General features: G+C 59.2%; 223 protein-coding genes, 3 tRNA genes, 2 pseudogenes and 1 riboswitch (1 of these 229 running past the window's edge). Of the genes and pseudogenes, 102 read left to right on the forward strand and 126 right to left on the reverse strand.

Translation table 11 applies throughout. The annotated features are described in order from the left end of the window. Positions 1–2,166: the 5' portion of an ATP-dependent helicase gene (locus ACR0JW_RS07785; RefSeq protein ID WP_480713782.1), read on the reverse strand. 231 nt of this gene lie to the left of the window's left edge; only the first 2,166 of its 2,397 coding nucleotides appear in the window; the start codon lies at positions 2,164–2,166; its stop codon lies beyond the left edge, outside the window. Between the two features lie 177 nt (positions 2,167–2,343). On the opposite strand from ACR0JW_RS07785, the gene ACR0JW_RS07790 reads away from it, so the two are divergent. The 4 genes from ACR0JW_RS07790 (at position 2,344) to ACR0JW_RS07805 (ending at position 8,033) form a co-directional block, all read left to right on the forward strand. Continuing rightward, on the forward strand, positions 2,344–2,673 hold the full coding sequence (locus ACR0JW_RS07790; RefSeq protein ID WP_480713783.1) for a hypothetical protein: 330 nt from the start codon (positions 2,344–2,346) through the stop codon (positions 2,671–2,673). 178 nt (positions 2,674–2,851) lie between these two features. Continuing rightward, a complete protein-coding gene (locus tag ACR0JW_RS07795) occupies positions 2,852–4,009 on the forward strand; it encodes an alpha-hydroxy acid oxidase (RefSeq protein WP_480713784.1) in 1,158 nt (385 codons plus the stop codon). A gap of 124 nt (positions 4,010–4,133) precedes the next feature. Beyond that, a complete protein-coding gene (locus tag ACR0JW_RS07800; RefSeq protein ID WP_480713785.1) occupies positions 4,134–7,571 on the forward strand; it encodes a pyruvate carboxylase in 3,438 nt (1,145 codons plus the stop codon). Positions 7,572–7,649: 78 nt separating this feature from the next. After that, entirely contained in the window at positions 7,650–8,033 is a 384-nt protein-coding gene (locus tag ACR0JW_RS07805; protein ID WP_170677972.1) for an MAPEG family protein, read from the forward strand. A gap of 2 nt (positions 8,034–8,035) precedes the next feature. Here the strand turns inward: ACR0JW_RS07805 and ACR0JW_RS07810 are convergent, their stop codons facing one another. Continuing rightward, positions 8,036–8,188 (reverse strand): hypothetical protein, encoded by a 153-nt coding sequence (locus tag ACR0JW_RS07810; protein WP_170615191.1) that lies wholly within the window; start codon positions 8,186–8,188, stop codon positions 8,036–8,038. Positions 8,189–8,339: 151 nt separating this feature from the next. Here ACR0JW_RS07810 and ACR0JW_RS07815 point away from each other — a divergent pair. The 3 genes from ACR0JW_RS07815 (at position 8,340) to ACR0JW_RS07825 (ending at position 9,473) form a co-directional block, all read left to right on the forward strand. Next, a tRNA-Gly gene (locus tag ACR0JW_RS07815) sits at positions 8,340–8,414 on the forward strand. Positions 8,415–8,447: 33 nt separating this feature from the next. Then, positions 8,448–8,522: transfer RNA gene (locus ACR0JW_RS07820), tRNA-Gly, on the forward strand. Positions 8,523–8,606: 84 nt separating this feature from the next. Further along, a complete protein-coding gene (locus ACR0JW_RS07825) occupies positions 8,607–9,473 on the forward strand; it encodes a GNAT family N-acetyltransferase (protein ID WP_170677974.1) in 867 nt (288 codons plus the stop codon). A 3-nt stretch (positions 9,474–9,476) separates the two neighbouring features. Here the strand turns inward: ACR0JW_RS07825 and ACR0JW_RS07830 are convergent, their stop codons facing one another. Next, on the reverse strand, positions 9,477–9,716 hold the full coding sequence (locus ACR0JW_RS07830) for an Lrp/AsnC ligand binding domain-containing protein (protein WP_170678573.1): 240 nt from the start codon (positions 9,714–9,716) through the stop codon (positions 9,477–9,479). Positions 9,717–9,870: 154 nt separating this feature from the next. On the opposite strand from ACR0JW_RS07830, the gene hisB reads away from it, so the two are divergent. Together hisB and hisH are read left to right on the forward strand one after the other, a co-directional pair. Next, the gene (gene hisB / locus ACR0JW_RS07835) at positions 9,871–10,458 is read left to right on the forward strand and encodes an imidazoleglycerol-phosphate dehydratase HisB (protein ID WP_170619696.1); all 588 of its coding nucleotides are present in this window, start codon (positions 9,871–9,873) and stop codon (positions 10,456–10,458) included. Next, positions 10,459–11,097 (forward strand): imidazole glycerol phosphate synthase subunit HisH, encoded by a 639-nt coding sequence (gene hisH / locus ACR0JW_RS07840; RefSeq protein WP_170677976.1) that lies wholly within the window; start codon positions 10,459–10,461, stop codon positions 11,095–11,097. It abuts the gene before it with no gap. Positions 11,098–11,101: 4 nt separating this feature from the next. Here the strand turns inward: hisH and ACR0JW_RS07845 are convergent, their stop codons facing one another. After that, complete coding sequence (locus ACR0JW_RS07845) at positions 11,102–11,503, reverse strand: DUF2147 domain-containing protein (protein ID WP_170615181.1); 402 nt, start codon at positions 11,501–11,503, stop codon at positions 11,102–11,104. Positions 11,504–11,637: 134 nt separating this feature from the next. Between ACR0JW_RS07845 and hisA the strand changes: the two genes are divergently transcribed. Continuing rightward, a complete protein-coding gene (gene hisA / locus ACR0JW_RS07850) occupies positions 11,638–12,357 on the forward strand; it encodes a 1-(5-phosphoribosyl)-5-[(5-phosphoribosylamino)methylideneamino]imidazole-4-carboxamide isomerase (protein ID WP_170615179.1) in 720 nt (239 codons plus the stop codon). On the opposite strand, the gene ACR0JW_RS07855 is transcribed toward hisA, so the two are convergent. Beyond that, the gene (locus ACR0JW_RS07855; protein ID WP_480713786.1) at positions 12,358–12,804 is read right to left on the reverse strand and encodes a DUF302 domain-containing protein; all 447 of its coding nucleotides are present in this window, start codon (positions 12,802–12,804) and stop codon (positions 12,358–12,360) included. A 117-nt stretch (positions 12,805–12,921) separates the two neighbouring features. Here ACR0JW_RS07855 and hisF point away from each other — a divergent pair, with 117 nt between their 5' ends. The 3 genes from hisF (at position 12,922) to ACR0JW_RS07870 (ending at position 14,637) form a co-directional block, all read left to right on the forward strand. Beyond that, complete coding sequence (hisF, locus tag ACR0JW_RS07860) at positions 12,922–13,683, forward strand: imidazole glycerol phosphate synthase subunit HisF (RefSeq protein ID WP_170677978.1); 762 nt, start codon at positions 12,922–12,924, stop codon at positions 13,681–13,683. Then, on the forward strand, positions 13,680–13,997 hold the full coding sequence (locus ACR0JW_RS07865) for a phosphoribosyl-ATP diphosphatase (protein WP_170677980.1): 318 nt from the start codon (positions 13,680–13,682) through the stop codon (positions 13,995–13,997). Before hisF ends, ACR0JW_RS07865 begins: the two co-directional genes overlap by 4 nt. 73 nt (positions 13,998–14,070) lie before the next feature. After that, positions 14,071–14,637: a hypothetical protein gene (locus ACR0JW_RS07870; RefSeq protein ID WP_170677982.1), complete on the forward strand. Its 567-nt coding sequence runs from the start codon at positions 14,071–14,073 to the stop codon at positions 14,635–14,637. 3 nt (positions 14,638–14,640) lie between these two features. Here the strand turns inward: ACR0JW_RS07870 and ACR0JW_RS07875 are convergent, their stop codons facing one another. The 4 genes from ACR0JW_RS07875 to rlmB all read right to left on the reverse strand — a co-directional run bounded on the left by ACR0JW_RS07875 (position 14,641) and on the right by rlmB (position 16,939). Next, positions 14,641–15,111, reverse strand: coding sequence for a CoA-binding protein (locus ACR0JW_RS07875; RefSeq protein ID WP_170677984.1), 471 nt, complete (start codon positions 15,109–15,111; stop codon positions 14,641–14,643). A 203-nt stretch (positions 15,112–15,314) separates the two neighbouring features. Beyond that, positions 15,315–15,764 (reverse strand): YHS domain-containing (seleno)protein, encoded by a 450-nt coding sequence (locus ACR0JW_RS07880; protein WP_170615169.1) that lies wholly within the window; start codon positions 15,762–15,764, stop codon positions 15,315–15,317. Between the two features lie 107 nt (positions 15,765–15,871). Then, positions 15,872–16,153, reverse strand: a complete 282-nt coding sequence (locus tag ACR0JW_RS07885; RefSeq protein ID WP_170615442.1) for a hypothetical protein — start codon at positions 16,151–16,153, stop codon at positions 15,872–15,874. A 12-nt stretch (positions 16,154–16,165) separates the two neighbouring features. Continuing rightward, positions 16,166–16,939: a 23S rRNA (guanosine(2251)-2'-O)-methyltransferase RlmB gene (gene rlmB, locus ACR0JW_RS07890; RefSeq protein ID WP_170677986.1), complete on the reverse strand. Its 774-nt coding sequence runs from the start codon at positions 16,937–16,939 to the stop codon at positions 16,166–16,168. Between the two features lie 116 nt (positions 16,940–17,055). Between rlmB and ACR0JW_RS07895 the strand changes: the two genes are divergently transcribed. After that, positions 17,056–17,139 (forward strand) — tRNA-Tyr (locus ACR0JW_RS07895). A gap of 85 nt (positions 17,140–17,224) precedes the next feature. On the opposite strand, the gene ACR0JW_RS07900 is transcribed toward ACR0JW_RS07895, so the two are convergent. The 9 genes from ACR0JW_RS07900 to ACR0JW_RS07940 form a co-directional block, all read right to left on the reverse strand. Continuing rightward, positions 17,225–17,656, reverse strand: a complete 432-nt coding sequence (locus ACR0JW_RS07900; protein ID WP_170677988.1) for a cytochrome c — start codon at positions 17,654–17,656, stop codon at positions 17,225–17,227. Continuing rightward, a complete protein-coding gene (locus ACR0JW_RS07905) occupies positions 17,653–18,972 on the reverse strand; it encodes a multicopper oxidase family protein (protein ID WP_170677990.1) in 1,320 nt (439 codons plus the stop codon). Before ACR0JW_RS07905 ends, ACR0JW_RS07900 begins: the two co-directional genes overlap by 4 nt. A gap of 8 nt (positions 18,973–18,980) precedes the next feature. Then, complete coding sequence (locus tag ACR0JW_RS07910; RefSeq protein ID WP_170677992.1) at positions 18,981–19,847, reverse strand: CopD family protein; 867 nt, start codon at positions 19,845–19,847, stop codon at positions 18,981–18,983. A gap of 2 nt (positions 19,848–19,849) precedes the next feature. Further along, positions 19,850–20,191 (reverse strand): copper resistance CopC family protein, encoded by a 342-nt coding sequence (locus ACR0JW_RS07915; RefSeq protein WP_170677994.1) that lies wholly within the window; start codon positions 20,189–20,191, stop codon positions 19,850–19,852. Positions 20,192–20,201: 10 nt separating this feature from the next. Continuing rightward, positions 20,202–20,633 carry a c-type cytochrome gene (locus ACR0JW_RS07920; RefSeq protein ID WP_480713787.1) on the reverse strand — a complete coding sequence of 144 codons (432 nt, stop codon included), beginning with the start codon at positions 20,631–20,633 and terminating at the stop codon, positions 20,202–20,204. A gap of 95 nt (positions 20,634–20,728) precedes the next feature. Continuing rightward, a complete protein-coding gene (locus ACR0JW_RS07925) occupies positions 20,729–21,055 on the reverse strand; it encodes a hypothetical protein (protein ID WP_480713788.1) in 327 nt (108 codons plus the stop codon). A 405-nt stretch (positions 21,056–21,460) separates the two neighbouring features. Beyond that, on the reverse strand, positions 21,461–22,807 hold the full coding sequence (locus tag ACR0JW_RS07930) for a dihydrolipoyl dehydrogenase family protein (RefSeq protein WP_170678000.1): 1,347 nt from the start codon (positions 22,805–22,807) through the stop codon (positions 21,461–21,463). A gap of 53 nt (positions 22,808–22,860) precedes the next feature. After that, complete coding sequence (locus tag ACR0JW_RS07935) at positions 22,861–24,516, reverse strand: FAD-binding oxidoreductase (protein WP_480713789.1); 1,656 nt, start codon at positions 24,514–24,516, stop codon at positions 22,861–22,863. A gap of 80 nt (positions 24,517–24,596) precedes the next feature. Beyond that, on the reverse strand, positions 24,597–25,217 hold the full coding sequence (locus tag ACR0JW_RS07940; RefSeq protein ID WP_480713790.1) for a glutathione S-transferase family protein: 621 nt from the start codon (positions 25,215–25,217) through the stop codon (positions 24,597–24,599). 170 nt (positions 25,218–25,387) lie between these two features. On the opposite strand from ACR0JW_RS07940, the gene ACR0JW_RS07945 reads away from it, so the two are divergent. Together ACR0JW_RS07945 and ACR0JW_RS07950 are read left to right on the forward strand one after the other, a co-directional pair. Next, the gene (locus tag ACR0JW_RS07945) at positions 25,388–26,284 is read left to right on the forward strand and encodes a LysR family transcriptional regulator (RefSeq protein WP_170824669.1); all 897 of its coding nucleotides are present in this window, start codon (positions 25,388–25,390) and stop codon (positions 26,282–26,284) included. Positions 26,285–26,518: 234 nt separating this feature from the next. Continuing rightward, entirely contained in the window at positions 26,519–26,914 is a 396-nt protein-coding gene (locus ACR0JW_RS07950) for a rhodanese-like domain-containing protein (protein WP_170678008.1), read from the forward strand. A gap of 55 nt (positions 26,915–26,969) precedes the next feature. Here the strand turns inward: ACR0JW_RS07950 and ACR0JW_RS07955 are convergent, their stop codons facing one another. After that, complete coding sequence (locus tag ACR0JW_RS07955; RefSeq protein ID WP_170678010.1) at positions 26,970–27,842, reverse strand: LysR family transcriptional regulator; 873 nt, start codon at positions 27,840–27,842, stop codon at positions 26,970–26,972. A gap of 183 nt (positions 27,843–28,025) precedes the next feature. Between ACR0JW_RS07955 and ACR0JW_RS07960 the strand changes: the two genes are divergently transcribed. The 3 genes from ACR0JW_RS07960 (at position 28,026) to ACR0JW_RS07970 (ending at position 29,995) form a co-directional block, all read left to right on the forward strand. Then, on the forward strand, positions 28,026–28,436 hold the full coding sequence (locus ACR0JW_RS07960; protein WP_170678013.1) for a GFA family protein: 411 nt from the start codon (positions 28,026–28,028) through the stop codon (positions 28,434–28,436). 73 nt (positions 28,437–28,509) lie between these two features. Then, positions 28,510–28,662, forward strand: a complete 153-nt coding sequence (locus ACR0JW_RS07965; RefSeq protein WP_480713826.1) for a DUF1059 domain-containing protein — start codon at positions 28,510–28,512, stop codon at positions 28,660–28,662. Positions 28,663–28,819: 157 nt separating this feature from the next. Then, complete coding sequence (locus ACR0JW_RS07970; RefSeq protein WP_480713791.1) at positions 28,820–29,995, forward strand: S41 family peptidase; 1,176 nt, start codon at positions 28,820–28,822, stop codon at positions 29,993–29,995. A 147-nt stretch (positions 29,996–30,142) separates the two neighbouring features. Here ACR0JW_RS07970 and ACR0JW_RS07975 read toward each other — a convergent pair whose 3' ends face one another. Beyond that, positions 30,143–30,589: an Lrp/AsnC family transcriptional regulator gene (locus ACR0JW_RS07975; RefSeq protein ID WP_170678019.1), complete on the reverse strand. Its 447-nt coding sequence runs from the start codon at positions 30,587–30,589 to the stop codon at positions 30,143–30,145. 122 nt (positions 30,590–30,711) lie between these two features. On the opposite strand from ACR0JW_RS07975, the gene ACR0JW_RS07980 reads away from it, so the two are divergent. The 4 genes from ACR0JW_RS07980 to ACR0JW_RS07995 all read left to right on the forward strand — a co-directional run bounded on the left by ACR0JW_RS07980 (position 30,712) and on the right by ACR0JW_RS07995 (position 34,411). Continuing rightward, the gene (locus ACR0JW_RS07980) at positions 30,712–31,551 is read left to right on the forward strand and encodes a PhzF family phenazine biosynthesis protein (RefSeq protein ID WP_170678022.1); all 840 of its coding nucleotides are present in this window, start codon (positions 30,712–30,714) and stop codon (positions 31,549–31,551) included. Continuing rightward, entirely contained in the window at positions 31,548–31,727 is a 180-nt protein-coding gene (locus ACR0JW_RS07985) for a hypothetical protein (RefSeq protein ID WP_170678024.1), read from the forward strand. The genes ACR0JW_RS07980 and ACR0JW_RS07985 overlap by 4 nt, the downstream gene beginning before the upstream one ends. Before the next feature lie 454 nt (positions 31,728–32,181). Then, positions 32,182–33,519 carry a DUF3300 domain-containing protein gene (locus tag ACR0JW_RS07990; RefSeq protein ID WP_170678026.1) on the forward strand — a complete coding sequence of 446 codons (1,338 nt, stop codon included), beginning with the start codon at positions 32,182–32,184 and terminating at the stop codon, positions 33,517–33,519. A 1-nt stretch (position 33,520) separates the two neighbouring features. Further along, positions 33,521–34,411, forward strand: a complete 891-nt coding sequence (locus ACR0JW_RS07995) for a DUF2950 family protein (protein ID WP_170678028.1) — start codon at positions 33,521–33,523, stop codon at positions 34,409–34,411. A 199-nt stretch (positions 34,412–34,610) separates the two neighbouring features. On the opposite strand, the gene ACR0JW_RS08000 is transcribed toward ACR0JW_RS07995, so the two are convergent. The 5 genes from ACR0JW_RS08000 to ACR0JW_RS08020 form a co-directional block, all read right to left on the reverse strand. Then, the gene (locus ACR0JW_RS08000; protein WP_480713792.1) at positions 34,611–35,555 is read right to left on the reverse strand and encodes a hypothetical protein; all 945 of its coding nucleotides are present in this window, start codon (positions 35,553–35,555) and stop codon (positions 34,611–34,613) included. Between the two features lie 416 nt (positions 35,556–35,971). Next, positions 35,972–36,391 carry a hypothetical protein gene (locus ACR0JW_RS08005; protein ID WP_170678032.1) on the reverse strand — a complete coding sequence of 140 codons (420 nt, stop codon included), beginning with the start codon at positions 36,389–36,391 and terminating at the stop codon, positions 35,972–35,974. 923 nt (positions 36,392–37,314) lie between these two features. Then, positions 37,315–39,414, reverse strand: coding sequence for a DUF3604 domain-containing protein (locus ACR0JW_RS08010; RefSeq protein ID WP_480713793.1), 2,100 nt, complete (start codon positions 39,412–39,414; stop codon positions 37,315–37,317). 334 nt (positions 39,415–39,748) lie between these two features. After that, complete coding sequence (locus tag ACR0JW_RS08015) at positions 39,749–40,870, reverse strand: aromatic ring-hydroxylating oxygenase subunit alpha (RefSeq protein ID WP_480713794.1); 1,122 nt, start codon at positions 40,868–40,870, stop codon at positions 39,749–39,751. A gap of 7 nt (positions 40,871–40,877) precedes the next feature. Beyond that, positions 40,878–42,035 (reverse strand): SRPBCC family protein, encoded by a 1,158-nt coding sequence (locus ACR0JW_RS08020; RefSeq protein ID WP_170678036.1) that lies wholly within the window; start codon positions 42,033–42,035, stop codon positions 40,878–40,880. A 132-nt stretch (positions 42,036–42,167) separates the two neighbouring features. Here ACR0JW_RS08020 and ACR0JW_RS08025 point away from each other — a divergent pair, with 132 nt between their 5' ends. Both ACR0JW_RS08025 and ACR0JW_RS08030 read left to right on the forward strand, forming a co-directional pair. Further along, positions 42,168–43,088: a LysR substrate-binding domain-containing protein gene (locus ACR0JW_RS08025; RefSeq protein ID WP_170678038.1), complete on the forward strand. Its 921-nt coding sequence runs from the start codon at positions 42,168–42,170 to the stop codon at positions 43,086–43,088. A gap of 24 nt (positions 43,089–43,112) precedes the next feature. Continuing rightward, a pseudogene (locus ACR0JW_RS08030) lies at positions 43,113–43,528 on the forward strand (transposase family protein); the annotation flags it as partial. 24 nt (positions 43,529–43,552) lie between these two features. Here the strand turns inward: ACR0JW_RS08030 and ACR0JW_RS08035 are convergent. Next, positions 43,553–44,902 (reverse strand): sensor histidine kinase, encoded by a 1,350-nt coding sequence (locus ACR0JW_RS08035; RefSeq protein ID WP_170678040.1) that lies wholly within the window; start codon positions 44,900–44,902, stop codon positions 43,553–43,555. Then, complete coding sequence (locus tag ACR0JW_RS08040) at positions 44,902–45,561, reverse strand: response regulator transcription factor (RefSeq protein WP_170678042.1); 660 nt, start codon at positions 45,559–45,561, stop codon at positions 44,902–44,904. The genes ACR0JW_RS08035 and ACR0JW_RS08040 overlap by 1 nt, the downstream gene beginning before the upstream one ends. A gap of 23 nt (positions 45,562–45,584) precedes the next feature. Here ACR0JW_RS08040 and ACR0JW_RS08045 point away from each other — a divergent pair, with 23 nt between their 5' ends. Both ACR0JW_RS08045 and ACR0JW_RS08050 read left to right on the forward strand, forming a co-directional pair. Then, positions 45,585–46,178: a hypothetical protein gene (locus ACR0JW_RS08045; RefSeq protein ID WP_480713795.1), complete on the forward strand. Its 594-nt coding sequence runs from the start codon at positions 45,585–45,587 to the stop codon at positions 46,176–46,178. A gap of 285 nt (positions 46,179–46,463) precedes the next feature. Next, positions 46,464–47,555 (forward strand): hypothetical protein, encoded by a 1,092-nt coding sequence (locus ACR0JW_RS08050; protein WP_480713796.1) that lies wholly within the window; start codon positions 46,464–46,466, stop codon positions 47,553–47,555. Positions 47,556–47,781: 226 nt separating this feature from the next. Here ACR0JW_RS08050 and ACR0JW_RS08055 read toward each other — a convergent pair whose 3' ends face one another. Beyond that, positions 47,782–47,970: a hypothetical protein gene (locus tag ACR0JW_RS08055; protein ID WP_170617162.1), complete on the reverse strand. Its 189-nt coding sequence runs from the start codon at positions 47,968–47,970 to the stop codon at positions 47,782–47,784. 408 nt (positions 47,971–48,378) lie between these two features. Between ACR0JW_RS08055 and ACR0JW_RS08060 the strand changes: the two are divergent. Continuing rightward, a pseudogene (locus ACR0JW_RS08060) lies at positions 48,379–49,123 on the forward strand (IS5 family transposase). Positions 49,124–49,815: 692 nt separating this feature from the next. Here the strand turns inward: ACR0JW_RS08060 and ACR0JW_RS08065 are convergent. Then, complete coding sequence (locus ACR0JW_RS08065) at positions 49,816–50,562, reverse strand: outer membrane beta-barrel protein (RefSeq protein ID WP_170678050.1); 747 nt, start codon at positions 50,560–50,562, stop codon at positions 49,816–49,818. Positions 50,563–51,125: 563 nt separating this feature from the next. On the opposite strand from ACR0JW_RS08065, the gene ACR0JW_RS08070 reads away from it, so the two are divergent. Together ACR0JW_RS08070 and ACR0JW_RS08075 are read left to right on the forward strand one after the other, a co-directional pair. Beyond that, positions 51,126–51,293, forward strand: a complete 168-nt coding sequence (locus ACR0JW_RS08070) for a hypothetical protein (RefSeq protein WP_170613177.1) — start codon at positions 51,126–51,128, stop codon at positions 51,291–51,293. A gap of 63 nt (positions 51,294–51,356) precedes the next feature. Continuing rightward, positions 51,357–52,037, forward strand: a complete 681-nt coding sequence (locus ACR0JW_RS08075) for a hypothetical protein (RefSeq protein ID WP_170825153.1) — start codon at positions 51,357–51,359, stop codon at positions 52,035–52,037. A 53-nt stretch (positions 52,038–52,090) separates the two neighbouring features. On the opposite strand, the gene ACR0JW_RS08080 is transcribed toward ACR0JW_RS08075, so the two are convergent. Continuing rightward, a complete protein-coding gene (locus ACR0JW_RS08080; RefSeq protein ID WP_170678056.1) occupies positions 52,091–53,167 on the reverse strand; it encodes a T6SS phospholipase effector Tle1-like catalytic domain-containing protein in 1,077 nt (358 codons plus the stop codon). After that, positions 53,145–55,436: a xanthine dehydrogenase family protein molybdopterin-binding subunit gene (locus ACR0JW_RS08085; RefSeq protein ID WP_170678058.1), complete on the reverse strand. Its 2,292-nt coding sequence runs from the start codon at positions 55,434–55,436 to the stop codon at positions 53,145–53,147. Before ACR0JW_RS08085 ends, ACR0JW_RS08080 begins: the two co-directional genes overlap by 23 nt. Positions 55,437–55,551: 115 nt before the next feature. Between ACR0JW_RS08085 and ACR0JW_RS08090 the strand changes: the two genes are divergently transcribed. From ACR0JW_RS08090 to ACR0JW_RS08105, 4 genes are all read left to right on the forward strand, one after another. Then, the gene (locus ACR0JW_RS08090) at positions 55,552–56,283 is read left to right on the forward strand and encodes a dienelactone hydrolase family protein (RefSeq protein WP_480713797.1); all 732 of its coding nucleotides are present in this window, start codon (positions 55,552–55,554) and stop codon (positions 56,281–56,283) included. 78 nt (positions 56,284–56,361) lie between these two features. Beyond that, entirely contained in the window at positions 56,362–59,523 is a 3,162-nt protein-coding gene (locus ACR0JW_RS08095; protein WP_480713798.1) for a valine--tRNA ligase, read from the forward strand. A 137-nt stretch (positions 59,524–59,660) separates the two neighbouring features. Further along, the gene (locus ACR0JW_RS08100) at positions 59,661–60,824 is read left to right on the forward strand and encodes a benzoate/H(+) symporter BenE family transporter (protein WP_480713799.1); all 1,164 of its coding nucleotides are present in this window, start codon (positions 59,661–59,663) and stop codon (positions 60,822–60,824) included. Between the two features lie 39 nt (positions 60,825–60,863). After that, entirely contained in the window at positions 60,864–61,196 is a 333-nt protein-coding gene (locus ACR0JW_RS08105; protein WP_170678066.1) for a DnaJ family domain-containing protein, read from the forward strand. Here the strand turns inward: ACR0JW_RS08105 and ACR0JW_RS08110 are convergent, their stop codons facing one another. Beyond that, positions 61,197–61,979 (reverse strand): crotonase/enoyl-CoA hydratase family protein, encoded by a 783-nt coding sequence (locus ACR0JW_RS08110; protein WP_170678068.1) that lies wholly within the window; start codon positions 61,977–61,979, stop codon positions 61,197–61,199. It lies immediately after the preceding gene. Between the two features lie 127 nt (positions 61,980–62,106). Between ACR0JW_RS08110 and ACR0JW_RS08115 the strand changes: the two genes are divergently transcribed. Further along, positions 62,107–63,222 (forward strand): pyridoxal phosphate-dependent aminotransferase, encoded by a 1,116-nt coding sequence (locus ACR0JW_RS08115; RefSeq protein WP_170678070.1) that lies wholly within the window; start codon positions 62,107–62,109, stop codon positions 63,220–63,222. A 98-nt stretch (positions 63,223–63,320) separates the two neighbouring features. On the opposite strand, the gene ACR0JW_RS08120 is transcribed toward ACR0JW_RS08115, so the two are convergent. The 6 genes from ACR0JW_RS08120 to ACR0JW_RS08145 form a co-directional block, all read right to left on the reverse strand. After that, positions 63,321–64,511, reverse strand: coding sequence for an aminotransferase class V-fold PLP-dependent enzyme (locus ACR0JW_RS08120; RefSeq protein ID WP_170678072.1), 1,191 nt, complete (start codon positions 64,509–64,511; stop codon positions 63,321–63,323). Positions 64,512–64,562: 51 nt separating this feature from the next. Then, on the reverse strand, positions 64,563–65,198 hold the full coding sequence (locus ACR0JW_RS08125; protein WP_170678074.1) for a bifunctional 4-hydroxy-2-oxoglutarate aldolase/2-dehydro-3-deoxy-phosphogluconate aldolase: 636 nt from the start codon (positions 65,196–65,198) through the stop codon (positions 64,563–64,565). A gap of 3 nt (positions 65,199–65,201) precedes the next feature. After that, positions 65,202–67,007 carry a phosphogluconate dehydratase gene (gene edd, locus ACR0JW_RS08130; RefSeq protein WP_170678076.1) on the reverse strand — a complete coding sequence of 602 codons (1,806 nt, stop codon included), beginning with the start codon at positions 67,005–67,007 and terminating at the stop codon, positions 65,202–65,204. 2 nt (positions 67,008–67,009) lie between these two features. Then, positions 67,010–68,455 carry a glucose-6-phosphate dehydrogenase gene (gene zwf / locus ACR0JW_RS08135; protein WP_170678078.1) on the reverse strand — a complete coding sequence of 482 codons (1,446 nt, stop codon included), beginning with the start codon at positions 68,453–68,455 and terminating at the stop codon, positions 67,010–67,012. 119 nt (positions 68,456–68,574) lie between these two features. Then, a complete protein-coding gene (gene ptsP / locus ACR0JW_RS08140; RefSeq protein WP_170613202.1) occupies positions 68,575–70,818 on the reverse strand; it encodes a phosphoenolpyruvate--protein phosphotransferase in 2,244 nt (747 codons plus the stop codon). A gap of 46 nt (positions 70,819–70,864) precedes the next feature. Then, positions 70,865–72,103, reverse strand: coding sequence for an aspartate kinase (locus ACR0JW_RS08145; RefSeq protein ID WP_170678080.1), 1,239 nt, complete (start codon positions 72,101–72,103; stop codon positions 70,865–70,867). Between the two features lie 167 nt (positions 72,104–72,270). Here ACR0JW_RS08145 and ACR0JW_RS08150 point away from each other — a divergent pair, with 167 nt between their 5' ends. Beyond that, entirely contained in the window at positions 72,271–72,627 is a 357-nt protein-coding gene (locus ACR0JW_RS08150) for a hypothetical protein (RefSeq protein ID WP_170613206.1), read from the forward strand. On the opposite strand, the gene ACR0JW_RS08155 is transcribed toward ACR0JW_RS08150, so the two are convergent. From ACR0JW_RS08155 to ACR0JW_RS08175, 5 genes are all read right to left on the reverse strand, one after another. Continuing rightward, positions 72,621–73,259, reverse strand: a complete 639-nt coding sequence (locus tag ACR0JW_RS08155) for an SDR family oxidoreductase (RefSeq protein WP_170678082.1) — start codon at positions 73,257–73,259, stop codon at positions 72,621–72,623. The two genes, ACR0JW_RS08150 and ACR0JW_RS08155, sit on opposite strands and share 7 nt — an antisense overlap. 3 nt (positions 73,260–73,262) lie before the next feature. Continuing rightward, entirely contained in the window at positions 73,263–73,718 is a 456-nt protein-coding gene (locus ACR0JW_RS08160; protein WP_170678084.1) for a DUF1178 family protein, read from the reverse strand. 51 nt (positions 73,719–73,769) lie between these two features. Further along, positions 73,770–74,255 (reverse strand): NUDIX hydrolase, encoded by a 486-nt coding sequence (locus tag ACR0JW_RS08165; protein WP_170678086.1) that lies wholly within the window; start codon positions 74,253–74,255, stop codon positions 73,770–73,772. A gap of 128 nt (positions 74,256–74,383) precedes the next feature. Further along, complete coding sequence (locus ACR0JW_RS08170) at positions 74,384–75,130, reverse strand: EcsC family protein (RefSeq protein WP_480713800.1); 747 nt, start codon at positions 75,128–75,130, stop codon at positions 74,384–74,386. 53 nt (positions 75,131–75,183) lie between these two features. Continuing rightward, on the reverse strand, positions 75,184–75,678 hold the full coding sequence (locus ACR0JW_RS08175; RefSeq protein WP_170678090.1) for a GNAT family N-acetyltransferase: 495 nt from the start codon (positions 75,676–75,678) through the stop codon (positions 75,184–75,186). A 73-nt stretch (positions 75,679–75,751) separates the two neighbouring features. Here ACR0JW_RS08175 and ACR0JW_RS08180 point away from each other — a divergent pair, with 73 nt between their 5' ends. Then, on the forward strand, positions 75,752–76,357 hold the full coding sequence (locus ACR0JW_RS08180) for a flavin reductase family protein (protein WP_170678092.1): 606 nt from the start codon (positions 75,752–75,754) through the stop codon (positions 76,355–76,357). A 140-nt stretch (positions 76,358–76,497) separates the two neighbouring features. Here the strand turns inward: ACR0JW_RS08180 and ACR0JW_RS08185 are convergent, their stop codons facing one another. Further along, a complete protein-coding gene (locus ACR0JW_RS08185; RefSeq protein WP_480713801.1) occupies positions 76,498–78,132 on the reverse strand; it encodes a SulP family inorganic anion transporter in 1,635 nt (544 codons plus the stop codon). A 218-nt stretch (positions 78,133–78,350) separates the two neighbouring features. Here ACR0JW_RS08185 and ACR0JW_RS08190 point away from each other — a divergent pair, with 218 nt between their 5' ends. Then, a complete protein-coding gene (locus tag ACR0JW_RS08190) occupies positions 78,351–79,223 on the forward strand; it encodes an S-methyl-5'-thioadenosine phosphorylase (protein ID WP_170807779.1) in 873 nt (290 codons plus the stop codon). Positions 79,224–79,225: 2 nt separating this feature from the next. Here ACR0JW_RS08190 and ACR0JW_RS08195 read toward each other — a convergent pair whose 3' ends face one another. Further along, positions 79,226–80,086 carry an alpha/beta hydrolase gene (locus ACR0JW_RS08195; protein WP_170678097.1) on the reverse strand — a complete coding sequence of 287 codons (861 nt, stop codon included), beginning with the start codon at positions 80,084–80,086 and terminating at the stop codon, positions 79,226–79,228. A 222-nt stretch (positions 80,087–80,308) separates the two neighbouring features. Between ACR0JW_RS08195 and ACR0JW_RS08200 the strand changes: the two genes are divergently transcribed. Both ACR0JW_RS08200 and ACR0JW_RS08205 read left to right on the forward strand, forming a co-directional pair. Continuing rightward, a complete protein-coding gene (locus ACR0JW_RS08200; RefSeq protein ID WP_170678099.1) occupies positions 80,309–81,325 on the forward strand; it encodes a DUF418 domain-containing protein in 1,017 nt (338 codons plus the stop codon). Positions 81,326–81,375: 50 nt separating this feature from the next. Next, positions 81,376–82,005 (forward strand): LysE family translocator, encoded by a 630-nt coding sequence (locus ACR0JW_RS08205; RefSeq protein WP_170678101.1) that lies wholly within the window; start codon positions 81,376–81,378, stop codon positions 82,003–82,005. Between the two features lie 2 nt (positions 82,006–82,007). Here ACR0JW_RS08205 and ACR0JW_RS08210 read toward each other — a convergent pair whose 3' ends face one another. Next, positions 82,008–82,181 carry a hypothetical protein gene (locus ACR0JW_RS08210; protein ID WP_170678103.1) on the reverse strand — a complete coding sequence of 58 codons (174 nt, stop codon included), beginning with the start codon at positions 82,179–82,181 and terminating at the stop codon, positions 82,008–82,010. Between the two features lie 107 nt (positions 82,182–82,288). Between ACR0JW_RS08210 and ACR0JW_RS08215 the strand changes: the two genes are divergently transcribed. Further along, entirely contained in the window at positions 82,289–82,423 is a 135-nt protein-coding gene (locus ACR0JW_RS08215; RefSeq protein ID WP_480713802.1) for a hypothetical protein, read from the forward strand. A gap of 80 nt (positions 82,424–82,503) precedes the next feature. After that, positions 82,504–83,043, forward strand: coding sequence for an adenine phosphoribosyltransferase (locus ACR0JW_RS08220; RefSeq protein ID WP_170619414.1), 540 nt, complete (start codon positions 82,504–82,506; stop codon positions 83,041–83,043). 153 nt (positions 83,044–83,196) lie between these two features. Here the strand turns inward: ACR0JW_RS08220 and ACR0JW_RS08225 are convergent, their stop codons facing one another. Next, a complete protein-coding gene (locus ACR0JW_RS08225) occupies positions 83,197–83,343 on the reverse strand; it encodes a hypothetical protein (RefSeq protein WP_480713827.1) in 147 nt (48 codons plus the stop codon). Positions 83,344–83,372: 29 nt separating this feature from the next. Here ACR0JW_RS08225 and ACR0JW_RS08230 point away from each other — a divergent pair, with 29 nt between their 5' ends. Then, positions 83,373–83,696, forward strand: a complete 324-nt coding sequence (locus ACR0JW_RS08230) for a fasciclin domain-containing protein (protein ID WP_480713828.1) — start codon at positions 83,373–83,375, stop codon at positions 83,694–83,696. A 33-nt stretch (positions 83,697–83,729) separates the two neighbouring features. Here the strand turns inward: ACR0JW_RS08230 and ACR0JW_RS08235 are convergent, their stop codons facing one another. The 11 genes from ACR0JW_RS08235 to coxB form a co-directional block, all read right to left on the reverse strand. Continuing rightward, positions 83,730–85,145 (reverse strand): FAD-binding oxidoreductase, encoded by a 1,416-nt coding sequence (locus ACR0JW_RS08235; RefSeq protein WP_480713803.1) that lies wholly within the window; start codon positions 85,143–85,145, stop codon positions 83,730–83,732. 38 nt (positions 85,146–85,183) lie between these two features. Further along, positions 85,184–86,002, reverse strand: coding sequence for an MBL fold metallo-hydrolase (locus tag ACR0JW_RS08240; RefSeq protein WP_170678109.1), 819 nt, complete (start codon positions 86,000–86,002; stop codon positions 85,184–85,186). Between the two features lie 125 nt (positions 86,003–86,127). Beyond that, on the reverse strand, positions 86,128–86,712 hold the full coding sequence (locus tag ACR0JW_RS08245) for a GNAT family N-acetyltransferase (RefSeq protein WP_170613774.1): 585 nt from the start codon (positions 86,710–86,712) through the stop codon (positions 86,128–86,130). Continuing rightward, the gene (locus ACR0JW_RS08250) at positions 86,712–87,974 is read right to left on the reverse strand and encodes a M16 family metallopeptidase (RefSeq protein WP_480713804.1); all 1,263 of its coding nucleotides are present in this window, start codon (positions 87,972–87,974) and stop codon (positions 86,712–86,714) included. Before ACR0JW_RS08250 ends, ACR0JW_RS08245 begins: the two co-directional genes overlap by 1 nt. Then, positions 87,971–89,359, reverse strand: a complete 1,389-nt coding sequence (gene thrC / locus ACR0JW_RS08255; RefSeq protein ID WP_480713805.1) for a threonine synthase — start codon at positions 89,357–89,359, stop codon at positions 87,971–87,973. The genes ACR0JW_RS08250 and thrC overlap by 4 nt, the downstream gene beginning before the upstream one ends. Further along, a complete protein-coding gene (locus ACR0JW_RS08260) occupies positions 89,356–90,033 on the reverse strand; it encodes an SURF1 family protein (RefSeq protein WP_170613244.1) in 678 nt (225 codons plus the stop codon). The genes thrC and ACR0JW_RS08260 overlap by 4 nt, the downstream gene beginning before the upstream one ends. A gap of 156 nt (positions 90,034–90,189) precedes the next feature. Beyond that, positions 90,190–91,005 (reverse strand): cytochrome c oxidase subunit 3, encoded by an 816-nt coding sequence (locus ACR0JW_RS08265; RefSeq protein ID WP_170613246.1) that lies wholly within the window; start codon positions 91,003–91,005, stop codon positions 90,190–90,192. 22 nt (positions 91,006–91,027) lie between these two features. Then, positions 91,028–91,603, reverse strand: coding sequence for a cytochrome c oxidase assembly protein (locus ACR0JW_RS08270; protein ID WP_170619417.1), 576 nt, complete (start codon positions 91,601–91,603; stop codon positions 91,028–91,030). Continuing rightward, the gene (locus tag ACR0JW_RS08275; RefSeq protein WP_170613250.1) at positions 91,603–91,764 is read right to left on the reverse strand and encodes a hypothetical protein; all 162 of its coding nucleotides are present in this window, start codon (positions 91,762–91,764) and stop codon (positions 91,603–91,605) included. Before ACR0JW_RS08275 ends, ACR0JW_RS08270 begins: the two co-directional genes overlap by 1 nt. Further along, on the reverse strand, positions 91,761–92,717 hold the full coding sequence (gene cyoE, locus ACR0JW_RS08280) for a heme o synthase (protein WP_170678116.1): 957 nt from the start codon (positions 92,715–92,717) through the stop codon (positions 91,761–91,763). The genes ACR0JW_RS08275 and cyoE overlap by 4 nt, the downstream gene beginning before the upstream one ends. A gap of 84 nt (positions 92,718–92,801) precedes the next feature. After that, positions 92,802–93,713, reverse strand: coding sequence for a cytochrome c oxidase subunit II (gene coxB, locus ACR0JW_RS08285; RefSeq protein ID WP_170678118.1), 912 nt, complete (start codon positions 93,711–93,713; stop codon positions 92,802–92,804). A 176-nt stretch (positions 93,714–93,889) separates the two neighbouring features. Here coxB and tldD point away from each other — a divergent pair, with 176 nt between their 5' ends. From tldD to ACR0JW_RS08310, 5 genes are all read left to right on the forward strand, one after another. Beyond that, positions 93,890–95,311: a metalloprotease TldD gene (tldD, locus tag ACR0JW_RS08290; protein WP_170825136.1), complete on the forward strand. Its 1,422-nt coding sequence runs from the start codon at positions 93,890–93,892 to the stop codon at positions 95,309–95,311. Positions 95,312–95,551: 240 nt separating this feature from the next. Continuing rightward, positions 95,552–96,694 carry a DNA-processing protein DprA gene (dprA, locus tag ACR0JW_RS08295; RefSeq protein ID WP_480713806.1) on the forward strand — a complete coding sequence of 381 codons (1,143 nt, stop codon included), beginning with the start codon at positions 95,552–95,554 and terminating at the stop codon, positions 96,692–96,694. Positions 96,695–96,866: 172 nt separating this feature from the next. After that, on the forward strand, positions 96,867–99,488 hold the full coding sequence (gene topA, locus ACR0JW_RS08300; RefSeq protein WP_170678124.1) for a type I DNA topoisomerase: 2,622 nt from the start codon (positions 96,867–96,869) through the stop codon (positions 99,486–99,488). A 102-nt stretch (positions 99,489–99,590) separates the two neighbouring features. Continuing rightward, entirely contained in the window at positions 99,591–100,295 is a 705-nt protein-coding gene (locus ACR0JW_RS08305) for a CoA transferase subunit A (protein ID WP_170613262.1), read from the forward strand. Next, positions 100,295–100,921: a 3-oxoacid CoA-transferase subunit B gene (locus ACR0JW_RS08310; protein ID WP_170613264.1), complete on the forward strand. Its 627-nt coding sequence runs from the start codon at positions 100,295–100,297 to the stop codon at positions 100,919–100,921. The genes ACR0JW_RS08305 and ACR0JW_RS08310 overlap by 1 nt, the downstream gene beginning before the upstream one ends. A gap of 41 nt (positions 100,922–100,962) precedes the next feature. On the opposite strand, the gene ACR0JW_RS08315 is transcribed toward ACR0JW_RS08310, so the two are convergent. Next, a complete protein-coding gene (locus ACR0JW_RS08315) occupies positions 100,963–101,829 on the reverse strand; it encodes a lytic transglycosylase domain-containing protein (protein ID WP_170678126.1) in 867 nt (288 codons plus the stop codon). A gap of 350 nt (positions 101,830–102,179) precedes the next feature. Here ACR0JW_RS08315 and ACR0JW_RS08320 point away from each other — a divergent pair, with 350 nt between their 5' ends. Further along, complete coding sequence (locus ACR0JW_RS08320; RefSeq protein ID WP_170678128.1) at positions 102,180–102,413, forward strand: hypothetical protein; 234 nt, start codon at positions 102,180–102,182, stop codon at positions 102,411–102,413. Between the two features lie 71 nt (positions 102,414–102,484). Here ACR0JW_RS08320 and ACR0JW_RS08325 read toward each other — a convergent pair whose 3' ends face one another. Continuing rightward, entirely contained in the window at positions 102,485–102,730 is a 246-nt protein-coding gene (locus ACR0JW_RS08325; RefSeq protein ID WP_170678130.1) for a hypothetical protein, read from the reverse strand. Between ACR0JW_RS08325 and ACR0JW_RS08330 the strand changes: the two genes are divergently transcribed. The 14 genes from ACR0JW_RS08330 to pdeM all read left to right on the forward strand — a co-directional run bounded on the left by ACR0JW_RS08330 (position 102,717) and on the right by pdeM (position 117,803). Beyond that, positions 102,717–102,956 (forward strand): hypothetical protein, encoded by a 240-nt coding sequence (locus ACR0JW_RS08330; RefSeq protein ID WP_170678132.1) that lies wholly within the window; start codon positions 102,717–102,719, stop codon positions 102,954–102,956. The genes ACR0JW_RS08325 and ACR0JW_RS08330 overlap by 14 nt on opposite strands. Before the next feature lie 250 nt (positions 102,957–103,206). Further along, positions 103,207–104,088: a Flp pilus assembly protein CpaB gene (cpaB, locus tag ACR0JW_RS08335; RefSeq protein ID WP_170678134.1), complete on the forward strand. Its 882-nt coding sequence runs from the start codon at positions 103,207–103,209 to the stop codon at positions 104,086–104,088. 192 nt (positions 104,089–104,280) lie between these two features. After that, on the forward strand, positions 104,281–105,687 hold the full coding sequence (locus ACR0JW_RS08340; protein WP_170678136.1) for a type II and III secretion system protein family protein: 1,407 nt from the start codon (positions 104,281–104,283) through the stop codon (positions 105,685–105,687). Between the two features lie 17 nt (positions 105,688–105,704). Next, on the forward strand, positions 105,705–106,334 hold the full coding sequence (locus ACR0JW_RS08345; protein WP_170678138.1) for an OmpA family protein: 630 nt from the start codon (positions 105,705–105,707) through the stop codon (positions 106,332–106,334). 197 nt (positions 106,335–106,531) lie between these two features. Next, positions 106,532–107,767: an AAA family ATPase gene (locus ACR0JW_RS08350; RefSeq protein WP_170678140.1), complete on the forward strand. Its 1,236-nt coding sequence runs from the start codon at positions 106,532–106,534 to the stop codon at positions 107,765–107,767. A gap of 24 nt (positions 107,768–107,791) precedes the next feature. After that, positions 107,792–109,237: a TadA family conjugal transfer-associated ATPase gene (locus ACR0JW_RS08355; RefSeq protein WP_170678142.1), complete on the forward strand. Its 1,446-nt coding sequence runs from the start codon at positions 107,792–107,794 to the stop codon at positions 109,235–109,237. 12 nt (positions 109,238–109,249) lie between these two features. After that, the gene (locus ACR0JW_RS08360; RefSeq protein WP_170678144.1) at positions 109,250–110,218 is read left to right on the forward strand and encodes a type II secretion system F family protein; all 969 of its coding nucleotides are present in this window, start codon (positions 109,250–109,252) and stop codon (positions 110,216–110,218) included. 10 nt (positions 110,219–110,228) lie between these two features. Then, positions 110,229–111,203, forward strand: coding sequence for a type II secretion system F family protein (locus ACR0JW_RS08365; protein WP_170678146.1), 975 nt, complete (start codon positions 110,229–110,231; stop codon positions 111,201–111,203). A gap of 7 nt (positions 111,204–111,210) precedes the next feature. Continuing rightward, positions 111,211–111,792 carry a tetratricopeptide repeat protein gene (locus ACR0JW_RS08370; RefSeq protein WP_170678148.1) on the forward strand — a complete coding sequence of 194 codons (582 nt, stop codon included), beginning with the start codon at positions 111,211–111,213 and terminating at the stop codon, positions 111,790–111,792. Positions 111,793–111,822: 30 nt separating this feature from the next. Further along, positions 111,823–112,674 carry a tetratricopeptide repeat protein gene (locus tag ACR0JW_RS08375; protein ID WP_170678150.1) on the forward strand — a complete coding sequence of 284 codons (852 nt, stop codon included), beginning with the start codon at positions 111,823–111,825 and terminating at the stop codon, positions 112,672–112,674. 3 nt (positions 112,675–112,677) lie between these two features. Further along, positions 112,678–113,223, forward strand: a complete 546-nt coding sequence (locus ACR0JW_RS08380) for a prepilin peptidase (protein ID WP_170678579.1) — start codon at positions 112,678–112,680, stop codon at positions 113,221–113,223. Between the two features lie 117 nt (positions 113,224–113,340). Next, entirely contained in the window at positions 113,341–114,648 is a 1,308-nt protein-coding gene (locus tag ACR0JW_RS08385) for an ATPase (RefSeq protein WP_170613292.1), read from the forward strand. 40 nt (positions 114,649–114,688) lie between these two features. Then, positions 114,689–117,100 carry a ligase-associated DNA damage response DEXH box helicase gene (locus ACR0JW_RS08390; protein ID WP_170678152.1) on the forward strand — a complete coding sequence of 804 codons (2,412 nt, stop codon included), beginning with the start codon at positions 114,689–114,691 and terminating at the stop codon, positions 117,098–117,100. A 40-nt stretch (positions 117,101–117,140) separates the two neighbouring features. Then, complete coding sequence (gene pdeM, locus ACR0JW_RS08395; protein ID WP_170678154.1) at positions 117,141–117,803, forward strand: ligase-associated DNA damage response endonuclease PdeM; 663 nt, start codon at positions 117,141–117,143, stop codon at positions 117,801–117,803. Position 117,804: 1 nt separating this feature from the next. On the opposite strand, the gene ACR0JW_RS08400 is transcribed toward pdeM, so the two are convergent. The 18 genes from ACR0JW_RS08400 to ruvC all read right to left on the reverse strand — a co-directional run bounded on the left by ACR0JW_RS08400 (position 117,805) and on the right by ruvC (position 134,226). Further along, a complete protein-coding gene (locus ACR0JW_RS08400; RefSeq protein ID WP_170678156.1) occupies positions 117,805–118,551 on the reverse strand; it encodes a LytTR family DNA-binding domain-containing protein in 747 nt (248 codons plus the stop codon). A gap of 228 nt (positions 118,552–118,779) precedes the next feature. Further along, positions 118,780–119,670, reverse strand: coding sequence for a bifunctional methylenetetrahydrofolate dehydrogenase/methenyltetrahydrofolate cyclohydrolase FolD (gene folD / locus ACR0JW_RS08405; protein WP_170678158.1), 891 nt, complete (start codon positions 119,668–119,670; stop codon positions 118,780–118,782). 52 nt (positions 119,671–119,722) lie between these two features. Beyond that, positions 119,723–120,028: a chorismate mutase gene (locus ACR0JW_RS08410; protein WP_170678160.1), complete on the reverse strand. Its 306-nt coding sequence runs from the start codon at positions 120,026–120,028 to the stop codon at positions 119,723–119,725. Between the two features lie 57 nt (positions 120,029–120,085). Then, entirely contained in the window at positions 120,086–121,762 is a 1,677-nt protein-coding gene (locus tag ACR0JW_RS08415) for a formate--tetrahydrofolate ligase (RefSeq protein ID WP_170678162.1), read from the reverse strand. Positions 121,763–121,906: 144 nt separating this feature from the next. Beyond that, the gene (locus ACR0JW_RS08420; protein WP_480713807.1) at positions 121,907–122,503 is read right to left on the reverse strand and encodes an MOSC domain-containing protein; all 597 of its coding nucleotides are present in this window, start codon (positions 122,501–122,503) and stop codon (positions 121,907–121,909) included. Positions 122,504–122,602: 99 nt separating this feature from the next. Continuing rightward, positions 122,603–124,519 carry an ATP-dependent zinc metalloprotease FtsH gene (gene ftsH, locus ACR0JW_RS08425; RefSeq protein ID WP_170613308.1) on the reverse strand — a complete coding sequence of 639 codons (1,917 nt, stop codon included), beginning with the start codon at positions 124,517–124,519 and terminating at the stop codon, positions 122,603–122,605. A gap of 75 nt (positions 124,520–124,594) precedes the next feature. Further along, entirely contained in the window at positions 124,595–125,848 is a 1,254-nt protein-coding gene (gene tilS / locus ACR0JW_RS08430; RefSeq protein ID WP_170678164.1) for a tRNA lysidine(34) synthetase TilS, read from the reverse strand. After that, complete coding sequence (ybgF, locus tag ACR0JW_RS08435; protein ID WP_170678581.1) at positions 125,845–126,669, reverse strand: tol-pal system protein YbgF; 825 nt, start codon at positions 126,667–126,669, stop codon at positions 125,845–125,847. The genes tilS and ybgF overlap by 4 nt, the downstream gene beginning before the upstream one ends. Before the next feature lie 4 nt (positions 126,670–126,673). Beyond that, positions 126,674–127,177 (reverse strand): peptidoglycan-associated lipoprotein Pal, encoded by a 504-nt coding sequence (gene pal / locus ACR0JW_RS08440; RefSeq protein ID WP_170678166.1) that lies wholly within the window; start codon positions 127,175–127,177, stop codon positions 126,674–126,676. A gap of 87 nt (positions 127,178–127,264) precedes the next feature. Further along, a complete protein-coding gene (gene tolB / locus ACR0JW_RS08445; RefSeq protein WP_480713808.1) occupies positions 127,265–128,584 on the reverse strand; it encodes a Tol-Pal system beta propeller repeat protein TolB in 1,320 nt (439 codons plus the stop codon). Next, on the reverse strand, positions 128,581–129,675 hold the full coding sequence (locus ACR0JW_RS08450) for an energy transducer TonB family protein (protein ID WP_170825126.1): 1,095 nt from the start codon (positions 129,673–129,675) through the stop codon (positions 128,581–128,583). The genes tolB and ACR0JW_RS08450 overlap by 4 nt, the downstream gene beginning before the upstream one ends. A gap of 9 nt (positions 129,676–129,684) precedes the next feature. Further along, complete coding sequence (gene tolR / locus ACR0JW_RS08455) at positions 129,685–130,161, reverse strand: protein TolR (protein WP_170678172.1); 477 nt, start codon at positions 130,159–130,161, stop codon at positions 129,685–129,687. A 1-nt stretch (position 130,162) separates the two neighbouring features. After that, the gene (gene tolQ / locus ACR0JW_RS08460; RefSeq protein WP_170678174.1) at positions 130,163–130,858 is read right to left on the reverse strand and encodes a protein TolQ; all 696 of its coding nucleotides are present in this window, start codon (positions 130,856–130,858) and stop codon (positions 130,163–130,165) included. 105 nt (positions 130,859–130,963) lie between these two features. Further along, positions 130,964–131,347 carry a tol-pal system-associated acyl-CoA thioesterase gene (ybgC, locus tag ACR0JW_RS08465; RefSeq protein ID WP_170678176.1) on the reverse strand — a complete coding sequence of 128 codons (384 nt, stop codon included), beginning with the start codon at positions 131,345–131,347 and terminating at the stop codon, positions 130,964–130,966. Continuing rightward, positions 131,344–131,967, reverse strand: coding sequence for a hypothetical protein (locus ACR0JW_RS08470; RefSeq protein ID WP_170678178.1), 624 nt, complete (start codon positions 131,965–131,967; stop codon positions 131,344–131,346). Before ACR0JW_RS08470 ends, ybgC begins: the two co-directional genes overlap by 4 nt. A 63-nt stretch (positions 131,968–132,030) precedes the next feature. Further along, positions 132,031–133,050, reverse strand: coding sequence for a Holliday junction branch migration DNA helicase RuvB (ruvB, locus tag ACR0JW_RS08475; RefSeq protein ID WP_170678180.1), 1,020 nt, complete (start codon positions 133,048–133,050; stop codon positions 132,031–132,033). Positions 133,051–133,054: 4 nt separating this feature from the next. Next, positions 133,055–133,732, reverse strand: coding sequence for a Holliday junction branch migration protein RuvA (gene ruvA / locus ACR0JW_RS08480; RefSeq protein WP_170678182.1), 678 nt, complete (start codon positions 133,730–133,732; stop codon positions 133,055–133,057). Then, positions 133,729–134,226: a crossover junction endodeoxyribonuclease RuvC gene (gene ruvC, locus ACR0JW_RS08485; protein WP_170613330.1), complete on the reverse strand. Its 498-nt coding sequence runs from the start codon at positions 134,224–134,226 to the stop codon at positions 133,729–133,731. Before ruvC ends, ruvA begins: the two co-directional genes overlap by 4 nt. Positions 134,227–134,559: 333 nt before the next feature. On the opposite strand from ruvC, the gene ACR0JW_RS08490 reads away from it, so the two are divergent. Then, a complete protein-coding gene (locus ACR0JW_RS08490; RefSeq protein WP_170613332.1) occupies positions 134,560–134,772 on the forward strand; it encodes a DUF1127 domain-containing protein in 213 nt (70 codons plus the stop codon). Positions 134,773–134,861: 89 nt separating this feature from the next. On the opposite strand, the gene ACR0JW_RS08495 is transcribed toward ACR0JW_RS08490, so the two are convergent. The 4 genes from ACR0JW_RS08495 to ACR0JW_RS08510 all read right to left on the reverse strand — a co-directional run bounded on the left by ACR0JW_RS08495 (position 134,862) and on the right by ACR0JW_RS08510 (position 139,757). Then, the gene (locus ACR0JW_RS08495; RefSeq protein WP_170678184.1) at positions 134,862–135,206 is read right to left on the reverse strand and encodes a hypothetical protein; all 345 of its coding nucleotides are present in this window, start codon (positions 135,204–135,206) and stop codon (positions 134,862–134,864) included. 103 nt (positions 135,207–135,309) lie between these two features. Beyond that, a complete protein-coding gene (locus ACR0JW_RS08500; RefSeq protein WP_170678186.1) occupies positions 135,310–136,182 on the reverse strand; it encodes a 50S ribosomal protein L11 methyltransferase in 873 nt (290 codons plus the stop codon). A 66-nt stretch (positions 136,183–136,248) separates the two neighbouring features. Beyond that, positions 136,249–137,481, reverse strand: a complete 1,233-nt coding sequence (locus ACR0JW_RS08505) for an MFS transporter (protein WP_170678188.1) — start codon at positions 137,479–137,481, stop codon at positions 136,249–136,251. A gap of 80 nt (positions 137,482–137,561) precedes the next feature. Continuing rightward, positions 137,562–139,757: a primosomal protein N' gene (locus tag ACR0JW_RS08510; protein ID WP_170678190.1), complete on the reverse strand. Its 2,196-nt coding sequence runs from the start codon at positions 139,755–139,757 to the stop codon at positions 137,562–137,564. Between the two features lie 88 nt (positions 139,758–139,845). Between ACR0JW_RS08510 and fsa the strand changes: the two genes are divergently transcribed. The 4 genes from fsa (at position 139,846) to ACR0JW_RS08530 (ending at position 143,101) form a co-directional block, all read left to right on the forward strand. Beyond that, on the forward strand, positions 139,846–140,499 hold the full coding sequence (gene fsa / locus ACR0JW_RS08515) for a fructose-6-phosphate aldolase (RefSeq protein WP_170613342.1): 654 nt from the start codon (positions 139,846–139,848) through the stop codon (positions 140,497–140,499). 194 nt (positions 140,500–140,693) lie between these two features. Then, entirely contained in the window at positions 140,694–141,401 is a 708-nt protein-coding gene (locus tag ACR0JW_RS08520) for a DUF484 family protein (protein ID WP_480713809.1), read from the forward strand. After that, complete coding sequence (locus ACR0JW_RS08525; RefSeq protein ID WP_170678192.1) at positions 141,398–142,318, forward strand: tyrosine recombinase XerC; 921 nt, start codon at positions 141,398–141,400, stop codon at positions 142,316–142,318. The genes ACR0JW_RS08520 and ACR0JW_RS08525 overlap by 4 nt, the downstream gene beginning before the upstream one ends. An 87-nt stretch (positions 142,319–142,405) precedes the next feature. Beyond that, positions 142,406–143,101 carry a CDP-alcohol phosphatidyltransferase family protein gene (locus ACR0JW_RS08530; RefSeq protein ID WP_170678194.1) on the forward strand — a complete coding sequence of 232 codons (696 nt, stop codon included), beginning with the start codon at positions 142,406–142,408 and terminating at the stop codon, positions 143,099–143,101. 2 nt (positions 143,102–143,103) lie between these two features. Here ACR0JW_RS08530 and ACR0JW_RS08535 read toward each other — a convergent pair whose 3' ends face one another. The 7 genes from ACR0JW_RS08535 to ACR0JW_RS08565 form a co-directional block, all read right to left on the reverse strand. Then, positions 143,104–143,571: a hypothetical protein gene (locus ACR0JW_RS08535; RefSeq protein ID WP_170678196.1), complete on the reverse strand. Its 468-nt coding sequence runs from the start codon at positions 143,569–143,571 to the stop codon at positions 143,104–143,106. 76 nt (positions 143,572–143,647) lie between these two features. Beyond that, entirely contained in the window at positions 143,648–144,106 is a 459-nt protein-coding gene (locus ACR0JW_RS08540) for a methylated-DNA--[protein]-cysteine S-methyltransferase (RefSeq protein ID WP_170678198.1), read from the reverse strand. Between the two features lie 134 nt (positions 144,107–144,240). Next, positions 144,241–147,153, reverse strand: coding sequence for an isoleucine--tRNA ligase (gene ileS, locus ACR0JW_RS08545; protein WP_170678200.1), 2,913 nt, complete (start codon positions 147,151–147,153; stop codon positions 144,241–144,243). 248 nt (positions 147,154–147,401) lie between these two features. Then, on the reverse strand, positions 147,402–148,112 hold the full coding sequence (locus ACR0JW_RS08550) for a VIT1/CCC1 transporter family protein (protein WP_170678203.1): 711 nt from the start codon (positions 148,110–148,112) through the stop codon (positions 147,402–147,404). Positions 148,113–148,171: 59 nt separating this feature from the next. Continuing rightward, positions 148,172–149,161, reverse strand: coding sequence for a YcjF family protein (locus ACR0JW_RS08555; RefSeq protein ID WP_170678205.1), 990 nt, complete (start codon positions 149,159–149,161; stop codon positions 148,172–148,174). Beyond that, positions 149,154–149,609, reverse strand: coding sequence for a GNAT family N-acetyltransferase (locus tag ACR0JW_RS08560; protein WP_170678207.1), 456 nt, complete (start codon positions 149,607–149,609; stop codon positions 149,154–149,156). The genes ACR0JW_RS08555 and ACR0JW_RS08560 overlap by 8 nt, the downstream gene beginning before the upstream one ends. Further along, positions 149,606–151,021 carry a YcjX family GTP-binding protein gene (locus ACR0JW_RS08565; protein WP_170678583.1) on the reverse strand — a complete coding sequence of 472 codons (1,416 nt, stop codon included), beginning with the start codon at positions 151,019–151,021 and terminating at the stop codon, positions 149,606–149,608. Before ACR0JW_RS08565 ends, ACR0JW_RS08560 begins: the two co-directional genes overlap by 4 nt. A 113-nt stretch (positions 151,022–151,134) precedes the next feature. On the opposite strand from ACR0JW_RS08565, the gene truA reads away from it, so the two are divergent. Next, entirely contained in the window at positions 151,135–151,902 is a 768-nt protein-coding gene (truA, locus tag ACR0JW_RS08570; RefSeq protein WP_170678209.1) for a tRNA pseudouridine(38-40) synthase TruA, read from the forward strand. 1 nt (position 151,903) lies between these two features. Here truA and ACR0JW_RS08575 read toward each other — a convergent pair whose 3' ends face one another. The 3 genes from ACR0JW_RS08575 to ACR0JW_RS08585 form a co-directional block, all read right to left on the reverse strand. Next, positions 151,904–152,833 (reverse strand): HoxN/HupN/NixA family nickel/cobalt transporter, encoded by a 930-nt coding sequence (locus ACR0JW_RS08575; protein WP_170678212.1) that lies wholly within the window; start codon positions 152,831–152,833, stop codon positions 151,904–151,906. Beyond that, complete coding sequence (locus ACR0JW_RS08580; RefSeq protein WP_170678214.1) at positions 152,818–153,465, reverse strand: DUF1007 family protein; 648 nt, start codon at positions 153,463–153,465, stop codon at positions 152,818–152,820. The genes ACR0JW_RS08575 and ACR0JW_RS08580 overlap by 16 nt, the downstream gene beginning before the upstream one ends. Before the next feature lie 73 nt (positions 153,466–153,538). Beyond that, positions 153,539–154,339, reverse strand: coding sequence for a thioesterase family protein (locus tag ACR0JW_RS08585; RefSeq protein ID WP_170678216.1), 801 nt, complete (start codon positions 154,337–154,339; stop codon positions 153,539–153,541). A 158-nt stretch (positions 154,340–154,497) separates the two neighbouring features. On the opposite strand from ACR0JW_RS08585, the gene ACR0JW_RS08590 reads away from it, so the two are divergent. Further along, positions 154,498–155,433, forward strand: coding sequence for a 2-hydroxyacid dehydrogenase (locus ACR0JW_RS08590; protein WP_170825121.1), 936 nt, complete (start codon positions 154,498–154,500; stop codon positions 155,431–155,433). 15 nt (positions 155,434–155,448) lie between these two features. On the opposite strand, the gene ACR0JW_RS08595 is transcribed toward ACR0JW_RS08590, so the two are convergent. Then, complete coding sequence (locus ACR0JW_RS08595; protein WP_170613371.1) at positions 155,449–155,802, reverse strand: hypothetical protein; 354 nt, start codon at positions 155,800–155,802, stop codon at positions 155,449–155,451. A gap of 178 nt (positions 155,803–155,980) precedes the next feature. Here ACR0JW_RS08595 and ACR0JW_RS08600 point away from each other — a divergent pair, with 178 nt between their 5' ends. From ACR0JW_RS08600 to ACR0JW_RS08610, 3 genes are all read left to right on the forward strand, one after another. Next, positions 155,981–156,814, forward strand: a complete 834-nt coding sequence (locus ACR0JW_RS08600; RefSeq protein WP_170678222.1) for a bifunctional allantoicase/(S)-ureidoglycine aminohydrolase — start codon at positions 155,981–155,983, stop codon at positions 156,812–156,814. 91 nt (positions 156,815–156,905) lie between these two features. After that, positions 156,906–157,229, forward strand: a complete 324-nt coding sequence (locus tag ACR0JW_RS08605; RefSeq protein WP_170613375.1) for a hypothetical protein — start codon at positions 156,906–156,908, stop codon at positions 157,227–157,229. A gap of 54 nt (positions 157,230–157,283) precedes the next feature. Then, entirely contained in the window at positions 157,284–158,270 is a 987-nt protein-coding gene (locus tag ACR0JW_RS08610) for a glyceraldehyde 3-phosphate dehydrogenase NAD-binding domain-containing protein (protein ID WP_170678224.1), read from the forward strand. Positions 158,271–158,311: 41 nt separating this feature from the next. Here the strand turns inward: ACR0JW_RS08610 and ACR0JW_RS08615 are convergent, their stop codons facing one another. The 3 genes from ACR0JW_RS08615 to puuE form a co-directional block, all read right to left on the reverse strand. Continuing rightward, positions 158,312–159,739: a nucleobase:cation symporter-2 family protein gene (locus tag ACR0JW_RS08615; RefSeq protein ID WP_170678226.1), complete on the reverse strand. Its 1,428-nt coding sequence runs from the start codon at positions 159,737–159,739 to the stop codon at positions 158,312–158,314. Positions 159,740–159,802: 63 nt separating this feature from the next. Further along, on the reverse strand, positions 159,803–160,288 hold the full coding sequence (locus tag ACR0JW_RS08620) for an ureidoglycolate lyase (protein ID WP_170678229.1): 486 nt from the start codon (positions 160,286–160,288) through the stop codon (positions 159,803–159,805). Continuing rightward, positions 160,285–161,703, reverse strand: a complete 1,419-nt coding sequence (puuE, locus tag ACR0JW_RS08625) for an allantoinase PuuE (protein WP_170678231.1) — start codon at positions 161,701–161,703, stop codon at positions 160,285–160,287. The genes ACR0JW_RS08620 and puuE overlap by 4 nt, the downstream gene beginning before the upstream one ends. 169 nt (positions 161,704–161,872) lie before the next feature. On the opposite strand from puuE, the gene uraH reads away from it, so the two are divergent. Next, on the forward strand, positions 161,873–162,229 hold the full coding sequence (uraH, locus tag ACR0JW_RS08630; protein ID WP_170678585.1) for a hydroxyisourate hydrolase: 357 nt from the start codon (positions 161,873–161,875) through the stop codon (positions 162,227–162,229). Positions 162,230–162,441: 212 nt separating this feature from the next. On the opposite strand, the gene ACR0JW_RS08635 is transcribed toward uraH, so the two are convergent. Beyond that, positions 162,442–163,362 carry a LysR family transcriptional regulator gene (locus ACR0JW_RS08635; RefSeq protein WP_170678233.1) on the reverse strand — a complete coding sequence of 307 codons (921 nt, stop codon included), beginning with the start codon at positions 163,360–163,362 and terminating at the stop codon, positions 162,442–162,444. A 96-nt stretch (positions 163,363–163,458) separates the two neighbouring features. On the opposite strand from ACR0JW_RS08635, the gene ACR0JW_RS08640 reads away from it, so the two are divergent. The 3 genes from ACR0JW_RS08640 (at position 163,459) to ACR0JW_RS08650 (ending at position 170,717) form a co-directional block, all read left to right on the forward strand. Beyond that, positions 163,459–164,682, forward strand: coding sequence for a urate hydroxylase PuuD (locus tag ACR0JW_RS08640; RefSeq protein ID WP_170678235.1), 1,224 nt, complete (start codon positions 163,459–163,461; stop codon positions 164,680–164,682). A gap of 147 nt (positions 164,683–164,829) precedes the next feature. Further along, complete coding sequence (locus ACR0JW_RS08645) at positions 164,830–166,635, forward strand: BamA/TamA family outer membrane protein (RefSeq protein ID WP_170678237.1); 1,806 nt, start codon at positions 164,830–164,832, stop codon at positions 166,633–166,635. Then, on the forward strand, positions 166,632–170,717 hold the full coding sequence (locus ACR0JW_RS08650) for a translocation/assembly module TamB domain-containing protein (protein ID WP_480713810.1): 4,086 nt from the start codon (positions 166,632–166,634) through the stop codon (positions 170,715–170,717). Before ACR0JW_RS08645 ends, ACR0JW_RS08650 begins: the two co-directional genes overlap by 4 nt. 218 nt (positions 170,718–170,935) lie before the next feature. Here ACR0JW_RS08650 and fdhF read toward each other — a convergent pair whose 3' ends face one another. The 5 genes from fdhF to ychF all read right to left on the reverse strand — a co-directional run bounded on the left by fdhF (position 170,936) and on the right by ychF (position 178,096). Beyond that, positions 170,936–173,719 (reverse strand): formate dehydrogenase subunit alpha, encoded by a 2,784-nt coding sequence (gene fdhF / locus ACR0JW_RS08655; RefSeq protein ID WP_170678239.1) that lies wholly within the window; start codon positions 173,717–173,719, stop codon positions 170,936–170,938. A gap of 13 nt (positions 173,720–173,732) precedes the next feature. After that, positions 173,733–175,436: an NAD(P)H-dependent oxidoreductase subunit E gene (locus tag ACR0JW_RS08660; RefSeq protein ID WP_170825119.1), complete on the reverse strand. Its 1,704-nt coding sequence runs from the start codon at positions 175,434–175,436 to the stop codon at positions 173,733–173,735. A gap of 85 nt (positions 175,437–175,521) precedes the next feature. Continuing rightward, a complete protein-coding gene (locus tag ACR0JW_RS08665; RefSeq protein WP_170678243.1) occupies positions 175,522–176,403 on the reverse strand; it encodes a LysR family transcriptional regulator in 882 nt (293 codons plus the stop codon). 75 nt (positions 176,404–176,478) lie between these two features. Then, on the reverse strand, positions 176,479–176,988 hold the full coding sequence (locus ACR0JW_RS08670; protein ID WP_170678254.1) for a GNAT family N-acetyltransferase: 510 nt from the start codon (positions 176,986–176,988) through the stop codon (positions 176,479–176,481). 10 nt (positions 176,989–176,998) lie between these two features. Beyond that, positions 176,999–178,096: a redox-regulated ATPase YchF gene (ychF, locus tag ACR0JW_RS08675; protein ID WP_480713811.1), complete on the reverse strand. Its 1,098-nt coding sequence runs from the start codon at positions 178,094–178,096 to the stop codon at positions 176,999–177,001. 198 nt (positions 178,097–178,294) lie between these two features. On the opposite strand from ychF, the gene ACR0JW_RS08680 reads away from it, so the two are divergent. From ACR0JW_RS08680 to ACR0JW_RS08710, 7 genes are all read left to right on the forward strand, one after another. Next, the gene (locus ACR0JW_RS08680; protein WP_170825115.1) at positions 178,295–178,780 is read left to right on the forward strand and encodes an acyloxyacyl hydrolase; all 486 of its coding nucleotides are present in this window, start codon (positions 178,295–178,297) and stop codon (positions 178,778–178,780) included. Positions 178,781–178,858: 78 nt separating this feature from the next. Continuing rightward, on the forward strand, positions 178,859–179,650 hold the full coding sequence (gene trpA, locus ACR0JW_RS08685; protein WP_170678260.1) for a tryptophan synthase subunit alpha: 792 nt from the start codon (positions 178,859–178,861) through the stop codon (positions 179,648–179,650). Between the two features lie 138 nt (positions 179,651–179,788). Further along, positions 179,789–180,955, forward strand: coding sequence for an alpha-hydroxy acid oxidase (locus ACR0JW_RS08690; RefSeq protein WP_170678262.1), 1,167 nt, complete (start codon positions 179,789–179,791; stop codon positions 180,953–180,955). Positions 180,956–181,203: 248 nt separating this feature from the next. Beyond that, positions 181,204–181,854: a 50S ribosomal protein L25/general stress protein Ctc gene (locus ACR0JW_RS08695; RefSeq protein ID WP_170678264.1), complete on the forward strand. Its 651-nt coding sequence runs from the start codon at positions 181,204–181,206 to the stop codon at positions 181,852–181,854. Between the two features lie 151 nt (positions 181,855–182,005). After that, positions 182,006–182,689 carry an aminoacyl-tRNA hydrolase gene (pth, locus tag ACR0JW_RS08700; protein WP_480713812.1) on the forward strand — a complete coding sequence of 228 codons (684 nt, stop codon included), beginning with the start codon at positions 182,006–182,008 and terminating at the stop codon, positions 182,687–182,689. A 79-nt stretch (positions 182,690–182,768) separates the two neighbouring features. Beyond that, positions 182,769–183,932, forward strand: coding sequence for a serine hydrolase domain-containing protein (locus ACR0JW_RS08705; RefSeq protein ID WP_170825113.1), 1,164 nt, complete (start codon positions 182,769–182,771; stop codon positions 183,930–183,932). A gap of 9 nt (positions 183,933–183,941) precedes the next feature. Continuing rightward, complete coding sequence (locus tag ACR0JW_RS08710) at positions 183,942–184,316, forward strand: DUF2237 family protein (RefSeq protein ID WP_480713813.1); 375 nt, start codon at positions 183,942–183,944, stop codon at positions 184,314–184,316. A gap of 87 nt (positions 184,317–184,403) precedes the next feature. On the opposite strand, the gene ACR0JW_RS08715 is transcribed toward ACR0JW_RS08710, so the two are convergent. From ACR0JW_RS08715 to ACR0JW_RS08750, 8 genes are all read right to left on the reverse strand, one after another. After that, positions 184,404–186,059, reverse strand: coding sequence for an Ig-like domain-containing protein (locus ACR0JW_RS08715; RefSeq protein WP_170678270.1), 1,656 nt, complete (start codon positions 186,057–186,059; stop codon positions 184,404–184,406). 505 nt (positions 186,060–186,564) lie between these two features. Further along, on the reverse strand, positions 186,565–187,812 hold the full coding sequence (gene trpB / locus ACR0JW_RS08720; protein WP_170613418.1) for a tryptophan synthase subunit beta: 1,248 nt from the start codon (positions 187,810–187,812) through the stop codon (positions 186,565–186,567). 67 nt (positions 187,813–187,879) lie between these two features. After that, entirely contained in the window at positions 187,880–188,215 is a 336-nt protein-coding gene (locus tag ACR0JW_RS08725) for a hypothetical protein (RefSeq protein WP_170678272.1), read from the reverse strand. A 47-nt stretch (positions 188,216–188,262) separates the two neighbouring features. After that, positions 188,263–188,907: a phosphoribosylanthranilate isomerase gene (locus tag ACR0JW_RS08730; protein WP_170613421.1), complete on the reverse strand. Its 645-nt coding sequence runs from the start codon at positions 188,905–188,907 to the stop codon at positions 188,263–188,265. Between the two features lie 5 nt (positions 188,908–188,912). Next, positions 188,913–189,263, reverse strand: a complete 351-nt coding sequence (locus ACR0JW_RS08735) for a LapA family protein (RefSeq protein ID WP_170613423.1) — start codon at positions 189,261–189,263, stop codon at positions 188,913–188,915. A gap of 7 nt (positions 189,264–189,270) precedes the next feature. Further along, complete coding sequence (ihfB, locus tag ACR0JW_RS08740) at positions 189,271–189,555, reverse strand: integration host factor subunit beta (RefSeq protein WP_037310872.1); 285 nt, start codon at positions 189,553–189,555, stop codon at positions 189,271–189,273. Between the two features lie 272 nt (positions 189,556–189,827). Continuing rightward, a complete protein-coding gene (gene rpsA, locus ACR0JW_RS08745; protein WP_170613425.1) occupies positions 189,828–191,504 on the reverse strand; it encodes a 30S ribosomal protein S1 in 1,677 nt (558 codons plus the stop codon). A 244-nt stretch (positions 191,505–191,748) separates the two neighbouring features. Continuing rightward, positions 191,749–192,075, reverse strand: a complete 327-nt coding sequence (locus tag ACR0JW_RS08750) for a DUF6525 family protein (RefSeq protein ID WP_480713814.1) — start codon at positions 192,073–192,075, stop codon at positions 191,749–191,751. A gap of 160 nt (positions 192,076–192,235) precedes the next feature. On the opposite strand from ACR0JW_RS08750, the gene ACR0JW_RS08755 reads away from it, so the two are divergent. Continuing rightward, on the forward strand, positions 192,236–193,714 hold the full coding sequence (locus tag ACR0JW_RS08755; protein ID WP_170825111.1) for a sulfatase family protein: 1,479 nt from the start codon (positions 192,236–192,238) through the stop codon (positions 193,712–193,714). Positions 193,715–193,848: 134 nt separating this feature from the next. Here ACR0JW_RS08755 and ACR0JW_RS08760 read toward each other — a convergent pair whose 3' ends face one another. Continuing rightward, positions 193,849–195,534 (reverse strand): tryptophan halogenase family protein, encoded by a 1,686-nt coding sequence (locus tag ACR0JW_RS08760; RefSeq protein ID WP_170678278.1) that lies wholly within the window; start codon positions 195,532–195,534, stop codon positions 193,849–193,851. 314 nt (positions 195,535–195,848) lie between these two features. Beyond that, positions 195,849–196,373, reverse strand: a complete 525-nt coding sequence (locus tag ACR0JW_RS08765; RefSeq protein WP_170678280.1) for a hypothetical protein — start codon at positions 196,371–196,373, stop codon at positions 195,849–195,851. A gap of 216 nt (positions 196,374–196,589) precedes the next feature. On the opposite strand from ACR0JW_RS08765, the gene ACR0JW_RS08770 reads away from it, so the two are divergent. Continuing rightward, a complete protein-coding gene (locus ACR0JW_RS08770) occupies positions 196,590–197,069 on the forward strand; it encodes a YHS domain-containing (seleno)protein (RefSeq protein ID WP_170678282.1) in 480 nt (159 codons plus the stop codon). A 17-nt stretch (positions 197,070–197,086) separates the two neighbouring features. Here ACR0JW_RS08770 and ACR0JW_RS08775 read toward each other — a convergent pair whose 3' ends face one another. Both ACR0JW_RS08775 and aroA read right to left on the reverse strand, forming a co-directional pair. Beyond that, positions 197,087–197,704: a cytidylate kinase gene (locus ACR0JW_RS08775; RefSeq protein ID WP_170678284.1), complete on the reverse strand. Its 618-nt coding sequence runs from the start codon at positions 197,702–197,704 to the stop codon at positions 197,087–197,089. Then, positions 197,701–199,047: a 3-phosphoshikimate 1-carboxyvinyltransferase gene (gene aroA, locus ACR0JW_RS08780; protein ID WP_170678286.1), complete on the reverse strand. Its 1,347-nt coding sequence runs from the start codon at positions 199,045–199,047 to the stop codon at positions 197,701–197,703. Before aroA ends, ACR0JW_RS08775 begins: the two co-directional genes overlap by 4 nt. Before the next feature lie 178 nt (positions 199,048–199,225). Between aroA and ACR0JW_RS08785 the strand changes: the two genes are divergently transcribed. Beyond that, on the forward strand, positions 199,226–200,035 hold the full coding sequence (locus tag ACR0JW_RS08785) for a hypothetical protein (RefSeq protein WP_170678288.1): 810 nt from the start codon (positions 199,226–199,228) through the stop codon (positions 200,033–200,035). A gap of 3 nt (positions 200,036–200,038) precedes the next feature. Here the strand turns inward: ACR0JW_RS08785 and trmB are convergent, their stop codons facing one another. From trmB to miaB, 8 genes are all read right to left on the reverse strand, one after another. Next, a complete protein-coding gene (gene trmB / locus ACR0JW_RS08790; protein ID WP_170678290.1) occupies positions 200,039–200,746 on the reverse strand; it encodes a tRNA (guanine(46)-N(7))-methyltransferase TrmB in 708 nt (235 codons plus the stop codon). A 130-nt stretch (positions 200,747–200,876) separates the two neighbouring features. Then, positions 200,877–202,058 carry a methionine adenosyltransferase gene (gene metK / locus ACR0JW_RS08795; protein WP_170678292.1) on the reverse strand — a complete coding sequence of 394 codons (1,182 nt, stop codon included), beginning with the start codon at positions 202,056–202,058 and terminating at the stop codon, positions 200,877–200,879. A 5-nt stretch (positions 202,059–202,063) separates the two neighbouring features. Further along, a riboswitch (SAM-SAH riboswitch) is annotated at positions 202,064–202,112 on the reverse strand. A 42-nt stretch (positions 202,113–202,154) separates the two neighbouring features. After that, positions 202,155–203,660, reverse strand: coding sequence for an apolipoprotein N-acyltransferase (gene lnt, locus ACR0JW_RS08800; RefSeq protein WP_170678294.1), 1,506 nt, complete (start codon positions 203,658–203,660; stop codon positions 202,155–202,157). Further along, positions 203,657–204,544, reverse strand: coding sequence for a hemolysin family protein (locus ACR0JW_RS08805; protein WP_170613450.1), 888 nt, complete (start codon positions 204,542–204,544; stop codon positions 203,657–203,659). Before ACR0JW_RS08805 ends, lnt begins: the two co-directional genes overlap by 4 nt. A 35-nt stretch (positions 204,545–204,579) precedes the next feature. Further along, positions 204,580–205,074 carry an rRNA maturation RNase YbeY gene (ybeY, locus tag ACR0JW_RS08810; RefSeq protein WP_170678303.1) on the reverse strand — a complete coding sequence of 165 codons (495 nt, stop codon included), beginning with the start codon at positions 205,072–205,074 and terminating at the stop codon, positions 204,580–204,582. 36 nt (positions 205,075–205,110) lie between these two features. Beyond that, positions 205,111–206,133, reverse strand: coding sequence for a PhoH family protein (locus ACR0JW_RS08815; RefSeq protein ID WP_170678305.1), 1,023 nt, complete (start codon positions 206,131–206,133; stop codon positions 205,111–205,113). A 148-nt stretch (positions 206,134–206,281) separates the two neighbouring features. Next, the gene (locus ACR0JW_RS08820) at positions 206,282–207,046 is read right to left on the reverse strand and encodes an outer membrane protein (RefSeq protein WP_480713815.1); all 765 of its coding nucleotides are present in this window, start codon (positions 207,044–207,046) and stop codon (positions 206,282–206,284) included. Positions 207,047–207,227: 181 nt separating this feature from the next. Further along, positions 207,228–208,547, reverse strand: a complete 1,320-nt coding sequence (gene miaB / locus ACR0JW_RS08825; RefSeq protein ID WP_480713829.1) for a tRNA (N6-isopentenyl adenosine(37)-C2)-methylthiotransferase MiaB — start codon at positions 208,545–208,547, stop codon at positions 207,228–207,230. A 120-nt stretch (positions 208,548–208,667) separates the two neighbouring features. Between miaB and ACR0JW_RS08830 the strand changes: the two genes are divergently transcribed. Then, entirely contained in the window at positions 208,668–209,531 is an 864-nt protein-coding gene (locus tag ACR0JW_RS08830) for a glycosyltransferase family protein (RefSeq protein WP_170678593.1), read from the forward strand. Positions 209,532–209,599: 68 nt separating this feature from the next. On the opposite strand, the gene ACR0JW_RS08835 is transcribed toward ACR0JW_RS08830, so the two are convergent. Further along, positions 209,600–210,397, reverse strand: coding sequence for a phytanoyl-CoA dioxygenase family protein (locus ACR0JW_RS08835; protein ID WP_480713816.1), 798 nt, complete (start codon positions 210,395–210,397; stop codon positions 209,600–209,602). Between the two features lie 85 nt (positions 210,398–210,482). On the opposite strand from ACR0JW_RS08835, the gene ACR0JW_RS08840 reads away from it, so the two are divergent. Beyond that, positions 210,483–211,373: a LysR family transcriptional regulator gene (locus tag ACR0JW_RS08840; protein WP_480713817.1), complete on the forward strand. Its 891-nt coding sequence runs from the start codon at positions 210,483–210,485 to the stop codon at positions 211,371–211,373. 6 nt (positions 211,374–211,379) lie between these two features. Here ACR0JW_RS08840 and irrA read toward each other — a convergent pair whose 3' ends face one another. Then, entirely contained in the window at positions 211,380–211,799 is a 420-nt protein-coding gene (gene irrA, locus ACR0JW_RS08845; RefSeq protein ID WP_170619440.1) for an iron response transcriptional regulator IrrA, read from the reverse strand. Positions 211,800–211,990: 191 nt separating this feature from the next. Between irrA and fabA the strand changes: the two genes are divergently transcribed. Genes fabA through ACR0JW_RS08865 form a run of 4 tightly spaced genes read left to right on the forward strand, consistent with a single transcriptional unit; the run spans position 211,991 to position 214,827 of the window. Further along, complete coding sequence (gene fabA / locus ACR0JW_RS08850; protein WP_170613463.1) at positions 211,991–212,500, forward strand: bifunctional 3-hydroxydecanoyl-ACP dehydratase/trans-2-decenoyl-ACP isomerase; 510 nt, start codon at positions 211,991–211,993, stop codon at positions 212,498–212,500. 49 nt (positions 212,501–212,549) lie between these two features. Beyond that, positions 212,550–213,779 (forward strand): beta-ketoacyl-ACP synthase I, encoded by a 1,230-nt coding sequence (gene fabB, locus ACR0JW_RS08855; protein WP_170678313.1) that lies wholly within the window; start codon positions 212,550–212,552, stop codon positions 213,777–213,779. A 5-nt stretch (positions 213,780–213,784) separates the two neighbouring features. Then, the gene (locus ACR0JW_RS08860) at positions 213,785–214,576 is read left to right on the forward strand and encodes an enoyl-ACP reductase FabI (protein WP_170613467.1); all 792 of its coding nucleotides are present in this window, start codon (positions 213,785–213,787) and stop codon (positions 214,574–214,576) included. A 59-nt stretch (positions 214,577–214,635) separates the two neighbouring features. Beyond that, a complete protein-coding gene (locus ACR0JW_RS08865) occupies positions 214,636–214,827 on the forward strand; it encodes a hypothetical protein (RefSeq protein WP_170678315.1) in 192 nt (63 codons plus the stop codon). Positions 214,828–214,848: 21 nt separating this feature from the next. Here ACR0JW_RS08865 and ACR0JW_RS08870 read toward each other — a convergent pair whose 3' ends face one another. Beyond that, positions 214,849–215,277, reverse strand: a complete 429-nt coding sequence (locus ACR0JW_RS08870; RefSeq protein ID WP_170678317.1) for an FKBP-type peptidyl-prolyl cis-trans isomerase — start codon at positions 215,275–215,277, stop codon at positions 214,849–214,851. 126 nt (positions 215,278–215,403) lie between these two features. On the opposite strand from ACR0JW_RS08870, the gene ACR0JW_RS08875 reads away from it, so the two are divergent. From ACR0JW_RS08875 to ACR0JW_RS08915, 9 genes are all read left to right on the forward strand, one after another. Next, the gene (locus ACR0JW_RS08875) at positions 215,404–216,090 is read left to right on the forward strand and encodes a haloacid dehalogenase type II (protein WP_170678319.1); all 687 of its coding nucleotides are present in this window, start codon (positions 215,404–215,406) and stop codon (positions 216,088–216,090) included. Continuing rightward, positions 216,090–216,917: an alpha/beta fold hydrolase gene (locus ACR0JW_RS08880; protein ID WP_170825108.1), complete on the forward strand. Its 828-nt coding sequence runs from the start codon at positions 216,090–216,092 to the stop codon at positions 216,915–216,917. Before ACR0JW_RS08875 ends, ACR0JW_RS08880 begins: the two co-directional genes overlap by 1 nt. After that, positions 216,914–217,888 carry a threonine/serine dehydratase family protein gene (locus tag ACR0JW_RS08885; protein WP_170678323.1) on the forward strand — a complete coding sequence of 325 codons (975 nt, stop codon included), beginning with the start codon at positions 216,914–216,916 and terminating at the stop codon, positions 217,886–217,888. Before ACR0JW_RS08880 ends, ACR0JW_RS08885 begins: the two co-directional genes overlap by 4 nt. A gap of 59 nt (positions 217,889–217,947) precedes the next feature. Beyond that, positions 217,948–218,736, forward strand: a complete 789-nt coding sequence (pcaD, locus tag ACR0JW_RS08890; RefSeq protein ID WP_170678325.1) for a 3-oxoadipate enol-lactonase — start codon at positions 217,948–217,950, stop codon at positions 218,734–218,736. Positions 218,737–218,749: 13 nt separating this feature from the next. Next, positions 218,750–219,463, forward strand: a complete 714-nt coding sequence (locus ACR0JW_RS08895) for an alpha/beta fold hydrolase (RefSeq protein WP_480713818.1) — start codon at positions 218,750–218,752, stop codon at positions 219,461–219,463. A gap of 96 nt (positions 219,464–219,559) precedes the next feature. Continuing rightward, positions 219,560–220,759 carry a TCR/Tet family MFS transporter gene (locus ACR0JW_RS08900; RefSeq protein WP_170678595.1) on the forward strand — a complete coding sequence of 400 codons (1,200 nt, stop codon included), beginning with the start codon at positions 219,560–219,562 and terminating at the stop codon, positions 220,757–220,759. An 81-nt stretch (positions 220,760–220,840) separates the two neighbouring features. Continuing rightward, complete coding sequence (locus ACR0JW_RS08905) at positions 220,841–221,935, forward strand: Zn-dependent alcohol dehydrogenase (protein ID WP_170678330.1); 1,095 nt, start codon at positions 220,841–220,843, stop codon at positions 221,933–221,935. A 24-nt stretch (positions 221,936–221,959) separates the two neighbouring features. Beyond that, positions 221,960–223,192, forward strand: a complete 1,233-nt coding sequence (locus ACR0JW_RS08910) for a mandelate racemase/muconate lactonizing enzyme family protein (protein ID WP_170678332.1) — start codon at positions 221,960–221,962, stop codon at positions 223,190–223,192. Positions 223,193–223,304: 112 nt separating this feature from the next. Then, entirely contained in the window at positions 223,305–223,598 is a 294-nt protein-coding gene (locus ACR0JW_RS08915) for a metalloregulator ArsR/SmtB family transcription factor (protein ID WP_170613792.1), read from the forward strand. On the opposite strand, the gene ACR0JW_RS08920 is transcribed toward ACR0JW_RS08915, so the two are convergent. Beyond that, positions 223,595–226,591 (reverse strand): cyclic nucleotide-binding domain-containing protein, encoded by a 2,997-nt coding sequence (locus ACR0JW_RS08920; RefSeq protein WP_480713830.1) that lies wholly within the window; start codon positions 226,589–226,591, stop codon positions 223,595–223,597. The genes ACR0JW_RS08915 and ACR0JW_RS08920 overlap by 4 nt on opposite strands. Positions 226,592–226,769: the final 178 nt, after the last annotated feature.

The raw sequence follows: 226,769 nt of genomic DNA on the forward strand, positions 1-226,769 counted from the left end.
CTGCATCCGTTTCCAGCCGGGCGAGTTGTAAACGTTTGCTTCGGCGGCGCGGGTTTCGATCCCGGCCGTGGTCTGACCGCCACCGTAGAGACCCTGAGGCGTCAGAACCTCCACATGATCTTCGGGCAGCTCATCGATAAAGCGGGACGGCATCGAATTCTGCCACTGACCAAAAACGCGCCTGTTGGCGGCAAAGGATATCGTGCAGACCTCCTCCGCGCGGGTGATGCCGACATAGGCCAGCCGCCGTTCCTCCTCGAGACCCTTGAGGCCAGCTTCGTCCATCGACCGCTGCGAGGGGAACAACCCGTCCTCCCACCCCGGCAGGAACACGGCGGGAAATTCCAGACCTTTGGCGGCATGCAGGGTCATGATCGACACTTTCGCGCCATCCGATTCCTGCTCGTTATCCATCACCAGACTGACATGTTCCAGAAAGCCCTGCAGGTTTTCAAAATTGTCCAGCTGGTTGACCAGTTCCTTGAGGTTTTCCAACCGTCCCGGGGAATCTGGATTCTTGTCGTTCTGCCAGTGCGCCGTATAGCCGGATTCGTCGAGGATGATCTGCGCCAGTTCAATATGAGTATGTTCCGGTTCGCCAAAACGAATGGGAGCGGTGCCATCATCAATGACGGAATCGTCGTCAACCTCGATCCTTGGACCCCGGGTCATTGCGTTCCAGCGGGCCAGCCCATCGACAAGCTGGCGCAAGGCCGTGCCGCCCTTGCCCTTGATCAGCCCTTGTTCGACTGCGATCCGCGCGCCTTCGACCAGAGAGACGCCATTCTGTCGGGCGGTCGCCTGAATCGTCTGCTGCGCCTTGTCGCCGAGGCCACGTTTGGGCGTATTCACGATCCGCTCCAACGCCAGATCGTCTTCGGGGCTGATGACCAGCCGGAAATAGGCCATGGCATCGCGGATCTCCATCCGCTCATAGAATCGCGGACCGCCGATGACCTTGTAGGGCAGTCCAATAGTTAGAAAGCGGTCCTCGAAGGCACGCATTTGGTGGCTGGCGCGCACGAGAATGGCGATTTCATCAAGGTTCATCGGCCGCGCGCCACGGGTGCCGCCCTGCATCGCGTCGATTTCCTCGCCAATCCAGCGCGCTTCTTCTTCGCCATCCCAGTGGCCAATCAGCCGGACCTTTTCGCCGTCCTGCGCGTCGGTCCAAAGCTCTTTGCCCAGGCGATTTTCATTGCCGCGAATGACATTCGACGCGGCGGCAAGGATATGCGGGGTCGAGCGGTAGTTCTGTTCCAGCCGGACGACATAGGCACCGGGGAAGTCTTTCTCGAACCGCAGAATGTTGCCAACCTCGGCCCCGCGCCAGCCATAGATCGACTGATCATCATCGCCCACGCAACAGATGTTCTTGTGACCGCCCGCCAGCAACCGCAGCCACAAGTACTGGGCGATGTTGGTGTCCTGATACTCGTCCACCAGAATGTAACGGAACCACCGCTGGTATTGTTCCAGCACATCCGCATGTGCCTGAAAGATCGTGACCATGTGCAAAAGCAGATCACCGAAATCCACCGCGTTCAGCTCGCGCAGACGGGTCTGGTACTGGGCGTAAAGGTCGACGCCCTTGTGATTATAGGCTCCGGCATCAGCAGCAGGTATCTTGTCGGGTGTCAGTGCACGGTTTTTCCAGTCATCGATGATTCCCGCCAGCATCCGCGCAGGCCAGCGTTTGTCGTCGATATTGGCCGCCTGAACCAGTTGCTTGAGCAGGCGCAGCTGGTCGTCGCTGTCCAGAATCGTGAAGTTCGATTTCAGCCCCGCAAGTTCGGCGTGGCGACGCAGCAGCTTGACGCAAATCGAATGGAACGTGCCAAGCCAAGGCATCCCTTCGGCGGGCTGGCCGAGCAGGCGGCCGACACGCTCTTTCATTTCACGCGCAGCCTTGTTGGTGAATGTCACCGACAAGATCTCGTTGGGGCGCGCGCGACCGGTATTCAGCAGGTGCGCGATCCGGGTCGTGAGAGCCTTGGTCTTGCCGGTCCCTGCCCCGGCCAGCATCAGAACCGGACCGTCAAGCCGTTCAACCGCATCGCGCTGCGCCGGGTTGAGATCATCCAGATAAGGCACGGCACGCGCGGCCAATGCCTTTTGGGACAGCGATGCGCCCTCGAAGGCGTCCATTTCGTCAAAACTGCTCATGCCCCCAAACTACGCCGGATGCGGCCCGAGGGAAAGGGTTTGTTCACGGCTTGTTCACAAAGAAATCGCAGAAGATAATATACTGGTTTCCAGACAAAACCTTTGTGTACATCCGGCGTTCTTACCTTTCTGCAAAAGCTTGTTTCTGATGCCCGGTCCATTGCTGTGGGAGAGCATATGACGAAGCAGGCGACATGGGCAGTGCGAAGTTCGCGGCTGAAAATTGTAGGTGTTATGCTGATGCTCAGCGCCCTAACGGCGGCTGCGGGTTGGGGGATTTACGCCGTACCCGCGCGAAGGATGTCCAGCTCACCTTCAATACCACTGTCGAAGATAATTGGCAGGTCCGTCGATGCCTTGACCCGCGCAGAAAAAGTACGGCTGGCGGTTGAATCCGTTGCGGTCAGATATAGTGAAAAATCCCTGCCCCGCATTACGATTTCGGTTGGCGTCGCCTATTGCCCGGCGCACGAAGTCATGCCGCAGGATCTTCCGCGCGGCGGATGAAGCGCTCTATACCGCCAAGGACCGGGGCCGAATTCAGGTGCAGGTCGCCAGTTCCGCGTCCTGCGGCGCAGACATCGGGGACAGCCAGGTTCGGAACAAGGGGGCCAAAATCAAACCGTCGTCCTCGACAGCCGCTTGAAAAACTTGCCGAATCGCGCGGCAAATCGGATCAATCCTCATGGACCTGCACAGTGCATATCCCGGCATTGCCGATTTGAAACGACTTGCGCGGCGTCGGTTACCGCGCTTTGTCTGGGAATTTGTGGAAAGTGGCACCGGCGCTGAAACCCTGATCCAGCGCAACCGCGAAGCGCTGGACCGGGTTACACTGACCCCGTCGATCCTGCATGGCGAACTGGAGTTCGACACAAGCAAGAAGCTGCTGGATCACGACTGCGCCCTGCCGTTCGGTATCGCCCCCATTGGAATGTCGGGGTTGGTCTGGCCGGATGCCGAAGGCATTCTGGCCCGCGCTGCGGCCACGGCCAACATTCCCTACACCTTGTCTACGGTCGCCAGCCAGATGCCCGAAGATCTGGCCGGCCACATCGGCGAAAACGCCTGGTTTCAATTGTATCCGCCACGGGATCCCGACATCCGCACAGATATGCTGGCCCGCGCGCGCGATGCGGGATTCCGGACGCTGGTGCTGACTGCGGATGTACCGGTTGCATCTCGGCGCGAACGGCAGGTGCGGTCCGGGTTGACACATCCGCCAAGGCTGACGCCGCGCCTGCTGGCGCAGATTTCGCGATGCCCGGCCTGGGCCATGGGGATGCTGCGTAAGGGACCACCCAGAATGCGCACGCTCGAGAAGTATTCGGACAGTAGCCTCAACCTCCCTCCTACGGCACATATCGGGTATCTTCTGAGAACGTCGCCGGACATGGAGTACGTATCCTGGCTGCGCGACAACTGGGATGGCGCATTTGTCGTGAAAGGCGTCCTGCGGCCGGAAGATGCCGTGTCGCTGCAAAAGGCCGGCGTTGACGCAATATGGGTGTCGAATCACGGCGGCCGTCAGTTTGACGGCGCGCCCGCCAGTATCGACGCGCTACCGGCCATACGCGCAGCGACGGACCTGCCGATTATCTTTGACAGTGGTATTGAAGGTGGGCTGGACATCCTTCGCGCGCTGGCCCTTGGCGCGGATTTTGTCATGCTGGGGCGCGGGTTTCTCTTTGGTCTGGCGGCGTTAGGCGAACGCGGCCCCGCTCATGTCATCGACATCCTGCGGCAGGATCTGAAGGCCAATATGGGCCAGTTGGGCCTTGCAAGTTTACAAAATGTGACATCTGCAATCACAAATATTGATGCTGCATCGCAGCATGTGTAAGTAGATTGCGCCAACAGGCGGCGTTTGCGAGCGATAACATGCCGGTTCTACCCAGAACGACTGATATACGTGCGCTTATTGTCCGCCTATGAACACGGCCACACCATAAAGACCGGGACCTGACATGACCGACTTCAAAAAGATCCTGATCGCCAATCGCGGCGAGATTGCTATTCGCGTGATGCGCGCGGCCAACGAGATGGACAAACGCACCGTTGCCGTCTTTGCCGAGGAGGACAAGCTTGGCCTGCATCGCTTTAAAGCGGATGAGGCATATCGCATTGGCGAGGGGATGGGGCCGGTTGCCGCCTATCTGAGCATAGACGAGATCATCCGTGTCGCCAAAGAATGCGGAGCGGATGCGATCCATCCGGGCTATGGCCTGCTATCGGAGAACCCGGACTTCGTGGATGCCTGCGTCCAGAACGGCATCACCTTCATCGGCCCCAAGGCCGAGACCATGCGCGCGCTTGGCGACAAGGCCAGTGCCCGTCGTGTCGCCATCGAGGCAGGAGTTCCGGTGATCCCTGCGACAGAGGTTTTGGGCGATGACATGGACGCGATCCGCAAGGAAACCGCCGAGATCGGCTATCCGCTTATGCTCAAGGCGTCCTGGGGCGGCGGCGGGCGCGGTATGCGCCCGATCGAGTCCGAGGACGAACTGGAAGAGAAAGTCCTGGAAGGTCGTCGCGAAGCCGAAGCCGCGTTCGGCAATGGCGAGGGTTATCTGGAAAAGATGATCACCCGCGCCCGGCACGTCGAAGTGCAGATTCTGGGCGACAAGCATGGCGAGATCTACCATCTCTACGAACGCGACTGTTCGGTCCAGCGCCGGAACCAGAAGGTCGTGGAACGCGCGCCCGCTCCTTATCTAAGCGAAGAACAGCGTGCCGAAATCTGTGAACTGGGCCGCAAGATCTGTGCCCATGTGAACTATGAATGCGCTGGCACCGTCGAATTCCTGATGGATATGGAAACCGGCAAGTTCTACTTCATCGAGGTGAACCCGCGCGTGCAGGTGGAACACACCGTCACCGAGGAAGTCACCGGTATCGACATCGTACAAGCCCAGATCCTGATCGCCGAGGGCAAGACGCTGGCCGAAGCGACCGGGGCCGCCAGCCAGTCGGACGTTCAACTAAACGGCCACGCACTGCAGACCCGGATCACCACAGAGGACCCGCAGAACAACTTTATCCCCGATTATGGCCGCATCACCGCATACCGCTCTGCCACCGGCATGGGCATTCGTCTGGATGGCGGCACAGCCTATGCGGGCGGGGTAATCACGCGGTATTACGACTCGCTGCTGACCAAGGTTACAGCCTGGGCTCCGACACCTGAAAAGGCGATCAGCCGGATGGACCGCGCGTTGCGTGAATTCCGCATACGCGGCGTCAGCACCAATATCGACTTTGTCATCAACCTGCTGAAGCACCCGACTTTCCTGTCGAACGAATACACCACCAAGTTCATCGACACGACGCCAGACCTGTTCCAGTTCAAACGCCGTCGGGATCGGGGCACCAAGGTTCTGACCTATATCGCGGACATTACCGTGAACGGGCACCCCGAGACCAAGGATCGTCCCGAACCGCGCGCCGATCTGAAAGAGGCCAGACCCCCTGCCCTGAAGGGTGAGCCCAAAATGGGCACCCGCAACCTGCTGGAGCAGAAGGGCCCGCAGGCCGTGGCCGACTGGATGAAAGCGCAGCGGCAGTTGCTGATCACCGACACCACCATGCGCGACGGTCACCAATCCCTGCTGGCGACCCGGATGCGGTCGATCGACATGATCAAGGTGGCACCGACCTATGCGGCGAACCTGCCGCAACTGTTCAGTGTTGAATGCTGGGGCGGCGCGACCTTTGATGTGGCCTATCGCTTTCTTCAGGAATGCCCGTGGCAGCGTCTGCGTGACCTGCGCGAGGCGATGCCGAACCTGATGACACAGATGCTTCTGCGCGGCGCGAACGGTGTTGGCTATACCAACTACCCCGACAACGTGGTGCAGGAGTTTGTGCGTCAGGCCTCGAAGAATATCGACGTCTTCCGCGTATTCGACTCGCTGAACTGGGTCGAGAACATGCGCGTGGCCATGGATGCGGTGGTTGAAAACGGCAAGATCTGTGAAGGCACAGTCTGCTATACCGGTGACATTCTGGACCCCGATCGCGCCAAGTATGACCTGAAATACTATGTCGGCATGGCGAAAGAGCTGCGCGACGCAGGTGCGCACATTCTGGGTCTGAAGGACATGGCAGGCCTGCTGAAACCGGCCTCGGCCAAAATCCTGATCCGCGCGCTGAAGGAAGAGGTCGGCTTGCCGATCCACTTCCACACCCATGACACCGCCGGCATCGCCAGCGCCACCATTCTGGCCGCGTCCGAGGCCGGCGTGGACGCGGTGGATTGCGCGATGGACAGCTTCAGTGGCAACACCAGCCAGGCGACGCTGGGCACCGTTGTCGAGGCGCTGCGCCATACCGAACGCGACACCGGGCTGGATATCAAGGCGATCCGCGAGATCAGCGATTACTTTGAGGCGGTGCGCGGCCAATATGCGGCCTTTGAATCCAGCCTGCAGGCCCCCGCCTCCGAGGTGTATCTGCACGAGATGCCCGGCGGCCAATTCACCAACCTCAAGGCACAGGCACGCTCTTTGGGGCTGGAAGAGCGCTGGCACGAGGTGGCGCAGATGTATGCCGACGTGAACCAGATGTTCGGGGACATCGTTAAGGTGACGCCGTCCTCCAAGGTGGTCGGTGACATGGCGCTGATGATGGTCAGTCAGGGGTTGACCCGTGCCGACGTGGAAAGCGCCGAAACGGATGTGGCCTTCCCGGATTCTGTCGTCGACATGATGCGCGGCAATCTGGGTCAGCCTCCGGGCGGGTTCCCCGACACGATCATCAAGAAGGTCCTCAAGGACGAAGCGCCCAATACCCAGCGCCCCGGCAAGGACGTTCCCGCCGTGGATCTTGAGGCCACCCGCGCCGAACTGTCCAAGCAACTGGAAGGCAAAGAGGTCGATGACGAGGATCTGAACGGATACCTGATGTATCCCAAGGTCTTCCTGGACTACATGGGCCGCCACCGGGTTTACGGCCCGGTCCGCACCCTGCCCACGCGCACCTTCTTCTACGGCATGGAGCCCGGGGAAGAGATCACGGCGGAAATCGATCCGGGCAAAACGCTGGAAATCCGCTGTCAGGCGATTGGTGAAACCGATGAAAAGGGCGAGGTCAAAGTTTTCTTTGAACTCAATGGTCAGCCCCGTGTCATCCGGGTGCCGAACCGTCTGGTGACCTCGACCACGCAGGCCCGGCCCAAGGCCGAGGCGGGCAACCCCAACCATATCGGCGCACCGATGCCGGGCGTAGTCGCGACCGTTTCAGTCACCGCCGGTCAGGAGGTCAAGGAAGGCGACCTGCTGCTGACCATCGAAGCGATGAAGATGGAAACCGGCATCCATGCCGAACGCGATGCGGTGGTCAAAGCGGTTCACATTCAGCCCGGCGGCCAGATTGACGCAAAGGACCTTTTGGTCGAACTGGAATAAGCCGACAAACAGGTTAATGTCAGCCGGGCCGCGCAGGACACTGCGCGGCCCTTTTTCATGCCCCTGCGGAGCCACGCTATGCTGACCATTACCCCGATCTACGCCGCGCTGATTGCCCTCCTGTTTCTCGCGCTCAGCCTTAACGTCATCCGGCAGCGGTTTATGGGGCAAATCTCGGTCGGCGACGGCGGTAACAAGGCGCTGATCAAGGCCATCCGCACGCATTCCAACTGCGTCGAATACGCGCCGTTCACGTTGTTGCTGATCGCCATGGCCGAAATTCAAGGTGCGGGGGGCGTTCTGGTCAACCTGATGAGTTTGGCGATTCTGTCCGGACGATTGCTGCATGCCTACGGATTCGGGCGTACACCTCAGATCGTGATTCTGCGCCGGACGGGAATGTTGCTGACATTTGCCGCCATTCTGGTCGCTGCGGTCACCAACCTCGTGCTGGCACTTTAGGATCAGCCGGCCAGCACCTTGACTTCAACCGGGCATGCAGGCTGCCATATCTGTTGGGCGGTCTGCCCTTTGTCGCCACCGGCCTGCGCCACGATGCCCGCCATGAACATCGAAACAACCAGCACCGAGAGTTTCAGGGTTTCTTTCGGGTTCATCTGTCACCTCCGCCGTTCTTTCCTGACGTGTTCAGACAGTTGAACGGATGGGGTCCGGATTTCCGTCGCCAGAAAAGAAATTTTGCGGAAGATGCGTTTTTCCTCTTGCAGCTTTGCGCCAGAATTTATACTTCACGCCTCACTCAACGGCGCGGGCGTAGCTCAGGGGTAGAGCATAACCTTGCCAAGGTTAGGGTCGGGCGTTCGAATCGCCTCGCCCGCTCCATTGAGAGGTCTTTGGACCACATATGTATCTGATGCGGGCGTAGCTCAGGGGTAGAGCATAACCTTGCCAAGGTTAGGGTCGGGCGTTCGAATCGCCTCGCCCGCTCCAGATACCAACCTCCCTTAAATTTCTGGTTCTTTGTTATCTGCTGCGGCATTCTCGGGTCGCACGCAATCACGACGGAGATGCGCCATGCCAGAATACGTAATTCGCGCTCTGACAGCGGATGAGGTCCAGACGGCTGTTGATTGGGCCGCCCGCGAAGGTTGGAACCCCGGCCTTCACGACGCGGTGTGTTTCCGCAGCTCCGATCCCGAAGGGTTCAAGGGCGGATTTCTGGATGGCAAGATGATCGCGTCGGCCTCGGCGGTGAATTACGACGACACCTATTCGTTCCTGGGCTTTTACATCGTCCTGCCCGAATATCGCGGATCGGGCTACGGGATGCAGGTTGCCGAGGCCGTCAAGGCGCATTGCGAACATCGGAACATGGGCATGGACGGGGTCGTCGAACAGCAGGACAATTACCGGAAGTTCGGGTTCGAGCTGGCTTATGACAACTACCGCTTTTCGGGCACAGCGGGTGAAATCCTCAACGCCCTGGGCCGTTCCGGCCACGGTCAGGTTTCACTGATCGACACACTTACGGATGAGCTGAAGTCTTATGATCGGGGCCTGTTCCCTGCCCCGCGCGACACGTTCCTGCAGGCCTGGCTGGATGCACCCAACCATACCTCGCGGGTGTTTGAGGCAGGCGGCCGGATCAGAGGCTATGCAACGCTGCGCCGATGTTTGGCCGGGTACAAGGTCGGGCCATTGTTTGCGGACACACCCGAGATCGCGCAGGCGCTTTTGGTGTCGCTGCTGATGACGCTTCCGGCTGACCGGATGAATGCCGAGGTCTTTATCGACATGCCCAACCCCAACACGCAGGCGATGGCGATGGCGCAACAACTGGGATTGACCAAAGTGTTCGAAACCGGCCGCATGTATTCCAGCCACGCGCCGGAAATTGATCTGCACCGTATCTATGGGATCACGACGTTCGAGCTGGGGTAACGTTCAGAACGCCTTGAACGTCATCGTGGTCAGGGATCGTTCGATATTGGGAATCACCAGCAGGTTTTCGTTGATGAAGTGCCCTACATCCTGGGTTTCGGGGATATAGAGTTTCAGCAGCAGGTCGTATTCGCCGCTGGTCGAGTAAAGCTCGGAATGGATTTCGCGCAGGGCGATTTCTTCGGCGACCTTGTACGTGGAACCGGGTTTGCAGCGGATCTGGATGAAAACGCAGGTGGACATGGGGTTGACCCTGTTTGTTGAGTTGCGCGCAGGCTGGCATGGGCCGCGCCCGGGCGCAATCCCCTGCAACAGTTTGGCGCGCATGTGATGCTTGGTCTGGATATGCCCGGCGATCCCCGTCTATAAGCGCGCTTGTATCAAAAGGAATTCGCCCATGCGCAGCGCAAAGATCAGCCGTCAGACCGCCGAGACTGAGATCACGGTCGAGGTCAATCTGGACGGCACCGGCCAGTATGAAAATCAGACCGGCGTTGGCTTCTTCGATCACATGCTGGACCAACTGGCGCGCCATTCGCTTATCGACATGACGATCCGCGCCAAGGGCGATTATCACATCGACGATCACCACACGGTCGAGGACACAGGCATCGCACTGGGTCAGGCGCTGACGCAGGCATTGGACGACAAGAAGGGTATCCGCCGCTATGGCGAGTGCCACCTGCCGATGGATGACGCTCAGGTGCGCTGTGCGCTGGATCTGTCGGGCCGTCCGTTCCTGATCTGGAACGTGGATTTGCCGACACCCAAGATCGGGACCTTCGACACCGAACTGGTGCGCGAGTTCTTTCAGGCGCTCAGCACCCATGGTGGTATCACCCTGCATATCGACCAGTTACACGGTTTCAACAGCCACCATATCGCCGAGGCGGCCTTCAAGGCGGTTGCCCGTGCCCTTCGGCTGGCGGTTGAGACCGACCCGCGCAAGGCCGATGCGATTCCGTCGACCAAAGGCGCATTGTAGATGCTGACTGCCATCATCGACTACGAAAGCGGCAATCTGCATTCCGCTGAAAAGGCGTTTCAGCGCATGGCGCGTGAACTGGATGCGGGTGAGGTCGTCGTGACCTCGGACGCAGATGTTGTCGCGCGGGCCGATCGGCTGGTCCTGCCCGGCGATGGTGCGTTTCCAGCCTGTGCAGCCGAACTGCGCGGCCATAAGGGTATCTATGACGCGATGGTCGAGGCGGTCGAACAAAAGGGTCGCCCGTTTCTGGGTATCTGTGTGGGCATGCAGCTGATGGCCTCGAAAGGCCATGAATACCGTGAAACCGATGGTTTGGATTGGATCGCGGGCGACGTGGTTCGGATCGAGCCGTCAGACCATACGTTGAAAGTACCACATATGGGCTGGAACGATCTGGTTCTGGAAAGCAGACACCCGGTGTTTGAAGGGGTGAAATCAGGCGATCACGCCTATTTCGTGCACTCCTACCATTTCCGCGTGACGGACCCGGCGCAGCGGTTAGCCTATGTGGATTACGGCCAAGAGGTCACGGCCGCGATTGGCCGTGACACGATGGTCGGGATGCAATTCCACCCTGAGAAAAGCCAGGATGTCGGCCAGCGTATGATCGGAAATTTCCTGACCTGGGCTCCGTGACGGCCTATTGCACGCGTGTCCAGGTTTGCCCGCGGCAGATCAGGCCACCGGCAACGCAACCTTTCACGGTCAGCTGGTTCTGGCTGTCCAGCGTCATTTTTGAGTTGTAGGTCTTGTCGCGGTCTGGCGCCCAGATCTTGCCGTTGTCATAGGCCCCGCCACCTTCCGGAACCATGTCCCAGATAATCTGTTTGCCCAAATTCTCGTAGTCCAGCTGCTCATCGCCGTTGGCGTCAAACGCCGTGTCGATGGTGCCGCAGACGGCACTGCCGCACGATCCGATGGAAACATGCAGATACCCGCCGGTGTCACCGGGCTGCGTCTTCCAGATGCCATCAACCGGATCGGCCGCATAAGCGCTGCTTGCCAAGGCGGCAAACCCTGCGGCCAGAACGAATTTCTTCATGATATCCTCCCTGTTTTGCAAGCAATCTGGCGCGCCGGTCGCCGTCGGGCAAGATTGACTTTGCGTCGCGTTGCATCCCCTGCCCTGTGTGTGCGATATCCCGCGCGGATAACATTGATATAGGGCCGCCCGACATGATCCTCTACCCCGCCATCGACCTAAAAGACGGCCAGGCCGTGCGCCTGCTGCGCGGTGAAATGGACAAGGCCACGGTGTTCAACGAAGACCCCGCCGCGCAAGCCCGCGCCTTCGTCGAAGCGGGTTGCGAGTGGCTGCATCTGGTCGATCTGAATGGCGCCTTCGCAGGGGAACCCGTCAATGCCGCTCCGGTCGAGGCGATTTTGAAGGCCTGTGATGTGCCCGCCCAACTGGGTGGCGGCATTCGTGACATGGCAACAATCGAAACATGGCTCGACAAGGGGCTCGCGCGCGTCATTCTGGGCACTGTCGCCGTCGAGAACCCCGATCTGGTGCGTCAAGCGGCACAAGAGTTCCCCGGCCATGTAGCCGTCGGTATTGACGCACGCAATGGCATGGTCGCCACCAAGGGCTGGGCCGAAGAAACCGATGTGCAGGTCACGGATCTTGCCCGAAGCTTCGAGGATGCGGGTGTTGCCGCGATCATCTACACCGACATCAACCGCGACGGAGCGATGCAGGGCCCCAATATCGAGGCCACAGCGGCACTGGCCCGCGCCGTGTCGATCCCGGTCATCGCATCGGGCGGTGTCAGCTCGCTGGACGACCTGATCGCCTTGCGCGATTGCGGGGTCGAACTTAACGGCGCAATCTCCGGCCGGGCGCTCTATGACGGCGCGATCGATCTGAACGAGGCCATTCGCGCCCTGAGCTGACTACTGGGCGGCGACCGATGTCAGCTTGGCCAGCGCCCCGCGCATTTTCTCGATGACCGGGGATTTCTCGACCGCATCAAGTTCGTCCATGGTCTCTTTCGGGTCTTCATAGGCCAGCCAGACCTGCCCGTTTTCGTCCTCGTAGGCCTGCACTTTCAGCGGCAGAAACAGACCTGCGCGCGGGTCGGCCTGCATGGCAGGTGTGCCCAGCGCCGGATTGCCGAAGATCAGCACCTGATTTGCCGGGATGGTCATACCCACCTTCTCGGCGCCCGCTGCGTGATCGACACGCGCGAAAACCGCGGCGCCCGCATTGCCAACTGCGGCCTCGAGCGCGTCCATCGCCTCGGACACGGATTTAGCCGTCTCTACTTTGATGATATCGTCTGCCATCGCGGCGACAGCTCCTGTGAATATGAATGTGGTCGTCAAAAAGAGGTTACGCATCTCATTGATCTCCTGATGAAATAAGGACCAGTTTTCACAGGTTCGAGAGATGTGGCAATCACAAGTCTGGCATCGGCGGGGCTTTGCCGTTAGAGGTGCGCCAACAAAGGACATGCCATGCTGAAAACACGGATCATTCCCTGCCTTGATGTTGCCGATGGCCGCGTGGTTAAGGGCGTCAATTTCGTAGGCTTGCGCGATGCGGGCGACCCGGTGGAATCGGCCAAGGCTTATGATGCCGCCGGCGCGGACGAAATCTGCTTTCTGGATATTCACGCCACCCATGAAAACCGGGGCACCATGTTCGATGTGGTGCAGCGCACGGCGGAACAGTGTTTTGTTCCGCTGACGGTGGGCGGTGGTGTCCGCACCAGGGAAGATGTCCGCGCGCTGCTGCTGGCAGGTGCCGACAAGGTCAGTTTCAACTCGGCCGCCGTGGCGAACCCGGATGTTGTGGCCGAGGCCGCCGATCAGTTTGGCAGCCAGTGCATCGTGGTCGCCATCGATGCCAAAACGGTCAGTCCCGGCAAGTGGGAGATCTTTACCCACGGGGGGCGCAAACCAACCGGCATTGACGCGGTCGAGTTTGCAAGAACCGTGGTCGGCAAGGGCGCAGGGGAAATCCTGCTGACCTCGATGGATCGTGACGGCACCAAATCCGGGTTCAACCTGCCCCTGACCCGCGCGATCTCGGACGCGGTGGATGTACCGGTGATCGCATCGGGCGGGGTCGGCAATCTGGATCATCTGGTCGAAGGCGTGACCGAAGGCGGTGCCAGCGCGGTATTGGCGGCTTCGATCTTCCATTTCGGAGAATACACCATCCGCGAGGCCAAGGAACACATGGCCGCCGCAGGCATCCCGATGAGGCTGACATGAGCATTCTGCACGAACTGGCCGCAACCATCGAAACGCGCAAGGGAACCGACCCCGAGTTGAGCTGGACCGCCAAACTGCTTGCCAAGGGCCCCGAAAAGTGTGCCGAGAAGTTCGGCGAAGAGGCCATCGAGGCCATCATCGAAGCCATCAAGGGCGATCGGGCCAGACTGACGTCCGAGGCGGCGGATGTACTGTATCACCTGCTGGTGATGCTGGCCGCCCGTGATGTGGCGCTGGATGACGTTCTGAACGAGCTTGCCCGGCGTCAGGGCATCAGCGGCATTGCCGAAAAAGCGGCGCGTCCCAAGGGCTAAGCGTGGGTTTCTTGCGCTGCTCCTGCCCGCTATAGTGCTGTGTCAGAGTGCCACGGATCAGGGAACGCGCGCGATGATCAGAGCATTGGTTTTTGTGGCGACGCTTGCCATCCTGGCGGCCTGTTCTGCGCCGCCCCGTTCCACCGGGGACGAGGTTCAACGGCTGGCAGCGAAAATCCAAAGCCTCGGACCCGATATCGACCCCGCAGAAGCGCAGCGCGCGGCGCGGGTCGCCTACAGCTACACCGCGCAGTTGGTCGAGGAATATGAAATCACCGACCCGCCGCTGATCCATAACGCAAAGGTCAATAAGGGCTTGCGTCCGCGCGGATTGTGCTGGCACTGGGCCGAAGACATTGAACGGCGCCTAAAACAGGAAGAGTTCGAAACACTGACCCTGCACCGCGCCATCGCCAATGCCGACAATCCGTTCCGAATCGACCACTCGACCGCCATTATCAGCCGACGCGGAGAAACCATGTACGAAGGGATCGTGCTGGACCCGTGGCGGTATGGTGGAGTGCTGTACTGGGGACCTTTGGTCGAGGACACACGTTACGAGTGGGTCCCGCGCGATCAGGTTCTGGAAAAGCGGCGACTGGGACAGGTTGCCCGGCTGAAAACGGCAGGCGGCGGCTGACGGTCACAGCTTTGAGGATATGATCCCGGTGGCAAACCCGCCCATGCGCAATTCCCCGAAAAGCCGCTGATATTCGATTTTCGGGCATCGGTTCATGACCACATCGACACCTCTGGCCTGCGCGACTGCCGCCGCGCCGTAATGTTCGACACCGATCTGCATCCAGACTGTCCTGAGCTTTGGAAAAGCCTGCAAAGCCTCGTCCACAATCGGTGGCACGGCTTCGGATCTGCGAAATATGTCCACCATGTCGACAGGTTCGGAAATATCCGACAGCGACGCATGAACGGTCTGACCGAACAATTGCTTCCCTGCATGTCCCGGATTGACCGGAATGACCCGGTATCCTTTCAGCGAAAGGTATCGCGCCACGTAATAACTGGGCCGCACCGGGTTCATCGACACCCCGACGACCGCCACAACTTTGGTGCGTTGCAGGATGCCTTTCAGGAACTCATCGGAATAATCTGCCATGAGGGCACCCTAATCGCTGCGTTCAAAATAAAAAAGCGCCCAGGTCGGACCTGAGCGCCAGTTGTTGGAACGAGGGACAGTGAAATGACCCGCGGCAGTTCCGTTCCGCGGTCACTGTGACATTTAGGCATGAGTTCGGCAAAAAAAAGAGGGTGCGCGCATTTTTGTGATGACAGATCAAAAAAAACGCGAAGTTTCGCCTGTCACTTGTACAGAACCGAGGGCCAGTGCTCCTCGGCCATGCGAATGTTCAGCGCCATGTCTTCCTGCCACACTTTCTCGATCGCGAGCGAATGCACCAAATAAAGCCTGCCATCCACGACCCTCCACGCCATTGGGTCGGTGCTGGACAGAAGACCCAGAGCCATAGCATAAGCGCAATATCCGCCGAACTGAGGCGCAAAGGCACGCGGATCACGCTCGAACCGCTCCTGGTTCTCGGCTGATGCGAAATGCCATTCAACGCCTTTCCACATCAACGAATGCTCGGCGTGGCCCAGCACCGGTGCGTCATCCACGAAATAGGACACGGGATCATAGCCCGCCATTGCGGCACCATCTGTGGCAAAATAGACGGGCGCATCCTGCGCCTGGACGGCAGGTGCGAACATGATAGCGGCCATTGCGCCAATGAAGAAACGTCGGGTCAGCATCGTCGGTCTGAGTTCTTAGAATTCGAGACCGTCAAAATGCAACTTTTTCAGCGCCATGAAACCCCCCTTGACGCGGTTGTGAACACCCGTGTCGCCGAAGAAACAAGTCAGTCGAAGATATCTTCGATCACATCCCAGGCTTCATCCAGCACGCGCGAGAATACACCTTTTTTCCGTTTCTTGTATTTGTATTTCGGCGTTCGGGCCTTGGACTTGGCCGGACGCACTTGCCTTTCTTCCGTCAGCTTTCGTTTGGGCAACATCTTGAGGTCGTGCAGGGGGGCGCCACAACTGGAACAGCTGAGCTCGTGACGTTGTTTTCCCTGCAGAACCAGCGCGGCACGCGTGCCGCAGTAACAGCAAGTGGCAATTTTCGACGGGCTGGGAATGACGCTCTCCTGTTATTTGTGCCTCGATGCATATAGGGCAATCGCAGCCGCATTTGAGACGTTGAGCGACCCGAAACCGCCCGCTGCGTCAATTTTCACCAGATGATCGACCGTTTCCTTGGTTTTCTGCCGCAAACCGGGGCCTTCGGCACCCAACACCAGTGCAACCGGCCGGTCCAGCTTGCCGGCCAACGTGGTTTCGATGGTCTGATCCGCCTCGCCGTCCAGCCCCAGCACCAGAAACCCCATATTCTGCAGCTCGACGATTGCGTCCGCCAGATTGCGCACCCGCAGATAGGGCTGGCGTTCGAGCGCGCCGCTGGCGGTTTTCGCCAGCGCTCCGGTTTCCGGCGCCGAATGGTGGCGTGTGCCGACAACAGCGCTTGCACCCAGCACCTCGGCCGAGCGCAGAATCGCCCCGACGTTGTGCGGATCGGTGACCCGGTCCAGCAGAATGACACGCGGGTGTTCACGACCGATGCAGTTTTCGGCCAGCCCACCCCAGTCCAGCGGCTTGACCTCAAGCGCCGCGCCCTGATGCACCGACCCCGGATCGATCGGCGCGGTGAACTTGCGTGGATCAACCAGCTCGGCTTCAATTCCTGCAAATTCAATGGCTTCCGCCAGCTTGGCCTGCGCGTTCAGGGTCACGATCAGACGCAATTTCTGACGCTTCGGGTTCATGAGCGCGTCACGGACGGCGTGCAGTCCGAACAACCAGACAGTCTCGGACGCGGCTGCTTTGCGCGCCTGTTCCTTTTCGACGACCCATTTGGGTTTCTTCATTTTAAGGGCCTCCGGGCCGGGAATTCGGTTTCCTGCGCCAAAGCGGAATTTTCCTGTTGACGCACCTTTAAGGCGCTAGTAATCACGCCTCCACGTCAGGTGCAACGCCTGACAGTGGGCGACAGGCCGCAAGGTGTGGCAGGGGACTGTAACTCCCTCGCGGAGACGCACGCCTGGTTCGATTCCAGGGTCGCCCACCACTTCTTCAAGCAACTGAAATTGAGAACTTTGTGTGTGGCACCCGTCCGGGCGCGGTTTGTCGGCGTTAACCGGCTATTAGCGGTGTCAGTCGTGCGACGGATTTCTGGAGGCCTGAACTTCCTGCGCACGTTCAGACCACGTCGATCGAATGTAGGCTAAAACATCCCAGATCTCATCGTCGGATATTACTTCCTCAAACCCGGGCATTCCACTTGCGAAGTCGCTGATCCCGCGTACCGCCAAAGCTTTTTCTCCACCCAATTGGGTGTATTCAAAAAGCAAAAGGTTGTCGTGATGCCAGGTGTGCCCCGTCTCATCATGGGGAGGCGCGGGCAAGACACCGTTTTCGTCTGGCGTTTGCCAGTTCGGTTGTCCTTCGAGGTTTGCACCGTGACAGGACGCGCAATGTTCGGCGTAAAGGGCCTGACCGACAGCCAAATCGCGGCCATCCAGTTCGTGACCTGCGATCGCCCCGGTTGCAACGCTAAAGGCTGCGATGATCAGAACGCGTTTCATGCGACCTCGACCCAGGTTTTCATGCCCGCCGCCTGATGGCCCAGCATGTGACAGTGCATCAGCCATTTGCCGGGGTTGTCGAACACGCAAACGATGTCTCGCGTTGCACCCGGATCAATCAGCGTTGTATCCCGGAATGCACCTAAATTACCGTCGGCTGCGACCTCGAAAAAGTGATGCCCGTGCAGATGGATACCATGGGGAAAGCGGGTATCGTTCACCAGTTGGATGCGCGCAGTCTGTCCGCGTTGGAAGCTGTGGAAAGGGGTGTCCGCAAGGCCGGACTGTCCGTTGAACGCCCAGATGCCTTCGTCCATCAGCCCCTGCATCATTCTTTGGCTCATGGCCCCGCCCTCCATGGTCAAGGTCAGGGAAACGGCATTGTCCAAGTCGGGCTGCACCGTCGCGTTTGGCGGCAGCGCGGATATCTCTGATAGTTGTCGCGCTGTGTTCTCACCTTCAACCGGGATTTCGCCCAGCAGGTAAGGTTCATCCCGGGTCGGAAATACAAAAGCGATTGCCTTGGCCGAGGTAACATCCGCTATGATATCAACCCGTTGGGCCGGGGCCAAAACCAGGTCAGAAACCTCTTGCGGATCGGAAAGCGGCATACCGTCCAATGCAACAGTCTTGCCGTCAATGCCTTCAAGCTCAATCGGGAAAATCCTGTCAGTCGCGACGTTGATCAACCGCAAGCGCACACGGTCACCAAGACGAACAGACGCGTCCGGTTCGAAAAACACACGGGCATAGTTGCCAAGCCGACCCTGATGCGCCTGATCGTGCATGTTCTCAAAGCCATCGGCGAGTGTGCCGTCTTCGGTCAGGCGCCAGTCATCAATCATGACGATCACGTCATGGTCCACATCAGGCGGGGATTGTTCCTCGACGATCAGGGGGCCGTAAAGCCCCTTTGCAACCTGTTCCCAGGACCGGTTATGCGAGTGATACCAGAAGGTTCCGGCGTCCGGCGCGCGAAAGCGATAGGCGAACTCTGCACCCGTTTCGACAACGTCCTGTGTCAGGCCCGGCACGCCGTCCATCGCATTGTCGGTCCGCAACCCGTGCCAATGGACCGCCGAGCCGTCGCCTATCTGGTTGAGAAAACGGATGTCGAAAACCTCGCCCTGACGGACGCGAAGAACCGGACCGGGCGTGCTGCCGTTGAAGCCAAGCATCGGCGTTGCCGGATCGCCTTCCGGCAGGATTTGCGCAGAGACTGGCTGTGCAATCAGGTTCAATGGAGCCGCCGCGATGACGACGCCGGGAACCAATGCCATTGCACTTGTCGTGATCAGGAATTCTCTTCGGTTCATCTTAAACCTCAATTCGGAAGGGTCAGGACGCTGGTAAGGGTAGCTGTTGCCGCGAACACGACCAGTATGACTGCAGTTTCTATTTCGATGGAGCGTGCCAGATGCCGCGCTGCGTCGTGATCACCTGCCTGCATGGCAGGAACAAACCGAAACTTGTTTGCGGCTGCCATCACAAGCACCAGCGCCACCAGCCCCAGTTTGATGAGAAGTGCCTGCCCGTAGCCCGAAACAAAGAGGCTTCGAAGATCACCCAACAGAAGCCAAGACATCAGCAAGCCCGCCAAAATCAACGCAGGGACAATGACCGAGGCGGCTTGCCCGAAACGATCCCCCAGCGCTGCTGCCTCGTCCAAGCGTTCGGGCTGTAACGACAAGCGCCGTAACGGTCCAAGAATGCCGATCCAGAACGCAAGGCAAAGCAGATGCAAAAGCAGCAGAAGCCTTACGCCGCTTTGTTCCAGGCCGGGCACATGCCCAATCTGCGCGAATGACCACAGCGCCAGCACACCGCCGGCAAGGGATATCCATTGACCGACATACGGCACGAACAACCCGACAAGGATCATGGCCACGCCGACCAGTCGATAGACCAGAACATCACCGACCGGTGTTTGCCACAAAAGCCCCAGCATCTCGGGGTCGCTCATCCCATCAGCGCCGCCGGTCAGGGCAGCCCCGCGCAGCATGAACCCAATGACAGACGCGACTATCGCAAGCCCAGCCAAGAGCGCAGTATGGACGCGCATCCGGCCGCTCAGCGACGACAGGAGATCAGCAAAAGCGGCGCGCATGATCACCAAGCCGGCGGATCCTGCAATGCCAACATACAGCAGGAGTTTTGACAGGATCGCGGCAATGCCCCAGACGTCCGGCATCCTCAGTCAACCGTAAAGGAAAATTCGCCCTGCATCGCATGGCCGTCCACGCCCAGACCGCGCCATTCTATGCGATAGGCGCCTGTCCCCATATCCTGAAGCGGGAGGGTGAAGCGGCGATCAAAACTGGTCTGGCTCCCAATGTCGAGCGGGACCGAATGAAGATCCTGATGGGTCATCTCCACCCGGGTCAGACGGATGTCGTCCGCAAAGTTGAAACTGATTTCAGACGGGACTTCTGCAATCGTCGCGCCGTTTTCTGGCGTCGTCGTGTCCACGCGGGAATGCGCAAGCGCACCCGTGGCAAGTGTGGCAAGCAGAGCAAGGATCGTGAGCGTCTTCATAGAGAGTTCCTCAGTTAATTCCGTTGGCGCGCTGGATTTCGCGGATATAGGCGACAACCATGGCAACGTCGCCACGGGTTAAGCCTTCGACCGGCGGCATATCTCCGAACGACCAATGATGGCTTCTTACACCTGTCGCAACTGCGCGCTGAAAGGATTCGTCGGCGTGATGGCTGGGTTCATAGATAACATGGATCAGTGGCGGTCCGGCACCTTCAATTCCGACAGCATTGGTGCCGTGGCACGCGGTGCAAGCCTCATCGAAGATGCGCCGTCCAATGGCCGCGTTACCCTCGATGGGGGGCATTTGAATGGCCACCATGGCATCCCCTGCGGCAGGGGACGACGGAGTGGCAATTTCAGACGTACCGGGCCGCAGCACAGTGTATGCAGCAGCGACCGCCACGGCACACACTCCGATAACGAGATACTTTCGGTTCATGGTTCTTCCTGACTTTATGAAACAGAATATTGACCGCGCTGAACGGCGGCCAAGCAGAAACACCAGGCGCGTGCACCCGGCGTCGAATTGCCGTTTCAGAAGTTTGGTGGTCTGTCCGGATGTTCCGGCTCACGCAGCGCAGAAAGTTCGCTTACCTGCCAATTCAATACCTGCTCGAACTGGTCGGGCGACGCGTCCGACGTGTCGGAGGCAAGGAGCATCAGGTTGCAGAGGAAAGGATTGCATCCATCATGGTCTGCGCCGTCCGTTTCGTGATGGCCGATCGGCGACAAACGATCCGCGTGCGGAGATCGCTCCAAAGACTGAACCCCGTCACAATGCCCACCGTTGCAATGCAGCGGCATGTTGTGGGCAACACTTGCGGACCCGGTCAATAAGACCAGAATTGCCGCCAGGACCACCGATATCATCCGCTGCAATATCATTTCGGCGGAAATCTATTACGCAAATCGGAACAAAACAACACACGAAAAGACCTTGGCGTCAGCAAACACCGGTGCACCAGTTAGCCTACCCAGTCGACAAAGATTTTGTTGGTCGAGATCAGTTCCGGCGCTTTGGCCCATGCAGACGACGACAAGAGCAGCAGCCGATGTCACCCCTGCACAGTCAGGTTCGAGGCCAATCCAAATTAGCGGTTCGGACCTTGGGACATATGTCTTCGATCGGTTGCTGACGCCAGAAAGCCCGCATTGCGTGTGGAACTGGTCAGCCTGACAGTGTTCGCATGCAGATGAACTGCCATTCCGGGGAAATGCCCTGCAAGCAGACTTTCCACCCGGAAGAAACAGCACGCATTTAACTGCCTAGATCAAGGATTTCATATCGGCAGCAAAGGTCGGAAACGCATAAAGCGAGGACTTGAGATCGGTAGCTGATATGCCATGACGCATGGCCATCGCAAAAAGATGGATCAGTTCGTCACCGTGGTGGCCCAGAATATGTGCACCCACAACCTGGTCGCTATTTTTGTCGACCAAAACCTTGGACCATGCAGCGGTTTCTGCGTAGGTCTTGGTCGAAAACCAGCCGGACATGTCGGAAACCGTAACCGAGACATCCAGGCCCTTTTCCTGCGCCTGAGCTTCAGTAAGCCCAACGGTGCTAAGCGCCGGAACTGTGTAGACGGCACTGGGGATCACGGTGTAGTCCGGCGTTTTGGCCGGGCCATGCACGATGTTGTGGCCGACAATCTGACCTTCGTAAGTTGCTATGGGGGAAAGCTGGGCGGATTGCACCACCGCGTCGCCTGCAACCCAGACCGAAGAGTTGGAGATGGACCGCATCGTGTCGTCGATCAGAATGCGAAGCCCATCATGTTCCACACCCGCCGCATCAAGGTTCAGCCCTTCGATATTGGCGATGCGCCCAGCGCCGTTTACGACGCGTTCAGCAATAACATTTTGAATGCGGCCGTCATGCTCGTATTGAACATTCAACCCGTCGGCCGTCTGCTGGATTGCTGTCACCGATACTCCGGTTTTGACAACAATGCCCAGGCGTTCGGTTTCCGCTTGCAGCGCCGCAACAGCATCACTGTCCAGACGAGGCAGTAGTTGCGGCAAGGCTTCAAGGATCGTCACGTGAACACCAGCGCGCGCATAGACGTGGCCAAATTCCATGGCGATGACACCGCCGCCAACAAAGACAACTTCTTTCGGCAATGTCGCATCGGACAGTACTTCGTCCGAAGTAATCATGAGCTCGGCACCGGGAAATGGCAGCGGCCTTGGCTTTGATCCTGTTGCGACAACAATGTCTTTGCCATGTATGACACGACCGTTGACCTCAATGGTGTTTCGCCCAACAAAGCGTGCTGTGCCACGCAACACCTCGCCACGCTTTTCGGCCAGTTCCTGCATGGCGCCCGGGATAAAACCGATCAGGTCTTTCTCTCGTTCGATCAGTTTCGCCCAATTCAATTTTGGCTTGCCGACCTCAATCCCGTGGATGTGGGCCTGTTCGATCTCGTGCATCGCATGGGCAGCCGCCACAAGAACCTTCTTCGGCGTGCAGCCGCGATTGGGGCAAGTCCCGCCAAAATCGCGCGCCTCGACGAAGGCGATCGATTTTCCGGCTTCATGTACAACCGACGAAACGCCAAACCCCGCGTTGCCCCCGCCGATAATTATCACGTCATATGAATCGCGCATGTCATTGCTCCTCTCGTTCTATTTTTTGGTCACAAAAACGATCTCCGTGCGGATCACCCGACAGGACCAAAGCTTTCGGTATGAATCTGCCCCAGGGGGACGCCCCGGCTTTCCAGCTCGGCCTGAATATCGGCCATAAACCCGACTGGGCCGCACAAGAAGTAATGAGCGTCGGCGTCATCGACCAGCTGTGCCAGCAACGCCCCGTTGACGCGGCCCCGGGAGTTGTAATCGCTACCAAAGTTATCATTTGCCGTCGGTCGGCTATATGCCACATGGACGTTGATGCCTGCCCGCTTTTCGGCCAGTTCGCGAACCTCGTGAGCCAATGGATGATGCTGGCCATCCCGTGCACCGTGCACGAACCAGACCGGGCGATTGCCGCGCTCATTCGCAACCTTACTGAGAATGCTCACCATGGGCGTGACGCCAACACCAGCGCTGACAAGCACCAACAGGCACTTACTGCAGGTCATTGCGAAATCCCCGGAAGGTCGGCGGCCGTTGATGATCGCCCCAGGATCGAGGTGATCGTGCATGTACCGGGAAACCAGGCCCCTTGGTTCTCGCTTTACCGAAATCCGATAGCGGTGCTCATTCGGCCCGTTGGACAATGAATAGGTCCGACGCACTGGTGTATCGTGCCCTGGAATGTCCAGTTCGATCGGCAGGTGCTGGCCGGGTTCAAACTCTGGCAGGGTACCACCGTCGCGCGCTTCAAACAGAAACGAACTTACATCGGTGCTTTCAGATGTCTTCTCGACCAACCTCAGGGATCGGATCGAGTCCGCATCGGAGTTCCATCGAAGGCTGAGAGCCGAGCGCGTTTCGACAACCTCGTGGATGTCCAAGGTCACCAATCGCCGCGCGCCGGGAAATTCTTCTACTTCGGCACTGTCCCAATCTATTGTTGCAGTTCCGGTCACTTGCAACAAACTGCCACTTTCAAAGTCGACAAAAAGGTAGCCGGCTCTGGGGTCGAGCATCAGATTGCCGATCGTGTTGAAATGGTTGTTGCCTGCGAAATCCGGAAACCGCACCCGCGTGTCATCCAGAACCTGTACAAACCCGCGATCACCACCACGGTGGGATGCGTCCATTCCGTAGGTCGGGCTTTCACCTTCACCACGAAAACCACTGGCGATAAAGAAAGTGTCGGCTGTCTTGATCCAATCGGCTTGTTGGGCCGACAACTTGTCGCTTCTTGTTGTGGGTCCAGGTGCCCGGCCGTCCACACGGCGCCAATCACGTTCGCGGATGTATTGCGGGCAGTTGCCAAAGGTCTGGTCGACGTGAAACTCAAAGCCTGAAGATGTGACTTTGCCCGCCCGTCCATTTACGCGGTTGCGTCGCCGGGTCGCCAGTTCGATACCCAGAATGCCGATGTCGCTTTCGTTATGAATGGCATCGTGAAGTGCATCACCTTGCAGGGGCAATGCGGCAACGGATAGCGTTTTGGCGTCCGGAGAGGTAACGAAACCATCGGGTCCTTCCACCAATGTGACCCAGGGCCAACCCGCTTTGTCCCGGGCCGCGACCACCAGGAACGGCAGGGCGGTGTGAAAGTCACGGTGTTGTTCGGGCAAGTGATCACGAACCACCCTGCGCGCCCAGTCTTCGATATCACGGACACCCTGACGCGATTGAGCCATGTGTTCGCCCCGATGAAACGGTGAGAGGTCTTTTTCACTAGGGTCAACGATTAGCATGAAACTTCTCCTGGGACAGCGGTTGCGGTGACACGCCCGAGGGCGGCGCGCCCGGCTTTGCGACCGGGCGCGTCGTTCAATCAGGCGGCAAGACCGACTTTGGTACTTTGCATCGGCACAAAGCCCGGCAGGGCTTCGATACGGGCCAGCAGCGCACGGATGTTGGGGTAGTCAGATAGCGAGACGTTACCTTCGGGGGCATGTGCGGTGTAGCTGTATATCGCGACATCGGCGATTGACGCGGCGTTGCCGATCAGCCATTCACGCCCATTCAGATGTGCCTCGAGACGGTCAAAGGCGGTTTTGGCGACTGCCTTTGCGCGCTCGGCATCCAACTGGGCGCCAAATACGGTGACCAGCCTTGCGGCAGCGGGCCCATTGGCTATTTCACCAGCAGCCAGCGACAGGAATTTCTGCACCTCGGCTTCGCGGACCGGATCGATTGGCAACCAATCAGGCGCATACTTGCGCGCGAGATAGACGAGGATCGCGTTGGAGTCGGCGATCACGGAATCTCCGTCTTCGATGACCGGCACCTGCCCCGCCGAATTCAAAGACAGGAAGGGTTCCTTTTTGTGTTCGCCCGCCAGCAGGTCGACATCAACCAGTTCATGATTGATGCCGCCGAGTTTGGCAAAAAGCTCGACCCGGTGAGAGTGACCCGACAACGGGTGACGATGAATACGAATGGCGTTCGGCATTGCAGTTCCCTTTCCGAGGAAGCTCTGGAGGTTATGTGACGCAGTTCATCAGCGATCACTGAACCAAACATACCAATTGCCTATTTCATTAATAATCCAACGCTTTGTTCAGTTACTATGAACAAAATGGTAATAATAAAAAGAATGCGGGCAGACAGAGGAACTTGGCCATGGATACGATTGATACGATGCGCGCCTTTTTGGCCGTTGCACATGAAGGCTCTTTCACGGCTGCGGGAAAACGCCTTGGTCTTTCGACGCGACTGGTCAGCAAATATGTCGCCCAGTTGGAAAGCAGGCTTTCGACCCAGCTGTTCAACCGAACGACCCGAAGTGTTGCCTTGACGGATGTCGGTGTTGCCTATCTCGAGCGGTGTCGGCCGATCGTGGAACAAATCGACGAACTGGAAGATCTGGTCCAGGAAAGGCAGTCCGCGCTGGCGGGGTTGATCCGGATCACCGCGCCAACCGGGTTCGGCAGCAACAACCTGGCGACGGCGTTGGTTCCTTTCATGCAGGCACATCCAAAGGTGGATTTGGACCTCAAGCTTTCGGACAGCAGAGTCGCGCTTGTGGAAGAAGGAATTGATCTGGCCATCAGAATTGGCGTGCTCCGGGATTCGACTTTGATTGCACGCAAACTGGCCGATATGCCGCTTGTCGTATGTGCCTCACCGGAATACCTGGCGGAACACGGGCGCCCCGGCGATCCAATGGCGCTTGCGACGCACAACTGCCTGATTGATGAAAACCCGACTGACGCCACTTCGTGGAGATTCCGGTCTGGTACCCGGGATTTTGTGGTGAAAGTATCTGGCGCCTTGCACGCCAATGCTCCGGCAGCAATTGCAAACATGGCGATCGCGGGCCTCGGCATTGGCCGCTGTCCTCAGTATGCTGTCGCTCAGGCCCTGAACAACGGCAGCCTTGAGCAGCTTTTTCAAGATTACCATCCTGAAAACTTTGGTCTCTATGCCCTTTACCCCCCAAACAGGCACCTAACCGCCCGAGTCCGTGCGTTGATTGACCACCTGGCCAAGTACTTTTCGACGAAAACAGGTGTCTGAACCCTTTGCCCGAACAAGTTGAGAATACGCGCAGTTCAGGCGGAGTAGTTGCAGACCGTTGAAAACACCGTGACCAGCAAGGTTGCGTAGAAAGCTACCGGGCCGAAAATGCAGGATCAGCGAATTTGGGTACGATGTCTTCTCGCGGCCGAATACGACATTCGGAACGGTCAGTTTTGAAGTGATTTGATTGGGTGCTAGTATCGCGTCAGGGCCATAATAGAGGGGAAAGATATGGCTGTGACGTTCGCACAAATGGAAGACCATGAGATTTCCAGCGCAGTTCCCATTTCTGCAGCCGATGCGCTGGCCGCATTGGACGCAGACCCGGGCATACTTGTTGTGGATGTCAGAGACACCGCCGAAATGGATGCGACCGGGATCAACCCAAGGGCACTTCCTGCGCCAGGGCGCGCTGTTGCCTGGATGGCAGACCTTGAAAGTGAATACAGGTCACCCGAGTTACAGGACCGAAGCAGGAGAATATTCACATCCTGCGGGGGCGCCCCCAGTTACCGTGGCGCGGCAGCAGCTAACGTACTGACTTCGATGGGTTTTCAGAACGTCCAATTCATCGATGGAGGGATGGCAGCTCTGATCGCGGCTGGCTCCTCCACGAAGCAGCCTTAACGTCGGCTAGACCACTTGTCTCTGGGAAACAGAGCAACGTTCCATTTGCATCCTATCAACTTTCGGACCGGTGTTTCGATACGACCTGTGCTTGGGATTTGAGCCACTTGACGAATACCTTGGCCTCGGGGCGCTGAAAGTCTTCTTGGGTCTGGATGTAGTACACCCCAAAAAGCGGTTCAGAGAACAATTCAACCATCCGACCAGCCGACAGGTCATCTTCAAAAAAGGCTCTGGCGGAATACGTGATCCCGTCCCCACGGCGAACCGCGGTCATGATAAGGTTCCCGGGCATATGGTTTATTGTCAGTGGCTGGGGAGGTACGACCCCGTGATAGGTGAACCAGTCGGCCGCTTCGTTGGTCCCTAATTCCTGTAGCCAGGGCAAGTTTGTCAGAGAGATCGGGTCACGCAGATCGAGGCCAGCCACCAATGAAGGCGCCCCGACTACAATCATGTCGGTAACAAGGACAGCGTCTTCCGTGCTTCTTGGCATTCGCCTGTCGTGATACCGAATGGCGACATCGATACCACCCGGGCGTATCTGGACCAGTTCCGAGGTTGGGTTCAGCATCAGTGTGATTTCCGGATGTTCCTGCTGAAACTCTGCCATCCTCGGCAACAACCACTCTACGGCGAAGGCTGGTGACATGGTTACCTGAACAGGACGGTGTGCTGCATGTTCCGTCAACCGTTCAACGCCCCGCTCGATAATCTCAAAGCCGAGGGCCAACTCTCGGGCAAGAATGATGCCGGGCTTGGTCAGCTCAATACTGCGCCCGCGTCTGGACACAAGGGCAACGCCCAAATGCTTTTCCAGTGATTTCACCTGTTGGCTGACAGCTGCCTGGGTCACATTCAAATGATCAGCTGCGGCGGTGTAGCTGCCTGCCTCGGCAACCGCTGAGAAAGCACGCAAAGCATTCATTGGTGGTAGGTGTAACCAATCCATACCGTAGAATTTCTTATGTAATGTCAGACTAATTGAGTCGCACCATACGGGTATTTTTGACAATTTTCACATCAATATTTGTTCTGAAATTCATATATTAGACGGCTAAAGCTACATCAATGATGCGAGCCGACCCACAAGTGAGGAGAGACCGACACGATGGAAAAAATTGAAGGTGGATGTTACTGTGGCGCCGTGCGGTACAAGCTGGCGACCCCTCCCGTCTGGTCGGGTCATTGCCATTGCCGTTCATGCCAAATAGCCCTTGGTGGTGCGTTTGCGACCTGGGCCAAAGTGGCCAGCGAAGACTTCGCAATCGTCAAAGGCAAAATTCAACATATTGAGAAAACGCCGGGAATTCGTCGCGGCTTTTGCCGGGACTGTGGGACGACGCTTACCTACGCAGCCGCAAATGAAGTTGCCGGCCAAAACTGGAGCGCTGACGCATGGTTTGCAGCTGCGACGCTGGACGACCCGTCGCTTGTTCAGCCAAAGGCCCATGTCTTTGTTTCACGCCGGCAGCCATGGGTGAAACTTGACGACGGCCTGCCAACGTTTCCCGAATTCTAATCGTCTCGTCCGCCATAAGAAGGAGAACACGATGGATACCGCATACTCATATTCCTGCAAGGAATGCGACGGCATGGAGAACTGTCCGGGCAAAGTGGTTGCAGCGACCAAAGACGAAGTTTGGAAGCTCATGGAATTGCACGCGGTGGTGGCCCATGGGGAAGACCCCAGCTCTTGGGACGCTGACACTCGGGCATACTTGGGAACATTGATAAAACCAGCTTGATCAGGCCAGTTTTGCCTCCAGCACCGGCGAGGTTTCGTGGGACCGAAATGTGCTCGACGGCCGTTTTGTCCGTAAAGTAGACATTCGATGGAATTCGGCGAACGTCTGCACCGAGCCCAATCTGGACATTGACGAGCGGCTATGCCCACTGTGAACCATGTCGCTGACGGAAGACCTGAAGCAAATTCTAGAAACCGCCCTGCCAACCGATCCCAGCTTTCGGCGGGTCGAGAAGGCCGTCATAGACAACTGCGTTAATGACTGCCGACAATACGCTTTGGAGGACTCCATTGAAGCATTTCTGTTGTCCGCGATGCGTCTATTGGCACTTCCCGACAATGGGCACACACGGCTGATCCCGAATGATGCAATCTCGGTGCTACCGCTGAGGTTCGTGAGCGTGGGGCGTTCGGTGCAAGTCATTGGGGCGGCACCAGGGGTAATTGCACCGCAAGGAGAGTTGATAGCAGTCAACGGTGCGGCTGTGAGCCAAATCGAAGCCACTGCGCAGAAATTTCTGGCGGGAACGTGCCAAAGGAAACGGGTCATCGGACCGATTCTCCTGGCTTGGCCGTACGCTTTGACACGTTTAGGTTTTTCGTCAAACGACGGTTCGGCCGAGTATCGCGTGAAGGACGAAAATGGGCAGATAACCAATCTGAAAGTGGCAAATGGAAATACTGTCCCTGGATCGATGCTCTACCCGAGAAACGAGCATGGCAAGGCTGATCCGGCCTGGGAAACCGAAACCTTTGTGGAGATTAGGGACTGGCAAGATCTGGGGCTATTAATAGCGTTGCCAAGTTTCTTTGATCCGAGCGAAAGTGCGCTGCCCAAAGCTATCTCAGCGGCAGTGGAACGCGTGCGTGCCTGCTCGAACAAAACACTCTTGATTGACGTTCGCGGAAACACCGGCGGCGATTTTCTTCTAACGATGCCCTTAATCGACGCGATCTCGCAAAGCGCAAGTAAGCAGATTGTTGTACTTGTCGATAAATTCACGTTTTCCGCAGCGATAGTGTTCGTAGCCATCCTTAAACATCGGTTGGGAAATAGGCTCAAACTCATTGGGGAGGAAATGGGCGACGGGTTGGTGTTCTTTGCCGAGGGCGGGTTGCTCGATTTGCCGACTAGCGGAGCGGTCGTTCGATACTCATCAGCCTATCACGACTGGAAGAACGGAACGTCTGATGAAACCACACCGCCCGAGATCGCGCGGAATATCGTACCTGTAGGAGCACTGAACTTGGACCGGGAGTGGGTCGTAAGACCTAGTGGTAAGGATACACCAGGCTCGTTCTATCAACGAGTTCTCAAAAGCATGAGCGATTAGACGAACGACCGCTTCTTCCGCATTGCGGCCGCACGGCCGATATGTGTCATTGTCTGGAAAGCCATCGACATTAAAAAGAGGTCAGGGCGTTCAGGAAATGACTGGTCGCCAAGCTTCCGAACCGGCGATTTTGACCTCGATGGCCGACTAATCCAGAGGGGGCAGCCTGGGTTCGAAAACGAAAGACTTCACGATGGAAGTGTTGGTTTCCGCCCTGTCATGGAAGGGCAGAAGAATCTCATCCAACTCGGCCACATCTTTCAACAACAGCCGGGCGACATAACAATCGTCGCCGGTGACCCGGTCGCAGGACATAAAGCGGGGTTGGTCTTCGATCATTCTTTCGACGATATGAAGCTGACCGCTGCGCGGCTTGATCCTCACAAGCGCCTGAATTGCGTAACCAAAGCTGCGAAGATTTATCCGCGCACCAAAGCCGGTAACGAAGCCGTTTTCCAGCAAGCCACGCAACCTTTCACCAACCGCAGGGCCCGAAAGGCCCACTTCCTTGCCAATGTCAGCAAGACTGGTACGGCCACGAGATTCGAGGATCTCAACAATCTGACAGTCTGTCTGATCCAGTTCTTTCGACATGAAGGAACTTTATCGCAACGAGCAATGAAACGAAAGAGTTTAGCCTGAACCGCAATCGACGCTGCGGGGACAACCCCATCGTTGGTCAGCTAGATTCCTGTTCAGAAAAACAGGAGATACAGATGGATATTCAACGAATTGCAGCTTTTAGTCAGGGATCAGAAGGCGGAAACCCCGCAGGAGTGGTCCTGTTGCAGAACACGGTCAGCGAAGACGAGATGGCAAAGGTCGCGGCCGAAGTCGGGTATTCGGAAACCGCATTTGCCACAGCGCAGGACGCAGAAGGCAAAACATGGCGTGTGCGTTATTTCTCGCCGGAATCCGAAGTGCCATTCTGCGGTCACGCCACAATCGCCCTCGGCGCGGCTTTGGGAGAGCGAAACGGGGCTGGCACCTACACGCTCGTTCTGAACGACGCTACGATTTCCGTGGATGCCGAGGCCACTTCCGATGGGATGATGGCAACACTGTCGTCACCGCCCACAAGAAGCCGTGAGATGACCGAACGGGAAGAACAAGACGTAATGGCGCTGTTTGGTTTGACATCGGAAGAGCTCGATCCGCGGCTTCCACCTGCACATATCCACGGCGGTGCCAACCACATCGTGCTGCCGCTCAAGGATCGCGCGCGACTGGCGGCAATGGATTACGATCTGGACATGGGGCGCGCCGTGATGCGAAAGCATGATCTGGTGACGGTGATGTTGGTCCACATCGAGGCAAACCAATCCTTCGTGGTGCGAAACGCTTTCGCTTCGGGGGGCGTCCTGGAAGATCCGGCAACAGGAGCCGCTGCAGCAGCCTTTGCCGGTTACCTGCGCGACCGCCAATGGCGTCACGGCGGCAGGTTCACCATTCGCCAGGGCGAAGACATGGGCAGCCCGTCCCTTATCAAAGTCTCGCTGGATGACACGAAAGGTGCATCGGTGCGGGTTTCTGGCGGCACACGGGACATCACGTGAACGAACTGGTGAGAGAAAACCAAACCCATTTTGGCGTTCATACTCGAATGGTCGTGGTGCCCATGTTGACCGGCTATTCAGAGGCCGTCACCGTTTTCAACATCCCGGACGGAAAGGTCACGACCACGACGTCCGAGCAATCGCGCATTTGCGGAATGGCAACCATATCAGGTTAACCATTTTCATCGTACAGCGTTCCGTACTCCCCTCGGTTCAGGCGCAACAATTGTCTGGACCAGCGGGGGTCTCAGTAGTTTCCACCACAAAAATGATCGATACTTGCGGATGGCTAGTAATTTCTGGTCAAAGGCAGACCTTGAGATCCAACACGCCAGTCAGTCGTGTACTCCAGGTCTGTTCCCACCCAACAGGGCCGTGTTGAACGATGACTTTGAGACGGTGACAAGGGCTAGACAACAAGTCTGGCGGCCAGCCAAAAATCGCCCTCGCCAAAAATCAGTTTCTGGCAGCCAAAAATCCGACCAAGCCCAAGCCAGTCTAGTTGCGCGAAGCAAATGCTTCGGTCCATGCCGCCAAAGACGGTTTTGTCTCAAACAAATGTCTGTAAGACCGCCCGGTTGCCAGAATCGCGGTCTTGGGTGATCCTTCAAGAAATTGAAGGATCGCAATATGTTTAGATATCTAATGTTTGCGCTCGGTATTTGCGCATCTACGACCTTGTTCGCACAAGAGGCATCCGATGACGCTGCTGCGACGGAAAACGCCGCGGCGACTTCGTCCGATCTTCTGACTGATGCTGAGTTGCAGACCTTGGTCGCTCCGGTCGCACTTTACCCTGACACGCTGCTGATACAGGTTCTGGTTGCGGCCACGCAGCCATTGGAGATCGTGAAGGCCGAACGGTATTTGCTGGACAACGCCGACCGAGACGCCTCCGAGCTTGGTCCGGAAATTGAAGCCATGGGCTGGGATCCTTCGGTCAGTGTGTTGGCGACAGCGTTTCCCGAAGTCGTCGGTCAGATGGCCACCCATGTCGATTGGACCGAGACGGTGGGAACAGCCATGCTGGCCCAGTCCGATGATGTGCTGGATGCGGTTCAAGTCATGCGGGACCAGGCGATTGACAGCGGAGCGCTTGTGTCCGGGCCCGCGCAAACTGTCGAGGTGACGGAAGAAGACACGGTTGTCATTACACCGACAGAGCCGGAAACCGTATACGTCCCGCAGTATAACCCTGAGACCGTCTATACGGGACCGTCGGTGGGGGACGTTGCAGGCGCGGCCCTGCTGACATTTGGCACCGTCGCCCTGATCGACGAGATTTTTGACGACGACGACGATTGGTATGGCTATTGGGGGTGCCGGAACTGCGGTGGCTGGGGCGGTGGCCCGATTTACAGAAACCCGAACATCGACATTGACGTCGATGGAAACGTCAACATCGGCAACAACATTGATCTGGGCAACCGCACGGATATCGGATGGAAACCCGATCCTGGCCGTCAGCAGCAAGCCCGAGACAAAATCGCCAATCACAAAAGACCAGAAGGGGGTCGCGGCAATTTGCCGGTCAACCGCCCCGAGGGTCGCACGGATGAATTGCGGTCAAAACTGAGCCGCGAGTCCGGCGCCGCGGACATCAGCCGCGACCGTGCGGCGGCTGCCGTTGCGGCTGGCGCAGGTGCAGGGGCCGTGGCCGGTGGTGCTCTGGCAAATCGGAGCGGTGGGAAAAAACCGTTGCCGCAGATAAACCGGGGCAACGTCGACCGGGACAAGGCCGCTGCAAAACAACAGGCCGTTGATCGGACCAAACGACCCGATGCGGCGAAACGGCCTGTCGCACAAAAACCGCAGACAGCCAGAAAACCGCAGGCGAAGAAGGCCGCAACGGCGCAGCGCAAACCCAGTGCGTCCAGGGGGCAAGCGATGAAGAAAAAGGCGTCCGGAAGCAGAACTCACAGCGCGTCCAAGCGAGGGCACGCCGCCAAAGGCAAGCGGAGACGGTAAGATGCGTATATCGGTATTTTCAGTTGTTTTGCTCGTTGCGACCGCAGGCGTCGCGCTGTCTGACGGCGCCCGGTTTGATACTCCGCAAAGCGCGCTGGACGCGTTCGCAGATGCTCTGAAGGCCAATGATCAGAGTAAGTTGCTTGAAATTTTCGGACCGGAAGCCGAAGATTTGGTCGGATCGGGAGATCCGGCAGAAGACCAGCAAAGAAGGCAGGAAGTTCTTGGCATGTACGCCGAGGGGTACCGCTTTCAGCCAGAAGATGATGGAGTTGTTCTTCTGCTGGGTGAAGACAGTTGGCCCTTCCCTATCCCAATCCTGCGCGGGGAAGACGGCTGGCGTTTTGACCTGGAAGCCGGGATCGAAGAACTCTCGGCCCGGGAAATCGGCTTAAACGAGCTGGAAGTGATTGATTTGCTGGAGGCTTATGTCGACCTACAGGCGGCATTCCGGCTGGTGGATCACAACGGCGATGGCGTCATGGAATTTGCGCAGACGATCATTTCCGACCCGGGCGAGCGAAACGGACTATTCTGGCCCGAAGACGACAGCTTTGTCGGCGCGGCACTTGCCCGAGCCGCCGCCTCGGGGTGGAGCGACGGTGAGACCGACTATGAGGCGGAACCATTCCTCGGCTATTACTTCACCATCCTTCACGAGCAGGGGGCGAACGCGGCTGGTGGAGCCTACTCGTACTTTGTCGGGGATCGCTTCGTGGCCGGACATGCCTTGCTTGCAGTGCCTTCGGATTACGGAGAAACAGGCATCCATTCCTTCATCGTCGGTGAAAACGGTATCGTTTACGAGGCCGATTTCGGCCCCGAGACACTCGATGCCACTGCCGATATCAACATCTACGATCCCGGCCCGGACTGGTCGCCAGTCGAGTAGCCGCCGATCTCCGACGCACTTCCCGCGGCAGCAAAGCGAATGGTAATTGATGGTCGCCCAAAGTGGGCGACCATGCCGACGGGATGGCGTTACACGACGGGCTTGCTCCAACTGGGCCATATCGAAAACACAGGAAAGGATCGCGCACGGCAGCGCTGTCCTGCGAAACCAATGTATCGGTGCCTTCGCCCTGCCCGCCTTACTTGCAGATCGGCAACTCCAATGGAGGTTGCTTGGGCAATGAGTCCCTCCATTGGTTTATGATGGGTTGGAGGCTGCGCTTGGGCCAGAACTTCGGAGCACCAATTGCCTGTAAGCAGGCGGCGTTCCAGTAAACCCCTGCCCCTGATAACGATTTGCCCTTTTTGACCGCCTTTGCGACGGCGTTTATGTCTTTGCCTTCCGGATAGATGTAGAGGGTTGTCGGGTTCCCTTCCACCAGGGCCAGAATCTCTTTCGAGGCGGATTGCGACCATGTCGTGCACCCGTTGCTGCGGCCCCCGGTATAGTTCACGAGCCTTCCGTATGGGACATAGCCATCATCATCTGCATGAGAGCTTTGCGGATTTTTGAACCGGCATTGCCACTTCAGGAAAACGGCAGGATGTCCGCCAATTGCGCGCTCCCGTGCGTTGCTCGTTTCGCCTTCGCCATCAAACAAAAGAAACGTCCGATAGAACGGTTTCGTCTGACCGGAATGACTGTAATAGCCTTTGAAGGATGTTCGTGTCTCGGCGGTCACGTAGGATCCGCCAGCGGTTAGTTTCGACCCTTCAGCGTTGCTGAAATTCTTCGCGCATTGCCGACCGTTCGAGAAATTGGCGCGTTGCAGTTTTCGCCCATTCCCGTAGCCGGACGAGACGGCCTGGAAAGATTTCCGAGACTCGCAGATGACATAAAACCGACGTCCCGGATTGCCGTTTCGCGCGGTACTGGGCCGGGTTGCATCCTTTGCAAGATAGCAAGGGTTTCTGACCACGCCCTGCCGCACTTTTTCCTGATACAAATCCCGCGCCCTTTTCAGGACGATCGGAGCTATTTGGCCACCGCCCGTGCCCACATGCTTTTGCAACCAAGCGGGGATATCCGATGACAACGCCTTAACTTGATCAGGCAGCGAACCTGCCGAGACGGCAATTGTCATGAACGTGACTGCAAGACGGAGCGATATCGGTTTCAACGGAAAACCTCCTGCCAGTATGTCCTCGTGACCAACCTACCACAATTTTAGCGTGCAGGGATGTCTGTCGAAGGAACGACGGAGGGCGCCTGTTGCCGCAAATCCCACTTTTGCAATGAGGGGTCTCTTGGCAGTTCATTATCCAAAACACTGAGGTTCATGCGTTGACGGCTGCTGATCTGGAAGTGCCCGTCTAGAATTTAGGGCAGATCTCGGGGCTATGTCTTCACAGGCTTCCGAAACCACCTTGGCGGCGCGGCTTGGCGAAAAGGGCGACAGAGTGACTTTGAGGCTGATCAAACTGCCTTGCCGCAATTTGAATGACATTCGAACCTGGCAAACGGTTCTCTGATTAACCGTACGTCCTAAAAGCCAGTCGTTTAGTTGAGACGGTTTGCGGTGGCACTTCTTGCCACGTCGACCACACGGTCATCTCCAGACTGAATACAGCTGACCGGAACTTCGCCTCCCAGCTCACTTTTGGGCGAGGTCATCCACAACGCGCATTGCCACGGGGTCATTTCAACGGGCAGCGCCTTCAAAACATCTTCCATCAACGGAAACGGAGTACCATCTTCGGCAAACTGAAAAGATGGATACGCGTCAATACCTTCATATGGAACGGAGAAAACCTTTCCGCTTCGCTTCCAGATGTCGCCAATCCGCGTGATCAGCCGCGAGCCTGTCTTCCACTGCGCGTGTACCGCGCCCATGTCGAGCAAAGGGAACTTGCGGGAAAACTCATCCTTGCGGATGTCGCTGACAATACAGAACTGTTCTTCGAATTTGGCCAAGTACATCTGATTACACACCACACAAAAAAATATACACACGACAACACTGCCAGAACATCGCCCTCGCGAAAGTAAATCAATTCACATTCAAAAGAGGGCAACGGGGTAAAGCTGCTATCAAATTGATAACTTACTGTAATTAATGCAAACATTTGGGGACAGTGTTCCTCCCCCCTAAGGTCGACGAACCAGCTGAGCACTCTGATTTAACCTCATCTGGACAACAATAAACGTGAAGATGGTGTATTGATCACTAATTGCGGTGGAACGGAGTTGATCGGGCGCACTCGTTAACCGCGATGTCTTGATCCGGCGCTGGGTGACACATAGGCTCTCACCTCTCAGGTCGGGGTCAGTGCATCAAACTGTTTTGTCTACCAGTTGCACCAAGCAGGCCCAATCGAGCACTAAAGGTTGGCAAATCCTGCTCTTTCAGATGCACCTTCACTACAAGGCTCAGTTAGCGCTCTGAACCGTATCAAACCCGACCATGAAATTGTCATCAGAGTTTAATTTTGACATTCATTATGACATCTTAGCTCCGACAGGAAGTCGGATCTATGTCGGTAGTGTTGGTGCCAGGTTTCACACGCAGACGTTTTGTGGCGGGATCGCTCGCCTGTTTTGCTCTTGCGAGCAGGCTGTCGGCAACCGGAACGGCCAATCTGAAGACCTTCGCGAGAAAGATTGCGTTGAGCTCAAAGTGCAGATTGCTGCAAATTTTCAACCGGACTTGAAGCGCCAAAAGTGGTCATTGCCCGTGTTTAAGGTGCACCGTCGCGCTTGCCCCAGACCGAACGCGTTTGACCCACTAAACAGGTCAGCAGGTGCAATCGCGAATTTGGGGCGGTTCAGCCATTAGAAAGCCCGCCCCGTCGTGACAATTTGAAAACCATACGGTAGATGATCGGCCTTGCCAAAAAAAATCACTAATCGGCGCTGTACCAAATCGGCGATGTGTAAGCACGGTCCTGAACTTCTGCCGGAACAGCCTCAGGCAGCGGAATATCATAGAAAGCTGCGTCTATAGTCGTCCAACGTGGCTTTGGAATTTCGATTACTCTTACGTAATAAAATGCGTCGTTATTCGGGGCAAAATCTGGATCTTGCCAGTAAGCGGCGAGCTCCACAGAGCCGATGGAGTTGCGGTAGGTTGCGTTTTCAAAGTCTACCGTCGAGCCCACCGGTTCGCGCGCGCGACCATCCTCTCCGATCTCTCGGTCACCCGAGACGGATACGTCAAAAACCCGTTCATGGGTTTCGCCACTCTGGTCGATCCAGCCTTTGATGATTTGGACACGGTCAAGGTTAGCTCCATCCGGGTCGCGCAGTGCTTGGATTAAGAAGCTGGGCGAAACCCCTTCAGGTGCGTTCTTCAGGTCCCCGCCCATTGGCACGCCGTTCTGATACCCGTTGGAAACAAAATCCGAGGCGTACAGATCATCGGCATCGAAACCCCAGCCGCCAAAGACCCGGACTCGCATTCTTGGCCCGGTCGTCGCGTAGGCTTCCTTGCGCTTGATGGCACCGTGGACTTCTTCACGCGTGTTTTCGCGGGCCCAAACAGCGGTAAGGCCGGCAGCCGACTCTTGCGCCGTAATGATACGCAATGCCGGGTCTTCGGCCGGGATTACATCGAAGTTGTGGCGGTTCGCTGAAGGCTCTGTATGTTGGTATTTTCCGAAGTAGTTGTCTTCACGCGTCGTCGGGAGCGCGGTGTGCGTGTCGGTCGTACCGTAGAACCCGAACTTGAACGGGTTTATGCCGGTCTCCCGCTGAACCTCAAGCCCGACCTTCAAGGCGGAGCGTCCATATTCATAGCGCAGCATTTCAGGCGTCTTTGCGACCGTACCCGAGATATTTGCAACGTCCCACGTTTCGAAGTCTGCAAATTCATCATCAGGTGACAGATAGGGGTGCGTTTCCTCATCACCCTTGATCTGGGTTACTTCGTGCATGGGCTCCCAGCGGATACGTTTGGCGGCGTATTCCGCATCCATGGGCGTGCCGTCAAACTTGGTAGGTGCGAACATTATTCCATTGGAGACATTGCCGTTGTGAGGAACGGAAATCACGTTACCACCCGTCGCCTCTTCGTAGGCAGCCAGATAATCCCATAGGGGCTCGGGATCTTCACTTTCAAAGAATGAATATGGTCGAGTTCGACTGGTCTTATCGGCACCGTCGCCGAAAATTACTACGCGGTGAAGATTGTTGCCTCGTGGTGTCGATGTCCACTCGTATCCCGCCAGCGACGTGAACACTCCGGGTTCGTAGTAACCGTCGACTGTTTCCACAATCTGCTGCCAGAGGTCGCCGTCCAAATCCAGGCCAGCTGTCGGATCTCGGCCTTCGATTGATGCGATTTCGATGATGTCGGCAAAAGCCTCCATCCGACCTTCCTGCCCGGAATTGAACCTTTCATAGGTCAGGCGTCCCCACTCGTCAGCCAAGAGCCGAGGGTCTGCTGCGCGAACGGCGGTTGCAAGGCCCAACATTTCTGCGTGTTCGGTGATGGCGAGGAAATCAAGAGGCCTGATGAGTTGCACTGGTTGCCCAGTGTTTGAGGTTATCCTCTCCCCTCTGGCTACACGAAACGCGTCATGAATATTCAATGAGGTCCCAACAAGACCCGCGTCGAAAGAGATTTCTGTGTGGAAATGCAGATCCCCGAAGAGAACCTTATCGGGATAAGAACGGTCAACAAATGGAGAGTAGGTCTGCGTGGGAACTACAGTATCCGGAGGTACTTCGCCTTCGAAGCCTATTGCTTGTGTCCCAAATAACACCGCCAGCGCGGTAGTGGCTTTGAAAGATAACTTGGGTTGAAAATGAGTCCTCATGACTGCCCCCAGACAGAAAACTAAAGCCGGAGTGTAGGAAAAAACATGCAAAAAATCAAATATACGGGTGGGAAGGGTGAACCGCCCGGCAGCCGTACTCGTGGGCTGATTAGGGAAATGCAGAGTGGTTTGTGCTGCTACGCAATGCCAAAACTCGGGTAAGATATCAGGGCCCTGCTTTGCCATCCGGTCAACCTATTAACCAAGCACTTGGCCACATTGACTACTGCGAACTTCAAAAGACACCGACCAAACCCTGCGATGCATTGGAATACTTGACCGGGAACTCGCACTGTCTCGTGGCAGATGGTGCTTAAACTGGTTTTAAGGTACTTGAATGGAGATCGCTTGATCACAAACCGAGGCTGCGAATGTCCCCTGCCCGCCTCAACCCAAGCTCTTCCGGCAAAACCTCTCTCTGATTTTCCTTGGCTTGGCTCCGATTAATAGACAGGGGCTCTGGCCGTAACGGGACCGGTCCAAATTGGTCGATCCCGTTATTTGTTTGCCATCATCCTGTTCATGCAGGGAATTGTCGCGACAGGTAACGATAAAAGTCCCATATCGTTCCTTCATAGTCGCTAGGCGCGAGGTGGCCGGAAGGCGCATGGCGCGAACTGAGCGCCGACTGCATTTTCTCCAGCTTCTCGCGGTCCTCGCGATTTACCTCGTGCCATAGCTTGATGCGTTCTTCCAACTCATCCTGGGTCAGCTCGTCGCCATAGGTCGACATCGTCCATCGCACCCGGATGCAATCCACGGACAAAGGTTTGATGGACAAAGAAACTAGCAATGTCGCGGCCTGGCTGGCCACCTGAGCAGGGAAGACATTGAACAAGGTTGAGCGGCGCCGTTCGTCGTCGCTCAGCCCTGGTGCGCCCATGCCACGGGATTCAGCGCTTGATGGGTAGTTGGCGCAATAAGCCGTGAACGTGTCGTCGGATAAGGCCTTTCGGCTTAAACCGGTCGGAGTGTAGGGATGCAACGTTTCCGGATGCACGACCGACAAGTGGTACGCTTCCATGAAATTCTCGACAAGGCACTTCCAGTTCGTGTGCCAGTCTTCTTCAAACGTTGCGACATGGCGCATCCTGTCTGTCTGATAGTTGCCAAGCAAAACTTCCAGTTGCTCAAGTCGCGGCGCCAGCGGCTCTGCATCATCGTCCAGATTGACATAGATAAAGCCGTTCCACTGCTCACAGCGAAACTCTGGTAAGGCGCAACTGCCCTTTTTGACGCCTTTGTCACGCATGCGCGGCGCGTTCAAAAGCTCACCGTCTCGCGCATAGCTCCAGGCATGGTAGCTGCAGACAAACTTTCGGGTTGAACCAGACCCTTCGGCAATCGGCATGCCCCGATGGCGACACAGGTTCGACAAAACCCTGATTTGCTCGTCATCCCCGCGAACGACCAGCAAGGGTTCGTCGAAAAGCTGCGCTGTAAAATAGTCCCCGGCACTTGGGATTTCGTCGGCACGGCCAAGGCAATGCCACTCCTTGCTCAGGAATGTTTTCACCTCGAAATCAAAGAACTCGGGGTCCGTGTAAAACCATCCGGGCAAGCACTGCGCTTGCGACTCTGGCAGGGCCGCGACCTGATGGAGCATTCCCACCATTTCTGCGACCCGCTGCTTTCGAACCATTTGCATTTTACTGCGCGGCCTCCTGTCCGAAGACGCGGTTGAACCCGGCCGTCTTCTCGGCCAGATACTGCGTGAAGTCGTAAATCGGTCGTTCGAGGTAAGAGAGATGTCCGGCCCGCGCCGCGCCGGAGTTCAGACCTTTGAACACTTTTTCCGTACAGCCGCGGTCTTCGTCATTCACGTCATCCAGCAGCTTCTTCAGTGTCGCGATATATTCATCCGCCCTTGGGTCCGCCATGAATTCGGGAGACAAACCGCCGCCATAGACAATCGATACCTGACCCGTGCCTTTCGGGTGCAGCGAAAGATACCAGAAGTATCCCGGCGTCAGAGTGATCAGGTGACTTGGATAAAGCGTCAGCAGAGCGGTGGTCTTGCGCCAATCGCCCTCAAGGCGCGTGTTGTTCGGATGGGCGTTGCCCATCGGCAGCGACGCCTCTTTGGTGATCCAGTGATAATTGAAGTGCTTCAGCCCCGGCGGACAATCCATCTCCTCCAGTTTTGAATGTCCACCAACCGTCTGGGCGTGACACACAGGCAAGTGGTAGCTCTCCATAAAGTTCTCGGCCAGAACTTTCCAGTTTGTGTCCCAGACATGGGTCTCGCGGAAGCACTCGACATAGTTCTCCATGCCGTACTGGGACACCATCTCTTCCAGTTCGGACAGTTGCTGGGCCACCGGGGCTGAATCCGGGTTCAGGGTCACGTAAATCCAGCCCAGCCATTCCTCGCAGCGGATTTTGGGCAGCTTGTAGCTTTCCTTGCAAAAACCCGTCGTCTCTTTCATGAACGGTGCGCCGCGCAAGTTGCCTTCCAGATCGTAGGTCCAGGCATGATACGGGCAGACCAGAACGCGGGCGTTCCCTTCGCCTTCCACGATCGTCGACATGCGGTGCAGACAGACATTCGAAAACGCTTTCAGCCCTTCGGACTTGTCCCGAAGCACGACGATGGGTTGTTCCGCGACTTCAAGGGCAATGTAGTCACCGGGGTTTGCCAATCGGCTGGAACGTCCAACGCAGACCCAATCCTTGCCAAAAACATTATCCAACTCACTGCGCAGGAAATCCTGACTTGTGTAGACAGACGGAGGCATGGCAACCGCGTCTTCCATCGGCCGATGAGCGGCATTCAACAGTTCAGTAACTGCCTGGTCCAACGACATAGGTGGCTCCTCAATCATGCGGTGACCCCGATTTGCAGGCCAAGACAGCCTGTCATCCTCGGGCGATTTCATGTTGCACTCGAACTGAAAAATATAAAAACTTAAAAAAAATAGCCTTTAAGAAGGTAAAATATGGTTCGCTTTACTTTGCGCCAATGCACCTATTTTCGAACCGTCGCCGAATGCGGCGGCATTGCACAGGCCGCGCGTGTGTTGAACATTTCGCAGCCTTCGGTCGCGCAGGCGATACAAAAGCTTGAGGATGTCACCGGGTTGGTCCTGTTCGATCGCCACCATGCCCGGGGCTTGTCGCTCACGCTTCAGGGGCGCCTGTTTCTGGAACATGTCAAGGAACTTGAAGCGCAGGCTGAACGTGTCGGCACTCAGGCAAAGGCACTGCTTTCGGAAACGGCGGGCGAACTTCGGCTGGGCGCATTTCGAACCCTTTCACCCTTTTTCCTACCGACGCTCATTCGAAAATTTCAACGCACCTATCCGGATGTCCGGGTGTTTCAACAAGAGTATGGTCTGGCTGAACTTGGTGATGCGCTGCGAAACGGAGAGATTGATCTGGCTCTGACATACGACAGGGGCTGGTCACTGGATGGGCTGGAGATCGTCAGACTGGCCGCTTTGCAGCCGAAAGTTATTATTTCTTCAAACCATCCGCTGGCACAAAATGAAGAGGTTCGGTTATCTGACTTGCGCGATATTCCATATGTCATGTTCGACGGGCCAGGCAGCCGGACCTATTTCGAAGATTTGCTGAGAGAGGCGGCTCTTTATCCAGACATAGCCTATGCATCAAATTCGCTTGAAACCGTGCGCAGCGCCGTAGCTGAGGAATTCGGGTTCTCGTTTTTGATAATGCTGCCCGAGTCGACGACGACATATAGCGGAGGCACGATAAAAGCGCTGCAGTTGGTCGAAACCCTGCGTCCCCTAAACGTTGTACTTGCGTATCACAGAGATCTTCAGAGCAAGTTCATCAGGGGTTTTCAGGCACTTGCGAGTGAGCACTTTGGTGGCCGTTCTGAGGACCAAACTTATTGAGCAAAGTGCTGCAATCCGGCGACTGGACGCCTGATTGGCCGAAGCAAAGTCGGCTGAACACCAAGCTACACGCCATCTGCGACAGTCGTGGACGTCCCCTCAACCTGTTCGTTACGGCGGGATAAGTCAGCAACTACATCGGCGCGCGAGCGTTGTTGGCAGCCTGCCGTATGTCGACTGGCTGCCCGGAGATCGAGGATAAGACGCCGATTGGCTCCGGGAAGCATTGAAAAGCAAAGGGATAGGCGCCCGCTTCCTTGGCCACAAACAGCGCAAGAAAGCTTTAAGATACGACAATCGCCGCAAAAACGTCGCGTCAGATCGAGATTTTGATCGGCAGGCTCAAGGGTTGGCGGCGAGTCGCGACCCCATACAATGGATGCCCGAAGGTTTTCCTGTCAGCCATCGCCCTCGCCGCACTCATCATCTACTGGTTATGACTCCTGACCCTTGACCGCCATGCTTCAACTGGCGCTAGCATGAGAACCCAATGGGATCACGATGCTGCACCTCAGACCACCGAGTTCTTCCGACCTGCCCAGATCAAGACTGGCACCATATGCCGTGAGCAGATCCACTGCGATTGCCAGCCCCAAGCCGCTGCCGGTGACGGAGGTGTCGAGCCTCCCCCCGGAACGAAGCGCTTCGCGTCGGTCATTTTCGGGAATGCCCGGTCCGTCGTCTTCGATCCGAATTTCGATAAACTTGTCCTGCCGCGTCGTTGTCACCTGCACAATCTGCCGGCACCATTTCATTGAATTGTCCAGAAGGTTTCCTAGAACCTCTTCGATGTCCTGCTTGTCCATTCGAACCCACAGGCCGGGAATGGTCGCCACCTTTAATGTCTTCTGTTCACGCTCGGCCATCAGGGAAAACAGCTTTGCAAGCCGGTCGATGGAATTTGACAGGTCTGTACGGGAATGGGTCAGTTCGGCAGTGTTCATCGCGCGCATTCGCGCCAGAGAGCGGCCAAGTTGCGCATCGATCCGATCCAGAGATTCCTGTGCGGTTTTGATGTCCACCCCGGCCTCGGACAAACTATCCAGTTCATTCTGCAAAATCGCGGCCGGTGTCTTCAGCGCATGTGCAAGATCAGCCGCCTGCCTGCGGGACCCGGAGACGATGTCGCGGTTGCGTTGCAATAGCTGGTTGAGGTCCTGGACAAGCGGCGACACTTCCTCGGGGTAGTCTTCCGGTCTGAGGTCTTCGTCCACGTCCCAACGCTGGGCCACATCTGACCGCAGTTTGCGAAGCGGCCCAAGAATGGCCGACATCAGCAACAGCGAACCGGCGATGCCTATCAGGCCAACCAGCCCAAAAACCGGGATTAGGCTGCGTTGTGCGGCCCGGCGTTCCGCGATGAGCTTGTCGCGGTTTTCAGCGACGCTGATGCCCCAGATCGTGCCATCTTCATAGGTGATCTTCTGATATATGCCGCGGACCGCTTCATTCTCCGGCCCATCGGTGTTCCACAGCATAACTGTGTCGGGTGCATCTTGCGGCTCGGCGAGGGTTTCATCGAAAAGGGAAGCCGAGGAGTAAACTTCGCCTGCCTCGCTTGTCACCTGCCAGTATCGCCCGGAATATGGCGTACTGTATGCCGGATCGAAAATCAGATCACGCAGTGCTTCGGGATTGTCGGTGGTGACACTCAGTCCAACGATCAGTTGTGTGTGCCGGTCCCGAAGCGTTGTATCGAACTGCTGGGAAACCCGGGAATCGATGTAGGAAAAAACCGCCAGCGTGCCCACACCCACAGACATCGCTCCGGATAATATTCCGCCCAGCAATGCCCGTTGTCGCAGCGAAAGCATCAGGCAGAATCGATCATGTATCCGCGACCCCGAACCGTTGTGATCAGGTCCGGTCCCAGCTTCTTGCGCAGGCGCGTAATAAATACGGCAATTGTGTTGGAATCCCGATCCTTGTCATACTCATAGATATGTTCCGACAATTCAGTGCGCGAGATCAGGCGCCCGGGGTTATGGGCAAGATAGGTGAGGACGGCGATTTCCTGTGCGGTCAGATCAACCGGAATTCCGTCCACGGAGACACGCCCGTTTCTTGTGTCCAAAAGGACGCTTCCCATTTCGATGACCGGGTTCAGCTGTCCGCTCTGTCGCCGTAAAATCGCACGGACGCGGGCCGCCAGTTCGGGCATGTGAAAAGGCTTGGTCATATAGTCATCTGCACCTGCATCCAGACCGTCCACCCGCTCGCTCCAGCCGTCTCGAGCGGTCAGGATCAGAACAGGCGTCTTTATTCCGGCACTGCGCCAATCTCGCAAAACGGAAATCCCGTCACGTTCCGGGAGGCCGATGTCCAAAATGATCATGTCGTAGGGTTCAGTCGACCCCATATGCAGCGCATCAACCCCGCTATGGACTACGTCGACGATCCGACCTTCGGCGCTCAGTAGTTTTTTGATCTGCTCGCCCAGGCGCCGTTCGTCTTCTGCAAGTAGGATTCTCATGATTTGAAACTACAGGCGAATTGATGACGGATCATCAGTTATTTCTTGCCACCGCCATTGCCATTACCGCCACCGTTGCCGCCGCCATTACCGCCACCGTTGCCGCCGCCGTTGCCGCCGCCATTACCGCCACCGTTGCCGCCGCCATTACCGCCACCGTTGCCGCCGCCATTACCGCCGCCGTTGCCACCGCCATTACCGCCGCCGTTGCCGCCGCCATTACCGCCACTGTTGCCACCGCCGTTGCCGCCGGCGTTTCCATTGCCGTTGCCACCAGCGTTTCCATTGCCGCCACGATTGTTGCCGGAATTACCTCTGCTGTTACTGTTGGCGCTTTTACTATTGGCATTCTGCACGCTTCCGCTACCGGAATTGGACGAATTGCCGGGTTTCGCCCGCGCTGCATTTGTAATCTCGCGGCTGACGCGAGACCGGTTGGACACGACGACACCCGTCTGGGCGTCCACGATGACGCTGATGATCTTCCCGTCCGGTTTCTTGACCAGGATACGATAGTAAACCTTATCGGATTCAAAGGCGCGGGCGTCGACGGGGGTTCCGCCGAAAACCTTTTCAACGCCTCTGATAACCCTCTTCAGGCGAATGGCACCACCTGATGTTGTGGCGTGCCGCAATTCGGATTGTTTAAGCTCGCGCACAGCAGCGTTGCCGTCACCTGTCAAAAAACAGGTAATCAATCCCGCAGTTGCAAGCAGGTTCCCCAATCCTGAAAGTCTTAGCCGCACAAACATACTCAAACTCTACCGGCTTCAATGTGAACTGGTGATGAACCAGCAGTTAGGCGTGAGTTCAACCATAATATGGTCAAATGGGGTCAAATACATTTGCGTCCATCATGAAATGTTGACGCCTGAAGCAACACTGAGCCCGTGAGGTCCGTTATGAAAACCAAATTTTCCGGTCTGCTGAAAGCCTCCGCAGTCGCGATCTCCCTGATTGGGTCAACCGCGATCGTCGCGGCGTTCACGTTTCCCGACATTGCTTATGCGAAAGAAGGAAAAGGTGGCGGGAATGGCGGCGGGAATGGCGGCGGCAAAGGAGGAGGTAAAGGCGGCGGAAACGACGGCGGCAAAGGTGGTGGTAAAGGTGGTGGCAAGGGCAGCGATAACGCCGGAAAGGGGAACAAAGGTGCCGGAAAGGGTCAAGACGCCAAAGGCAAAGTGACTTCCAAAGGCGGCAGCAAGAAGTCTGCCGGGAAGACAGGTGGCAGAAAGTCCGCTTCCGGAAGCGGGAAATCGAACACGTCAAAGAGCGGCAATTTCTCTCTGAAAGATTTGTTTACGGGCAAGAAATCCAGCGACCGAACAGAAAAACCCAAGCGGAAATCGCAGCGCGTGACGCGGAGCACCGAGTCTGCCGTGCAGGTTGCAAAATCCGTTCGGCCGCTGTCCCGCAAAAAAGACGAGTCATGGGCTGAAATTCTGGGCGCACACCCCTCTGAACTGGGTGCGTTGAATGCCGCTCACGCCAGTGAGACCGCTCTGAAGAACGCCGCGCCCAACTCGCGTGTCGGTCGTATTGCAACATACCGCGATACGGTTCTGGAAGGAGACGAACTGCGCGACGACCTGCAAGACGCCCAAGATCTTCTGGACGGGCTGGAACCACCTTCACGTCCCATAGGTGAAATCGAAGATGATCTCGAAGCAGCCGAAGCTGATGTGCGCGCGGATGAAGAGCGCGTGGCGGAACTGGAACAGGAACTTGCCGACGCCGGGGGTACAGACCCACATATCGAAGCGCAGTTGGACGAGGCGAATGCCGAACTGCAGGAATCCATGGACACCGCTGCCGGGCTAGCTGCCGAACAGGAAGCTGCAAGCAACTACGACGACGCTGTTTCTGAAGTTGAGGACCTGCAGGACCAACTGGAGGATCAGACGCTTAGGGAACGTGAGGCGTTGGAGAATGCGGCCAACAAGCCGGTCACAGATGAAGTCGAAGCGGCGGTCAAGTCGTTGCTGGGGTTGTAAATCAGGAGTTTCGCACCTTTCCGAATTCGGAGGCGCGAGAGGTCGGGCCAGCCAAATCATTTCCAACCCCTTGGCTGGCCCTTCACCTGCTGAATGCCAAGACATAACTCGGATCACATCTGAATATGCAAAGAAAAAGCCCGCTCTGGCGCAGAGCGGGCTTTAGCTTCGTATTGTTCCTTGGGAAGACGACACCCAAGGGAACCGAGAGATCGTCTGCGGTAACTCAGACGTCCCTCATCGCCTCAATCAGTCGCTTGTTATTCACAATATTGATGAGTGCGTTTTCAATAGGAGGGAAGCGACCGCTGCTCGAATCTTTGTTTTTCGACACGCCGCTGCAGACGACAGCGCTGGATGATTGCTTTGCCGCGGGGGGGGTGTGCATCGCAATCGCTGTGGTAGTTTTTTCCATGCATGTTCCCTTCCATCAAACCGGACGCATTTCGTTCCGCCCGACTTAGTGAACCCAATATGGTCCAAAACGGTTGAACACTTAGAGAATACATTGTTCACTTTCAGTTAATGTTGTTTTCAGGTTGTAAACAAAAAACCCAGGATGAAATTTCACTCACATTTTGGTGGCCGTATTCGGAAACTTAAACCATTATCCTCCCGCATGCCTGTTTGATCTGCCCCACCCAAGTTGCCCAGTTTGGATGTTTGCGCGTGACTGATCTTGAGCCTCCCCAACTGAACTGGTCCGCCGTTATGTTTAGGCTCAGGGCCCATTGATTTCCGTTTGGCTGCGTGATTCATCGCGCTCAAAACGAGCGGTGAACATGTCTGATTTTTCTGGTTAAGCGACGAGCAGACGTCGCGTCTGGAGCCCTTCTTCCCAAAGTCCCACAGCAAACCTCGCGTTGATGACAGATGTGTCTTGAGTGGGATTATCTCTATCAATCGCAACGGGTTACGGTGGCGCGATGCAGCTAGGGAATTTGGGCGACACAAGACGCTCTACAATTGTTGGAAGCGATGGAGTGACAAAGGTATCTTTGCCCAGATGCTGGTCGGCTTGGCCGCCAACCAAGTCGAAGATAAGACGGTCATGATCCCCTCTCGGGATATTGCTCCGCAATGCCCTACCGGGCAGTGGATGCTACGTACGTCAAAGCCCATCGCACAGCGTCCAGTCTTGCGGTGAAAAAGGGGAGCGTGAACGTCTGATCGGGCGCACCAAGGGCGGCATGAACACAAAGTTGCATGCGGTTTGTAACAGTCAGGGACGCCCTTTGAATCTGTTTGTCACTGCCGGTCAGGTCAGCGACTACATTGGTGCGAGGGCATTGATCAGCAGCCTGCCAAATGTCGAATGGTTGCCGGGTGATCGCGGCTATGATGCCGATTGGATCAGAGAAGCGTTGAAAGACAAAGGGATACACGCGTGCATCCCAGGCCGCAAACAGCGCAAGACAACCGTCCGATAAGACAAGCGCCGCAATCGGATTGAGATTATGTTTGGCAGATTGAAGGACTGGCGCCGTGTCGCGACGCGGTACGACAGGTGCCCCAAAGTCTTCCTCTCAGCAATCGCTCTCGCCGCCTTTGCCATCTATTGGCTATGAGGCCTGAGCCTAGTCGCATTTTCATTTATTATTGTCCCGAGTTTGTCTTGCGATTGAAGCAGTTACATCAGTCTTGAAATGACGCTTTGATTCAAGGCTGTACAAGATAGGGAATTGAAATGTCTAGTTGGTGTGCTTCGTATTGCACACTCCGCTTTTAGACTTGCCTCATCCTGATCCGTGCAAACCCAGTCGCGCCACCGTTCAGTTGTTGCGTGCCATTTAGAACGTGAAGATGTGGCAAGCCTTGAGACACTGTCCCCGATCAGATGGCGGCACGGCAGTGAGTCTTCGATCAGTTTCCAGCACCAAACTTGTCTTGCTTGCTGTAAAATCAGAGGTCTCAAAGGGGCTTTTTCTCGGCCGCTCTACTTGCTAGGCCAAACTCTAAAGGGTCACTTTGGTCGAAGTGTCAGCTGGACAGTCATGGCCTGTTTAAACTCTGCAACCGTGCTTTGAGAAAGAATTCCCCGACAGGGCAATGCCTATGGCATCGGACCATGACATGACGTTTGTCCTTCAACGAAATCACATTGCCTTTCTATAGCAATGCACCTGCGTTATTGACGACGTACTTCTTTTTGGTCCCATCGACGGAAATCCCACAAACCTCGAATTCGGTGGCCGAGTTTTGCGTGTCAAAGTATGAAACACTATTGAGAGCGAAATTTATCCGCCCCACACAGGAACGCCTAATTAAAAGCGTATGTCGCGCCGATCAGCAAGCCGGACTGGCTGAAGTCAAAGTCGTTACCATTCACTTTGTGATCAAACGAAATATGGCGGTATCCGCCTCTGATCATCCATCGGTCGTTTATGGCGTAATCCGCCGTCAACAAAATCTGCCAGGTCTCGCTGCCACTTCGGAACCCTCCGTAGTCCAGAAAGGCCGTACCGGACCAGCGATCAGAAATCGCGTAGCGGGCGCGGAGGCCTATGACAGGGTCTGTCCAACTGGCGTCTACGGTACTGGTCGTCCCAGGCAATGCTCCTGGGGACAGGGTGAATTCGGTTTCAGTGTTGAACCACCTGAACCCTCCTGCCAGATCCAGTTTCAAAGTTGGGTCTTCGTAGACGCGGTAACCAACGTAGCCGCTCAGGAACTGCGTCTTGAGGGACGTTTCCACGCCGGAGAACGCAGGCCCGGACAGGTCGTTGTCAATAGAAAGCTTGGTGTAGTTGTAATCAGTCAACAGGCTCCACCGGCCGTTACTGGCCGCGAAGGCACCCATGAAGGCGAGGTCCAGCTTGCTGAGCGCGTCCGAAAAACTCAGCGTTGCGTCGAGGTTGCCGTTCGGCGAATCCAGTGACGTTTTGGTCTCTGGCATGAACAGATAAATCGTGGCTTCGTAATTCCAGTCGCTCGACTGGGCTGCAACAGGCAGCGCTGGAAATGCCAAAGTGGCGAGAGCAGCTGTCCATGTAGGTAATCTTTTCATAATTTCCTCCTATCACATGCCGACCGCATGAACTTTCACAGCGGGGAGGGGCCAAAATCGCATTCTGGTATTCTTATGTGAATGATGGCGATGGCGGTGATCCGAGTCAAAAGGATTATCTGATCGTGCTTCGTTCAATCAGCATTTCAACCAATGGCTTATCTGGCGGGCTACTCTTGAACCTGCCTATCTGAGCGGACCCACGGTTATGCTGAAGAAACGGAGAACCAAGAGGGACGTCTCATGCCCGGTAAAATTCTCTCTGAGCGCTGACGTTGAGGCTTCCAAAGTGTCCGGGATGTTTCGATCGGGCGCAATCTGCAACCGGACGTCCGATGCCTGCCATATACACTTTGGCTTTGGGAAAGGGTTGAGGGGCTGGCATGAGTGAGGGGGTCTATACGGCCAGCCCCCCGTGTAGTGTTGGACGGAGGTGTGTGTGTGGTTGCTCCGTTGTCTGATAACTAACAAATCGAGCGGGGCTGCGGTATTGGGGGTTCCCCGTAGTTGGGCAATTTAATCCTTCCGACATAATTCAGACAGAGCGCGCGGCTAATCGGCAGATGTGGCGCGTTCTGGTGTGTTCTGCGATTGCTGATGGGTACGAGTTTGGCGCGTCACACCACAGCACCCAGGGCGACATGACACTGCGTGGAAAATTCGCGCGGAAGCCGGAACAGGTCAGCTCTTGGGCGGCGTTGGGCGGGTCGATGCAGGTTGTGGTATTCTGAAGGCATCCACCGGCGGCATTGTATTGAGACCGCTTGGGATCCGTTCTTGTTTCGGAGTGTCCTATGAAATTTATCAATTCTTCCACACTCATCCTTTGCGCCGCCCTTCTGCCGACATCTTGCAGCACCATTTTTCACACGGATTTCGAGAGCGGGACGCCCGGACAGTCGCCACTGTCCAACCCGCCAGGGCCACCCGTCGGCGACAGTATCAGTGTCGGATCAGAAGAGTTCTTCTTCGTATCCGCCGAAGACGCCATTGCCGGCGATCTTTCCCTGAGCATCCGTGAGCGGCCACCGGCGACAGAGACGTCCGGCGACCATATCACTTTCCGGACGTCACCGATCAGCGACGAAACCGCGCCGATCTACATCACGTGGCAGGGGCAGATTCTGGATGATGGCGGAATGATCGTAGATAGCGGTGTCGTGGGGCGGTATTTCGGCCGGGTCGTTTTCAACAATGGCCAGATTTTCATGTTTGATACACCGGTGGGCAGCTACAACACTGGCGACAGGCACAGGGTTCTGATCTCGATGTTTCCGGACGACATGGTTTATCGCCTCGCCGTCTTTGGTGATACTTCATTGGAGGCGCCATTTGCCGAGGCGAACCTGCGCGACCTTGACGGCACCCCTGACAACGAAGGGTTCGTCGATGTTTCCGTCAGCGCCTCGGCAGATCAGAACAGGTTCTATGTCATGGATGACGTGACAGTGTCGCTGCGTGATCCAGGCGATTGATTAGGGGCATTCAACATTTTGCAGCGCCGGCGGCGGTGGATGGCCGGTCGCGGTTATTGCGCCGGATGAGAGGGCAAGTTGGGCATGGGCACCCAGCCCGGCAGATCATCCGGTGAAACCGACACGTGCAGATGTTCCGAGCGGTCCCGACCGACCTTGCGATGCTTGCGCAGAAGGAAGATCTTGCCCCAGCCCCTCCATGTCCCGACTGATCTGGCGGACGCATCGACGGGGAAACGCTCGCGCCAACCGTCCGGCAATGGCAGACCATGCAGTTCTGCCTTGTCCAGCATCCAGATCAGGGAGATGTTGCTGAGTGGGCGCGCCTCTTCAAAGCCGTTCAGTTGCCCGCCGACATCGCCATGGGTACCGCGGAACCAGACCTGTTCGACATGGCCGCGGAACTCGGGCGTACATTTCCACAGGACCGGTTCGAACACTTCGCGCGTCTCATCCAGCGCCAGGGCGTGATAGCCGTGGCGGGTCGAGGGACCAAGCTTGTGGTGGTGAAACGCGTGCCGATCCTCGGCCCAGCGCCACAGCATGGGCAGGCGCAGGCCCAGCGCCTTGACCGTATCCCAGACGCCAACCATTTCTATCGCGATTTCGTCATGGCAGAACTTGCGCCTGAAATCACCTGCCGCTGCTCCACCTGGATTGCATTCATAATGGCGATAAGCCTGTTTGATGTTGCGTTCGGTGGCATGCTCGGCCTTGAGCAGGCCAATCATGTCGATGACACCGGCAAGACTGCGCACACCGTACGCGCCACGGGAATATCCGATGAAGTAGATCCGGTCGCCGGGCTTGTACCGCGAGGCAAGATAACCGTAGGCACGCCTGATCTGGCGATTGATGCCGCGCCCCATCATCACATCCAGCGAGGACTTCCAGCTTTCCCATTGCACACCGGATTCGTAAAAGACCGAGACTTGGCTGCCCATTTCCCGACACAGGCGATAGGTCTGACCGGCATGTGTCTCAAGGCCCGGCTCCAGCGTGGACATGGTGCCGTCCAGAATGATGACATGGCTGATTGGCTCGCGGTGCAGCGCCTCGGCCGAGTGCTCGGAGCGAAGCGGCCGTCCGAGCCATCCCAGAACCTTTCTACTCAGCCGCGACAGAACCATGTGTCAGCATCTCCCATACTCTGTGAGGTGTGAAAGGCATGTCCGCCTGCCGTACCCCATGATCCCAGAGCGCATCCTGAACCGCGTTTGCAACAGCGGCCAGCGCGCCCACGGTCCCGGCCTCACCGCATCCTTTCATCCCCATCGGGTTGGAAGTTGACGGAACCGGCGCCGAGGTAAACTTAATCATGGGTATCCCGGCGGCACGGGGCAAGGCGTAATCCATCAACGAAGCCGTGAGCAGTTGCCCCTGCGCATCATGCACCACTCGTTCGTTCAGTGCCTGGCCAATGCCCTGCACCACCCCGCCATGCACCTGCCCCTCGGCCAGCATCGGATTGATAAGGTTGCCGAAATCATCAACCACCGTATAGCGGTCGACCCAGGTTTCCCCGGTGAAAGAATCGATCACGACTTCGGCAACATGTGCGCCGTTGGGATAGCTGCGCGCTTCCAGATCGGCGCGTGCCGTGTGTTGCAACAGGTCGGTACGGCCATCGGCGCGGGCCATCTCGGCGGCCTCGGTCAGGGTGGGTGTCAGGTTGGACCCCGGCGCCCGAAAGGTTTCGTGGTCAAAAATCACTTGGTTTTCCTCGACCCCCATCTTATCGGCCAGATAAGGCGTGAATGCGGCGATCATGACGTCGATTGTGGCCAGCGTTGCCGTGTTTTGCACCGTCACCGAGCGGGATCCGCCCGTCCCGCCGCCATGCGCCAGACGGTCGGTATCGCCCTGGACCACCACGATCCGGTCCATTGGTATCCCGGTCTGATCCGACAGGAAGTGAGTGTAGGCCGTCTCGTGTCCCTGCCCATTCGATTGAGTGCCAACGCACATGTTCACCATTCCATCCTCGCGGAACTCGATCTTCGCGTTTTCGGAAGGGTCGCCCAGAATGCTTTCGATATAGTAACAAAGCCCCTGCCCCCGGATCAGGCCGCGTTCAGCATCGGCGGCCTTTCGGGCGGCAAAACCTCGGGTCTGTTCGTCGGCCCGGCTGAGGACCATGTCGAAATCACCGACGTCATAGGTTTCCCCTGTTGCGGTTTTGTAGGGGAAGTCCGCAGGTTTGATGAAGTTCCTGCGCCGCAGTTCCCACGGATCGACACCCAGTTCGCGCGCGGCGCGGTCCATGACCCGTTCAAGGACATAGATCGCCTCGGGCCGGCCAGCGCCGCGATAGGCGTCGACCTGCGTGGTGTTGGTGTAGAACCCTTCGACCCGCAGATATGTGGTCTGAACATCGTAGACGCCCATCAGCACCTTGCTGAACAGGCTGGTCTGGATGGCCTGCCCGAAATGACTGTTATGGGCGCCAAGGTTGACCTTGCTGTGGACCCGGTAAGCCGAGATCCTGAGATTGTCGTCGAAAGCCAGTTCGGCCAAAGACGTCAGATCGCGGCCATGATGATCGGACAGCATCGCTTCGGACCGGTCGGACATCCAATGCACGGGTTGCCCCAGTTTCATGGCGGCAACGCAGACACAGAAATATTCGGGATAGGGCATCACCTTCATGCCAAACCCGCCACCCACATCCGGCGTGGTGACACGGATCGCCTCGGTTTCAAGCTTCAGTTTCTGCGCCAGTTGCCCCCGCATTGCCCAGACACCCTGACCGCCATAGGCGAAGTGCAGCCGGCCGTCCGACCAGCTGGCCCGACAGCCGCGCGGCTCGATCGAATTGATGATGACCCGGTTGTCGGCCACATTCAGCGCCACGGTATGGGCGGCGGACTGAAAGGCGGCTTCGGTCGCGGCTTCATCGCCCAGCCCCCAGTCAAAGGCGCGGTTATCCGGGGCTTCGGGGTGCAGCGGCTCTCCGCCCGCATCCACATCCAGCTTGGCGGGCAGGTCATCGGTCTCCATCCAGATCAGCTCAACCGCGTCCTGCGCCTGAAGCTGCGTCTCGGCAATCACTGCAGCGACGGGCTCGCCCACAAAGCGCACACGGTCTTTGGCAAGCATGTGCCGCTGTGGCGCCGCGCCTTGCGAGCCATCCCGGTTGGGCATGATCGCCGCGTTCATTACAGTGTCGATCCCGGTTGCGGCCAGATCGTCCAGCGTCATGACCAGGCGAACCCCATCCGCCTGCCGCGCAGCATCCAGATCCAGCGCTATGATCCGCGCATGCGCAACCGGGCTGCGGAAGAAGGCCGCATACAGGGCATTATCCGGCACGGCATCGTCCATGTAGCGCCCCTGCCCGGTCAGAAAGCGGTGATCTTCGGTCCGTTTGACCGGCTGGCTTTTGCCGAACTTTTCCATTGCTGTCCCTTTCAGGCTGCTGTGGCTGCGAGGTTAGCCCCCGCATATGCGATGTCCAGTCGATCGCGAAGAAATTCGATTTCCAGCGGCATCCCAATGTTATAGCGTCGGCGCCATGACCTGGACACATGACGCCGTATTCCCGTTCACCGCCCCTATCAGCACCGGCACAGAAATCACGCACGACGTTTATGTCGGGGGCGAAGGTCCACCGATCATGATCCTGCAGGAACTGCCGGGGATCGGGCCGGAAACGCTGGAACTGGCGCGGCGGCTGAACGACTCGGGGTTCCGGGTGTATATGCCGCACCTGTTCGGTACGTTCGGCAAAACTCAGACGGGTAGGAATTTTGCCCGGCTGTTCTGCGTCCGGCGCGAGATCAACATGTTCATGAAAGGCCGTCAAAGCCCGGTTGCGGGCTGGATGCGGGCGCTGGCGGGTCATATCCGGGATCAGGAAGGCAGCGCGGGCGTTGGTGTCATCGGCATGTGCCTGACCGGCAGCTTTGCCCTGACCATGATGGCCGACGATGCGGTTCTTGGCGGCGTGGCCAGCCAGCCCGCATTGCCGATCTTTGGCGGCGACAAGCTGCATATGAGCGCGCAGGATATCCTAGACGCGCGCGCGGGCATGGCACAAAAAGGCCCCGGTCTGGCCATGCGGTACGCCAAAGACAACCTGTCGCCCCAAAAATTGATGCGGTCGCTGGAAAGCGCCTTTGGCGAGAACCTCGAAACGATTGAGTATGCGGGCAAGGACCATTCGCTGCTGACGCTGGATTTCCACGATCCAGCCTATCAGCGCGTTGATACCTATTTCAAAGACCGATTTGGGATGGCCGGTTAGCACAGACGCCCTTCCCCTTCCTGCGTGCATTCGCTATTGCAAGCGCTGACCCGATTTTGTTGACGCAGGACGCATCCCATGGCGATGGAAAAGACATTCAACGCGGCCGAGGCCGAGGCCCGCATCTACAAGGCCTGGGAACAGGCCGGAGCCTTCAAGGCAGGCGCGAACCGCTCGCGCGACGAAAGCTTTACCATCATGATCCCGCCGCCCAATGTCACCGGCGCGCTGCATGTGGGCCATGCGTTCAACAACACGCTCCAGGATATTCTGACCCGCTGGCACCGGATGCGCGGGTTCGACACGCTTTGGCAGCCCGGTCAGGACCACGCCGGTATCGCCACGCAGATGCAGGTGGAAAAGATGCTGGCCGCCACGCAGCAGCCGGGTCGCCGCGAGCTGGGGCGTGAAGCATTTCTGGACAAGGTCTGGGAATGGAAGGGCGAATATGGGGGCACGATCATCGAGCAGCTAAAGCGCCTGGGATCATCCTGCGACTGGTCGCGCAATGCCTTCACCATGGCAGGCGCGCCGCGCGACCCGCGCACGGGGCACGAAAATTCTCCGAATTTTCACGACGCGGTGATCAAAGTCTTTGTCGACATGTACGAAAAGGGCCTGATCTATCGCGGCAAGCGGCTGGTCAACTGGGACCCGCATTTCGAGACCGCGATCTCGGACCTTGAGGTCGAGAACATCGAGGTTGCGGGTCATATGTGGCACTTCAAATACCCGCTCGCCGGTGGCGAGACATATGAGTATTTGGAAAAAGATGAAGATGGGAATGTGATCCTCCGCGAGGAGCGGGATTACATTTCAATCGCGACGACCCGGCCCGAGACCATGCTGGGCGATGGTGCGGTTGCGGTTCACCCCTCGGACGAGCGGTATGCACCCATCGTTGGCAAGCTATGCGAAATCCCGGTTGGCCCGAAAGAGCACCGCCGCCAGATCCCGATCATCACCGATGACTACCCGGACCCCGATTTCGGCTCGGGCGCGGTGAAGATCACCGGTGCGCATGACTTCAACGACAACATGGTCGCCAAGCGCGGCGGCATTCCGATGTACCGCCTGATGGATACCAAAGGCGCGATGCGGGCCGATGGGGCTCCTTACGCCGAAGAGGCAGACAAGGCGCAGGAATATGCGCGTGGGCGTGAGTTTACCGAGAACGAGATCGACGCGATCAACCTGATCCCCGATCACCTGCGCGGGCTCGACCGGTTCGAGGCGCGCGCAAAAGTGGTGGAAGAGATCACCAACGACGGTCTGGCGGTGATGACCCGCGCAGATGACCCGCGTCTGGGCTCGACGGCTTTGAAACCGGAGCACGAAGGCGCTGACAAGCTGGTGCCGCTGGTCGAGAGCAAGCCAATCATGCAGCCCTTCGGCGACCGCTCGAAAGTGGTCATCGAGCCGATGTTCACCGACCAGTGGTTCGTGGACGCCGAAAAGGTCGTCGGCCCCGCGCTGGATGCGGTCAAGGACGGCACGGTGAAGATCATCCCCGAGTCGGGCGAGAAGACTTATTACCACTGGCTGGAAAACATCGAGCCCTGGTGCATCTCGCGCCAACTGTGGTGGGGGCATCAGATTCCGGTTTGGTATGGTCTCGATCTGTCCGCCGAAGACTTCATTGACGACGAAAACGACGGCAACCTTGATCTGGTCGAGATGGGCCGTTTGCTGAACGAAGGCGGCATGCTGCACCGTGGCAACGTTATGGAATGTGCATCCAGCCTTGAAGCGGTAACCGAGAAATTCCTGGACGACAATGCCAACATCCCCAGCCCGCTAAGCCACGCGACGGTTATCGAAGTCGCCGACAAGCAGGAGGCGATTCATCAATTCGCCGAAAGCCTTGCACAATATGCAATCGAACAGGACCCGACCAAGCTGGTTTACCCGGTCTGGCGCGACCCTGACGTCCTGGACACCTGGTTCTCCTCCGGACTCTGGCCCATCGGCACGCTGGGCTGGCCCGAGCAGACCGAGGAACTGGAACGCTACTTCCCGACGGACGTTCTGATCACCGGCTTCGACATCCTGTTCTTCTGGGTCGCCCGGATGATGATGATGCAACTGGCCGTGGTCGATCAGGTTCCGTTCCACACCGTCTACCTGCACCAGCTCGTCCGCGACGAGAAGGGCAAGAAGATGTCCAAGACCACCGGCAACGTTATCGACCCGCTGGAGATCGTGAACGAATTCGGCGCCGACGCGCTGCGGTTCACCAACGCCTCGATGGCGGCGATTGGCGGCGTGCTGAAACTGTCCCGCGAGCGCATCACCGGCTACCGCAATTTCGGCACCAAACTTTGGAACGCCGTCCGCTTTGCCGAGATGAACGAAGTCTTCACCGACGCCGTGCCGCAACTCGATGTGGCCGACCTGAAGCCCAAAGCAGCTGTAAACCGCTGGATCATCGGCGAAACCGCCCGCGTGCGGGAAGAGGTCGACGCGGCGCTGGAAAGCTACCGCTTCAACGACGCGGCGAACGGGCTTTATGCCTTTATCTGGGGCAAGGTCTGCGACTGGTACGTTGAGCTGTCCAAGCCATTGCTGCAGGGCGACGACGCCGAGGCGCAGGCTGAAACCCGCGCCACCATGCGCTGGGTTCTGGATCAGTGCATGGTCCTTCTGCACCCGATCATGCCCTTCATCACCGAGGAACTCTGGGGCCTGACAGGCAACCGCGCCAAGATGGTGGTCCACGCCGACTGGCCGACCTATTCTGCGGCCGACCTGATCGACGCGGATGCGGATCGTGAGATGAACTGGGTGATCTCGGTGATCGAAAACACCCGCTCAGCCCGTGCTCAGATGCGGGTTCCGGCGGGCCTCTACGTGCCGATGCTGGTGACCGAGATCGACGCCAACGGCCAGGCCGCATGGGACCGCAACGAGGCGCTGATCAAGCGCCTTGCGCGGATCGACAGCCTGACCAACGCAGAAGATCTACCCAAAGGCACCATCTCGATTGCCGCACCCGGCGCGTCCTTCGGCCTGCCGCTGGCGGATATCATAGATATCGGCGCGGAAAAGGAACGACTTGAGAAAGCCAAGGGCAAGCTGGCCAAGGAACTGGGCGGCCTGCGTGGGCGCCTGAACAACCCCAAATTCGTGGCTTCGGCCCCGGAAGAAGTGGTTGAGGAAGCCAAAGCCAACCTCGCCGCCCGCGAAGAAGAAGAAGCAAAGCTGAACGAAGCCCTTGCCCGTTTGGCAGAAATCGCCTGATCTTCATCTTTTCCCAAATACTCAAATCCCGAACCCCGCCACCTGTCGGCGGGGTTTTCTTTTGGTGACACGGCTTTCCCCTTGTTCCCGACTGCTTGCAATTGTTAGCAATTTGCCCAAACAACCCCGAGGCAGAAATGGCGCATTCCCATCCCCCCGTGCAGACGATTTCGACCGGCCTGGTGGTGGCGGTGGTCGGGTTTTTCAGCTCGTTCCCGATTGTGTTACAAGGCCTTGCCGCTATGGGTGCCTCGGCAACTGAGGCTGCCTCCGGCCTGATGATGGCTGCGGTTGCGATGGGGCTGGCAGCCTTAGTCCTCAGCCTCTGGTATCGGCAGCCGATCAGCGTGGCCTGGTCCACGCCGGGCGCTGCGTTGCTGGCGGTTTCTGCCACCCCTGCCGCCGGTTTTTCAGGGGCTGTCGGCGCGTTTCTGTGCGCCGGAGCGCTGACCGTTCTGGCAGGCCTGTGGCGTCCTTTGGGGCGGTTGGCGGCTGCGATCCCGACAACGCTGGCCCAAGCCATGCTGGGTGGGGTTCTGCTGCCGCTGTGTATTGTGCCATTCAAGGCGGCGGTTGAGCTGCCCTGGCAGGCATTGCCGGTCATCGTAACGTGGTTTGTCGCCGGCCGGATCAATCGGTTGATCGCAGTTCCTGCTGCGGTTATCGCGGCGGCGATTGTCGTTTTTCTGAACGCGGGCGACAGCTCGGTCCGGCCCGAGCATCTGGTGGCTGCCCCTGTTTGGACAATGCCGACGTTCTCAGGGGCCTCGGCCATAGGCATAGGCCTTCCGCTGTTCATCGTGACCATGGCCACGCAGAATATCCCCGGCATCGCGGTGATGCGCAGTTTTGGTTATGCACCCGAAGCTGGCAGGCTGTTCTCGGCCGTCGGCGGGGCCAGTATTCTTTCCGCGCCATTCGGAGCCCCTGCCACCTGTCTGGCCGCCATCACCGCCGCCATGTGTTCGAACGAGGACAGCCATCCGGACCGGAATCTGCGCTACTGGTCCGCGGTCATGGCAGGCTTATTCTACTGTCTGTTCGGCGTTTTTGCCGTGGCGATCACCGGGTTTGCCGCCCATGCCGACCCGCTGCTGATGGGAACGCTGACCGGGGTTGCGTTGATCGGTGTCATGGCAAACGCGACCTCTGCGGCGCTGGAAGTTCCTGCCGAACGGGAAGCGGCGATCCTGACATTTGCGATCACTGCTTCCGGTATCACCGTGTTCGGCTTGGGCGCGGCGGTCTGGGGTCTGGCGGCAGGCGGCATTGCGTATCTGGTTACGAAACGGACCCGGTAAATGCTTTCGTCTGCAACAATGGTCGCGTATAGTCCGACCATGCTTGGATCACTTGGAAAACTGGTGGAACGCCAGATCAAAAAGGCGCAGGCGGAAGGTCAGTTAGAGGGGCTGGACGGCGAAGGTCAGCCCTTGCCCGATCGTTCGACCGAGGCCCAGAGCGATCCGGCCATTGCGGCCGGGCACCGGATCATGGCGCAGGCCGGTGTGCTGCCCGAAGAATTCGGCATCAGAAAAGAACTGGACGCGGCCCGACAGGCCTATGCCGGTCTGACCGATGCCGCAGACCGAAAAGCGGCCATGGCGCGCATCGCCGATCTTGAGATGCGTTACAACATGGCCCGTGATGCGCGCCGGGCGTTCATGCGGTGATCACTTGAACTCGGGCTTGCGGCCCTGCATCTGGGCCGAGATGACCTCGATCTGATCCGGTTTGCCGATCAGTTCCACCTGTTCCGCCGATTCCTCTAGCAGCACCTCGGCGCGAGCCTTGCATTCGGCCACTTCGATCAGTCGCTTGGCGGCACGGATGGCCGAGGGGCTTTTGCCCGCGATATTTTCGGCCAGAGCCAGCGCCTCGGTCATTGGATCATCCGACAGTCTGGTAACAAGCCCCCAATCGGCGGCTTGCTGGGCACCGATGGGGCGGGCTGTATAGGTCAGCAGGCGCAACACGTCCGAGCGGACGAGTTGCGGCAACAGGACCATCCCGCCCATGTCGGGGATAATGCCCCATTTCATCTCCATCACGGCCAGCTTGCTTTCGGGATGGGCGATACGGATATCCGCGCCCAGGGCGATTTGCAGACCGCCGCCATAGGCCACGCCCTGAATGGCGCAGATCACCGGCACCGGCACCCGCCGCCAGATTAGCGCAAGCTCCTGCATCTCGTTGGCGTCATGGTGGCTGCGTGTCATCAGCCATTCAGTCGGGTCCATATGGGCCATCTTGGCAAAGCTTGCCATGTCGAGACCTGCGCAGAAGCTTTTGCCTTCGCCCGACAGAACAACGGCCCTTGCGTCAGAGGCCGCGACTTCCTGACCGGCGGCCAGGATCGCCTTGATCATCGCATCATCCAGCGCGTTCATCTTGTCGCCCCGGGTCAGCGTGACGTGGGCAATGTGGTCTTTATATTCGACGGATACGCGCGCCATGCGAGGCCTCCCAGATCCTGTTTCGCCGATCATGCCCTGAAAGGCATGGCCAGTTCCACCACGACGTGAGGGCAGACCATCTGACCTGATGCTTGCCCAACCCGCCGCCCTGCGCTTATCTGCGCATATGACTGATCCGCGCTACACCCCGCTTGCCCGATCCCTGCCTGCCACCGTCCCGTTTGTCGGGCCCGAAACGCAGGAGCGTGATCGCGGTGCGCCGTTCGTGGCCCGACTGGGCGCGAATGAGAGCGTGTTTGGCCCCTCTCCCCGCGCCATTGAGGCGATGCAACGGGCCGCGAGCGAGATCTGGATGTATGGCGATCCCGAAAACCACGATCTGCGCCACGCCCTGGCCTATCATCATGCCGTGTCCGTGAAGAATATCGTGGTGGGTGAAGGGATCGACGGGCTATTGGGCTATCTGGTTCGGCTGCTTGTCGAGCCGGGGGATGCGGTTGTGACCTCGGACGGGGCCTATCCGACCTTCAATTACCATGTCGCAGGCTTTGGCGGCGTGCTTCACAAGGTGCCTTATGCAAAGGATCAAGAAGATCCGGTGGCGCTGTTTGCCAAGGCGGCAGAAGTGGATGCCAAGCTGGTCTACCTGGCCAATCCCGACAATCCGATGGGAAGCTGGCATGCGGGTGACGATATCGTGACCGCGCTGGACGGATTGCCCGATGGCTGCCTGCTGGTGCTGGACGAGGCCTATGTCGAATGTGCGCCGGAAGGAACAGCGGCGGCGGTTGCGGCGGATGATCCGCGCGTGATCCGGATGCGGACTTTTTCCAAGGGGTATGGAATGGCCGGGGCACGGGTCGGGTACGCCATCGCGGCACCGGGGCTGATTGCGGCCTTCAACAAGGTGCGCAATCATTTCGGAATGAACCGGGCGGCGCAGGCCGGGGCACTGGCGGCATTGCAAGATGACACATGGCTGTCCGACGTTCAGGGGCGGATTGCCGAGGCTCGCGACAGGATTAGCGCGATCGCGCGGGATAACGGGTTGGATCCGCTGCCCTCGGCCACCAATTTTGTTGCCATCGATTGCGGGCGGGATGGGGTCTTTGCCAAAGCGGTTCTGAATGCGCTGGTGGCACAGGGTATCTTTGTGCGGATGCCCTTTGCCGCACCACAGAACCGCTGCATTCGGGTTAGTTGCGGCGCGGCGGCCGATCTGGATGCCTTTGCGGCCGCGCTGCCCGGGGCGCTTGCAGCGGCAAGGGCGGAACCGGCCTGAAGCGATGTGCCGGGGGGCTGTCTCCCCCCCATCGCGCCCTAGGCGCGATCCCCCCCCGAGGATATTTTAGGCCACATGAAGGAGCGGATCTTTTCGGACTAGCCCGCCAGCGTTGCTGCCGCAGCTTCGAGCGCCCCTTTGCCGCGCGGGATATTCAGGGCGGCCATGGCGGTTTCCATTCCGCCCAGCATCGCCATAACCATCTGAGCGTTCACATGGCCCATGTGGCCAAGCCGGAAACAGCCGTCCCAGTCCTCCATCCCCAGACCGATTCCCAAGGTCAAACCCAGCTCTCGCTCGGTAAAGCTGCGCAGCGGCGTGCCCTGACCGTCGGTCAGGCGCAGGGCCGTGACGGCATGGCTGCGAAAGGCGCGGTCGGCGACATTGAGCTGCAGCGCACCGCCCTGCGCCCAGATCTCACAAGCGCTCCAGATCGCGTGTGCAAGGCGTTCATGGCGGGCCCACAATTGGTCGAGCCCTTCGGCATGGATCAGGTCCAGCGCGGCGCGCAGACCGTAAAGGTGATGCGTCGGCGCAGTGCCGTTGAAATACTGGTAGAACAGGTCGGGATTGGCCCGCGGCTGCCAGTCCCAGTACTGCGACACGCGAGGCATGGCTGCGCGTTTGGCTTGTGCTTTGTCATTAAAGAAAACAAAGCCCGTACCGGCGGGGGTCATCAGGCCCTTCTGGCAGGCCGTGACCATGACGTCGACACCCCAGATGTCCATCTCGAACCGTTCGCAGCCCAGCGAGGCAATGCAATCGGCCATCAGCAGCGCGGGGTGGTCCAGTTCGTCCAGCAGGGCGCGCAGGGTCGGTATGTCGTTGCGCACCGAACTGGAGGTATCGACATGAACCGCCAGCACCGCCTTGTAGCGGTGTTCGGTATCGGCGCGCAGGGCCTCGGCGATGCGGTCAAAATCCCACGGCGAGGCGGTTCCGAAATCGATCAGGTCGACCTGCGCTCCGATGCCCTCGGCCATTTCGGCCCAGCCATGGGTAAACCGGCCCGACGCAGGGGCCAGAACGGTTTCTCCCGGTGCAATCACATTGGACAGCGCGGCCTCCCACGTGCCGTGGCCGTTGGCAATATAGCTGGCCACGTCATGCTGCGTGCGCGCGACGCGGCGCAGGTCGGCGGTCAGCGCCGGCATCATGTCGATCAGTTCGCCGTCGTAGATATTGGGCGATGGGCGATGCATTGCCTGCAGCACCGCATCGGGCATGACTGAGGGGCCGGGAATGGCCAGATATTCGCGCCCCCGCGCGAGGGAAACTTGCTGTGTCATGAGGTCGCCTTGCCTGAATTGGCGACTAACCTAACGCAGGTTGCGGCCGCGTCAATCCACCAGTTGCGAGGCCTCGCGCGCAAGTGACTCGATACCTGCCCAGTCGCCATTCAGCACCATTTGCTTTGGCGCAACCCAACTGCCGCCGGCGCAGACAACGTTGGACAGCGACAGGTAATCGCGCGCATTTGCGGGCGAGACGCCACCGGTCGGGCAGAAGCTGATCTGCGGCAGAGGCGCACCGATGGCTTTCAGCGCAGGCGCGCCACCCGAGGCCTCGGCCGGGAAGAATTTCAGCATGTCGTAGCCCTGTTCCAGCAGGCGCATCGCTTCGCTGGCGGTGGCGGCGCCGGGCAGCAGGGGCAGGCCCTCGGCCTCGCAGGCGGCGATCAGGGCGTCAGTTGCACCGGGCGAGACGCCGAACTGCGCGCCCGCCTCTTTCGCAGCACGCACGTCATCGGGTGTGACCAGCGTACCCGCGCCAACAACACCGCCGGGCACCTGCGCCATGGCGCGGATGGCGTCCAACGCGGCAGGCGTACGCAAGGTAACCTCGAGCGCGGGCAGACCACCGGCCACGAGCGCTTCGGCTAGCGGGCGGGCCTGTGCCGCATCGTCGATCACAAGTACCGGGACAATGGGTGCCAGGGCGCAGATTTCGCGGGTACGTTGGGTTTTGGGTGTCATGGCTCAGGCTCCGAAAATACTGGCGCCAGCATCGGCTGAGCCGACGTTGCCGCGGAACGCCGTAAACAGGTCCCGCCCGGTGCCATGTTGGTTGGCCGAAAGGTCGGCGGTGACTGGTGTGCGGTCCAGAACGCCGGGCGTCAGAATCTCCAACTCCCCCTTCACTGCGTCGACGCGCAGCAGGTCGCCGTCCTGCAGATACGCGATGGCACCGCCATCCAGCGCCTCGGGGCAGACATGGATCGCAGCGGGGACTTTGCCGGACGCACCGGACATGCGGCCATCGGTGACCAGCGCCACCTTTTGTCCCCTGCCCTGCAGGATCGACAGGATCGGCGTCAGCGAGTGCAGTTCGGGCATGCCGTTGGCCTTTGGACCCTGAAAGCGGACGACGACAATGACGTCACCGGTGAATTCTCCGGCCTTGAAGGCGGCTTTTACCTTGTCCTGATCGTGGAACACGCGGACCGGGGCCTCGACCACCTGGTGTTCAGGGGCGACGGCGGAGACCTTCATGACGGCGGTACCCAGATTGCCGGTCAGGCGGGACAGGCCGCCAGTGGGCTGGAACGGGTCTTTGGCCGGGCGCACGATCTTTTCGTTCAGGCTGCGGCCCGCGCCGTCTTCCCAGATCAGTTCGCCACCGACCAGCTTGGGTTCTTTGGTGTAGTTGTGCAGGCCCTGCCCCGCAACGGTCAGCGTATCGGGATGCAGCAGGCCGTCTTCCAACAGGGTTCCGATGCAATAGCCCAGACCGCCTGCGGCGTGGAAATGGTTTACGTCGGCCAGACCGTTTGGATAGACCCGCGCAACCAGGGGAACGACGGCGGAAATGTCGGAAAAATCCTGCCAATCCAAAACGATACCGCCTGCCCGCGCCATCGCGATCAGATGGATCAGCAGGTTGGTCGAGCCGCCGGTGGCCATCAGCCCGACGATGCCGTTCACAAAGGCGCGCTCGTCCAGGATCTGATAGACCGGCGTGTAGTTGTTTCCCAACGCACTCAGCGACAGGGCGCGACGGGCGCCCTCTTCGGTCAGGGCATCGCGCAGGGGCGTGTTGGGATTGACGAAGCTGGAGCCCGGCAGATGCAGGCCCATGAATTCCATCAGCATCTGGTTGGTGTTGGCGGTGCCATAGAAGGTGCAGGTGCCGGGGCCGTGATAAGCGGCCATCTCAGCGGCCATGAGCGCATCGCGCCCGACCTCGCCGGCGGCGAATTGTTGGCGGACCCTGGCTTTTTCGTCGTTGGGCAACCCGCTGGTCATGGGACCTGCTGGCAGGAAGACAGCCGGCAAATGGCCAAATGATTGCGCACCGATCACCAGACCGGGGACGATCTTGTCACACACCCCCAGAAAGACGGCAGCGTCAAACGTGTTGTGGCTGAGGGCGACCCCTGTGGCCAGCGCGATGACATCGCGGGAAAACAGCGACAGCTCCATTCCGGCCTCGCCCTGCGTGACGCCGTCACACATGGCCGGTACACCGCCCGCGACCTGCGCCGTGCCACCCGCTGCGCGGATCGCGTCGCGGATCAGGGCCGGGTAGCGTTCGAAAGGCTGATGGGCGGAAAGCATGTCGTTATAGGCGGTAACGATCCCCAAATTTCCAGCGGTTCCGGTGACCATGGCCTGTTGATCCGGTCCCGCGCCCGCATAGGCGTGGGCCTGACCGCTGCAGGACAGATGTGCGCGGGCCGGGCCCTTTGATCTTGCCTGCTCCATCCGATCCAGATGAGGACCGCGCATGGGCGCGCTGCGGTCAATGATCCGTTGGGTGACATCGGTGATGACAGAGTGAACCATGTTTAACCTCCGATCTGACGCCAGCGGCGGCCATCGCGATGCATCAGCATCAATGCTTCCTCGGGACCAGAGCTGCCCTGATCGTAACGCGCCGGGCGGTCACCGCGGTTTTCCCAGCCCTGAATGATCGGGTCGACCCAGGCCCAGGCGGCCTCGGCCTCGTCCCCGCGCATGAAGAGGGTCTGATCGCCGCGGATGACGTCCATCACCAGACGCTCGTACGCGTCCGGCGCTTGTGCTTCGGCGCCCAGGGCGTCAGCAAAGCTCATGTCCAGCGCCACATCCGACAGGCGGAAACCGCCCGGGCCGGGATCCTTGATGGTGGTACGCAGGGTGATACCTTCGTCCGGTTGCAGGCGGATCACCAATACGTTGCCGCGCAAGTGACCGACATTGGGGAAAATCGTGTGTGGCGGATCGCGGAAAAACACCGCGATCTCGGATTCACGGGCGCGCAGGCGTTTCCCGGTGCGCAGATAGAACGGCACGCCCGCCCAGCGCCAATTGCCCAGATGGACCTTTAGCGCGATGAAGCTTTCGGTGCGGCTGGCGGGGTTGCCGACATGATCAACATAGCCGCCTTTGCCATGAACCGCCCGGTATTGACCGCGGGCAATGTCAGCCGGTGCGACAGGTTCCAGCGCCTCGATCACCTTTACCTTTTCATCACGTACCGAATTGGGCGAGAATTTCGAAGGCGGCTCCATCGCGGTCAGGCACAGAAGCTGAACCAGGTGGTTCTGGATCATGTCCCGCATGGCGCCGGACTGATCGTAGTACGCACCGCGCCCCTCGACCCCTACCGTTTCGGCCACGGTGATCTGAACGTGATCTATATGGGTAGAGTTCCAAAGCGGCTCGAACAGGGAATTGGCAAAGCGCAGGGCCATCAGGTTCTGCACGGTTTCCTTGCCCAGATAATGGTCGATCCGATAGATCTGATGTTCCTCGAAACAGGCGCGCAGCCCCTCGTTCAGGGCGCGGGCCGAGGCCAGATCGTGGCCAAAAGGTTTTTCCACCACGATACGGCTGTCCGGCGTGGCCAGGCCGTTATCCTGCAGCCGCTGCGCAATCCCGGCAAACAGGCTGGGCCCCACCGACAGATAGAACGCCCGGACAACATCGTCGCGCAGGACCTTGCCCAGCTTGTCCCAGCCCTTTTCGCCCAGCGCATCGACTGGCACGTATTCCACCCGCTCGAGAAAACGATCCAGCGTTTCTACTTTGAATTCGGGCGCGAATTCCTGCATCGATGCGCGCACCTGATCGCGGAATCCGTCGCTGTCCATTTCCGTGCGGGCGGTGCCGATGATCCGCGCCTCGTCCGGCATCTGCCCGACTTCGAAACGGTGATACAGGCCCGGAAGGATCTTGCGCTGCGCCAGATCGCCTGATGCACCAAACAGCACAAGGTCGAACGGGTTGACGGGAATTACGCGTGAAACCATGACCGGGCTCCTTCAGAACACATTCGGATCACCTTAGCACCAGATCGCTGCAATACCGGTATCGTAGGTTATGTTATCGCTAACACTCGTGAGGTGAATAGGCAAAGCAGGCGCAAAGATCAACCCTGATTTCGCAACCACTCCATAACCGAGGGCCGCACCGACTGTTCGCCGCGATGCCGGGCGTCGGCGATGATCTTGCGCACTTCCTGCAGGTTTGCACGTAGCAGAACGCTCTTGACCGGGCCGATCGAGGCCGGACGCATCGACAGCGACCGGATGCCCATGGCCGCAAGGCACAGCGCCTCGACCGGGCGTCCGGCGTCCTCACCGCAGAAACTGAGTGGTGTGTTCGAGATGTTGCAACGCTCGACAATACGTTCGATGAAGCTGAGGAAGCTGACGTTCAGCGTGTCATAACGGCGGCGCACCAGTTCGTTTTCGCGGTCGGCCGCAAAGAAGAACTGTTTCAGGTCGTTGCCGCCGATCGAAATGAAATCGACCTCGTCAAAGAATTTTTGCGGGGCAAAGGCCAGCGACGGCGTTTCAAGCATCGCGCCCACTTCAAGCGTCTCAGGCAGGACATGACCCAGACGTTTCTCCCGCTCGATGGTCTTGTTGACCTCCCAGCGGGCCTCGCGGAATTCGTCGGCCTGCGCCACGAACGGGAACATGATGGTCAGCGGGCGGCCGTTGGCGGCGCGCAGCAGCGCCTGCAGCTGCATGCGCATCACGCCGCGCTTGTCCAGACCCACGCGGATCGCACGCCAACCCAAAGCCGGGTTCGGTTCGGCCACGTGCTTCATGTAAGGCAGAACCTTGTCGGACCCGATATCCAGCGTGCGGAACACAACGCGCTTTTCCCCCGCCGCATCCAGCACACGCTGATATTGCGTCACCAGCTCCGATCGTTTGGGCATCTGGTTGCGGATCAGGAATTGCAGCTCGGTCCGGAAAAGGCCCACGCCTTCGGCCCCGGAATTACCCAGCGACGGCAGGTCGGCCATCAGGCCCGCGTTCATCACCAAGTGTATCCGCTCTCCATCGCGGGTAACGGTCGGGGTATCGCGAATCGAGGCATAGCGTTCCTGCGCCTTGGCCTGCATGGCGATTTTGTCGCGGAAGGCGCTGACTACTGTGTCTTCGGGGCGCAGATGCACGACGCCGTTGTCGCCGTCGACCAGAATGTGGTCCCCATTCAGGGCCTCGGTCGTGATGCGACCGACATGCACCACAAGCGGAATCGCCAGTGCCCGGGCGACGATGGTGGCGTGGCTGCCGACAGAGCCTTCCTCGAGAACGATGCCTTTCAGCGACCGCCCGTATTCCAGAAGATCGCCAGGACCTATATTGCGGGCAATCAGGATCGGATCGGGCGGCAGGTCCGCCCCGTTGGTGTTGCCCTGCCCGGTCAGAATGCGCAGCAGCCGATTGCTGAGATCGTCAAGGTCGGCCAGCCGTTCGCGCAGGTACGGGTCTGTCACCTGCTCCATCCGCGCGCGGGCCTGAGACTGTTCCTTTTCTACCGCAGCTTCGGCGCTGAGACCGCGGGCGATGTCTTCCTCCATCCGGCGCATCCAGCCCTTGGAGTTGGCAAACATGCGATAGGCTTCCAGAACCTGCAGCTGTTCCTTGTCGCCGCCCTGCGAGATTTCGAGCATCTTGTCGACGCCCACCCGCAATTCATCGACCGCTTCGGTCAGGCGCTCGCGTTCGCGGTGGGGATCGTCTGCAATCGGGTTTGTCACGACAACGCGCGGTTCATGCAGCCAGACATGGCCTTCGGCAGATCCTTCCTGCGCCGGACCACCGGTCAGCTGGACCGATTGCTGGTGCAGCGGCGACAGGGCCGCGCCCTCGCCGACAAAGGCGCCAAGCTCGGCCATCTCGGCCAGAACCATTGCGACCACTTCCAGCGCATAAATCTCGTCGGCGGAAAACTCGCGCGCCTCGCGTGATTGCACGACCAGCACGCCCAGTTTTTCGCCAAGCCTTTGCACCGGAACGCCCAGGAAGGACGAAAACCGCTCCTCACCCGTTTCCGGCATGTAGCGGAAGCCCTTGGCCGAAGGAGCGTTTGCAGTGTTGACCACCTTGCCGGATTTCGCCACCCGGCCCACCAGACCTTCGCCCATGCGCATGCGGGTCTTGTGCACCGCTTCGGGCGACAACCCTTCGGTGGCGCACAGCTCCAGCGTTTCCTGATCGCGGAACAGGTAGATCGAGCAGACCTCGGCCCGGATACTGTCGGCGATCAGATGCGTGATCCGGTCAAGACGTTCCTGACCGGCGGCCTCGCTCGCCATTTCTTCGCGCAGCCGCCCCAGCAGCTTGCGGGATTCAGTTTCGGTGCCGTCCGCCATGGCCCAACCAATTTACGGTGTCAGGCAAAACCCTTGGCTGAAATGCTCAGGCTGCCTTGTCCAGTTCAAAGGCATCATGCAGTGCCTGAACAGCAAGTTCCATGTATTTCCGGTCGACCAGAACAGAAATCTTGATCTCGGAGGTTGTAATGACCTTGATGTTGATCCCCTCATCCGAGAGTACCTTGAACATTTTCGCAGCCACACCTGATTGCGAACGCATACCGATGCCGACAACCGACACCTTGCAGACGTCATTGTCAGTGACCAGCTCGGCGTAGTTCAGCTCGCCCTTTTCCTTGATGGCATGCAATGCCTTTTCGGCGCGGGCAACCTGGTCGGTCGGGCAAGAGAACGTCATGTCGGTCCGGCCTTCGTCCGAAATGTTCTGAACGATCATGTCGACATTCACGCCTTCGTCGCTGAGCGCGGTGAAGATGGTCGTGGCGATGCCGGGGCGGTCGGCCACGGACACCACGGTCATTTTGGCTTCGTCGCGGGAATAGGCCACACCGGCCACAACATTGGATTCCATGATATCCTCCTCGTCGCAGACCAGAGTGCCGGCCTCGTCGGATTGTTCTTCGAAACTTGAAAGAACGCGCAGTTTCACCTTGTAACGCATGGCCAGTTCGACCGAACGGGTCTGCAAGACCTTCGCCCCCAGCGAGGCCAGTTCCAGCATCTCTTCGAACGCGATCCGGTCCAGCTTGCGCGCTTTTTCACAGATGCGCGGATCCGTGGTGTAAACCCCGTCCACGTCCGTATATATGTCGCAGCGTTCGGCATCGAAGGCTGCGGCAAAGGCCACTGCCGTGGTGTCCGAACCACCCCGGCCCAGCGTGGTGATCCGATCCTCGGGGCTGATGCCCTGAAAGCCTGCAACCACGGCAACCTTCATGCCTTCGGCGAATTTCTGGTTGATGTTGCCGGTCGGAATGTCTTCGATCCGGGCCTGACTGTGCGCGCTTGTGGTCAGCAGCGGAACCTGCCAGCCCTGCCAGCTGCGCGCGGGCACGTCCATTTCCTGCAGTGTCAGCGCCATCAGGCCAGCAGTAACGTTTTCCCCTGAAGATACGACTGCATCATATTCGCGCGCGTCGTACAACGGCGATGTTTCGTCGACCCAGCCCACCAGTTCGTTGGTCTTGCCCGACATGGCCGAGACAATGACGATCACGTCATAGCCCTTTGCCACTTCAACGCCCACGCGCTTGGCCGCGCGGCGGATGCGGTCGAGATTGGCAACCGAGGTGCCACCGAATTTCATCACGAGTACGGGCATGGGGGCAGGTGTCTCCGCGCCTTATATTTCTGGTCCCGAGCCTCATAAGCGAGGGGGGGCGCAAGGGCAAGGGCGCAAAGATGTCCTGATTGGCGCGCAGGCCGACTTTACAATGGGTTCCTGCAGTGCCAGCCTGCGTCTGACACATCCTTCACGAGGTTTTTTTCATGTACCGTCTTGCTGCTGCCTTTGCCCTTTTGTCCTCGTCTGCTCTTGCACAATCCGCGACACTGGCCGGAACCGATGGCAAGAACGCATTGGGCACCGTTCCCTGCGCCGCCATTGCCGGTGAACCTCTGCGCTCGTGCAACGCCGAGCTGCGTCGCCGAGACGATGGAACGGCGACATTGGCCGTGCAACTGAGCACCGGCGAAGTGCGGCAGATCTATTTCACCAATGGCGAACCGGAATCCAGCAGCTCGACATCGAAAATAACCTCCGAAACGCGTGGCGACATGATGGTGATCTTCATCGATCCCGGCGAGGTTTACGAGATTCCCAAGGCGGCACTGGCCACTCAGTAAGGGTGCGCCTGACCGTCATAGGTTTCAAAACACCCTGAACTGTCCAGGTTCAGCGTGTCGAAACGTTCGATCAGGCCCTCAACGGCGTGATCCACGGTGATGGCGGCCGCCAAGCCCCCCATATCGGTCTGCACCCAGCCGGGGTGATAGATGCCGACGGCAATACCGTCGCCCTGCAGATCTGCCGCCAGATTCCGCCCCAGATTCAGCGCAGCGGCCTTGGATGCACGATAGATATAGCTGCCACCAGGCGCGCGCGTGTGCGAAGCCATTTGCGAAGACAGAATTGCGATCCTGCCTTTGGCCGCACGCAGGTTCGGCAACAGGGACTGGACCGTCAGAAAGACGCCGGTGACATTGGTCGCGAATGTCTGCGCCCACATGTCTGCCGGGTATTCTTCGATGCCATGTCCTTTGTCGAGATAGACGCCTGCATTGCAGATCAGCAGATCAACAGGTTGACCAATCAGCCGTTCAGCCATGGCAGCGTGATGAGCGGGTTCTGCGACGTCCAGCTTGATCTGCGCACTGTCATCGCGCGCGGTTCCGATGACGTTTTCACCCCTGTTCCGGTACCTTTCGGCCAGAGCCTTTCCAATACCGCGATTGGCCCCGGTGATCACAACCCGCACGGGTCAGTTCGTCTTTCGGCTGGGAACAAATGGCAGCGGGGCGACCGGAACACCGTCTTCGATCAGGGCCTTGGCCTCTTCTGCCTTGGCCTCGCCATAGATGGCGCGGTCGGGCGCTTCGCCCAGGTGAATCTTGCGGGCCTCGGATGCAAAATCCTTGCCGACGTAATCCGAATTCTCTTCCACCTGGCGGCGCAGTTGCGTCAGGATCTTTTCGATCTCAAGCGATGGTTTTGCAACATTGATCGGCGCGGGCACGGCCGACGCGGGTTCCGGGCGCGCCACGGCATTGCGGGCGGGCCGGACGCGGGGGGTCATGATCGCCTTTTCCACCTGCACACAGCCGCAGACCGCGCATGTCACCATGCCCGCAGCTGCAAGTTTGTCGTAGGCGGCGGCCGATTGAAACCAACTTTCAAATGTATGGCCGTTGCTGCATTTCAATGCGTACTGAATCATGTTTCGCCCAAAATACGAGTTACAAAATAGATACCGACCAATACCGTAATATCAAGCCCTTCCGGCCAGAAGTTGGCAGGGATATTGCCCAAAATCTCGCAACAATACGGAAAGTTCCGGCGAATTGACCCTTAAAGCAGCCTTTTCCGGAATGCACCATTCCCGCTTTCGCTCGTCGCTTTCCGGGAATTCCGAAGCCAGTGAGCTTACCAGCATCGCGAACACATCAACTTCGCACAGAAGTGTCCGTTTCTTGGAACGGTGCTTGATGTAAGTATACCGCCCCATCGCCTTTCTGTCGCACCGACCGACAGCGCCCGCTTCTTCCCACGCCTCCCGCTCGGCAGTTTCTGACGGGCTGAGCCCCAGGATTGGCCAGCCTCTGGGTATGATCCAGCGCCCGGAGCGGCGGGTAGTGATTAAAAGGATCTCGGGCCGGTTTTGATGGATCCGGTAGCACAGTGCTGCCGCCTGTGTATGGACAGGACAAGCCCCGGCCTTGCGCCGAGAAGTTGGCGAATGCTTCGCGTTGTTCACGCTACCGCCTTTCAAATGATATTAACGCCTGTTTTTCAGACCGAATTTCTGCTCTTATTTTGGGTCTGCTGAGGGTAGACATACCACATGATGCGGTACTTACCAAGCGGGACTGCAAAAGTCGGGCGTTATTTCATTCGCGAAGCCAAGCGGCGCACAAGTTCGTCATGCGGGATGTCAGCATCCACCGCCAGTCGGCGCAATCCGAAATGGACACGGGCAATCTGTTGATAGTAACGGGAATAGACATAGTTCGCGCTGCCTCCGGCCAAAGCACCCAGAACAGGAATGGACTGGGCCGCCAGTTTCTGGCCCAGAACCACCGCCAGGCGCGGTGCAACCGCCGCGATCAGGCGCTGCATGGCCGGTCCGGTCAGCGTCAGGCGCACGGAATAGAACCCCAGATCAGCCCCGTCATCATCTGACAGGGGCCCTGCGGCAGACAGAACCCGGACGCAATCGAATTTCACACCTTCCTCGGACGGATCAAATCCTTCGCGGGCAGCGGCCCCCTGAATGGCACGCAGCAGCATGGCCGTTGTCGCGGGCAGCTCCATCAGGGCCGTCGACAGACCGCCCATACCACCTGCCGCTCCCATGGCCGTGCTGACGACGGTGTTCACCCAAGGTTGCTGGTCGGGTATCGCCCGGCGCGATCCTTCTGCGGCATGCATGGCAATCCAAAGCGCCTGCTCCGTCGCGCCGGTCAGACCCAGACGCACGGGCTCAGGCAACTGATCCAGCAGAGATTCTGCTGATCCGCCAAGCGCATTAAGCAGTTTCACAGCCGCGCCACCGGCGGACCGGTAATGCGCTGCAAGCCGATCCAGTTCAGCGTCGGCATCCAGTTCTTCTACAAGAACCACGTTCTGCATCTGCCTCCTCCTCAGTCAGAAAGATCGGCATTCAGCAGGGCCGTTTCAATAGTTCAGCGGGTCCAGCGTGATACGAGGCCCTGCACCCCGCCCCATTTTCCGGGCACAAGTTCCAGCCCCAAAACACGGTCAGGATTGGTTGGCGGCGGCATTTCCACATGCTTCAGCAGCGAAAAACCAAACCGCGAGTAATAGGGCGCGTCCCCCACCAGCATGACCCGCGCCCAGCCTTTCTCGCGCCCGGCCTGCAACCCCTCGTGGATCAGGAAACCGCCAAGACCTTCGCCCTGATGGGTCGGGTGAACCGCCACTGGACCCAGCAACAATGCATCATGATCGCCGACATGGACCGGCCAGAACCGAATCGCACCGGCCAGAATACCCTGCCCGTCGCGGGCAACAAGCGACAGGCCCGCCACCGGTGGCACGTCATCGCGCAGACGATAGGAAGACAGAGCCTCGCGACCGGGGGCAAAGCACAGGTCATAAAGCGCCTCGACCTCCCACCAGTCATCCGGCTGTTCCGGCCTGATCTTGAATTGCTGCACGCTCGCCCTCTTTTCCTTGCTGGAATTCGCCCTAGCACTTCGATACGCCTTGGGCAAACGCTTGGAGACCTTGATGTTCTATCGCCCCGAAGACGGCCACGGCCTGCCGCACAACCCGTTCAACGCCATCATCACCCCCCGCCCGATCGGCTGGATTTCGACGCGCGATGCGGAAGGGGTCAACAATCTAGCGCCCTATTCCTTCTTCAACGGGGTTGCGTACACGCCGCCTCAGGTAATGTTTGCCACAACCGGCACCAAGCATGACCAGGACGGCGGCAAGGACAGTATTGCCAATATCGAGGCCACCGGCGTTTTCTGCGTGAACGTCGTGGCGCATGCCCATCAGGATGCCATGAATGCCAGTTCGGCAGGTCTGCCGAAGGAAATTGACGAATTCGCCCATGCCGGGCTGACACCGATCAAGTGTGAAACCATCCCCTGCGCCCGGATCAAGGGCGCGCCTGCGGCACTGGAATGCCGGTTAACGCAGATCGTAATCCTGCCCGGAGAGGCCAACCGGGTGGTGTTCGGAGAAGTCATCGGTGTTCATCTCGATGACGCGCATATCCGCGACGGGCGATTTGACGTCACCTCGTTCAAACCGCTGGCCCGTCTTGGTTATCGGGACTACTCGGTTGTTACCGAGCTGTTCGCGCTCGAACGCCCGGACGATTGAGACCGCACACAAAGGGAGGCGCTGCCCCCGCCGCGGCAAGCCACGCCTCCCCCGGGATATTTTCGGCCAGGTGAAGAAACGGATCCTTCATTCATCTGGCCCCAAATATCCCGGAGCGCGAGGCAGAGCCTCGCAAAAAATCAGTGGCTGCCCAATATGCCGGTACGGACCGAATAGTCGACCGCCAGTTCATAATCCGGGTCGTCGTCGCTATCGACCATCAGATGTCCGGCCTTGTTGAGCAGTTTGTGGCAATCCCGGCTCAGATGGCGCAACATGACCCGCTTGTCTGCCGCCTCGTATTTGGCCGCGATATTCTCGATGGCCTGCAAGGCGGACTGATCCACAACGCGGCTTGCGGCGAAATCAATAATCACGGTTTCGGGGTCGTTCGGCACGTCGAAGATTTCAAGGAAGCCTTCCGACGACCCAAAGAAAAGCGGCCCCTGAATTTCATAGACCTTGGCGCCTTTTTCAGTCTCGGAATCGCGGGTGACCGCATGGATGCGTTTGGCGTTGTTCCAGGCATAGGCCAGCGCCGAGACAATCACGCCGACGACAACGGCGACCGCAAGGTCCTCCATCACTGTCACGACGGTGACCAGTACGATCACAAACGCGTCTGTCAGAGGCACTTTGCGCATGATTTTGAACGAGTTCCACGCAAAGGTGCCGATCACGACCATGAACATCACACCCACCAGTGCCGCCAGCGGGATCTGTTCGATCAGGGGGGCGGCAAACAGGATGAACACCAGCAGGAACAGGGCGGCCGCGATCCCCGCGACACGTGTACGCCCTCCGGATTTCACGTTAATCATCGACTGGCCGATCATTGCACAGCCGCCCATGCCGCCGAAGAAACCGGTCACGACGTTGGCTGCGCCCTGCGCGATACATTCCTGCGATGCGCCACCGCGTTTGCCTGTTATCTCGCCCACGAGGTTCAGGGTCAGAAGGGATTCGATCAATCCGATCGCGGCCAGAATGACTGCATAGGGCAGAATGATCTCGAAGGTTTCCCAGCTCAACGGCACCATCGGGATGTGGAAGGCGGGCAAGCCGCCTTCGATCGAGGCCAGATCGCCGACGCGCGGCACGTCCAGCCCAAAGCCGATCACCAGTGCGGCGACAACCACGATGCCAGCCAGCGGGGCCGGCACAATACGCGTGATACGTGGCATCACCCAGATGACCGCCATGGTCAGAGCAACAAGACCCAGCATGGTATAAAGTTGCATGCCCGACAGCCATTCACCGCCGCCCATGCCATGGCCGGTGTTTTCCATGGTTCCCGGCACCTTGAACTGCCCCATCTGGGCCAGAAAAATCACAATCGCCAGTCCGTTCACGAAGCCAAGCATCACCGGATGCGGCACCAGTCGGATAAACCGCCCCCAATGCATCGCCCCCGCAATGACTTGCAGGATACCCATCAGAACAACCGTGGCGAACAGATACTCAACCCCGTGCTCCGCCACCAGCGCGACCATGACCACAGCCAGAGCGCCGGTTGCACCCGAGATCATGCCGGGACGACCGCCGATCAGAGCGGTGATCAGACCGACAAGGAACGCGGCATACAACCCGACCAGGGGGTGTACGCCAGCAACGAAAGCAAAAGCCACGGCCTCGGGCACCAGTGCCAGGGCGACGGTCAGCCCCGAAAGCAGCTCGATCCGGATACGCGACAGGGTGAAGCCTTCGTCCGGCATCCAGCGCAGATCGGGTATGGCAAGGCGATTGGCAAAACTTGCCAGCAAGGCTCGGGGCATTGGACGGTCCTGTCGGTTTTGATGGTTCGCGCGAAGCGCGCCTTGTACCCGCCATTTCCCCCGCGAGGTACAGCATCTGGCGGGAACCTGCCATGCGCTGAGCACATAGCGAGATCACGGTCCACAGGGTCAGGCGCACAATCGGTTGAAACCACTTGTCAAATGGCCGCTGGCGGCTCAGAAATTTCAGGAAAGAAATTTTGGATCGGAGAAGCGACGTGACCCAGACAAAGATTGCCGTCATTGGCGGTTCGGGCATTTATGACATTGACGGGCTGGAAAATGCACAATGGGTCAGTGTCGAAACGCCATGGGGGGCACCGTCGGACCAGATTCTGACCGGATCGCTTGAGGGGATCGAGATGGCGTTCCTGCCCCGGCACGGACGGGGGCATGTGCATTCGCCGACCGAGGTGCCCTATCGCGCCAATATCGACGCGCTCAAGCGGCTGGGCGTGACGGATGTGATCTCGGTGTCGGCCTGCGGTTCGTTTCGCGAACACATGGCGCCGGGGGATTTTGTTATTGTAGATCAGTTCATTGACCGAACTTTTGCGCGCGAGAAGAGCTTTTTCGGAACCGGCTGCGTGGCCCATGTCAGCGTTGCCCATCCCACCTGCCCGCGTCTGGGCGATGCGTGCGAGACCGCAGGCAAATCGGCAGGCATCACCGTGCATCGCGGCGGCACCTATCTGGCGATGGAGGGGCCGCAGTTCTCCTCGCTGGCGGAATCGAAGATGTATCGCGAGCATTGGGGCTGTGATGTCATTGGCATGACCAACATGCCCGAGGCCAAACTGGCCCGCGAGGCCGAGCTTTGTTACGCATCCGTTGCCATGGTCACCGACTATGACAGCTGGCATCCGGATCACGGCGAGGTGGATGTGACCACGATCATTGCCACCCTGACCGGCAATGCGGAAAAGGGCCGCGCGCTGGTCAAAGGGTTGCCGGCCTTGCTGGGGGCCGAGCGTGCGCCCTGCCCGCATGGCTGCGACCGGGCGCTGGAGTTTGCGATTCTGACCGCACCGGAAAAGCGCGACCCGGCCTTGCTGGCCAAACTGGATGCGGTCGCCGGGCGGATCCTCTGACGTCAGTTTTTTGTCAGGCTTTGTTCGACCATGTCCCAAAGGCCGCGCGACCAGAGATCGTTATGCGTACCGTCGGGGATCACATGAAGCTGCGCCGTATCCCCGGCCAGAGCCGCCAATGCCTCGGCGTGATGCAGCGGGATGGTTTCGTCCGTAGTGCCGTGGAAGATCAGTGTCGGCACGGCAACATCGTCGATGATGTCCCGCGTCGCGAACTGATCTTTCATCAGGGTTGAGACCGGCAACCAGGGATACCGCTCTGCCGCGACGTCGACCGTTGCGGTAAACGGCGCCTCAAGCACGAGCAGTCTGGCATCCGGGCGCTGTTCGGCAACCGCGGCCGCGACCCCGGTTCCAAGGCTTTGGCCGTGCAGGACAACGGTCTCGCCAGCGCTGCTCAGCCTGTCGAACAGGTGCACCCCGTCGGAAATCAGCGCCTGTTCGGATGGCTCGCCCCCGCTTCCGGGAAACCCGCGATAGCTGGGCGCAAGCAGCCCGTATCCGCTGTTCAGGATTTCGCGAAACCGTTCGGACCGGTCACCAAGGTTCCCGGACTGGCCATGAAAGAACAGAACGGTCGGCGCGCCGTCGATGGCCGGAGGCGCGCTCCAGGCCGTCAATACCGTGCCATCGGACATCGGCAGCGAGATCACATCGACATCCGCCAGCCCGATGGCAGCAGGTTCGGGCAGTTCGCCCTCGGGCTTGAACAGCAAGGACTTCTGGTTGAGGTACATGTAGCTGACCACGCCGATGTACAGAACGGCCCCGGCCAGAACGAGCCCGGTCAACGCGCGCCGGATCCGGGTGATACCCGGTACAGCAGCTTTTGCATCCGGTTTTGCGTGTTGGGTCTGTACCATTGGTCCCTCCGACACTCAGGCTTGCATTACAGGTCTGACGCTTTGAGCCGTATTTCAAGGCTCGGGTACAGTGCTTTATTGAATCTTAATCTGTTGCCACGAAGCCAGCCAGCGCAGGTTTCGCACTTTACATGGTTGAAACGCGCGGCGACCTCTCCATGTTGACGAAGATTATCGTGTGGCGGCAAATATTTAGCCGGCCACCGCCAAATGTGAGGACCGATGACACGTCTCAAGGCGCTGGATGCCGCCCGCTACTTGGCCTTTTGCGGCATGGTGCTGGTCAATTTCCGAATTGCAGCCGGCGTGGAACCGGGCCGTGACTGGGCCTCGGCTCTGGTCGATGCGCTTGAGGGGCGCGCGGCTGCGCTGTTTGTGGTGCTGGCTGGGGTTGGCATCGGGTTGTCGCAAATTTCTGCCAGTCTGCTGTTGCGCCGCGCCGCATTTCTGTTCGGGCTAGGCCTGATCAACATGACCGTGTTCGACGCGGATATCCTGCATTTCTACGCGCTGTATTTTGTTGTCGGCGTGGCGTTCCTGACCGCCACGACGCGCGGCTTGTGGCTGGGTGCGTTGGGGATTGTCGCACTGTCTGTGCTGGCGATGCTCGGTTTCGACTATGACCGTGGCTGGGACTGGGCCACCCTGACCTACACCGACCTGTGGACCTTGCCCGGGTTCCTGCGCAACGCGCTGTTTAATGGCTGGCATCCGGTCCTGCCGTGGGCCGCGTTTTTGCTGATCGGGATGGCGATCGGGAGGACACAGTTGCAAACCCTGTGCATTCAACATCGCCTGATCATCTGGGGTTTCGCCGCCGCCGTTCTGGCGCTGTTTCCGCAAATGCTGATCCACGAACCCGAACTGATGGCCTGGCTAGGCACCGAATCCATCCCGCCCGGTCCGTTCTATGTCATGGCGGGCGCGGGGACGGCATGTCTGATTATCGGGCTGTCACTCAAACTATGGCCCGTGATCGAGCGGGCAAAACTGGCCCCTGCCCTGGTGGCGCCGGGCAAGCAGAGTCTGACCCTGTACATGGCACATATCCTGATCGGGATGGGCATTCTTGATGAGGTCGGATTGCTGGACGGTTCCCTGACCGCGCCGCAGATCGTCGGATACGCACTGCTGTTCTGCGCCGCATCGTCGCTTTTTGCCCTGATGTGGTTCCGCCGCTTCAAGCGGGGCCCGCTTGAGGCGCTGATGCGATGGGCAACCGAACCACGTAAGGCTTGACGGCAACCGCGCGGCAAGTCTTTCTGTGAGACGAAATTACAGGATGCCTCATGTCGACAGATCTATGGCTGGCCTTTGTCGCCGCTTCCACCGCCCTGCTGCTGATCCCCGGGCCGACGGTTTTGCTGATACTCAGTTACGCCTTGTCGAAAGGGCGCAGTGTCGCCGTCGCCTCGGCCACCGGCGTGGCGCTTGGCGATCTGCTGGCGATGACGGCATCCTTGCTGGGACTTGGGGCGCTGGTTCTTGCCTCGGCCGCCTTGTTTTCCGTTCTGAAATGGGTCGGGGCGGCCTATCTGGTCTGGCTGGGTATCAAACTGCTGCGCAGCGCCCCGTCAGGCGGGCTGAACACCGTCCGCACCGAACGCGAAGTGACGGCGCGCGGCGTTTTTGGCCATGCGGCGGCCGTGACGGCGCTGAACCCCAAGTCCATCGCCTTTTTCATCGCTTTTGTGCCGCAGTTCCTGCGCCCGGATGACCCGCTGGGCCCGCAGTTCACGATCCTGATTGCTACATTTGTCGGGTTGGCCTGGCTGAACGCGCTGGCCTATGCGCTGCTGGCCGACCGACTGCGCCTGATGATCGGACGTGCCAATGTCATCACCGCCATGACCCGGTTCGGCGGATTGGCGTTGATCGGAATGGGATTTGCAACCGCCATTCTGCGCCGCCCTGCCTGACGCTACCCCTCGGCGTGTTCCTTCATGAACCCACGAATGAAGCGTCGGATTTCGCGCGCGGCCGAGGTGTCCAGCTCTTTGCATAACTCAACAAAAGCGTCACGCTCATCCCTGTCCAGCCGCAGGACCAACTGACTGTTTTTCCTGGTAGAACTCTTACCGATTTTCTGTGCCACGCGCCCGGACCTCGTCAAATTCTTGGTTCCCTTAGCTGTGCATTGTATATACATTGCATAGAAAGTGTAGATATCGCATGCATAGCAGTAAAACAGCACGTGTATCAATGAACCTTAAAGTCGCTCAGGCCTCTCTTCTGAAAGATCAGCGCAACTGGCGCAAGCCGCATCTGTCGTGGCTGCCTGTGGGCTTTTACCGCTACTACGGCCTTCCCAAAGCGCTGCCAAAGCGCCGCAGGTGAGCCCGAAAAGCTAAACTTTGCTTGCGTGAAAGGCACGGATAGGCCAAACACCCCGCGTAGCACGAGGCAAGGGGTCGCGCATGCCCAAACACACTACGGTCAAGGATTATATCCGCACCATCGTTGATTTTCCGCATGAAGGGATCATGTTCCGGGACGTCACCACGCTGTTTGCAGACCCGCGCGGGTTTCGCATGGCCATCGACCAGATGCTGCACCCTTATGCGGGCGAGCAGATCGACAAGGTCGTGGGACTTGAGGCGCGCGGATTCATCCTGGGCGGAGCGATAGCACATCAGCTGAGCGTCGGATTTGTCCCGATCCGCAAGAAAGGCAAGCTGCCCGGTACCACGATCAGCCAGGACTACAAACTGGAATACGGCGAAGCGATCGTCGAAATCCATGACGACGCCATTCAGCCCGGTGAAAAAATCCTTGTCGTCGATGACCTGCTGGCCACCGGCGGCACCGCCGCTGCCGGCATCAAGCTGATCGAACGGCTGGGCGGCGAGATCGTGTCATGCTCGTTCATCATCGACCTGCCCGATCTGGGCGGCCGCAAGGTGCTGGAAGGCATGGGCATGGATGTCCATGTCCTGTGCGAATTCGAGGGGCTGTGAGCCTCGCTTCAATCACAAAACCGTGAATGGAAATATGCGACCGCGCCGGCTTAGCGCGGTTCACGTTGTGTTCAACCCAAACTTATCAACATATTCAGTGATCTCTTTTTGAGAGCAGCGCGTAGCCCGGTAGATGCCAACAACGGCATACCATCAAGGGATTACAGAACATGTTTCGCAAACTCGCAATCGCCGGCGCAGCAAGCCTTTTCGTTGGAACAGCTGCTTACGCTGACGGTCATTCCAAGGACATCGTTGACACAGCGGTCGGCGCCGGAAGCTTTGAAACCCTCGTCGCAGCCGTTCAGGCCGCCGAGCTTGTCGACACGTTGAAAGGTGAAGGGCCGTTCACCGTCTTCGCCCCCACAGACGAGGCGTTTGCCGCCCTGCCCGAAGGCACGGTTGAGACTCTGCTAAAGCCCGAGAACAAGGACCAGCTTGTCGCCGTTCTGACCTACCACGTGGTGCCCGGCAAAGTGATGTCCGGTGACCTGTCCGACGACATGAAAGCCGCAACCGTTCAGGGTGGCGAGGTCACGATCGATCTGGACAATGGCGTTATGATCAACGATGCCAACGTAGTTCAGGCCGATATCGAGACGTCCAATGGCGTCATCCACGTTATCGACAAGGTGATCCTGCCTGGCTCATAAGTGCAGTGCGCGGCCCGTACACACGGGCCGCAGCTATGCCTTCAGGACAGCGCCCGGGTTCATGATCCCCCTAGGGTCAAGTGCCGCCTTGATCGCCCGCAATGCTGTCAGCTTGGCGGGATCTCCATAGCGTTCAAGATCACCCGTTTTCAGTCGACCCACCCCGTGTTCAGCGCTGACGGAGCCTTCGAATTCGTGAACTAGCTCATGCACCGCATGCTTGACCTCGGCCCGTTGGGCGTCGAAGTCGGATCTGTCCCGGCCCTTTGGCGGGAACACGTTATAGTGCAGGTTCCCGTCCCCGAGATGTCCAAAACAATTGATCCTGTACGGCCCAAGCCCGGCCACAAGCTCCGCGCCGCGCCGAATGAACTCGGGGATACGCGAAATCGGGATCGAGATATCGTGGCTGGAGACCGAGCCGATCATCCGGTTCGCCTCGGGGATGTCTTCGCGCACTGACCACAACTCGTGACGCTGTGTTTCGTTCTGGGCAATCACACCATCGCTGACCAAGCCGCGCTGACTTGCCTGTTCGAAAAGGTCCGCAAGCGTGTCTTTCGGAGACATCCCGCGTGACAGGCCCAGTTCGATCAGCACACACCATTCCGGCGGCACTGCAAAGGGTTGCCGGATGGTGGGCAGAACATACGACAGAAACTCCAGCCCCTGCCGATGGATCAGTTCGAACGTCGATACCGCTTCGCCGACCTGGTCCCGCGCAAGCGCCAGAAGATCGATGGCGGCCTGCGCAGACGTAACCTGAAACATGGCGGTTCCAATACTGGCCGGGCGCGGAAACAGCTTCAGTGCGGCCGCCGTGATGATCCCCAGTGTCCCTTCCGACCCGATCAACAGGTTTCGCAGATCATAGCCGGTGTTGTCCTTGCGCAACCGGCTCAGCCCGTTCCAGATGTCGCCATTCGGCAGCACCGCCTCAAGACCCAGGCACAGATCACGCGCATTGCCGTAGCGCAGCACGTTCACCCCGCCTGCATTTGTCGCGAGATTCCCGCCGATGCGACAAGACCCCTGCGCGGCAAGGGACAGAGGGAACAGGCGGTCGGCGCTTTCGGCAGCTGCCTGTACATCGGCCAGAATCGCCCCAGCCTCGGCCACCAGCACGTTCTCGGACGGATAGACCGCCCGGATGGCCGTCATCCGCTCAAGCGATACTAGCAGCGGCGGCGGCCCGTCCGGCATCACTTGCCCGCCGACCAGTCCCGTTCCGCCGCCATAAGGGACAACCGACACCCGTGAGTCGGATGCGATGCGGATCAGGCCCGCCACCTCGTGAACCGTGCGCGGCGCGGCCAGCAGGCCGACATGCCCGGCAATCCGGCGGCGCGGTTCTTCCAGATATCGCGCCGCGACAGGGCGCAGGATCGCGTCACCCAGTTCAGCCTCGATCCTTCGGGCAAGGGATTCATCGGCGGGATTAAAAGTCATGCCCTTTCCTTGCCCAACTCACGCGGCTGCAACAAGTCTTATTCCAGATCAATCAGGTATTGCGGCTCCAGCACCACGACAGTTGGCCGGTCGGGGAGCGTCTTGAGCGACACCGTGATCTCGGAGACCCTGTTACGCTCCACCGGGAATGTATCCCGGATGTCGACCAGGAACCGATCCAGCGAAAACCCCGAGAACCAGTGCATCGGTATGATGACCGAGCTTTTGAGGCGCTTGAGGACAGTGATCATCTCGGGCAGGGGCATGGTCGTGCCTCCATCCACGGCCGCCATCACCACATCCAAACGTCCCAACGCGGCAAACTGCTCGTCCGAGGGGACATGGTGCAGATGCCCCAGATGGCCGATGCACAGGCCTTCGACCTCGAATACGAAAATAGAATTGCCCTTGGTCTCGACCCCACCCAGGGTCGAGCGGATATCGGTCGACACGTTGCGCACCACCAATTCACCAAGATCAAGATAGTGTTCGATCCCCTGCCCGAATTCGCCCCAACCCGGCAGGACATGGGGGATGGCAGGATCCGGATGCGCCGTCCAGTGCGTATTGTGGGCGTGGTTCATCGTCACCACGTCGGGGATCAGATCGGCGCTGCCGATGAAACCGGTGAAATCGGTGACCGAATTCAAGCCGCCCCGCGTCTGGATCAGAAAGGATGCGTGGGCAATGTAACTGATGCGCACCGAAAACTCGGGTACCGGGTCGGTCCACGCTGCCTTGTGCAGATACTCAATGCCCGGTGCCGCGTCTGCAATGGCAATACAATGGCTCGGCCGCCGCTCCTGCGCCGACACCGCTCCCGAGATTACCATCAATGCCAGAACCACCCAGCGCATGAGGAGAGTGTAGCGCAGAACGCCACCAAGTCATGCCCCTTGTTCATCTGGCCGAAAATATCCCCGGGGGAGACGCGGCTTGCCGCGGCCGGGGGCAGAGCCCCCGATGGCCCCTTTGGGGCCACCTACCCGGCGTCGGTCTTGCCGCGCCGGTCCGAACGCAGGCTGGCATAAAGAACATGCGTCCGCCAGCGCCCGTTGATCTGTAGATACGACTGCGCCACGCCTTCGTATTTGAACCCCGAGCTTTCCAGCAACCCGCGCGAGGCATTGTTTTCCGGCAGACAGGCAGCCTCGATCCGGCTCAGGTCAAGGCGGGTAAAGGCGTGGTGCACAACCGCGCCGATGGCCTCGCGCATATACCCCTGCCGGGCAAACGCCTGACCCGTCCAATAGCCAAGCGTTCCGGCCTGCGCCGGGCCACGTCGGATGTTATCCAGCGTGATCGCCCCCAGCAGCACGTTGTCGCTGCGGCGAAACAGGAACAACGGGATCGCCGTACTGCTGCCGACCGAGCGCTGCGCCCAGTAGACCCGGTTGGTGAAGGATTTGCGGCTCAGGTGATCCTGGGCCCAGATCGGCTCCCACGGGGTCAGATAATCTCGCGACGCCCGCCGCAACGCGGCCCAGTCATTGAAATCGGAATGCACAGGCGGACGCAGGCTCAGCCGCTCGGTTTCGAGTTTCAGCTTGCGTCTGCCCAACAGCATCACGCCGCACGCCTCTCCTGCAATTGCGCCAGCGTAGACGCGCCCGAGACCGGACCATAGAGCGCCAGCGCTGCCGGGGCCTGTACGGCCATCTGTTCGGCGAAGACGCGGACGTCCTCGGTGCTGACGGCGTCGATCTTGGCGACGGTATCCTTAAGCGAGGGCACCCTGCCCCAGATCTGCACCAACCGCGCCAGACGTTCGGCGCGGTTCGAGGGGCTTTCCAGCCCCATCAGCATCCCCGCCTTCATCTGCGCGCGGGCACGGGCGACCTCTTCAGGGCTCATGTCCTCGGCGGCGCGTTTCATCTCGTCGATGGTGATGCTGGCCAGTTCCGCGACCTGTTCGGCCGAGGTTCCGGCATAGATCGTGGTCGTCCCGGTATCGGCATAGGCCCCGGTCTGCGCAAAGATCGTATAGCAGAGGCCGCGCGTTTCCCGTACTTCCTGAAACAGGCGCGAGGACATACCGCCGCCCAAAGCAGTCGAATATATCTGCGCGGTATAGATCGCATCATCGCGATAGCCGGGGCTTTCCAGTGCCAGAGCGAAATGAGCCTGTTCCAGCGCTTTTTCCTGCCGCGCCTCACCGCCGGTGAACCGCGCAGGCTCGGCGATCAGGCCGGTTCGGGGTGTCAGATGGCCAAACATCTCCTCGGCCAGTTTCATCAGCGCATCGTGATCCACAGCGCCGGTGGCGGACAGGATCATCTGATCCGGGCCGTAATGCTCTGCCACGAAACCCGACAGATCCTCGCGCGAGAAGGCACTGACCCTCTCGGTGGGCCCAAGGATGGTCCGGCCCAGAGGCTGATCGTGATAGCTCTGCTCCTGCAACCAGTCAAAGATCACGTCGTCGGGCGTGTCATAGGCCTGACCGATCTCCTGCAGGATGACGCCGCGCTCGACTTCGATCTCGCGCGGGTCGAAAACCGGATTCAGGACAATGTCGCCGATGACATCCATGGCCAGCGCCACGTCGTCTTTCAGGACACGTGCGTAATAGGCCGTTACTTCGCGCGAGGTGTAGGCATTGATATAGCCGCCCACATCTTCGATCGCCTCGGCGATCTGCAGTGCGGAACGCCGCTTGGTTCCCTTGAACGCCATGTGTTCAAGGAAATGGGCGATGCCGTTCTGCTCGATCCGCTCGTGCCGCCCGCCGGCGGTTACCCAGATACCGATGGCCGCCGATTGCAGCCCCGGCATATGTTCACTGACGATACGAAACCCGTTCTTCAGTTGGTCCTGTCTGACAGTCACTCAGCAATATGCCTTCTGATATGATCCTCGAGGGCACCCAGATCGTTGGCAATGCGGGTCACCCGTTCCGGACGTTCATACAGATCAGACATGCGGGATGGAAGAGGCGGATGCACGCCGCTCGCCTTCTCGACCGCAGCCGGGAATTTCGCCGGGTGCGCGGTGGCCAGTGTGATCATCGGCACGTCCGCCGTGCGGTGCGCTTCGGCGACCCTGACGCCGACGGCTGTATGCGGGCAAACCAGCTCGGCGCTGTGGGCGAGCGTGTTCTTGATCGTCGCAAGCGTTTCGTCTTCGGACACGCGACCGGAGTCGAAGCTTTCACGCAAGGCCTCCATCGCGCCCTGGCTGACGTTGAAGCCGCCCGTCTTTAGTTCGTCCATCAATTGGGCCACTGCGGCGCCGTCTTCGCCATAGGCATAATACAGCGCGCGTTCGAAGTTCGAGCTGACCTGAATATCCATCGACGGGCTGATCGAGGGGATCGTGTCGCCTTTGAAGTATCCCTCACCCGACAGGCAGCGGTGCAGAATGTCGTTCTGGTTCGTGGCCACGACCAGACGGTCGATTGGAAGCCCCATGCGTTTGGCCAGATAGCCCGCGAAGATGTCACCGAAATTGCCGGTGGGGACGGTAAAGCTGACCTTGCGGTGCGGGGCTCCGAGGCTGACAGCCGCCGAAAAGTAATAGACGATCTGCGCCAGAACACGGGCAAAGTTGATCGAGTTCACGCCCGCCAGTTTCACACCATCGCGGAAGTCGAAATCGTTGAACATATCCTTCAGCGCGGCCTGGCAATCGTCGAAATCCCCATCCACGGCAAGCGCATGCACGTTGCCATCGGCGGGTGTGGTCATCTGACGGCGCTGCACCTCGGACACGCGGCCATGCGGATACAAGATGAATACGTCCACGGCATCCAGACCTCGGAACGCCTCGATGGCCGCCGATCCGGTGTCGCCGCTGGTCGCGCCGACGATGGTCACCCGATCGCCCCGCCGTTTCAGAGCGACCTGGAACAGCTGACCGATCAACTGCATCGCGAAATCCTTGAATGCCAGCGTCGGGCCGTGGAACAATTCCAGCAGGAAATGGTTTTCGTTTAGCTGCTTCAATGGTGCCCGGGCATCATGGCCGAAACCTTCGTAAGCACGGGCGATGATTTCCTTGAACTCATCTTCGGCAAACGAGCCGCTGACATAGGGCCACATCACGCGGAACGCGATTTCTTCATAGGACAGACCGGCCAGAGCGGCGATCTCGTCCTGTGACATTACCGGAATTTCGGCAGGCAGGTACAGGCCGCCATCGCGGGCCAGTCCGGTCAGCATCGCCTCTTCAAAGGTCAGTTCGGGCGCCTGCCCACGGGTCGAGATGTATTTCATGTCGCGTCACTCTCAGTATTGGCACGGCTGCGCCACAGGAAGTACCCGGTCATCGCGGCCCAGACCAGAGCCAGACCAAACCAGGTGATTGCATATTGCAAATGATCGTTCGGGATACCCGCCGCATCCACTGGCAAAGGCGTTACATTCGGGTCGGTTTTCGTGCGGGCAATCAACAGCACCGGCTCCGCTCCCAGCGCTGCGGCCAGATTTGGCACATCCCGGGCAAACCAGATGTTGTCATCGATGTCCGGATCGGGCGTATAGCTGTCGATCTCATCGGGCCAGTGCAGATTGCCGGTGATCTCCATAGGCCCGGTCGAACGCTCCGCCTGCTTGGCAGTGGTCCGGACGAAACCCCGGTCCACCAGAATTGTCCGATCCGCGGTACTGAAGGACTGGATGATGCGATACCCGGCCCCAACCTGCTTGACCGAAACCAGAACATGGATTTCGCCCGGTTCCATTTCGCCAGAGACAGTGACCGGCAGGTACTTGTCGGCATCCTCCGAAACCTGCGGAGGCAAAGCAACGGGCTCGGCTGAGATCCGGCTTTCGATCTCGGCCAGGATCCCCTGTTTCCACGCAAGTCTCTGCACCTGCCAGACGCCCAGCGACACCAGCACGCCCAGACCGGCAAGGCCGAAGATCAGCAGAAACAGAAAGCGGCGCATGGCTTGGGCAAACCTCATTGCAGGAACCGGCGTCTTGTTAAGGGCCGTGCGACCCGAATTGCAACCACGCAATTGTATGGGGCGCAATCTTGCGCCCCGGATAGAGAAAAAGCCGCCCCAAAGGGCGGCTTTTGCAATTGGATCACCAAAGCGGAGTTACATCAGCGGGGCCTGACCCCAGATGTAGACGGCAAAGAACAGGAACAGCCAGACAACGTCCACGAAGTGCCAATACCAGGCGGCCGCTTCGAAACCGACGTGTTTCTCGGGCGTGAAATCGCCTTTCAGTGCGCGGATCAGACAGACCGTCAGGAAGATGGTGCCGATGATCACGTGTGCGCCATGGAACCCGGTTGCCATGAAGAAGTTCGAATAGAACTGATCGCCGCCGAATTCCCAACCACCGTGGGCCAGCAGTTCGTAATATTCGAAACCCTGCAGGAAGGTAAACGCAATACCCAGCGCGATACCGATTGCCAGACCCTGCACCAGTGCCTTTCGGTCATTGCCGTGCACAAGCGCGTGGTGCGCCCAGGTGATCGCGCAGCCCGACAACAGCAGAACCAGCGTGTTGATCAGCGGCAGGTGGAACGGGTCAACCGCGTGGATGTCCGGCTGGATGTATTCGGTGCCGGCATAGTCGTACATCGGGTACATCCGATGTTTGAAGAACGACCAGAACCAGGCAAAGAAGAACATCACCTCGGACATCACGAACAGGATGAAGCCATAGCGCAGACCGATACGGACAACTGGCGTGTGGTCGCCCTGACGGCTTTCAACCACCACTTCGGACCACCAGGCGAACATGGTGTAGAGAACGGCCACCAGACCGGCCCAGAATATCCACGGAGTGATTCCGTGCATCCACAGGACGGCTCCAAACAGCATCACAAAACCACCGACGGCGCCAACAAGCGGCCAGATCGAGGGGTTCAGAATGTGGTAGTCATGGTCTTTAGCGTGTGCCATCAGTGTCCCTCACCTTAAGGCGTTAGTTCGTATTTGTGTCTGCCTGCACGTCAAGGGCGGCATAGCCCTCGGGCAGGTCGATTTCGTAGAATGTATACGACAGAGTGATCGTATGAACATACTGTGCTTCGGGGTCTTCGACGATTTCGGGGTCGACAAAGAAGGTTACGGGCATCTCGACCCGCTCACCCGGCTGCAATACCTGCTCGTCAAAGCAGAAGCAGGCGATCTTCTGGAAATACCCGCCTGCCGAATACGGCGTCACGTTATAGGACGCCTGCCCGGCAATGGGTTTGTCGGTCGGATTGTAGGCCTCGTAAAAGGCCAGCCCGGTTTCCCCGATGCGGACCTTCATCTCGCGTTCGACGGGCTTGAACTCCCACGGCATGCCCTTGGCCTTGGAGCCGTCGAAACGGATCGTGACCATGCGGTCGAGAATGTCATCAGGGGCTTGCTGGGCGACGCCGGTGGTGCCGCCAAATCCTGTAACCCTGCAGAACCAGTTGTAAAACGGCACCGCAGCCCAGGCCAAACCGCCCATCAGGACGACCACACCGACCAGTTGCACAACCGTTTTTTGAGGACCCGACATCGCCATCAGTTCTGCACCTCGACAGCGGGACCCGTGAAGGAACTGCTGGAAACCTTGGCGATGGTCAGGCCGAAGATGATCACGATGAATGCGGCGAGGGTCAGCCCCACGCCCAGATTGCGGCTGAAACGGCGGTGGTGCAGTTCGTGGCTCTTGCGCAGGCTCATGACCAGCCTCCCAGCCCATAGGGCTTCAGCAGCGCTTCCACGAGAACGGCGCCGAAATGCAGGAACAGATACAACAGCGACAGTTTGAAAAAGCCACGCTCGACCTTGAAATTGTCCGCCTCGGCATCGTCTTCGGTGCGGCGGGAAATCCGCCATGCGCCGCGCAGGAACAGCGCATTCAGAACAAGGGCGACGGTCAGATAGACCGGGCCGCCAATGCCCGAGAAGGCCGTGCCAACCGCTAGAATGGCCAGCAGCGCAGTATAGATCAGGATATGCACACGGGTCGCGCGTCGCCCATGAGTGACCGTCAGCATCGGAACACCGGCATCGTCGTAATCCGTGCGCATGAACAAGGCCAGCGCCCAGAAATGCGGCGGCGTCCACATGAAGGTCAGAGCGAACATCAGCCACGGCTCAAGCGTCATGGAGCCTGTGGCGGCAACCCAGCCGATCACCGGCGGGAACGCTCCGGCCGCGCCGCCGATCACGATGTTCTGCGGCGTCAGGCGCTTCAGCCACATCGTGTAGATCACGACATAGAAAAAGATGGTAAAGGCCAGAAACGCACCGGCAAAGATGTTCGTAGCCAGCGCCAGCATGATGACCGACATGCCAGACAACGCAAGGCCTAGCGCCATCGCCTCGCCCGGTTCAACCTTGCCGGACGGGATGGGACGACCCTTGGTGCGTTTCATCACCTTGTCGATATCCGCATCCCACCACATGTTCAGCGCGCCGGACGCACCGCCACCGATGGCAATGAACAGAATGGCGCAAAAACCGACCACGGGATTCACGGAAACCGGAGCCGCCAGCAGACCGACCAGCGCGGTGAACACGACCAGAGACATCACACGCGGCTTCAGCAGGGCGAAATAATCGCCAAAGCTGGCCTCGTCCGCGTATCCCTTCGCGGTCACGGTGCTGGCATTGAAGCTTGCGTCGCTCATTTCCGGTCCTTTGTGGGCGAAAGCTGCGCGATTACCGCGCAGCCTGCATGTTGTTTCAGGCGGGGCCAGCCCGCCCTGTCGCGTTTACTTGGCAGCAATCTGATAGGATTGCGGCAGGCCTGCGTATTCGTCGATCGCACTCTGCAGCCATTCATCATAGGCTTCCTGGCTGACGACCTTGACGGTGATCGGCATATAGGCGTGGTCTTTGCCGCACAGTTCCGAACACTGGCCGAAATAGATGCCTTCCTTGTTGGCCTCGAACCACAGCTCGGCCAGACGACCGGGTACACCGTCCTGCTTCACGCCGAAGGACGGGATCGTCCACGAGTGGATCACATCGGATGCGGTCACCTGCATGACGACGACCTTGTTCACCGGAACGACAACCGCAGTGTCGGTGGCCAACAGCCATTCATCGTCGCTGTATCCGGAATCGGCCAGCTTGGCGCGCATCGCGTCGTCCAAAACAAACGGCGTCACGTCAGCGTCAGCTGGGCGGGCACCTTCGTCCAGGGTGGCCGGGTGGCCCAGCAGGTAGCTGTCGAACGCAAAGTCGTGATCGACGTATTCATAGGTCCAGTACCACTGGTTGCCGACAACCTTGATCACCACGTCGCCTTCGGGAATTTCCTGCTGCTTGAACAGAACCGGCAACGAGAAGGCGCCAATGAAGACCAGAATCAGGATCGGGCCAAGCGTCCAGGCGATCTCGACCGGGGTGTAGTGAGAGAAACCGGCTGGCTTCGGGTTAACACGCTGATTGTAGCGCACGATGCAATAAAGCATCAGGCCGCCAACCAGCAAGCAAACGGCGGTGATGATGACCAGAATCATCCCATCCAGATCCCGAATCCCTTCGGCCAAGCTGGTGGCGGGGGGCTGGAAACCCATGCCACCATCGACCGGCTTGCCGATAATCTCAAGCTCCTGAGCCATGGCGGGAAGGCTGGAGAGGGCTGTCATAAACCCCGAAAGCATCAAAGCATTCTTCATTTTCTGTCCTGATCGTTTGATCTTTGCGTCCCTGGCGAAAAGGTGTGAATCGGCCACACCTCTCCCGTTGTCTTTGGCCGCGTTAAAAACCATATTCCTGCGGGTAGATAAAGCAAAATGCTTGCGTCAAACAGACGCTATTTTTGATCTGGATCAAACCGGAAAGGTCCCAAGCCATGTCAAACGACCCGTTTCGCCCCTTTGAAACCGCAATTCCGCATGATGAAGCGCTTGCGGTGCTGCAATCGGCAACGGCGGGCGCCGAGGATGGCGAGCTGTTCGTGGAACGCCGCAAATCCGAATCTCTGGTCTTTGATGACGGCCGACTACGGACAGCGTCCTACGATGCGTCTGAAGGGTTCGGACTGCGGGCCGTGCAGGGTGAAGTTGCCGGATATGCGCATTCAACGGACGTATCGATCCCCGCACTAAAACGAGCAGCCGAGACCGCGCGGCTGGCGGTCGGGGATGGCGGCGGCACGCTGGCCGAGGCACCGCGGGCGACCAACAAGCGGCTTTATACAGATGAGGATCCGATCGAAACCGCCAGCTTTCCGGTCAAAATCGAGACGCTGCGCGAGATTGATGCGTTTTCCCGCGATCTCGATCACCGAGTGGTTCAGGTCAGCGCAACCATCGCAGCCGCAGTGCAGGAGGTTGAGATTCTGCGCCCTGATGGCGTTCTGGTGCGCGACGTGCGCCCGATGACCCGTCTGAACATCTCGGTCATCGTGGAGCAGAACGGACGCCGCGAAAACGGTTCGGCAGGCGGCGGCGGCCGTGTCGGTCTGGATGGGCTTATTGATCCGGCGGACTGGCAGGACAAGGCGCGCGAGGCATTGCGGATCGCTCTGGTCAACCTGGACGCAGTCCCTGCCCCGGCCGGTGTGATGGAAGTGGCCCTTGGCCCCGGCTGGCCCGGTATCCTGCTGCACGAGGCGATTGGGCACGGGCTTGAAGGGGATTTCAATCGCAAGGGCAGTTCGGCCTTTGCCGGGCTGATGGGGCAACAGATCGCGTCCAAGGGTGTAACTGTCGTCGATGACGGCACCATCGCGGACCGGCGTGGCTCGATCACTGTGGACGACGAAGGTACGCCCAGTTCCCGCACGGTTCTGATCGAAGACGGAAAACTGACGGGATATATGCAGGACCGCCAGAACGCACGGCTGATGAATGTCGCGCCCACCGGCAACGGGCGGCGGCAAAGCTATGCGCACAAGCCAATGCCACGCATGACCAACACGATCATGCTGGGAGGCGATGCGGACCCTGCGGCCCTGGTTGCGGACATCAAGGACGGTATCTGGGCCGTGGGCTTCGGCGGTGGCCAGGTGGATATCACCAACGGCAAGTTTGTTTTCTCCTGCACCGAGGCGTATCGGGTCGAGAACGGCAAGATCGGTGCACCGGTCAAGGGCGCGACGCTGATCGGGGATGGTCCTTCGGCCTTGAAGCGCATTCGCGGGCTCGGCAATGACATGGAGCTGGACCCGGGCATGGGAACCTGCGGCAAGGACGGGCAATGGGTTCCTGTGGGGGTCGGCCAACCAACCGTTCTGATGGATGGCCTGACCGTGGGCGGATCGGCCGCCTAAGCGGGAACCAATTGGAGACTCAACGGCGCAGGGTTAACACTGCGCCTTATTTTTTGATTTCTGCATTGGAATGACCGCGAACTGCGCAAGGAAAGCTATCGCGGTTTTTCTTTTTACTTTCCAATGGTTATCCTGCAACCAAAGCACGCCACCTGCGCAAATAGCATCTAATTTTCAACGATTTACAGGCTGTTAACCCCGCATCCCGTAAACCAGTTCTGCAATCAGGCGGAGCAACGGATGACTGAAGAGCAGCTTTCTTCCTATCACCCCCCACTCCCACCAACCACGGAAGAGGACCGGTTTTCCTGGCTCCGTCTGTTGCGCTCACGCAAGGTTGGCCCGGCAACATTCCGGCGACTGTTGCGCGAACATGGCTCGGCGCAGAATGCGCTGGCCGCGTTGCCGGAAATGGCACGCGCCGCCGGGATCGAAGACTATGAAATATGCCCACCCGGCGTGATTGAGGCGGAGCTCAGGGCTGCAAAAGCCGCAAAAGCGCGGCTTCTGTGCCTTGGGGCCGCTGACTTCCCCGCTTCCCTGTCGACCCTGTCTGACGCACCCCCGATGCTGTGGGCCATCGGTGACATCAGCGTACTGGCAAAACCCGCAATTGCTTTGGTCGGCGCGCGCAACTGCTCGTCCCTCGGGGGGCGCATGGCCCGGAACCTGGCGAAAGAGCTTGGGGCGTGCGGTTATTCGGTCGTCTCAGGCATGGCGCGCGGCATCGACACATCCGCGCACATCGCGTCGCTGGACACCGGAACGGTGGCTGTTTTGGCAGGCGGGGTCGACGTTGTTTATCCGGCGGAAAATACCGATCTTGCCAACGATATTGCGCGCAAGGGCCTGCGATTGTCTGAACAACCGATGGGGGTGACGCCGCAGGCACGGCATTTCCCGCGGCGCAACCGCATCATCTCGGGCCTCGCGCAGGCGGTTGTGGTGGTCGAGGCGGCGGCAAAATCCGGCAGTCTGATCACGGCGCGGGACGCGCTGGATCAGGGCCGCGAGGTTCTGGCCGTACCCGGCCACCCGTTCGATGCCCGCGCCGCCGGGTGCAACCTGCTGATCCGCGATGGCGCGACGCTGGTCCGTTCCGCGCAAGACGTGATTGACGCGCTACCGCCGCAACAATCAGTGGCGGAGGCGCCGGAACTTCCGCTAAGCCATCAACCTTCGTCTGACGCCCCTGCAATGCCAGAGGCGTCAGTCTTGCAGGCCGAAATTCTGGCGCGCTTGGGTCCTTCGCCGGTGGCCGAAGACCAGTTGATCCGGGACATTGCCGCCTCGGTCGAGGCCATCGCCCCGGCCTTGCTGGATCTGGAACTGGACGGACGAATCCAGCGGCAGGCGGGCGGCCTGCTTTCGCGAGTAGCCTGATCACCGGCTTTTGCTTGGCCCCGTCTGTTTGAAGAAATTTGGCCCGGCCAGAGTCCTGAAATTGCGGGAAAAACAGGATGCGGCAAGGTACGCATTGACAATTCGATCTTGCCGCACACATTTTGCACCGCCATACAAAGCGCAAAGCCTGTCGAGCAAGGATTCATCTTAAATGCCTGTAGTTGTTGTAGAATCTCCGGCCAAAGCAAAAACGATCAACAAATATCTGGGCCCCGACTACACCGTTCTGGCCTCGTACGGCCATGTACGCGACTTGCCGCCGAAGGACGGATCGGTTGATCCAGAGCATGAATTCTCGATGAAATGGGAAGTCGGCAATGACAGCCGCAAGCACGTCAAGGCCATCGCCGACGCGCTTAAGGACGACAATGCGCTGATCCTGGCCACTGACCCCGATCGCGAGGGCGAAGCAATCAGCTGGCACCTGCAGGAAGCGCTGACCAAGCGGCGCTCGATCAAGAAAGACACACCGGTCAGCCGGGTTACATTCAACGCCATCACCAAAGAGGCTGTGACGCAGGCGATGCAGAACCCGCGTCAGGTGGACATGCCGCTGGTCGAGGCTTATCTGGCCCGCCGTGCGCTGGATTACCTGGTGGGGTTCAACCTGTCACCCGTTCTGTGGCGCAAGCTGCCCGGCGCGCGGTCGGCTGGCCGGGTGCAGTCGGTCTGTCTGCGGTTGATCGTCGAGCGCGAGATGGAGATCGAGGCGTTCAAGCCGGTCGAATACTGGTCGGTGCGGGCCTTGTTCGAAACGCCCCGCGGCCAGACCTACGAGGCCCGGCTGGTCACGCTGGCCGGTAAAAAGCTGGACAAGCACGATCTGACCAATTCGACACAAGCCGAATTGGCAGTTCAGGCCATTACCAGCCGCGCGCTGAGCGTTACATCAGTCGAGGCCAAGCCTGCCGCCCGCAACCCAAGCGCGCCGTTCATGACATCCACGCTGCAGCAGGAAGCCAGCCGCAAGTTCGGCATGGGAGCCCGCCACGCGATGCAGGTGGCGCAGCGGCTGTATGAGGCGGGTTACATTACATATATGCGGACTGACGGCATCGACATGGCGCCCGAAGCTGTGACTGCCACCCGCGACGCCATCGCCGACCGATATGGCGCGGACTACGTGCCAGACAGCCCGCGCATGTATAAGAACAAGGCCAAGAACGCTCAGGAAGCGCATGAATGTATCCGCCCGACGGATATGACCCGCGATGCCAAGGCTCTGAAGGTTACGGATGAGGATCAGCGCAAGCTTTATGATCTGATCTGGAAACGTACAATCGCCTGCCAGATGGCCGCCGCCCGGCTGGAGCGGACCACGGTCGAGATCGGCAGCGCCGACGGTCAGGTCGGTCTGCGCGCCACCGGGCAGGTGGTTTTGTTCGACGGGTTCATGCGCGTCTATGAAGAGGGCCGCGATGACGTCACGGATGACGACGAAAAGCGCCTGCCCCAGATCATGAAGGGGGACCCTGCCCCGTTTGCCAAGACCTCATTGCTGGATCAGCACACCAAGGCCACGAGCGATGACAAGGCCGCCATCCTGTCCGAGAACGAAGCCGTTCTGGCCCTGCAACATCACACCCAACCGCCCCCGCGTTACACCGAGGCCACTTTGGTCAAACGGATGGAGGAATTGGGGATCGGTCGCCCTTCGACCTATGCCTCGATCGTGACGACGATCCAGGACCGGGAATATGTGCGCAAGGACAAAAACCGGCTGATCCCTGAAGAAAAGGGCCGCATCGTCACCATCTTCCTGCTGAATTTCTTCCGTCAGTACGTGGGCTATGAGTTCACCGCCAATCTGGAAGAACAGCTGGACGACGTCAGCGCCGGGGATCGCGACTACAAGGATCTGTTGGGCAAGTTCTGGCGCGAGTTTTCGGCTGCAATCGGCGAGACCTCGGAACTGCGCATTTCGGAAGTGCTGGACAAGCTGGACGAAGCGCTGGCACCGCAGCTTTATCCGCCGCGCGAGGACGGGTCGGATCCGCGGATCTGCCCGAAATGCGGCGTGGGGCAATTGCACCTGAAGACGTCGCGCACCGGCGGGTTCGTCGGGTGCGGCAACTACCCGGAATGCACGTATACCCGCCCGATAGCCGGTGAAGGCGCGGAAGGCGACGAACGTCTTCTGGGCGAGGATGCGGGTGATGAGATCTGGCTGAAATCCGGCCGCTTTGGTCCTTATGTCCAGCGTGGCGAGCCGACGACGGAGAACAAGAAACCCCCCCGTGCGTCGCTGCCGCGTGGCTGGAGCAAGGATGACATGGATCTGGACAAGGCGCTGACCCTTCTCAGCCTGCCCCGCCAGATCGGCGAACACCCCGAAGGTGGAATGATCAGCGCGAATTTCGGTCGCTTCGGGCCTTACCTGATGCATCAACTGGCCGATGAAGCCAAACCGGTTTATGCCAACCTCAAAGACCCTAATGACGTGTTCGAGATCGGGATGAACCGGGCCGTGGAACTGCTGGCCGAAAAACGGGCCAACCCCGGTCGGGGCCGTAGTGCGGCGGCCAAACCGCTGAAGGAACTGGGCGAGCATCCCGATGGCGGCGCGATGCAGGTTCTGGACGGGCGCTACGGGCCGTATGTGAAATGGGAGAAAGTCAACGCGACCATTCCCAAGGACGTAAAACCCGAAGACGTGACGCAGGAAATGGCCGTTGAACTGGTCAACGAGCGTGCGGCCAGGAAGGGCACCAAGAAAAAAGCTGCGCCAAAGAAGAAGGCCACTGCCAAGAAGACAGCCAAGAAGGCGGGCTGAGACGGGGCTAGGTAGAAATACCATTGCCCTCTGGTTTCATTGACTTCCCCGTGACGTGGCGGCACAACCTGCCGCATCACCATGTCATTGGGGGAGTTTTCCATGAAGAAAATCTATGCCAATGCCACTGAAGCGCTCGATGGGGTGCTGTCGGATGGCATGCTGATTGCAGCGGGCGGTTTCGGCCTGTGCGGTATTCCCGAACTGCTGCTTGAGGCGATCCGGGAATCGGGCGCCAAGGATCTGACCTTTGCCAGCAACAACGCCGGGGTCGACGATTTCGGTATCGGCATCCTGCTGCAGACGAAGCAGGTCAAAAAGATGATCAGCTCGTATGTCGGTGAAAACGCCGAATTCATGCGGCAATATCTGAGCGGCGAGTTGGAGCTGGAATTCAACCCGCAAGGCACTCTGGCCGAACGTATGCGCGCAGGCGGCGCGGGCATCCCCGGCTTCTACACCAAGACTGGCGTGGGCACCGTGATTGCCGACGGCAAGGAACACAAGGACTTCAACGGCGAGACCTACATCATGGAGGAAGGCATTTTTGCCGATCTCGCCATCGTCAAGGCCTGGAAGGCCGATGACACCGGCAACCTGATTTTCCGCAAGACTGCACGCAACTTCAATGTACCTGCCGCGACCTGCGGCAAGATCTGCATCGCTGAAGTTGAAGAGATCGTGCCGCGCGGCTCGCTCGACCCGGATGGGATCCATCTGCCCGGCATCTACGTGCACCGCATCATTCAGGGTAGCCACGAAAAGCGCATCGAACAGCGCACCACCCGCAAGAAGGAGGACGCATAATGCCCTGGGACCGCAATCAGATGGCCGCACGCGCGGCGGAAGAGCTGGAAGACGGCATGTATGTGAACCTCGGCATCGGCATTCCGACGCTGGTGGCGAACTACGTGGGTGACAAGGACATCACTCTGCAATCCGAGAACGGCATGCTGGGCATGGGTCCATTCCCGTTCGAGGGTGAAGAAGACCCCGACCTGATCAACGCGGGCAAGCAGACGATCACCGAGCTGTCCCGCACGTCCTACTTCGACAGCGCCACGTCCTTTGCCATGATCCGGGGCGGCAAGATCGCTGCGGCGATACTGGGTGCTATGGAAGTGGACGAAAAGGGCGATCTGGCCAACTGGATGATCCCCGGCAAGCTGGTCAAGGGTATGGGCGGCGCGATGGATCTGGTCGCCGGCGTCGGTCGTGTGATCGTGGTCATGGATCACACCAACAAGCATGGCGATTCAAAAGTGCTGAAGGAATGCACCTTGCCGTTGACAGGTAAGGGCGTCGTTGATCGCATCATCACCAATCTGGGCGTGCTGGATGTGGTTGAAGGCGGCCTGAAGATTGTCGAACTGGCCGACGGTGTCAGTGAAGACGATATGCGGGCCTCGACCCAGGCCACGATCGTCGGCTGATTGACCTGATATTGAATGGCCCGCCAACACGCGGGCCATTTTCAGTTTAGCGTTTGAAAAACGCAGCCATCCGAGATCAGTTCCGGCGGGGTCGAGCACAACGCGCGCGCCACCTGAAACGCTGCAAGCACTTTTGGCACGTAATCGCGGGTTTCCGCATAAGGCGGCACACCACTGTGTTTGCGAACGGCCCCTTCGCCCGCATTATATCCGGCCAGCACCAAAATCGGGTCGTTTTTGAATTCCCCCATCAGCCAGTTCAGGTATTTCACACCGCCCGCGATATTCTGCGAGGGCTGAAAACTGTCCTCGACACCGAACCTTTCGGCCGTAGCGGGCATCAGTTGCATCAGCCCTTGCGCACCGGCTGAACTGACAGCATCCGCCCGGCCGGCCGATTCCACGGAAATCACCGCAAGGACAAGCGCCGGGGAAACCTTGGTTCCCACTGTCGAGCGCAGAATGTCGATCCCCTGCAGCTGTGCGATATTTTGAAGGGTCTGCAAACGTGGTGAAGCAACATTTGTGGATGAAAGCGCATTGATCGCCATATCCAGCCGCCCTGCCCCAGCCTCAGCCAGTTCCGGCGAGATCTTGTCCCAGAAGGCTGTGTAGGAACCGACGGGCTTTTCAGGGCTGTTCGACCCCGGCAGGTTCTCAGGCGGAAGCGCGGTGCGCTTGACCACTTCAGGCGTTTCAAGCTCGGCCCCGGTGCTGGGGGCAAAAGGCTGGGATGCATGTTCTTCAGCCGTGATCTGAACGGTGATGCGCGGACGAGTTCCGGGCTTTGGCGCCTTGATCCTTTTATAGACGCCTCTCGGCTCGATATCGGCGGCGATCACCGGAACCGTGCCCGATATCAGAAATGCCGACACGCCGGCGCATGTGATTGCGTACCGGAGATTCATTTTTTGCCTGCCTCTTGTTTTCTTTTGATGAATTTGAACCTCGAATCCGGCCTCAAGGCCAGAAAAACAAAGCGAATTGGGGCAATTTCGCCTCATTTGGCGCAATTTTGCATCTCTTGCGAAGGTCAGCACCGTCACTTTGAAAATTTTTTTTGTTACTTTTCAATGAGATGTAGAATTCGTCACCAAAAAGTTAAGAGGAGGCGCAAAAAAACTGTGTTTGGCCCAATTCCTGCCACGCGCAACGGTCAAACATATATCCATACCGAGACGGTCATGAGCGGACTGAGAGAGAAAGCTCTGAAAGACGCCTAGGTTAATTGACTTAGATCCTTTAGGAGGGACGTAACATGATCAAGTTCATCAGGAACTTCCGCAAAGACGAAGACGGCGCCGTAACAGTTGACTGGGTCGTTCTGACCGCAGCAGTCATCGGCCTGGGCACCGTGGCCTACCAGCAGATCGCCAACGGCGCACAGGGCATGGCAACCGACGTGAACGCCGCGCTGAGCAGCGCAACCATTAACACCGGCACCAGCGATGGTACCGTTTCAGGTGGTATCACCGGTTCGGGCACCAACTAAGCCAGACAATTCCCAGAACTGGAAACAGGCCGCGCCAACACTGGCGCGGCTTTTCTTTTGGAACCGTGAACTCAAGAACCGGCCAGGCAAGGCATCGGCGATTTGGCAACCGAGCGAAAATCAGGCGCGGTCACGGCCATGCGCACCTCAAAGAAATCGAAATACGTCATATTATTCAATGTTTTGCCCAATTCACGCCATTCCGGCAAAGCAAAACATAATGAGTGCATCAGCAAAGGTTGTACATGAACAGATTCTATTGGTCGGTTCTGCCCCGACCCTGCTTTACTGGAGTGACCCGCAATGATCAGGTTCACGAAAACCTTTATCACCTCTGAAGACGGTGCTGTCACCGTCGACTGGGTCGTTCTGACTGCCATAATCATTGCGCTTGCGACACTGATTTACTTCGGTATCCAGACAGCAACCATCAGCCTGAGCGGGAACACCAGCTCGGCGATGTCCAGCGCGACCATCAGTACCGGATCCAACAACGCGCCTGGCGGGATCGTTGTTTCAGGGACCGCGGGCGGCGGTAGCTGAGCTACTGTCTAAGGTTTCCAAGCATAGTTCAGCCAACTCTGGGCTCTTCAAGCTGGACGTTTGAAACGTAGCCCCCCCGGGCCTGCGCTTGACCTGAGTGTGTTGCCAACTCGCCCTACAATCGTGGAACAGTGATAGAAATGTCTTCTTTGTCCTACATTTCGACACAATTCCTGTTTAGGAAATAAGCTGTTTCAAAGTTTCCCACTGGCCGAAATGACTCTGGCCATCGAAAATATGAGGTGCGCGCATGCGAGCTGTGTTTGGTCTTGTTCTGATCGTCGGGGTGGCTCTGGCCGGCGGCGCGGTTTACATGGCGCGCAACTATATCACCGCCTATCAGGATGCTCTCGCACGCGAGCGTTTGGCGGCCCAGGAAGCTTTGGCAAACGCGAACGTCAATGTAGTTCCGACCGTCAGCGTCATCGTGTCCAACCGTTCACTAAAGTATGGCGAACGCGTGAAGGAAGAAGATGTGCGTATCGTCGATTGGCCGGAAAACGCGATCCCCGAGGGCACATTCACGGAAATGACCGTCCTGTTCCCCGAGACCGGAGACAATGAGCGTTATGTCATGAGGGCCATGGAAAAAGACGAAGCGATCATGGAGGTCAAGATTACCCGGCCGGGCGAAGCCGCGGGTCTGACCTCGCGCCTGGAAAAAGGCAAGCGGGCCTTTGCCATCAGCGTTGATGTTGCGTCCGGCGTATCCGGATTTCTGCGCCCAGGAGACGACGTCGACATTATCTGGACCGGCTCGTTGCGGGGCACGGTCGAGGGTGCCAGCGGTGAACTCACACGTTTGATCCTTCCTAGTATCAGACTGGTTGCTATTGATCAGTCCGCAGGCTCGGACGTCACGGGCACAACGATTGCACGTACGGTCACGGTGGCCGTTACACCGGAACAGGCCATCTCGCTGGCCCAGGCTCAGAGTACCGGTCGCCTGTCCCTTGCCTTGGTTGGGGTCGAGGACGAGGCCATCACCGCGGCAATCGAAGTCGACCAGCGAAAACTGTTGGGTATTAAAGAGGCGGCGCCCGCTCCGAAAAAAGCCCAGGAAAGAGTGTGTACGATCCGGACTCGCCGCGGCGGAGAGATCGTCGAAACCCCAATTCCCTGCACAAACTGACGTTAAATCAGAGCGTTACGGACTTGAGTCGCGCAATCTGCGCGGCTCTTTCTATTTTGATTGTTGCCCATTCCCCACATAAGGAACAATCCAGAAACCATTGATTATTGCAATAAATTCTGAATTCGCGCAGTGTTTCGTATTAGAGGGCGATAGACCCAAAAACGAGGCGTGATCGGAGAGGCAGGTCACATGACAATACGTTCCTGGATCAGCGCAACCCTGCTGGGGTTGGCGCTTGTTGTGAGCCCGGTAGGCGATGCCGCCTGGGCACAAAATATTCGCGTGGTTAAAAAAGGCACAGCGGAAACGCTGGATGTCCCTATGAATCGCGCAATTGTTGTTGAGAGTGAAGAGCCGTTCGCAGAACTGAGCATCGCCAACGCGGGTATCGCCGACATCTCGTCGCTTTCGGACCGCACGATCTATGTTCTTGGTAAGGCTCCTGGCATCACAACGCTGACGTTGTTCGATGGCGTCGGCAATCTGATCACGAACGTTCGCGTTCGTGTGGCACCGGATGTGACCGAATTCAAGGAAAGGCTGCGCCAGATCCTGCCCGATGAGCGGGTCGAGGTGCGTACGGCAAATGACGGCATCGTGCTGTCCGGCACCGTGTCCAGCTCGGCAAAGCTGGCCCGCGCGCTGGAACTGGCGGAGCGTTATGCCCCGGAACGCGTTTCGAACCTTATGAGCGTTGGCGGCGTGCAGCAGGTCATGCTGAAAGTCCGGTTTGCAGAGATGAACCGCTCGGTCGCCAAGAGCCTGTCAGCATCGCTGGGCTTCGGTGGCGGCGATGTGACCGGCGGTATCAACACGCTGAACAACTCGCTGGCATTGCAGAACGCACTGAGCAACAACATTCCCGCCGTGCAGTCCAACACAGGTGCGATCCTGTTTGGATTTGGCGCAGGTTCGACCCAGGTTCGCCTGTTGCTGGAGGCCCTTGAGGCCAAAGGCCTGGCCCGCAGCCTGGCTGAACCCAACCTGTCAGCACTGTCCGGGCAAGAAGCGACATTCCTGGCCGGCGGCGAAGTACCCATCCCGGTTCCGCAGGACGATGGTGTCGTTACCATTGAATACAAGGCCTTCGGTGTCGAAATAGACTTCATCCCACGTGTTGTCGACGGCGAGCTGATCAATCTGGAGATGGCCGCGTCTGTCTCGGCGATCGATAACAGCTCGAACTTCACGATCAATGGCGACAACGTTCCAAGCTTTATCACACGCCAGACCAGCACGACGGTTGAACTGCGCGACGGTGAGAGCTTTGCTATCGCCGGGCTGATCCAGGACAACTTTGCCGACCTGAACAACCAGATCCCGTGGCTTGGCGATGTGCCTGTCCTGGGTGCCCTGTTCCGGAGCGCCGAATACCAGCGCGAGCAAAGCGAACTGGTTATTATCATCACCGCACATCTTGTGTCGCCGACGCGGGGTGAAGCCCTGGCTCTGCCCACCGATCGGGTCAAACCGCCCAGCGAATTCGATCTGTTCGTGAATGGCAAGACCGCCCGGACAACACGTGCCGGTGCAGGCGCCGCAACAGAAGTGGCCAAACAGGGCTATGGCAGCTCTTACGGCTACGTCCTGGATTGATGAGGAGGATAGGACCCATGCAAAAGTGGATGATGACACTATGTCTGTCGGTCGCTGTCGCAGGCTGTACACGGGAAGCGGGCTACGAAATCGATTCGGGCGCTTTCGGCAACGCAACTCTCAACAATATCCAGGTGATGAATGGTGAGTTGTCCTATGCCCAGATCCTGGCTCAGCGGTTTGCGGCCGAGGTTCCAACCCAGATCAATTTTGCCTTCAACAGTTCGCAACTGGATGCTTCGGCACAGCGGATCCTGGCGCAGCAGGCGGATTGGATCAAGCAATTCCCTGAGGCTCGGTTCCGCGTGTACGGCCACACGGATGCTGTCGGCTCAACGGCCTATAACAAGGCTTTGGGTCAACGGCGCGCCAATGCTGCGGTTGCCTTCCTGATTCAGCAGGGCATCTCGCGATCGCGCCTAGAGGCCGTTGTGTCCTTTGGCAAAGCGCGCCCGCTGATCGACACGCCAAACCGGGATCGGCGCAACCGCCGTACCGTGACCGAGGTGTCGGGCTTCTTGGATCGCGATCCGCTGATTCTGGACGGCAAGTACGCCCAGGTCGTCTATCGCGAGTATGTTGCGAGCGCGACTTACGCAACACAACTGAGCAGCGCAACAAACCTTGGCGTTACATCCGAACAATAAACTGGTTTTGGGCGACATCGTCGCCCAATTCCCTACAATTTGTTCTTTTACGCCCAATTCTCGCCCAACTTCCAAGAGACGTTGTCAATAATTGGGTGACCTGCGGCCAGATTTGACCGCATCGGGGCGACAGCCAATCCGACCAGACCGCTTGTGTTTGTAAGATTTGCCAAGCCTTCACTACGAGGATTGTGTTAATGACAAGCGCCACGCCGCAAGACGAAAATAACGCCATTCTGGCCTGCACAATCAGCCGTGATGTCCAGAATTTCGATCTGTTGATCGAAGACATGGAAGTTGCGCTGGGTGAACGCTGGGGCGATCTTGGATTTGCTGAGGCACTGGCTTTTTTCAGCCAACCCGAGGCAGATTCTCTTGAATTTGTGGCACTTGCAATCGACGGGGAAGACGAAGACAACCTGACGCTGATGGGTGAAATCATCACCCGCGCCAAGGACAAGAAAATCAAAGTTGTTCTGATCGCCGAAGATGTCACACCTGCGTCGCTGCATCAGCTGCTGCGCAAAGGTGCCGATGAATTTGTCCCCTACCCGCTGCCCGAAGGCGAGTTGCAGGAAGCCATCGAGCGCATGAAACGGCCCGATCCGGTTGCCGCGCCCCAGGCGGCGGCAGTTCCGCTGACCCAGGGCGAATCAAAAGAAGGCGCGCTGTTTGTGGTGCACGGCCTGGCCGGAGGCGTAGGCTCGACCACTCTGGCGGTCAATCTTGCCTGGGAACTGGCTACGGTTTCGGACAAAGAAGCACCGACCGTCTGCCTGATTGACCTGGATCTGCAATTTGGCACAGTTTCCACCTATCTGGACCTACCGCGTCGCGAGACAGTGTTTGAAATGCTGTCGGACACGGCGTCCATGGACGACGATGTTTTTTCCCAGGCGCTGCAGACATATGAAGAAAAACTGCAGGTTCTGACCTCGCCTTCCGACATTGTGCCGCTGGACCTGATTACGCCGGAGGATATTCAGCGCGTCATCGACACCGCACGCAAGCATTTCGACTATGTGGTCGTGGATATGCCAAAAACACTGGTGCACTGGTCCGAAACAGTGCTGGCGGCGGCGCATGTCTATTTTGCATTGATCGAGCTGGATATGCGGTCCGCCCAGAACGCACTGCGTCTGAAGCGCGCACTGCAGGCCGAGGAACTGCCGTTCAACAAGCTGCGCTTTGCATTGAACCGGGCGCCAAAATTCACGGATCTGAACGGCAAAGGCCGGGTCAAGCGCATGGGTGAAAGCCTGGGAATCTCCATCGATCTGCAACTGCCCGAAGGTGGTAAACCTGTTCTGCAAGCCGGCGATCACGGCCTACCGCTTGCAAAATCTGCAGCCAAGAACCCGCTACGTCGGGAAATCGCCAAACTGGCCAAGTCGCTTCACAGCCTGGGCTCGAGCAACGCGGAAGCCGCGTAACAACTTCTCAAGGGGACAGCCGTCATGTTTTCGAGATACAAGAAGCAGCCTGATGCGCAGCCGGTCAAGACAGCGGCCAAAGCCCCCGAGGCCACCCCGGCCGCGGCAAACGCTCCTGCCTCTGCCACAACGGCGGTTGTCCGCAAACCGGTGCAAAAAAAGGCCGCCGAGGCCTCATCTTCCGACCGTGACCGCAAGCGCAAGGAACGCTTGAGTGAAATCAAGATCGATCTGCATCGCGAATTGCTTGAAAACCTGAACCTCTCGGCGCTGGAATCTGCCGCCGAGGCAGAACTTCGGGCCGAGATCAGCGCCATTGCCAGCGAAGTTCTCGAATCGCGCAACATCGTTCTGAACCGCGAAGACCGTTCGCAGCTCAACAAGGAACTTTATGACGAGGTCACAGGGCTTGGGCCTTTGGAGACCTTGCTGCAGGATGACACGGTCAACGATATTCTGGTGAACGGTCCGCAGCAGATCTTCGTAGAACGCGACGGCAAGCTGCAACTCAGCGACATCACCTTCAAGGACGAAAAGCACCTGATGCGGATCATCGACAAGATCGTGTCCGCCGTGGGTCGCCGGGTCGATGAATCTAACCCTTATGTTGACGCCCGTCTTGCTGACGGATCGCGTTTCAACGCCATGGTGCCGCCGATTGCGGTGGACGGATCTCTGGTATCCATTCGTAAGTTCAAAAAGGACAAGCTGGGCATCGATGATCTGGTCAATTTCGGTGCGTTCAGCGAAGAAATGGCTGCCTATCTTCAAGCTGCGGTGTCTACGCGCCTGAACGTTATCGTCTCGGGCGGTACTGGTTCCGGTAAAACGACCACCCTGAACGCCCTGTCCAGCTTCATTGACGACGCCGAACGCATCCTGACGATCGAAGATACAGCGGAACTTCAGCTGCAGCAGACCCATGTGGGCCGGATGGAAAGTCGTCCGCCCAACGTGGAAGGCAAAGGCGAAGTCAGCCCGCGCGACTGTCTCAAAAACGCCCTGCGGATGCGCCCCGACCGTATCATCGTGGGTGAGACGCGTGGTGCCGAGGTGATCGACATGTTGCAGGCCATGAACACTGGCCACGACGGGTCAATGACTACGATCCACGCCAACTCAGCCCGCGACGGGATCTCGCGTCTGGAAAACATGATCGCGATGGCCGGGATCGAGATGCCGATCAAGGCCGTGCGCAGCCAGATTGCCAGCGCTGTGAACCTGATCGTACAGGCCAGCCGCTTGCAGGACGGTTCGCGCCGCATGACATCGATCACCGAGATCACCGGGATGGAAGGCGATGTGATTTCCATGCAAGAAATCTTTCGTTTTCAACGTGTTGGCCTGACACCTGACAACAAGATTATCGGTCACTTCACCGCAACCGGTGTGCGCAGCCACTACTCCGAGCGCTTCCGCCTGTGGGGCTTTGACCTGCCCGCGTCCATTTACGACCCAACCACAATGTAGGAGATCAAGGATATGCAACTGCCTATGGAGGCATTGATCTATGTCGCGATCTTCGTGGGCGTTCTGGCCCTGGTCGAAGGTATCTACCTGGTCGCGTTCGGCAAATCCATCAGCCTTAACAGCCGGGTAAACCGCCGCCTCGACATGCTCGACAAAGGTGTCGGGCGTGAACAGGTTCTGGAACAGCTGCGCAAGGAAATGCAGCAGCATATGAAATCGCAGAGCATCCCGCTCTATTCCCTTCTGGCCGACAAGGCGCAGAAGGCGGCGATTGCGTTTTCGCCCCGGCAATTGATCATGATCATGTGCCTTGTATCCGGGGTCGCGTTCATGGGGCTGAGCATCGGCACAGCCACCGATACCGCCTTACGGGCGGCCATTTCCGTCGCAATCGGTGTTGGCAGCGTTTATGCGTGGGTGAACCAAAAGGCCAAGAAACGCATGGGCATGATCGAAGAACAATTGCCCGAAGCCGTGGAACTGATGGTTCGCTCGCTGCGTGTCGGCAACCCCTTCGTCTCAACGATTCAGGTTGTTGCCACCGAGGTTCAGGACCCGCTGGGAACCGAGTTTGGCGTCATCGCCGATGAATGCGCCTATGGCCGCGACGTTGGCGAAGCCTTGAAAGACATGGCCGAACGTCTGGACATGCAGGATTTGCGGTTTTTGGCGGTTGCCGTGGGCATCCAGCAGCAATCCGGCGGTAACCTCGCAGAGATTCTGGCCGGTCTTGCACAGGTTATCCGTGCCCGATTCCGCCTGTTTCGCCGCGTCAAGGCGATCACGGCCGAGGCACAGTGGTCCGGTAAATTCCTGTCGGCCTTCCCGCTGGGCTGTCTGGCTTTCATACTGGTCAAGGATCCCGGCTATTATGACGGCGTTCTCGACCATCCCTGGTTCATTCCGATGTGTTTCTTTGTTGGCATCACGCTGACGCTGAACCTGATCGTCATGAAAATCATCACCAACATCAAGGTTTGAGGGCACAGCAATGGAAATCCTGACCCGCATCAATGACTTGCTGACCGAGCATCTGGGCGAGTTTGGACCACTGATCGTGGTCGGTGTTCTGGGGTTGTTCATGATCCTGGTCACTATCCCTCTGATGCTGAACCAGCCCGAGGATCCGCTCAAAAAGCTGCAGCGTTCGAATGCCGCGCCCAAGAAGGGAAAAAAGGCCAAGAAAGACCAGTTGCGGAACGCCGGTCGGAACGAGCAGCTTGAAAAATTCGCGACCTTTCTGGAACCGAAAGATCAGGAAGAGCTGTCGGCAATGCAGCTCAAGCTGCGGCAGGCAGGGTACCAGACCAAGGATGCGGTGCGTTTTTTCCACTTTGCACAGTTCTCCCTTGGGATCATCGGCATCATTGTCGGCGTTCTGCTGGTAACGGTGTTCGCGGGAACGCAGGAATTCACCACCCAGCAAATTCTGGTGCGCGTGCTGGTGCCCGGCGGTGTCGGCTACATGATCCCCAAATACTGGATCACGCGCCGCATCGAAGAGCGGAAAGAGAAGATTACGCAAGCCTTTCCCGACACGCTTGACCTGATGCTGGTTTGTGTGGAGGCCGGTCAGTCCCTCGATCAGGCCATTGTTCGGGTGTCAAACGAAATGAAAGCCTCGTACCCCGACATTGCGCAGGAGTTCGAGATCGTCGCTTACGAGATGAAAGCGGGTAAGGACAAGGATACCGTCCTGCGTGACTTTGGCACCCGTTGTGGCGTGCAGGACGTCAACTCGTTCGTCACGGTGATGATCCAGTCGGCGACCTTTGGTACATCAATTGCAGAAGCCCTGCGGGTGTATGCGGGCGAGATGCGCGACAAGCGCGTCATGCGCGCGGAAGAGGCTGCGAACAAGCTGCCAACCAAAATGACGCTTGTCACAATGGGACTGACAGTTCCGCCTTTGCTGGTTATTCTTGTCGGGCCTTCGGCAAACGTTATTTCGACTTTCGGCCGGTAGTAACCTGATGAACCCATTTCGATGCTGCGCCCGGACCGGGCTCCGCCGCATCTTTCAGGCCACCCTGGTTTTCGCCATGGTGGCCTCTTGCACAGAGACCGATCGTTCCGGCGATCTGGAGGCTCCGGGCATTGACCACGGGGGACAGGCCGAAGACGAAATTGAGGTTGGTAACCGCTTGATGGCCGCTGGCGAGTACGAACTGGCGCTCAAGTCCTTTACCCGCGCCGCTCTGGAACAGGGGATGACGCCGCAAATCCTGACATCGATGGGCACGGCAAATCTGGGCCTGAAGCGTCTTGGCCAGGCTGAAACCCTGCTGAGACGGGCCGTCAAGGATGATACCGATTGGCCGGTGGCCTGGAATAATCTGGGCGTTCTGCTGATGGAAACCGGGCAATATCCCGAAGCGGCCCAGGTGTTTCAGCGCGCTTATGCGCTGGACAATGGCGAAAGTGACGCAATCCGCGACAATCTGCGGTTAGCACTCGCAAAAATGGAAAATCCTGATAATAATACCTCACAAGAACAAGAATATACGCTGGAGCAGCAAGGCGACGGGCAATTTACGCTTCGCAAGCTCCCGTAACCAGAGACAAGAGCAGTAAAGGACGCAAAAATGCGCCAACAATTCTTGATTCCGTCGATCGTCATATGCGGATTGATTGTATCGGCATGCGCCAAAGAGACCGAAGAAGAAAAGGTCGAGCGTACATTTCAGGAAGTAAACGTCATAGATGAAACCAATCTGAATGACGTGTTGCTGAGTGCGGCCGACCCGAACGAGGCGGTCACATATTTCCACAATGCGGCCACCAAGAACCCTGATCGCATCGACCTGCAGCGGGGTCTGGCGATATCTCTGTCACGCGCCAAACGCACAACCGAAGCTTCTGCCGCCTGGAAGAAGGTCACAGGCATGAAAGGCTCGACCAACGCGGACAAGGTCGAGTATGCAGACGCTCTGGTTCGCGGCGGCAACTGGAAAGAGGCCGAGGCTGTGCTGGATTCAGTCCCACCCACATTTGAGACATTCAAGCGCTATCGTCTCGAGGCGTTGGTGGCGGATTCGCAGGAAAGCTGGAAGCGGGCAGATCATTTCTACGAAACCGCCGTGGGCCTGACGACGCGCCCGGGCAGTGTGATGAACAACTGGGGTTATTCAAAGCTGACACGCGGCCAGTATGCCGAGGCCGAACGCCTGTTTACTGAAGCGATCCGGCACGACAAATCCCTGTTCACCGCCAAGAACAACCTTGTCCTGGCCAGATCGGCCCAGAGAAACTACACCATGCCGGTCATTCCAATGACCCAGGTCGAGCGCGCCCAGTTGCTGAATACGATGGGGATCTCGGCGGTCAAGCAAGGGGATGTGAACACGGCCAAGAACCTGTTCCGCGAAGCCATTGCCACCCACCCGCAACATTTCGACGAAGCCGTCCGTTCGCTGCGTGCGCTCGAGGAAGCCTGATTGATGCATATCCCTGCGGTTGCAGCTGCGTGGTTCCTGCCATTTGTGCTGCCAATCTGCTTTTACGTCGCTTTCACTGATATGCGTGAAATGCGGATCAAGAATCACGCGGTTCTGGCGCTGGCGATAGTATATGCCGTCATCGGCCTGTTTGTCCTGCCGCCGTGGTCGCAGGAGTGGTTAAGCGGGCGTATTGGCCCCTTACCCGTCACTTTGCCCCTCTATCTGTGGCAACTGCTGCATATTGTCATTGTTCTGCTTGTTGGCATCGTCCTTAACGCGGCAGGGGTCATGGGCGCGGGAGACGCCAAGTTCCTGGCTGCTGCCTCTCCTTTCGTCTGGTTTGCCGACGCTTTTATCCTGTTGGCCGTTCTGACAGCGACCCTTCTGGCCGCCGTGGCAACCCATCGCCTGGCCAAGAACACCCGTCTGCGCAGTATTGCACCGCATTGGGAAAGCTGGGACCGTGGCCGGCAATTTCCAATGGGTCTGGCCCTGGCAGGCGCTTTGGCCATGTATCTGATATTGGGAACTGTTTACGGTTCGTGAACTATCATCAGCGCGCCTTGCCCCCGCCTTGGTCCTGCCACAAAGGCGGGCCAAATTTTCCGCAAGCGGCCCGTTCAGGGCCGGTTGACGTGAAACCGGGATAGACGAGCCACGCTCATGAATATGCAGACCACTTCCGTTATGGCCCCCCCTGCCCCAAAGGGGCTGGGTGAAATGCAGCTTCCGCTGGTGATGATGCGGGACATTTTGCTCAAGACGATCTTTCGCAAGAACGTCGACACCGTGTCCGAGATCGCCGCAGCCATCTGTCTTCCGGGTTCCGTTACGCAGGAACTGGTCGATATCACCCGCGATCAGAAACTGCTTGAGGCGACCGGCACCCTGAACGCAAACAGCGGCAACGAAATGGGTTACCAACTGACCGATGCGGGAAAGGCACGTGCGTTGGACGCGTTGAGCCAGTCGGAGTATTTCGGCGCCATGCCAGTACCGCTGGACGTGTATCGCGAGCAGGTCAAGCGCCAGTCGATTCGCAACATTCAGGTCACGCGTGAGCAACTGACCGGTGCGATGGGTCATCTGGTTCTGCCCGACAGCCTGCTTGACCATTTGGGCCCGGCGGTCAGCGCCGGCCGGTCGATCCTGATGTATGGCCCGCCGGGCAATGGTAAATCCTCGATCTCGAACGGTATCCGCGACGCGCTGGGGGACAATGTCTATGTGCCCTGGGCCATCGAATATGCCGGGCAGGTGATCACCGTCTATGACCCGATCGTGCACACCGCGATCGAACAGGAACCCGATGACCCCAACAGCCTGCGCCGCCGCAAACGGTTCGACTCGCGCTATGTTCAGTGCGAGCGCCCGACGGTTGTGACCGGGGGCGAACTGTCTCTCAGCATGCTTGATCTGGTCTACAATCCGACCGCGCGCACCTATCAGGCGCCGCTGCAGTTGAAATCGACGGGCGGCATCTTCATTGTCGACGACCTTGGCCGTCAGGCGGAACCGCCTCAGGCGCTGGTCAACCGCTGGATCGTTCCGCTGGAAGAAAACAAGGACATCCTTGGCCTTCAATCGGGTGAAAAGTTTGAAGTTCCCTTTGACACACTGGTCATCTTCTCGACCAACTTCCACCCGAACGAGATCTTTGACCAGGCCGCCCTGCGCCGGATCTTCTTCAAGATCAAGATCGACGGTCCGAACCAGGAAAACTTCCTGAAAATCTTCGCCATGGTTGCCCGCAAACGCGGCATGCCGCTGGACGAGGCCGCGCTGGTGCATCTGTTGAAAGTCAAATACCCGACGATCAATAACATCTATGCGAACTATCAGCCGATCTTCCTGATCGACCAGATGATCGCAATCTGCGAATTTGAAGGCATCCCTTATCAGATGAGCCCCGACCTGATCGACCGGGCCTGGGCAAACATGTTCGTCAAGGACGAGAAAATCGTCAAATAACGCCGTGCCAATCAGGCGCGAGGGCGGTTAATCTGCGCAAATGACGCAGATTCCCGCCCGGATCACCGACTGGTTTTCAGCCAAAGGCTGGTCCATCCATCCGCATCAGCAGGACATGTTCGACCGGGCACAGGACCCGGCGACATTGCTGATCGCACCCACAGGTGGCGGCAAGACCATGGCCGGCTTTCTGCCGACGCTGGCGGAACTGGCCGATGGCACGCATGAGGGCCTGCACACACTCTATGTCTCGCCGCTCAAGGCGCTGGCGGCGGATATCCGGCGCAATCTGCGTGGCCCGGCGGACGAAATCGGCCTGCCGATCCGGATCGAAGACCGGACCGGCGACACCTCGGCCACGCAAAAGAAACGCCAGCGCGTGGATCCGCCGCATATCCTGCTGACGACGCCCGAAAGTTTGGCGCTGCTAACCTCGTACGAGGACGCGCCGCGCATGTTCAAAGGCGTGCAGCGGGTGATCGTGGACGAGATTCACGCCCTTTCCGAAAGCAAACGCGGCGATCAGTTGATGCTGGCACTGGCGCGCCTGCAAAGCCTGTGCCCTGCCCTGCGTCGTGTGGGCCTGTCGGCAACTGTTGAAGACCCCGACGCTATCGCCCGGTTTCTTGCCCGCCACCCTGACACCTGCCGGATCATTCAGGCTGACCCGGGTCCTGACCCGGATATCTCGATGCTGGAAACGACCGAGATGCCACCATGGTCCGGCGGCGGCGCGGCCTATGCCATTCCGGCCGTGCTAGAGCAGGTCCGGCAACACAAGACGACATTGATCTTTCACAACACCCGCGCACAGGCGGAAATCTTCTTTCACAACCTGTGGCTCGCAAATGACGAGGGTCTGCCCATCGGCATTCATCATGGCAGTCTGGACCGGCAGCAACGCGAAAGGGTTGAAGCCGCAATGGTGCGCGGAGAGTTGCGCGCCATTGTCTGTACCGGCAGCCTGGATCTGGGCATCGACTGGGGTGAGGTGGATCTGGTGATCCAGATCGGCGCGCCCAAGAACGTCAAGCGACTGGTGCAACGCATTGGTCGCGCCAATCATCGATACAACGCCCCCTCCAAAGCTTTGCTGGTGCCTGCCAACCGGTTCGAGGTTGTTGAATGCGTTGCAGCGCTTGAAGCCGTCCAGGCGCATGATCTGGATGGCGAACCGCGCGGGCGCGGCCCAAGGGACGTGTTGTGCCAGCACATTCTGATTGCCGCCGCCGCAGGGCCGTTCGATGCGGACGACCTTTATGCGGAAATGACGATGGCAGGGCCTTTTGCCCAACTGTCGCGCCTGGAGTTCGACGCCTGTCTGGAGTTCTGTGCCACTGGGGGATACGCCCTGCGCGCCTATGACCGCTGGCAACGACTGCAGCAGCGCCCCGATGGCCGTTGGCAACTGCGCGACCCGCGCGCTGCGCAGCGTATCCGTATGAATCTGGGCACGATACAGGATACCGACACCCTGAAAGTGCGCCTGAAACGCAACCGGGGCGGCAAACCCCTGGGTGAGGTCGAAGAGGGCTTTGCCGCTTCGCTGACGCAGGGTGATACCTTTCTGATCGGCGGGCAGATCGTCCGCTATGAAGGCCTGCGCGAGATGGTTGTCGAGGTCAGTCGCCGCGCTGATCGCAAACCCAAGATCGCAACGTTTTCCGGCACGAAGTTTGCCACTTCCACGCAGTTAAGCGACCGCATCCTGCGGATGTTCGCGCAGGACGACTGGCCGCAATTGCCGCCGCACACCGCCGAGTGGCTGGCCCTGCAACGCAACATGTCCCGTCTGCCCCAACGCGACCGGCTGCTGATCGAAAGTTTTCCCAATGACGGGCGCGAAAATCTGTGTGTCTACGGATTTGCCGGGCGAAACGCCCAGCAAACGCTGGGCCTGCTGCTGACCAAACGGATGGAGGAAACCGGGCTGGCACCATTGGGCTTTGTCGCCACCGACTATGCCTCGCTGATCTGGGGACTGGATGCGGTGACCGATCCGCGCCCCCTGTTCGAACACAGAGCATTGCGGGCGGGGCTCGAGACATGGCTGGCAGGCAACGCGGTGATGAAGCGTACCTTTCGCGCCTCGGCGACAATCGCGGGGCTGATCGAACGGAACACCGGCGGCCAGCGCAAGAGCGGGCGGCAGGCAACGTTCTCGTCTGACATACTGTATGACACGCTGCTGAAATATGACCCGGACCACCTGCTGATGCAGATCACGCGCGAAGAGGCCATGCGTGGTCTGGTAGATTTCGGACGGATCGAGGAAATGATTGCGCGCATCGGCGACCGCATCGATCTTCTTCGGCTGGACAGAGTTTCCCCCCTGGCCGCGCCGCTGTTTCTTGAGGTCGGCAAAGTGCCCGTCAAAGGGGCCGCCGAAGAACGGCTATTGGCCGAGGAAAGCGCGCGGCTTTTGCAGGCTGCGGGATTAGAGAGCGGCTAATCCGCTTGCCTTGGGTCGGGAAAAAGGCAAAGAACGGATCATGAACAGCCTGTTGTTTACCTTTGCCGGTCTATCCCTGCACGCTTTGGGGTCCGGGGCGTTGTGGTGGCCCGATCGGAAATTGCTGTGCGTGTCCGACCTGCATCTGGGCAAGTCCGAGCGGATGGCCCGGCGCGGCGGGGCCGCGCTGCCGCCCTATGACACACAGGACACGCTGACGCGGCTGGCGGCGGACCTGCACCAGACCCGCGCCGAGACGGTCATTTGCCTGGGTGACAGTTTCGACGATCTGGACGCCGCACAGTCATTGATCCCGGACCATCAATTGCAGATCGTCACCCTGCAGGCCGGCCGGGACTGGATCTGGATCGAAGGCAACCACGATCCGGGACCTGTCGAACTGGGCGGAACGCATCTGTCCGAGTGCTCCTTGGGACCGTTAGTATTCCGCCACATCGCCGAACCCTCTGGCCGGGCCGAGGTTTCGGGCCACTACCACCCTAAGGCGAGCTTACGCGTGCGTGGCCGGTCCATCACCCGGCCGGCGTTCCTGCTGGATCAGGCACGTTTGATAATGCCGGCATACGGTACGTTTACGGGCGGTCTGCGCAGTACCGACGCGGCGTTGGCCGGCTTGATGGACAAACAGGCCAAAGCCATTCTGACCGGGCCACAGCCACAGGTCATTCCCATGCCGCGCTAGTTCAGATCAGCCCGTCCTGTTCCAACATGGGTCTGTATTTTCGGCTGACCGGCACAAGGTCGCCGTTACGCAGCCGGACGAAAGTCTTTCCGTCGGTCCGTTCGGTGCTGACAATTGCATCATCAGTCACCCAATGGGATCGGTGTGTGCAATGACCGGGGATCGGCTCCATCTCGTCGATCGCATCCGTAAAACGCGATCGAATGGTAAACGTACCCTCAGAGGTGACGACATCCACATTGTGATCCCGAACCGTCAGACGATAGATCCGGCCCTGAAAACCCGCCGGAAGACGTCTGACCAGACGCGGCATCTGCTCTGGCAATCCGGTCGGCTTTGGATGTCCGGGTTCGGTCCGGCCGACCAGAATCAGGCCGGTCGAGAACAGCACCCCGTAAGGTAAGACCGCCAGCGCACCTGGGGCTTCCTGTCCGCCAATCGTGAACAGCAGCCAGGCCAAAAGCCACAATGCCGGTGTAAACAGGATCAGGATGACGGCAGAGAAGACAACGTCTCGGGCCGAAAGATAGTCCTGAGACAGATGTTCATAGATGAACTTTCTGGAAAGCCATGTCGCGGCGATTGCCAGTGCCATGACACCGGCCCAGAATGTCAATCGCATGCCGAACGGCAATGCGACGTCCAGAAAAGGTGGAAATGTGTAAGCCAGCAGCGGAACGAAAACCAATCCAGCCACCACGCGTTGAAGGGTGCAAGCGGCTATGATCAGGTTCAGTTTTGACTTCATATTGTTCCGACGGGCAATCCGCTGAGGTCCGTTACAGTCACTTCGAGCGGCATGCATTTCGCATTTAACCAACTGGATTTAATAACTTATCACCGATTTGATCACATTCAAACCCGTTTATTCAAAATTAATGTTGTCTCTCAATGAGGAAACGGCCGGGAAGGTTTCCCCTGCCCGGCCGTTCCAAAGCATCGGTTGCGCGCTGAAATTGCGCGCAATCTTCCGCGATCAAGCGGTCAGGCCCTCGGGTTCAGGTAAACCGTTCGCGCGGCAGCACGCTGTCAGCGTGTTGGCCAGCAAGCAAGCGATGGTCATCGGGCCAACGCCGCCCGGAACCGGCGTGATCGCACCGGCGCGTTCGGCCGCACTGGCATAGTCGACGTCTCCGACCAGCTTGTTCTTGCCGTCGCGCTCGATCCGGTTGATGCCCACATCGATCACGGTCGCCCCTTCCTTGATCCAGTCGCCCGGCACCATCTCGGGGCGGCCTACGGCGGCAACCACGATATCGGCGCGGCGCACGACGTCCGGCAGGTCCTTGGTGCGCGAATGCGCGATGGTCACGGTGCAGCTGTCACCCAGCAACAGTTGCGCCATCGGCTTGCCGACGATGTTCGACCGGCCGATCACAACAGCATCCATACCCGACAGTGACCCATGGTGGTCGCGCAGCATCATCAGGCAACCCAGCGGGGTGCAGGGCACCATCGACTTCTGACCGGTACCCAACAGGCCCACATTCGAGATATGGAACCCATCCACGTCCTTGGCCGGGTCGATCGAGTTGATCACCAGATCCTCGTTCAGATGCTTGGGCAGCGGAAGCTGAACCAGAATCCCGTGCACGGCGGGATCGTTGTTCAGCTTGTCGATCAACGCCAGCAGGTCTGCCTCGGAGGTTTCGACATCCAGCTTGTGCTCGTACGAGTTCATGCCGACCTCGACTGTCATTTTGCCCTTTGAGCGGACATAGACCTGACTGGCCGGATCCTCGCCCACCAGAACCACGGCCAGGCCGGGCGTGATGCCGTTTTCCTCTTTCAGCTTTGCAACCTGATCGGCCACCTGCGCGCGGACTTTGGCCGCAAAGGCCTTGCCGTCGATGACTTGAGCTACCATCCTTTGATCCCTTCTTTCAAAAGCGGATCGGGCGCCAGAAGCGCCCGGTCATTCAGTCAGGGCCGAGCACACTTTCTTCGCGTGCAATCGACCAATCAATCAAGATACGCCACAGATCTTCGGCAAGATCAGGGTCCATGCCCAGTCTGTCCGAGCTCACACGTACCTTTTGCACCACATCTTCAACTCGCTCAGGAATTCGGGCCGGAAGACCCTCGCCCGGTTTCAGCTCAGACGCGCGGTCAATGTAAGTTGCGCGCGTCACCAACATCTCAATCAGTTGGCGGTCCAGCTTGTCGATCTGAACCCGCAATTCCTGCATGGAAAGACAGTCTTGCGGCAGTGTCAGAGTGGGCATCGCAATCTCCTCATGGCCCGGGGATTCCCCGGACCACGAGATGTCTCATTCAGCGGCTTAGAACAAGCCCTCGATCTCACCTGCGTCATTGAGGCAGATGGTTTCCGCGGCGGGTTTGCGCGGCAGACCGGGCATGGTCATGATCTCACCACAGACAACCACGATGAAACCGGCACCAGCGGACAGGCGAACCTCGCGAACCGGAACCGAGTGGCCGGTGGGCGCGCCACGCAGGGACGGATCGGTCGAGAACGAATACTGGGTTTTTGCCATGCAGACCGGCAGGTTGCCGTAACCGGCGGCTTCCCATTCCTTCAGCTGGTTGCGGATCTTGGAATCAGCCAGCACCTCGTCAGCGCGGTAGATGCGCTTGGCGATGGTCTCGACTTTTTCGAACAGCGGCATGTCGTCCGGATAGATCGGCGAGAAGTTCGCAGTACCGGCATCGGCGATTTCCACAACCTTTTTGGCCAGATCCTCGGATCCCTCCGAGCCCAGTTCCCAGTGACGGGACAGAACCGCCTCAACCCCGTGCTCGGCGCAATAGTCCTTGACGGCCTGCACTTCGGCGTCGGTGTCGGTGACGAAGTGGTTGATCGCGACGACGACCGGCACACCGAAGGACTTCACGTTCTCGATATGGCGGCCCAGGTTGGCACAGCCCGACTTCACGGCATCAACATTCTCGGCACCCAGATCGGCCTTGGCAACGCCGCCGTTCATCTTCATCGCGCGCACGGTGGCAACCAGCACGACAGCAGACGGAGCGATGCCCGCCTTGCGGCATTTGATGTTCATGAACTTTTCGGCACCCAGATCGGCACCAAAGCCCGCTTCGGTCACGACATAGTCGGCGACTTTCAGAGCGGTCTTGGTGGCGATGACCGAGTTACAGCCATGCGCGATGTTCGCGAAAGGACCGCCGTGAACGAAGGCCGGGTTGTTTTCCAGCGTCTGCACCAGGTTCGGCTGCATGGCGTCCTTCAGCAGAACGGTCATCGCGCCCTCAGCCTTGATGTCGCGGCAGTAGACCGGCGTCTTGTCGCGACGGTAAGCGACGATGATGTCGCCCAGGCGTTTCTCCAGATCCTTCAGATCGTTTGCCAGGCACAGGATCGCCATGACTTCAGACGCCACTGTGATGTCATAGCCTGCTTCGCGCGGGAAACCGTTCGAGACACCGCCAAGCGAGCAGGTGATCTGACGCAAAGCGCGGTCGTTCATGTCGACCACGCGGCGCCACACGACGCGGCGCATGTCGATGGCCTGCTCATTGCCCCAGTAGATGTGGTTGTCGATCATTGCCGACAGCAGCGAGTGAGCCGAGGTGATGGCGTGGAAGTCACCGGTGAAGTGCAGGTTCATTTCCTCCATCGGAACAACCTGCGCGTAACCGCCACCTGCAGCGCCGCCCTTCATCCCGAAGTTCGGACCCAGCGAGGCTTCGCGGATACAGATCATCGCGTTCTTGCCGATGCGGTTCAGGCCGTCGCCCAGACCAACGGTGGTAGTGGTTTTGCCTTCACCTGCCGGGGTTGGGTTGATCGCGGTCACCAGGATCAGCTTGCCATCTTCACGGTCCTGCACCGAGTTGATGAAGTCCTGGCTGACCTTTGCTTTGTCGTGACCGTATGGCAGCAGGTCTGCGGACTCGATGCCGATTTTAGCGCCGATTTCCTGAATCGGCTTTTTGTTCGCTTCGCGGGCGATTTCGATGTCGGATTTGTAGCTCATTGGGCAGGGTCCCTGGTTGAATGCCGTGCAAAACCGACGCTGAGCGTCGGCGCTGTGCAATCCATACCGTCGTGTACAAAGCGGATGGCTATGGATTCCGACATAATTGTGCCGCGAAACGGCGTCGGGGTGTTTACCGCGTTTCTAATCGGAAACGCCGGCACCGGAAGGTGCCCAGGCCCGCTGATCCGGCACGAACAGTTTCATGCTGTCACCCAGCTTCAATTGACCCGGGCGTTCGACCCAGGCGGTCACGCCCCTGCGCCCCTGTGCCGCCGGTTTGAAGGCAGGGCCATGTCCCGGCAGGTCGGCTTCCACCTCGCGTCCCGGAATGATGCAGGGACGGTTTTCCATATCGATCGTTAGCGTCAGGCCATTTACGGCCTGCAGACGGGAACTTGGCGGCACATGGGTGAAATCGGGAATTCCGCGCAACACAAGGCTGGCGCCCAGATAGGACGGGTCCAGCCGGGTGAGGCTCATCTCGGCGGCAATCTCGTCCAGTTGCTCGGCTGACAATACCGACAACTGCCGGACATTTCGAATTTCTGTTCCCTTCGGATACAGGTTTGTAATGCGAACGCAGGAGGCCCGGTTCACACCTTCGTGCCGCGCGCCGGGATCACCCGCGAAATCCAGATCCAGCGTCTGGACCGACTTGGCCCGAATGCTATTGCCAGCAGGAACGTGCCCCAGCCAGGTCACTTCGGCGGTGTATTCGGTTTGGCGCAATACGGGCATGTCACCCCTTTCAGGCTGTGTGCGGTAACACGGCACAGAAACCCAGTTTTAGGTGATTGGAAAGAAAAAAGACCCGGGACATTGCCCGGGTCCGTGTTCTTAAGCTGAAGGTTCCGGCTCCATCCCACCTTCGGGTGGAGACTTCTTGACCTTGGTCTTCGGGATCGCGGTGACACTGGGGGCGCTACCCTCGTCGGTGTTGTCGCCCTCGTCATCCCCCTCGCCGGGCGATTCGCCGTTCATGACGCGCTTGATCTCGTCACCCGTCAGCGTTTCGTATTCCAGCAAGCCCTGTGCCAGGCGTTCCCAGCTTTCACCGTTCTCGTGCAGGATTTCGAGCGCACGCTCATAACCCTGCTGGATCAGGCGCTTCACCTCTTCCTCGATCAGTTCCTTGGTGTGGGCGGAAACCGAGAATCCGGCCGTGTTGCCTGAATACCCCTCATGCGCCTCGGCATAGTCGATATTGCCGACCTTGTCGGACATGCCCCAGCGCATCACCATGGCGCGCGCCAGCTGGCTGGCCTGCATGATGTCACCGGCCGGACCGTTCGACACATGGTCTTCACCGTATTTGATCACCTCAGCGGCTTTGCCCGCCATGGTCATGGCCAGCTTCTGCTCACACTCATCGCGGTGATAGTTCAGGCGGTCCATTTCCGGCAGCGAAACCACCATACCCAGCGCACCACCGCGCGGGATGATCGTCGCCTTGTAGACCGGATCGCACAGTGGCAGGGTCAGGCCGACCACGGCGTGACCGGCCTCGTGATAAGCGGTCTTTTCCTTCTGGTCCTGTGTCAGAACCATCGAGCGGCGCTCGGCCCCCATCATCACCTTGTCTTTCGCGTTCTCGAAATCTTCCATGGTGACAAAGCGGCGGCCCACACGGGCAGCCATCAGGGCGGCCTCGTTCACGAGGTTCGCCAGATCAGCACCCGAGAATCCCGGCGTACCGCGTGCAATGATACGCAGGTCGACATCGGGGCCCAAAGGCGTCTTGCGGGCGTGGACACCCAGAATTTTCTCGCGGCCCTTGATGTCCGGATTACCCACGGTGACCTGACGGTCGAAACGGCCTGGACGCAGCAGCGCGGGGTCCAGAACGTCTTTACGGTTGGTGGCCGCAAGAATGATCACGCCTTCGTTGGCCTCGAACCCGTCCATCTCGACCAGCAACTGGTTGAGGGTTTGTTCGCGTTCGTCGTTACCACCGCCATAACCGGCGCCACGGTGGCGACCCACGGCGTCGATTTCATCAATGAAGACGATACAGGGCGCGTTTTTCTTGGCCTGCTCGAACATGTCGCGCACACGGGACGCGCCGACACCCACGAACATTTCAACGAAGTCTGAACCCGAAATGGTGAAGAACGGCACGCCAGCCTCACCTGCAATCGCACGGGCCAACAGCGTTTTACCGGTACCCGGAGGGCCAACCAGCAGCGCACCTTTTGGAATCTTGCCGCCCAAGCGGCTGAACTTCTGCGGGTTGCGCAGGAATTCAACGATTTCTTCCAGTTCTTCCTTGGCTTCATCGATGCCCGCCACGTCGTCAAATGTCACGCGGCCATGCTTTTCTGTCAGCATCTTAGCCTTGGACTTGCCAAAGCCCATCGCGCCGCCTTTGCCGCCGCCCTGCATCCGGTTCATGAAATAGACCCAGACACCGATCAGCAGCAGGAAGGGCAGCAGTGTGATCAGGAACGACTGGAAACCCGACTGTTGCTGCTTTTCAGCGCGCACGGGGATGTTCTTGTCGATCAGCAGTTTGGTGACTTCGGCATCGCCGGGCTTGATGGTAACATAGCTGGCACCACTTTGGGTGGTATAGCGAATCTGCTCGCCGTCCAGTGTCACATTCTTGACTTCGCCACCCTCAACAGCGCTGACAAAGTCGGAATAAGTTCTTTCGTTATTCTGAAGCGAACCGCCCGGTCCGCTGAACAGATTAAACAATGCCAGGATCAGCAGAAAAAGAACGACCCAGAAAGCGATATTACGAGCGTTGCCCAAGAAAAATCTCCCAACAGATTTCGGCAGGTGAGGATCCGCCGCTTGCTCCTTAAAATAGAGAGGATTGTGGCAGGTTCAATGCGATAAAATCATAGCATAAAACTCGGGCCAATTTGGCATCATTTCGGCATGCCAGCCATTTGGAGATCCGGAAAGCGGGGCAGACACGACCGTATCGCCTGTCCAGACCGCAGGCGTGGACATCAGTGCGCGCCGGGGCAAGCGTGCTTCACGCCAATCCAGCAGTTGTTTCAGCCCGTCCTCGCCCAGCGCGCGGATTTCGGCATCTGGAATTGTGGGGCCGGACACCACCCAGCGTCGGTCCCAAGGCTGGTTACACGCGGCCGATACACCCTGAAGCGCCTTTAGTTCCCTGCAAATCCACGCATTATCGCGTTCTGTGAAGACCAGACAGCCTCCGATGGTGCTGGTCCGGCGATTCAATAATGCTTCCAGCGCCTGATCCACATTTGACTGGCGCGGCGGATACCCCTCTCCCGCGATCCAGTTGATCGTCGCGACCAGAAGGCGGCGCTGGATCTCGCGCGGCAACGCCGCAAAGCCTGCGGGATCAATGCAGACAGCGCCGTCTTTCACTTCGGTGATCTTGCGGGCGGATTCCTGCGTATACCGCGCCAAAGCATCACGGGCTTGTGCAAGATTTTCTGCCACTCGGGCCAGAGACTGCGCGGTGATGCCAATCGGTTCAAGGCTTGCCAGAGCCTGCCGCACCTTGATCCGGTCAAATCGGGTATCGTGATTCGACGGGTCCTCGATCCAATCAGCGCCGATCTCGCGTAGATAAGTGCGCAGTTCCTGACGCGAGATATCCAGCATCGGTCGAAGCAGCAAAACCCCGTCTCGTGCGCGAACAGACGGCATCGATGACAGGCCGGTGACGCCGGCCGCGCGCGCCAGCCTCATCAGAACGGTTTCGGCCTGATCGTCTGCCGTGTGCCCAAGGGCAATGGCCTCCACCCCATTGCGACCGGCCCATTCCGTCAGCAACGTGTATCGCGCCTGACGGGCCTGATCCTGCAGGTTTCCGCTGCCATCCCACCCTTGCCAGACCAGCGTATCATGCGACAACCCAAGGCTTACTGCCTGCGCGGCCACCTTTTCTGCCTCGGCCGCTGCTTCAGGCCGCAGGCCATGATTCACGGTTGCTGCCAGAACTGTCACCCCTTCAGCCTGTGCCATGCCATGCAGAAGATGCATCAGCGCAACCGAGTCGCCGCCGCCCGAAACCGCCACACCGATACGGCGCGGCAGTGTTTTCGGCAGTCGCTCGCGGATCTGAGCTGTCAGAGAAGCTGCACTTCGGGTCAAGAACAACCCAGAGACGCCATTTCCTGCGTGGCGTCCGAGACCGTGCTGGAGGATGGGAAACGCACCCCAACCTCGCCCAACGTGATACAGGCCTGATCGGTTTGTCCCAATCGCCCCAGCGCGGCGCCCAGTTCAAACAGCGCTTCGGGGGCAAAGGCCCCTTCGGAATCACCGGTAAAGCTCGCCAGGAATGCCCGGGCGGCTTCACGGGTATCGCCCAGACCTTCCAGCGCCTGGCCACGTTTCAGATGCGCCTCGGGTGCAAGCGGACTGCCGGGATACGAGGTGTCGAATTGCGCGAATCCATCTGCGGCAGACTGAAAGTCACCATCAGCCAGCGCCTGCGACGCTGCATCAAAATCAGCGCGTTCACCCACGGCAAGTTCACCCTGACCCGAATTGGTCGGCTCAATTGGCGCAGGAGCGACGGCGACATCGGTCGCGGTTTCCCCGCCTAGGGTCGACGTTTCGCCCAACGTGCTGAGATCGCCCCCTTCCAGTTCGACCAGCCGGAATTCCAGGTCACCAATTCGATTGGTGCCATCGGTCACAACGCTCTGGATACGTTGGTTCAGCTGTTCGGTCTGCCGGGTCAGGCGCTGTAACTCGGCCTCGATGGCGTCAACGCGTTCCAGTACGGAACTGCCGGACAGGTTCGGAGCCGGGGAGCCGGTGGTCGAAAACTCGCGCTTGAGGCGCTGGATTTCCACGTGCAGCACTGTCAGTTCCTGCCGGATATCCGCCAGCGTCTGCTGATCCTGCGCCTTTGCCACGCCGGCGGTCAGCACGACCGCCGCCAGAACCCATCCTGCAATTCGCATCATCTTACCCCAGTGTTGAGCCGGTCAGCACCGTCACCGCGCGGCGGTTCTTGGAATAGCAATCCTCGGTGCTGCAAATCTCGATCGGGCGTTCCTTGCCATAGCTGACCGTGGTCAGACGGCTACCCGCCACCCCCCGCGAGATCAGATATTCACGCGCGGCGTTCGCCCGGCGCGCGCCCAGCGCAAGGTTGTATTCGCGTGTGCCCTGTTCGTCGGCGTGACCTTCGATCATCGCCACAAAATCCGGGTTTGCCATCAGCCAGTCGGCCTGCCCCTGCAGAACGGTCTGCGCCTGCGTGGTCAGGGTGGATTGGTCGACCTCGAACAGCACCCGGTCCCCGACCGTTTGCTGGAAATAGGCAGGCGAGCGTGGGTCGCTTGGCGATCCCGGCAGGATCGAACCGCTGCCGCCTGCGCCGCCGCCCAGTGCCGATGGATCATTGTTGGTACAGGCCGCGATCACGCTCAGCGCGCCCAAGGCCAGGATTTTGCCCAATACGTTCATTTCAGGTGCCTCGTGGATTTGTTTGTTTATTGCCGTCTCTTTAGCACAGCCAGAGTTTCATGTGAACTTTGCCGATTGCTGCCCCGATCAATTCTGCAAAGGCCCCCAGGACGGGTCGCTGCCGCCGTCCGGCGTGCGGACCGGGCGCAGGTTCCGGCCCGAAATATCCACCGAATACAGCGTCGCCCGTCCGCTTGCGCCCTGGGTCTCGCGGGTAAACATGATCACGCGACCATTGGGCGACCACGTGGGGCCTTCGTCCAGGAAGGACGAGGTCAGCAAGCGTTCTTCACTGCCGTCCGTACGCATGACACCGATGTGGAAACGGCCCTTGTTCTGCTTGGTAAAAGCAATCAGATCACCACGCGGCGACCAGACCGGCGTGCCATACCGGCCCTGTCCGAAACTGATGCGCGTCGGCTCACCCCCGCCGGCGGGCATGATGTAGAGTTGCGGCGTGCCCGAGCGGTCGCTTTCGAACACGATCTGCGATCCGTCCGGCGAATAGCTGGGGGCGGTTTCGATTGCGGGCGTGTTCGTCAGGCGGACGCTTTGGCCCGACGCAAGGTCCATCTTCCAAAGGTCGGTATTACCGCCCTGAATCAGCGAATAGACGATCGAGCGCCCATCCGGCGAGAAGCGCGGCGAGAAACTCATCGTGCCGTCCTGCGTCTCGAGTTCACGCCGTTTGACCCGGCCCACGTCCAGAACGTAAATCCGGGGGCTGCCGCTTTCATAACTTGTGTAAAGCAACTGCTCGCCGGTAGGGGAAAAGCGCGGGGCCAGAACGATGGCAGAGCTGTCGGTCAGATACTGAACATTGGCTCCGTCGTAATCCATGATCGCCAGCCGTTTCAGGCGCTGGTCCTTGGGGCCGCTTTCCGACACAAACGCAACCCGGCTGTCGAAATATCCGCCCTCGCCTGTCACCCGGCTATAAACCTGATCGGCCACTTTATGCGCCATGCGCCGCCAGCCATCCGTGGTGCCTGCAAACTGCAACCCGCTGCCCAGTTCCTGACCCGAGAATACATCCCAGACCCGGAAACGGACGGTCAGCTTTTTTCCCGACACGTTGACCGCGCCCGTCACCAGCGCTTCGGCATTGATGGCCTTCCAGTCCGCAAACTGAAGCGGGGCCTCGAAGCTTGTCACCTGACTGATGAACGCATCCGACGAGATTTCGCGAAACAGCCCGGTGCCGGTCAGATCTGCCGCAACTACGCGCGAGATGTCCTGCGCGTATTGTGCCGCGGTAGGACTGTCCGGTACGAAATTTGGAACGGCATAGGGCAAGGGTTCGATAATACCCTGATCCAGTTCCAGCCGCAGCGGCCCGCTTTGTGCAAAAACCGGCGCCGACAGAAGCGTCAGGCCAATAAAGAGGCTGGTCAGAAGTTTCATCATTTGATCCGCATCCTCTCGGGATTGAATGTAATCTCAATATCCTGCCACTGCGCGTATTTGTCAGCAGGCAGGTCGTATCCTTTGGCTCCGCAACGCAAAATAGCGCGCCGAGCGGCCTCGTAGGCCTGTTTTGCAGCCCCTGAAGAGCCGCCTGAGCTGTCGAGCAACTGCAAGCTGCCGCCAACAACCTTACCATCCGGGGTCAGAGAAAAGCCGACCACAACGACGGTCTGCAAGGCGTCCGTCGACAACGATCCGACATTCCAGCATTTCGATACCGCCAGCCGCATCGCGTCCTTTTCACCACTGGTCAGCGGTGGACCCGAAGGCGCGTCATCCTGTCCCAATGCATCGGCCAGCGCATCCTCGATGGCCTGCTGGTCGCTTTGCACCGGTTCTTCGGGGGCTGCCGGTGTTTCGGCCACCACGGGTTCGGCCCGAGGTTGTGGGCGGCTGGGCCGCGTTCGGGGGCGCGGGGAAGTCTGGGGCGACAATTCCTGCGTCTCTTCCGCCTCGGTCACGATCTGATCCGTGGCTTCCTCGGGCGCGGTCTGATCCTGTTGCTCCTGCTGGGTCTCGGCCCCTTCATCCAGGGATACGGCGGGGGTTTCGATGTCATCCGGTTTTGCCTCGGGCGGCGGCGGGGCCACCGGCTCGGGCGCAACCTTGTCAGCGGAATTGGGCAGGGATTCCGGACCCGGCGTCGGCAACGCAGCGACTTCCGGTTCAGGTTGGTCCAGCGTCGGGGGTTGTTCGATCACTTCCGGCTCGGGCGGCGCCTCCACGGGCTCGGGCAAAGGATCAGGCTCGGGCTCGGACGCGACAATCGGCTCGGGCTCTGGTTGTTCTTCGGGTGTCGGTTCAGGGGCGTTGGCCACTTCGGGCTCTTCAGGCTGCTGCAAATCAACGGGCGGCGACGGAACCTGGGGCGCGTCGCGTTGCGCGGTCATCGCAGCAAACTGTTCAGCCGTGACCACAGATACCTCCTGAACGGCCATAGGCAAAGGCTCCGACCGGAACGTGCCGCCTAACAGCGCCCATCCGATCAGACCTACGTGGGCAATCGCCGAGATCTTGGTGCCGGTATCCACCGCGCGGCCTCACTCTCCACCTTCGTCAAATGTCGGCCCGCCGGTATCGGTCACAAGGCCCACATTCGAAAACCCGCCGGCATTCAGCGCCCCCATCACCTGCATCACTTGCGCGTAGGGAATTGCGCCGTCCGCCCGCAGGAACACCCGGTCACTGGTACGTTCAACCGCAATGGCCCTGAGTTTTCCGATCAGATCGGCACGCGCGACGTCCGTGGTCTGGATCTGCACCCGCCCGTCCGCTGTCAGTGTGACGGTTAGCGGTTCCTCATTGTCCCCCGGCAGGGCACTGGCCGCCGTCTTGGGCAGGTCCACGGGCACCCCCACGGTCAGCAGCGGGGCCGCCACCATGAATATGATGAGCAGCACAAGCATGACATCTACAAATGGCGTCACGTTGATCTCGGCCATCGGCTGGGCGCGACCACGCCGCCGCCCCCGCCTGCGGCCGTTTCCGCCCGAGGATTGCTGAACCGCCGCACCCATCTCAGCTGTCCAACTGCCGCGACAGGATGGTGGCGAATTCGTCGGCAAACGCTTCATATCCGCCAACGATCCGATCACTGTCCGCGCTGAGCTTGTTGTAGAAAATCACCGCCGGGATCGCGGCCAACAGGCCCAGACCGGTGGCCAGAAGCGCTTCGGCAATACCGGGCGCAACAACGGCAAGGTTGGTGTTCTGCTGCTCGGCGATCTCAATAAAGGCGTTCATGATGCCCCATACGGTGCCGAACAAACCGATAAATGGCGCGGTCGAGCCGACCGTGGCCAATATGGGCAGACCTTTTTGCAGTGTTTCCGCCTCTTTTGCGATGGCCACATCCATCGACCGGTCAATCCGTGCCGTCGCGCCGGCAATCAAGCCGCCGTCGGTCCGGTGTGACCTGCGCCACTCGATCATGCCGGCGGCGAATATCTTCTCGGAACTGCCGTCCGGTCGCGTTCCGATCTGTTCGAACAGCTCATCCAGCGGATTGCCGGACCAAAAGGATTCATCAAAAACCTGCGCTTCGCGTCGCGCTGCGCGGTAATTGATCAGTTTTTGAATGATGATCGCCCAGGACCAGAACGATGCGACGACCAGCATCAGCATCACCAGTTTGACGATAAAGGTCGCGCGGGAAAACAGCCCCCACATGGAGAAGTCGATCTCCTGCGCCAGCGCCAGCGTTTCAGCTTCCATGAACCTGCTCTTTGTTTTGCCTGACAGCCATTTGGCCTTGTTTTGCCAAACGCTAACGCAGTTGGTATAGAAAAGCCAACAGAACCACCCCGGCTGAGTAAATTGTTACATCAATGCGCGAATCTCTGCCGGAAGACGGATCGGCTTGCCCTCGCTATTGATGCAAACGGCGGTCACGGTGGCGCGGAAAATCTCGGTTTCGCCGCGCCGGACATGCTGCGCCATGGTTAGGCGCACTCCTGAAATCGAAACTATCTCGGTCTCGACGATCAGTTCATCGTCAAACCTGGCCGGCGACAGATAATCCGCCTCGATCCGGCGCACGACCCAGACAATCCCCTGATCCCGCATCGCGTTCTGGTCATTGCCGAGGTTGCGCACCCAGTCCGATCGTGCCCGTTCAATAAAACGCAGGTAATTCGCATGATAGACAACACCACCCATGTCGGTGTCTTCGTAATAGACCCGAATGGGAAAGACGTGCTTCATTGTGGCTGCTCCAGACGCGCAAACAATCGCAATGCGTGGGACGCATCCTGCACCATTCCCGGCAAAATCGGATCATAGGCGGCCCGGATAAGCGCGGCGATTTCAGGGCGCAGAATTGTCGTCTCGCCAGCCACGGCCAGCGGAGACTGCGACCGGAACGCAGCATCGGACCACAACAAAACGGTCTGTACCACCTGCCCCAGCGCAAGCGTTTCGGCAGGAATTTTGGACAATTCGCCATCCATCTTCAAAAACACGAACGCCGCCCGGATGGTCCCGTCCTCCTCAAACCGGAATATGCGGTACTGGTTGGCGTCCGCCTCCATCAGCCGCCCGACCAGAGGGGCCAGATCAGGGATCAGACGGTCCAGATCGGGCACCTCCAGCAATTCCTGCCAGTCGCGAAAAAAGAAGACCATGCAGTTCGCGCCCAGTTCCGGATCGGTCTCGGCCATTGAGTGGCCAGCCAGGGCAACAACCGCCTCGAACGCGCCCTTGATCACGGAAAGCGTATCATCTTCGACGCCAAAGACGATCGGCACGATCGGTCGCCCCCAACGCGCGAACAGGAACTCGCCGCTTTCACGCGTAAAAAGTGCTTCGATTGCTTCCGGTGTCACGGCCGACCCTTCATCTTTTCAAAAATACTCTCGCCGAAGGCATAAAACCCATGGCGCACCGCATCAACCAAACAGATCGCTCTGCCCCCGGGGCGCCGCCATTCCCAAATGGGTCCATGCCTTCTGCGCCAGCATCCGCCCACGCGGTGTGCGTTGTATCAGGCCCTGCTGCAACAAATAGGGCTCAATCACTTCTTCGAGCGAATCCCGGCTTTCTGACAGCGCCGCCGACAAGGTTTCGATTCCCACAGGGCCGCCCGCGTAGTTCTCTGCGATCAGCTTCAGATAACGCCGGTCCGCGCCATCCAGCCCCAGGTTGTCCACACCCAGACGCGTCAGGGCACCATCGGCCAGATCGCGTGAAATTCGTCCATCGCCCTCGACAATGGCAAAATCGACCACGCGCCGCAGCAGCCGCCCGGCGATCCGGGGGGTTCCACGCGAACGCCGGGCGATCTCGCGCGCGCCTTCATCATCAGCCGGAGCACCCAGCTTGCGCGCGTTGCGGGTGACGATCTCGTGCAGTTCGTCGACCGTGTAGAACTGCAAACGCGTTGGAATACCAAACCGGTCGCGCAAAGGCGTGGTCAGCAGCCCCATGCGGGTCGTAGCGCCCACCAGAGTGAAGGGCTGCAATTCGATCCGCACGGTGCGCGCTGCAGGACCTTCACCGATCACCAGATCCAGCTCGAAATCCTCCATCGCCGGATACAGCACCTCTTCAACAGCCGGGTTCAGACGGTGGATTTCGTCGATGAATAATACGTCCCGAGATTCCAGATTGGTCAGGATCGCCGCCAGATCGCCCGCCTTGGCCAGCACGGGGCCCGAAGTCATGCGGAAATTCACCCCCAGCTCGCGCGCCATGATCTGCGCCAGCGTGGTTTTCCCAAGCCCCGGCGGGCCATGGAACAACGTGTGATCCATCGCCTCGCCCCGCTGGCGGGCTGACTGGATGAAGATGCGCAGATTGGCTCTTGCCTCGGCCTGACCGATAAATTCGTCCAGCCCCTGCGGACGCAGCGCGCGGTCATTGTCTTCCGGCAATGGGTCAGGGCGCAGGGCGGGATCGGCGTCTACCATTCATTCACCCTTTCGGAGCAAGCAGTTTCAAAGCGGCCCGGATCAGTTCCGCCTCATCCGCGTCGGGCAGGTTGGCTGCGGCTTCGGCCACGGCCGATGCTGCCTCGGACGGTCCATACCCCAAGTTGGACAGGGCCGACAAAGCCCCCGCAGTAGCAGCCGCCGAACCCGAGACTGGCCTGACCGTCGGTTTGGCGACTGGTGCAGGTTCGGACGATTCGACCACTTCCAGTTCGGGACCGTTCATCGCCTCTGTCACCGTGCCGCCCATTGCCATCACGCCCGGAGCCTTGTCCTTGAGGTCCAGCACAATTCGCTGCGCCGTCTTAGGTCCGACACCCTTGGCCGCCTTGACCGCACCCCAGTCACCCAACGCAATGGCGCGGCTGACCCCGTCCGGTCCCAGTGCGGACAGAATGGCTAGCGAGACCTTGGCCCCAACGCCCTGCACCGAACACAGCAGGCGATGCCATTCCTTTTCGACCAGCGACAGAAACCCGTAAAGCTGCATGAGGTCCTCACGCACGACCATGTCGGTGTAGATCGAGACGCCCTCACCCACACCCGGTAGTGCCGCCATGGTCCGGTCCGAACAGTAGACGATATAGCCGACCCCGCGCACATCAATCAGCACGTGGTCTGCCGCGCGATAATCCAGCCGCCCGGTCAATTTTCCGATCATGCCCGCACCTCTTTCATCCGCGCCTGAGGCGCCGCGCCGTAATAGGAATGACAGATAGCAATCGCCAGCGCATCCGCCGCGTCCGCCCCTTTGGGCTGACACCCCGGCAGTTGCAGCTTGACCATATGCAGCACCTGCTCTTTTTCGGCGTGACCCACACCGACCACGGTTTTCTTGACCCGGTTGGGCGCATATTCCCCGACCGTCAAACCGGCCTTCGCCAGCGTCAGCAACGCCACGCCGCGCGCCTGACCCAGTTTCAGCGTTCCAGCCCCGTCCTTGTTGACGAATGTCTGCTCAATCGCGGCCTGATCCGGTCGATACTCGGCTATGACCTCGACGATCTGGTTGTGCAGGGACAAAAGGCGTTCGCCCAGATCGTCCCCGTCCGACTTGCACAACCCGTTGGCGACATGGCTCAGACGGCTGCCATGCGATTCGATGATGCCCCATCCCAGGGTTCTCAGCCCCGGATCAATGCCTAGAATTCGCATGTTGTGCCTTTGGCCTGCTCGGGTTCGTGTGATTTTTTTATCAACTAGCACGAAGCAAGAACATTTTCCAAGCGAATTGACCCAAAGGCCAAAAACGACAGACCTGTCTCAACGGCGACAGATGGACCCTTTTTGCGACCCGGAATGTCCTGTTTCCGCCACCTAATGAAAGAGAAATTCATCAATGATTTAAGGGAATTTAAGGAAACTCGAGCTCTGCAGAAATTGCATAGGACACATGCAAATTCCGCTCTTGTGCCGACGATATGACATCACTAGATGCCCGGCAGATCGCAAGATCAGACAGTAACACAAACCAGAAGGAAACAGGATATGGCTGCACTGGACACAACCCGCACCGCCACTGGCTCGTTCGGCCTCGTTGGCCGTATCGGCGAAACTTTCGCAGCGGTCGTCAACGCTGTTGTCGAATGGAATGACGCCCGCGTTACCCGCAACGCGCTGAGCGGTCTGACCGACCGTGAACTGGAAGATATCGGCCTGTGCCGCGGCGACATCGACGTCGTTGCCGAAGGCCGCCGCTAAGACGGCAAACGCCCACTCACAGCTTCTTTACGGAGCAAAAAAACACCGCGCAGCCAGAAGCAGCGCGGTGTTTTTTGATTCAGGCCAAGTCAGTAGAGGACTTTGTTAAGCTGAACCGAGAGAAACTCTGTCATCGGGTCCACCTGCATGATCCAGGCTCCTGCCTGCTCAACCGAGGTGCCCTGGCTTAGGGTGTCAATGCGGTGGTCATAACCGGTCGGACCAAGGCTGGACAGCAGAAACGCCTTGAAGGCAAAGAACCCGCAGATGCAGAACAGCAGAACCTTTGCAGGGATCGCCGATCTGACGCGTTGTGGTTTCATCACCACCAGACCATCCTTGCGCATCGTCGCACGATAGCCGTGGCTCATCTTGCTGTGCTTCTTGTTCAGGCGATTGACGCGCTGATCGAACTCCAGTTGTTTTACCGTCATGGCAGCCTCCTAAAACCGCCCCCCGCTGACTTGAATGACGGTAGAAACAGATTGCGACAAAAAAGAGGCAAAAAACCACAAAACTCCTGCAAATGGCCCTGAATTAGCCCTGTTTGCTTAAGATCAGCGTCGTCCAGTCACCAATCTGGCCGCGATCATGGGTATTGAACCCATTTTGTAAATAAACGGAAACGACGTCATCGGCCTGTTCGTTCAGAATCCCTGACAGAATCGCGTAGCCTCCAGAGCGCAGATTCGCTGAAATTTCCGGTGCCAGAGCCACCAGCGGACCTTTCAGAATATTCGCAAAGATCAGGTCATAGGGCGCATGCGATTGCAGTTCGGGGTGATCGAAGCCCGCCGCCTCGATACAGAGCACCTGACCGGACATCCCGTTTGCCTTCAGGTTGGCCTCGGCCACGTCAACCGCGACCTGGTCAATATCGCTGGCCAGAAACTGCCCGTCCCAGACCCGCGCGGCGGCCATTGCCAGAACAGCGGTGCCACAGCCGATATCTGCCACTTTCGCCGCCGAGAACCCTTCGTCAAGCAACCGATCCAACGCCTTGAGGCATCCAAGGGTCGTGCCATGGTGCCCCGTGCCAAACGCCATCGCGGCCTCGATCAGCAGAGGGATACGACCTTCGGGCAGCTTGTCCGCATCATGGCTGCCATAGACAAAGAACCGCCCCGCCTCGACCGGTGCCAGTTCCCGGCGGACATGCGCGACCCAGTCGGTTTCGGGCAGTTCCGAAACGACAAAGGGCTTCGCCCCGAACGCAGCGGCCAGAACGGCCAGCGCGGTTTCATCGGGGGCTTCGGTGAAGTAACCGCCGACCTCCCACAGGCCCGAGTCGTCTTCGACCTCGAACACGCCCACACCGGTTGGTTCCGGGTCCAGACGCTCCATCGCTTCGCCCAGGCTTTCGGCGGCTTTCTTCCCGTTCAGTGTCGTGAGCGCAGTGAATGTGGGCATCGGGGCCTCCTGTCCAATCTCGCACTGCGCCTAGGGCCACCGGCCGCCAAGGTCAAGCGCTGGCGCCTATTCGGCGGGGGCGGGTGCGTATTTCGACAGGATGGTTTCGTTGCCCGGTTCCGGGTGACGCGGGATCAGCAGGGACAGACCCAGCGAGACCAGCGCCATGGCAGCAGCCAGCCCGAAAACGGCGCCGGGCGAGACAACCCACAAGAGACCCAGCAACGCAGGCAGGAACACGGCCGCGATATGGTTGATCGTGAAAGCCACCGCCGCCGTAGGCGCAATATCCGCCGGGTCGGCGATCTTCTGGAAATAGGTCTTCAGTGCCAGCGCGAGCGCGAACAGCACGTGGTCGATCACATAAAGGATTGCGGCCAACAGTACGCCCCAGCCAAACCAGTAGATGCCGCCATAGGCCGCGAACACGATCGCCAGGCCGGTATATTCAAAGATCAGCGTGCGGCGTTCGCCGAACATCGCCACCGCTTTGCCCAACATGGGCGCAGCGGTCATGTTGATCAGCAGGTTGATCAGATACAGCCCTGTCAGTTCGTGCACGTCAAAACCGAATTTCTCGACCATCATGAAGCCGGCAAAAACAATGAAGATCTGCCGCCGGGCCCCGGCCATGAATTGCAGCGCATAGTAGAGCCAATACCGGCGGCGGAGAATTATCTTCTTTGTCTGCGGCGTCGGCGCATCGAATTGCGGGTAAGCGACCAGGCACAACAAGCCGAGCAGCGCCGTCAGCCCCCCGGCCGCCATGAATACCGTGTTGTAGGACAGATCGAACCGGTCCCATGTCAGAACGATCAGGCCGTAGACCACCAGAGTCGAGGCAGACCCCATCGCCACCAGCCATCCCAGCACCTGCGGCGCACGGTCTTTGGGCAACCATTGCAGTTGCAGCGACTGGTTTACCGTTTCGTAGTAGTGAAAGCCGATCGAACTGAACAGCGTCACAAACAGCAACCCGCCAAGGCTGGGAAACCAAGCAGTGACGGCCGTTGCAACACCCAGCAGCATCAGCGAGATCATCGCCAGCACCTGTTCGCGAATAAACAGGATCACGGCAATCACGCCGACGGCCAGAAAGCCCGGAATTTCCCGCACCGTATGCAGCAGACCGATATCCGCACCGTCAAAATTCGCCACCTCGATGACAAAGTTGTTCAACAGCGCGCTCCACGCGTTGAACGCGATGGGCATGGTCAATGCCATCACGAAAAGGAGCGTAACCGGACGGCGCCAGAACGGAAGGCTCTGCGCCTCAGAAAGCGGCATAGGTTTCAGCATGGGACTCCCTCTACGCCCATTTGAACAGTTTGGCGAGAGGGAAGCGGCATGCGCACAGCAGGCCTGCGCAGATGCAGACGTCAGTAGAAGCTTTGCGGGTCGATATCCACGGAAAGTCGGATATCGCCTTTCAGGCGCAAAGGCTCGATCCAGCGCGCGATGGCGTCCTGAATGGGCGCGCCCTTCGGCGCTTTGACCAGCAGCCGCACCCTGTGGCGGCCACGGATGCGGGCGATGGGCGCCGGGGCCGGACCAAACACCTGCGCGCCCACGTCACGCAGCGGCGCGTCATTGCGGGCCATGGCATCGCCGATGTCGAAAACCGGGCCGACCTCGGGGCCCGACAGAACAATTCCAGCCATGCGGCCATAAGGCGGCACGCCTGCCGCCTGCCGCCCGGCGGCCTCGGCCTTCCAGAAACCTTCTTCATCGCCGGACAGAATGGCGCGGATGACAGGATGTTCCGGTTGAAAGGTCTGCAACAGCGCCTGCCCGGGCTTGTCGGCCCGACCGGCTCGACCCGCAACCTGCCGCATCAACTGGAAGGTCCGCTCGGCAGCCCGCAGGTCTGCGCCATGCAGGCTGAGATCCGCGTCGATAACTCCGACCAGCGTCAGCTTTGGAAAGTTGTGCCCTTTGGCCACCAGCTGTGTCCCGATGATGAGATCCGCGTCGCCTTCGGCAATCTCTTCAATCTTGGCCTTCAGCGCCCGCGCCGAGCCGAACAGGTCAGAACTGAGCATCGCGATCTTCGCCTCGGGAAAGGTCGCTTCGGCCTCTTCCGCCAGCCGCTCGATTCCCGGCCCGACCGGGGCCAGTTTGCCTTCGACCCCGCAGGACGGACAGGTCTCGGGCATCGGTTTGGTTTCGCCGCATTGATGGCACATAAGGCGTTTCAAAAAGCGATGCTCGACCATCCGCGCGTCACAGTGATCACAGGCAATCTGTTCACCGCAAGCGCGGCAGAGCGTCACCGGCGCGTAGCCACGGCGGTTGATGAACAGCAGCGATTGCTCACCCTTCTCGATCCGCTGCCTCACTGCCTGCCGCAGGGACGGCGAAATCCACGTTCCCGCCTGCATCTGTTCGGCGCGCATGTCGATGGGCTTCATCTCGGGCAGGACCGCCGCCCCGAACCGCGACGTCAGATCGAGACGCTCGTATTTCCCGGCCTCGGCGTTGGCCCAGCTTTCCAATGAGGGCGTGGCACTGGCCAGAATCACCCGCGCGCCACAGATGGCCGCGCGCAGGACCGCCATGTCGCGGGCGCTGTAATGCACGCCATCCTCTTGCTTGTAAGAGGTATCATGTTCCTCATCTACAACAACCAGGCCCAGATTGCGGAACGGCAGGAATAGCGCCGACCGGGCGCCGACTACCAGTTGCGCATCCCCCTGCCCGACCATCCGCCAGACCCGGCGGCGTTCGGTCATGGTCGCGCCCGAGTGCCATTCGGCCGGACGCGCGCCAAACCTTGCCTCGACCCGGGTCAGAAACTCGGCAGTCAGGGCAATCTCTGGCAGCAAGACCAGCGCCTGCCGCCCTTGCCGCAAAGTCTCGGCCACCGCTTCCAGATACACTTCGGTCTTGCCGGACCCGGTCACGCCCTTCAGCAACGTCGTGCCATAATTCCCCGTCCGCTGCCCGGCTTGCAGCCGCGCGACCGCCTCTGCCTGATCATCTGTCAGCTCCTTTCCGGGTAAATCCGGGTCCAGACGCGGATAGGGCAGATCTCGCGGGCTGTCCTCTTCCCGAACCGCGCCTTGCTTGACCAAGCCCTTGACGACCGAGGACGTTACCCCCGCCTGTTCAGCCAGCTCCTTCAGCGTAAAGGCCAACCCGCCATAGTCGCGCAACACTTCCAGCACGCGGGTACGTGCATCCGTCATCCGGTCAGGTTGACCTTCGCCAAGGCGATATATCTTGCGCATAGACGGCGGATCACCCAGCCCCGGCGCGCGGGTCGCCAGACGCAGCATCGCGGGCATCGGCGTCAGCGTGTAATCGGCCACCCGCCGCAGAAACACGCGCATCTCCTCTCGCATCGGCGCAACTTCGAGCACACTTATGACCGAACGCGCCTTGGCAAGGTCAAAGCCCCCCTGCCCCGGCCCCCAGACCACGCCAAGAACCTTGCGCGGACCCAATGGTACTTCGACAAACGCCCCCAGAAAGCACCCACCCTCGGGCGCCTTATAGTCCAACGTCCGGTCCAGCGGCTGCGTCGTCAGCACCGCAACCAGGTCTCCTTCGTCGAAAAATCCGTTAGCGCTCACGGCATATCCTTCGCAGGGGGTTCCAGCATGGGTCTCTTTGAGGTAAAGCCATCCGCAACCAAGGCCAACCCATCAAAGGACTGCCCTCATGAAATTCTTTGTAGACACCGCCGAGATCGATGCCATCGCCGAACTGAACGATCTGGGCATGGTGGACGGCGTAACCACCAACCCGTCGCTGATCCTGAAGTCGGGCCGCGACATTCTGGAAGTGACCAAGGAAATCTGCGATCTGGTCGACGGGCCTGTGTCTGCCGAAGTGGTCGCAACCGAAGCCGACGACATGATCGCCGAAGGCCGCAAGCTGGCCAAGATCGCCCCCAACATCGCTGTAAAAGTGCCGCTGACATGGGCTGGTTTGAAAACATGCAAAACGCTGACCGACGAAGGCCAGATGGTCAACGTGACTCTCTGCTTCTCCACCAACCAGGCCATTCTGGCAGCCAAGGCTGGTGCGACTTTCATCTCGCCCTTCATCGGACGTCTGGACGACATCAACCTTGATGGCATGGATCTGATCGCCGACATCCGTCAGGTTTATGACAATTACGGGTTCGAAACTGAAATTCTGGCCGCCTCGATCCGCACCGTGAACCATGTGACGGACAGCGCGCGCATCGGTGCCGACGTGATCACAGCGCCACCCGCCGTCATCAAGAAACTGGCCGATCACCCGCTGACCGACAAGGGTCTCGAGACCTTCCTGGCCGACTGGGCCAAGACCGGCCAGAAAATCCTCTGATCCATTGCACAACCGCGCGGCGCCGTCAGGCGCCGCGCCCGGCCCAACGGCCGAGGCCTGATCCCCGATCAGGCGCAGGCAGGCGGGAGCCGCCGCATGAGACCTGAGAAAACCCGTCAAAGCTGCATTTTTTCCAAGGCAATCGCGGCAAGCCATGTTATAGTCTGGCACAACAAAAAAAGACCGGACGGGATATGAGCAGTAACCCCAAACTCGAGGATAGCCTTCGCGCCGCGATTCTGGCTGAACCAGACGCCGTGCTGGATGACAAGGACCTGATGCAGGCCCTGGTGGCCGCGAACGAACAGGCGCGTGGCGAAAATGTCATCGACCTGCGCGGCATCGCCATGCAGCGGCTTGAAGCGCGGCTGGACCGACTGGAAGACACCCACCGCTCGGTCATCGCGGCGGCTTACGAGAACCTTGCGGGCACAAATCAAGTACACCGCGCCATTCTGCGCCTGCTGGAGCCCGTCGAGTTCGAAGACTTCCTGCGCGCCCTGGGCAGTGACGTGGCCGATATTTTGCGCGTGGACCAGATCACTCTGGTTCTGGAAACCACAACCGAACAAAACGATCCCGCCATCGAAAAGCTGGGGGGCGTTCTGGCTGTGGTCGAGCCCGGCTTTGTCGACGCGTACCTCAACAGTGATCGCAGCAGATCCGCGCGGGATGTCATCTTGCGCGAAACCCGTCAACACAGCCGCAGGATCTATGGTGCGCAGGCGGGGCATTTGCGGTCCGAAGCCTGCCTGCGGCTGAACCTGGGCACTGGTCGCCTGCCGGGCATGATCGTTATGGGCGCCCGGGATCCACGACATTTCACTCCACAACTGGGCACCGACCTTCTGACCTTTTTTGCCGGCGTATTTGAACGCTCCATGCGCCACTGGCTGTCGTGAGCCTGATTTCTCCGGCCTGCCGCGATGCGCTGCAGCACTGGCTTGACGGGCTTGCCGCGCTGGCCGGACGGTCGGAGAACACGCAATCCGCCTATCGCGGCGATGTCACCGACTTTCTGGCCTTCATGACCCTGCACCATAACGGGCAGCAGGGGCTGGCCGCGCTTGAACGGATCACGGTTTCGGACATGCGGGCCTGGATGGCGGATCAGCGCGGTAGCGGTGTGGGGGCGCGGTCGCTGGCACGCAAACTGTCCGCCGTCAAAAGCTTTTATCGCTGGCTGGCCGAGCGCGAAGGCTTTGAACCCACCGCCGTTCTGTCGACTCGCGCACCCAAATACACCCAAAAACTGCCCCGTCCGCTTGCCGAAGATGCGGCGCGCGCGATGATTGATACGGTCGAACTGCAATCCAGCTCGGATTGGGTCGCGGCCCGGGACATGGCGGTGGTCACACTGCTTTACGGGTGCGGATTGCGAATATCCGAAGCCCTGTCCCTGACGGGTAGGGATGTGCCTCTTCCAGCAACACTGCGGATTCTGGGCAAGGGCGGGAAGGAGAGGATCGTGCCGGTTCTGCCAGTCGCCCGTCAGGCCGTGGAACGGTACACGTCGCTTTGTCCTCATTCCCTGTTGCCCTCGGAAGCGCTGTTTCGCGGTGTGCGGGGCGGGCCGCTGAACCCACGCGCAATCCAGGGCGTCATGGCGAAGGCACGGATGCAGCTGGGCCTGCCTGCCACAGCCACCCCACATGCACTTAGGCACAGCTTTGCTACGCATCTTCTGTCGGCGGGTGGTGATCTGCGCGCAATTCAGGAATTGCTGGGGCATGCGTCGCTTTCGACCACGCAGACCTACACGGCAGTCGACAGCGCGCGCCTGATGGAAGTCTACAACCGGGCTCATCCCAAAGCCTGAACCGGATCACCACAGCCGCTCGCCGGCGTTTGGTCATTGGAGACTTTTTGCTTTGCATCTCGTGGCCGCATCGTCCATGACACCCCCATGACCTTGAGATTCAAAGCCCTTAGCGTTCATCTGTTCACCGCCACCGGTGCCGTTTTTGCAATGCTGGCCATGCTGGCCGCCGTTGAAGAAAAATGGAGCCTGATGTATCTCTGGCTTGTGGTCTCGTTCATCGTGGACGGTATCGACGGCCCGCTGGCCCGCCACTACCATGTCAAGAAAAACGCGCCCGAGTTCGATGGCGTCCTGCTGGACCTGATCATCGACTACCTGACTTATGTGTTCATCCCCGCCTTCGCACTGTTCAAATCGGGGCTGATGGACGGCTGGACCGGCTGGTTCGCCATCATTGTCATCACATTTGCCAGCGCGATGTACTTTGCCGACACCCGAATGAAGACCAAGGACAACTCTTTTTCCGGCTTTCCCGGCTGCTGGAACATGTTCGTTATCGTGATCTTCGCACTCGAACCGAGTTTTTGGGTGATCCTGCTGCTGGTCACGCTGCTATCATTGGCAATGTTCCTGCCGCTGAAATTCGTTCACCCGGTCCGGACCGAACGCTGGCGCAATCTGACTTTGCCAATGGCCCTGGCCTGGACGTTCTTTGCAGGATGGGCGGCCTGGGTTGATTTCCATCCCGAAAGTTGGGCGCACTGGGGGCTGGTCGTCACCAGCCTGTACCTGACTTTCGCGGGCATCGCTCAGCAGATGGTACCCGCGCGCGATAGCTGAAATTACAGGACCTCCTGCACTTCGAATTCGGTCCCATTATGGGTGAACACATCGCCCTCCTGCAGGCCGGCCATGGCCAGATAGATCGGGCTTTGCATGGAAATGCCCATGTAGGTGTTGCCGTCGACGTCAAACCGCGTCGTTGAAACACACACAACAAACCGCCGGTTGTTGAATTTGATCACCGCGCCGGGCCGCACCGTGTCGGTCAGACTGAAATCAGTGTTTTCGATCACGTCGATCTTGGCATGATGGGCATGGACCGGCGCGTCGAAAGCTGCCGCCAGATCTGCATTCTCGCGCGAGGCAGCGATGTCGTCCTTGTCATGTCCTTCACGGTCATCCAGCTGCGAATCTTTCAGAAACGCATCATAATGCGCCTGCGCCGTGGCAAGCTCCTGCGCTTCAAGCGACATCAACCGGTCGATAATTGCCTTCTTGCGGGCTGCAAGGTCTGCTTCAGTGGTCATTCAATGCGGTCCTTCAAATTCAGTATCGAATATAAGTTGGGCCGCAATCCGGGCGATTGCAACAGGTTTCCACGGTTCAGATAAGCAGGCTGGCGGCTCCTTCATGGCGCAACAGGGCAACCTTGGTCTCGACACCCCCGCACCCGGAAAACCCGACCATCCTTCCATTTGCCCCCAAAACGCGGTGGCACGGGATGATCACCGGGATCGGATTGCCGCCACAGCCGCGCCCCACCGCCTGCGCCGAATAGCCCAGCTCCGCCGCCAACTCGCCATAAGTCCGGGTCTCACCCAGCGGGATGGCGAACATTGCGTCGCAGACTCGGCGCTGAAACTCTGATCCCTTTATGCGATAGGGCAGATCGAACCTTTGCAGGCGCTTCTGGTCGTAGGCCCGCATCTGCGCCGCCGCTTCGCGCAACAACGGCGTATCAGGTGCATCGTCGGACCCGTCCCAAATCAGCCTCGTGATTGCCTCGTCTTCCTCGACGATGCCGAGGCGCCCGAACCGTGTGTCTACCGCAATCGTTCCCATGCGGTCATGCTGACAGACAGGTCACAGCCACCGCAACCCGAATCCAGACAATTCGCCCGTCTTTTGTTCAAAATACCTTTCGGAGAAAGGCAGAGCCTCACTAAAGGCCCTGCCCCATAGCCGCCGGTAACGGATCAGCCCAACGCTTCGTCGCAGCGCCCGCAGACGTCGTCATGCGCGTGGCGGCCCACGTCAGGCAGAATCTTCCAGCACCGCTGGCACTTCGCGCCTTCCGCCTTTTCGAACACCACTCCGACGCCCTCGATCTCGGGCACGCGAAACGCCTCGGCCGGGGCCGGATCGCCGGTCACCGACAGGCCAGACGTGATGCACATATCATCCACATCAAACGTTGCCAGCAGATCGCGCGTTTCGGAGTCTTCGATATACACGATCGGCGCCGCCTCCAGGCTGGAGCCGATGACCTTGTCCTGGCGCTGCACTTCCAGCGCAGCGGTCACAGCTCGGCGCACACGGCGGATCTTGGCCATGGCTGTCTCAAGCTCGGCGTTGCGCCAGTCGGCAGGCGTCTCGGGGAAGTCCACCAGATGGACTGAACTGTCGTCACCCGGGAACCGTTCCAGCCAGACTTCCTCCATGGTGAAGACCAGGACCGGCGCCAGCCAGGTGGTCAGGCGGTGGAACAGGGTATCCAGCACGGTGCGCGCGGACCGGCGGCGCAGCGTGTCGCCATCGCAATACAGCGCATCCTTGCGAATATCGAAATAGAACGATGACAGATCGACGGTCGCAAAGGTGAATACGGCACTGAACACGCCCTGGAAGTCGAACGCGGCGTAGCCCTTGCGTACTTGCTCATCCAGATCGGCCAGACGGCTGAGAACCCAACGCTCCAGTCGCGGCATATCCTCGGGGGCGACGCGATCCGCCTCGGAGAAGTCAGCCAGCGAACCCAGCATGAACCGCATGGTGTTGCGCAGGCGGCGATAGCTGTCGGCGGTGCCTTTGAGGATTTCCGGCCCGATCCGCTGGTCGGCGGTATAGTCGGTCTGAGCCACCCAAAGGCGCAGGATATCGGCACCATATTGCTTGATGACCTCTTCCGGCACGATGGTGTTGCCCAGAGATTTGGACATCTTGTTGCCTTTGGCATCCAGCGTGAAACCGTGGGTCACAACGTTGCGATAAGGCGCGCGGCCTTTGGTGCCGCAGGCCTGCAGCATGGAAGAATGGAACCAGCCGCGGTGCTGGTCGGTCCCTTCCATGTAGACATCGGCGATGCCGTCTTCGGTGCCGTCCTCGCGATCACGCAGAACGAAAGCGTGGGTCGAGCCCGAGTCGAACCACACATCCAGCACGTCAAACACCTGATCGTAGTCATCGGGGTTGGCGATGCCGTTCAGAATCTTCTCTTTGAAGCCCGCGGTGTACCAGACGTCCGCGCCATCTGCCTCGAACGCCGCTTTGATACGCGCGTTCAGGTCTGCGTTGCGCAGCAGATAATCTGCGTCGGTCGGCAGAGCACCCTTTTTGGTGAAGCAGGTCAGCGGCACGCCCCAGGCGCGCTGGCGCGACAGAACCCAGTCCGGGCGCGCCTCTATCATGGAATACAAGCGATTGCGGCCCGTTTGCGGCGTCCACTTCACCAGTTCGTCGATGGACCGCAGGGCACGCTCGCGGATGGTGTCTCCCATCTCGCCCATGCCATCATCCAGCTTGCGATCAACGGATGCAAACCACTGCGGCGTGTTACGGTAGATGATCGGAGCCTTCGAGCGCCACGAATGCGGGTAGCTGTGCTTGATCTTGCCACGCGCCAGCAACCCGCCGACCTCGACCAGCTTGTCGATCACGGCTTTGTTCGCATCACCCTCACCGCCCTTGCGGGACAGGATGAATTTGCCTCCAAAGAACGGCAGATCAGCGCGGAATGAGCCATCGTCCATCACGTTGTAGGTGATGACCTGTTCCAGCATCCCCAGATCGCGGTACAGCTCGAATTCTTCCATCCCGTGGGACGGTGCACAGTGAACGAAACCTGTGCCTTCGGTGTCGGTTACGAACTCAGCGGCGCGGAAGTCACGGATGTCGTCCCATTCACCATTGCCACCCTCGGCGCCGGCCAGCGGGTGGGTCAGCTGGACACCTTCCAGTTCATCGGCAGTCACATCGCGGACGCGGGTCCATTGGTCGTCGTTCAGGCGGGCGCGGCCAAGCACATCGGCGGCCAGATTGTCGGCCAGCAGGAAATTGTCGCCCACATTGGCCCAACATTCCTCCGGCGCTCCGGTGACTTCATAAAGGCCATAAGAGATGTCCTTGCCGTACACGACCGCTTTGTTCGACGGCATGGTCCAAGGCGTCGTGGTCCAGATCACGACAAACGCGTCATCCAGATCGCCCGCATTCACGACCTTGAACTTCACCCAGATAGTGAAGCTTTCCTTGTCGTGATACTCGACCTCGGCCTCGGCCAGAGCGGTTTTTTCGATGGGCGACCACATGACGGGCTTCGAGCCCTGATAGAGCGTGCCGTTCATCAGGAACTTCATGAACTCGTCGGCGATCACGGCCTCGGCGTGATAGTCCATGGTGATATAGGGATCGGGCCAGTTGCCGGTGATGCCCAGACGCTTGAACTCTTCGCGCTGGACGTCGATCCAACCTTCGGCGAACTTGCGGCATTCCTGACGGAAGTCGACGATGTTCACCTCATCCTTGTTTTTGCCCTTCTTGCGGTACTGTTCCTCGATCTTCCATTCGATGGGCAGGCCGTGACAGTCCCAGCCGGGCACGTAACGCGCGTCGAAACCCATCATCTGATGGGATCGCACGATCATGTCCTTGATGGTTTTGTTCAGCGCGTGACCGATATGCAGGTGGCCGTTCGCGTAAGGAGGGCCATCATGCAGCGTAAAGGGCGTGCGGCCCTCTTTTTCACGCAAGCGGTCATAGACGCCGATGGATTCCCACCGCTCCAGCCATGCGGGCTCGCGCTTGGGCAGGCCGGCGCGCATCGGGAACTCGGTTTTGGGCAGGTTCAGCGTGTCTTTGTAGTCAGGTGTCTGGATCGTATCGGCGCACATTTGGGGCGTCCCTTGGATGATCTGGTCTTACTAGGATCGAAGCGTTCGGTGCGAAGTCTCAAACACCTTTGCCCGGCGTCTCAGAGGGTCAGAGCGCCGGGGATATAATTCGAATAATGATGGCCAGACGGTCATGCATGGCAGGCTTATAAGACGCCTTCCCGCAATGGTCCAGAGGTTCTGCCGCCCGGTGTGAAGAGCGGTGAACAAGTCATTTTCACACCAATTCCCCACGGCCAAACGGGCCGTCAGGGGTGAAACAGGGACCCGACAAGGTAAGCAATCAACGCCGCCGTTCCGCCGATCAACAAGGTCTCAAAGCCCGACCGCCACCAAGGTGCCAGCGACCACCGGCTTTTCATCGCACCTATGGCGAAGAAAACGGCAAGTGTCAGTGAAACCGAGACCGCAAAGGCATTCTGGACGGACACCAGGAACGGAACCAGCGGAACCATCCCGGCCACCAGAAACGCGAAGAACGTCGCCGTTGCAGCCTTGAGCGGATGAGGCTCGACACTGCCCAGACCGTATTCGCCTTCGATCATCAGGTTGATCCAGTTTTCCCGATTGTCGGTGATGGCATCCGTCGCCTCATTCAGAACGCGGCCCGAAAGTCCTTTCTGAGCCAGAATCTCACGCACTTCGCCGCGCTCGCCTTCGGGATAAAGGTCGATATGGCGTTCCTCGACCGCGCGAATGCGGCGGATATTGTCCAGTTCGGCCTTGGTACCCGAATAGTTCCCCGCCGCCATCGAAAACCCGTCGGCCAGAACGTTTGCAAGGCCAAGCGCCACGATGACAAAGGGCGACAGACCCGCCCCGGCGACACCGGACACGATGGCAAAGGTCGTGACCGACCCGTCCAGCCCGCCATAAACAAGATCCCGCAGGACGCCGCGACCGGGCGGGGCATTGATCCGGGCGGAAATCTCTTTCTGGCTGTGACCGTGGTCGATCATGGCTGGCCCTCCGTCGCCATTAGCTTGGCGGAAGGATAGCACTATGGCCTTGCGTCAGATCAATCTTTCGAGAACAGGCCGCTCAGTGCACGCCGGATCATGCCGCGGGTCGACGGCTTGTGCCGTTTGGAAAAGGGTAACGGACGGCAGACTTCCATCGCGGCCACGCCAACACGGGCGCTCAGCGCGCCGTTTACCAGACCCTCACCAAAACGGCGGGACAGTTTGCTGAGGACTGAGCCGCCCAGAACCGGCTCCAGCAAATCATCACCCACAGCGACGGCGCCTGTGGCGATCAGATGCACAAAGACGGCCCGCGTCAAACGCCATCCGCCAAAAAAACCGGCGCGGCCTCCGTAGATTTCGGCAATGCGCCGGATCATCCGCAGGGACGCCAGCATCGCCGTTGCGACATCCGCCAGCGCCAGCGGTACAAGCGCGGTCACGGTGGCCACCTGCCTGGCCGCGGCTTCGACCTCACGGCTGGCGGCAGCGTCGAGCGGGGCAAGCAATTCGTCCTCGGCAAGGGACAGCAGACCGCTGGCATCGAATTGCTCACCCATGCGCTCGGCCAGCCTGTCGCGGCCCCATCTCGTGTCTTCGCGGCCCTTGTAGAACGCGACCAGCCGGTTCGTGACCGCCCGCGCCTGCGCCAGATCAGCTTCGGCCAGCGCGGCATCGGCGGCGCGGCGCATTCCATCCACGCGCGACAACCGTCCAATAGCCGCCAGTTCACGGATCACGATGATCAGCGTCACCATTAGCAGCGCCGCAATCAGCCCGGTGACGATCCACCCCAGAACAGGCGAACGCGCCACAAGCGACGTTGCAAAATCCCACGCTGCAATCGAAACCGCCGCGCCCACAACGGCCAGCGCCAGCCCCCAGAACCACCGGGACAGGGCAGAAGGCTTTCGGGCCGCAAGCCGGGCCGCGGCCTGCATTGCCTGACCTTGCGGCTGCGCAACATCGGGAACGGGCGGCGCCTGCGCTACGTCGGCAGCGGGTTCATCCGCTTCCAGATCGATCAGAACCGGGCCTTTAGCCATTGCTGCCGCCCTCCGCATTCCAGACAAACCTGATATCCGGCAGGCTTTCATCGTTGTCCGATCCGTCGCCGCGCGCGACCTCGACAAATCCGTGACGCTCATAAAACCTGAGCGCGGGCCTGTTTGCCTCAAATGCGTACAGCGACAGCTGAGATCGTTCGGTTTTAGCCCGGTCCAGCAATTTCCGCCCAATCCCCTGCCCCCGCGCCGCAGCAGCAAGATAGAGGGAATGAACCTCGTCACCATGACGCGCCAGAAACCCCACGACGCCCTTGTCCGTCTCGGCAACTGTGACCCAACCCTGATCGATCATCCTGCCGCAAAACGCGATGGTTTCAGCGCAGGAATGCAGCTCGGGCATCCAGTCGTTTTCGCGCGCGAATCCATGCAGGATTTCACCGGTCGTGCCGGCATCCGTACTGCGGGCGGGGCGGAGTTTTACGGTCACAGGCGGTCTCCGATCAGAAACTGGGCGGCCCGGTCCAGCCGGATGTGCGGCGGCCCGTCCCCGGGGCGAAGGGTCAGATGCGCCGGGGCAAATGTCATGAAACCGAAATCATCGTTCAGCCAGTTCTCAGCCCCGTCGCGGGCCGGGCCCAGCAGATGAGCGGGATCTGACGGCAGATCCCCGGCATAAAAGGCAGCCTGGTTCCCGGTATCCAACAGGGTGCCACGCACGCAGGGCAGTTCAGACCCGTTGTGATTGCGCATGTCTTCCGTCGTGGCACGCAGCGACGCAAGTGACAGGGCGGCGGTCTCGGCTCCGGCGAATTTGGCCCTGTCCTGTGCTTCGCGCGTCAGCGCCTCCATGATCGCGGTCAGGCGTGGGTGTTGCAAGTGGTGCAGATGATCGGCCTTGGTGGCGGCAAAGAGAATACGCTCGACCCGTTTGCCCAGCAGCAGCTGGCTGAGCCACGCATTTCGGCCGGGACGGAAAGCCGACAGGATATCTGCCATCGCACGGCGCATGTCCTCGACCGCCTTCGGGCCTTTGTGAATTGCGCCCAGCGCATCGACCAACACAACCTGCCGGTCGATGCGCGAGAAGTGATCACGGAAGAACGGTTTGACCACCTGCGACTTGTACGCCTCGAACCGCCGTTCCATCTCGCGGTGCAGCGAGCGCCTGCGCGACGGGCCGTCGACCGGCAACGGCGCAAAGGTCAGAACCGGTGATCCGGCCAGGTCGCCCGGCAACAGGAACCGCCCCGGTGTACAGTCGTAGTACCCACTGTCCCGCGCCCCGTTCAGATAATCCGTGAACGCCGCCGCCAGTGCCTGAGCCGTCGGTTCATCGTGGTTGTCATTGGGATCGGTTGCCCCGATCCGTGACAGGAAATCTGTTGCTTCGGACCGGTTTTCGATGCGGGTCAGCGTGCCCTGCGACCACTCCGCATAGGATTTCTCCAACAGGGCCAGATCCAGCAGCCATTCCCCCGGATAGTCCACGATATCAAGATGAACGGTGCGCGGTCCCTGCAACCCGGCCAGCAAACCGGCGGGGCGCGCCTTGAATGACAGGCGCAGTTCGGAAACCGCGCGCGTGCTCTCGGGCCAGTGCGGCGCGGGGCCGGTCAGGTCGGACAGATGAGATTCAAAGTCGAACCGGGGCACCGTGTCATCAGGCTGTGGTTGCAGATAGGCGGCGTTGATCCGCCCCTCCTGCTGGGCGACCAGTCCCGTCATGCGGCCCCGATCCAGCAGGTTGGCCACAAGCGAGGTGATAAACACCGTTTTGCCGGACCGCGCCAGTCCGGTGACGCCCAGACGTATGACCGGCTCGAACAGGGTTTCAGACACGCGGTCGCCCACGGATTCGACACCGCGCACAAGACTGTCTGCCAGTGATGAGATGACCAATCCGCCGCCCCGCATGGTTGTTTTGCTCAAGATAGGTAGCAAGCCCCGAGGTTGCCAGAGCTTTTCCCAATCCGGCCCTTGCCCGGACCGGCGCGGCGCGATACCAGCGCCACATGCCAAGATACGCGCTGAAAGTCGAATATCAGGGGGAACCATTTGCCGGATGGCAGCGGCAAAAGGACCTGCCGTCCGTGCAGGGCGCAATCGAGACCGCACTGTCGCGTATCCAGCCGGGTGAGCACACAATTGCCGCCGCCGGGCGGACAGACGCGGGCGTTCATGCGTTGGGACAGGTGGCGCATTGCGATCTGGTGAAAGACTGGGATCCGTTTCGCCTGTCCGAGGCGCTGAACTATCACCTCAAGCCTCAACCCGTGGCCATCGTGAAGGCTGCGCGGGTGGATGACGACTGGCATGCCCGGTTTTCAGCACTCGAACGGCAATACCTGTTCCGCATCCTGATGCGCCGCGCCCCGGCTACCCATGACAGCGGTCAGGTCTGGCAGATCAACCACCAGCTGGATATTGACGCGATGCAGGCCGGTGCGGACATGCTGATCGGACGGCATGATTTCACGACCTTCCGCTCGTCGATCTGTCAGGCGGCCAGCCCGGTCAAAACTCTGGATGAGTTGCGGGTTGAACGGGTTCAGGGCTTTTCAGGGCCCGAAGTGCACTTCCACGTGCGCGCGCGGTCGTTCCTGCACAATCAGGTTCGCAGCTTTGTCGGCACACTGGAACGGGTCGGCGCGGGCGCCTGGAGCCCGGAAGATGTGCGCGATGCGCTGGAGGCCGCTGACCGTGCTGCCTGTGGCCCGGTCTGCCCGCCGCAAGGCCTTTACCTGGCGCGGGTCGGATACCCTGAACCGGTGTTCGACTGACCTATAGCGCGCGCATCAGCAACCCGCTTGCGATCACTGCAATAATCAGACCCGCCACCAGTTCGATAGTCGGGGCCAGCACGGAAACGAACCGCGTGGCCGAGGCCGAAGCCAGAAGCCCTCCACGCAAGCCGAAGGATGTCCAGCCCACAAGGGTTGTGACCGTCGCAGTGCCCAGCGCCATGGCAAATGCCCCGGCGATGCCGACCATTGCGATACCCATCTGCCAAGTCAGGATCAGCACGAACAGCGCGCCGGTGCAGGGACGCGCAGCGATCCCCGCGATCAGCACCAACGCCTCACGCAGGCTGCCGACATTCGCCACTTCCTCGGGGCTTGGACCATGGCGGTGACCGCACTCGGAACACTCCCCGTGATCGTGGTGGTGGTGATCATGGTGGTCATGATGACGGTGCGCGGAGGACTGTGAGTTTCGATGCTGTCGGGCAAAACTGCGAACCGCACGCAGGACAAGCCACATCCCGATCGCCGCAATGGCCCCATAACTGATCGGAGCCATCACCTGTTCTGTTGTCCCGATCAGGGACTCGCGCGACATCTGAAACACCAGCACCCCGGCATAGACCAGAACGATCGCCGTTACCGCCTGCCCCAGACTGGACAGAACACTGATGGCGGACAATCGCCAGAAAGCGACCTGACGGCCCAGCCCGTAGCCGCCGATCAGAACCTTGCCGTGTCCCGGGCCGATCGCGTGGAAAAACCCATAGGCGAAACAAACCGTCAGCAGGGTTGCGACAGCTTCCGGCTGTTCCGCGCGCGCGGCGCGCAGGGAACGCGCGATCTGGTTCTGGAAGTCCCGTTGTTCACCCGCAGCCCAGGCAGCAAGATGATCGAATCCGCCGCTGCCCCAGAACCACAACAGCAAGGCACAGGACAGCGCGACCGGAATGATCAGGAATTTGGACATGAAACGCGGATCTCGGTCGCAAAGCTTTCCCCGACAAGCGGGATATCGTTTTCTTCAAGGTCGACATCTGCATCCAATGTCAGCAGAAAGGCCTGCATCTGCGCCAGTTGTCCGTCGATATCGGGTTCATGGCGATCGATCTTGCAGCCATCCGGCCCGGAAATTGTCACCGGGCGCGTGACCTCGTAGGCCGTGTAGAAGGTCTCATCGAAAGGTTTGGCGGACAGGTCCGCCGCCGATACGCCGCCAGATTCGACCTCGCGCAAATGAGTTGTCACGATACGCCCGTCTTCGGTAGTCGCGGACGGCTCTGACGGCCCCGTCAATGAAACCGGCGTTCCACCTGCGGTGACGACAAGATCGCCGTTGTAGCCTTCGACCCATTGCATGTCGAAACCGGTCAGAACCTTCTGCTCGGCCTCGGACAACACGCCGTCTGCATCCTGATCGAGTTTCAGGTCTTCCAGAACCAGAAGGGAATAGAATTCGTCATAGACCCAGGTCACGCGGACATGAGTCAATTGGCCCGTCTCATCGACAATGAACTCCAGCCCGGTGTCGATATAGACATGCGGGTGCGGAATTGCCGAAACCGGCAGGCAACAGGTTAACAGTGTGATCAGCCAGCGCATGGCCAGAACATAGGGGCCGAAACCAATTGCGGCAATGCACTTCCGACGTGGATCGCATCATCCGACGCTTGCGCTAGCGCGGGGGAAGCAGAACGAGTGTCTGCAACGCCGTACCCACTGGCCCCTGCGTGTCATACAGGATCGCTTGCGACATTCCGATTCCGTTCGGCTGCCAGTGCGAGACCGACTCGGCCGCCAACCAGTCCGAAACAGGTTCGCGGTGGATGTGCAGCGTCAGGTCCGTGTTCATAAACCCCATGCCCGAAGGTTGCACGTTGCACGAGATACCGTTGCCGCAATCGGCCAGCGGACACAGCGACTGAACAGGCGAAGGCCGTTCGGTGCCAAGCAAATGCGGCGTTCGCAACCAGATCGTCTTGGGACCAAGGCCCTGATTGCCGCCTTTTGGATAGGCCACGTCCACGGCCTGCGCAAAACAGTGCAGGTCATGCCGCAACTCCATCAAGGGAAAATCCCCGGTCACGAGATCATGAAATGCAGGTGCAAGAACCTCAGCCGTGGGAACCTCGCCCAGATTCTTGCGCACAAGATGCATTGTTGTTGCCGTTGCGCACAGCGTGTTGTCCAGATCGTGCACCGTGACCCGTGTTGTCGCCAATGTGCGTGTGTGCCGGGTGGTCTCGGCGGCAACCCGCAATCCCGCCAGCGGCAATGGCCGGATCAGGTCCACCGTCAGCCGGGTCAGCATCTTTTCGGGGCCTGTTTCAGCCTCGGCCGCGCGGACAATCAGACCGGCAACGGGGCCGGCATGACAATGATCGGCGGACCACGGTCCGCGCGCCGGGTCGTTGCCGACAAACACGCCATCCGGGTCAACGTCAAAGAAAGCCTTTTGGCTGGGCATGGCAGTCATCGGTGTCGGATCCCACGGGTCATTTGTCGATCATGTTTCCGCGATCCGACGACGGACCGGGCTTTACCTTTGGACCGAGAATGACTTAGCTGCCCGAAAGATGTCCAGTTGGGTGACGGAACGTCATTCGTTCAAATCGAAACACATGGGGGTGCGAAATGGCATTGTTGGTTGAAACCGGATTGTCCGACTGGATCAGCGATGATGATATTGCGCGCGAAATCCGGCGACACGATCCGGACGCGGACGTGCGCACCCCGGATACGATTGGCGATGCCGCAGACATCACGATGATCGCGCTTGTTGGCCTGCGCCAGGATCAGCCGAAGCGCTATCCGAATTTGAAACTCGTGCAGAAACTCGGCGCCGGGGTTGAGACAATCGTCAGCAATCCTGGCCTGCCCGATCATGTCCGCATCACCCGCCTGAAACCGGATGCACCGGCGCAGGGCATAGCCGAGTGGTTTCTGGCGTATGTGTTGCGCCGGCAGCGGCACATGGCAATCTATGAAGCCGCCCAGCGCCGAGCCGAATGGACGCCGCGCGCGCCCGGCTTCAGCCCTGATACGGTGGTCGGGGTATTGGGGCTGGGCCATATCGGTGCGCGAACCGCCCGGATGCTGCGCGATGTCGGGTTCCAGGTCATGGGATGGAGCCGTTCGCCCAAGCAGATTGAGGGCGTGACCTGCCTGCACGGCGAGAACATGCTGCCCGACCTGCTGGGGCAGTGCGATCATGTCTGTGCCATCCTGCCATCGACACCTCAGACAATCGGATTGTTCGATGAAACGCTTCTGGGTGCGATGAAGCCCGGAAGCCAGTTGCTGAATGCCGGACGCGGTGATCTGATCGACGAAACCGCGCTGATGGCGGCGCTGGATCGCGGCACACCGGGTCATGCGGTTCTGGACGTCACCTCGCAAGAACCCCTGCCTTCGGACAACCCGTTATGGCGGCATCCCCAAGTGACGATCACCCCGCATGTGTCGGGCTGGCATCTGGGCAACGCATTGTCCGATGTGGCCGAGAACTTCCGGCGCCTGACCAGCGGTCAGCCACTGCTGCACGAAGTCGACAGGGCGCGCGGTTACTGATCTGCCGCAAAATGGTCAGGGCGTCAGAATCCAGTTGCCGCTGGCGTCCTTGCATCTGCGCGTTCTGACCTCGCGGGAACTCTCGGCGCCTTCGGGCTGAATGAAATGCTGCAGATGAACGCAGTTGCCGCGAACATCCCGGACCCGGATCGTTCCCTTTGACCCCGTGGCGTCATTGACCCAGCTGCGCTCATCTCCGGCCCGCGCGCTGCCTGTCAGCAACTGGTCCGCCGTGGCATTTACCACTTCAAAATCCGCAGGGGTCAGCCCCATCTCCGATATGATGCGGGACAGCGGTTTGGCGTCTGCGGCAACGCCCAGACCAAAACTCATTACCGCTGCGAAGGTTGCCAATTTCCAGGGCTTCATATTCGCCTCACCGTTCTGAAATAGATTTAGTCCCAAGACTATACCCGCGCTGGTCCGTGGCCAAGCCCCCCACGGCGCGCACCTTCAAATTATCCCGAACAAACCTATCGCAACACAGGCGCTAGGACCGCCGGTTTATTGCCAGCATAGTGCGATCGATACGAACCAGAGGCATTCGATGGCACATCCGACTTATTACGCCCCATCCGGCGGGCATCCCGGCCAGGACCAGATTCTGACAGACCGCGCCATGTTCACCGACGCATACGCGGTGATCCCCAAGGGCACCATGCGCGACATCGTCACCAGTTACCTGCCATTCTGGGAAGGCACGCGTCTATGGGTGCTCTCGCGCCCGCTCAGCGGATTTGCCGAGACCTTTTCGCAGTACATTATGGAGGTTCAGCCCGGCGGCGGATCTGATCGCCCCGAAACCGACGCGCAGGCCCAGGGGGTGATCTTTGTGGTCCAGGGCACTGTCACTCTGACCCTTGGCGGCGAAGTTCATGTCCTTGAAACCGGTGGCTACGCCTACATCCCGCCGGGTTCGGACTGGACGCTGCACAACCGAGCAGATGAAGTGACAAGATTCCACTGGGTCCGCAAGGCTTACGAGGCCGTCCCCGGCCTGCCCGCGCCCGACCCAATCATCACCAATGAACGCGACGTGACCCCCATCGAAATGCCCGGCACCGAAGGGCGCTGGTCGACGACCCGCTTTGCCGACCCGCAGGATCTGCGTCACGACATGCATGTCAACATCGTCAACTTCGAACCCGGCGGCGTGATCCCCTTTGCCGAAACCCACGTGATGGAGCACGGGCTTTACGTGTTGGAGGGCAAGGCCGTCTACAGGCTCAACCAAGACTGGGTCGAGGTCGAGGCCGGAGATTACATGTGGCTGCGCGCTTTCTGCCCGCAAGCCTGTTACGCAGGCGGCCCGGGGCGGTTCCGCTATCTGCTTTACAAGGACGTTAACCGGCACATGCCGCTGAACCTGTCGCGGCGTTAAACGGGTAGAATGGTCATTTGCCTGTCAGGGGTTCACAGAAGCGTCTGAATCTGGTGAAATATCCTCGGGTTATAGTACTGGAGATTGCACCATGTTATTTCGCGGAACGATGTTTGCGCTTGCGGCCGTTATCGGCCTGACGGCGTTCGATGCCGCACCTGTTGCGGCCAGGGAAGAAACCAAATCCGTATTTGTCATGAGCCGTACATGGGCTGTGACACAGGTTTCAGACGCTCCGGTCATTTACCGCGCCACACGGGACAACAACAATCTGAACCCCTTTGGTCCGCCGCCGCGCCTGCGGACGATACAAGCCATAGCGGCGATCCAGCAGGCAACGGGTTGCAAGGTTATCCGCTCAAGCATGTATCAGAACATCTCGGGCCAGTTTTTCTCGCAGGTCTCCTGCGGTTAGAACGGTATCGAAACGGGCATTGAGATCGCCCGGTCAGCCTGCCATAGCTTGCCCATGAAACTCGCGATCAACGGATTCGGCCGTATCGGCCGCACAATTCTGCGGCAGGTTCTGGCCTTGCCGGAAGACAGCAATGTCGAGCTGGTGCTGATCAACGATATCGCCCCGCTTGAGACCTGCGCCTATCTGTTCAAATACGACAGCACCTTTGGCCCTTACGCCGGAACGGTCCTGGCTGAAGGTGACACCCTGATCGTGGACGGGCACCGGGTTCCGATGACCCACAGCGAGGATCTGACCCGTGTGGATCTATCCGGGGTCGATGTCCTGCTGGACTGCACAGGCATCGCACGCACGTCCGATGTTGCCAGCCGAGGATTGACTGCCGGGGCCAGCAAGGTGCTGATCTCCGGCCCCTCGCCCGCGACCGAAGTCACGATCGTACTGGGCGCAAACGAAGACCAGCTGGGCAACGCCCGGATCGTTTCGAACGCGTCCTGTACCACCAACGGGCTGGCTCCGCTGGTGCGGGTATTGGATGGGATCGGCGGCATCACCGCGGCCCATATGACAACGATCCATTGCTACACAAACAGCCAGCCGATGGTGGACGCGCCGCGCGGCGATCTTGCACGCTCGCGTGCGGGTGCGCTGTCCATGGTTCCAACCACAACCAGTGCCACGCATCTGATTGACGAAGTCATGCCTCATCTGGCCGGTCGCATCTCGGGCGCCGCGGTGCGCGTACCCACCGCCAGCGTTTCGGCCGTAGACCTGATCGTGACCCTGGAAAACGAGATGAGCCCCGAGGTGTTTGACGCAAAGCTGCGCGCAGCGGCCGAAAACTCGCCTGTTCTGGGCTGGACGGACCTGCCTCTGGTCTCATCCGATCTGCGAACGCGACCCGAGTCGCTTGTGATCGCGGGCCCCGAAACTCGCATGGTGGGAAACAGGCAGGTCAGGGTGTTTGGCTGGTATGACAATGAATGGGGCTTTTCGGCCCGAATGCTGGATGTCGCGCGCCTGATGGCGGCAAGCTGAAGTCGACGCAGCCCGCCAAACGGCGGGCTGCGATTCACGGATCAGTCGTGGGGCAAGCTGCCCGAGCCATGCCCGGCCATTCCGCCTGACACCTCTTCGGTGGCCTCATCCGCCAGTTCTTCGGGCAGGATCAGATTCAGCACAATTGCGATGACCGCAGCAGGCAAAAGCCCACTTTTCATCAAGATGCCCAAAGTTTCCGGCAAGTGCTGGACCGCATCCGGTTCCAGTTGCAGCCCAAATCCGATGGACAACGAGATGGCAAAGATCACCATATTGCGCCGGTTCCAGTCCACATCGGACAGCATGGAAATACCGGCGGCCACAACCATCCCGAACATGACGATCACACCGCCGCCCAGCACTTCGATCGGAACGGTGCGGATGATGGCCCCGACCTTGGGGACCAGCCCGCACAGGATCAGAAACAGCGCACCAATGGTCACGACATTGCGGCTCATGACGCCGGTCATGGCGATCAGCCCGACATTCTGGCTGAACGACGTGTTGGGCAACCCGCCGAACACTCCGGCAACCGCCGAGCCAAAACCATCCGCATAGGTTGCACCGGCAATCTCCTTGTCGGTGGCTTCACGCCCGGCACCGCCCTTGGTCACACCGGACACATCGCCCACGGTTTCGATGGCCGAAACAAAGGCCATCAGACAGAACCCGATCACGGCAGCGAACGAAAACTCGAACCCGTATTTGAACGGCATCGGCAATGCGAAGGCCGAGGCGCGGCTCCAGCTTGAACCGATTGCCTCAAATGTCACCATGCCAACCATCAGCGCGTATACGTAGCCGGCAGCCAGACCGATCAGCACCGCCGAAACCGACAGCATCCCGCGTGTAAAGAACTTGAGCGCAAGGGTCACGAAGATCACGACCAGAGCCGCCGACCAGTTCAGGGCCGAGCCGTACTCCGGCGTGCCAATCGCCGGAACGCCGCCAGCCGCGTATTGAATACCTACCTTGACCAGCGCCAGACCTATCATGGTTACGACCAGCCCGGTCACCAGAGGCGGCAGCGCAAACCGGATCTTACCGATCACCGCCCCGAGGCTGGCGTGAAACAGGCCACCGATCAGAACGCCGCCGAACAGGGCAGCCAGCCCATCGACGCCCTTACCGGCCACAAGCGGGATCATGATGGGCAGAAAGGCAAAGCTTGTTCCCTGAACGATGGGCAAGGCCGCCCCGACCGGACCAAGTGTCACCGTCTGCAGCAGGGTAGCGACCCCGGCAAACAGCATGGACATCTGGATCAGATAAAGTAGCTCCGGGAAATCGGGCGAATTTGATCCAAATCCGAATCCCGCCGCGCCCGCGACGATGATCGCGGGCGTCACATTGGACACGAACATCGCCAGAACGTGCTGTATCCCAAGGGGAACCGCCTTGTGTAATGCGGGTGTATAGTTCGGATCCCGAAGCTGTTCGGGCGTACCGATCGAAGTGTCGGCCATGAGTACTGTCCTCCCTGTCAGATTTCATGGGGGTCTTACCGCTTATCCTGCGGCTTCAACTGGCTACGGCACGACCTGATAGGGCGTGTCGAACCAGAATTCTTCAAGATTTGCGCCTGCGCCGATCCTGTCGACGACGGCAAACAGGCCGGGGGCGTGGAGCGGCGTCAGGACCCCGTGCCAGGTGCCGCGAAGGTAATTCACCGCCTGCCCCGGCCGGGTCACAAAAGCCAGCGGTCGCCCGGGCTTGCCATCGGCGTCCGGCGCGACGATCACCAGAAAGGGCTGGTGGGTCATCGGGATAAAGGCCTGGCTGCCCTCGGGGTGCCGTTCGACCATGTCGAGCGTATAGGGCAGTGCCCGTGGGTTGGCGTTGAACAGGCTGATCCCGGCGCGCCCGTCGGCAAAATCCAGAGCTGCCCGGTCATGATACCGACCACATTGGCCCTGATTTATGATCTTGTCCGGCTCACCCGCAACGTCGATCACATCGCCGTATGGGGCAAACGCATCAGCGGTCAGCGGCTGAAGGCCGATCCGATTGCTCATGACGGCAACACATCCCGCAGACGGAACTCGGCGATCCGTTCGACCTGTCGACAGGCTTCCGCAAATTCAGTGTCCCGGTCCTGCCCGATCCGCCGTTTGAACGCTTCCAGAATCGATGCCTTGTTGTGATCCCGAACCGCGATGATGAAAGGGAATCCGAATTTGTCCGTGTAGGACTGGTTCAGATCCGTGAAAGTCGCACGTTCATCGTCGGTCAGCGCATCCAGCCCGGCCGAGGCCTGCTCGGACGTGCTTTCCTGGGTCAGACGCTTGGCCTGCGCAAGCTTGCCCGCGAGATCGGGATGCGCTGTCAGCACGCCAAGCCGTTCCGATTCAGTGGCCGAGCGGAACATGCGGGCCAGGGCATTGTGCAGGCCGCCCGCCGTGTCATGCGCCGGACCCAGTTCCAGATCAAAGGCGCGCTCGGCGATCCAGGCTGAGTGTTCGAATATGCCGCCATAGCTGGCCACAAAGTCGTCCCGGCCCATCTCGGTCGGCCTTGCGCGCGGTGTGGGTGGGTAATGCGCTGCCCAGTGTTCGGCGATCTGCAGGCGCGTGGCGAACCACACATCCGAAAACCCGCGCGCGTAATCCAGGAACCGTTTTAGGGCCATCACCCGGCCCGGACGCCCAATCAACCGGCAGTGCAACCCAATCGACAGCATTTTTGGCGCCCCGGCCCCGCCTTCGGCATAAAGCGCATCAAAACTGTCTTTGAGGTAGGAGAAGAACTGATCGCCTGAATTGAACCCTTGTGGCGTTGCAAAGCGCATATCGTTGCAATCCAGGGTGTAGGGCACGATCAACTGATGCCGATCACCGAACCGGGTCCAGTACGGCAGGTCATCGGCATAGGTATCCGCGACATAGGCCATCCCGCCTTCTTCTGCCGCCAGCCTTACTGTGTTTTCCGAGCACCGACCGGTGTACCAGCCGCGCGGGCGCTCACCCACGACTTCGGTATGCAGGCGCACAGCTTCGGCAATCTGGGCCCGTTCCTCGGCCTCGGGCATGTCCTTGTGTTCCACCCATTTCAATCCGTGGCTCGCGATCTCCCACCCTGCCGACTTCATCGCGGCCACCTGATCGGGTGAGCGGGCCAGTGCGGTAGCGACCCCATAAACCGTGATCGGCAGATCTTTCATCAATCGGTGCAGGCGCCAGAACCCGGCCCGTGATCCGTATTCATAGATCGATTCCATGTTCCAGTGACGTTGCCCTGGCCATTGCGCAGCGCCGACGATTTCGGACAGGAAGGCCTCGGACGCGCTGTCGCCGTGCAATACGCAGTTCTCGCCGCCCTCTTCGTAGTTGAGCACGATCTGCACCGCGATCCTTGCACCACCGGGCCAATTGGCATTGGGCGGGGTGGCTCCGTATCCGATCATATCGCGGGGGTAACGAGGGGGCTGCATGTCGTCTTCCGTTCCGGGTTTAACTTCCTGATTAATGCAATAGCCTAAAAATTCGTATCCGATTATCAAATCAATCCGAACGCTGTTTCCGGTTGTTTCGGCATTTCCACCATTTTGATGTTTGCGCCACACTGTGGCAAACCCGATGAAACAGTCAAAGGAGATCACTGTGGCAGGCTACCTGACAACCCATGTTCTGGACACGGCGCGCGGCTGCCCGGCGGAAGGTCTGAAAATTGCACTGTATCAGGTGTCGGGAAACTCCCATCGCAAACTGGTCGAGATGGAGACAAATTCCGACGGGCGCACCAACAGCCCCATCCTGCCGCAGGAAGACTTTGAAACCGGAACTTACGAGCTGATCTTTTTTGCCGGTGACTACCTGCGCGCAACCGGGCAGGCGGCAGAGGATCCGCTGTTTCTGGATCAGGTTCCCATTCGGTTCGGCATGTCCGATGCCGAGGCACATTATCACGTACCGCTGCTGCTTTCCCCCTACGGGTATTCGACTTACCGGGGCAGCTGACCGCTTTCCGCGCGCCTGCCGCCCGTCGCCGACCCTTTCAGGGTCGCCTTCCGTTGGGCCGGGCACTGCCCCTTGCAGGCGCTGTGCGGATTAGCCCTGAAACACTGTTACCCGACTTGATAGAGGTCGCAACCGCGCCGCGGCTTTGCCGCGGCGCCACGCCCAACGCAGTTCAGCGCCTGCAAGGCGCAAACCGTGGCGGGAGCATCGGCTCATCCCGTCGCTTGCGAGCTGCGCACGACCTTGCCGATACGCGAGATCATGAAATCCATAAACAACCGCGCCTTGGGGTCCTGATGGCGGCGATGGGTATAGAGGCATGCCATCTGCACAGGCACCGGCGGCGTCTGCGTCGCAACGGCCACCAAACGGCCCGCTTTCAGATGCTCCGCCACTTCAAAGGCGGGTTTCATCGCAATCCCCTGCCCGGACAACGCCCAATCGGTCAAAACATCGCCGTCATCGCATTCGAAGCGACCTGATACAGCGTATCGCTTCGGGCCCTCGGGTGTTTCCAGCAGCCATTGGAACTCTGTCGCGCCGGGGAAACGAAGGTTCAGACACTCATGCTTGTCCGAAACCAGGTCCGCGCCGGTCTGCGGCATGCCCCTGCGTTCCACGTAATCCGGCGCGGCGCATAGCACCCGCTGGCAATCCGCGATCTTTCTGATCCGCAGGGTGCTGTCCTCGGGCTGGCCAATGAAAAATGCCAGATCCAGGCCTTCGGTGGTCAGATCCACCGACCTGTCCGTCAGCCGCAGGCGCACGTCAATCTCAGGGTATTCCAACAGAAAATCAGGCACATGCGGGGCCAGCAATCGGCGGCCAACCCCCAACGGCGCCGCAACGAATAGCGATCCCCTTGGCGCTTCGGTCAGATGGACAACCTTCGCCTCGGCCTCATCCACCGCATCCAGAACCGCGACCGCACCGGGATAAAAGGCGCGACCCTGTTCGGTCGGACTGAGGTTTCGCGTGGTGCGTTGAAACAGACGCACGCCCAGATGATCCTCAAGCTGGGAAATCCGGGCCGAGGTTACGGCAGGGGAGATCCGCAGGTCTCGACCCGCAGCGGACATGCTGCCCAGATCATAGACACGGACAAAGGTACGGATGTTCTCGAGATAGGACATCTTATCGATTTTTTTGATACAGTTTGACAATATACGGGAATACCGAAGAAAATCCCTTTTGCCTAGTGTGACGGCAAGCAATCGGAGACTTCTTGCATGTATGACCTCGCCGTGTTCTGGGACTGGATGGCCTTTGCTGTGCGCTGGCTGCACGTGATCACCGCCATCGCGTGGATCGGATCATCCTTTTATTTCATAGCGTTGGATCTTGGACTGAACCGCGACATCCCCGGCCCCGCCGATGGCGAGGAATGGCAGGTGCATGGCGGTGGCTTCTACCACATTCAGAAATACCTCGTCGCGCCCGAGCGGATGCCGGACCACCTGACCTGGTTCAAATGGGAAAGCTATGCGACCTGGCTCAGCGGGGCGGCGCTTCTGATGATCGTCTATTGGGTCGGCGGCGAGCTGTATCTGATCGACGCGCAAAAGGCCGATCTGGCACTGTGGCAGGGAATTTTGATCTCGGCCGCCTCGCTGACCGTGGGCTGGCTGGCCTATGACTACCTGTGCAAATCCGGTCTTGGCGAACGCCCCACCCTTTTGATGGTGCTGCTGTTCGTGCTGCTGGTGGCAATGGGTTGGGGGTACAACCAGATCTTCACCGGCCGTGCAATGATGCTGCATCTGGGGGCCTTCACGGCCACTATCATGACGGCGAACGTGTTCTTCATAATCATGCCCAACCAGCGCATCGTAGTGGATGACCTGAAGAACGGGCGCACACCGGACCCGAAATACGGCAAAATCGCCAAGCTGCGGTCCACGCACAACAACTACCTGACGCTGCCGGTCGTGTTCCTGATGCTGTCGAACCACTATCCACTGGCCTTTGCGACCGAATACAACTGGATCATCGCGGCGCTGGTCTTTCTGATGGGTGTCACCATCCGGCACTATTTCAACACCCGCCATGCCCGTGCCGGCAACCCGACCTGGACCTGGCTGGTCACCGCCCTGCTGTTCATCGCCATCATGTGGCTGTCCACCGCGCCGATGTACAAACCGCTGGAAGAGGCCGAAGCGCAGCCGCTGACGCCTTATGAACAAAAGTTCGCCGCCGCAGACGGGTTCGAAGAGGCGCATGACATCGTTCTGGGCCGCTGTTCAATGTGCCACGCTCGCGAACCGGTCTGGGAGGGTATCCTGTGGGCACCCAAGGGCGTGCTGTTGGAAACCGAAGGCGACATCGCAAGAAACGCAAAGCAGATCTATCTGCAGGCAGGCGTCAGTCATGCGATGCCGCCTGCAAATGTCACCTTCATGGAGCCCGAGGACCGCGACGCCCTGATCCGCTGGTTCCGGAATGCGGGTCTTTGACCGCACAAAAGATTGCCTCAAATCGCAATTCGCACGTCATTTCCCTTTTCCTGCACCCCATCAGATGGTCTAACATGAAGTTGAACAGCCGCCGAACCGTACAAGGCGGCCAAAGTGATTTCGAGTTGGGGCAGTTGGAGCCATTTGATGCAGGGAAGAAGGCCGCGCGCCATTCTTAAGTGCTGGCTGTTTGGCGTTGTCGTGGCCATCGCGCCGACCACATTGGCGGCGCTGGAAACCACGTTGACGGCGCCCGGAGCGCCGAAAGAAGTGGTGGACCGCCTCAAGGAAAACTCTTCGGTAACAACAGCCAAATCGCGCGGGCTGGACACTCCGCTGGAAATATTGTCCGCCGCGCTTTCGGATTACCGCACCATCGTCCAGATCCTGTATGACGAGGGGTATTTCAGCCCGGTCGTCAGCATCAAACTGGATGGACAGGAAGCGGCCGACCTCAGCTCGCTGAGCGTTCCAAGCCAGATCAAGCGCGCTGTCATCACTGTGAACACGGGCCCGGTCTTTACCTTCGGAACAGCGCTTGTGCAGCCGTTGGCCCCGCTGACCGTATTGCCCCAGGAATTTGCCACCGGCAAACGTGCGACAACGGGCGCGATCCAGCAGGCCACGTCCACAGGTGTTCAGGCATGGAAAGACGCCGGGCACGCAAAGGCGGACGTTGCTGGACAAAAGGTCGTCGCCCGGCACAAACAATCCAAGCTGGATGCCGAGATCGATCTGGCGCCCGGCCCGCGCCTGACATTTGGAAGGATGTTCATCGACGGCGACACCACCGTGCGGCACAGATCGATCGAAAAGATCGCGGGTTTTCCTACGGGCGAAGTCTACTCCCCGCAAAAAGTGCAGAAAGTCGGCACCCGTCTGCGCCGCACCGGGACGTTCAATGTTGTCTCGATCAAGGAGCGGGAAGAACCCAACCCAGATGGCTCGCTTGATTTTGATGCCACGTTCGAGGACCTGCCCCCGCGTCGCATAACACTCGGGGGCGAGCTTGCCTCGCGCGATGGTCTTGATCTGACCGCGACCTGGACCCATCGAAATGTGTTCAGGCGTGCGCAGCGGCTGAGGTTCGAGGCCGCGATCCGCAACATTGGCGGGGCCGAGAATATCGATGGGCGGATTGGCCTGCGACTGGATCAGCCAGACAGGCTGGGCCCCGACGACAGCACCTTTTGGAGCGCCCTGCTGGAGCGGCGGGATACCGAAAACTACAACGTTACCGTGGCCTCAGTGGCATATGGTGCGCGGCGCACCTTCTCGGACCAGCTTTATGCCGAGGCATCAGCAGGGTTCCAGTATTCGGATGCGGATGATGCCTACGGCTCCGGGCGCAAATTCAGGTATTTCATCCTCCCCTTCCGGTCGGAATGGGACCAGCGCGACAGCAAGGTCAGCGCCACGCGGGGGTTCTATCTTGATGCGAATGCCATGCCTTTTGCCGGACTGTCCGAGACCGAGTCCGGCCTGCGCATTTTTCTGGACGGGCGCGGCTATGCCAGTTTCGGAACCGGCGGCAGGCTGGTGCTGGCCGGCCGTGTGCAGCTGGGGTCGGTTCTGGGGCCGTCACCAGACGGGGTAACACCGGATTTTCTGTTCTTCTCGGGCGGCGCGGGAACCGTGCGCGGACAGCCTTTTGAAAGCCTCGGCATCCCGGTGGGAACCGGCGTGGCGGGCGGCAAGTCCTTTCTCGGCCTGTCCGGAGAGGTACGCGGCAAGGTCACCGACTCACTGTCTCTGGTCGGGTTCTACGACTATGGCACGGTCGACACGTCATCCTTCATCGGCAGCGGTGCCGAGTATCATGCTGGTGCCGGTATCGGTGCCAGATACGATCTGGGTGGGTTCGGCCCGTTGCGCGTTGATCTGGCATGGCCGGTTCAGGGCGACACCGGCAGCGGGCTGCAGTTCTATATCGGGATTGGACAGGCATTTTGATCCGGCGGCTTTCATATCCCGTTCTGATCGGCGCGGTGCTGATCACATCGCCCGTGACCGCGCAGGAAGATAGCGGCGGCAGCATGCTGGAGAATTTCCTGCAGGACACCCTGTCCGGCGACGACCAGAACGTCCGGGTCAAGGGCCTTCAGGGCGCGCTGAGTTCGCGGGCGACCATCGAAGAAATCACCGTGGCCGATGACGAAGGCGTCTGGCTGACCATCAAGGATGCAGTGCTGGACTGGAACCGGCTTGCATTGATCCGCGGCCGTTTTTCGGTCAACGCCCTGACTGCGCAGGAAATCGACATCGCCCGCGCGCCTGGGGCAACCACCAAGGACACCCCCGCGCCTTCGGCTGAAACCAAGCCGTTTCAGCTGCCTGAATTGCCCGTTGCCATCCAAATCAGCGAAATCCGGGTAGACGAGCTGTCGCTGGGCCAACCCCTGATCGGGGTCGCGGCCGAGCTTGCCGTGAACGGAAATCTGTCGCTGGCAGACGGCACGCTGGATACCAAACTGGATGTCACGCGACTGGACCAGGCCGGCGACCAGATCAGCCTGTCCGCCGGGTTCGAGAACGCGAGCAGTGAAATCCGTCTGGACCTGAAAGTGGTCGAGGATTCGGGCGGACTGATCTCGACGGCGCTGAAGATACCCGACAGCCCACCGATCGGTCTGACCGCCACCGGGTCAGGTCCCCTTACGGATTTCACAGCGGATATCGGCCTGAGCAGTGACAACCAGCAGCGTGTCGCAGGACAGGTCCGGTTGCGGTCGGCCACGGAGGCAGGTGGCGCGTCAAGTGACGGCATCGCCTTTACAACCGATCTCAAAGGCGACCTGACGCCATTTCTGGCGCAAAACATGGACACGTTCTTTGGCCCTGACACGCGTCTGTTTGTCGATGGCCGGACGCAGCCGGACGGCGCGCTGGACATTTCCGATCTCGAGTTTTCCTCGCAGGCGCTGAAGCTGAAGGGAGAGTTGCAGCTTGCCCCTGGCGGTGTACTGCAACTGGCGGCCCTTCAAGGGCGGATCACGCCGCCGGATGGCAAAACTGTCGTGCTGCCAGTCTCAGGCGGTCAAACATCTATCGAAGCGGCTCAGATTTCAGCGCTGTTCGATCAGAAGAACGGCAACCTGTGGGATTTGAGCCTAACAACAAACGCTTTCAAATCGCCGCAAATCGGGTTGCAGCGGGCGCAGATCACCGGCCAGGGAACACTGGAACAAGGTGCATCCTTACAATTCGAAGGTGACATTCAGGCCGCGCTGGACGGGATCGATCTGGCGGATGCCTGGCTGAACGCGGCACTCGGCGATCGCATCACACTGGACGGATTGTTCAGCTACGGTAGTGATCAGTCGTTGACCCTGTCAGGGGTGGAACTGGTGGGTTCGGACTATACGCTTGGGGCGGACGCATTGATCAGCGGTTTGGCCAGCGGTCTGACGATTGACGGAACGGCGACCCTAGACGCAACGGACCTGTCCCGGTTCTCGGAACTGGCCAAGCTTGATCTGGGCGGACAGGTCTCGGCCCGGGTCGAGGGTAATGGATCACCGCTGGAAGGCAGCTTTGACGGTAAGCTGAACGTCGAGGCCCGCGATCTGTTGACGGGCCGGGACGATATCGATCCGGTGATTGCCGGCGAAACGACCATTGTGGTGGATGCAAAGCGCGACACGGACGGCGTCACCATCCGTGACCTTACAGTAAACGGCGAAACCTTGCAGGCGGCGGCCAGCGGTGAGGTCACGACACCGGACGGAAACCTGACCATCGACGGTCAGGCCAGCGTCAACGCGCAGGATCTTTCCGTCTTTTCGGGTCTGGCAAAGCGCGAACTGAGCGGCGCAGTTCAGGCCACCCTCGACGGGCAGGGAACCGTGCAAACGCTGGAGTTTGACGGAACAGCCAGCGTAATCGGACAAGACATCACAACCGGGCTTTCGGACATCGATCCGCTTTTGACCGGTCGGACCACTATCGAGTGGGATGGCGCCCGGACCGCCGACAAAATTGATATCCGTAACGCCACGGTAAACGGCACCGCACTAAACGCGCAGGTCTCGGCGATTGTGCAGGACCCGACAGGGGACCTGTCCGTTGACGGACAGGCGCAATTGAACGCGCCGGATCTGTCGCTGTTCTCCGGCCTGGCCAAACGCGATCTGGCGGGTTCGGTGCAGGCCGACGCCAACGGGAGCGCCGCGCTGGCCAGCCGGACTTTTGACATCAAGGGCGATCTGGATGCACGCGACATCCAGACCGGCATCGAAGCGCTGGACAAACTGATTAAGGGCCGCACGACTTTGACGGTGGACGCCGAGAAAACCGAGGAAACCGTCGATATCCGGGCATTCCGTCTGCAGGGAACGGCCTTGTCTGCGGAAGCATCCGGTGAACTAAACCGCGAAAACGGGGGATTGACCTTCAACGTCAGACTGGATGACCTGGCCAGGTTGGCAAGCACCCTTTCCGGTCCTTTGACCCTGACCGGCAATGTAGCACCCGATGGATCAGGTCTGGAAGGCACCGTCAGCCTGCAAGGCCCTGACAGCTCTTACGCCAGTCTGGACGGCAATGTTGGACTGGACGGAAACGCCGATCTGGAATTTGACGCGCGGTTCAACAAAATCGAACGGTTTGTGCCCGAGTTTCCGGGGACTATAGCGGCCAAGGGTACAGCAAAACGTGACAACGGCGTCTGGACCGTCAGCGCCAAGGCCGATGGACCAGCCGAAATCAGCGGCGATGTCTCGGGGACATTTAGCGAGACCACCGGTCAGGCCGACCTGACCGCGCAAGGTGGTTTGAACCTTGGCATCGCCAATGTGTTTATCACACCCAACAAGATCGATGGTCAGGCGCGGTTTGATCTTTCGTTGAAAGGCGCGCCGTCACTGGCGGCCTTAAGCGGAACGGTTTCAACCTCCGGTACAGCTCTGGCCATTCCCGCGGCTGGACAGACCGTGACGGGGATCAGCGGATCGGTCGACCTGGCGCAAAGCCGCGCTACCGTCGCGCTGAACGGCGGGATGCAGGCTGGCGGGTCCTTTACGGTCAACGGCCCAATAGACCTGACGCCACCCTTCAATGCCAACATCACGACCGTTCTCAACAGCCTCGTGCTGACGGACAGGCTGCTATATGAAACGACGCTGAACGGCCAGGTCGCCATGACCGGCGCTTTGGCGGGCAACAGCTCGGTCGCCGGGCAGATCACATTCGACGAGACCAACATCAATCTCGCTGCAGCCTCTGGCGCGGTGGGCGCGGCACCCATTCCCAACATCACGCATGTCAACGAAAGCGCGGCTGGCTTCCTGACCCGGGAACGCGCGCAGCTGGTCGTGACCGGGGACAAAGCCAAAAGCGATTCGCGGATTACGCTGGACGTCAGCCTGCTGGCCCCCAAAGCCGTGTTTGTGCGGGGCCGCGGTGTGAACGCTGAACTTGGGGGCAGAATCAACATCGGTGGAACCACGGCATCCATCGTGCCGTCCGGTCAGATTGAGCTGATCCGGGGCAACTTCGACATTCTGGGGCGCAGGCTGGCGCTGACCAAGGGTGTCGTGACACTTCAGGGCGACCTGACACCCTATATCGAGTTCGAATCCTCAACCAGCACGTCGGACGGCACTGCCACAATTGAAATTGCGGGGCCACTGGATGCGCCTCAGGTCGACATATTTTCCGACCCTGAACGCCCTGCGGAAGAGGCCCTGGCGATATTGTTGTTCGGCAATCGCTTTTCCGAGCTTTCACCCTTTGTGATCGCGCAAATGGCGGCGTCGCTGGCGCAACTCAGCGGTGCAGGCGGGGACGCAACCAAAGGGCTGCGCGATGCGACGGGCGTGGATACCGTCGACATTGGCGCCTCGGAGGGCGGTGCGGGCCGTCTGGGCGCAGGCGCTTATCTGAGCGACAACCTCTACACTGATTTCACGGTCAACACCGAAGGCGACACCGAAGTGAACCTGAATCTGGATGTTACTGACAGTTTCACCGTGCGTGGCACGGTCGACGGGCGTGGTGAAACAGGTTTGGGCGTCTTTTTCGAACGCGACTACTAGGGCCAGGTGCGGTTCCAGAACCATCGGGACAAGTGTGTAAGTTTGTTTTGTCCTGTGCCAAAGCGCTTTTTTTCGCCTTGCTCCTTGGCGACTGCGGCGCGTTGAGGCGCAACTGACGCTGCACAGTTTTGGACAGGCATGACCGGCACAGGATGGTGTGAAACGCGAAAGGGCGGCTCTGATCAGAACCGCCCTTGAATTTTTGTCGTGCGCGGCGCCTACTCCGCTGCGATGGCATCCCCAATCTTTTCAACGCGAATGGCCGAGAATTTGAACTCGGGGATTTTCCCATAGGGGTCGATGGCCGAGTTGGTCAGAATGTTCGCCGCCGCCTCAACATAGGCAAACGGAATGAAGACCATGTCTTCGGCGATCGCCCGATCGGCTCGAACCATGATGTCAATCGTCCCGCGCCGGGTGGTCAGCCGGATCATCTCACCCGGCTCGATCCCCATCAGCTTGAGCGTGCGGGGATTCATCGAACAGTTCGCTTCCGGCTCAACAGCGTCAAGAACATTCGACCGACGAGTCATCGACCCGGTGTGCCAGTGTTCCAACTGACGGCCGGTGGTGGCGATCATCGGGTACTCGTCATCCGGCGCTTCATCCGGCGGGATGACGCTGGCCGGGGTAAACCGGGCCCGGCCATCCGCGCGCGGGAATCCGTCACCGAATACAATCGCCTGCCCCGGATCGGTCTCGCTGAGCGACGGATAGGTGATGGTTTCGGTCTCAAGCCTCTCCCACGTGATGTTGTCAAGCGACGCCATGGTCAGCTTCATCTCATTGAACACCTGAGACACGTCCGTGTAGTCCCAGTTCAGCCCGATCCGCTGCGCCAGATCGACGGTAATCTTCCAGTCCTCGCGCGCCTCGCCCGGAGGTGTCACGGCAGGCCGCACCCGCTGCACCTGACGGTTGGTGTTCGACACCGTGCCGTTCTTTTCATACAGCGCCGAGGCGGGCAGGATGATATCGGCGTAGTTCGCCGTTTCGGTCAGGAAGATGTCCTGCACGATCATCAGGTCCAGCTTGGCCAGCGCGTCACGCGCGTGATTCACATCCGGGTCGGACATGGCCGGGTTTTCGCCCAGAATATACATGCCCTTGATGTTGCGCGCATAAATCTGGTCGATGATCTCGGTCACGGTCAGGCCCTTCTCGTTCGAGAAGTCGTCCGAGTTCCAGACCTCGTTGAACTTGGCGCGAATGCCATCGTCCGTCACGGTCTGGTAATCCGGCAGGAACATCGGGATCAGGCCCGCATCGGATGCACCCTGCACGTTGTTCTGACCACGCAGCGGGTGCAGACCTGCGCCCGGTTTTCCGACGTTGCCGGTCATCAGAGCCAACGAGATCAGGCAACGAGAGTTGTCTGTGCCGTGGATGTGCTGGCTGACGCCCATGCCCCAGAAGATCAGTCCGGCCTTGGCTTGCGCAAAGGTGCGCGCGACACGGCGCAGCTGATCGGGCTCGATGCCGCAAATCGGCGACATCGCCTCGGGCGTGAACTGGCGCAAATGCTCTTTTTCGGCTTCCCAGTTCTCGGTCCAGCGATGGATGTATTGGCTGTCATACAGCTCTTCTTCGACGATCACGTTCATGATCGCGTTGAGCATCGAGACATCCGCACCCGGACGGAACTGCAGCATCTCATCCGCAAACTTGCGCATCCCAACGCCGCGCGGATCCATCACGATCAGCTTGCCGCCGCGCTTGGCGAACTGCTTGAAGTAGGTCGCCGCAACCGGGTGGTTTTCGATCGGGTTCGAACCGATGATGATCGCCACATCCGCGTTTTCGATCTCGTTGAAGGTCGCGGTCACTGCGCCGGAGCCCACGTTCTCGATCAGCGCCGCAACGGAGGACGCGTGGCACAATCGGGTGCAGTGGTCGACGTTGTTGTGTTTGAAACCCTGGCGGATGAATTTCTGGAACAGATAGGCTTCTTCGTTGGTGCATTTGGCCGAACCAAAGCCTGCAACGCTGCGCGGGTCTTCGTCGCGAAGCGCCTTCAGCTTGGTGGCGGCAAGATCCATCGCCTCTTCCCAAGTCGCTTCACGGAAATGGGTGCTTAAATCGCCGGGATCGACATTCAGACCCTTCTCTGGCGCGTCTTCGCGACGGATCAACGGCTTGGTCAAGCGGTGCGGGTGGTGGATATAGTCAAAGCCGAACCGCCCCTTGACGCACAAACGGCCTTCGTTTGCCGGGCCGTTGATGCCTTCGACATACTTCACCTTGCCGTCCTTGACCTTCAGCGAGACTTTACAGCCCACACCGCAGAACGGGCAGACGCTTTCGGTTTCGCTATCGTAGTCTTTACTGTCGCCGTGCTGCTGATCGTCCAGCACGGTCGCGGGCATCAGCGCCCCGGTTGGGCAGGCCTGAACGCATTCGCCACAAGCCACACAGGTCGACGCGCCCATCGGGTCGTTCTGATCGAACACGACCTGCGCCGTATGGCCACGACCGGCCATGCCGATCACGTCATTGACCTGCACTTCGCGACAGGCCCGGACGCAGAGGTTGCAGTTGATGCAGGCATCCAGATTGACGCGCATCGCAACGTGGCTGTCATCCAGCAGCGGGATTTTATCGGCCTCTTTCGCCGGGAAACGGCTGTCGCTGACATCGGTCAGCTTGGCCATGTCCCAGAAGTGGCTCGAGGTGTCGTGCGCTGCCTCGGGCTGGTCGGCAACCAGCAGCTCCATAACCATGGCGCGCGATTTCTCGGCACGCTCCGAGTCGGTCTTAACGACCATCCCATCCGCCGCAGGGCGGATGCACGAGGCGACCAGCGTACGCTCGCCTTCCACCTCGACCATACAGGCGCGGCAGTTGCCGTCCGGGCGATAGCCCGGCTGCGGCTTGTGGCACAGGTGCGGAATAGTGAACCCCTGCCCCTTGGCGGCTTCCCAGATGGTCCAGCCCTCGGGCACGGTGACGTCTTCGCCGTTCAGGTTGAAGGTGACGGTCTTGGTTGGGCTTGCGTCAAGCATGGCTCTGTCTCCCTCAGATTTCGTCAGCGAAATGTTTCATGACAAGGCGGATCGGGTTCGGGGCCGCTTGCCCCAAGCCGCAGATGGACGCGTCGCCCATGACCTGGCACAGATCTTCGAGCAAGTCCTGATCCCACTTGTCGGCCTGCATCAGCTTCACCGCCTTTTCGCAGCCCGCCCGGCAGGGCGTGCACTGACCACAGCTTTCATCCTCGAAGAACCGCAGCATGTTCAGCGCCGCATCGCGGGCCGTGTCCTGATCGGACAGAACCACCACAGCGGCAGACCCGATGAAGGTGCCCAACGGCTGCAGGGTGTCAAAGTCGAGCGGGACGTCGTCGATACTGGAGGGGAGAAGACCTGACGACGGCCCGCCCGGTTGATACGCCTTGAACGCATGACCTTCGGCCATGCCGCCGGCGGCATCAATCACGTCAAGAATAGTCGAACCCGCAGGCAGCAGGTAAACACCCGGCTTCGCAACCCGGCCCGAGACCGAGTAGCTGCGCAAGCCCTTGCGACCATTCTTTTCAACTGAACTCAAAATCTGCGGCCCCTCGCGGCAGATCTTCGAGACCCAATACAGCGTCTCGACATTGTGCACCAAGGTCGGACGGTTGAAGACCCCTACCTGAGCCACAAATGGAGGACGGTGACGCGGCAGACCCTTTTTGCCTTCGATCGACTCGATCATCGCGGATTCTTCACCGCAGATGTATGCGCCAGCACCGCGACGCAGGTCGATGTAACCTTTTTCGACGATCCCGGCCTGTTCCAGCGCGGCAATCTCGCGGGCCAGGATTTCGAGAACGGCCGGATATTCGTCACGCATGTAGATGAAGCAGGTCTCGGCCTCGACCGCCCAGGCGGCAATCAGCATGCCCTCAAGGAAGACATGCGGCGTGCGTTCCAGATAGTAGCGGTCTTTGAATGTGCCAGGCTCGCCCTCGTCCCCGTTCACGGCCAGATAGCGTGTGCCCTCGTTCATTCGAACAAAGCCCCACTTTTTGCCGGATGGGAAGCCAGCACCACCCAGGCCGCGCAGGCCCGAGGACAGGATGTCTTCCTGCACCTTCTCCCAGTCACCACCGTCGCGCAGCTCTTTCAGCTTGGCGTAACCGCCGTTTGCCTCATAAGCAGCGAAGGCTTCGTAGTCGGGCAGATGGGCGTGAGTGTCGCCCGCAGCAATCGCAGCCTGCAACTTTTCGGGGGTCGCATGGTCGATATGGTTGTGACCGATTTCGAGCACCGGCGCGGTATCACAACGGCCCATGCACGGCGCGCGCACCACACGCACCTCTGCCGGGTCCAGACCGTCTTCCAGCGCCTTCTGCAGCTGCTGGGCACCAGCCATTTCACAGGACAGGGAATCACAGACACGGATCGTCAGCGCAGGCGGAGGGGTCTCGCCTTCTTTCACAACGTCGAAATGGGCGTAGAAGGTCGCAGTCTCGTAGATCTCGGCCTGACCAATCCGCATCTCAACCGCAAGCGCGGCGACGTGATCGGCGCTGATATGGCCGTGTTCGTCCTGAATCAAATGCAGAAATTCGATCAGCAGGTCGCGGCGGCGCGGGCGGTCGCCAAGCAGGCGATGAATTTCCGCCTGCGCCTCATCCGTGAATTGACGGCCTTTGGGCGTGTGCCGCCCTTTGCCTTTACCTGACTTCCAGACGCCCTTGGGTGCGCCTGATGGCTTGGTGTCTAATGGTGCCATGATGCCCTCCGATTGAGGCTCCGTGTCTCATCAGAATAGCATATCGTCAAATCGCCAAATTCAATCGCACGATAACGACAGTTTATCACCGTAAAGACGTCACCACGGCACGCAAAGCCTCGACCGTTGGCAATTCCGGGTCACGACTGAGGGTCGCCAGACAAATCGGTTTGCTGACAACGGGATCGACCAAAGGTAGCACTTTGGTTCCCTTCAGATCACCCAAAGCGCGGATCAGAACCCGAGGAACAACCGTAGCTGCCAGCCCCTCGCGCGCCATCACCATCGATGCGGTAAAGCCGCTGGTTTCGGCGACGACGTTGGGATGCAGGCCCTGTTCGGCGAAAATCCGGTCTAGAATACGTCGGTTCTGCATCTGCGGCTCCAGGAGGCTGATCGGAAATTCAGCCACCCGAGCCCACGGAATAGGGCCGGTTTCCTCTGTCATGTGGGACGGGACCAGCAGCACATAGGTTTCTTCATACAGCGGCTGAACCTGCCGCAAGTCGGTGCCGATACTGTCGCCGTAGGTGATGCCCGCATCCAGACTGCCTTCGTCCAGCCGGTGCTGAATGGCCGAGGCCGACATGGTTTCGATCCGCGACAAAATGCGTGGATGAGCTTGCTGGAGGCGTTTGATCAGGCGTCCGGTAAAGGCAATCGCGGTGGGGATCACGCCCAGAATCAACGTCCCCGTAATCTCACCCCGCGCGGCCAGCACCTGCTGTTCCAGCGCCTTTGCGTCATCGAGGATACGCCGCGCGCGGCGGACGATCATCTCGCCCTCTTCGGTCAGGCCCTGAAACCGGTTGGCCCGGCGGACAATTGAAACGCCCAGCCGATCTTCGAGATTGCGGATGCGCATGGAAAACGCGGGTTGTGAAATCCCGCATTCCTCGGCCGCTTTGGCGAAATGGCGTTGCCGCGCCAGAGCGCTGAGCAATTGCAGGTCGCGGATTTCGATCATGTGGCGGCGCCCAAAGTCTGGAGAGAGGCCCAGATTAGCGGTATTTTCAACAGGGGAAAGAGCCTGATGAAAACCTCAGCTCAGGTGCAGGGCGTAAACGTTGTTCAAATATCCCTCATCCCCAATATGGAATAAGGTCTCGCCGATCTGTTCAAACCCCTGAGCAAGGTAAAACGCAATGGCCGGGTCGTTTTCTGCGTTTGTCGTCAGCCAGACCAGACCGGCTTTTTGGTCAAGGCAGCACTGGAGCGCCGATTTCAACAAACGTTTACCTATGCCTTTCCCATGATGGCGCGGTTGAACGTAGAAGGTCGAGATTTCCATGCCCGACCAGCCGACAATTGGCGCGTTGCGTTCCGATGACAGGCGAATGAACCCGTCGATCCCTTCATCATTGTCAGACACCAGAGTGAACTCATTCGGGTCACGGATAAGCTGTCGGATTTTGGACGGTGTGAATTCCTGCAAAGCAAAGTCGGCAAATCTCGAATTCACCCCACGCTTGAGGTAGGTGCCGATCCACACCTCAATCGAGATTGCCGCGATGCTGGACGCATCCGAAATTTCCGCCTTGCGCAGTGTCAATGATCAGACGCTAAGTATTAAACAAGAAGTGCATCACATCGCCGTCCTTGACGATGTATCCCTTGCCCTCGGCCCGCATCTTGCCAGCTTCTTTCGCACCCTGTTCGCCATTGGCAGCGATGTAGTCGTCATAGGCGATGGTCTCGGCGCGGATGAAGCCCTTTTCGAAATCCCCGTGGATCACACCAGCGGCCTGCGGCGCGGCGGTGCCGGTGCGGATGGTCCAGGCGCGGGCCTCTTTCGGGCCGACGGTGAAATAGGTCTCCAGCTTCAGCAGGTCGTAGCCGGCGCGGATCAGACGGTCGAGGCCAGGTTCTTCCAGCCCCATCTCTTCAAGGAACATCTGGGCTTCGTCCGCTTCCAGCAGGCTGATCTCTTCTTCGATCTTGGCGCTGATAATAACGTGAGCATTGCCCTGAGCAGCGGCCATTTCGGCCACCTTCGCCGAGTACTCATTACCTTCGGCAGCTTCTTCTTCGGACACGTTGCAGACATAGAGCACCGGCTTGGTGGTCAGCAGTTGCAGCATCTTCCAGGCCTTGGCGTCTTCGTCTGACACTTCAACCAGACGCGCGGGCTTGCCACTTTCCAGCATCGCTTGCGCTTCGGCCAGCAAGCGTTCCTGCTGCTGTGCCTCTTTGTCATTTCCTTTGAGCTTGCGCACCAGATTGGCGCGGCGCTTTTCGATGCTTTCCAGATCGGCCAGCATCAGTTCGGTCTCAATCGTGTCCGCATCAGCTACCGGATCGACACGGCCATCCACATGGGTCACATCCCCGTCTTCGAAGCAGCGCAGCACATGGGCAATGGCGTCGGTTTCCCGAATGTTGGCCAGAAACTGGTTTCCAAGCCCCTCGCCTTTCGAGGCACCCTTAACCAGACCGGCGATATCAACGAACGTCATCCGCGTGGGAATGATCTGTTTCGAGCTTGCAATCGCCGCCAGCTTGTCCAGCCGGTCATCGGGCACGGCAACATCGCCCACATTGGGTTCGATCGTGCAGAACGGGAAATTCGCAGCCTGTGCAGCCGCGGTTTTGGTCAGCGCATTGAAGAGGGTCGACTTGCCCACATTCGGCAAACCCACGATTCCCATTTTAAAGCCCATGACGGTCTCCTGATGCCATTCGAGGGGTGCTTCTATGCAGGTCCGGGTCAATGCGCAAGCCAGAGCGAAAGATGGCGGCCTGGTCCAAAATGCAACATCACGAAATCGTTCGACATCCGTGATATTGCCGGCATTGAATCCTGCGCTCTAAGCTCACCATGTAAGACGTTGCAAACAACCAGATAGTGATCAACAGTTATGAAGAGTTTTGTTGCAGCCCTTGTGCTGGTAATGGCCGCTCCGGCAGCGTACGCTCAAACCATCATCTTTGGCGCTGGGTATTCGGATTTCTCCGACAGCGACGCAGACGATGAAGCCGCTTTCTCGCTCGAGTACCAGCACCGCCCCGTTTACGAAGCCACCCGCGTGTCCGCCACCTGGGGCAGCGCCCTGACGGTGGATACCGCTGGTGATGTTCATATCGGGATCGGGTTGATCGGGTTCTACACCTTCGCTGACCGATGGTTCGTCGAAGGCAGCGTTATGCCGGGGTACTTTTCCGAAGGCGACTCATTGAACGATCTGGGCGGAGAGTTCCAGATCCGCAGCCTTGTTGGCCTTGGATATACGTTGAACAATGGCAACAAACTGTCATTCGCGATTACCCACAAATCCAACGCCAGCACCCAGGACGACAACCCGGGTGTCAACTCGGCCCTGGTCAGATATCATTACGCGTTCTGAACCATTCAGCCTTGGCGGGATTGATTTCCGGGCAAAGTTTCTGCACATCAGGTTCAAACCTGAATGCAAGGACAGAAGATGACCCGTATCGACGCCAAGTTCGCCGCCCTCAAGGCCGAAGGCAGGAAGGCCTTTGTTTCCTACGTCATGGCCGGGGATCCCGATTTCGACACCTCGCTTGAGATCGTGAAAGGTCTGCCGGGCGCCGGTGTCGACGTGATCGAACTGGGCCTGCCCTTCACGGACCCGATGGCTGATGGCCCTACGATTCAGGCTGCGGGCCAGCGCGCGCTGGACGGGGGAATGACCCTGCAGCGCACTCTGGATCTGGCGCGGGCTTTCCGTGAAACAGATGATACGACCCCGATTGTCCTGATGGGATACTACAACCCGATCTACAGCCGAGGTGTCGACGACTTTCTGGCCGAGGCGAAATCCGCCGGAATCGATGGCCTGATCGTTGTAGACCTGCCCCCGGAAGAGGATGCCGAACTGTGCCTGCCCGCGCAGGCCGCCGGCCTGAACTTTATCCGGCTAGCAACGCCCACAACCGACGACAAGCGCCTGCCCCGCGTCCTTCAGAATACATCGGGCTTTGTGTATTACGTCTCGATCACCGGCATCACCGGCGCTGCCGAGGCGCAGGCCACCAATGTCGGCCCGGAGGTAGCTCGGATCAAGTCCGAGACCGATCTGCCGGTTATCGTGGGCTTTGGCATAAATACACCCGAAAAGTCGAAGGCAATCGCAAGCATAGCTGATGGCGCCGTGGTCGGTTCAGCCATTGTCAGCCAGATTGCCGAGGGAAAGCCGGTCGGCCAGATCCTGAGCTTCGTCCGGTCACTGGCGGACGGTGCACATTCGGCCTGATCCGCCGACAAAACTCGTCTCATGCGTCAACCGCAGCCCGCCTTTGCGAGCTGCGGTTTTTTTGTTGCCAGAGATACGTTGCAGAGTGCAGGAGAAATTGGTAAAGAAAATTAACCAAAGCTACCGAGGCCCGGAATCATGCCAGTCATTACAACGATTGAAGACCTCAGACGCATCTATGGACGCCGTGTGCCACGGATGTTCTACGACTACGCTGAAAGCGGCAGCTGGACCGAGCAGACCTTTCGCGAAAACACCTCGGATTTCGAGGACATCCGCCTGCGCCAACGTGTTGCAGTAGACATGTCCGGGCGTTCGACCGCGTCGCAGATGATCGGACAGGACGTAACGATGCCGGTCGCGCTGGCGCCCGTGGGGCTGACCGGCATGCAACACGCAGATGGCGAAATAAAAGCGGCCAAAGCAGCGGAAGATTTCGGCGTACCCTTCACCCTGTCGACAATGTCAATCAATTCTATCGAGGATGTGGCCGAGAACACGGGCAAGCCGTTCTGGTTCCAGCTTTATACGATGAAGGATCAGGACTACATCAATCGCCTGATCCAGCGGGCCAAGGACGCCAAATGCTCGGCATTGGTGATCACACTCGACCTGCAAATCCTCGGCCAGCGGCACAAGGACCTCAAGAACGGGTTGTCCGCCCCGCCGAAATTGACGGCCAAAACAATCGCCAACCTGATGACGAAATGGGCCTGGGGAATCGAGATGCTCGGTGCCAGCCGACGCGAGTTCGGCAATATCGTCGGACATGCGCATGGCGTTTCTGACGCATCCTCACTGGGGGCCTGGACTGCCGAGCAATTCGACCCAAGCCTTGATTGGGGCAAGGTCGAAAAGCTGATGGAGCAATGGGGCGGTAAGGTTATCCTGAAAGGTATTCTAGACGCCGAAGACGCGAAGATGGCCGCAAAGCTGGGGGCGGATGCCATTGTGGTCTCGAACCACGGCGGCCGCCAACTGGATGGTGCGCTCAGTTCTATCCGAATGCTGCCGCAGATCATGGACGCCGTTGGCGGAGACGTCGAAGTGCATATGGACAGTGGCATCCGTTCGGGTCAGGACGTTCTGAAGGCACTGGCGCTGGGGGCCAAGGGTACATATATCGGCCGCGCCTTTGTCTATGGCCTTGGGGCGATGGGTCAGAAAGGCGTAACCACGGCGCTGGACGTCATCCACAAGGAACTGGACACCACCATGGCGCTGTGCGGCGAACGCAATGTTGGCAATCTGGGGCGCCACAACCTGCTGATTCCTGAAGACTTCGGTGGTCGTTGGCAGAACTGAGAGGGCCGCTGTTGTCAGGGGCTCTGCCCCCGCCGCCCTACGGGCGTCTCCCCCGGGATATTTTTAGCCAGATGAAGACCGGATCCGTTTTTCATCTGGCCCCAAATATCCCGGAGCGCGAGGCAGAGCCTCGCAAAATGACAATCCGTCAAAAACCCCTTTCCAAACCCAATGAATCAAGCTAAGGACGCGGCTTCACGCGGGCATACAGCCTTGGAGGATGCCCGCCCTAACATTGGAGAATTATCATGGCTGGAGAGATTCCTGATCTCGTAGCTCTGGAACGGACGGGGACAGGCAAGGGCGCCGCTCGTCAGGCACGCCGCGACGGCATGGTTCCGGGCATTGTTTTTGGTGGCGACAAAGAGCCGCTGCCGATCCAGATCCCGTTCAACGTCCTGTTCAAGCGCCTGAAAGCAGGTCGGTTCAAGTCGACCCTGTGGAACCTGAAGGTTGAAGGCCACGAAGACGTCCGCGTCATCTGCCGCGACGTTCAGCGGGACGTCGTCAAAGACCTGCCGACCCACCTGGACCTGATGCGCCTGCGCCGGACCACCAAGATCGCGCTGTTCATCCCGGTTGAGTTCATCAACGAAGAAGAAGCGCCCGGCATCAAGAAGGGCGGCGTTCTGACCGTTGTTCGTCCGGAAGTCGAACTGATGTGCACCGCCGGTGACATTCCTGACAAGATCACCGTTGATCTGACCGGTCTGAACATCAACGACGTTGTGACGATTTCGTCGGTTGATCTGCCGGGTGGCACCAAGCCGACCATCGACCGTGACTTCGTGATCGCGAACATTTCGGCTCCGACCGGTCTGTCGTCCAGCGACGATGAAGACGGCGAAGAGGGCGAAGTTGCAGCCGACGAAGTCGAAGTAATCGGCGCTGAAGAATAATTTCGGGACCTTTCAGTTCTGGATATGAAACGGGGTTCTTTCAGAGCCCCGTTTTTCTTTTGGCCGGGCGGGACTGGAAAGGCAGTGGCGAACCGTGCGATGAACCTGATACGTATTCAGGTATTGGCCCGCGACATGTAAGGACGAAATGATGAAGCTGTTTGTCGGCCTGGGGAATCCCGGTTCAAAATACGCTGGAAACCGTCACAACATCGGCTTCATGGCACTGGACCGTATCGCCGAGGATCACGGATTTGGTCCCTGGCGTTCAAAGTTTCAGGCCGAGGTCTGCGAAGGTCGTCTGGGCACGGACAAAGTTCTGCTGCTGAAACCGCAAACCTTCATGAACCGGTCCGGCCAGTCCGTTGGTGAAGCGATGCGGTTCTACAAGCTCGAGTCGGTTGACGTGACCGTCTTTCATGATGAACTGGATCTGGCCCCCGGAAAGGTGCGGGTCAAGGCCAGCGGTGGTCACGCGGGACATAACGGGCTGCGATCCATCCACGAACACATCAGCCCCGCCTATGACCGGGTTCGGCTGGGCATTGGCCATCCGGGGCGCAAGGAAATGGTCTCAGCCTATGTGCTTAGCGATTTTGCCAAGGCTGACGCCGACTGGCTCGAAGACGTCCTGCGGGGCGTTTCGGACGGGGCCCAATATCTTGCCGAAGGGGAAAGCGGGAAATTCATGAATACCGTCGCATTGCGGACGGCGCCTGCGCGGTCATCAAAGACACCGGAGAAGCCCACACCAAAAGCCGCGACCGACCCTGAGCCTATTCCGGCTCCGGATGACCGGTCACCGATGCAAAAGCTGTTGGACAAGTTTCGGTAAATCACCTGCTGCCGCAACGTTCGGATTGCGAAAGGTCCCGGACCTCTTTTCTATTGTGTTGATCAGGTGGAGGGGACGAATGAGAACTGTATTCAGATGGCTGTTGCGCATTGTTCTGGCGCTGGTTTTGGCGGCCGTCGTCGTTGGCCTGTGGAAACGGGAAGAGCTCGAGCGGCTTCTGGCGGTCAATTCCCTGTTCTCGGAAGAGCGGATCGTTCACAATTTCTCGCACATGAGCGACGCCTTTCTGACGGTCGATCTGCCGCGCGGGAGCGGCCCGACATGGGAACTGCCCTATGGACCGGGCTTTGATCTGCCTGAGGGAACCGATCAATGGATCGGGGAGCGCGCTGTGACATCCCTGCTGGTGATGCAGAAAGGCCAGATCCGGTTCGAAGAATACTATCTGGACACCGGCCCGGACGATCAGCGGATATCGTGGTCCGTCGCCAAAAGCTATCTGTCCGCCCTGTTCGGCATTCTGTTGGCCGAGGGGTCAATCGACTCGCTGGACGATCCTGTGGTGAAATATGCGCCCAAACTGGCCGGCAGCGCTTATGACGGTGCCACGATCCGCAATGTCCTGAACATGGCCAGCGGCGTGACATTTGACGAGGACTATCTGGATTACAACTCGGACATCAATCGGATGGGCCGTGTCGTGGCGCTGGGGGGGGAGTTGGACGACTTCGCCGCGTCCCTGAAGGACAGCTTTGCCGCGCCGGGTGACACCTGGCAATATGTATCAATCGACACGCATGTGATAGGTATGGTCATTCGCGGCGCGACCGGGCGCAGTGTTACCGAGCTGTTGACCGAAAGGATCATTCAGCCTTTGGGGCTGGAACGCGATGGGTACTACATCACGGATGGGGCCGGTGTCGCGTTTGTTCTTGGCGGGTTGAACTTTACAACCCGCGACTTTGCCCGGTTCGGACAGATGATACTGCAAGACGGTTCCCGAAGCGGCGAGCAGATTGTTCCCGCCGACTGGATTGCCGAGTCGACATGGCCAAGTGCCCCGACCGAAACCGGCAAGATCGGCTATGGATATCAATGGTGGATCCCCAAAAACGCGCATGAGGGCGAATTTCTGGCGCGCGGTGTCTATGGGCAATACATCTATTTCGATCGGCCGCGGGATGTCCTGATTGTCACCACCGGAGCCGATCGCAAATTCCGCGAACCCGGTGTCAGCGATCAGAATATAGAAATGTTCCGCAAGATCGCCCAAACCCTGTAGGATGCCTCTATGCAAAAACAGGACAGCATCAATGTGCTGGGGGGTGTCCTTGCCCCCTGTTCGCGTGATCCGCTGACCGGGTTCTTCCGGGACGGGGCCTGCAATACCTGCCCCGAAGACCAGGACAGCCATACGGTTTGTGCTGTTATGACAGCCGAATTCCTCGCCTATTCCAAATATGTCGGAAATGACCTGAGCACCCCACGCCCCGAATTCGATTTCGCCGGCCTCAAGCCCGGCGATAGCTGGTGTCTGTGTGCGGGTCGGTTCCTTCAGGCCCATGACGAGGGCTGCGCCCCGAGGGTTCATCTTGAGGCCACGCATCAACGCGCATTGGACATTGTGCCGCTGGACATCCTGCAGCAGCACAAAGTCGGGTCCTGACCCTTCGTCGGTCTTTAGAATCCGTTTCGGCTTATTTTTTAGAAAAAGAAGTCCCGGACGGATCCGGGACTTTAAGGAATGTGTCGGTCAGAAGTTGATCTGCCACGTCAGATCGACGCTGTAGCTTTCAAATCCGCTTTCGCCGATGCCGTCGTAAAACACACCTGCCGCAAGCAGGCTGTTGTTCTGCAACCTGTAATCAAGACCCAGATCGACCCTGCCGCGTGTGGTGTCCCCGATCGGGGCGACGCCCGGCACGGTGCCGGTGCCTGATGTGCTGCTCCAGACGCCGGACAGACCGCCCGTCAGAATCATGCTGCCACGTGCGACGGAGATCGGGTGGCTGAAATCCATTCCCAACTGAACGGTCGTCAGGCTGAAATCCTGGGCCGAAATCGGATTGCCCAGACTGTCCGTATAGGCCTCGGCATCATCGCTGACATAGCTCAGATCCAGAAGCGGCATCAGGGTCAGCGCCCCGCGCTGGATTTCGCCTGTGACCCGCGACTGCACCAGCCAGCGGTCACTGTCGAATTTGTCCGAGTATGTGCCCAGAGGCGAAACCTCATTGTCAGCTTTCCCGTAAAGCGCACGTCCTTCGAAATAGATCGGATGCTCGGGCAGTTTCGCCACGACATACGGGCCAACAAACCACCCGGTGCCGTCAATCTCGGACGCGCCGTTTTCGGTTTCGGCATAGTCCAACTGCAGCATCGCACCGACCAACAGGTTCTGATTAACCTGATGGTGCGCCCCGAGAACCGCCAAAGCATAGCTGCTGTCAAAGTCGTCCTGCGAACTCCAGTTGCCTGTAACGTTCAGCCAGATGGGCAAGGTCGGATCGCTGGCAAAGTTCAGAAACCCGGCGCCCTGAGATACGGACGCATCGAACGCTCCCGCGCCGGACTGTTGCAGAAACCGCGTCAGGTTGGGCTGGTTTGAGACTAGGCTGTTCGCGCGGGCATTCTGAAAGGCCTGAATCAAACGCTGCGTGTTTGTTGCGGGCTGCACGGTTGTAACAGTGTTCGACGCCAGATTGAGATTGCCTGCGGCGTCGGTGAAAACTCCGGCCGGAACGGAAAGCTCGATTGTACCGTTGTTCTGCGGGGTCAGCGTAGCAACGTAATCCACACCCGAACCGGTCATGGTCGCGGTTGCGTTCACCACCAAGAGATCACTGGCAACAAAGTCGGTGCTGGGTTCGCTGAGGGTGATTGTCGCGGTAAAGGTGCCGTTCCCGGTCGCAGTCAGCGCCCCGACCGAAGCCGTGGGCTGGGTCGTATCCACCAGCGTCCGGGTGCTGATGATCTGCGTGTTCGTCACACCCGACAGGGCCAGTTCGTATCTGTAAAGCGGCCCACCGGGCGCTTCCTGAGCCGTGAAAATGATCCCCATGTAACCGTCGGCGGCATATGTGCTGTCTGCGCCGTCCTGACTGAGAATGGTTGGGTTCAGCCAACCGAGGTTGGTCAATCCGGCCGGAGTGATGATCGGAGACGGCGTGATCCCGCCACCAAAGTAAATCGCACCGCCCGGTGCCTGGCCGCTGCCGCTGAGGGCGACAAATGCAGTCGTTGCGCCGGGGATGTTGGTAAACTGGACGGAACCGCCATTAGGTGACGCAATGGGTGTATTGAAGAAGGTAGCCCCACCAAAGGCCGCGCCTTCCTTACTGCTGCCGAACAGAACGACTGAAACCAAACAGACAAGGCCAAGCAGCCTGCGAAAAAAGGAGTTAACCATCCCAACCTCCAACAAACCCGATAGGGGCATAACACATGGATATGCGCCTTATGACATGCCATTCCGAACGCGCAACTGAGTTCTGACACCGTCCGGGGCACATTATGATTAGCAACCAGAAGTTGCGAATTGACAGTGAGTTTATTCAAATTCAAAACGCTGTACAGATTCACCAAATCTCAATTATTTCGCGTGTATCGAATTTGCCAGATGCGCCGAATCTGGCGCTTGCGGCGAGGGTCATCCGGCACCTATTTGACAAATAATTCTGAGGGTTGGAAGAAAAATCCTGGGAAAACACAGCAGCTTTCTAACCAGACCTTACAGGAGGGCTGTTTCGGCACTGCAAGCTAACCCGGTAAAAGCCAGACAATCCGCACCAAAGCGCTTCATTTTCCGCAATTGCGAGACAGTGAAAGCAGTATGGCGACCGGGGCAGGTCCAATGATTCTCGGACCCACCGCCGTGCAACATCTGTCTGGCTTACGCTGACGAAATCAGAGGCTTAGATTGCCTCGCGGCCTTCGGTATCGGACATGTCAAAGTTCAGGTATTTCGCAACCGTCTGAACATCCTTGTCGCCGCGTCCGCACATGTTCATGCAGATCAGGTGATCGTTGGGCAGTTCCGGGGCGATCTTCATCACATGGGCCAGTGCGTGGCTGGGTTCCAGCGCCGGGATGATGCCTTCGGTTGCGCAGCACAGCTGGAACGCTTCCAGCGCCTCCTTGTCCGTGATCGAGACATATTGCGCACGCCCTACCTCGTGCAGCCATGAATGTTCTGGCCCGATGCCTGGGTAGTCCAGACCAGCGGAAATGGAATAGCCTTCAAGAATCTGGCCGTCGTCATCCTGCAGCAGATAGGTTCGGTTGCCATGCAAAACGCCCGGACGACCACCGGTCAGCGAGGCGCAATGCTCCATCTTTTCGTTCACGCCTTTACCGCCCGCCTCGACGCCGATGATATTCACGGACTTGTCGTCGAGGAATGGGTAGAACAGGCCCATCGCGTTCGACCCACCACCGATGGCGGCGATGATCGTATCGGGCAGACGGCCTTCGGCCTTCATCATCTGTTCCTTGGCTTCCTTGCCGATGATCGACTGAAAATCGCGCACCATCGCCGGGTACGGGTGCGGACCAGCAACCGTTCCAATGCAGTAGAACGTATCGCGCACATTGGTCACCCAGTCGCGCAGCGCGTCGTTCATTGCATCTTTCAGTGTCCCGCGACCCGAAGTCACAGGGATCACCTCGGCCCCCAGCAGGCGCATGCGGAACACGTTCGGGGCCTGACGCTGCACGTCATGGGCCCCCATGTAGACCACGCACTTCAATCCGAACTTGGCGCAGACGGTGGCGGTGGCCACGCCGTGCTGCCCTGCCCCGGTTTCCGCGATGATCCGGGTCTTGCCCATGCGCCGCGCCAGAATGATCTGGCCCAGCACGTTGTTGATCTTATGCGCGCCGGTGTGGTTCAGCTCGTCACGCTTCAGGTATATCTTTGCACCACCCAGATGTTCGGTCAGGCGTTCCGCGAAGTACAGCGGCGACGGGCGGCCAACATAGTTGGCCCACAGATCGTCCATCTCGGCCCAGAAGGTCGCATCGTCCTTGGCCTTCTCATATTCCTCTTCCAGCGACAGGATCAGGGGCATCAGCGTTTCGCTGACGAACCGTCCGCCGAAGATGCCGAAACGGCCCTGTTCGTCGGGGCCGGACATGAAGGAATTGAAAAGATCGTTGGCCATGGATGTCTCCCTCGTCGTACCCGTTGTTCATAGGAGGTGGCGGCAGGATTTGCCATGGCAAAACGTATCATTCAGCCGCATGAACATGCTGAGACCAAACCCGCAGCGCCTGGTCTCTGCTTGGCACGGCAATACAGTTGAAATGATGGAACTCATGCACCTCCGCCAACCGGGAGGCCGCCTGCACAACGCGCCGATGCGGGCCGGACTGGGCGAATGTCAGCATGGCCTCGGCGTCGTGCCAGACGCTCAGCGAAAAATACAGGCCCTGATGTGGGAACAGTTCCACCCGCAGGCACAGCGGATCGTCACGGGCCTGCAAATAAGCCTGGCGCGCGCGCCAGAAAAACTCGGGCGCGTGATACCAGTTTCTCAGGGCAACTCCACCGATTGCGGCCAGCATCCATTCATACTCCTTAACAGGAGATACGCGATGGCGGCCCGATCAGATCACCGGGTGGCTTCGATAAAGGCGTTGATCAGGCCCGAATCCTTGATCCCCGGAGCACTTTCAACACCTGAGGCGACATCTACCTGCCGTGCTCCCGTCATCCGAATGGCCTCGGCCACGTTTTCCGGGTTCAAACCGCCGGCCAGCATCCATGGCTTACGCCAGTATTTGCGCCCAGCCAGCAACCGCCAGTCAAACGCCAGCCCGTTACCGCCCGGCAAGACCGCGTTCTTGGGGGCTTTGGCATCAATCAGAAGCTGGTCCGCGACGTCGCTGTAGATGTCGATGGCGGCCAGATCTTCGGCATCTGCCACACCGATGACCTTCATCACCGGCAAGCCGTAACGTTCCTTGACCTCGCGCACACGCTCGGCACTTTCGCTGCCGTGCAATTGCAACATATCGAAGGGCGCGGCCTGAGTGATACTGTCCAGCAAATCGTCAGAGGGGTTCACGACCAGGGCCACCTTGGCCACGCCAACCGGCACGTCAGCCATCAACGCAGCCGCCTGTTCGGGCGTGACATACCGGGGTGACTTGGGAAAGAAGTTGAACCCCAGGTATCGTGCACCAGCATCTACGGCCGCGCGCACCTGAGCCGGGGCGGTCAAGCCGCAGATTTTCACACTAATTTCAGTAGACATGCCGCTTAGCTGGCCTCGTCCAGCAGAGCCAGAACCTCATCCTGGCCTTGATTCTGCTTTTTCTTGAGCTTCTTGACCTCACGCTCAAGTTTGCGCACTTCGCCTTTGCTGGCCGTCGCGTCGCGGCGGTGCTTGTGTTCGCGCAGCCACTCCCAAAGAAAGCCTATGACCAGCCCGGCAACCACGCCCCCAAGAACAACTAGGAACAGCGGCAACGAGGTGCTGAGGTTGAAGCCAGCCAGCTCGGACAAGGCATCCGGCATAAGCTTGAGTTCAACCATTTCGCGATTGGCTAGCGAAATCGAGATCAGGGTGATCCCGAGGACCGCAAGAAAAGCATATCGAATGTAGCGCATCATAAAGTCAGGCTTTACCGTTCAAACGATCCCTTAGCAACTTGCCTGTCTTGAAAAACGGTACACATTTTTCCTCGACCTGCACGGTCTCACCGGTTCTGGGATTGCGGCCGACGCGCGCGTCCCGCTGCTTGACAGAAAAAGCGCCAAATCCGCGCAGTTCGACCCGGTCGCCACGGGCCATAGCATCGGTCACTTCCTCGAAAACGGTATTCACGATCCGTTCAACGTCACGCTGATAAAGATGCGGGTTCTCGTCGGCGATTTTCTGAATCAATTCTGAACGGATCATAGGCATTACCCTCCCAGGCGACCGGATTACCATGTCTATTGTTTTGGACAGTATAAGAAAAAACGCGGAACGGGGGAACGCAAACTCCGCGTGCCGAGGCATCATTTTGCCATATTCTCACGCAATTTTTTGCCTGCGAGCCTGATTCCGGGCTCCAAAGAACGCCTGTTGCCCGAGTTGGACCGGGAAATCAGAACATATTGATTCGCAACAAAAACGGCCCCGCACTGACGTGCGGGGCCGAAATTCGACTGCCTCGAACAGCCTGAGGTTTAGTCGCCGGATTTCAGCGCTGCACCCAGGATATCGCCCAGCGATGCGCCCGAGTCGGAGGAACCGTACTGTTCCACGGCCTCTTTCTCTTCGGCAATCTCGCGTGCTTTGATCGACAGGCCCAGACGGCGAGTCTTGCTGTCGACGTTGGTGACGCGGACGTCGACCTTGTCACCGGTCGAGAAACGCTCGGGGCGCTGCTCGGCACGGTCACGCGACAGGTCCGAACGACGGATGAACGACTTCATGCCTTCGTATTCGACCTCGATGCCGCCATCTTCGATCGCGGTGACTTCAACGGTGATGACCGAGCCACGCTTCACGCCGCCCACGGCTTCGGCGAACTTGTCACCGCCCAGGGCTTTGATCGACAGCGAAATACGCTCTTTTTCCACGTCAACTTCCGAGACAACGGCCGAAACCATGTCGCCTTTGCGGTAGTTCTGGATCGCATCCTCGCCACGCTCGTCCCAGGACAGGTCGCTGAGGTGAACCATTCCGTCGATGTCGCCTTCGAGGCCAATGAACAGACCGAATTCGGTGATGTTCTTGACTTCGCCTTCGACCTCGGTGCCCTCGGGGTGTGTTTCTGCAAACACTTCCCATGGGTTGCGCTGAGTCTGCTTCAGGCCCAGAGACACGCGACGCTTGGCGCCGTCGATTTCCAGAACCATGACGTCGACTTCCTGGCTGGTCGAAACGATCTTGCCCGGGTGGACGTTTTTCTTGGTCCAGGACATCTCGGACACGTGCACCAGACCTTCGACACCGGCTTCCAGCTCGACGAACGCGCCGTAGTCGGTGATGTTGGTGACGCGACCCTGATGGACCGAGCCCAGCGGGTACTTGGCAGCAACCAGATCCCACGGATCTTCCTGCAGCTGCTTCATGCCCAGGCTGATGCGGTGGGTCTCTTTGTTGATCTTGATGACCTGAACCTTGATGGTTTCGCCGATCGTCAGGATCTCGGACGGGTGGTTCACACGGCGCCATGCCATGTCGGTGACGTGCAGCAGGCCGTCAACGCCGCCCAGGTCAACAAATGCACCGTATTCGGTGATGTTCTTGACGACACCCTCGACGGTCTGACCTTCGGACAGGTTGCCGATGACTTCGGCACGCTGTTCGGCACGCGATTCTTCCAGGATAGCGCGGCGCGAAACAACGATGTTGCCACGGCGGCGGTCCATTTTCAGAATCTGGAACGGCTGCTTCAGACCCATCAGCGGGCCAGCGTCGCGCACGGGGCGGACGTCAACCTGCGAGCCGGGCAGGAACGCAACTGCGCCACCCAGATCGACGGTGAAGCCACCTTTGACGCGACCGAAGATTGCACCTTCGACGCGCTGGTCGTCGGCATATGCTTTTTCCAGACGGTCCCATGCCTCTTCACGGCGGGCCATCTCGCGCGAGATGACGGCTTCGCCACGGGCGTTTTCTGCGGCACGCAGGTATACTTCGACCTCGTCACCAACAGCGATTTCAGGAGCTTCGCCGGGATTTGCGAATTCTTTCAGATCAACGCGGCCTTCCATTTTGTAGCCGACGTCGATGATGGCCTGACCGGCTTCAATCGCCAGAATCTTGCCTTTGACAACAGAACCCTCTTCGGGTGTGTCCATTTCGAAGCTTTCATTAAGGAGGGCTTCGAATTCCTCCATGGATGCGTTAGCCATGTGGCGTTGTTTTCCTTTACATACGTTTTTACTGGCCGAGCGGTTGTCTCCGCCGGTCTTGTTTCATGACGTCTTCGGACGTGATCCGGGGCGCATCCGATTACACAAACACAAAGGGCCGAGGTGACCCGGCCCTGCTCAGATACGTCACCCGGACGTTGACCGCCCTTGTTCAGACAGCGCGCGTATAGGCGGATTTGCTGACCGGTGCAAGTGGAAAGCCCATATTTCCAAGGTAAATGGCCTATTGGGCGCGATCCTGCCGCCCCGGCTGATCGAATTTTGGCTTCCAGATCCGGGCGTCCCGCTTCAGCATTGCCCGTTCAATTGCATCCAGCCGGGATTTCGCCGCTTCCGGATTATGGGTTCCGCCTGCCCGAATCCAGATTCGTTTTGCGGAAGCCGGGCTCCACGGAAGGCAGGCGGCTGCAAGCCACTGACGCAATTCAGGCGGCAGCGCGTCGTAAGCCCGCATTGGTGAACCGCCTCTTATCCTGCGACGGAGACTGGTGTTTTGATTTCGCCGCCTGTGCCTGCCCCGGCTGACACCCCCAGAGGAAGTCGCGCCCATATTTCCGCCTTTGCTCAAAAACAAACCGATATGTTATGACATTACATTTCGTGCAGAAGGACACAACCGCGCAAATGACACCAAATCACTTTCCCGGAATGTCGCAATCAAACCTGCGACCAGGCCCGACCCGACGGTATGAAGTGAGGCGGAGGACCCCATGACTCAGCAAAATACGAATTTTCTTGTCATCATTTCGGACGAACATCGCAAGGATGCCATGGGTTGCGCAGGGCACCCGATAGTAAAAACTCCGCATCTGGATGCGCTGGCCGCACGGGGCACGATGTTCCGGGCCGCCTACACGCCGTCGCCAATGTGTGTCCCGACCCGCGCAGCGCTGGCCACAGGTGAATGGGTGCACCGCACCGGCAATTGGGACAGCGCCTCGCCCTACGCCGGAGAGCCTCGCAGTTGGATGCGGCAGCTGCGCGACGCCGGGCGCGAGGTGGTTTCCATCGGCAAACTTCATTTTCGGTCGGTCGACGATGACAATGGGTTTTCGCAAGAAATCATTCCAATGCACGTGGTCGGCGGCGTCGGATGGCCCGTCGGTCTGCTGCGGGAAAACCCACCGCCCTACGATTCAGCCGCTGAACTGGCAGGTGACGTGGGTGCTGGCAGCAGCACCTATACCGACTACGACAAGGCCATCTCAAATGCCACCGAGGCTTGGCTGGCGGATCCCAAGCGCCTGGAGCAGCCCTGGGCCGCCTTTGTTTCGCTGGTCAGCCCGCATTACCCGCTGACCTGCCCTGAGGAATGGTACAACCTTTACGACCCCGCCGACATGGACCTGCCGGTCGGTTACGGCGAAGGCCTGCCCAACCATGAAGAGCTGCGCAATATCGCCGCCTTCTTCAACTACGAGGACTATTTCGATGAACAGAAGATGCGCGAAGCAAAGGTTGCCTATTACGGCCTGACCTCGTTCATGGATCATTGCGTCGGCCGCGTGGTTGCCGCGCTGGATGCCAGCGGACAATTGGACAATACCGTTATCCTATATGTGTCGGACCATGGCGACATGATGGGGGATCAGGGTTTCTGGACCAAGATGGTCATGTACGAAGCCAGCGCCGGTGTGCCTATGATTGCTGCCGGTCCCGGTATTCCCGCAGACCGCACCGTTTCGACCTGCACAAACCTGACCGATATAGCCGCCACCGCCCGCGAGGTCTGTGGTGTTGCTGATGACGAAGGGAACGCCGGACAGCCCGGCCTGTCGCTGCGTACCATCGCCAATGCGCCCGACGACCCGGACCGCACCGGTTTCAGCGAGTACCATGATGGCGGTTCAAAAACCGGCAGTTTCATGGTGCGCTGGGGCCGCTGGAAATATGTCCACTACGTCGGTCAACCACCGCAGTTATTCGATCTGGAAACCGACCCGCACGAACTGGTGAACCGCGCGGTGGATCGGATAAACGAACCCGACGTTGCCGCCGCGTTGGCTGAGGGTGAGCGCCGCTTGCGCGAAATCTGCGATCCGGAGGAGATCAACGCCCGCGCTTTTGCCGACCAGCGCCGCAAGATCGAAGCGCTGGGAGGGGAAGACGCTTGCCGCACGGCCTTCGTCTTCAACCATACGCCGACGCCGACCGAACAGGACGAAATGCACGAGGGATCCGCGTTATAGCGTCAGATCACTTCGCTCGGCGGCTCCGACAATGGCGGTCCTCATATCATCCGAGTGACCGCAACAGGGGCAGAGTTTCGAAGCTCTGCCCCTGATAAGTTCTACCTACACCTCTTTCTGAGCGGCGGGGAACTTTAGAACAGCTGCAAATCCTTCGCGCCGCTTTGGATTTCCGCGAAATTGGGCATGTTGTGGATCACCGCCGGAGCCGGGACCGCACCCGGCATGGCCACTGTAGGTTTCACTGCGGCGGCCTTGCCAAAGGCTGGTCTCTCCAGTTCTCCCCGGATATCGCGTAGCAGCGTTTTGTGATCCGGCATCGTTTTGAGGATCTGCGCAAGGTGCCCCTTCGCGCCCTTCCACCACTGGAACCAAATCGGTCGGTTCAACGGTCGCAGCCGATCACGGATGCCCTCACCATAGCCCGTATCATAGACCTGCTTGCCCAAAAGAACCGTCTGATAGACCCGGTGGTCAAACAGCGTTGCAAACTCGACATCGTGCTGCATCGGAAGCCGGTGCTGCCACAATTCCAGGTTCTCGGCCAACCGATCCGGTACTTTCATCTCGGTGCGTGCATCGATCCAGTATTGGTCGTCCGTGCGGTTGCCCAGTTGGTAATGCAGACAGATGAATTCCAGAACTTCGCCATAAAGCTTATCCATCTGCCGGTTATATCTGGCGCGCAAGGACGGCTCCATGTCGCGTGTAGGCAGGTGTTCGGCGAACCAGCGCACTGCATGATCAATCATATGGATCGCGGTACTTTCCAAAGGCTCAATAAAACCACCGGAAAGACCGATCGCCACACAGTTCTTGACCCAGGCGTTGCGGACGCGACCGATGCGCATCGGGATCACCCGAGGAGTCGCCCCCTTGCCGCTGTCCCCCAGCCATTCGAGGTATTCATCCGCCGCCTGATCATCCGTGCGGTGTGCCGACGAGAACACATAACCGGTGCCCACACGGTTATAAAGCGGCACCCGCCATGTCCACCCGGCGCCCAATGCGGTAGACCGCGTAACGCTTTCGATCTTTTCCGGGTTGGGATGCTCGATCTGCAACGCCATGGCACGGTCGTTTGGCAGATAATCCGAATAGTCCATAAACGGCTCGCCAAGTGCCTTGTTTATGATCAACCCGCGAAAACCGGTGCAATCGACGACCATCTCGACATCATGGCGGCCTTTGCGGTCCAACATCAGGTGGCTGACATTGCCCTGTTCATCCAGCTCTACTGACTGCACTTCATCCTGGATATGCTCCACACCGCGCTTGGTGCAGACCTTGGTCAGCATGCCTGCGAACTTCACAGCATCCAGATGATACGCATAGCCAAAGCGCTGCTCAAATTCGGGCTGACCCAGTTGCCGTGCGCCTTTACACAATCGGGCCAGATCATCGTGTGGCGAGATTGATTGCGTAAAGTCCCGATCCCCGTTGCCAAAGCGCAGGAAATATTCGGCGGCCTCCAACCCTTCCAGCATCTGGCCATGGGCAAAAGGGTTCACGTAGTCGATGCGATTGCCCTTGGCGTCCTTGTTCCAGTTGCAGAATTTCACACCCAGCTTGAACGATGCGTTGGTCTCGCGGAAAAAATCCCGCTCTGAAATGCCTGCCTGCCGGAGCGTGACGGGCATGCGCGGAACCGTGGCCTCGCCAACACCGACGGTGGCGATATTCGGGCTTTCGATCAGGCAGATACGGGGGCGATCCTTGGGCGCTGACGTGCGTGAAAGCACCATTTCCAGAATCAAGGCGGTCATCCAACCAGCCGTACCACCACCTACGATGGTGATTTTACTCAAACGATTATTCATGTATTTCTGTCCCTGTTGGCTTGGGGGATTTTTTGGCTGCCTGCCCTTTTTTGTTTTTGGGCTTGTGTGGCAGCCTTCCCTTTTCGCTACGGGAAACTATAGCAGTTTTCCTGCTTTCAGCTAGAGCCTATGAAAATATGGCATTCAGACCCGTCCATGCGTCCGAAATCGCAACAGAAAACACTCATCGTTTTGCTCCCGGCACCACATGAAACCATGGCGCGCCAGTCGCCAGGGTGCTGTACATCGTCTTCAAAACGTGGGTCCCTGCGAAACAGGGCAGTATCAGGAAAAACCCCAGTTTCGGGCACGGATCAGATTTCCTCGCCCTTCTTCAAAAGCTCTTCGATCAGGGCGCGCTGCAGGTCGGTACTGTCGCCGCCTCCAAACTCTGCCGCACCACCGGTATAAAGGGTGCCGTAGGTCGCGGCGATGTTCACGGTCTGGGCCAGCCCCGAGATCAACTGGTCTTTTCTTAGCGATGACAATGGGTGGATGAACGCAGCCCACAAAGTACCATTGGCGATCGCGTAACGCGCATCCAGCGTACTGTCGAAATTGGCCTGCATCATGCGCCGCAGATCATCATCCGACAGCCCCTCGGCACTGCGGATCGGGACCATGGCGCGCATCCGGTCGGCATTAATGTCTGTCACCACCAACATCGGATAATCCGCAACCGTCATCTGAAATCCGGGGCCCTGCGGTTGCGCTTCTGGGTCAATCGCAAATACTATCTTGCCCAGACGCTCGTAATCCATTGCCGGCTCGGGCGCCTGCCCGTCCTGAGCCGCTAGTCCTCCGGCCAGAAAAATCAGCAATACGGCTAGTCGGATCATGGCACTTCTCCTGCAGACTATCCCTTCACAATAGAAAGCCACCTTCTCACTGGCCAAACAAAGCTTGGTGAGGAGTATTCCCGGCAAGCCCTATCTTTGAACGATCTGCAAAATCTGACGGCCTTCCTGCGATAGTTCGTACAAGAACAGGCGCCTATCTTTGTTTCAGCGGTTGGCGCACCAGCCGGCCCGAACCTGAACACGAAAGGAAATGCAATGAAAGATCTGGTCCTGACCACCCTGATCGCAACCCTGCCGCTGATCGCTGCCCCGGCCTTTGCCGCCGATGAAATCAACGTTTCGAACGGCATCTCGGCAGCGGGCGCACCTTTGGCGGCCCATGGCGTCGATTTGGTCGCGCTGGTCAATGACGGCAACCCGGTAGAGGGTTTTGCAACCCATTCCGCCACCTATGACGGGGCGTCGTACTACTTCACCAGCGCCGCGAACCGCGAAGCGTTCGAGGCCAACCCGGCCGCCTATCTGCCGCAGCATGGCGGATTCTGCTCGTATGGCGTGTCCGTGGGCAAGAAGTTCGACGGCGACCCGGATCAGTATCTGATGGCTGATGGAAAACTGTACCTGTTCCTGAACGCCGACACCCGCTCAGCGTTCCTGAAGGACGTCACCGCCACGGCAAAAACGGCTGACGACCAGTGGGCAAGCATCAAAAGCATTGCCGTCGGTGAACTGTAATCAGGCAGCCCGCGGCACTACGGTGTCGCGGGTCGTTTTTGTTTGATGACCTCTATGGCCTGTTCCAATGCAGCTTCGATACTCAGATCAGAGGTATCGAGCAGAGCCGCGTCATCTGCGGGCTTCATCGGCGCCGCGCTGCGTTCCGCATCCCGCGCGTCACGCTCCCGTACATCCGCTAGGACCTGATCGCGTGTGACACCAGCCCCTTTCGCGCTGAGTTCAAGATAGCGACGCTCTGCGCGCACCTCGGCACTGGCGGTGACGAACAGTTTCACTTCCGCCGCCGGACATATCACGGTTCCGATATCGCGACCGTCCAGCACGGCCCCCCCCGCCCGGCGGGCAAAGGTGCGCTGGAAATCCACCAACGCGGCGCGCACTTCGGGGATCACCGCAACTTTCGAGGCCGCCTGTGCAATCTCGGCCGTTCGCAGATCACCCTGAGCCAGTTCTTCAGCGGTCAACGCAAGCGCCGCCGCAACCGGGTCTGCACCTACCAGTGTGTGCCTGCCGACGGCACGATACAGCAGCCCCGTGTCCAGATGCGCAAAGCCGAAATGTTCAGCGACACCCTTGGAAATCGTGCCCTTACCCGCCGCCGCAGGACCGTCTATGGCGACCGTAAAGCTCATGTACGCTCGACCCTGGCCCCCAAGGCCGCCATCAGTGGTTCGAAAATCGGGAACGAAGTTGCAATCGGGCCGCCGTCATCGACAGATACCGATGATTTCGCACCCATGCCCAAGACCATAAAGGACATGGCAATGCGGTGGTCGAGAAAGCTCTCACATGTGCCGCCGCCTGGGACGTTACCGATGCCGAGGCCCTCGACCGACCACCAGTCGTCGCCCTCGTCCACTGTCACGCCATTGGCGCGCAGCCCGCGCGCCATGGCGTCGATGCGATCGCTTTCCTTGACGCGCAGTTCCTTGACGCCGCCCATCATCATGGTGCCGGTGGCATTGGCCGCTACCACAGACAGCACCGGGTATTCGTCGATCATCGAGGCCGCGCGTTCCGGTGGCACGTTGATGCCCTTCATGTTGGGTGAATATTTGGCGCGCAGATCAGCGACTGGTTCGCCGCCCTCTTCGCGCTCATTCTCATATGTCAGGTCTGCGCCCATCTCGCGCAACGTCGTGAACAGCCCCGCACGGGTCGGGTTCAGACCGATACCGGGAACCAGTACGTCAGAACCGGGCGTGATCAGCGCCGCACAAACCGGGAAGGCCGCGCTGGACGGATCCCGCGGAACGGCAATAACCTGCGGCTTCAACTCGGGGCGACCGGTCAGCGTGATCACCCGACCCTCATCCGTGTCCTCAACCGCAATCTCCGCTCCGAAACCGGCCAGCATCCGCTCGGAATGGTCGCGGGTGGCTTCTTTTTCGATAACCACGGTCTTGCCCGGTGCGTTCAGACCGGCCAGCAGGACGGCCGACTTGACCTGAGCCGAAGGGACGGGAACTTCGTAGCGAACCGGCACTGGCTCGGCCGCGCCCACGATTGTCATCGGCAGACGCCCGCCGGAACGACCGACAGATTGCGTGCCAAACAGCGCCAGCGGATCGGTGACCCGCGCCATGGGACGCTTGTTCAGGCTGGCGTCGCCAGTAAAGGTCGCGGTGATAGGCGACGTCGCCATCGCCCCCATGATCAGGCGCACTCCGGTGCCCGAGTTGCCACAGTCGATCACCTGATCGGGCTCGGCAAAGCCGCCAACCCCGACGCCATGCACGGTCCATTCGCCGCCGCCGTGATCCGTGACTTCGGCCCCAAAGGCCCGCATGGCCTTGGCGGTGTCCAGAACATCCTCGCCCTCCAGCAAACCCGAAATTCTCGTTTCGCCGACCGCCATCGCGCCCAGAATCAGCGACCGATGCGAGATCGACTTGTCGCCGGGCACCTCTGCCGTGCCGGTCAGCGGGCCGCAGGGATGCGACGTCATCGGGATGGGCGTTCCGTGTCCGGACATGGGGGCTCCTTTTGCGCTATCAGTGCTCAAGCCGATTAGCGAATTGGGGCCGGTTGGTCCAGCGGCAATGCGACCGCAAGATTGAACAGAATTTGGGGCATCAGCAGGTTTCAGGCTATTATGGCGACATTTAGGACGCATTCGTTTTGATTCACACAAATCACTCCGAGGTCTAATCATGTCACAGCTTCGATCCATGCTTTCCAAGGGAACCGAAACCTACTTTCAGCCCGAAGACCCCTTGAAGACCGACAGTGTTCTGCAGATGCGCCTGGCCTTTCTGGTCGGGTTGGTCGCCTTCGGCCTGCCAATAATTCTTGCCAGTGGCGCAATATTTGGCGGCAGCTGTTTTCGTGACAGCATCAGCCACTTTTATTACGCCCAGTTTCTGGGGGCGATTTTTGTCGGATTACTGATATTTATCGGTGGGTTTCTGATCGCTTATACCGGCGACCACTGGCTTGAGGATCTTGGGTCCTTTATTGCCGGGTTAGGTGCCTGCTTTGTTGCGGTATTCCCGACAAGCGGGTCTGGCTGCGAAGAACCGGTCAGCTTCCAGTCGCGTATTTTTGCCGATGTGAATCAAACACCGCCACCGGTCTTGTCTGACCCCGATCCCGAAGCATTTTTCACGCTGTTTTCCGGTGCCCCGCATTTGCATGCCTGGTCTGCCGGTATCTTGTTTATCTATCTGGGCCTTTATTGTCTGTTTGTTCTGCGCCGCGTGGTTCCCGAGCGTCACATCAAAAACGGTCAATTGATCGAGACAAAAATACGGCGGAACACGTTGTATACGTTGTGCGGCATCACGATCCTGTTGTGCGTTCTGGTGCTGGGAATTGTCGCGTTTTCCGGCGAAGGCGCCCAGAGAGGGTGGAAGTCCCACAATCTGACCTTCTTTGTGGAATCCATCGCGCTTTGGGCGTTCGGGCTGGCGTGGTTTGCCAAAGGCCGCGCCTTTCCCAACCTGCGGGACCCCGCGCCTTAGCGCTCAGGTTTTGCGGAACGTCAGGTAATGCGGCGTACGCCCCTCGCGCAGGGCTTTTTGTTCATACCGGGTGGAAATCCAGTCGTCCCATGGCGTACGCCAGTCCTGCGGGCGTTCCGCCAACCATGCTAAACCGGCGCGCGGAACTTCCTCGAGTGTCTGCCGCACATAGTCCGGAATGTCCGTCGCCACGCGAAAAATCGACCCCGGCTTGAGGGTGCGCGCCAAGGGTTCCAGATGTTCAGGCGTGACGAAGCGGCGGCGGTGGTGCCGGGTTTTCGGCCACGGGTCCGGGTAAAGCAGAAAGGCGCGCGAGATGCTTGCCTCGGGCAGCACGTCGAACAAATCACGCGCATCGCCGGGATGGATGGCGAGATTCTCAACTTCGGCCCGGCGAATCTTCCCCAGCAGCATGGCAACGCCGTTAATGTAGGGCTCGGCCCCGATGATGCCGACACCGGGGTTATTTTGGGCCTGATGAACCAGGTGTTCACCGCCGCCAAATCCGACTTCAAGCCAGACGTCCCGGCCGCCAAACAACGCCTGCAAGTCCAGAGGGTTCCGTTCGGGGTTGGTGTCCCAGTCAACCGCACCAGGTGACAATGCTGCGAGGTCTTCATTCAGATAGGTCTTTTGGCTGGGCTTCAGCGTCTTGCCCTTGAAGCGGCCATAGAAGTTTCTGCGCGGGCGTTGCGGGGTCTCGGTGCTCATGGCGGTGCCCATACTGCCCGTGCCCGGGCATTGCAAGGGGCAGAGGGCGGAGGACCAACCCCTACATCCCCGAGGTGTCTTTAAACAAAAAAGAACGCGCCCTGATGGGCGCGTCCTCGGTAATCTCCGGTCAGACCGCGGCTTTCAGCGCATCCACCAGGTCGGTGCGTTCCCAGCTGAAACCGCCATCCGCTTCCGGCTCGCGCCCGAAATGGCCGTAGGCCGCGGTGCGCTGGTAGATCGGTTTGTTCAGTTCCAGATGCGTCCGGATACCGCGTGGCGTCAGGTCCATGACCTGCCCGACGGCATTTTCGATCGCGGCATCCTCGATCTCGCCAGTGCCGTGAGTATCGGCATAGATAGACAGGGGTTTTGAAACACCGATCGCATAGCTCAACTGGATTGTGCAGCGCTCGGCCATTCCGGCGGCAACGACGTTTTTAGCCAGATAGCGCGCGGCATAGGCTGCCGAGCGGTCGACCTTGGTCGGATCTTTGCCCGAAAACGCCCCGCCCCCATGCGGCGCGGCGCCGCCATAGGTGTCCACGATAATCTTGCGACCCGTCAAACCCGCATCACCGTCCGGTCCACCGATGACGAATTTGCCCGTGGGGTTAACGTGCCATTCTGTGTCAGCCGACAACCAGCCTTCGGGAAGGGTTTCCCGGATGTAAGGTTCGACAATGGCGCGAATGTCATTCGAGGACAGCGCCTCGTCCAGGTGCTGTGTCGACAATACGATGGAACTGACGCCGACCGGCTGGCCGTCGCGATAAACCACAGACAGCTGTGATTTTGCATCCGGCCCAAGCGCAGGCTCGGTGCCATTTTTGCGAACCTCTGCAAGACGACGCAGGATCGCGTGCGAGTACTGGATGGGTGCTGGCATCAGCGCAGGCGTTTCGGTGGTGGCATAACCGAACATAATCCCCTGATCGCCGGCGCCTTCATCCTTGTTGCCCGAAGCATCCACGCCTTGTGCGATATGCGCGGATTGTTCGTGCAGCAGGTTGGTGACTTCGACCGTTTCGTGGTGAAACTTGTCCTGCTCGTACCCAATATCCTTTACGCAAGCGCGCGCGATCTCGTCGATACGGCCCATATATTCGTGCAACCGGTCCTGATCTGAAAGACCGACCTCGCCTCCGATTACCACGCGATTGGTCGTCGCGAATGTTTCGCAGGCGACACGCGCTTCGGGTTCTTCGTTCAGAAATGCATCAAGCACCGCATCGGAGATGCGGTCGCAGACCTTGTCCGGATGCCCTTCGGAAACAGACTCCGAAGTAAAGGTGTAGTTTTGTCGGGACATGAAAGTGCTCCATTATGATTTTCCCATCACGCCAGGAAGCCGTTGTGACAGGCATCAGGATGCATAAATCGCCCGGCCAGAAGGGTCAATCCGCATTTATGATCCGGCCCGCCTGGCAAACAGCCAGGACACCGAAAACATGGCCAATAAAGCCAAAAACACCGGACTATCCCCAATGCGCGAATAAAAAGTTTTCGTCAGGGGGGCCGGAAGCTGTGCATCCACGTAGCCTGCCTGCCCTAAGGGCAATGCGCTTGTGATGCGCCCCAGCGGGTCAATCATGGCCGATATTCCGGTGTTGGCCGATCGCATCATCGGCAGACCCATCTCAATCGCGCGCATCTGGGCCTGCGCCAGATGCTGGTAGGGGCCGGATCGTGTTCCGAACCACGCATCGTTGGTGATTTGCAACAGGTAGTCCGAGCGCCCGGGGGCCGACAGGACGTCCTGGGTAAACACCGCCTCGTAACAGATAAGCGGCAAAGCCTGGCCGAGCATGCCCGTATCCATCAGGGCTGGCCCGGGTCCGGAACTGAACCCGTTGCCCGTAGTCGTGGCCATGCCGTAAATTCCGAAACGAGCCATCAGATTCCCGAATGGCACATATTCCCCGAATGGCGCAAGGTGATGCTTGTCATACAGCCCCTGCTGCTGGCCATCCTGATCCAGCAAGATCATGGAATTGTAGATACGGGCACCATCACTGCGCTGGATACCCAGAACAACCGGGACACCCTGGGCGGCATCTGCGACGGCGTTCAGATAAGGTTGTGCCCCGCTCAGCCACGCCGGTACGGATGTTTCGGGCCAGACAATCAGATCGGGGCGCGGTTCAGCGGCGGTAAATTCTACCTGCCGCGCAAAAAACAACGGCGTGAAATCCGGGTCCCATTTTTGGTGTTGCGGTGCATTGGGCTGCACCAAACGCACGACATATTCGGTGTCAGTCACATTGGGCCTGCTGAGCGCATATACCCCGGCCAGAATCGCAAGCCCCGCCGTCATCGCGATTGGCACTGCCAGGTCCCCGGTGTCTTCGCGCTTGGCCAGGCCCGCGCCCAAAGGCAGGGTGGCAAAAAGAGTCATCGCGCCCAAGCCGTAAGGCCCGATCAGCGACAGCAGTTGCGCCACGGGTGTACCGACCCAGATCTGCGCCAGCCCTGCCCAGGGAAAACCTGTGAGCACATATCCGCGTGCCAGTTCCACCAATGAAATTGCGGTCGCCAGCAAACACGTCTGCAGAATCGCCGGAGCGCCGGGGTGCCGCGAGACACGAAACGCCAAAGCCCAGAACAACGCCAGCCCGCCGGCCAGGAATACCAGCGCAAAGGGCGCCATCCAGGCGTGGCGCGCGGCGTCAACCTGAAACGGCTCGACAATCCAGGACAGCGCGTGCGCGAAATAGCCGGTGCCAAAGGCCCATCCCATCCAACAGGCGCGCGCCTTTGTTTCTGTTGTCAGAAACAAAGGCGCGATCAATATCAGGGCAACCAGAGTTGCCAGCCAATATCCGAACGGCGCCAGGCCAAACGCGGCCAGCGCCCCAAGCAACCCGGCCAGCACCACCCTCAAAAGGAAGGGCCAGCCTTTGGCAGGGTTCATGCAACCTGATCCGGCAACATGACACGCAAACGCTTGATGCGCCGGGGATCGGCGTCGATGACTTCGAATTCGGGGCCTTCGGGGTGCAGTACGACCTCTCCCCTCGTCGGTACACGCCCGGACAACATGAAGACCAGACCACCCAGCGTATCGATCTCTTCTTCATCGACATCTTCGTGGCTGGTCAGCGAGCGTCCGATTTCGGCCTCGAAATCCTCAAGCGGGACTTTGGCCTGAACGACATAGCAGCCGGGCTTCTCCTGAACCCACAACTGGCTTTCATCGGCATCATGTTCGTCGGCGATCTCACCCACAACCTGTTCGATCAGGTCTTCGATGGTCAGCAGGCCATCAACCCCACCGTATTCGTCGATCACCAGCGCCATATGGCGTCTTTCTGTCTGCATCTTTGTCAGCAGAACACCGATCGGCATCGATGGCGGCACAAAAAGAAGCGTGCGCAGCATCGAAACAAGGTCAAATTCAGCCGATCCGCCATTGAACCCGTGGGTCAGAGCAAAATCCTTGAGGTGCACAAACCCCAAGGGCGTGTCCAGGGTCCCGTCGTAAACCGGTATCCGTGACAATCCGCTGTCACGAAACAGCTGCGCCAGTTCATCCTTGCTGATCGTTGACGGGACCGCGACGATATCCGCAGACGGGATTGCAACATCCTCGACCCGCATACGGCGAAGGTTGATCATGCCGCGGGGCTGAATCATGTCGGTGTCATGTCCGTTGGCCACGCTAGCGGTGTCGTCACTCTGCGATGTAAATGCATCAACGATCCGGGAAAAAAGTCCGGATTTATCTTTACTTTCAATGTTGCCATCCTCTGGTTGCGCGCTTTGCGCCGCCATAGAACTGCCGTCTGTATCGCCCATTATCCTGTTCCAACTGTGCGGGCCCGAGGCCCCATTCATACATTATATGGGTCATCAATACCCATTTTGCCAAGTATCTCGACCTCGACCGCCTCCATCAAAGTGGCGTCAGGGTCACGAATGTGATCATACCCCAGCAAATGCAACACACCGTGAACGATCAGATGTGTCACGTGATCGCCCATGGATTTGCCCGCCTCTGCGGCCTCGCGCTCGCAGGTCTCGAAGGCTATGGCGATATCCCCCAGCACGATCTCACCCGTGAAGTCCGGACTTGGTTGTGCGGGGATTCCGCCTGGGTCCGCCGGTGAAAGATCCTCGGCGGGCCAGCTCAGCACGTTTGTCGGCACCGGCTTTCCCCGAAATTCCGAATTCAGATCGGCAATTCGGGCGTCATCACATCCCAGCAGGCTGATTTCACACTCATCGGACTCAAGCCCGCAATGGGTCAGAGCGCCAATGATCGCCCTTTGGGCCAAAGGCTCCAGCCCTGACCAGCGTGCGTCTTCGACCGTTATTTCCAGGTTCATGCCTTTCACCCAATGCCTGTGCAGCGGGCGCCTAGGTCACTCTGTGTCCCGGCCCGCGTCGGCCTCATACGCTTCGATGATGGCGGCGACAAGCGGGTGGCGGACAACGTCCTTGGAAGTGAAATAGTTGAAACTGATGTTGGGAATCGACTTGAGCAGCCGTTCCGCATCCCGCAAACCCGACTGAACACCGCGCGGCAGGTCCACCTGAGACCGGTCCCCGGTGATGACCATGCGGCTGCCTTCGCCCAGTCGGGTCAAAAACATCTTCATCTGCATGGTGGTCGCGTTTTGCGCCTCGTCCAGCACCACAAAGGCATTGGCCAATGTGCGACCCCGCATGAACGCCAGCGGCGCGATTTCGATTCGCTTTTCCTCGATCAGCTTGGCCAGTTGCTTGCCGGGCAGGAAATCATTCAGCGCGTCGTACAGAGGCTGCATGTAAGGATCGACCTTGTCCTTCATGTCGCCCGGCAGATAGCCCAGCTTTTCACCGGCCTCGACTGCGGGTCGGCTGAGGATGATCCGGTCGACCTGCCCGCCGATGAACATCGACACCCCGGCGGCGACAGCAAGGTATGTCTTGCCGGTTCCCGCAGGCCCGATTCCAAAGGCCAATTCGTTGTTGAACAACGAGCGGACATAGGCTTTTTGGGCATCAGTGCGCGGTTCGACCAGCTTTTTGCGCGTCTTGATCTCGACAGTGCCGCCTTTGAACATTTCAAGCTGATCGCCGTCGCGCGTTCCGGTCTCGGCCTCGGAATTACCCATCCGCAGTTCCCTGTCGACATCGGCCGGCATGACCTCGCGCCCGCCTTCCAGCCGGGTGTACAGGGCCTGCAGCACCTCCAGGGCTTGCTTTTGCGCATCTTCATCGCCCATTACGACCAATTGATTTCCCCGGCGCACGATCTGAACAGAAAGCTTCTGTTCGATATCGGCCAGATTGCGGTCATATTCGCCGCATAGATCAATCAACAGTCGGTTGTCGGGAAATTCAACAAGCGCCTCGTTACGGGGCATGTCATTTTGCGGTGGGTTCAGGGCACCGATGGCCAATCCGTTCTCCTGTCTTGGCGTTTCAAAATCAGCGTAGACAACAATTCTTGTCGGGCGCAAGACAGAGTTTCAAATTTTCCCCCACGCATTGCAAAAGCGCCGCCGACCGTCCCGGCGCGTGTCGTGCCGCGTTTGGTGGAATGCGCCCTCAGAACCGGTAATTCAGACCGAACCGAAGCCCCTGGTACTTGGGCGTGGATTTTGTGGAAAAGCCCGAGTCGAACGTCACGTCCTTCGACTGGAACTGAACAAATTCATATTCACCGGTGATCGACCAGTTTTCGGACAGGAAGTGCTCTGCACCGACACTGACCGAGAACCCGCCGCGCTGGTCGCTTTCCTCAAAGGACTGAATGCGGGATACGGGGCCAAAGCTGTTGGAGGTGGTCACATCGCCCTGCACGTACCCGAGGGACACGAAATACAGAATATTTCCGCGCCGGTTTGTCACGCCATTACGAAACCGGACCGACAGGATATCGGATATTTCGGAGCTGCCCGTGACGGCAACGGACCCAACTTGAGTGGAAACACTGTCTTCCAATGATCCGAAATCGTACCCAAGCTCTAACCCGTAGACATAGTTGCGCCGACCGCTGATAGGCAGGCTGCCGCGCCATCCGCCCCGAATTCCGCCATATGAGCCGCTCAGGGTGAGATCGCCGACAGTCGTGGTGCCGGCAGGAGTTCTGAGGCCAAACCTGTCATCCCCCTCGCCCCCGTATCCGGCGCTGAGCCCGAGGTAGAACGCGCTGACATCATCGCCGTACCGTTTTGCGCTGATCACTTCAGCATCAGCAACATCGCCGTTGCGATCGCTGGCGGGGCTGGAACCGGCTTGAAACACCATCAAAAGGGCCAAAGGCAATGCTGCCCAAAACCTGGGTGAAACCGAATGTGCTCGCTTTTTCACTCGTACCCTCCTTTGCGCCGAACGAACCATCGGACCAACGCATATCCGCTCCAAAAAGGCGCGTGGGAACCGCCCCAAGGAAAGACTGGGTTTCCTCGACCATAGTTCGCAACGATAAATCAAGGGTAAATTTTGGAAACAAACACCAGTTATGGTGTCTGCGCCATGGATAACGACAGCCTCAGATCAGTTCGCCCGCAAGCGAGTTTGCACCGGATTCGGTAATAAGCACGTCCCTCAGATCGCCCGCCACAATATCGGTGCCCGTAACGTGAACCGAATGCAGATACTCGGATTTTCCGACCATCTGGCCCGGCAAACGCCCTGGTTTTTCAAACAAAACCCGTACTTTTCTGCCGACCATGTCATCCTGGATCTCGCGCTGATGGCGGGTGATCAGCGCCTGCAGACGCTGCAGACGATCATCCGCCGCTTGCGGGTCGACCAGTTGCCGCTCGGCGGCCGGTGTGCCGGGGCGCGTCGAATACTTGAAAGAATAGGCATATCCATACCGGACCTGCTCGACCAGTTCCATGGTCTCCTGGAAATCCTGTTCGGTTTCCTCCGGAAAGCCCACGATGAAATCGCCGGACATGACGATATCCGGCCGCGCAGCGCGGATACGTTCGATCAGGCGCAGATAGCTTTCGGCGGTATGGCTGCGGTTCATGCGCTTGAGGATTCTGTCCGATCCCGACTGCACTGGCAGGTGCAGATACGGCATCAGCTTTTCGCAGGTTCCATGCGCCTCGATCAGGTCATCCGCCATGTCATTGGGGTGCGATGTGGTAAAGCGAATACGCTCCAGCCCGTCGACCTTGTTCAACTCCCAGATCAGGCCAGCAAGCGACACATCCCCGTTCGGGCCCGCACCGTGATAGGCATTGACGTTCTGTCCCAGCAGGGTGATTTCGCGCACGCCGCGGTCAACCAGATCCTGCGCCTCGCGGATGATACGGTCGGCAGGCCGGCTGACTTCGGCCCCCCGCGTGTAGGGAACAACGCAGAAGGCGCAAAACTTGTCACAACCTTCCTGAACGGTCAGAAATGCGGTTGGGCCACGGCTGGCCTTTGGACGGTTCTTGAGCTTCTCGAACTTGTCCTCTTCCGGAAAATCCGTATCCAACGCCTTTTCGCCCGCGCGGGTCTTCGCCTCCATCTCGGGCAGGCGGTGATAGCTTTGCGGCCCCACAACCAGATCGACCAGAGGCTGGCGGCGCATGATCTCTTCACCCTCGGCCTGGGCGACACAGCCCGCAACGCCAATCTTGAGATCGGGTTTTTCGGCCTTCAGCCCCTTGAACCGGCCCAATTCGGAATAGACTTTTTCGGCGGCTTTTTCCCGGATATGGCAGGTGTTCAGCAGGATCATATCCGCGTCATCCGGGCTTTTGGTTTCGACATAGCCCTTCCCACCCAGAGTTTCGGCCATACGCTCGCTGTCGTAGACGTTCATCTGGCAACCATAGGTCTTGATGTACAGCTTCTTGGGTTCTGACATGAAAACGGCCTTTGCGTTCGCGGGATCGGCGTCGTCTATACCCATAGAACGCCGCTTGCAATGCCGACGCGATTAACCGATTTTGGCCGGCAATTCCAGCACGGCGGATCAAGACAGGCGATGCACTACAAGACCCTCGACACATTTCTGCAGTCCGGCAGCGCTGCCCTCGCCAAGGGACCCGTTGCCCTGATCATCGCCGAGGACGACGTCGAACTTGACGGAACCATCCGCCACCATCTGAACCTTGGCTTCAAATCCCTGATCGCTTTAATGCCGCCGGAATTTCAACTGGACCCGGAACTGTCCGAACGCGTTCACCGGGTAGATCAGACCTGCGCGCCACGAACCGTGGTCTTTGACGCCCTCAATCGGATCATCCAGGCCGCGCCGGGGTTGTGGCTGTACTACTGCTACAACGCCGAGTACCTGTTCTTTCCGTTTTGCGAGACCCGAAGCATCGGCGAAATGCTGACGTTCCACACCGAAGAGCGCCGCAATGCGATGCTGTGCCACGTGATCGACCTTTATGCCGAGGACCTGACCGTATATCCCAACGGTGTCGCCCCCGATCACGCCATGCTGGACCGAACCGGATACTACGCGCACGCCCGCCACGATGCTGACGGACATCCGCTTGAGCGCCAACTGGACATGTCAGGTGGCCTGCGGTGGCGGTTCGAGGATCACATCCCCTACGAACGCCGCCGCATTGACAGGATTTCTCTGTTCAAGGCGCAAAAGACTTTGTCGCTGCAGCCGGACCACAGCTTTAACGAGGCGGAATACAACACGTATTCGTGCCCCTGGCATCATAACCTGACGGCCGCGATCTGTTCTTTCCGCGCCGCCAAGGCCCTTAAAAGCAATGCCGGTTCCACATTCGATATCCCGACCTTCCGCTGGCAGAATTCAGTGCCGTTTGAATGGACCTCGCAGCAATTGCTCGATCTGGGCCTGATGGAATCGGGACAGTGGTTCTGACAAGCTTTTCGTCTGTTTGAAAATGCCGCGGTGGAAGCGCGGCATTGTGGCGATGGGGGCAGAGCCCCCTACCGCTGCAACAAGACCGGAAACCAGTCTTCGCGCAGGCGTTGCCCCGGCTGCATGTCATGCCCAGGGAACGGCGGCGAAGTCCGGCCCGGACGCTCGACATAGCGTGCGTCGTCACCGACCAGCCGCAACGAAAACGCCCGGCGACGGCTGTCCGACTGATTGCCCCGCGCACCATGCAGTGTGCGGTAGTTGAAGGCGACCGCATCTCCCGGCTCCATCTCGAACTCGACGACCCGCATGCCTTCGGCATTCGGATCGGGCACGGGGATGTACTGGCCTTCATCCGCAAAGAACCCTTCCTCGGAAACCCATCGTGTCGGCAGGACTTCTTTTTCCCACCGGTGCGACCCGGCAACGCAGCGCAAGGTTGCCTGCTTAACCGGATCAAGTGGCGACCAGAAGCTGATCGTTTGCTGGCCATCAACAAAGTAATAGGGACCATCCTGGTGCCATGGGGTCGCCATCGAGGTTCCCGGTTCCTTGACCAGCACGTGATCATGAAACATCTGAACACTGCGCGACTGCATCAGGTCTGCAGCCACCTCGGCGGCCGGCGAGTTGCGGATCACGTCTTCAAACTGCCCGATTCGCGACCAGTTGCAGTAATCGTCGAAAAACAGGCCAGTCTCGCCCTGTTTGCGGTTGTCGGACGCATACGGTCCAGGCTCGGCCATGTTTGCGGCCACCCCGTCGCGCAGAGCCTCCACGTGATCGGCAAACAGCCCTTTGATCAGGACCACGCCGTCTTCCTGAAAAGTGTCAATCATTTCCTGTGTAACAAGGGGGTGTGTCATCTTGGTCTCCGTGCGTTCCCTGCCCGATCTGCACATGAAAATTAATTCTGTTCAAATAATATCTTTCGAACTTAGAATTAAGGATATGTTATACGTTACGCTCCGAAATTATGAATATATCTGCGCAATCGGCCGCTACGGCAGCCTGTCCGCGGCGGCTCAGCAGCTCAATGTCTCGCAACCCGCGCTGTCCACCGCCCTAACGCGGGTCGAGTCGCAATTGGGGTATCCGCTTTTTGCCCGCAAACGAGGCGCCGCGATGGCCGTCACGCCACAAGGCCGCCGGTTTATCGGCGAGGCTGAGGCGCTGCTGGACCTTGCCGCGCGGCTGGAATCGTCGGACCAGACCAACACCGGTGCTGCGACGCTGCGGATCGGGTGTTTCGTGGACCTGGCCCCTTTCCTGATGGCTCCGGCCTTGCACCTACTTCGGAATGCCCTGCCTGACGTCGCGATCACTTATCAGGTGGACGGATTCGAGGGACTGATTTCGGGAATGATAGATGGGCGCATTGACGTTGCCCTGACCTATGGGCTGAGCATGGATGCAGGGTTTTCGCGGCGCATCCTGTTCGACAACATCCCCCACGCGGTGATGCCGCCCGAGCATATTCTGACGGGCAACGACACAATTTCACTGAAGGAATTGGAATCGCATCCCCTGATCCTGTCTCAGGAGGGTTTGTCGGCACAGCATGTTCTGGGCTTGTTCCGGCAAAACGGGTTGTCGCCCACCGTCGCGCACCGCGCGGCCTCGCTTGAAATCCAGCGCAGCCTTGCCGCCCACGGTGAGGGAATCGCGATCAGCTACGCCATCCCGCACAGCCATTTCAGTTATGACGGGCGACCGCTGACCAGTAGGCCGATATCCAACCCGGAAGCGGCAGAACCCGTGGTTCTGGCCCGTCACGGAATCGGTCCGGCGGACAGCAATGTACAAAAGGCGGAACAGGCTCTGGCTGAACTCGGCGGTTGAGAGGTGTTACTGTGTTTTGCGAAGGCGGATAACAACGTCGACCGACGCGATCTCGACCCCTTCAGGCGCTTCGGGAAGGCGCTGGATCACCAACTGATCCGAAGGCGCATCGCTCAGCCGGCCTTCGTCTTCCCAGAAGAAGTGCGGGTGGTCGTGCGTATTGGTGTCAAAATAGCTTTTTGACCCGTCCACGGTGATTTCCTGAAGAACACCGGCATCACAAAAGGCGCGCAGCGTGTTGTACACGGTCGCCAGCGACACCGCGTCGCCATTTTTCTTCGCCGCATCAAACAGGCTTTCGGCGGTGACGTGACGGTGTTTTCCGTCGCCAACAAGCAACTCGGCCAAAGCAACACGCTGGCGCGTCGGGCGCAATCCGGCGTCTACAAGCCAAGTCGTGGCTCTGTTCTGGCTTTGAGGTGTCATGATTTCCGATACCCGCAATTCTGGCTGACTTACATATAAGTGCTTCGCCCCTACAATTTCAAATGAAATTCATTCGCAAAGAATTGGCTGAGCGCGACATGATATGGACCAGAACTCTTGCAGGCCCTTGCAAACGGGTGCTAGACGAGGCCAGATATAACGAACGGACCCCTGGCAGGAGAGGCGGCAAAATGGCCCAATTCCCGAGCAGTTTTGACAAGGATGATCTGCTGAAATGCGCCCGTGGCGAATTATTCGGCCCCGGAAACGCGCAATTGCCTGCCCCACCGATGCTGATGATGGACCGGATCACCGACATTTCCGGCGATGGCGGCGCACATGGCAAGGGCCATGTGGTGGCAGAATTCGACATTAATCCTGACCTGTGGTTCTTTGACTGCCATTTCCCCGGCAACCCGATCATGCCAGGCTGTCTGGGTCTGGACGGGCTGTGGCAGCTGACCGGCTTCAATCTGGGCTGGCGCGGCTGGCAGGGGCGCGGATACGCATTGGGCGTGGGTGAGGTCAAGCTGACCGGAATGGTGCGCCCCGACCGCAAGATGCTGACATATTACGTGGATTTCACCAAAGCCGTGCAAACCCGCCGCCTGACCATGGGTGTGGCGGATGGCCGGGTCGAAGCCGACGGCGAAGTGATTTATCAGGTCAAGGACATGAAGGTTGCGCTGTCCGAAAGCTGAACCCCGGCTGACGGACTGGTAACAAGGAACGGAATACAGGAGTACGCATATGCGTCGCGTCGTCGTCACCGGTCTGGGGGTCGTTTCCTCGATCGGCAACAATGCCGAAGAGGTCCTCGCCTCGCTCAAGGCAGGTAAATCCGGGATCGAAGCCAACGAACAGATGGTCGAACACGGATTTCGCAGCCAGATCGCCGGAACGCTCAAGATCGACGTGGCCGAGCATGTGGACAAGCGCACCCTTCGTTTCATGGGCCCCGGCGCCGCATACGCGCACATCGCCATGAGCCAGGCGATTGAAGACGCCGGCCTGACCGAAGACCAGGTCGTCAACCCGCGCACGGGTCTTGTCGCAGGCTCCGGTGGACCATCGACCAGCGCCATGCTGACGGCGCATCAGACAGTGCTGAAAAACGGTGCCACAAAGCGGATCGGCCCCTTTGCGGTGCCGAAATGCATGTGCTCGACAATTTCGGCGAACCTTGCGACAGCGTTCAAGATCAAGGGTATCAACTATTCCATCACGTCGGCCTGCTCGACGTCGCTGCATTGTATCGGCAACGCGGCGGAACAGATCATGCTGGGCAAGCAGGATGTGATGTTTGCAGGCGGCGGCGAGGAACTGGACTGGACCCTGTCCTGTCTGTTCGACGCGATGGGCGCGATGTCCTCCAAATACAATGACACCCCCGAAAAAGCCTCGCGTGCATTCGATCAGAACCGTGACGGTTTCGTGATTTCCGGCGGCGGCGGCATCGTCGTTCTGGAAGACCTGGAACACGCACTGGCACGCGGCGCGAAGATCTATGCCGAGGTCACGGGTTATGCCGCGACATCCGACGGACATGACATGGTTGCACCGTCCGGTGAAGGCGGCGAGCGTGCGATGCGCCTGGCCCTGTCCACCCTGCCCGAAGGCCGTAAGGTCGATTACATCAACGCCCACGGCACCTCGACCCCGGTCGGCGATGTGGGCGAGGTTGAGGCCGTTCGCCGTATCTTCGGTGAGGGCAGCGTACCGCCGATTTCGTCGACCAAATCGATGACGGGCCATGCGCAAGGCGCAGCCGGCGCGCTTGAGGCGATTTTCTGCCTTTTGATGCTGGACAATGACTTCATTACTCCGTCGATCAATGTCGACACACTTTCCGACGGCATCCTGCCCGGTGAAATTGCAACTCAGGTGGTTGAAAACGCAGGCCTGGACAGCGTGATGACCAACAGCTTCGGCTTTGGTGGCACCAACGGCTCCATGATCCTGTCCAGGTATAACGGGTGACTATGATGTCGGATCTTCTCAAGGGCAAACGCGGCCTGATCATGGGCGTGGCAAATGACCGCTCGATTGCGTGGGGCATTGCCAAGGCGATGCATGAGGCCGGTGCCGAACTGGCGTTCACCTATCAAGGTGAGGCGTTCGGAAAGCGTCTGGAACCGCTGGCACAAAGCCTCGGCAGCGATTTCATGGTAGATGCGGACGTCACCGACGACGCCTCGCTGGACCGCGCTTTTGGCGAGCTGGGTGAGCGATGGCCGACCATCGATTTCGTCGTGCACGCCATCGCCTATTCCGACAAGAACGAACTGACCGGCCGGTTTCTGAACACGACCCGCGCGAACTTCAAACACTCGCTGGATGTCTCGGCCTATTCCTTTATCGAGGTCGCGCGCCGGGCATATCCGCTTATGAAGGACAATGGCGGCACCTTGCTGACCTTGACCTATCAGGGGTCCAACAAGGTTGTTCCCAATTACAACGTGATGGGTGTGGCCAAGGCGGCACTGGAATCAGCGACCCGCTACCTGGCCAACGATCTCGGCCCCGATGGTATTCGCGTCAACGCAATCTCTCCCGGGCCGATGAAAACGCTGGCCGGGGCCGCAATTGGCGGCGCGCGCAAGACCTACAAGTTCTGCGACCAGAACGCGCCAATGCGATCGAACGCGACGCTTGAGGCCGTGGGCGGCACTGCGGTCTATCTGGCGTCGGACGCCGGGTCCTGCACATCAGGTGAGATCATCCGTGTCGATGGCGGTTTCCATATCCTTGGAATGCCGCAGCCCGAGGCGATGTGACCATATCTTTCCCTGCCGACGCCTAGATTTGACCATCTTTAGGCGGCAGGGATTGGCTTATGAGCAAGCTAGACCAGATCATTGCAAACAACGCGCGCGGACCTCAGGTCCGGCGGAAGTCGGGACTCCTGACCAGTCGGGGTCGTGTCATGTTACTGACGCTGACATCCCTTCTGGTGCTGTTTGTCTTTTTGACTCAGCCACCGGTGCGTGAAGCTGTGGACCGCCTTATCGGCATGATTGCAGGCTGACGGTCTTTTCGCCTTTTCCGGTCAGTTTACCGAAACCACCTCAATCTCAAAGATCAGGTCTTGTCCCGCCAGGGGATGGTTCCCGTCAAGGGTAACTGTGGCCTCATCCGCATCGACAACGGTAACAGGTAAAGCTTGCCCGTCAGGTGTCTGCATCTGCAGCTGAGTACCAGGTTCCAGCGGAATATCATCCGGGATGCCTTCGCGCGGGATGGCCTGGCGCATCGCCGGGTTGATCGGCCCATAGGCTTCCACACAGGCGATTTCGACCCGTTTTTTGTCGCCTGCCGCCAGACCCGGCATGGCCGTGTCGAGGCCGGGAATGATCTGGCCCGAGCCAACGACGAACTCAAGCGGATCGCGCCCCTCGGAACTGTCGAAGACGGATCCGTCCAGCAAGGTGCCGGTATAATGGATGCGCACTGTGTCGCCTTGTTTGATTTCAGTCATATTGAACTCCGACCGGGTAAGGAATGAACCGGTCAACCTAGGGTATGACACGATAATGTAAACCCTTGCCCCTTTAACCCACGAAACTCCTGTGCCAACCTGCCGCCGATTGGCAGTGAGGGTCCGATGGCAATTTCCACCTGTGTTTTTGATGCCTATGGTACGTTGTTCGATGTCACCGCCGCCGCAAGGCAGGCCGCAGGTGAACCGGAGTTCGAGGCGCTACGGCAGAAATGGCCCGAGCTGGCCAATTTCTGGCGCCTGAAACAGCTGCAATATACCTGGTTGCGGGCGATAACAGACGCGCATGCCGATTTTTGGGACGTGACGCAGGACGGGCTTGATTGGGCATTGGAAGCCACGGGGCTAGATGGCAATGCCGCCCTGCGACAGAGGCTCCTGGATTTGTACTGGCAACTGCAGGCCTATCCGGAAGTGCCCGAGATGCTGAAGGCATTGAAAGCGAGTGGTTTACAGACCGCCATCCTGTCCAACGGATCTCCGCCGATGCTGGAAGGTGCCGTGCAGTCGGCCGGCGTTGGCGATCTGCTGGACGACGTTCTGTCGGTCGAAACTGTTGGTGTCTTCAAACCACATGCGAAAGTCTACGACCTTGTGCAGCAACGCTTTGGCTGTGAACGCGATCAGGTCCTGTTCGTCAGCTCCAATGGCTGGGACGCCGCCGGAGCCAGCGGATACGGATTTGTGACTGCTTGGGTCAACCGAGCAGGCGAACCCCAGGACCGATTGCCGTGGACGCCCGCTCATGTCCTGTCCGACCTGACTTCGATCCCAAAGCTGGCCGGTCTTTGATGCCGTTTTTCACGACCTCGGACAACAGGCGCATTTATTATGAGGACAACGGCACAGGCGCTCCGGTCCTGTGTCTGGCAGGATTGACGCGCAATGGTCGGGATTTTTCTTTCCTTGCGCCTCATATTAGTGATTACCGCATGATCACAATGGATTATCGCGGGCGCGGTCGTTCCGATCATGACCCGGACCACACAAACTACAACATCCAGCGCGAGGCGCTGGACGCAATCGAATTGCTGGATCATCTGGCCCTCAACCGGGTGGTCATTCTGGGAACGTCCCGCGGCGGTTTGATCGCGATGGCGCTGGCAATCAGCCATCGCCACCGGCTGGCCGGCGTTATCCTGAACGATGTCGGCCCGGTCATTGAACCTGCAGGCATTGCCAAGATCATGGAATACGTTGGCAAACCGCCGGTTTCCAGAACACTGGATCAGGCGGCACGGCAACTGAAACAGGCTATGGACCCTCATTTCCCCGGTGTCCCTCTGAGCATCTGGCAACGGCAGGCCGAGTTTCAGTACGAAGATCAGGGCGGGCATCTGTCGTTGCGCTACGACCCCGCCTTGCGGACCGCGCTGATCGAACAGGCCGCTGCCGGTGTGGTGCCGGATTTGTGGCCGTTGTTCGAGGCCTTGCGCGATTTGCCGGTTGGTGTCATCCGTGGCGCAAACTCGGACATTCTGGGAAGGGAAACACTTGCCCAAATGCAAACACGTCACCCCGGGCTTAGCGTGGCTGAGGTGCCCGATCGCGGGCATGTTCCCTTTCTGGACGAGCCCACTTCGCTGACCGTCATTCGCAAAATACTGGACGCCGCATGAGCACCATTGATCTGATCGAAGCCGCCGCCACCCGACTGCAGGGACATGTGCGGGAAACGCCGATCCTGACCTCACCTTTTCTGGACGAAATCGCAGGCCGGCGTGTGCTGGTGAAACCCGAATGCCTGCAACATACCGGCAGTTTCAAGTTTCGCGGCGCGTGGTCGGCAATCTCGGCGCTGGAAGAGAGTGACCGGCAGCGCGGCGTCATTGCCTATTCCTCGGGCAACCATGCGCAGGGGGTTGCGCTGGCCGCGTCCCGGCACGGGATATCATCGGTGATCATCATGCCCTCAGACGCGCCACGGCTGAAGATCGAAAACACCCGCGCATTAGGGGCCGAGGTTGTTCTCTACGACCGCACAACCGAAAGCCGCGAGGAGATCGGAGAAGGTCTGGCGCAGGAGCGTGGGTTGACGCTGATCCGGCCTTACGACGAACCGCAAGTAATCGCCGGACAGGGCACCACGGGGCTTGAGATTGCGCGTCAGGCAGCCGAAGCCGGGGTTGCCAACGCGGACGTTCTGGTGTGTTGCGGTGGTGGCGGCCTGTCATCGGGCATTGCCTTGGCTTTGGAAAAACACGCGCCTGACCTGCGGGTCCGCCCGTGCGAGCCGGAAGGCTTTGATGATGTCAAACGATCGTTGGAAAGTGGCCGCATCGAAAAGAACACGGCGGCAGCGGGCAATCTGTGCGATGCAATCCTGACCCCCCAACCCGGCCGGATCACCTTCCCGATCCTTCAGCGTTTGTGCGGTCCCGGGCTGGCGGTATCCGAGGAAGAAGCCCTGCGGGCAATGGCGCAGGCTTTTTTGCGCCTCAAGATCGCGCTGGAACCGGGCGGGGCCGTGTCATTGGCGGCAGCCTTGTTCCGAAAGGACGAGATTCAGGGCGACGCGGTCATTGTAGTGGCATCCGGCGGAAATGCCGATCCGCAAGTTTTTGGCCAGGCGTTGGAATTCCTGACCTGACAGCAGGCGGCAATCCGTGCAAGTTGACCCCGAACTGTGAATCGACAGGGACCGAAATCATGCAAATCGCCGATCTTGGTGACGTGCAACTGCATTACCGCACGGACGGCAACCCGGACGGGGCACCGATCGTGTTTGCCAATTCCCTTGGGACCGATCTGCGCCTTTGGGACAACGTCCTGCCGCATCTGCCGGATGGCCTGCGGATCATCCGTTTCGACAAGCGTGGTCACGGATTGTCTTCGCAGCCTCCCGGCCCGTATTCGATGGGCGCCTTGATAAGGGATACCGAGGCCCTTCTGGACCATCTTGGTGTCCGGGATTGCGTATTCGTGGGCCTGTCCATCGGCGGCATGATCGCCCAAGGCCTGGCCGTCAAAAGGATGGATCAGATCCGCGCGCTGGTTCTATCAAACACCGCCGCCAAAATCGCGACCCCGGCCATCTGGCAGGATCGCATGGCCGCGGTGCGAGCTGGCGGGATCGAAGCACTGGCCGACGCAACGATGGAACGGTGGTTTTCGAAGGGCTATCGCACATCGACGGATCACCTGCTGTGGCGCAACATGATGGTTCGCCAACCGGTCGAAGGTTATCTGGGGTGCTGCGCCGCCATATCGGGCACCGACTTCTATACGCCGACCAGCGGATTGCGCCTGCCCACATTGGGCATCGCCGGCAGCGAGGACGGCTCGACCCCGCCCGATCTGGTCAGAGAAACAGTCGACCTGATCCCCGGCTCCCGGTTTGAGTTGATGCGCAAGGCGGGACATCTGCCCTGTGTCGAACACCCCAAGCAATACGCCGCCTTGTTGCGACGCTTCCTGTCCGATGTCGGACACATCTGAAGGAGAGACGACTGTGGCGGATTTTTTGCTGATCCACGGGTCCTGTCATGGCGCATGGTGCTGGCGCGATCTAATACCCGCACTTGAACGTCTGGGGCATTCCGCCCATGCCATCGATCTGCCCAGCCACGGTTCCGACCCGACCCGCATCTGCGACGTTACGCTGGACGGGTGTCGGGACGCTGTTCTGGCGGCCACAACACCGGAAACACTCATCGTCGGGCATTCCTGGGGCGGATATCCGATCAGCGCCGCCGCCGAGGCTCAGCCAAACGCGATGCAGGGCCTGATCTATCTTTGCGCGTATGTGCCGCACGACGGTTTGTCGATGGTCGAGATGCGAAAACGCGCGCCCCGGCAACTGATTGTAGACGCCGTGGACAAATCTGCCGACGGCCTGTCCTACACCGTCCATCCAGACCGGGTGCAGGATCTGTTTTATCACGACTGCCCGACCGGCACGACCCAATATGCGCTGGCACGAATGTGCCCTCAGCCGATCCGGCCTCAGGACACCCCTTTGCCGCTGTCCACAAGATACGCCGGCGTCAAAAAGGCATATATCCGTACAACTGACGATCACACGATACCGACCGAATACCAGGAAACGATGAGCCACTGCGCGCCGCCGAACCTGCGTCACACCATCGACAGTTCGCATTCACCGTTTTTCGCGCAGCCGGAAAAGCTGGCCAAACTGCTGAGCGAGATCGAGCATGGACTCTGAACCCGGCTGACCGGACGTCACGACACGGTACAGGGATGTTCCCTTCCCTGCGGCCGGTCGCTAGGGTCCGCGCAGAAACCAATGAAACCGGTACTCATGCGTCTGCCATTTCTGTTTGTTCTCAGCATCGTGATGATCGACGCCATGGGCATCGGTCTGGTGATGCCCATCATGCCCGAACTGATCCTCGAGGTTCAGGCAGGAACGCTGGCCAGTGCTGCGATCTGGGGCGGGATTCTCAGCACCGCATTCGCTGCAATGCAGTTTGTGTTCAGCCCCATTTTGGGAAATCTTTCTGATGCTTATGGTCGGCGCACGGTTCTTCTGGTGTCGCTGTTTGTCATGGCGTTGGACTACGTGGTCATGGCGGTTGCAGGCAGTATCTGGCTGCTTCTTGCCGGGCGCATCGTGGGCGGCATTACCGCGGCCACCCACGCAACCGCGGCGGCTTTCATGGCGGACGTGTCAAAGCCACACGAGAAAGCCGCCAATTTCGGACTGATCGGGGCGGCCTTTGGCGTTGGCTTCGTGCTTGGGCCGGTTCTGGGCGGTGTGCTGAGTGAATACGGAACCCGCGCGCCGTTCTGGGCGGCGGCGGGATTGTCTGCGCTGACCTTCGTCGTCGGTCTGTTCGTGATGCCGGAAACGATCACCGACAAGACCCGGCGAGCATTCAGCTGGCGACGTGCCAATACCGCAAATTCGTTGCGCGCCATCGCCGGACTACCGGGAATTCGACCGTTGTTGTGGGTCTATTTCCTGTATTCGGTGTCAATCTATGTCTACCCCGCAATCTGGTCGTATTTCACGACTGAGCGCTTTGGCTGGTCACCGCAGATGATCGGATTATCCCTTGGGGTCTACGGCATGGCCATGGCGGCCGTGCAGGGCGGTCTGATCCGCCCGGCCACGCGATATCTGGGTGAGCGGGCAACCATCATCTACGGCATGGGATTCGAGATAATCAGTTTCTTGCTGTTGGCGTTTCTGACCAACGGAACTGTCGCCCTGATCCTGATCCCGATCACGGCCTTTGGCGCCGTGATCACCCCGGCCCTGCAGGCCATGATGTCGCGGACCACACCGGATTCCCAACAGGGCGAACTGCAGGGCGTTCTGACCTCACTCCATGCTCTGTCGATGATTATCTCTCCGTTGCTGATGACCGGCGTATTCGCGCATTTCGTGCGACCGGACACAGCTATCTATTTGCCCGGTGCGCCGTTTCTTCTTGCCCTTGTGCTGATGATTGCAGGTTTCGTGCTGTTTTCCCGGGCGCGCCCGCTTGTGGCGTAACAACGACATCCCAATGACGGATTCCGCCTTGCAGCCTGCGCGCCATAACGCCACCGTGTGCGAAAGGGAGAGTTAACAACAATGCAAACCATCAAAGCCGCTGTATGCCATGCGTTCGGGGAACCGCTTGTTATTGAAGATGTCCGGATTTCGGCTCCGGGCAATGGCGAGGTCGAAGTGACCCTTCACGCCGTCGCGATCTGTCATTCCGACATAACATACGCCAGTGGCGCCTGGGGCGGGTTTCTGCCTGCCGTTTACGGGCACGAGGCGGCTGGCATCATATCGGCGGTGGGCAAGGACGCAGGCGGGTTGCAGGTCGGCGACCCGGTCGTTGTCACACTGATCCGGGCCTGCGGGTCCTGCCCGTCCTGCGCAGGTGGCAAACCCACGATCTGTGAAACCCCTTACGACACGGTCAAGGGTCCGCTACGTACAGCCGATAACGGTCCGCTTGAACAGGCCATGGCCTGCGGCGCTTTTGCGGAAAAGGTGGTCGTCAGCCACAGGCAGATCGTCAAGATCCCGGAAACGCTGCCCAAGGACGTTGCCAGCCTGTTGTCCTGCGGCGTGATCACGGGCGTTGGCGCAGCCGTCAACGCGGCCGGTTTGCGCCCGGGTCAGGACGTAGTCGTGATTGGCGCCGGGGGCGTAGGCCTGAACGCGATACAGGGCGCACGGCTTGCCGGGGCGCGGCGCATCGTGGCTGTAGACATGACCGAAGAAAAACTGGAAATCGCCAAAGAGTTTGGCGCAACACATGGCGTGCTGGGCAGCCTGGCCGAACCCTGGAAAGCTGCATTCAAGGCGTTGGGCGGGCGCGGGGCGGATGCTGTTCTGATTACCGTCGGCGCGATACCGGCCTATGATCAGGCCCCGCGTTACCTTGGGCGCGGCGGCAAGGCGGTCATGATCGGCATGCCGCATTCCGGCGATCAGTCTACCTACGAACCCGTCATCCTTGCCGCATTGGGACAGGGCCTGGTCGGATCGAAAATGGGCGACGTGGTCATTCAGCGCGATATCCCCTGGATGATCGACCTGTACGAACAGGGGCGGCTGAAGCTGGATGAACTGATCTCGGGGCGCTGGACGCTGGACCAGATCAACGAGGCGATTGCCGACACGAAGACCGGCTCGGCCAAACGCAACGTCATTATCTTCGACCAGAACTAACGCGACCCGGCAGGAGGGCAGCTGATGAAACTGCAGGATCTCGATATTATCGTCACCGCACCTCCGGCCCCAGGCTGGGGCGGACGGTACTGGATACTGGTCAAGGTCACGACCGATACCGGGATCATCGGCTGGGGGGAATGCTACGCCTCGTCGGTTGGCCCGGAGGCCATGAAACATGTCATCCGGGACGTGTTCGAACGGCATATGCTGGGCGAGAACCCGGAGAACATCGAGCTGATGTTCCGCCGCGCCTATTCAAGCGGCTTCACCCAGCGTCCGGACCTGACGGTCATGGGCGCGTTTTCCGGGCTTGAAATCGCGTGCTGGGACATCTTGGGCAAGGACCGGGACCGCCCGGTTTACGCCCTGCTAGGCGGGCTGATGAATGAACGCATTCGCGCCTATACCTATCTGTACCCCCTGCCCTGGCACAATCTGACCGATTTCTGGACGTCACCCGATCAGGCGGCGGAAAGCGCGGCCGAAATGGTCCGGCGCGGCTTCACCGCGGTTAAGTTCGACCCGGCTGGTCCTTACACGATGCGCGGCGGCCATATGCCGGCGATGTCCGATATCTCGATGTCGGTGGCGTTCTGCAAAGCCATACGCGAGGCAGTCGGGGACAAGGCCGACCTGCTGTTCGGCACCCACGGCCAGTTCAACACGGCGGGGGCCATCCGACTGGGTCAGGCGCTCGAGCCGTACTCGCCGCTCTGGTTCGAAGAACCCACACCGCCGGACATGATCGAAGACATGGCGCGCGTTGCCCGCAACGTCCGCATTCCGGTGGCCACAGGCGAGCGGATGACCACAAAGGCCGAGTTCGGGGCGGTTCTGCGGGCTGGCGCGGCAGAAATCCTGCAACCCGCGCTGGGACGCGCAGGTGGGATATGGGAGATGAAGAAAGTCGCCGCCATGGCCGAGATCTTCAACGCACAGATGGCACCTCACCTATACGCGGGGCCTGTGGAATGGGCCGCGAATATCCATCTGGCCGCATCCATACCCAACTTGTTGTTGCTGGAAACCATTGAAACCCCGTTCCACAACCAGTTGATCAACGGCAGTTTGCAGGTGGACAATGGATTCGTGATCCCGCCCACTGCTGCCGGCCTCGGGATCGACGTCAATGAAGAACTGGCCCGCGCGCACCCCTATACCGGGGACGGCCTGCACCTGCAGATGCAGGAGGCACCTTGTGACTACGTCAACGGCAACGCCTTTCAGGGCGGCGCACCGGCTGTCGAGGGGTGACAATCAGGACTGTAATCAGGCATAATGCTGACAATACAGACTAGTAGACAGGTCACGCGTGACGTTCAAGGAAGTGCAGTCCCAACAACTGAGCCCTGAAAAACCTGCGGATATGAGCGAAAGCGCCGCCCGTGCGGCCGCATTCCTCAAGACGCTGGCCCATGAAGGCCGATTGATGATCCTGTGCCATCTGGGCGATGGCGAAAAATCTGTAGGGCAACTGGAGGAGCTGTTGCAGCTAAGGCAAGCGGCAGTCAGTCAGATGCTTGCCCGCTTGCGCGAGGAAAACCTAGTCTCGACCCGCCGGGATGGCAAAACAATCTACTACACGCTGAAAGACGGCAACACTGCACAGGTCATCACGTTGCTCTATGACCTGTTCTGCAACCCCGAGGGCGGCATCTAGTTCGAAACGTAACCGGCAATGACCTGCAACAGCTTGAACGCGGTTGCGGCATCGTTTTCGACGACGGCAAGGAATTCTTCTTCACCGATACGCAGGCAGGACAGATCGGTTTCGGCAATCATGCTCAGCGCGCGCGGCTCTTTGCGGATCAGGCCAAGTTCGCCAACCAGCGCGCCGGGTCCGACCTTGGTGATCAGCTGATCCGGTTCGTCCTTTTGCGGCAGATACAAACCCGCCTCGCCCTCAAGAACAACGTAGGCCCCATCCGTCGGCTGGTCGTCCTTCAGAAAGATCACCTCGCCTTTCGCGGCCTCGAACCAGCGCGCACCAAATGCAAGCAGGCGCAGCTGTCTGCGGTTCAGACCCGAGAACAATGGCGTCTGCTCCAATGCCCGCAGTTTGCGTGCAAGGTCGGCTGAGGCGGCGCTGTCTTCCTCCACGTCGATCGGTCCCTCCCCTGAAACGACACGACCTTGCCTGATTTCCACATGCATGTCGAATGCATCCGGATTCTGGAACTGATCATTCAAGTAGACAACCGTGGTGTCCGGCAGCAACTCGCGCAGGTTCTTGTAAACCGCCACTTTGGTTTTCATGTCATAACTGGCCAGCGCGTTCTCAAGGACCAGAAAGTCCGGCTTCTTGATCGTTGCACGGGTAAAGGCCAATGGTTCGGCAAAAACCGCCGGAAGGTTTTGCCCGCCGAGCGCAACCGGAACGTTGTAGATCAGTTCGATCACCAGTGGACGCGCGCCGTTTTCGGACAGCACATCGACAATCATCTTGCGCAACTCGTCGGACCGGGCCCCTCCAACCTGGCTGACTTTGCCAAAAAGGGCGTTCTCCATCACGGTCAGACCCGGTGCAAACTCGCCTTCATCCAGCGGCACGAAGACGTCATGCAATGTCTCAAGCAGTTTGTCAGAATGGCTGTGACGCAACTCGAGAATCCGGTCCTTCAGTTCATTGGTAAAGGCCGGCCCGATCTGTTCGGCCGAGATCACCAACGGCACCGCCAGCAGGTTCGCCAGCTGTTCATCGTTCAGCCCCGTCGCGCCTTCGTCCCGGGTGCGGTCGATCAGCTCGACCGCGGCCTCATAGGTCTGGGCTTCAAGGCCAAGTTTGCGGAACAGAGGGTGATCGGTTCCATCCAGCCCAAAGATCTGGCGCAGCATGTCGATCACGTCCCGGGTCAGGCTGACCAGCGTTTCATCCAGCCCCAGTTCGCGCAATTGCCCAAGAAACACGGATTGGCGCGCCAGAAGATCCTGCGTGACCCGGACGCGCGGGGTGGCAAACAGCAGGTTTTCGGCCACGGGCAAAGCCGGGTTATAGGTATCCCGAACGAAAATCAGCGCTTGCTGTTCCAGACCATTCTGCTGAACGGCCTGCTGCACTACCGGGCGCAGTTCGACCAGTTTTGCCGCCAGCTCGGGGTGCTCGGCTGCATCGAATGTCTGCTCGCTGCCCCGCTGGAACAGGGCTGCACCCGAGCCCATACCCTCGACCAGTTGCAGCCACCACGCACGCAGTGCCTGTGCATTGTCCAGACCGGCCAGTGACGGATCCAGCCAATCTGCCCGGAACGGATCCGGGCTGTTTCCGGCGCGCTGGGTTTCGGCGAATCCGGGATCGGCCGGCCCTTCCGACAATGGCTTGAACCGCATCGGCATCATGACGTTGTCGCCCAGCGTTCCCTGAAACATCACAGGCCGCGACGTGGCATACCCGATCCGAGCCGCCACAACCCCCTGATGCATATCGGCCAGGTTCTGCCCCCCGATTTCAACGCGCCCGGCACTTGGCAGGATTTCCCGTGTCAGCAGTTCCGCCAATGCACGCCGGTCTTCCTCGCTGGGGGCGGAAATACCAACCGTCTTTCCACCCGGAAACGTAAGATTCAGATCGTCCAGCACCTGATTTCCATCCATATCGCGCACCGAGACATGGTTCAGATGGATATCGCCGTTCAAATGCGGGCGTGTTTCAGGTTCGCCGTCGAATAGTCTTTCATCCAGCATTCCCGAAGGCGCAAAGCGTTCGACCACCACGTCCCAGCGCAGAGACATGTCCTGTGTCTGGTTGTAATATGTCAGCAGTTCCTTCCATGGGGAACTCAGGTCCTTGTAGGCCGCCAAGGCCGCGACCAGCGCCCCCAGCGAGACCGACCCCTGAAGCACAAGAAGCCCGCCAACCAGATAGAACATGAACGGCGTCAGCTGCGAGATGAAGTTGTTTATGAACTTCATAAAAAACTTCTTCTGGTAGATCTCGAACCGGATGCCGAACAGCCGCCCCAGCTGATCCGAGACCATCGCGCGACGATACCGCCAGCCGCCGTTTGACCGCAATGTCGATGCGCCCGCCGCGTTTTCACCAATCTGGGCCGCAAGCACGCGCACTTCCTGAATGCGTTTCTTGTTCAGCAGGTTGATCTGCTGCTGCAGGCGCGGGATAAGCCAGGCCTGCAAGGGGATCAGCGCCACTGCTGCCAATCCGAACCAGACGCTTTGCAGAAACAGGAACGACAGGATCGTGATCATCTGTCCGGCCTGCAACACCGGCTGGCTGATCGCATCGCCCATCAACCCGCCCATCGGCTCGCTTTCGGCTGTCACCATCGAGACCAGTTCACCCTGGCTGACCCGCTCGAAATAGGGTTGTGGAAAACGCAGCGCGCTGTTGATCAACTGATAGCGGAACCGGCGCAACATCCGTTCGCTAAGGATCCCCTTCATCGTGTTGATGCGCATCTTCATCAAACCATGCGCCAGAACCGAGGCCAGAAATGCAAAGCACAGGATGATCAGGAAATTGGTCTGCGTCAGACTGTAGCCCCAGACCTCGACCACGCTGCTGGTTGCGCCGATGGCGTCATTGATGATGCGCTTGGGCAGTTCCAGCGTCAGGTAAAGCAATGGAAACAGCGTCGCCGTCACGGCCAGCAGCACCAGCTGATCGCGTTTGGAGTACTTCCAAATAAACCGGAAAATCGTTCTTTCTATTGAACCCGCCCCTACTTCAGGTCATCGACCCGTACGTCATGGTAATCTTTAAATTCAGCAGTACGAATTTACCGCAATCCCAACAAAAGACGCAAATAGTTTCCAATTGATCGAAAATCCCCCCCTTGTGTGAACTAGTTCATTTGCGCGAGCCCAATTTAGCACC

Source organism: Ruegeria sp. BG6, assembly GCF_056538465.1.

Bases quoted from the DNA above. Each gene is read 5' to 3' on its own strand.
- trpA (WP_170678260.1), top strand. From the start codon at position 178,859: ATGACCCGTATCGACGCCAAGTTCGCCGCCCTCAAGGCCGAAGGCAGG.
- tolQ (WP_170678174.1), bottom strand. From the start codon at position 130,858: ATGGAAGCTGAAACGCTGGCGCTGGCGCAGGAGATCGACTTCTCCATG.
- tldD (WP_170825136.1), top strand. From the start codon at position 93,890: ATGTCAAACGACCCGTTTCGCCCCTTTGAAACCGCAATTCCGCATGAT.
- ACR0JW_RS08090 (WP_480713797.1), top strand. From the start codon at position 55,552: ATGACCTGGACACATGACGCCGTATTCCCGTTCACCGCCCCTATCAGC.
- ACR0JW_RS07800 (WP_480713785.1), top strand. From the start codon at position 4,134: ATGACCGACTTCAAAAAGATCCTGATCGCCAATCGCGGCGAGATTGCT.
- truA (WP_170678209.1), top strand. From the start codon at position 151,135: ATGCCAAGATACGCGCTGAAAGTCGAATATCAGGGGGAACCATTTGCC.
- ACR0JW_RS07990 (WP_170678026.1), top strand. From the start codon at position 32,182: ATGTTTAGATATCTAATGTTTGCGCTCGGTATTTGCGCATCTACGACC.
- ACR0JW_RS07930 (WP_170678000.1), bottom strand. From the start codon at position 22,807: ATGCGCGATTCATATGACGTGATAATTATCGGCGGGGGCAACGCGGGG.
- ACR0JW_RS08590 (WP_170825121.1), top strand. From the start codon at position 154,498: ATGGCATTGTTGGTTGAAACCGGATTGTCCGACTGGATCAGCGATGAT.
- ACR0JW_RS08100 (WP_480713799.1), top strand. From the start codon at position 59,661: ATGGCGCATTCCCATCCCCCCGTGCAGACGATTTCGACCGGCCTGGTG.
- ACR0JW_RS08725 (WP_170678272.1), bottom strand. From the start codon at position 188,215: ATGCTGGCCGCAATCGGTGGAGTTGCCCTGAGAAACTGGTATCACGCG.
- puuE (WP_170678231.1), bottom strand. From the start codon at position 161,703: ATGCAGCCCCCTCGTTACCCCCGCGATATGATCGGATACGGAGCCACC.
- ACR0JW_RS08600 (WP_170678222.1), top strand. From the start codon at position 155,981: ATGGCACATCCGACTTATTACGCCCCATCCGGCGGGCATCCCGGCCAG.
- ACR0JW_RS08635 (WP_170678233.1), bottom strand. From the start codon at position 163,362: ATGTCCTATCTCGAGAACATCCGTACCTTTGTCCGTGTCTATGATCTG.
- ACR0JW_RS07875 (WP_170677984.1), bottom strand. From the start codon at position 15,111: ATGGCAGATTATTCCGATGAGTTCCTGAAAGGCATCCTGCAACGCACC.
- zwf (WP_170678078.1), bottom strand. From the start codon at position 68,455: ATGGTTTCACGCGTAATTCCCGTCAACCCGTTCGACCTTGTGCTGTTT.
- ACR0JW_RS08415 (WP_170678162.1), bottom strand. From the start codon at position 121,762: ATGAGCTACAAATCCGACATCGAAATCGCCCGCGAAGCGAACAAAAAG.
- ACR0JW_RS08915 (WP_170613792.1), top strand. From the start codon at position 223,305: ATGAGCGAAAGCGCCGCCCGTGCGGCCGCATTCCTCAAGACGCTGGCC.
- ACR0JW_RS08495 (WP_170678184.1), bottom strand. From the start codon at position 135,206: ATGACGGTAAAACAACTGGAGTTCGATCAGCGCGTCAATCGCCTGAAC.
- ACR0JW_RS08055 (WP_170617162.1), bottom strand. From the start codon at position 47,970: ATGGAAAAAACTACCACAGCGATTGCGATGCACACCCCCCCCGCGGCA.
- ACR0JW_RS08385 (WP_170613292.1), top strand. From the start codon at position 113,341: ATGAATATGCAGACCACTTCCGTTATGGCCCCCCCTGCCCCAAAGGGG.
- ACR0JW_RS08505 (WP_170678188.1), bottom strand. From the start codon at position 137,481: ATGCTGAAACCTATGCCGCTTTCTGAGGCGCAGAGCCTTCCGTTCTGG.
- ACR0JW_RS08245 (WP_170613774.1), bottom strand. From the start codon at position 86,712: ATGCTGTTGGGCAGACGCAAGCTGAAACTCGAAACCGAGCGGCTGAGC.
- ACR0JW_RS07830 (WP_170678573.1), bottom strand. From the start codon at position 9,716: ATGTCCACCTGCGTTTTCATCCAGATCCGCTGCAAACCCGGTTCCACG.
- ACR0JW_RS08830 (WP_170678593.1), top strand. From the start codon at position 208,668: ATGCACTACAAGACCCTCGACACATTTCTGCAGTCCGGCAGCGCTGCC.
- ACR0JW_RS08785 (WP_170678288.1), top strand. From the start codon at position 199,226: ATGTCACAGCTTCGATCCATGCTTTCCAAGGGAACCGAAACCTACTTT.
- tolR (WP_170678172.1), bottom strand. From the start codon at position 130,161: ATGGGTGCGGCGGTTCAGCAATCCTCGGGCGGAAACGGCCGCAGGCGG.
- ACR0JW_RS08240 (WP_170678109.1), bottom strand. From the start codon at position 86,002: ATGCGCTGGGTGGTTCTGGCATTGATGGTAATCTCGGGAGCGGTGTCG.
- ACR0JW_RS08125 (WP_170678074.1), bottom strand. From the start codon at position 65,198: ATGACACCCAAAACCCAACGTACCCGCGAAATCTGCGCCCTGGCACCC.
- aroA (WP_170678286.1), bottom strand. From the start codon at position 199,047: ATGTCCGGACACGGAACGCCCATCCCGATGACGTCGCATCCCTGCGGC.
- ACR0JW_RS08585 (WP_170678216.1), bottom strand. From the start codon at position 154,339: ATGACTGCCATGCCCAGCCAAAAGGCTTTCTTTGACGTTGACCCGGAT.
- cpaB (WP_170678134.1), top strand. From the start codon at position 103,207: ATGCGAGCTGTGTTTGGTCTTGTTCTGATCGTCGGGGTGGCTCTGGCC.
- fdhF (WP_170678239.1), bottom strand. From the start codon at position 173,719: ATGCTTGACGCAAGCCCAACCAAGACCGTCACCTTCAACCTGAACGGC.
- ACR0JW_RS08640 (WP_170678235.1), top strand. From the start codon at position 163,459: ATGTATGACCTCGCCGTGTTCTGGGACTGGATGGCCTTTGCTGTGCGC.
- ACR0JW_RS08765 (WP_170678280.1), bottom strand. From the start codon at position 196,373: ATGATCCGACTAGCCGTATTGCTGATTTTTCTGGCCGGAGGACTAGCG.
- ACR0JW_RS08365 (WP_170678146.1), top strand. From the start codon at position 110,229: ATGGAAATCCTGACCCGCATCAATGACTTGCTGACCGAGCATCTGGGC.
- ACR0JW_RS08045 (WP_480713795.1), top strand. From the start codon at position 45,585: ATGACGGATCATCAGTTATTTCTTGCCACCGCCATTGCCATTACCGCC.
- ACR0JW_RS08160 (WP_170678084.1), bottom strand. From the start codon at position 73,718: ATGATTCAGTACGCATTGAAATGCAGCAACGGCCATACATTTGAAAGT.
- ACR0JW_RS08530 (WP_170678194.1), top strand. From the start codon at position 142,406: ATGACCTTGAGATTCAAAGCCCTTAGCGTTCATCTGTTCACCGCCACC.
- cyoE (WP_170678116.1), bottom strand. From the start codon at position 92,717: ATGAGCGACGCAAGCTTCAATGCCAGCACCGTGACCGCGAAGGGATAC.
- miaB (WP_480713829.1), bottom strand. From the start codon at position 208,547: ATGTCAGAACCCAAGAAGCTGTACATCAAGACCTATGGTTGCCAGATG.
- ACR0JW_RS08875 (WP_170678319.1), top strand. From the start codon at position 215,404: ATGGCAATTTCCACCTGTGTTTTTGATGCCTATGGTACGTTGTTCGAT.
- ACR0JW_RS07940 (WP_480713790.1), bottom strand. From the start codon at position 25,217: ATGCCGAACGCCATTCGTATTCATCGTCACCCGTTGTCGGGTCACTCT.
- ACR0JW_RS08260 (WP_170613244.1), bottom strand. From the start codon at position 90,033: ATGCGCCGCTTTCTGTTTCTGCTGATCTTCGGCCTTGCCGGTCTGGGC.
- ACR0JW_RS08645 (WP_170678237.1), top strand. From the start codon at position 164,830: ATGCAGGGAAGAAGGCCGCGCGCCATTCTTAAGTGCTGGCTGTTTGGC.
- ACR0JW_RS07970 (WP_480713791.1), top strand. From the start codon at position 28,820: ATGTCGCTGACGGAAGACCTGAAGCAAATTCTAGAAACCGCCCTGCCA.
- ACR0JW_RS07960 (WP_170678013.1), top strand. From the start codon at position 28,026: ATGGAAAAAATTGAAGGTGGATGTTACTGTGGCGCCGTGCGGTACAAG.
- hisA (WP_170615179.1), top strand. From the start codon at position 11,638: ATGATCCTCTACCCCGCCATCGACCTAAAAGACGGCCAGGCCGTGCGC.
- ACR0JW_RS08220 (WP_170619414.1), top strand. From the start codon at position 82,504: ATGCCCAAACACACTACGGTCAAGGATTATATCCGCACCATCGTTGAT.
- ACR0JW_RS08320 (WP_170678128.1), top strand. From the start codon at position 102,180: ATGATCAAGTTCATCAGGAACTTCCGCAAAGACGAAGACGGCGCCGTA.
- ACR0JW_RS08010 (WP_480713793.1), bottom strand. From the start codon at position 39,414: ATGGCAAAGCAGGGCCCTGATATCTTACCCGAGTTTTGGCATTGCGTA.
- ACR0JW_RS08350 (WP_170678140.1), top strand. From the start codon at position 106,532: ATGACAAGCGCCACGCCGCAAGACGAAAATAACGCCATTCTGGCCTGC.
- ACR0JW_RS07980 (WP_170678022.1), top strand. From the start codon at position 30,712: ATGGATATTCAACGAATTGCAGCTTTTAGTCAGGGATCAGAAGGCGGA.
- fsa (WP_170613342.1), top strand. From the start codon at position 139,846: ATGAAATTCTTTGTAGACACCGCCGAGATCGATGCCATCGCCGAACTG.
- ACR0JW_RS08040 (WP_170678042.1), bottom strand. From the start codon at position 45,561: ATGAGAATCCTACTTGCAGAAGACGAACGGCGCCTGGGCGAGCAGATC.
- ACR0JW_RS08735 (WP_170613423.1), bottom strand. From the start codon at position 189,263: ATGCGCTACATTCGATATGCTTTTCTTGCGGTCCTCGGGATCACCCTG.
- ACR0JW_RS08695 (WP_170678264.1), top strand. From the start codon at position 181,204: ATGGCTGGAGAGATTCCTGATCTCGTAGCTCTGGAACGGACGGGGACA.
- ACR0JW_RS08540 (WP_170678198.1), bottom strand. From the start codon at position 144,106: ATGGGAACGATTGCGGTAGACACACGGTTCGGGCGCCTCGGCATCGTC.
- ACR0JW_RS08340 (WP_170678136.1), top strand. From the start codon at position 104,281: ATGACAATACGTTCCTGGATCAGCGCAACCCTGCTGGGGTTGGCGCTT.
- ihfB (WP_037310872.1), bottom strand. From the start codon at position 189,555: ATGATCCGTTCAGAATTGATTCAGAAAATCGCCGACGAGAACCCGCAT.
- hisH (WP_170677976.1), top strand. From the start codon at position 10,459: ATGCTGACTGCCATCATCGACTACGAAAGCGGCAATCTGCATTCCGCT.
- ACR0JW_RS08615 (WP_170678226.1), bottom strand. From the start codon at position 159,739: ATGGCCGACACTTCGATCGGTACGCCCGAACAGCTTCGGGATCCGAAC.
- irrA (WP_170619440.1), bottom strand. From the start codon at position 211,799: ATGACACCTCAAAGCCAGAACAGAGCCACGACTTGGCTTGTAGACGCC.
- ACR0JW_RS08400 (WP_170678156.1), bottom strand. From the start codon at position 118,551: ATGAAGTCAAAACTGAACCTGATCATAGCCGCTTGCACCCTTCAACGC.
- ruvA (WP_170678182.1), bottom strand. From the start codon at position 133,732: ATGATCGGAAAATTGACCGGGCGGCTGGATTATCGCGCGGCAGACCAC.
- ACR0JW_RS08805 (WP_170613450.1), bottom strand. From the start codon at position 204,544: ATGGGCGATACAGACGGCAGTTCTATGGCGGCGCAAAGCGCGCAACCA.
- fabA (WP_170613463.1), top strand. From the start codon at position 211,991: ATGGCCCAATTCCCGAGCAGTTTTGACAAGGATGATCTGCTGAAATGC.
- ybgF (WP_170678581.1), bottom strand. From the start codon at position 126,669: ATGCGAATTGCAGGATGGGTTCTGGCGGCGGTCGTGCTGACCGCCGGC.
- ACR0JW_RS08070 (WP_170613177.1), top strand. From the start codon at position 51,126: ATGTGGCGCGTTCTGGTGTGTTCTGCGATTGCTGATGGGTACGAGTTT.
- ACR0JW_RS08870 (WP_170678317.1), bottom strand. From the start codon at position 215,277: ATGACTGAAATCAAACAAGGCGACACAGTGCGCATCCATTATACCGGC.
- ACR0JW_RS07975 (WP_170678019.1), bottom strand. From the start codon at position 30,589: ATGTCGAAAGAACTGGATCAGACAGACTGTCAGATTGTTGAGATCCTC.
- ACR0JW_RS08375 (WP_170678150.1), top strand. From the start codon at position 111,823: ATGCGCCAACAATTCTTGATTCCGTCGATCGTCATATGCGGATTGATT.
- ACR0JW_RS08050 (WP_480713796.1), top strand. From the start codon at position 46,464: ATGAAAACCAAATTTTCCGGTCTGCTGAAAGCCTCCGCAGTCGCGATC.
- rlmB (WP_170677986.1), bottom strand. From the start codon at position 16,939: ATGAAGAAACCCAAATGGGTCGTCGAAAAGGAACAGGCGCGCAAAGCA.
- ACR0JW_RS08620 (WP_170678229.1), bottom strand. From the start codon at position 160,288: ATGAGCAATCGGATCGGCCTTCAGCCGCTGACCGCTGATGCGTTTGCC.
- ACR0JW_RS08115 (WP_170678070.1), top strand. From the start codon at position 62,107: ATGACTGATCCGCGCTACACCCCGCTTGCCCGATCCCTGCCTGCCACC.
- ACR0JW_RS08910 (WP_170678332.1), top strand. From the start codon at position 221,960: ATGAAACTGCAGGATCTCGATATTATCGTCACCGCACCTCCGGCCCCA.
- ACR0JW_RS08150 (WP_170613206.1), top strand. From the start codon at position 72,271: ATGTACCGTCTTGCTGCTGCCTTTGCCCTTTTGTCCTCGTCTGCTCTT.
- metK (WP_170678292.1), bottom strand. From the start codon at position 202,058: ATGTCCCGACAAAACTACACCTTTACTTCGGAGTCTGTTTCCGAAGGG.
- ACR0JW_RS08265 (WP_170613246.1), bottom strand. From the start codon at position 91,005: ATGGCACACGCTAAAGACCATGACTACCACATTCTGAACCCCTCGATC.
- ACR0JW_RS08610 (WP_170678224.1), top strand. From the start codon at position 157,284: ATGAAACTCGCGATCAACGGATTCGGCCGTATCGGCCGCACAATTCTG.
- ACR0JW_RS08420 (WP_480713807.1), bottom strand. From the start codon at position 122,503: ATGCCCGTATTGCGCCAAACCGAATACACCGCCGAAGTGACCTGGCTG.
- ACR0JW_RS08065 (WP_170678050.1), bottom strand. From the start codon at position 50,562: ATGAAAAGATTACCTACATGGACAGCTGCTCTCGCCACTTTGGCATTT.
- ACR0JW_RS08555 (WP_170678205.1), bottom strand. From the start codon at position 149,161: ATGGCTAAAGGCCCGGTTCTGATCGATCTGGAAGCGGATGAACCCGCT.
- ACR0JW_RS08075 (WP_170825153.1), top strand. From the start codon at position 51,357: ATGAAATTTATCAATTCTTCCACACTCATCCTTTGCGCCGCCCTTCTG.
- ACR0JW_RS07950 (WP_170678008.1), top strand. From the start codon at position 26,519: ATGGCTGTGACGTTCGCACAAATGGAAGACCATGAGATTTCCAGCGCA.
- ACR0JW_RS08110 (WP_170678068.1), bottom strand. From the start codon at position 61,979: ATGGCGCGCGTATCCGTCGAATATAAAGACCACATTGCCCACGTCACG.
- ACR0JW_RS08660 (WP_170825119.1), bottom strand. From the start codon at position 175,436: ATGGCACCATTAGACACCAAGCCATCAGGCGCACCCAAGGGCGTCTGG.
- ACR0JW_RS08730 (WP_170613421.1), bottom strand. From the start codon at position 188,907: ATGTCTACTGAAATTAGTGTGAAAATCTGCGGCTTGACCGCCCCGGCT.
- ACR0JW_RS08865 (WP_170678315.1), top strand. From the start codon at position 214,636: ATGAGCAAGCTAGACCAGATCATTGCAAACAACGCGCGCGGACCTCAG.
- ACR0JW_RS08835 (WP_480713816.1), bottom strand. From the start codon at position 210,397: ATGACACACCCCCTTGTTACACAGGAAATGATTGACACTTTTCAGGAA.
- ACR0JW_RS08235 (WP_480713803.1), bottom strand. From the start codon at position 85,145: ATGACTTTTAATCCCGCCGATGAATCCCTTGCCCGAAGGATCGAGGCT.
- tolB (WP_480713808.1), bottom strand. From the start codon at position 128,584: ATGATGAAACTTCTGACCAGCCTCTTTATTGGCCTGACGCTTCTGTCG.
- ACR0JW_RS08860 (WP_170613467.1), top strand. From the start codon at position 213,785: ATGTCGGATCTTCTCAAGGGCAAACGCGGCCTGATCATGGGCGTGGCA.
- ACR0JW_RS07935 (WP_480713789.1), bottom strand. From the start codon at position 24,516: ATGCTAATCGTTGACCCTAGTGAAAAAGACCTCTCACCGTTTCATCGG.
- ACR0JW_RS08370 (WP_170678148.1), top strand. From the start codon at position 111,211: ATGAACCCATTTCGATGCTGCGCCCGGACCGGGCTCCGCCGCATCTTT.
- ACR0JW_RS08330 (WP_170678132.1), top strand. From the start codon at position 102,717: ATGATCAGGTTCACGAAAACCTTTATCACCTCTGAAGACGGTGCTGTC.
- ptsP (WP_170613202.1), bottom strand. From the start codon at position 70,818: ATGGCGGACGGCACCGAAACTGAATCCCGCAAGCTGCTGGGGCGGCTG.
- ACR0JW_RS08310 (WP_170613264.1), top strand. From the start codon at position 100,295: ATGCCCTGGGACCGCAATCAGATGGCCGCACGCGCGGCGGAAGAGCTG.
- ACR0JW_RS08270 (WP_170619417.1), bottom strand. From the start codon at position 91,603: ATGGCGATGTCGGGTCCTCAAAAAACGGTTGTGCAACTGGTCGGTGTG.
- ACR0JW_RS08760 (WP_170678278.1), bottom strand. From the start codon at position 195,534: ATGAATAATCGTTTGAGTAAAATCACCATCGTAGGTGGTGGTACGGCT.
- ACR0JW_RS07910 (WP_170677992.1), bottom strand. From the start codon at position 19,847: ATGCCGGACGTCTGGGGCATTGCCGCGATCCTGTCAAAACTCCTGCTG.
- ACR0JW_RS08550 (WP_170678203.1), bottom strand. From the start codon at position 148,112: ATGATCGACCACGGTCACAGCCAGAAAGAGATTTCCGCCCGGATCAAT.
- ACR0JW_RS07995 (WP_170678028.1), top strand. From the start codon at position 33,521: ATGCGTATATCGGTATTTTCAGTTGTTTTGCTCGTTGCGACCGCAGGC.
- ACR0JW_RS08880 (WP_170825108.1), top strand. From the start codon at position 216,090: ATGCCGTTTTTCACGACCTCGGACAACAGGCGCATTTATTATGAGGAC.
- ybeY (WP_170678303.1), bottom strand. From the start codon at position 205,074: ATGAACCTGGAAATAACGGTCGAAGACGCACGCTGGTCAGGGCTGGAG.
- ACR0JW_RS08680 (WP_170825115.1), top strand. From the start codon at position 178,295: ATGAAGAGTTTTGTTGCAGCCCTTGTGCTGGTAATGGCCGCTCCGGCA.
- ACR0JW_RS07945 (WP_170824669.1), top strand. From the start codon at position 25,388: ATGGATACGATTGATACGATGCGCGCCTTTTTGGCCGTTGCACATGAA.
- ACR0JW_RS08015 (WP_480713794.1), bottom strand. From the start codon at position 40,870: ATGGTTCGAAAGCAGCGGGTCGCAGAAATGGTGGGAATGCTCCATCAG.
- ACR0JW_RS08390 (WP_170678152.1), top strand. From the start codon at position 114,689: ATGACGCAGATTCCCGCCCGGATCACCGACTGGTTTTCAGCCAAAGGC.
- ACR0JW_RS08380 (WP_170678579.1), top strand. From the start codon at position 112,678: ATGCATATCCCTGCGGTTGCAGCTGCGTGGTTCCTGCCATTTGTGCTG.
- ruvB (WP_170678180.1), bottom strand. From the start codon at position 133,050: ATGGTAGACGCCGATCCCGCCCTGCGCCCTGACCCATTGCCGGAAGAC.
- ACR0JW_RS08520 (WP_480713809.1), top strand. From the start codon at position 140,694: ATGAGCAGTAACCCCAAACTCGAGGATAGCCTTCGCGCCGCGATTCTG.
- coxB (WP_170678118.1), bottom strand. From the start codon at position 93,713: ATGAAGAATGCTTTGATGCTTTCGGGGTTTATGACAGCCCTCTCCAGC.
- ACR0JW_RS07845 (WP_170615181.1), bottom strand. From the start codon at position 11,503: ATGAAGAAATTCGTTCTGGCCGCAGGGTTTGCCGCCTTGGCAAGCAGC.
- ACR0JW_RS07920 (WP_480713787.1), bottom strand. From the start codon at position 20,633: ATGAACCGAAAGTATCTCGTTATCGGAGTGTGTGCCGTGGCGGTCGCT.
- ACR0JW_RS08690 (WP_170678262.1), top strand. From the start codon at position 179,789: ATGCCAGTCATTACAACGATTGAAGACCTCAGACGCATCTATGGACGC.
- dprA (WP_480713806.1), top strand. From the start codon at position 95,552: ATGACTGAAGAGCAGCTTTCTTCCTATCACCCCCCACTCCCACCAACC.
- ACR0JW_RS08885 (WP_170678323.1), top strand. From the start codon at position 216,914: ATGAGCACCATTGATCTGATCGAAGCCGCCGCCACCCGACTGCAGGGA.
- ACR0JW_RS07870 (WP_170677982.1), top strand. From the start codon at position 14,071: ATGATCAGAGCATTGGTTTTTGTGGCGACGCTTGCCATCCTGGCGGCC.
- folD (WP_170678158.1), bottom strand. From the start codon at position 119,670: ATGGTAGCTCAAGTCATCGACGGCAAGGCCTTTGCGGCCAAAGTCCGC.
- ACR0JW_RS08095 (WP_480713798.1), top strand. From the start codon at position 56,362: ATGGCGATGGAAAAGACATTCAACGCGGCCGAGGCCGAGGCCCGCATC.
- ACR0JW_RS08500 (WP_170678186.1), bottom strand. From the start codon at position 136,182: ATGCCCACATTCACTGCGCTCACGACACTGAACGGGAAGAAAGCCGCC.
- ACR0JW_RS08005 (WP_170678032.1), bottom strand. From the start codon at position 36,391: ATGTACTTGGCCAAATTCGAAGAACAGTTCTGTATTGTCAGCGACATC.
- ACR0JW_RS08755 (WP_170825111.1), top strand. From the start codon at position 192,236: ATGACTCAGCAAAATACGAATTTTCTTGTCATCATTTCGGACGAACAT.
- ACR0JW_RS07915 (WP_170677994.1), bottom strand. From the start codon at position 20,191: ATGAAGACGCTCACGATCCTTGCTCTGCTTGCCACACTTGCCACGGGT.
- fabB (WP_170678313.1), top strand. From the start codon at position 212,550: ATGCGTCGCGTCGTCGTCACCGGTCTGGGGGTCGTTTCCTCGATCGGC.
- ileS (WP_170678200.1), bottom strand. From the start codon at position 147,153: ATGTGCGCCGATACGATCCAGACACCTGACTACAAAGACACGCTGAAC.
- ACR0JW_RS08170 (WP_480713800.1), bottom strand. From the start codon at position 75,130: ATGCAGAACGTGGTTCTTGTAGAAGAACTGGATGCCGACGCTGAACTG.
- ychF (WP_480713811.1), bottom strand. From the start codon at position 178,096: ATGGGCTTTAAAATGGGAATCGTGGGTTTGCCGAATGTGGGCAAGTCG.
- ACR0JW_RS08705 (WP_170825113.1), top strand. From the start codon at position 182,769: ATGAGAACTGTATTCAGATGGCTGTTGCGCATTGTTCTGGCGCTGGTT.
- ACR0JW_RS08595 (WP_170613371.1), bottom strand. From the start codon at position 155,802: ATGAAGCCCTGGAAATTGGCAACCTTCGCAGCGGTAATGAGTTTTGGT.
- ACR0JW_RS07965 (WP_480713826.1), top strand. From the start codon at position 28,510: ATGGAGAACTGTCCGGGCAAAGTGGTTGCAGCGACCAAAGACGAAGTT.
- ACR0JW_RS08345 (WP_170678138.1), top strand. From the start codon at position 105,705: ATGCAAAAGTGGATGATGACACTATGTCTGTCGGTCGCTGTCGCAGGC.
- ACR0JW_RS08185 (WP_480713801.1), bottom strand. From the start codon at position 78,132: ATGCCCCGAGCCTTGCTGGCAAGTTTTGCCAATCGCCTTGCCATACCC.
- ybgC (WP_170678176.1), bottom strand. From the start codon at position 131,347: ATGAAGCACGTCTTTCCCATTCGGGTCTATTACGAAGACACCGACATG.
- ACR0JW_RS07955 (WP_170678010.1), bottom strand. From the start codon at position 27,842: ATGAATGCTTTGCGTGCTTTCTCAGCGGTTGCCGAGGCAGGCAGCTAC.
- ACR0JW_RS08775 (WP_170678284.1), bottom strand. From the start codon at position 197,704: ATGAGCTTTACGGTCGCCATAGACGGTCCTGCGGCGGCGGGTAAGGGC.
- ruvC (WP_170613330.1), bottom strand. From the start codon at position 134,226: ATGCGAATTCTAGGCATTGATCCGGGGCTGAGAACCCTGGGATGGGGC.
- ACR0JW_RS08710 (WP_480713813.1), top strand. From the start codon at position 183,942: ATGCAAAAACAGGACAGCATCAATGTGCTGGGGGGTGTCCTTGCCCCC.
- ACR0JW_RS07810 (WP_170615191.1), bottom strand. From the start codon at position 8,188: ATGAACCCGAAAGAAACCCTGAAACTCTCGGTGCTGGTTGTTTCGATG.
- ACR0JW_RS08900 (WP_170678595.1), top strand. From the start codon at position 219,560: ATGCGTCTGCCATTTCTGTTTGTTCTCAGCATCGTGATGATCGACGCC.
- ACR0JW_RS08605 (WP_170613375.1), top strand. From the start codon at position 156,906: ATGTTATTTCGCGGAACGATGTTTGCGCTTGCGGCCGTTATCGGCCTG.
- ACR0JW_RS07880 (WP_170615169.1), bottom strand. From the start codon at position 15,764: ATGCTGACCCGACGTTTCTTCATTGGCGCAATGGCCGCTATCATGTTC.
- ACR0JW_RS08145 (WP_170678080.1), bottom strand. From the start codon at position 72,103: ATGCCCGTACTCGTGATGAAATTCGGTGGCACCTCGGTTGCCAATCTC.
- ACR0JW_RS08770 (WP_170678282.1), top strand. From the start codon at position 196,590: ATGAAAGATCTGGTCCTGACCACCCTGATCGCAACCCTGCCGCTGATC.
- pth (WP_480713812.1), top strand. From the start codon at position 182,006: ATGAAGCTGTTTGTCGGCCTGGGGAATCCCGGTTCAAAATACGCTGGA.
- ACR0JW_RS08180 (WP_170678092.1), top strand. From the start codon at position 75,752: ATGTTCTATCGCCCCGAAGACGGCCACGGCCTGCCGCACAACCCGTTC.
- ACR0JW_RS08305 (WP_170613262.1), top strand. From the start codon at position 99,591: ATGAAGAAAATCTATGCCAATGCCACTGAAGCGCTCGATGGGGTGCTG.
- ACR0JW_RS08315 (WP_170678126.1), bottom strand. From the start codon at position 101,829: ATGAATCTCCGGTACGCAATCACATGCGCCGGCGTGTCGGCATTTCTG.
- topA (WP_170678124.1), top strand. From the start codon at position 96,867: ATGCCTGTAGTTGTTGTAGAATCTCCGGCCAAAGCAAAAACGATCAAC.
- ACR0JW_RS07790 (WP_480713783.1), top strand. From the start codon at position 2,344: ATGACGAAGCAGGCGACATGGGCAGTGCGAAGTTCGCGGCTGAAAATT.
- ACR0JW_RS08195 (WP_170678097.1), bottom strand. From the start codon at position 80,086: ATGGTACAGACCCAACACGCAAAACCGGATGCAAAAGCTGCTGTACCG.
- ACR0JW_RS08575 (WP_170678212.1), bottom strand. From the start codon at position 152,833: ATGTCCAAATTCCTGATCATTCCGGTCGCGCTGTCCTGTGCCTTGCTG.
- ACR0JW_RS08200 (WP_170678099.1), top strand. From the start codon at position 80,309: ATGACACGTCTCAAGGCGCTGGATGCCGCCCGCTACTTGGCCTTTTGC.
- ACR0JW_RS08215 (WP_480713802.1), top strand. From the start codon at position 82,289: ATGAACCTTAAAGTCGCTCAGGCCTCTCTTCTGAAAGATCAGCGCAAC.
- ACR0JW_RS08905 (WP_170678330.1), top strand. From the start codon at position 220,841: ATGCAAACCATCAAAGCCGCTGTATGCCATGCGTTCGGGGAACCGCTT.
- ACR0JW_RS08275 (WP_170613250.1), bottom strand. From the start codon at position 91,764: ATGAGCCTGCGCAAGAGCCACGAACTGCACCACCGCCGTTTCAGCCGC.
- ACR0JW_RS08535 (WP_170678196.1), bottom strand. From the start codon at position 143,571: ATGACCACTGAAGCAGACCTTGCAGCCCGCAAGAAGGCAATTATCGAC.
- ACR0JW_RS08490 (WP_170613332.1), top strand. From the start codon at position 134,560: ATGGCTGCACTGGACACAACCCGCACCGCCACTGGCTCGTTCGGCCTC.
- rpsA (WP_170613425.1), bottom strand. From the start codon at position 191,504: ATGGCTAACGCATCCATGGAGGAATTCGAAGCCCTCCTTAATGAAAGC.
- ACR0JW_RS08665 (WP_170678243.1), bottom strand. From the start codon at position 176,403: ATGATCGAAATCCGCGACCTGCAATTGCTCAGCGCTCTGGCGCGGCAA.
- thrC (WP_480713805.1), bottom strand. From the start codon at position 89,359: ATGAAATACATCTCGACCCGTGGGCAGGCGCCCGAACTGACCTTTGAA.
- ACR0JW_RS07805 (WP_170677972.1), top strand. From the start codon at position 7,650: ATGCTGACCATTACCCCGATCTACGCCGCGCTGATTGCCCTCCTGTTT.
- ACR0JW_RS08020 (WP_170678036.1), bottom strand. From the start codon at position 42,035: ATGTCGTTGGACCAGGCAGTTACTGAACTGTTGAATGCCGCTCATCGG.
- trmB (WP_170678290.1), bottom strand. From the start codon at position 200,746: ATGAGCACCGAGACCCCGCAACGCCCGCGCAGAAACTTCTATGGCCGC.
- ACR0JW_RS08000 (WP_480713792.1), bottom strand. From the start codon at position 35,555: ATGACAATTGCCGTCTCGGCAGGTTCGCTGCCTGATCAAGTTAAGGCG.
- hisB (WP_170619696.1), top strand. From the start codon at position 9,871: ATGCGCAGCGCAAAGATCAGCCGTCAGACCGCCGAGACTGAGATCACG.
- ACR0JW_RS08025 (WP_170678038.1), top strand. From the start codon at position 42,168: ATGGTTCGCTTTACTTTGCGCCAATGCACCTATTTTCGAACCGTCGCC.
- ACR0JW_RS08715 (WP_170678270.1), bottom strand. From the start codon at position 186,059: ATGGTTAACTCCTTTTTTCGCAGGCTGCTTGGCCTTGTCTGTTTGGTT.
- ACR0JW_RS08105 (WP_170678066.1), top strand. From the start codon at position 60,864: ATGCTTGGATCACTTGGAAAACTGGTGGAACGCCAGATCAAAAAGGCG.
- ACR0JW_RS08120 (WP_170678072.1), bottom strand. From the start codon at position 64,511: ATGACACAGCAAGTTTCCCTCGCGCGGGGGCGCGAATATCTGGCCATT.
- ACR0JW_RS07825 (WP_170677974.1), top strand. From the start codon at position 8,607: ATGCCAGAATACGTAATTCGCGCTCTGACAGCGGATGAGGTCCAGACG.
- ACR0JW_RS08410 (WP_170678160.1), bottom strand. From the start codon at position 120,028: ATGCCCACTCTGACACTGCCGCAAGACTGTCTTTCCATGCAGGAATTG.
- ACR0JW_RS07865 (WP_170677980.1), top strand. From the start codon at position 13,680: ATGAGCATTCTGCACGAACTGGCCGCAACCATCGAAACGCGCAAGGGA.
- ACR0JW_RS07900 (WP_170677988.1), bottom strand. From the start codon at position 17,656: ATGAAACGCGTTCTGATCATCGCAGCCTTTAGCGTTGCAACCGGGGCG.
- lnt (WP_170678294.1), bottom strand. From the start codon at position 203,660: ATGAACCCTGCCAAAGGCTGGCCCTTCCTTTTGAGGGTGGTGCTGGCC.
- ACR0JW_RS08840 (WP_480713817.1), top strand. From the start codon at position 210,483: ATGTTATACGTTACGCTCCGAAATTATGAATATATCTGCGCAATCGGC.
- ACR0JW_RS08085 (WP_170678058.1), bottom strand. From the start codon at position 55,436: ATGGAAAAGTTCGGCAAAAGCCAGCCGGTCAAACGGACCGAAGATCAC.
- ACR0JW_RS08750 (WP_480713814.1), bottom strand. From the start codon at position 192,075: ATGGGCGCGACTTCCTCTGGGGGTGTCAGCCGGGGCAGGCACAGGCGG.
- ACR0JW_RS08035 (WP_170678040.1), bottom strand. From the start codon at position 44,902: ATGCTTTCGCTGCGACAACGGGCATTGCTGGGCGGAATATTATCCGGA.
- ACR0JW_RS08355 (WP_170678142.1), top strand. From the start codon at position 107,792: ATGTTTTCGAGATACAAGAAGCAGCCTGATGCGCAGCCGGTCAAGACA.
- ACR0JW_RS08580 (WP_170678214.1), bottom strand. From the start codon at position 153,465: ATGCGCTGGCTGATCACACTGTTAACCTGTTGCCTGCCGGTTTCGGCA.
- trpB (WP_170613418.1), bottom strand. From the start codon at position 187,812: ATGGCCAACGATCTTTTCAATTCCTTCATGTCCGGCCCCGACGAACAG.
- ACR0JW_RS07855 (WP_480713786.1), bottom strand. From the start codon at position 12,804: ATGCGTAACCTCTTTTTGACGACCACATTCATATTCACAGGAGCTGTC.
- ACR0JW_RS08080 (WP_170678056.1), bottom strand. From the start codon at position 53,167: ATGGTTCTGTCGCGGCTGAGTAGAAAGGTTCTGGGATGGCTCGGACGG.
- edd (WP_170678076.1), bottom strand. From the start codon at position 67,007: ATGGTTCACTCTGTCATCACCGATGTCACCCAACGGATCATTGACCGC.
- pdeM (WP_170678154.1), top strand. From the start codon at position 117,141: ATGAACAGCCTGTTGTTTACCTTTGCCGGTCTATCCCTGCACGCTTTG.
- ACR0JW_RS08360 (WP_170678144.1), top strand. From the start codon at position 109,250: ATGCAACTGCCTATGGAGGCATTGATCTATGTCGCGATCTTCGTGGGC.
- hisF (WP_170677978.1), top strand. From the start codon at position 12,922: ATGCTGAAAACACGGATCATTCCCTGCCTTGATGTTGCCGATGGCCGC.
- pal (WP_170678166.1), bottom strand. From the start codon at position 127,177: ATGAACGTATTGGGCAAAATCCTGGCCTTGGGCGCGCTGAGCGTGATC.
- ACR0JW_RS08205 (WP_170678101.1), top strand. From the start codon at position 81,376: ATGTCGACAGATCTATGGCTGGCCTTTGTCGCCGCTTCCACCGCCCTG.
- pcaD (WP_170678325.1), top strand. From the start codon at position 217,948: ATGCAAATCGCCGATCTTGGTGACGTGCAACTGCATTACCGCACGGAC.
- ACR0JW_RS07905 (WP_170677990.1), bottom strand. From the start codon at position 18,972: ATGAACCGAAGAGAATTCCTGATCACGACAAGTGCAATGGCATTGGTT.
- ACR0JW_RS07795 (WP_480713784.1), top strand. From the start codon at position 2,852: ATGGACCTGCACAGTGCATATCCCGGCATTGCCGATTTGAAACGACTT.